Source organism: Mycetocola sp. Y719 (assembly GCF_056713205.1).
In genome coordinates, this window is record NZ_JBWYGY010000001.1 from 1 (window position 1) to 230,686 (window position 230,686).

At 65.2% G+C, this 230,686-nt stretch carries 193 protein-coding genes, 1 tRNA gene and 1 rRNA gene (1 of these 195 cut by a window edge); 116 read left to right on the forward strand and 79 right to left on the reverse strand.

From position 1 onward, the window contains the following. The 19 genes from rrf (at position 1) to AC1M0F_RS00095 (ending at position 18,583) form a co-directional block, all read left to right on the forward strand. Positions 1-117: ribosomal RNA gene (gene rrf / locus AC1M0F_RS00005) — 5S ribosomal RNA — on the forward strand. Between the two features lie 87 nt (positions 118-204). Then, positions 205-1,962 carry a primosomal protein gene (locus tag AC1M0F_RS00010; RefSeq protein WP_480236155.1) on the forward strand — a complete coding sequence of 586 codons (1,758 nt, stop codon included), beginning with the start codon at positions 205-207 and terminating at the stop codon, positions 1,960-1,962. Further along, positions 1,934-2,962: an HAD-IIA family hydrolase gene (locus AC1M0F_RS00015; protein ID WP_480236156.1), complete on the forward strand. Its 1,029-nt coding sequence runs from the start codon at positions 1,934-1,936 to the stop codon at positions 2,960-2,962. The genes AC1M0F_RS00010 and AC1M0F_RS00015 overlap by 29 nt, the downstream gene beginning before the upstream one ends. Before the next feature lie 21 nt (positions 2,963-2,983). Beyond that, the gene (locus tag AC1M0F_RS00020; RefSeq protein WP_480236157.1) at positions 2,984-3,142 is read left to right on the forward strand and encodes a hypothetical protein; all 159 of its coding nucleotides are present in this window, start codon (positions 2,984-2,986) and stop codon (positions 3,140-3,142) included. After that, the gene (locus AC1M0F_RS00025; protein WP_480236158.1) at positions 3,139-3,981 is read left to right on the forward strand and encodes a TlyA family RNA methyltransferase; all 843 of its coding nucleotides are present in this window, start codon (positions 3,139-3,141) and stop codon (positions 3,979-3,981) included. Before AC1M0F_RS00020 ends, AC1M0F_RS00025 begins: the two co-directional genes overlap by 4 nt. A 5-nt stretch (positions 3,982-3,986) precedes the next feature. Beyond that, the gene (locus tag AC1M0F_RS00030; protein ID WP_480236159.1) at positions 3,987-4,904 is read left to right on the forward strand and encodes an NAD kinase; all 918 of its coding nucleotides are present in this window, start codon (positions 3,987-3,989) and stop codon (positions 4,902-4,904) included. Then, complete coding sequence (recN, locus tag AC1M0F_RS00035; RefSeq protein WP_480236160.1) at positions 4,897-6,618, forward strand: DNA repair protein RecN; 1,722 nt, start codon at positions 4,897-4,899, stop codon at positions 6,616-6,618. The genes AC1M0F_RS00030 and recN overlap by 8 nt, the downstream gene beginning before the upstream one ends. Before the next feature lie 6 nt (positions 6,619-6,624). Then, a complete protein-coding gene (locus AC1M0F_RS00040) occupies positions 6,625-8,313 on the forward strand; it encodes a CTP synthase (RefSeq protein WP_480236161.1) in 1,689 nt (562 codons plus the stop codon). Next, positions 8,306-8,944 (forward strand): NUDIX domain-containing protein, encoded by a 639-nt coding sequence (locus tag AC1M0F_RS00045; protein WP_480236162.1) that lies wholly within the window; start codon positions 8,306-8,308, stop codon positions 8,942-8,944. Before AC1M0F_RS00040 ends, AC1M0F_RS00045 begins: the two co-directional genes overlap by 8 nt. 1 nt (position 8,945) lies before the next feature. After that, positions 8,946-9,851 carry a site-specific tyrosine recombinase XerD gene (gene xerD / locus AC1M0F_RS00050; protein ID WP_480236163.1) on the forward strand — a complete coding sequence of 302 codons (906 nt, stop codon included), beginning with the start codon at positions 8,946-8,948 and terminating at the stop codon, positions 9,849-9,851. A 123-nt stretch (positions 9,852-9,974) separates the two neighbouring features. Continuing rightward, the gene (locus AC1M0F_RS00055) at positions 9,975-10,859 is read left to right on the forward strand and encodes a ParA family protein (RefSeq protein ID WP_480236164.1); all 885 of its coding nucleotides are present in this window, start codon (positions 9,975-9,977) and stop codon (positions 10,857-10,859) included. Further along, complete coding sequence (locus AC1M0F_RS00060) at positions 10,843-11,679, forward strand: segregation and condensation protein A (RefSeq protein WP_480236165.1); 837 nt, start codon at positions 10,843-10,845, stop codon at positions 11,677-11,679. The genes AC1M0F_RS00055 and AC1M0F_RS00060 overlap by 17 nt, the downstream gene beginning before the upstream one ends. 52 nt (positions 11,680-11,731) lie before the next feature. Next, the gene (gene scpB, locus AC1M0F_RS00065; RefSeq protein ID WP_480237329.1) at positions 11,732-12,355 is read left to right on the forward strand and encodes an SMC-Scp complex subunit ScpB; all 624 of its coding nucleotides are present in this window, start codon (positions 11,732-11,734) and stop codon (positions 12,353-12,355) included. Beyond that, on the forward strand, positions 12,336-13,184 hold the full coding sequence (locus AC1M0F_RS00070) for a pseudouridine synthase (protein ID WP_480236166.1): 849 nt from the start codon (positions 12,336-12,338) through the stop codon (positions 13,182-13,184). The genes scpB and AC1M0F_RS00070 overlap by 20 nt, the downstream gene beginning before the upstream one ends. 10 nt (positions 13,185-13,194) lie before the next feature. Continuing rightward, complete coding sequence (locus tag AC1M0F_RS00075) at positions 13,195-14,304, forward strand: prephenate dehydrogenase (RefSeq protein WP_480236167.1); 1,110 nt, start codon at positions 13,195-13,197, stop codon at positions 14,302-14,304. After that, positions 14,305-14,976, forward strand: coding sequence for a (d)CMP kinase (cmk, locus tag AC1M0F_RS00080; RefSeq protein WP_480236168.1), 672 nt, complete (start codon positions 14,305-14,307; stop codon positions 14,974-14,976). A gap of 48 nt (positions 14,977-15,024) precedes the next feature. Further along, positions 15,025-16,536, forward strand: a complete 1,512-nt coding sequence (der, locus tag AC1M0F_RS00085) for a ribosome biogenesis GTPase Der (RefSeq protein ID WP_480236169.1) — start codon at positions 15,025-15,027, stop codon at positions 16,534-16,536. Positions 16,537-16,577: 41 nt separating this feature from the next. Then, on the forward strand, positions 16,578-17,480 hold the full coding sequence (locus AC1M0F_RS00090) for an NUDIX domain-containing protein (RefSeq protein WP_480236170.1): 903 nt from the start codon (positions 16,578-16,580) through the stop codon (positions 17,478-17,480). 143 nt (positions 17,481-17,623) lie between these two features. Next, the gene (locus AC1M0F_RS00095) at positions 17,624-18,583 is read left to right on the forward strand and encodes a nucleoside hydrolase (protein WP_480236171.1); all 960 of its coding nucleotides are present in this window, start codon (positions 17,624-17,626) and stop codon (positions 18,581-18,583) included. Here the strand turns inward: AC1M0F_RS00095 and AC1M0F_RS00100 are convergent. From AC1M0F_RS00100 to AC1M0F_RS00115, 4 genes are all read right to left on the reverse strand, one after another. Further along, positions 18,573-19,178 (reverse strand): N-acetyltransferase family protein, encoded by a 606-nt coding sequence (locus tag AC1M0F_RS00100; RefSeq protein ID WP_480236172.1) that lies wholly within the window; start codon positions 19,176-19,178, stop codon positions 18,573-18,575. The genes AC1M0F_RS00095 and AC1M0F_RS00100 overlap by 11 nt on opposite strands. 74 nt (positions 19,179-19,252) lie before the next feature. Continuing rightward, a complete protein-coding gene (locus AC1M0F_RS00105) occupies positions 19,253-20,176 on the reverse strand; it encodes a carbohydrate ABC transporter permease (protein WP_480236173.1) in 924 nt (307 codons plus the stop codon). Beyond that, the gene (locus AC1M0F_RS00110; protein WP_480236174.1) at positions 20,173-21,138 is read right to left on the reverse strand and encodes a carbohydrate ABC transporter permease; all 966 of its coding nucleotides are present in this window, start codon (positions 21,136-21,138) and stop codon (positions 20,173-20,175) included. The genes AC1M0F_RS00105 and AC1M0F_RS00110 overlap by 4 nt, the downstream gene beginning before the upstream one ends. A gap of 25 nt (positions 21,139-21,163) precedes the next feature. Beyond that, positions 21,164-22,393, reverse strand: coding sequence for an ABC transporter substrate-binding protein (locus tag AC1M0F_RS00115; protein ID WP_480237330.1), 1,230 nt, complete (start codon positions 22,391-22,393; stop codon positions 21,164-21,166). A gap of 120 nt (positions 22,394-22,513) precedes the next feature. Here AC1M0F_RS00115 and AC1M0F_RS00120 point away from each other — a divergent pair, with 120 nt between their 5' ends. The 5 genes from AC1M0F_RS00120 (at position 22,514) to AC1M0F_RS00140 (ending at position 26,103) form a co-directional block, all read left to right on the forward strand. Beyond that, on the forward strand, positions 22,514-23,830 hold the full coding sequence (locus AC1M0F_RS00120; protein WP_480236175.1) for an ROK family protein: 1,317 nt from the start codon (positions 22,514-22,516) through the stop codon (positions 23,828-23,830). 27 nt (positions 23,831-23,857) lie between these two features. Next, complete coding sequence (locus AC1M0F_RS00125) at positions 23,858-24,247, forward strand: ester cyclase (protein WP_480236176.1); 390 nt, start codon at positions 23,858-23,860, stop codon at positions 24,245-24,247. A 138-nt stretch (positions 24,248-24,385) separates the two neighbouring features. Further along, positions 24,386-24,459 (forward strand) — tRNA-Pro (locus tag AC1M0F_RS00130). Between the two features lie 180 nt (positions 24,460-24,639). Next, positions 24,640-24,909 carry a helix-turn-helix transcriptional regulator gene (locus AC1M0F_RS00135; protein WP_480236177.1) on the forward strand — a complete coding sequence of 90 codons (270 nt, stop codon included), beginning with the start codon at positions 24,640-24,642 and terminating at the stop codon, positions 24,907-24,909. Between the two features lie 6 nt (positions 24,910-24,915). Further along, positions 24,916-26,103 carry a tyrosine-type recombinase/integrase gene (locus AC1M0F_RS00140; RefSeq protein ID WP_480236178.1) on the forward strand — a complete coding sequence of 396 codons (1,188 nt, stop codon included), beginning with the start codon at positions 24,916-24,918 and terminating at the stop codon, positions 26,101-26,103. A gap of 465 nt (positions 26,104-26,568) precedes the next feature. Here AC1M0F_RS00140 and AC1M0F_RS00145 read toward each other — a convergent pair whose 3' ends face one another. Beyond that, positions 26,569-30,159 carry an SIR2 family protein gene (locus tag AC1M0F_RS00145; RefSeq protein ID WP_480236179.1) on the reverse strand — a complete coding sequence of 1,197 codons (3,591 nt, stop codon included), beginning with the start codon at positions 30,157-30,159 and terminating at the stop codon, positions 26,569-26,571. 446 nt (positions 30,160-30,605) lie between these two features. Here AC1M0F_RS00145 and AC1M0F_RS00150 point away from each other — a divergent pair, with 446 nt between their 5' ends. Beyond that, complete coding sequence (locus AC1M0F_RS00150; RefSeq protein WP_480236180.1) at positions 30,606-30,950, forward strand: hypothetical protein; 345 nt, start codon at positions 30,606-30,608, stop codon at positions 30,948-30,950. Positions 30,951-31,131: 181 nt separating this feature from the next. Next, a complete protein-coding gene (locus AC1M0F_RS00155) occupies positions 31,132-31,431 on the forward strand; it encodes a GIY-YIG nuclease family protein (protein WP_480236181.1) in 300 nt (99 codons plus the stop codon). Positions 31,432-31,572: 141 nt separating this feature from the next. Here the strand turns inward: AC1M0F_RS00155 and AC1M0F_RS00160 are convergent, their stop codons facing one another. Next, positions 31,573-33,270, reverse strand: a complete 1,698-nt coding sequence (locus AC1M0F_RS00160; RefSeq protein WP_480236182.1) for a serine/threonine protein kinase — start codon at positions 33,268-33,270, stop codon at positions 31,573-31,575. Positions 33,271-33,713: 443 nt separating this feature from the next. Between AC1M0F_RS00160 and mobF the strand changes: the two genes are divergently transcribed. The 13 genes from mobF to AC1M0F_RS00225 all read left to right on the forward strand — a co-directional run bounded on the left by mobF (position 33,714) and on the right by AC1M0F_RS00225 (position 67,269). Then, positions 33,714-37,199 carry a MobF family relaxase gene (mobF, locus tag AC1M0F_RS00165; RefSeq protein WP_480237331.1) on the forward strand — a complete coding sequence of 1,162 codons (3,486 nt, stop codon included), beginning with the start codon at positions 33,714-33,716 and terminating at the stop codon, positions 37,197-37,199. Positions 37,200-37,401: 202 nt separating this feature from the next. Further along, the gene (gene pglW / locus AC1M0F_RS00170; protein WP_480236183.1) at positions 37,402-41,568 is read left to right on the forward strand and encodes a BREX system serine/threonine kinase PglW; all 4,167 of its coding nucleotides are present in this window, start codon (positions 37,402-37,404) and stop codon (positions 41,566-41,568) included. Next, positions 41,565-45,167 (forward strand): BREX-2 system adenine-specific DNA-methyltransferase PglX, encoded by a 3,603-nt coding sequence (gene pglX / locus AC1M0F_RS00175; RefSeq protein WP_480236184.1) that lies wholly within the window; start codon positions 41,565-41,567, stop codon positions 45,165-45,167. Before pglW ends, pglX begins: the two co-directional genes overlap by 4 nt. Continuing rightward, positions 45,168-48,890 carry a BREX-2 system ATPase PglY family protein gene (locus tag AC1M0F_RS00180; RefSeq protein ID WP_480236185.1) on the forward strand — a complete coding sequence of 1,241 codons (3,723 nt, stop codon included), beginning with the start codon at positions 45,168-45,170 and terminating at the stop codon, positions 48,888-48,890. Beyond that, on the forward strand, positions 48,887-51,553 hold the full coding sequence (gene pglZ / locus AC1M0F_RS00185) for a BREX-2 system phosphatase PglZ (RefSeq protein WP_480236186.1): 2,667 nt from the start codon (positions 48,887-48,889) through the stop codon (positions 51,551-51,553). The genes AC1M0F_RS00180 and pglZ overlap by 4 nt, the downstream gene beginning before the upstream one ends. 9 nt (positions 51,554-51,562) lie before the next feature. Then, positions 51,563-52,903 (forward strand): BREX system ATP-binding protein BrxD, encoded by a 1,341-nt coding sequence (gene brxD / locus AC1M0F_RS00190; protein WP_480236187.1) that lies wholly within the window; start codon positions 51,563-51,565, stop codon positions 52,901-52,903. After that, positions 52,903-54,966, forward strand: a complete 2,064-nt coding sequence (locus AC1M0F_RS00195) for a DEAD/DEAH box helicase (protein WP_480236188.1) — start codon at positions 52,903-52,905, stop codon at positions 54,964-54,966. Before brxD ends, AC1M0F_RS00195 begins: the two co-directional genes overlap by 1 nt. 142 nt (positions 54,967-55,108) lie before the next feature. Beyond that, positions 55,109-56,389 carry a hypothetical protein gene (locus AC1M0F_RS00200; RefSeq protein WP_480236189.1) on the forward strand — a complete coding sequence of 427 codons (1,281 nt, stop codon included), beginning with the start codon at positions 55,109-55,111 and terminating at the stop codon, positions 56,387-56,389. A gap of 187 nt (positions 56,390-56,576) precedes the next feature. Continuing rightward, a complete protein-coding gene (locus AC1M0F_RS00205) occupies positions 56,577-58,367 on the forward strand; it encodes a YqaJ viral recombinase family protein (protein ID WP_480236190.1) in 1,791 nt (596 codons plus the stop codon). Between the two features lie 421 nt (positions 58,368-58,788). Continuing rightward, positions 58,789-61,605 carry a S1 domain-containing protein gene (locus AC1M0F_RS00210; RefSeq protein ID WP_480236191.1) on the forward strand — a complete coding sequence of 939 codons (2,817 nt, stop codon included), beginning with the start codon at positions 58,789-58,791 and terminating at the stop codon, positions 61,603-61,605. A 607-nt stretch (positions 61,606-62,212) separates the two neighbouring features. After that, complete coding sequence (locus AC1M0F_RS00215; protein ID WP_480236192.1) at positions 62,213-63,844, forward strand: hypothetical protein; 1,632 nt, start codon at positions 62,213-62,215, stop codon at positions 63,842-63,844. Next, a complete protein-coding gene (locus tag AC1M0F_RS00220; RefSeq protein ID WP_480236193.1) occupies positions 63,841-66,561 on the forward strand; it encodes a phospholipase D-like domain-containing protein in 2,721 nt (906 codons plus the stop codon). The genes AC1M0F_RS00215 and AC1M0F_RS00220 overlap by 4 nt, the downstream gene beginning before the upstream one ends. Before the next feature lie 204 nt (positions 66,562-66,765). Continuing rightward, positions 66,766-67,269 carry a hypothetical protein gene (locus AC1M0F_RS00225; RefSeq protein WP_480236194.1) on the forward strand — a complete coding sequence of 168 codons (504 nt, stop codon included), beginning with the start codon at positions 66,766-66,768 and terminating at the stop codon, positions 67,267-67,269. Positions 67,270-67,646: 377 nt separating this feature from the next. Here the strand turns inward: AC1M0F_RS00225 and AC1M0F_RS00230 are convergent, their stop codons facing one another. The 6 genes from AC1M0F_RS00230 to AC1M0F_RS00255 all read right to left on the reverse strand — a co-directional run bounded on the left by AC1M0F_RS00230 (position 67,647) and on the right by AC1M0F_RS00255 (position 74,298). After that, on the reverse strand, positions 67,647-68,069 hold the full coding sequence (locus AC1M0F_RS00230; RefSeq protein WP_480236195.1) for a hypothetical protein: 423 nt from the start codon (positions 68,067-68,069) through the stop codon (positions 67,647-67,649). Positions 68,070-69,672: 1,603 nt separating this feature from the next. Beyond that, positions 69,673-70,518 carry a CPBP family intramembrane glutamic endopeptidase gene (locus AC1M0F_RS00235; RefSeq protein WP_480236196.1) on the reverse strand — a complete coding sequence of 282 codons (846 nt, stop codon included), beginning with the start codon at positions 70,516-70,518 and terminating at the stop codon, positions 69,673-69,675. Positions 70,519-70,934: 416 nt separating this feature from the next. After that, the gene (locus AC1M0F_RS00240; RefSeq protein ID WP_480236197.1) at positions 70,935-71,825 is read right to left on the reverse strand and encodes a hypothetical protein; all 891 of its coding nucleotides are present in this window, start codon (positions 71,823-71,825) and stop codon (positions 70,935-70,937) included. Continuing rightward, a complete protein-coding gene (locus tag AC1M0F_RS00245; protein WP_480236198.1) occupies positions 71,819-72,151 on the reverse strand; it encodes a hypothetical protein in 333 nt (110 codons plus the stop codon). The genes AC1M0F_RS00240 and AC1M0F_RS00245 overlap by 7 nt, the downstream gene beginning before the upstream one ends. A gap of 176 nt (positions 72,152-72,327) precedes the next feature. Continuing rightward, positions 72,328-72,951, reverse strand: coding sequence for a ScbR family autoregulator-binding transcription factor (locus tag AC1M0F_RS00250; protein WP_480236199.1), 624 nt, complete (start codon positions 72,949-72,951; stop codon positions 72,328-72,330). A 204-nt stretch (positions 72,952-73,155) separates the two neighbouring features. After that, positions 73,156-74,298: an ROK family transcriptional regulator gene (locus AC1M0F_RS00255; protein WP_480236200.1), complete on the reverse strand. Its 1,143-nt coding sequence runs from the start codon at positions 74,296-74,298 to the stop codon at positions 73,156-73,158. A gap of 130 nt (positions 74,299-74,428) precedes the next feature. On the opposite strand from AC1M0F_RS00255, the gene AC1M0F_RS00260 reads away from it, so the two are divergent. From AC1M0F_RS00260 to AC1M0F_RS00300, 9 genes are all read left to right on the forward strand, one after another. Further along, the gene (locus tag AC1M0F_RS00260) at positions 74,429-75,823 is read left to right on the forward strand and encodes an ABC transporter substrate-binding protein (protein ID WP_480236201.1); all 1,395 of its coding nucleotides are present in this window, start codon (positions 74,429-74,431) and stop codon (positions 75,821-75,823) included. Then, positions 75,820-76,851 (forward strand): carbohydrate ABC transporter permease, encoded by a 1,032-nt coding sequence (locus AC1M0F_RS00265; protein WP_480236202.1) that lies wholly within the window; start codon positions 75,820-75,822, stop codon positions 76,849-76,851. Before AC1M0F_RS00260 ends, AC1M0F_RS00265 begins: the two co-directional genes overlap by 4 nt. Beyond that, on the forward strand, positions 76,848-77,768 hold the full coding sequence (locus AC1M0F_RS00270) for a carbohydrate ABC transporter permease (RefSeq protein ID WP_480236203.1): 921 nt from the start codon (positions 76,848-76,850) through the stop codon (positions 77,766-77,768). The genes AC1M0F_RS00265 and AC1M0F_RS00270 overlap by 4 nt, the downstream gene beginning before the upstream one ends. A 51-nt stretch (positions 77,769-77,819) precedes the next feature. Then, positions 77,820-78,878 (forward strand): zinc-dependent alcohol dehydrogenase, encoded by a 1,059-nt coding sequence (locus AC1M0F_RS00275; RefSeq protein ID WP_480236204.1) that lies wholly within the window; start codon positions 77,820-77,822, stop codon positions 78,876-78,878. Further along, on the forward strand, positions 78,875-79,969 hold the full coding sequence (locus AC1M0F_RS00280; RefSeq protein WP_480236205.1) for a Gfo/Idh/MocA family protein: 1,095 nt from the start codon (positions 78,875-78,877) through the stop codon (positions 79,967-79,969). Before AC1M0F_RS00275 ends, AC1M0F_RS00280 begins: the two co-directional genes overlap by 4 nt. Next, positions 79,966-81,267 carry a glycoside hydrolase family 36 protein gene (locus AC1M0F_RS00285; RefSeq protein ID WP_480236206.1) on the forward strand — a complete coding sequence of 434 codons (1,302 nt, stop codon included), beginning with the start codon at positions 79,966-79,968 and terminating at the stop codon, positions 81,265-81,267. The genes AC1M0F_RS00280 and AC1M0F_RS00285 overlap by 4 nt, the downstream gene beginning before the upstream one ends. Beyond that, a complete protein-coding gene (locus AC1M0F_RS00290; protein ID WP_480236207.1) occupies positions 81,264-82,961 on the forward strand; it encodes an alpha-amylase family glycosyl hydrolase in 1,698 nt (565 codons plus the stop codon). Before AC1M0F_RS00285 ends, AC1M0F_RS00290 begins: the two co-directional genes overlap by 4 nt. Positions 82,962-83,410: 449 nt before the next feature. Then, positions 83,411-84,622, forward strand: a complete 1,212-nt coding sequence (locus tag AC1M0F_RS00295; RefSeq protein WP_480236208.1) for a glutathione-independent formaldehyde dehydrogenase — start codon at positions 83,411-83,413, stop codon at positions 84,620-84,622. Positions 84,623-84,862: 240 nt separating this feature from the next. Next, positions 84,863-85,492 carry a DUF1345 domain-containing protein gene (locus AC1M0F_RS00300; RefSeq protein ID WP_480236209.1) on the forward strand — a complete coding sequence of 210 codons (630 nt, stop codon included), beginning with the start codon at positions 84,863-84,865 and terminating at the stop codon, positions 85,490-85,492. A gap of 156 nt (positions 85,493-85,648) precedes the next feature. Here AC1M0F_RS00300 and AC1M0F_RS00305 read toward each other — a convergent pair whose 3' ends face one another. Beyond that, the gene (locus AC1M0F_RS00305) at positions 85,649-86,707 is read right to left on the reverse strand and encodes an AraC family transcriptional regulator (protein ID WP_480236210.1); all 1,059 of its coding nucleotides are present in this window, start codon (positions 86,705-86,707) and stop codon (positions 85,649-85,651) included. Positions 86,708-87,257: 550 nt separating this feature from the next. Here AC1M0F_RS00305 and AC1M0F_RS00310 point away from each other — a divergent pair. The 15 genes from AC1M0F_RS00310 to AC1M0F_RS00380 all read left to right on the forward strand — a co-directional run bounded on the left by AC1M0F_RS00310 (position 87,258) and on the right by AC1M0F_RS00380 (position 111,469). Further along, complete coding sequence (locus AC1M0F_RS00310) at positions 87,258-87,806, forward strand: SGNH/GDSL hydrolase family protein (protein ID WP_480236211.1); 549 nt, start codon at positions 87,258-87,260, stop codon at positions 87,804-87,806. Between the two features lie 644 nt (positions 87,807-88,450). Next, complete coding sequence (locus tag AC1M0F_RS00315; RefSeq protein WP_480236212.1) at positions 88,451-89,536, forward strand: nitrilase-related carbon-nitrogen hydrolase; 1,086 nt, start codon at positions 88,451-88,453, stop codon at positions 89,534-89,536. A 121-nt stretch (positions 89,537-89,657) separates the two neighbouring features. Then, entirely contained in the window at positions 89,658-90,737 is a 1,080-nt protein-coding gene (locus tag AC1M0F_RS00320; RefSeq protein ID WP_480236213.1) for a sugar ABC transporter substrate-binding protein, read from the forward strand. A 92-nt stretch (positions 90,738-90,829) separates the two neighbouring features. Continuing rightward, positions 90,830-92,371 carry a sugar ABC transporter ATP-binding protein gene (locus AC1M0F_RS00325; protein ID WP_480236214.1) on the forward strand — a complete coding sequence of 514 codons (1,542 nt, stop codon included), beginning with the start codon at positions 90,830-90,832 and terminating at the stop codon, positions 92,369-92,371. Between the two features lie 49 nt (positions 92,372-92,420). Then, positions 92,421-93,479: an ABC transporter permease gene (locus AC1M0F_RS00330; protein WP_480236215.1), complete on the forward strand. Its 1,059-nt coding sequence runs from the start codon at positions 92,421-92,423 to the stop codon at positions 93,477-93,479. Between the two features lie 33 nt (positions 93,480-93,512). Continuing rightward, positions 93,513-94,577, forward strand: a complete 1,065-nt coding sequence (locus AC1M0F_RS00335; RefSeq protein WP_480236216.1) for a LacI family DNA-binding transcriptional regulator — start codon at positions 93,513-93,515, stop codon at positions 94,575-94,577. Between the two features lie 53 nt (positions 94,578-94,630). Then, on the forward strand, positions 94,631-95,581 hold the full coding sequence (locus tag AC1M0F_RS00340; protein WP_480236217.1) for an aldo/keto reductase: 951 nt from the start codon (positions 94,631-94,633) through the stop codon (positions 95,579-95,581). Between the two features lie 40 nt (positions 95,582-95,621). Then, positions 95,622-97,268: a GMC family oxidoreductase gene (locus AC1M0F_RS00345; protein WP_480236218.1), complete on the forward strand. Its 1,647-nt coding sequence runs from the start codon at positions 95,622-95,624 to the stop codon at positions 97,266-97,268. Positions 97,269-97,301: 33 nt separating this feature from the next. Next, complete coding sequence (locus tag AC1M0F_RS00350) at positions 97,302-98,018, forward strand: gluconate 2-dehydrogenase subunit 3 family protein (protein WP_480236219.1); 717 nt, start codon at positions 97,302-97,304, stop codon at positions 98,016-98,018. A gap of 136 nt (positions 98,019-98,154) precedes the next feature. Next, the gene (locus AC1M0F_RS00355) at positions 98,155-99,177 is read left to right on the forward strand and encodes a LacI family DNA-binding transcriptional regulator (protein WP_480236220.1); all 1,023 of its coding nucleotides are present in this window, start codon (positions 98,155-98,157) and stop codon (positions 99,175-99,177) included. A gap of 919 nt (positions 99,178-100,096) precedes the next feature. Beyond that, on the forward strand, positions 100,097-102,028 hold the full coding sequence (locus tag AC1M0F_RS00360) for a hypothetical protein (protein WP_480236221.1): 1,932 nt from the start codon (positions 100,097-100,099) through the stop codon (positions 102,026-102,028). Between the two features lies 1 nt (position 102,029). Further along, the gene (locus AC1M0F_RS00365; RefSeq protein WP_480236222.1) at positions 102,030-102,962 is read left to right on the forward strand and encodes a hypothetical protein; all 933 of its coding nucleotides are present in this window, start codon (positions 102,030-102,032) and stop codon (positions 102,960-102,962) included. A gap of 567 nt (positions 102,963-103,529) precedes the next feature. Further along, on the forward strand, positions 103,530-108,857 hold the full coding sequence (locus AC1M0F_RS00370) for a DUF6531 domain-containing protein (RefSeq protein ID WP_480236223.1): 5,328 nt from the start codon (positions 103,530-103,532) through the stop codon (positions 108,855-108,857). Between the two features lie 64 nt (positions 108,858-108,921). Then, positions 108,922-109,272, forward strand: coding sequence for a three-helix bundle dimerization domain-containing protein (locus AC1M0F_RS00375; protein WP_480236224.1), 351 nt, complete (start codon positions 108,922-108,924; stop codon positions 109,270-109,272). A 172-nt stretch (positions 109,273-109,444) separates the two neighbouring features. Continuing rightward, complete coding sequence (locus AC1M0F_RS00380) at positions 109,445-111,469, forward strand: PhoX family protein (RefSeq protein ID WP_480236225.1); 2,025 nt, start codon at positions 109,445-109,447, stop codon at positions 111,467-111,469. A 266-nt stretch (positions 111,470-111,735) separates the two neighbouring features. On the opposite strand, the gene AC1M0F_RS00385 is transcribed toward AC1M0F_RS00380, so the two are convergent. The 8 genes from AC1M0F_RS00385 to AC1M0F_RS00420 form a co-directional block, all read right to left on the reverse strand. Continuing rightward, the gene (locus tag AC1M0F_RS00385) at positions 111,736-116,256 is read right to left on the reverse strand and encodes a DUF2272 domain-containing protein (RefSeq protein ID WP_480236226.1); all 4,521 of its coding nucleotides are present in this window, start codon (positions 116,254-116,256) and stop codon (positions 111,736-111,738) included. 36 nt (positions 116,257-116,292) lie between these two features. Further along, positions 116,293-117,435 (reverse strand): hypothetical protein, encoded by a 1,143-nt coding sequence (locus AC1M0F_RS00390; RefSeq protein WP_480236227.1) that lies wholly within the window; start codon positions 117,433-117,435, stop codon positions 116,293-116,295. Positions 117,436-117,455: 20 nt separating this feature from the next. Beyond that, on the reverse strand, positions 117,456-117,968 hold the full coding sequence (locus AC1M0F_RS00395) for a hypothetical protein (protein WP_480236228.1): 513 nt from the start codon (positions 117,966-117,968) through the stop codon (positions 117,456-117,458). A 24-nt stretch (positions 117,969-117,992) separates the two neighbouring features. Continuing rightward, complete coding sequence (locus tag AC1M0F_RS00400; protein ID WP_480236229.1) at positions 117,993-119,255, reverse strand: hypothetical protein; 1,263 nt, start codon at positions 119,253-119,255, stop codon at positions 117,993-117,995. Further along, complete coding sequence (locus AC1M0F_RS00405; protein WP_480236230.1) at positions 119,252-121,672, reverse strand: hypothetical protein; 2,421 nt, start codon at positions 121,670-121,672, stop codon at positions 119,252-119,254. Before AC1M0F_RS00405 ends, AC1M0F_RS00400 begins: the two co-directional genes overlap by 4 nt. A 211-nt stretch (positions 121,673-121,883) precedes the next feature. Further along, complete coding sequence (locus AC1M0F_RS00410) at positions 121,884-122,489, reverse strand: AfsR/SARP family transcriptional regulator (protein WP_480236231.1); 606 nt, start codon at positions 122,487-122,489, stop codon at positions 121,884-121,886. A 228-nt stretch (positions 122,490-122,717) separates the two neighbouring features. Further along, positions 122,718-123,230 carry an RNA polymerase sigma factor gene (locus AC1M0F_RS00415; RefSeq protein WP_480236232.1) on the reverse strand — a complete coding sequence of 171 codons (513 nt, stop codon included), beginning with the start codon at positions 123,228-123,230 and terminating at the stop codon, positions 122,718-122,720. After that, positions 123,227-123,889 (reverse strand): hypothetical protein, encoded by a 663-nt coding sequence (locus AC1M0F_RS00420; RefSeq protein WP_480236233.1) that lies wholly within the window; start codon positions 123,887-123,889, stop codon positions 123,227-123,229. The genes AC1M0F_RS00415 and AC1M0F_RS00420 overlap by 4 nt, the downstream gene beginning before the upstream one ends. A gap of 253 nt (positions 123,890-124,142) precedes the next feature. Here AC1M0F_RS00420 and AC1M0F_RS00425 point away from each other — a divergent pair, with 253 nt between their 5' ends. From AC1M0F_RS00425 to AC1M0F_RS00435, 3 genes are all read left to right on the forward strand, one after another. Continuing rightward, entirely contained in the window at positions 124,143-125,816 is a 1,674-nt protein-coding gene (locus AC1M0F_RS00425; protein WP_480236234.1) for an alkaline phosphatase D family protein, read from the forward strand. A gap of 129 nt (positions 125,817-125,945) precedes the next feature. Then, entirely contained in the window at positions 125,946-127,346 is a 1,401-nt protein-coding gene (locus AC1M0F_RS00430; RefSeq protein WP_480236235.1) for an APC family permease, read from the forward strand. 68 nt (positions 127,347-127,414) lie between these two features. Next, positions 127,415-127,828, forward strand: a complete 414-nt coding sequence (locus AC1M0F_RS00435) for a hypothetical protein (RefSeq protein ID WP_480236236.1) — start codon at positions 127,415-127,417, stop codon at positions 127,826-127,828. 65 nt (positions 127,829-127,893) lie between these two features. Here AC1M0F_RS00435 and AC1M0F_RS00440 read toward each other — a convergent pair whose 3' ends face one another. From AC1M0F_RS00440 to AC1M0F_RS00450, 3 genes are all read right to left on the reverse strand, one after another. Beyond that, a complete protein-coding gene (locus AC1M0F_RS00440; protein WP_480236237.1) occupies positions 127,894-129,225 on the reverse strand; it encodes an MFS transporter in 1,332 nt (443 codons plus the stop codon). A 62-nt stretch (positions 129,226-129,287) separates the two neighbouring features. Continuing rightward, complete coding sequence (locus AC1M0F_RS00445) at positions 129,288-129,758, reverse strand: RpiB/LacA/LacB family sugar-phosphate isomerase (RefSeq protein ID WP_480236238.1); 471 nt, start codon at positions 129,756-129,758, stop codon at positions 129,288-129,290. Beyond that, complete coding sequence (locus tag AC1M0F_RS00450; protein ID WP_480236239.1) at positions 129,755-130,795, reverse strand: ribokinase; 1,041 nt, start codon at positions 130,793-130,795, stop codon at positions 129,755-129,757. Before AC1M0F_RS00450 ends, AC1M0F_RS00445 begins: the two co-directional genes overlap by 4 nt. A 184-nt stretch (positions 130,796-130,979) precedes the next feature. On the opposite strand from AC1M0F_RS00450, the gene AC1M0F_RS00455 reads away from it, so the two are divergent. Then, entirely contained in the window at positions 130,980-131,966 is a 987-nt protein-coding gene (locus AC1M0F_RS00455; RefSeq protein WP_480236240.1) for a LacI family DNA-binding transcriptional regulator, read from the forward strand. A gap of 7 nt (positions 131,967-131,973) precedes the next feature. Here the strand turns inward: AC1M0F_RS00455 and AC1M0F_RS00460 are convergent, their stop codons facing one another. The 5 genes from AC1M0F_RS00460 to AC1M0F_RS00480 all read right to left on the reverse strand — a co-directional run bounded on the left by AC1M0F_RS00460 (position 131,974) and on the right by AC1M0F_RS00480 (position 137,655). Further along, positions 131,974-132,396, reverse strand: coding sequence for a DUF1801 domain-containing protein (locus tag AC1M0F_RS00460; protein ID WP_480236241.1), 423 nt, complete (start codon positions 132,394-132,396; stop codon positions 131,974-131,976). Between the two features lie 27 nt (positions 132,397-132,423). Continuing rightward, positions 132,424-134,514: an alpha-L-rhamnosidase-related protein gene (locus AC1M0F_RS00465; protein ID WP_480236242.1), complete on the reverse strand. Its 2,091-nt coding sequence runs from the start codon at positions 134,512-134,514 to the stop codon at positions 132,424-132,426. After that, complete coding sequence (locus AC1M0F_RS00470) at positions 134,511-135,341, reverse strand: carbohydrate ABC transporter permease (RefSeq protein ID WP_480236243.1); 831 nt, start codon at positions 135,339-135,341, stop codon at positions 134,511-134,513. Before AC1M0F_RS00470 ends, AC1M0F_RS00465 begins: the two co-directional genes overlap by 4 nt. After that, entirely contained in the window at positions 135,338-136,192 is an 855-nt protein-coding gene (locus tag AC1M0F_RS00475; RefSeq protein WP_480236244.1) for a carbohydrate ABC transporter permease, read from the reverse strand. Before AC1M0F_RS00475 ends, AC1M0F_RS00470 begins: the two co-directional genes overlap by 4 nt. Positions 136,193-136,335: 143 nt before the next feature. Further along, positions 136,336-137,655, reverse strand: a complete 1,320-nt coding sequence (locus AC1M0F_RS00480) for an ABC transporter substrate-binding protein (protein WP_480236245.1) — start codon at positions 137,653-137,655, stop codon at positions 136,336-136,338. 211 nt (positions 137,656-137,866) lie between these two features. On the opposite strand from AC1M0F_RS00480, the gene AC1M0F_RS00485 reads away from it, so the two are divergent. Together AC1M0F_RS00485 and AC1M0F_RS00490 are read left to right on the forward strand one after the other, a co-directional pair. Further along, complete coding sequence (locus AC1M0F_RS00485) at positions 137,867-138,901, forward strand: LacI family DNA-binding transcriptional regulator (protein WP_480236246.1); 1,035 nt, start codon at positions 137,867-137,869, stop codon at positions 138,899-138,901. A 43-nt stretch (positions 138,902-138,944) separates the two neighbouring features. Further along, on the forward strand, positions 138,945-141,614 hold the full coding sequence (locus AC1M0F_RS00490) for a family 78 glycoside hydrolase catalytic domain (RefSeq protein ID WP_480236247.1): 2,670 nt from the start codon (positions 138,945-138,947) through the stop codon (positions 141,612-141,614). Positions 141,615-141,617: 3 nt separating this feature from the next. On the opposite strand, the gene AC1M0F_RS00495 is transcribed toward AC1M0F_RS00490, so the two are convergent. Then, on the reverse strand, positions 141,618-142,037 hold the full coding sequence (locus AC1M0F_RS00495) for a cyclophilin-like fold protein (protein WP_480236248.1): 420 nt from the start codon (positions 142,035-142,037) through the stop codon (positions 141,618-141,620). A gap of 164 nt (positions 142,038-142,201) precedes the next feature. Between AC1M0F_RS00495 and AC1M0F_RS00500 the strand changes: the two genes are divergently transcribed. Continuing rightward, positions 142,202-143,062, forward strand: a complete 861-nt coding sequence (locus AC1M0F_RS00500; protein WP_480237332.1) for a helix-turn-helix transcriptional regulator — start codon at positions 142,202-142,204, stop codon at positions 143,060-143,062. Positions 143,063-143,117: 55 nt separating this feature from the next. Here AC1M0F_RS00500 and AC1M0F_RS00505 read toward each other — a convergent pair whose 3' ends face one another. Further along, positions 143,118-143,549: an SRPBCC family protein gene (locus tag AC1M0F_RS00505; RefSeq protein ID WP_480236249.1), complete on the reverse strand. Its 432-nt coding sequence runs from the start codon at positions 143,547-143,549 to the stop codon at positions 143,118-143,120. Between the two features lie 231 nt (positions 143,550-143,780). Between AC1M0F_RS00505 and AC1M0F_RS00510 the strand changes: the two genes are divergently transcribed. After that, positions 143,781-144,515 (forward strand): alpha/beta fold hydrolase, encoded by a 735-nt coding sequence (locus AC1M0F_RS00510; protein ID WP_480236250.1) that lies wholly within the window; start codon positions 143,781-143,783, stop codon positions 144,513-144,515. Next, the gene (locus tag AC1M0F_RS00515; protein ID WP_480236251.1) at positions 144,515-144,871 is read left to right on the forward strand and encodes a hypothetical protein; all 357 of its coding nucleotides are present in this window, start codon (positions 144,515-144,517) and stop codon (positions 144,869-144,871) included. The genes AC1M0F_RS00510 and AC1M0F_RS00515 overlap by 1 nt, the downstream gene beginning before the upstream one ends. Positions 144,872-145,003: 132 nt before the next feature. Here the strand turns inward: AC1M0F_RS00515 and AC1M0F_RS00520 are convergent, their stop codons facing one another. Then, positions 145,004-145,690, reverse strand: coding sequence for a M15 family metallopeptidase (locus tag AC1M0F_RS00520; RefSeq protein ID WP_480236252.1), 687 nt, complete (start codon positions 145,688-145,690; stop codon positions 145,004-145,006). 87 nt (positions 145,691-145,777) lie between these two features. On the opposite strand from AC1M0F_RS00520, the gene AC1M0F_RS00525 reads away from it, so the two are divergent. The 3 genes from AC1M0F_RS00525 to AC1M0F_RS00535 all read left to right on the forward strand — a co-directional run bounded on the left by AC1M0F_RS00525 (position 145,778) and on the right by AC1M0F_RS00535 (position 148,139). Then, a complete protein-coding gene (locus tag AC1M0F_RS00525) occupies positions 145,778-146,473 on the forward strand; it encodes a response regulator transcription factor (protein WP_480236253.1) in 696 nt (231 codons plus the stop codon). Continuing rightward, positions 146,466-147,545 carry a sensor histidine kinase gene (locus AC1M0F_RS00530; protein ID WP_480236254.1) on the forward strand — a complete coding sequence of 360 codons (1,080 nt, stop codon included), beginning with the start codon at positions 146,466-146,468 and terminating at the stop codon, positions 147,543-147,545. Before AC1M0F_RS00525 ends, AC1M0F_RS00530 begins: the two co-directional genes overlap by 8 nt. Positions 147,546-147,653: 108 nt before the next feature. Then, positions 147,654-148,139 (forward strand): pyridoxamine 5'-phosphate oxidase family protein, encoded by a 486-nt coding sequence (locus AC1M0F_RS00535; RefSeq protein WP_480236255.1) that lies wholly within the window; start codon positions 147,654-147,656, stop codon positions 148,137-148,139. 1 nt (position 148,140) lies between these two features. On the opposite strand, the gene AC1M0F_RS00540 is transcribed toward AC1M0F_RS00535, so the two are convergent. After that, positions 148,141-148,605 carry a phage tail protein gene (locus tag AC1M0F_RS00540; RefSeq protein ID WP_480236256.1) on the reverse strand — a complete coding sequence of 155 codons (465 nt, stop codon included), beginning with the start codon at positions 148,603-148,605 and terminating at the stop codon, positions 148,141-148,143. A 75-nt stretch (positions 148,606-148,680) separates the two neighbouring features. Between AC1M0F_RS00540 and AC1M0F_RS00545 the strand changes: the two genes are divergently transcribed. From AC1M0F_RS00545 to AC1M0F_RS00570, 6 genes are all read left to right on the forward strand, one after another. Next, positions 148,681-149,142 (forward strand): SRPBCC domain-containing protein, encoded by a 462-nt coding sequence (locus tag AC1M0F_RS00545; protein ID WP_480236257.1) that lies wholly within the window; start codon positions 148,681-148,683, stop codon positions 149,140-149,142. Between the two features lie 122 nt (positions 149,143-149,264). After that, a complete protein-coding gene (locus AC1M0F_RS00550) occupies positions 149,265-149,615 on the forward strand; it encodes a PadR family transcriptional regulator (RefSeq protein WP_480236258.1) in 351 nt (116 codons plus the stop codon). Between the two features lie 2 nt (positions 149,616-149,617). Continuing rightward, positions 149,618-149,998: a DUF1048 domain-containing protein gene (locus AC1M0F_RS00555; protein WP_480236259.1), complete on the forward strand. Its 381-nt coding sequence runs from the start codon at positions 149,618-149,620 to the stop codon at positions 149,996-149,998. After that, a complete protein-coding gene (locus AC1M0F_RS00560) occupies positions 149,995-150,825 on the forward strand; it encodes an ABC transporter ATP-binding protein (protein WP_480236260.1) in 831 nt (276 codons plus the stop codon). The genes AC1M0F_RS00555 and AC1M0F_RS00560 overlap by 4 nt, the downstream gene beginning before the upstream one ends. Beyond that, entirely contained in the window at positions 150,825-151,589 is a 765-nt protein-coding gene (locus AC1M0F_RS00565) for an ABC transporter permease (protein WP_480236261.1), read from the forward strand. Before AC1M0F_RS00560 ends, AC1M0F_RS00565 begins: the two co-directional genes overlap by 1 nt. Before the next feature lie 120 nt (positions 151,590-151,709). Then, positions 151,710-152,192, forward strand: a complete 483-nt coding sequence (locus AC1M0F_RS00570; protein ID WP_480236262.1) for a GNAT family N-acetyltransferase — start codon at positions 151,710-151,712, stop codon at positions 152,190-152,192. Positions 152,193-152,217: 25 nt separating this feature from the next. Here AC1M0F_RS00570 and AC1M0F_RS00575 read toward each other — a convergent pair whose 3' ends face one another. The 6 genes from AC1M0F_RS00575 to AC1M0F_RS00600 all read right to left on the reverse strand — a co-directional run bounded on the left by AC1M0F_RS00575 (position 152,218) and on the right by AC1M0F_RS00600 (position 157,066). Continuing rightward, a complete protein-coding gene (locus tag AC1M0F_RS00575) occupies positions 152,218-152,670 on the reverse strand; it encodes a GNAT family N-acetyltransferase (protein ID WP_480236263.1) in 453 nt (150 codons plus the stop codon). 221 nt (positions 152,671-152,891) lie between these two features. Beyond that, entirely contained in the window at positions 152,892-153,719 is an 828-nt protein-coding gene (locus AC1M0F_RS00580; RefSeq protein ID WP_480236264.1) for a hypothetical protein, read from the reverse strand. Positions 153,720-153,773: 54 nt separating this feature from the next. Then, on the reverse strand, positions 153,774-154,613 hold the full coding sequence (locus AC1M0F_RS00585; RefSeq protein ID WP_480236265.1) for an ABC transporter permease: 840 nt from the start codon (positions 154,611-154,613) through the stop codon (positions 153,774-153,776). Continuing rightward, positions 154,610-155,554: an ATP-binding cassette domain-containing protein gene (locus AC1M0F_RS00590; protein WP_480236266.1), complete on the reverse strand. Its 945-nt coding sequence runs from the start codon at positions 155,552-155,554 to the stop codon at positions 154,610-154,612. The genes AC1M0F_RS00585 and AC1M0F_RS00590 overlap by 4 nt, the downstream gene beginning before the upstream one ends. Positions 155,555-155,639: 85 nt before the next feature. Beyond that, positions 155,640-156,497 carry a DUF4097 family beta strand repeat-containing protein gene (locus AC1M0F_RS00595; protein ID WP_480236267.1) on the reverse strand — a complete coding sequence of 286 codons (858 nt, stop codon included), beginning with the start codon at positions 156,495-156,497 and terminating at the stop codon, positions 155,640-155,642. 80 nt (positions 156,498-156,577) lie between these two features. Further along, entirely contained in the window at positions 156,578-157,066 is a 489-nt protein-coding gene (locus tag AC1M0F_RS00600; RefSeq protein ID WP_480236268.1) for a histidine kinase, read from the reverse strand. Between the two features lie 96 nt (positions 157,067-157,162). On the opposite strand from AC1M0F_RS00600, the gene arfB reads away from it, so the two are divergent. Beyond that, positions 157,163-157,585, forward strand: coding sequence for an alternative ribosome rescue aminoacyl-tRNA hydrolase ArfB (gene arfB / locus AC1M0F_RS00605; RefSeq protein ID WP_480236269.1), 423 nt, complete (start codon positions 157,163-157,165; stop codon positions 157,583-157,585). 7 nt (positions 157,586-157,592) lie between these two features. Here arfB and AC1M0F_RS00610 read toward each other — a convergent pair whose 3' ends face one another. Beyond that, entirely contained in the window at positions 157,593-158,279 is a 687-nt protein-coding gene (locus AC1M0F_RS00610; protein WP_480236270.1) for a DNA alkylation repair protein, read from the reverse strand. 289 nt (positions 158,280-158,568) lie between these two features. On the opposite strand from AC1M0F_RS00610, the gene AC1M0F_RS00615 reads away from it, so the two are divergent. The 4 genes from AC1M0F_RS00615 (at position 158,569) to AC1M0F_RS00630 (ending at position 167,012) form a co-directional block, all read left to right on the forward strand. Beyond that, positions 158,569-160,710, forward strand: coding sequence for a hypothetical protein (locus AC1M0F_RS00615; RefSeq protein ID WP_480236271.1), 2,142 nt, complete (start codon positions 158,569-158,571; stop codon positions 160,708-160,710). A 299-nt stretch (positions 160,711-161,009) separates the two neighbouring features. Continuing rightward, positions 161,010-161,597 carry a Rho termination factor N-terminal domain-containing protein gene (locus AC1M0F_RS00620; protein ID WP_480236272.1) on the forward strand — a complete coding sequence of 196 codons (588 nt, stop codon included), beginning with the start codon at positions 161,010-161,012 and terminating at the stop codon, positions 161,595-161,597. 109 nt (positions 161,598-161,706) lie between these two features. Then, positions 161,707-165,672 (forward strand): Pls/PosA family non-ribosomal peptide synthetase, encoded by a 3,966-nt coding sequence (locus AC1M0F_RS00625; RefSeq protein WP_480236273.1) that lies wholly within the window; start codon positions 161,707-161,709, stop codon positions 165,670-165,672. After that, entirely contained in the window at positions 165,669-167,012 is a 1,344-nt protein-coding gene (locus AC1M0F_RS00630; RefSeq protein ID WP_480236274.1) for a M1 family metallopeptidase, read from the forward strand. The genes AC1M0F_RS00625 and AC1M0F_RS00630 overlap by 4 nt, the downstream gene beginning before the upstream one ends. Here AC1M0F_RS00630 and AC1M0F_RS00635 read toward each other — a convergent pair. The 6 genes from AC1M0F_RS00635 to AC1M0F_RS00660 form a co-directional block, all read right to left on the reverse strand. Then, a complete protein-coding gene (locus AC1M0F_RS00635; RefSeq protein WP_480236275.1) occupies positions 166,957-167,613 on the reverse strand; it encodes a 4'-phosphopantetheinyl transferase family protein in 657 nt (218 codons plus the stop codon). The genes AC1M0F_RS00630 and AC1M0F_RS00635 overlap by 56 nt on opposite strands. Positions 167,614-167,626: 13 nt before the next feature. After that, a complete protein-coding gene (locus AC1M0F_RS00640) occupies positions 167,627-167,839 on the reverse strand; it encodes a three-helix bundle dimerization domain-containing protein (RefSeq protein ID WP_480236276.1) in 213 nt (70 codons plus the stop codon). Between the two features lie 100 nt (positions 167,840-167,939). Further along, a complete protein-coding gene (locus tag AC1M0F_RS00645; RefSeq protein ID WP_480236277.1) occupies positions 167,940-168,266 on the reverse strand; it encodes a GYD domain-containing protein in 327 nt (108 codons plus the stop codon). 84 nt (positions 168,267-168,350) lie between these two features. Further along, positions 168,351-169,055, reverse strand: a complete 705-nt coding sequence (locus tag AC1M0F_RS00650; RefSeq protein ID WP_480236278.1) for an RraA family protein — start codon at positions 169,053-169,055, stop codon at positions 168,351-168,353. A 59-nt stretch (positions 169,056-169,114) separates the two neighbouring features. Further along, positions 169,115-170,539 carry a serine hydrolase domain-containing protein gene (locus tag AC1M0F_RS00655; RefSeq protein WP_480236279.1) on the reverse strand — a complete coding sequence of 475 codons (1,425 nt, stop codon included), beginning with the start codon at positions 170,537-170,539 and terminating at the stop codon, positions 169,115-169,117. Beyond that, the gene (locus tag AC1M0F_RS00660; protein ID WP_480236280.1) at positions 170,536-173,175 is read right to left on the reverse strand and encodes a DUF4062 domain-containing protein; all 2,640 of its coding nucleotides are present in this window, start codon (positions 173,173-173,175) and stop codon (positions 170,536-170,538) included. The genes AC1M0F_RS00655 and AC1M0F_RS00660 overlap by 4 nt, the downstream gene beginning before the upstream one ends. Positions 173,176-173,311: 136 nt before the next feature. Here AC1M0F_RS00660 and AC1M0F_RS00665 point away from each other — a divergent pair, with 136 nt between their 5' ends. Both AC1M0F_RS00665 and AC1M0F_RS00670 read left to right on the forward strand, forming a co-directional pair. Then, a complete protein-coding gene (locus tag AC1M0F_RS00665; protein ID WP_480236281.1) occupies positions 173,312-174,280 on the forward strand; it encodes a pseudouridine synthase in 969 nt (322 codons plus the stop codon). A 10-nt stretch (positions 174,281-174,290) separates the two neighbouring features. Further along, entirely contained in the window at positions 174,291-175,253 is a 963-nt protein-coding gene (locus AC1M0F_RS00670; protein WP_480236282.1) for a serine hydrolase domain-containing protein, read from the forward strand. A gap of 6 nt (positions 175,254-175,259) precedes the next feature. On the opposite strand, the gene AC1M0F_RS00675 is transcribed toward AC1M0F_RS00670, so the two are convergent. Next, the gene (locus tag AC1M0F_RS00675) at positions 175,260-176,090 is read right to left on the reverse strand and encodes a class II glutamine amidotransferase (RefSeq protein ID WP_480236283.1); all 831 of its coding nucleotides are present in this window, start codon (positions 176,088-176,090) and stop codon (positions 175,260-175,262) included. A 119-nt stretch (positions 176,091-176,209) separates the two neighbouring features. Continuing rightward, a complete protein-coding gene (locus AC1M0F_RS00680) occupies positions 176,210-178,135 on the reverse strand; it encodes a collagen-binding domain-containing protein (protein ID WP_480236284.1) in 1,926 nt (641 codons plus the stop codon). A gap of 239 nt (positions 178,136-178,374) precedes the next feature. Here AC1M0F_RS00680 and AC1M0F_RS00685 point away from each other — a divergent pair, with 239 nt between their 5' ends. Together AC1M0F_RS00685 and AC1M0F_RS00690 are read left to right on the forward strand one after the other, a co-directional pair. Then, complete coding sequence (locus AC1M0F_RS00685) at positions 178,375-179,199, forward strand: bestrophin-like domain (protein WP_480236285.1); 825 nt, start codon at positions 178,375-178,377, stop codon at positions 179,197-179,199. Between the two features lie 52 nt (positions 179,200-179,251). Further along, positions 179,252-179,830, forward strand: a complete 579-nt coding sequence (locus tag AC1M0F_RS00690; protein WP_480236286.1) for a hypothetical protein — start codon at positions 179,252-179,254, stop codon at positions 179,828-179,830. 347 nt (positions 179,831-180,177) lie between these two features. Here the strand turns inward: AC1M0F_RS00690 and AC1M0F_RS00695 are convergent, their stop codons facing one another. After that, a complete protein-coding gene (locus AC1M0F_RS00695; protein ID WP_480236287.1) occupies positions 180,178-182,790 on the reverse strand; it encodes a winged helix-turn-helix domain-containing protein in 2,613 nt (870 codons plus the stop codon). Between the two features lie 333 nt (positions 182,791-183,123). On the opposite strand from AC1M0F_RS00695, the gene AC1M0F_RS00700 reads away from it, so the two are divergent. Beyond that, positions 183,124-183,513: an SHOCT domain-containing protein gene (locus AC1M0F_RS00700; protein WP_480236288.1), complete on the forward strand. Its 390-nt coding sequence runs from the start codon at positions 183,124-183,126 to the stop codon at positions 183,511-183,513. Positions 183,514-183,606: 93 nt separating this feature from the next. Here the strand turns inward: AC1M0F_RS00700 and AC1M0F_RS00705 are convergent, their stop codons facing one another. The 9 genes from AC1M0F_RS00705 to AC1M0F_RS00745 all read right to left on the reverse strand — a co-directional run bounded on the left by AC1M0F_RS00705 (position 183,607) and on the right by AC1M0F_RS00745 (position 190,507). Continuing rightward, the gene (locus AC1M0F_RS00705; RefSeq protein ID WP_480236289.1) at positions 183,607-184,272 is read right to left on the reverse strand and encodes a GAP family protein; all 666 of its coding nucleotides are present in this window, start codon (positions 184,270-184,272) and stop codon (positions 183,607-183,609) included. 87 nt (positions 184,273-184,359) lie between these two features. Next, complete coding sequence (locus AC1M0F_RS00710; protein ID WP_480236290.1) at positions 184,360-184,749, reverse strand: SHOCT domain-containing protein; 390 nt, start codon at positions 184,747-184,749, stop codon at positions 184,360-184,362. 119 nt (positions 184,750-184,868) lie between these two features. Continuing rightward, positions 184,869-185,087 carry a helix-hairpin-helix domain-containing protein gene (locus tag AC1M0F_RS00715; protein ID WP_480236291.1) on the reverse strand — a complete coding sequence of 73 codons (219 nt, stop codon included), beginning with the start codon at positions 185,085-185,087 and terminating at the stop codon, positions 184,869-184,871. Beyond that, the gene (locus AC1M0F_RS00720) at positions 185,077-186,144 is read right to left on the reverse strand and encodes a S66 family peptidase (protein ID WP_480236292.1); all 1,068 of its coding nucleotides are present in this window, start codon (positions 186,142-186,144) and stop codon (positions 185,077-185,079) included. Before AC1M0F_RS00720 ends, AC1M0F_RS00715 begins: the two co-directional genes overlap by 11 nt. Then, entirely contained in the window at positions 186,141-186,707 is a 567-nt protein-coding gene (locus tag AC1M0F_RS00725; protein ID WP_480236293.1) for a hypothetical protein, read from the reverse strand. Before AC1M0F_RS00725 ends, AC1M0F_RS00720 begins: the two co-directional genes overlap by 4 nt. A gap of 88 nt (positions 186,708-186,795) precedes the next feature. Then, the gene (locus tag AC1M0F_RS00730; protein ID WP_480236294.1) at positions 186,796-187,878 is read right to left on the reverse strand and encodes an NYN domain-containing protein; all 1,083 of its coding nucleotides are present in this window, start codon (positions 187,876-187,878) and stop codon (positions 186,796-186,798) included. Positions 187,879-187,975: 97 nt separating this feature from the next. Next, the gene (locus AC1M0F_RS00735; RefSeq protein ID WP_480236295.1) at positions 187,976-188,272 is read right to left on the reverse strand and encodes a DUF503 domain-containing protein; all 297 of its coding nucleotides are present in this window, start codon (positions 188,270-188,272) and stop codon (positions 187,976-187,978) included. Positions 188,273-188,347: 75 nt separating this feature from the next. After that, complete coding sequence (locus AC1M0F_RS00740) at positions 188,348-190,138, reverse strand: DEAD/DEAH box helicase (RefSeq protein WP_480236296.1); 1,791 nt, start codon at positions 190,136-190,138, stop codon at positions 188,348-188,350. A 78-nt stretch (positions 190,139-190,216) separates the two neighbouring features. Beyond that, positions 190,217-190,507: a DUF4287 domain-containing protein gene (locus tag AC1M0F_RS00745; protein WP_480236297.1), complete on the reverse strand. Its 291-nt coding sequence runs from the start codon at positions 190,505-190,507 to the stop codon at positions 190,217-190,219. A 197-nt stretch (positions 190,508-190,704) separates the two neighbouring features. Here AC1M0F_RS00745 and msrA point away from each other — a divergent pair, with 197 nt between their 5' ends. Further along, positions 190,705-191,223: a peptide-methionine (S)-S-oxide reductase MsrA gene (msrA, locus tag AC1M0F_RS00750; RefSeq protein WP_480236298.1), complete on the forward strand. Its 519-nt coding sequence runs from the start codon at positions 190,705-190,707 to the stop codon at positions 191,221-191,223. 243 nt (positions 191,224-191,466) lie between these two features. On the opposite strand, the gene AC1M0F_RS00755 is transcribed toward msrA, so the two are convergent. The 5 genes from AC1M0F_RS00755 to AC1M0F_RS00775 are packed head-to-tail and all read right to left on the reverse strand — an operon-like array spanning position 191,467 to position 193,715. Further along, entirely contained in the window at positions 191,467-191,967 is a 501-nt protein-coding gene (locus tag AC1M0F_RS00755; protein ID WP_480236299.1) for an SRPBCC family protein, read from the reverse strand. Beyond that, a complete protein-coding gene (locus AC1M0F_RS00760) occupies positions 191,964-192,314 on the reverse strand; it encodes an ArsR/SmtB family transcription factor (RefSeq protein ID WP_480236300.1) in 351 nt (116 codons plus the stop codon). The genes AC1M0F_RS00755 and AC1M0F_RS00760 overlap by 4 nt, the downstream gene beginning before the upstream one ends. Before the next feature lie 57 nt (positions 192,315-192,371). Further along, on the reverse strand, positions 192,372-192,587 hold the full coding sequence (locus AC1M0F_RS00765; protein WP_480236301.1) for a helix-turn-helix transcriptional regulator: 216 nt from the start codon (positions 192,585-192,587) through the stop codon (positions 192,372-192,374). Continuing rightward, complete coding sequence (locus AC1M0F_RS00770) at positions 192,581-193,006, reverse strand: hypothetical protein (RefSeq protein ID WP_480236302.1); 426 nt, start codon at positions 193,004-193,006, stop codon at positions 192,581-192,583. Before AC1M0F_RS00770 ends, AC1M0F_RS00765 begins: the two co-directional genes overlap by 7 nt. After that, positions 192,996-193,715: a DUF4386 domain-containing protein gene (locus tag AC1M0F_RS00775; protein WP_480236303.1), complete on the reverse strand. Its 720-nt coding sequence runs from the start codon at positions 193,713-193,715 to the stop codon at positions 192,996-192,998. The genes AC1M0F_RS00770 and AC1M0F_RS00775 overlap by 11 nt, the downstream gene beginning before the upstream one ends. 194 nt (positions 193,716-193,909) lie before the next feature. Between AC1M0F_RS00775 and AC1M0F_RS00780 the strand changes: the two genes are divergently transcribed. Further along, on the forward strand, positions 193,910-194,689 hold the full coding sequence (locus AC1M0F_RS00780; RefSeq protein ID WP_480236304.1) for a class I SAM-dependent methyltransferase: 780 nt from the start codon (positions 193,910-193,912) through the stop codon (positions 194,687-194,689). 231 nt (positions 194,690-194,920) lie between these two features. Further along, a complete protein-coding gene (locus AC1M0F_RS00785) occupies positions 194,921-195,469 on the forward strand; it encodes a nitroreductase family deazaflavin-dependent oxidoreductase (protein WP_480236305.1) in 549 nt (182 codons plus the stop codon). 63 nt (positions 195,470-195,532) lie between these two features. Here the strand turns inward: AC1M0F_RS00785 and AC1M0F_RS00790 are convergent, their stop codons facing one another. Beyond that, positions 195,533-196,042 carry an ASCH domain-containing protein gene (locus tag AC1M0F_RS00790; RefSeq protein ID WP_480236306.1) on the reverse strand — a complete coding sequence of 170 codons (510 nt, stop codon included), beginning with the start codon at positions 196,040-196,042 and terminating at the stop codon, positions 195,533-195,535. A gap of 102 nt (positions 196,043-196,144) precedes the next feature. Between AC1M0F_RS00790 and AC1M0F_RS00795 the strand changes: the two genes are divergently transcribed. Genes AC1M0F_RS00795 through AC1M0F_RS00805 form a run of 3 tightly spaced genes read left to right on the forward strand, consistent with a single transcriptional unit; the run spans position 196,145 to position 197,791 of the window. Then, a complete protein-coding gene (locus AC1M0F_RS00795) occupies positions 196,145-196,690 on the forward strand; it encodes a TetR/AcrR family transcriptional regulator (RefSeq protein ID WP_480236307.1) in 546 nt (181 codons plus the stop codon). 38 nt (positions 196,691-196,728) lie between these two features. Then, complete coding sequence (locus tag AC1M0F_RS00800; protein ID WP_480236308.1) at positions 196,729-197,298, forward strand: GNAT family N-acetyltransferase; 570 nt, start codon at positions 196,729-196,731, stop codon at positions 197,296-197,298. 4 nt (positions 197,299-197,302) lie between these two features. Then, positions 197,303-197,791, forward strand: coding sequence for an N-acetyltransferase family protein (locus AC1M0F_RS00805; protein ID WP_480236309.1), 489 nt, complete (start codon positions 197,303-197,305; stop codon positions 197,789-197,791). Positions 197,792-197,892: 101 nt separating this feature from the next. Here the strand turns inward: AC1M0F_RS00805 and AC1M0F_RS00810 are convergent, their stop codons facing one another. After that, entirely contained in the window at positions 197,893-198,726 is an 834-nt protein-coding gene (locus AC1M0F_RS00810) for a class I SAM-dependent methyltransferase (RefSeq protein ID WP_480236310.1), read from the reverse strand. A gap of 141 nt (positions 198,727-198,867) precedes the next feature. Between AC1M0F_RS00810 and ligD the strand changes: the two genes are divergently transcribed. Further along, positions 198,868-199,917 carry a non-homologous end-joining DNA ligase gene (gene ligD, locus AC1M0F_RS00815; protein WP_480236311.1) on the forward strand — a complete coding sequence of 350 codons (1,050 nt, stop codon included), beginning with the start codon at positions 198,868-198,870 and terminating at the stop codon, positions 199,915-199,917. Here ligD and AC1M0F_RS00820 read toward each other — a convergent pair. Continuing rightward, positions 199,914-200,966, reverse strand: coding sequence for an ATP-dependent DNA ligase (locus tag AC1M0F_RS00820; RefSeq protein WP_480236312.1), 1,053 nt, complete (start codon positions 200,964-200,966; stop codon positions 199,914-199,916). The two genes, ligD and AC1M0F_RS00820, sit on opposite strands and share 4 nt — an antisense overlap. Before the next feature lie 99 nt (positions 200,967-201,065). On the opposite strand from AC1M0F_RS00820, the gene AC1M0F_RS00825 reads away from it, so the two are divergent. After that, complete coding sequence (locus AC1M0F_RS00825; protein WP_480236313.1) at positions 201,066-201,503, forward strand: MSMEG_6728 family protein; 438 nt, start codon at positions 201,066-201,068, stop codon at positions 201,501-201,503. A 4-nt stretch (positions 201,504-201,507) separates the two neighbouring features. Further along, positions 201,508-202,353: a DUF72 domain-containing protein gene (locus tag AC1M0F_RS00830; protein WP_480236314.1), complete on the forward strand. Its 846-nt coding sequence runs from the start codon at positions 201,508-201,510 to the stop codon at positions 202,351-202,353. An 18-nt stretch (positions 202,354-202,371) separates the two neighbouring features. On the opposite strand, the gene AC1M0F_RS00835 is transcribed toward AC1M0F_RS00830, so the two are convergent. Further along, positions 202,372-204,078, reverse strand: coding sequence for an NAD(P)/FAD-dependent oxidoreductase (locus tag AC1M0F_RS00835; protein ID WP_480236315.1), 1,707 nt, complete (start codon positions 204,076-204,078; stop codon positions 202,372-202,374). 159 nt (positions 204,079-204,237) lie between these two features. Here AC1M0F_RS00835 and AC1M0F_RS00840 point away from each other — a divergent pair, with 159 nt between their 5' ends. From AC1M0F_RS00840 to AC1M0F_RS00855, 4 genes are all read left to right on the forward strand, one after another. After that, positions 204,238-206,880 (forward strand): ATP-binding protein, encoded by a 2,643-nt coding sequence (locus AC1M0F_RS00840; RefSeq protein WP_480236316.1) that lies wholly within the window; start codon positions 204,238-204,240, stop codon positions 206,878-206,880. Continuing rightward, entirely contained in the window at positions 206,873-207,751 is an 879-nt protein-coding gene (locus AC1M0F_RS00845; protein ID WP_480236317.1) for a hypothetical protein, read from the forward strand. The genes AC1M0F_RS00840 and AC1M0F_RS00845 overlap by 8 nt, the downstream gene beginning before the upstream one ends. Before the next feature lie 58 nt (positions 207,752-207,809). After that, positions 207,810-208,589 (forward strand): alpha/beta fold hydrolase, encoded by a 780-nt coding sequence (locus AC1M0F_RS00850; protein WP_480236318.1) that lies wholly within the window; start codon positions 207,810-207,812, stop codon positions 208,587-208,589. A gap of 63 nt (positions 208,590-208,652) precedes the next feature. Continuing rightward, positions 208,653-210,014: a maltokinase N-terminal cap-like domain-containing protein gene (locus AC1M0F_RS00855; protein ID WP_480236319.1), complete on the forward strand. Its 1,362-nt coding sequence runs from the start codon at positions 208,653-208,655 to the stop codon at positions 210,012-210,014. 4 nt (positions 210,015-210,018) lie between these two features. On the opposite strand, the gene AC1M0F_RS00860 is transcribed toward AC1M0F_RS00855, so the two are convergent. The 3 genes from AC1M0F_RS00860 to AC1M0F_RS00870 all read right to left on the reverse strand — a co-directional run bounded on the left by AC1M0F_RS00860 (position 210,019) and on the right by AC1M0F_RS00870 (position 212,216). Continuing rightward, positions 210,019-210,528, reverse strand: a complete 510-nt coding sequence (locus tag AC1M0F_RS00860) for a mycothiol transferase (RefSeq protein WP_480236320.1) — start codon at positions 210,526-210,528, stop codon at positions 210,019-210,021. Positions 210,529-210,554: 26 nt separating this feature from the next. Further along, positions 210,555-210,953, reverse strand: a complete 399-nt coding sequence (locus tag AC1M0F_RS00865) for a DoxX family protein (RefSeq protein WP_480236321.1) — start codon at positions 210,951-210,953, stop codon at positions 210,555-210,557. A gap of 66 nt (positions 210,954-211,019) precedes the next feature. Continuing rightward, complete coding sequence (locus AC1M0F_RS00870; RefSeq protein WP_480236322.1) at positions 211,020-212,216, reverse strand: baeRF2 domain-containing protein; 1,197 nt, start codon at positions 212,214-212,216, stop codon at positions 211,020-211,022. A gap of 276 nt (positions 212,217-212,492) precedes the next feature. On the opposite strand from AC1M0F_RS00870, the gene glgX reads away from it, so the two are divergent. Genes glgX through treZ form a run of 3 tightly spaced genes read left to right on the forward strand, consistent with a single transcriptional unit; the run spans position 212,493 to position 218,774 of the window. Then, positions 212,493-214,703 (forward strand): glycogen debranching protein GlgX, encoded by a 2,211-nt coding sequence (gene glgX / locus AC1M0F_RS00875; protein WP_480236323.1) that lies wholly within the window; start codon positions 212,493-212,495, stop codon positions 214,701-214,703. Next, positions 214,700-217,030 carry a malto-oligosyltrehalose synthase gene (treY, locus tag AC1M0F_RS00880; protein ID WP_480236324.1) on the forward strand — a complete coding sequence of 777 codons (2,331 nt, stop codon included), beginning with the start codon at positions 214,700-214,702 and terminating at the stop codon, positions 217,028-217,030. The genes glgX and treY overlap by 4 nt, the downstream gene beginning before the upstream one ends. A gap of 1 nt (position 217,031) precedes the next feature. Then, positions 217,032-218,774 carry a malto-oligosyltrehalose trehalohydrolase gene (gene treZ, locus AC1M0F_RS00885; protein ID WP_480236325.1) on the forward strand — a complete coding sequence of 581 codons (1,743 nt, stop codon included), beginning with the start codon at positions 217,032-217,034 and terminating at the stop codon, positions 218,772-218,774. On the opposite strand, the gene AC1M0F_RS00890 is transcribed toward treZ, so the two are convergent. Next, complete coding sequence (locus AC1M0F_RS00890) at positions 218,775-219,281, reverse strand: O-acetyl-ADP-ribose deacetylase (RefSeq protein WP_480236326.1); 507 nt, start codon at positions 219,279-219,281, stop codon at positions 218,775-218,777. It abuts the gene before it with no gap. Between the two features lie 93 nt (positions 219,282-219,374). On the opposite strand from AC1M0F_RS00890, the gene AC1M0F_RS00895 reads away from it, so the two are divergent. Continuing rightward, the gene (locus AC1M0F_RS00895; RefSeq protein WP_480236327.1) at positions 219,375-219,734 is read left to right on the forward strand and encodes a nuclear transport factor 2 family protein; all 360 of its coding nucleotides are present in this window, start codon (positions 219,375-219,377) and stop codon (positions 219,732-219,734) included. 24 nt (positions 219,735-219,758) lie between these two features. Here AC1M0F_RS00895 and AC1M0F_RS00900 read toward each other — a convergent pair whose 3' ends face one another. Both AC1M0F_RS00900 and AC1M0F_RS00905 read right to left on the reverse strand, forming a co-directional pair. Beyond that, positions 219,759-220,733 (reverse strand): LLM class F420-dependent oxidoreductase, encoded by a 975-nt coding sequence (locus AC1M0F_RS00900; protein ID WP_480236328.1) that lies wholly within the window; start codon positions 220,731-220,733, stop codon positions 219,759-219,761. A gap of 70 nt (positions 220,734-220,803) precedes the next feature. Further along, complete coding sequence (locus tag AC1M0F_RS00905) at positions 220,804-221,175, reverse strand: VOC family protein (RefSeq protein ID WP_480236329.1); 372 nt, start codon at positions 221,173-221,175, stop codon at positions 220,804-220,806. A gap of 160 nt (positions 221,176-221,335) precedes the next feature. Here AC1M0F_RS00905 and AC1M0F_RS00910 point away from each other — a divergent pair, with 160 nt between their 5' ends. Beyond that, the gene (locus tag AC1M0F_RS00910; protein WP_480236330.1) at positions 221,336-221,722 is read left to right on the forward strand and encodes a VOC family protein; all 387 of its coding nucleotides are present in this window, start codon (positions 221,336-221,338) and stop codon (positions 221,720-221,722) included. Here AC1M0F_RS00910 and AC1M0F_RS00915 read toward each other — a convergent pair. Genes AC1M0F_RS00915 through AC1M0F_RS00930 form a run of 4 tightly spaced genes read right to left on the reverse strand, consistent with a single transcriptional unit; the run spans position 221,700 to position 224,489 of the window. Next, positions 221,700-222,851 (reverse strand): acyl-CoA dehydrogenase family protein, encoded by a 1,152-nt coding sequence (locus tag AC1M0F_RS00915; protein WP_480236331.1) that lies wholly within the window; start codon positions 222,849-222,851, stop codon positions 221,700-221,702. The genes AC1M0F_RS00910 and AC1M0F_RS00915 overlap by 23 nt on opposite strands. A gap of 22 nt (positions 222,852-222,873) precedes the next feature. Beyond that, on the reverse strand, positions 222,874-223,272 hold the full coding sequence (locus AC1M0F_RS00920; protein WP_480236332.1) for an RNA-binding S4 domain-containing protein: 399 nt from the start codon (positions 223,270-223,272) through the stop codon (positions 222,874-222,876). 9 nt (positions 223,273-223,281) lie between these two features. Continuing rightward, positions 223,282-224,121, reverse strand: coding sequence for an MBL fold metallo-hydrolase (locus AC1M0F_RS00925; protein WP_480236333.1), 840 nt, complete (start codon positions 224,119-224,121; stop codon positions 223,282-223,284). A gap of 29 nt (positions 224,122-224,150) precedes the next feature. Then, complete coding sequence (locus AC1M0F_RS00930) at positions 224,151-224,489, reverse strand: hypothetical protein (RefSeq protein WP_480236334.1); 339 nt, start codon at positions 224,487-224,489, stop codon at positions 224,151-224,153. 200 nt (positions 224,490-224,689) lie between these two features. Here AC1M0F_RS00930 and AC1M0F_RS00935 point away from each other — a divergent pair, with 200 nt between their 5' ends. Next, positions 224,690-225,016 (forward strand): DUF7882 family protein, encoded by a 327-nt coding sequence (locus AC1M0F_RS00935; protein ID WP_480236335.1) that lies wholly within the window; start codon positions 224,690-224,692, stop codon positions 225,014-225,016. Next, positions 225,013-225,249, forward strand: coding sequence for a hypothetical protein (locus AC1M0F_RS00940; protein WP_480236336.1), 237 nt, complete (start codon positions 225,013-225,015; stop codon positions 225,247-225,249). The genes AC1M0F_RS00935 and AC1M0F_RS00940 overlap by 4 nt, the downstream gene beginning before the upstream one ends. Here AC1M0F_RS00940 and AC1M0F_RS00945 read toward each other — a convergent pair. Then, positions 225,246-225,785, reverse strand: coding sequence for a Dps family protein (locus AC1M0F_RS00945; protein ID WP_480236337.1), 540 nt, complete (start codon positions 225,783-225,785; stop codon positions 225,246-225,248). The genes AC1M0F_RS00940 and AC1M0F_RS00945 overlap by 4 nt on opposite strands. A 174-nt stretch (positions 225,786-225,959) precedes the next feature. On the opposite strand from AC1M0F_RS00945, the gene AC1M0F_RS00950 reads away from it, so the two are divergent. From AC1M0F_RS00950 to AC1M0F_RS00960, 3 genes are read left to right on the forward strand one after another with little or no spacing between them, the layout of a single operon-like run. Beyond that, on the forward strand, positions 225,960-227,093 hold the full coding sequence (locus AC1M0F_RS00950) for a type III polyketide synthase (RefSeq protein ID WP_480236338.1): 1,134 nt from the start codon (positions 225,960-225,962) through the stop codon (positions 227,091-227,093). Further along, entirely contained in the window at positions 227,090-227,815 is a 726-nt protein-coding gene (locus AC1M0F_RS00955; protein WP_480236339.1) for a methyltransferase domain-containing protein, read from the forward strand. Before AC1M0F_RS00950 ends, AC1M0F_RS00955 begins: the two co-directional genes overlap by 4 nt. Further along, a complete protein-coding gene (locus AC1M0F_RS00960; protein WP_480236340.1) occupies positions 227,808-228,932 on the forward strand; it encodes an FAD-dependent oxidoreductase in 1,125 nt (374 codons plus the stop codon). Before AC1M0F_RS00955 ends, AC1M0F_RS00960 begins: the two co-directional genes overlap by 8 nt. Before the next feature lie 4 nt (positions 228,933-228,936). Here AC1M0F_RS00960 and AC1M0F_RS00965 read toward each other — a convergent pair whose 3' ends face one another. Beyond that, a complete protein-coding gene (locus AC1M0F_RS00965) occupies positions 228,937-229,803 on the reverse strand; it encodes an SGNH/GDSL hydrolase family protein (protein WP_480236341.1) in 867 nt (288 codons plus the stop codon). A gap of 128 nt (positions 229,804-229,931) precedes the next feature. Here AC1M0F_RS00965 and pgsA point away from each other — a divergent pair, with 128 nt between their 5' ends. After that, a complete protein-coding gene (pgsA, locus tag AC1M0F_RS00970; RefSeq protein WP_480236342.1) occupies positions 229,932-230,549 on the forward strand; it encodes a CDP-diacylglycerol--glycerol-3-phosphate 3-phosphatidyltransferase in 618 nt (205 codons plus the stop codon). A gap of 51 nt (positions 230,550-230,600) precedes the next feature. Continuing rightward, positions 230,601-230,686: the start of an FHA domain-containing protein gene (locus AC1M0F_RS00975; RefSeq protein WP_480237333.1), read on the forward strand. The gene runs 382 nt beyond the window's last position; only the first 86 of its 468 coding nucleotides appear in the window; its start codon is at positions 230,601-230,603; the stop codon falls past the right edge of the window.

The following is a 230,686-nucleotide window of genomic DNA, read 5'->3' on the forward strand; positions in this document are numbered from 1 at the left end:
TTCGGCGGCCATAGCAAGAGGGAAACGCCCGGTCACATTCCGAACCCGGAAGCTAAGACTCTTTGCGCCGATGGTACTGCAGGGGGGACCCTGTGGGAGAGTAGGACACCGCCGGACTTAACTTAGTAAAATGGCCACCCAGTACTGGGTGGCCATTTTGCGTTTAACACCTGAATGATTTTCAACACAATAGGGAGTACCACGATGTCGGATTCTGCGAACGATAAGGACAAACGTCCGGATCGCAGCTCGAACGACCGCCAGGGGAGCGCACCGAAGCGCTCGGATGGCGGCTCCGGCAAGGGGTACTCCAAAGACCGCTCATCGGGTGCCAGGGATTCTGCGCCGCGGGGCGAAAAGCCGCGCTACGGCGCCGGTCGTGACGACAAGCCGCGCACAGGGGATCGTCCGGCCTACGGTGACAAGCCGCGCTATGGAGCGGGCCGGGATGACAAGCCGCGCACAGGTGGTGCCGGCCGCGACGGCAAGCCCCGTACGGGTGATCGTCCGTCGTACGGTGACAAGCCGCGTACCGGCGATCGTCCTGCCTACGGCGACAAGCCTCGCTATGGCGCCGGTGACAAGCCACGCTCTGGAGACCGTCCGTCGTATGGTGACAAGCCGCGCTCGGGTGACCGCCCCTCCTACGGTGACAAGCCGCGCACCGGTGGCACAGGCCGTGACGGCAAGCCCCGCACGGGAGACCGTCCGTCGTACGGTGACAAGCCCCGCACGGGAGACCGTCCGTCGTACGGTGACAAGCCCCGCTACGGCGACAAGCCGCGCAGCGACCGTCCCGCAGGCGGAGACAAGCCGCGGTTCGGCAGCGACCGTCCCCGTTCCGACCGTCCTCGTTCCGATGCTCCGCGTTCCGACCGTCCTCGTTCGGACGCTTCGCGCTCCGACCGTCCGCGCAGCGACCGTCCCGCCCGCGACGGCGACAAGCTGTGGACCCGCGGCGGTGCACCCGCACGTGGTGACCGTGATGCCTACCGCGAAGAGGAAGAGGTCACCGAGGAGCAGCGCATGCAGCGCGAGCTCCGCATGGTCCGCGCCCAGCATGACGACCCGGACATCCCGGTCTCCGTCACGGCAAACGACCTCGACCGCGTCGCCCGCAACGAGCTCAAGACACTGACGACGGACAACGCCGAGCGGGTCGCGCGTCACCTGGCGATGGCAGCCATGCTCATCGAAGAGGACCCGACCCTCGCTCACCAGCACGCCCTTTCAGCAGCCCGCAGGGCCGGCCGCATCGGCGTGGTGCGCGAGACCCTGGCCATCACCGCCTACGAGATCGGTGACTACGCACTGGCGCTTCGCGAACTGCGTACCCACCGTCGCATCACCGGTTCGAACGACCAGCTGCCGCTGATGGTCGACAGCGAACGAGGCGTCGGTCGCCCTGAACGGGCGCTCGAACTCGGGCGCACCGTCGACCGCGCGACTCTGTCGCCGTCTGTGCGCGTCGCCCTCTCGATCGCGATGTCGGGCGCGCGCCTCGATCTCGGCCAGCCCGAACTCGCCCTCGCGGAACTGCAGGTGCCCGAACTCAACCCTGACCGGGCCTTCGAATGGAGCCCTGAGCTCTTCGCCGCAGAAGCAGAAGTCCTCGAAGAACTCGGCCGAGCCGACGAAGCTGCCGTGTGGCGGAAGCGTTCCGACGTCGCCGCCGCCGCGCTGGCGGAACGGTCAGGTGAGAACGAAGCCGAGACGATGGAGGTCTTCGAGATCCTCGAGATCGACGACGAGGATGACGGCACCGATGTCGACGCCGAAGACGTCGATGGCGAGCATGTCGATCTCGACCACGCGGATGCCGCGTCCGATGTCGACGCCGACGACACCGTCGTGGACGTTTCCGATGACGACACCGACGTGGACGTGACCGACGACGCGACGGATACCTCGCCCGCCGATGAGGAGCCGCTCGATGACGCCGCTTCTGACCAGGAGAAGTAAGGCGTCGACGCCGCTCGACGGCGTCGACGTGCTGCTCGCCGACCTCGACGGCGTCGTATACGCCGGAGCGCATGCGATCCCGCACGCCATCGACAGCCTCAACCTCGCGGCGGAGAGCATCCGCGTCGGATACATCACCAACAATGCGTCGCGCACCGATGCATCCGTTGCCACGCATCTGAGCGAACTCGGGCTCACGGTGGCACCCGAAGAGGTCGTCACCAGCCCCCAGGCTGCTGTGCGCCTGCTCGCGGACTACGTGCCAGCAGGGTCGACGATCCTCGTCGTCGGTGGCGACGGGCTGGTCAACGAGCTCGTGAAAGGCGGATACGCCGTCACCCGCTCGGCCGACGACGACCCCGCCGCCGTACTGCAGGGGTTCGCTCCCGACGTGGGCTGGAAGCAGCTTGCCGAAGCCGCATATGCCCTGCACCCACGTGAAGACGGCGTCGAGATTCCGTGGATCGCGACGAACACCGACTGGACGATTCCGCAGGCCAGGGGCATCGCCCCGGGGAACGGCACCCTCGTGTCTGCGGTGCACACCGCCGTCGGCCGCCTCGCGACCGTCGCAGGCAAGCCCGAGACCCCGATCTTCGACGAGGCCACGGCTCGCTTCGACGCAGCGAAACCGCTGTTCATCGGCGACAGGCTCGACACAGACATCCTCGGTGCGAACCGTGCAGGCATCGACTCGGCACTCGTGCTGACCGGTATCGACAAGGCCAAGCACGTGCTCGCCGCAGACAAGTTCTCACGTCCGACCTACATCATCGAGGACCTCCGCCAGCTGCATGAACCGTATCCGGCGACACGGATGTCACGGAACGGCAGCGAAGCGACGGTCGGCAGTTCGGTGGTGCGGATCGAGGGCAACGACGTCGTCATCGTCCGTGACGGCGATACCGCCATCGACCTGCTTCGCGCGGCGTGTGCGGCGATCTGGGCATCCGGTCGGGCGATTTACGGCTTCAACGTTCCTGAGCGGCTGTATTCCTGACCGCGCGGGTAACCTAGGGACGTGAGCGAAGAGATGCGGGAAAACGACGACGCACTTGTGTCCCAGTTACGACTGGTCGAAGACCAGCCGCTCGATGAGCGCGCCCGCGCCTACGTGCAGCTCCACGAGGAATTGCGCACGAGACTCGAAGGCGGCGACGCGGCTTCGTCGCGATCGTGAGCGTGGAGCCCGAAGCGACCGACGGCACCCAACGCCTCGACGCAGCCCTCGTCTCTCGCGGACTCGCCCGGTCGCGCACCCTGGCGGCGCGGGTCATCGCCGACGGCCTCGTCACCGTCGACGGTCGGGCCGTCGTCAAACCGGCGGCGAAGGTCCGCGCCAACCAGGTCGTCGTGGTCGCCGGTGCCGACCACTACGTCAGCCGCGGTGCGCACAAACTGCTCGCAGCGCTCGACGCCTTCCCCGTCGACCCGGCCGACCGTGTCGCCCTCGACGCAGGCGCATCCACAGGCGGCTTCAGCCAGGTACTGCTCGAACGCGGAGCACGGACGGTCATCGCGCTCGACGTCGGGCACGGTCAGCTCTCGCCCGAGATCTCCCAGGATTCCCGCGTCGCCGTCGTGGAGGGGTTCAACGTGCGCGACGTGACCCCCGAGAGCCTGGCTGGGGCATCCGGGATCCAGGAGGCGCCCGACCTCGTCGTCGGCGACCTCTCGTTCATCTCGCTCACCCACGTTCTCGAGCCGTTGCGCCGATCGGTGCAGCCCGGCAGCGATTTCGTCCTGCTGATCAAACCTCAGTTCGAGGTCGGGCGCGGAGGAATCCGTGAGGGGATCGTCCGCGACGCCGCCCTGCGCGCCGACGCGATAGCCACTGTTCTCTGGCATGCCTGGGATCTCGGTCTCGGCACCGCCGGCCTGATCCCGTCTCCGATCGTCGGGGGCCACGGCAACCATGAATACGTCGGCTGGTTGCGCGACGCTGGCGACGGTCGCGACGGCGACGCCGCCAATCCGACAGAATGGTTGCAGAGAATCACCGAAATGGCTGGAGCGTGACCGGAATGAGCTCAGAAGCTCGCAACATCCTCGTGGTGTCGCACACCGGCCGATCCGATTCCCTCGAAGCCGCGGTGCAGGTCATCGCGCAGTTGCAGGCGGCAGGGGCCGTGCCCGTGCTCCGGCGCGACGAGCGCGACGAGATCCACGCAGCCGGATCACCGCTCGGCCACGTGGCCATCCTGCATGAGACCGTCGAACCGGCCGACCTCGAGCTCGTCATCGTGCTCGGAGGGGACGGCACCATTCTCCGCGCCGCCGAGATCGTCCGTGGTTACTCAGCGCCCATGCTCGGGGTCAACCTGGGCCACGTCGGCTTCCTGGCCGAGAGCGAACGGGACGACCTGGCCGACGCGGTGCACCGTGTGATCGCCCGCGATTACCTCGTCGAAGAGCGCATGACGCTCTCGGTCCGGGTGAAACGCGACAGTGAGGTCGTGTACGAGACCTGGGCGCTCAATGAAGCAACCGTCGAGAAAGCCAGCCGGGAACGGATGCTCGAAGTCGTCATCGAGGTCGACGGCCGCCCGCTCTCCAGCTTCGGATGCGACGGTGTCGTCGTGTCGACCCCGACAGGGTCCACCGCATATTCCTTCTCCGCAGGAGGTCCGGTCATCTGGCCGAGCGTCGAAGCGATCACCATGGTCCCGCTCAGCGCTCACGCCCTCTTCGCCCGCCCGATCGTGGTCGGTCCGGACTCGTCGCTGGCCGTCGAGGTCCTCAAGCGGACCAACGGCACCGGCGTGCTGTGGTGCGACGGTCGACGGGCCCACGATCTCGAACCGGGCGCGCGCGTCGTCGTCCGGCGCTCCTCGGTGCCCGTCCGGCTTGCCCGGCTGCACGAGAGCCCGTTCACCGACCGCCTGGTCAAGAAGTTCCACCTGCCCGTCTCCGGGTGGAGGGGTCCGGCAGCCAGTGATTGAGGAAATCGGCATCCGAGACCTCGGCGTCATCGCCGAAGCCACCCTCCCGCTCGGCTCAGGATTCACAGCCATCACCGGTGAGACCGGTGCAGGTAAGACCATGGTCGTCACCGCACTCGGCCTGCTCCTCGGCGGCCGCGCGGATTCCGGTGTCATCCGCCAGGGGAACGAGCAGACCAGTGTCGACGGCCGCTGGATCGTGCCGGCGAACGGCGCCGTCGCCGACCGTGTCCGTGAGGCCGGGGGAGATGTCGACCCGTTCGGGGACAACGCCGAGCTCACGCTCGGTCGATCCGTTCTCGCATCGGGTCGCAGCCGCGCGCAGGTCGGCGGCCGCAGCGCTCCTGTCGGTGTGCTCGCCGAACTCGGCGAACAGCTCGTCGTCGTGCACGGCCAGTCCGAGCAGGTCCGCCTCCGGTCCCAGGCCGCCCAGCGCGACGCCCTCGACCGTTTCGCCGGCGACGACCTCGCCGTGCTGCTCACCGACTACCGCTCGGTGTTCTCCCGCTATCTCACCAACGCCGCCGAGCGCGACACCCTCATCGAGGAACGTGACCGCCGCGCTGCCGAAGCCGACGACCTGAGGCTGACGATCGCCGAGATCGATACGATCGCGCCCCAGCCGGGCGAGGACGACGAACTGACTGCTCGCGCCGAACGTCTCACCAACCTCGAAGACCTCCGCATCGCCGCAAGCTTCGCCCGCGAGGCGCTGTCGGCCGAGGATTCGGATGCACCGGATGTCGTGACCTTGCTGGATGCTGCCCGCAGGCAACTCGAACGGGTCGCTTCCCACGACGCCGAACTCGGCACGCTCGGCGAGCAGATCGCCAACACGAGCTACGCCGTCTCCGAGATCGCCCTCGAACTCTCGCAGTACCTTGCAGGACTCGACACCGACGGCGCCCGCGAACTCGAGATCCTGCAGGACAGGCGTGCCGAGCTCGGCATCCTCATGCGCAAGTACGGGCCGGGGATCGACGAAGTTCTCGCCACACACGAGGCGGGCAACAGCCGCCTGCTCGAACTCGACGGAGACTCCGACCGCATCGACGACCTCACTCGCATCGTCGACGAGGATGCCGCCCTGGTCGACACCCTCGCCGTCCGCATCTCCGAAACCCGGCGCGCGGCAGCTGCACAGCTCGGGGCAGCGGTCTCGGACGAGCTCACCGCACTCGCCATGGCGGACGCCACAGTCGTGATCGAGGTGACCGACCAGCCGGAGCTCGGCCAGCACGGCCGTGACCAGGTCGTGTTCCTGCTGCAACCTCACGCGGGTGCTGAACCGCGCCCGATCTCCAAGGGAGCGTCCGGCGGCGAACTCTCGCGGGTCATGCTCGCGATCGAGGTCGTGATCGCCGGAACGGACCCTGTGCCCACCTTCGTCTTCGACGAGGTCGACGCGGGCGTCGGCGGATCGGCCGCCATCGAGATCGGCAGGAGACTCGCCCGGCTCGCCGAGACCGCGCAGGTCATCGTCGTCACCCACCTGGCCCAGGTCGCCGCATTCGCCACCAACCATCTCGCTGTCGTGAAGTCCAGTGACGGAACCGTCACGGCATCCAGTGTCCGCCAGTTGACCGGTGACGATCGCGTCGCTGAGATGGCCAGATTGCTGTCAGGACTCGCAGACAGCGACTCAGGACTCGCACACGCCGAAGAGCTGCTTTCGCTCGCACGGTCAGACCGCTCTTCTCAGGTGATAGGATAAAAGCCCGTGGTGAACATTACAGACGCGGACAATTCAAACGACACGACCAAACACATTTTTGTGACCGGTGGTGTCGTTTCTTCTTTGGGCAAGGGACTCACGGCGGCAAGCCTGGGTAACCTCCTCACGGCTCGGGGACTGCGTGTTGTCATGCAGAAACTGGACCCTTACCTCAACGTCGATCCTGGAACGATGAACCCGTTCCAGCACGGCGAAGTCTTCGTCACAGACGATGGCACCGAGACCGACCTCGACATCGGTCACTACGAGCGATTCCTCGACGTCAACCTGAGCCAGGCGGCGAACGTCACCACCGGCCAGATCTACTCGACGGTCATCGCGAAGGAACGACGCGGTGAGTACCTGGGCGACACCGTGCAGGTCATCCCGCACATCACCGACGAGATCAAGCGCCGGATGCGGCTGCAGGCGACCAACGACCCCAAACCTGATGTGATCATCACCGAGGTCGGCGGGACCGTCGGCGACATCGAGTCGCAGCCGTTCATCGAGGCGGCGCGGCAGGTCAGGCACGAGCTCGGGCGCAAGAACGTGTTCTTCGTGCACGTGTCGCTCGTGCCGTTCATGAACGCCTCTGGCGAGCAGAAGACCAAGCCCACGCAGCACTCCGTGGCCGCCCTGCGGTCGATCGGTATCCAGCCGGATGCCCTCGTGCTGCGGAGCGACCGCCCCGTCTCCGAAGGCAACAAGCGCAAGATCGCGCTCATGTGCGACGTCGACGAGGCGGCAGTGGTCAACGCTGTCGACGTGCCGAGCATCTATGACATCCCCACGATGCTCCACGACCAGGGGCTCGACGCGTACATCATCGACCTGCTCGGCCTCGAGGCCGGCGAGGTCGACTGGGCCGCGTGGTCGCCGGTGCTCAAGGCTGTGCACGAACCCAAGCACGAGGTCACGATCGGACTCGTCGGCAAGTACATCGACCTGCCTGACGCCTACCTGTCGGTCACCGAAGCGCTGCGCGCCGGCGGATTCGCGCACGAGACCAAGGTCAAACTGCAGTGGATCCCCTCCGACGAGTGCGAGACCCCTGACGGTGCGTCGAAGGCGCTCAGCGAACTCGACGGCATCTGCGTCCCAGGTGGATTCGGCATCCGCGGGATCGAAGGCAAGCTCGGAGCGCTGAAGTTCGCGCGTGACAACAACATCCCGACGCTCGGCCTCTGCCTCGGCTTGCAGTGCATGGTCATCGAATACGCCAGGAACGAAGCGGGGCTCACCGGCGCCAGCTCGTCGGAGTTCGACCCGGACACCGAATTCCCGGTCATCGCAACCATGGCCGAGCAGGTGGAGATCATCGCCGGGGGAGACCTGGGCGGAACGATGCGCCTCGGCCTGTACCCCGCGAAGCTCGACGAGGGCTCGATCACGGCCGAGCTGTACGGCTCGAACGAAATCTCGGAACGCCACCGCCACCGCTACGAGGTGAACAACAGGTACCGCGAGCAGATCGCCGAAGCCGGTATGGTCTTCTCCGGCACCAGCCCGGACGGTCAGCTCGTCGAGTTCGTGGAACTGGATCGTGCCGAGCACCCGTTCTACGTCGGAACCCAGGCCCACCCCGAGCTCCGGTCCCGCCCGAACAACGCCCACCCGCTGTTCCGTGGGCTCATCGGTGCCGCGCTCGAACGTCGTCAGGCCAGCCTGCTGTTCGACGTGAACAATGATTGACCTTCCCCTCGAGGACTCTGTCGCCGACGTCGAGATCCGCTCCAGCGAGCGGGTCTTCGACGGGGCGGTGTGGGACATCCGCCGCGACGTCTTCGCCTACAACGGCGACGACATCACGCGCGAGTACATGGACCATACCGGCGCCGTCGCGGTCTTCGCGCTCGACGACGAGGAACGGGTGCTGCTGATCAAGCAGTACAGGCACCCTGTCGGCCGTCGCGAGTGGGAGATCCCTGCCGGACTGCTCGACGTCGTCGACGAGGATCCGCTGGCCGCTGCACAGCGTGAGCTCGCTGAGGAGGCCGACATCCTCGCCACCGACTGGGCCGTGCTCGGCGAGTTCTACACCAGTCCAGGCGGCAGCGACGAGGCGATCAGGATCTACCTCGCCCGCGGACTCTCCGCTGCGGACGAATCCTTCGACCGCACCGACGAGGAAGCAGACATGGAACTGCGCTGGGTTCCGCTCGCCGACCTCGTCGACGCCGTCCTCGACCGGCGGTTGCAGAACCCGTCCCTCGTCATCGGAACCCTTGCCGCACACGTGGCACGGGAACGGGGATGGCAGACTCTCGCGGCGGCGGACGCCCCGTGGCCGCGGCATCCGAAACTCGGCACACCGGCGCGCTGACATGCCGCTCGCGCGCGACCTCGACCAGTACCTGCGGCACGTCTCGATCGAACGGGGCCTGGCGTCGAACACGGTGGCCGCGTACCGCCGTGACCTCGACGGCTACGTGGAGTGGCTGGGCGCGCGCGGCGTCGGTGAGATCCGTGACGTGACGCAGCAGCAGGTGTCCGAGTACGTGCGCGAACTGGGCAGCCGCGAGGTCGCCCCGCTGACCGCCTCGTCGCTCGCCAGGGTGCTGTCGTCGGTGAGAGGGCTTCACCGGTTCCTGCTCGAAGAAGGAGCGATCGAGACCGACGTCGCCCGCGAGGTGAAACCGCCGAAGCTGCCGAGCCGGCTGCCCAAGGCGCTGAGCGTCGACCAGGTGACCGCGCTGCTGGATGCCGTCTCCGGCGACGATGTGCAGGCTCTCCGGGACCGCGCCCTGCTCGAACTGCTCTATGCGACGGGCGCCCGCGTGACCGAAGCGGTGTCGCTCAACGTCGACGACGTGTTCGACGAGGACATCGTCCGGCTCCGCGGCAAGGGCGACAAGGAACGGATCGTGCCGCTCGGACGGTTCGCCCGCGACGCACTCGATGCCTACCTGGTGCGTGCCCGGCCGGTGTTCTCGGTGAGGGGAACGGCGACACCTGCGCTGTTCGTCGGCATCCGCGGGCAGAGGGTGTCGAGGCAGAACGCGTGGCTCATCATCCGTTCCGCCGCTGAACGTGCCGGCCTGGCCGCACACGTGTCTCCGCACACGCTGCGTCACTCGTTCGCCACGCACCTGCTGCAGGGCGGGGCGGATGTCCGCGTCGTGCAGGAACTGCTCGGGCATTCGTCCGTGGCCACGACGCAGATCTACACGATGGTCACGGCAGACACGCTCCGCGACATGTACACGACCGCGCACCCGCGGGCCCGGTAGCCTGCGACGCGCCCGCGAGCGGATGCCCCGCCACAGCGTGGCAGCGACCGGCTTCGGGGGAGCGCCCCGTTAGAATCAGGAGCTAACACGATGAGGGACGCGACGGGAGTGAGGACGAACCAGGTGGCCACTAAAAATGAAGAGCTCTTCTCGGCGGAGACGACCATCGAAAAGAAGGGCCCGACCGGTCGCACTCTTCGTGAGTTCGCCGAACCTGCTCCGCTGAAGAGCCACGGCCCCGCCCGCATCATCTCGCTGTGCAACCAGAAGGGTGGCGTCGGCAAGACCACGACCACCATCAGTCTGGGGGCCGCCCTCGCCGACTACGGCCGCCGCGTGCTGTGCATCGACTTCGATCCGCAGGGCGCCCTGTCCGCCGGCCTCGGCGTGAACACCCACGACGCGCTGACGATCTACGACCTGCTGCTCTCGAACAAGCACCAGCCGTCAGACGCGATCCAGCACACCTCCGTCGACGGTCTCGACATCATCCCGGCGAACATCGACCTGTCCGCCGCCGAAGTCCACCTCGTCAACGAGGTCGCACGGGAGCAGATCCTCGCGCGCGTGCTCCGCAAGGTCGGGGGAGACTACGACGTCATCCTCATCGACTGCCAGCCGTCGCTCGGTCTCCTCACCGTCAACGCACTCACCGCCAGCCACGGCGTCCTCATCCCGCTCGAGTGCGAGTTCTTCGCCCTTCGCGGCGTCGCCCTGCTGATCGAGACCATCGAGAAGGTCAAGGACCGGCTCAACCCGGCGATCGAACTCGACGGCATCCTCGCGACGATGTTCGACTCCCGCACCCTGCACTCCCGCGAGGTCCTCGAGCGCGTCGTCGACGCCTTCGGAGACGACGTCCTCGAGACGGTCATCGGCCGCACGGTGAAATTCCCGGATGCCAGCGTCGCCGGCAGCCCGATCACCGAGTTCGCTCCCGAGCACGCGTCGGCCAAGGCCTACCGCCAGCTCGCACGGGAGCTGGTAGCCCGTGGCGCTGTCGCCTGATGCTCCGCACGCCGTAGACGGCACGACCCCGGCAGCACCGGTCGGGTTCCAGGTCGCTCTCGGCAACTTCGAGGGACCGTTCGACCTGCTGCTCTCGCTGATCAGCAAGCACGAGCTCGACATCACCGAGATCTCGCTCTCGAAGGTGACGAACGAGTTCATCGCCTACCTGTCCGGCGTCGACTCCGCCGCAGAGCTCGACCAGGCCAGCGAGTTCCTCGTCGTCGCAGCCACCCTCCTCGACCTCAAGGTCGCCGGTCTCCTTCCGCAGGGCGAACTCGTCGATGCTGAAGACGTCGCCCTCCTCGAAGCCCGTGACCTCCTCTTCGCACGACTGCTGCAGTACCGGGCGTTCAAGGAGGCTTCCACCTGGTTCGCCGGCCACCTCGACGCCGAAGCCAGCAGGCATCCGCGATCGGTGAGACTCGAGGACAAGTTCCGCGCCCGCACCCCCGAACTCGTCTGGACCCTCACGCTCGACGACTTCGCCGCGCTGGCCACGCTCGCGCTGACGCCGCGGGAGATCCCGGTCGTCGGCCTCGACCACCTCCACGCGCCTCTGATCAGCATCCGGGAGCAGGCGGCCCACGTGGTCGTCATGCTGCGGTCGGGCGAACCGGTGACCTTCCGCCAGCTCATCGCCGGCGCCGACCAGAAGGGCGTCGTCGTCGCCCGGTTCCTGGCAGTACTCGAGCTGTACCGTCACGCGGCCATCAGTTTCGAACAACTCGAACCGCTTGGGGAGCTCACGTTACGCTGGAGCGCCGAGAACTGGTCAGAGGACAACCTCGCCAATCTGGGAGCAGACTATGACAATTGACACAGACGCAGGCGACACAGACGCACTGGACACAGACGCACTCGACACAGCCATGACAGACACCAGCCAGGACGCCACGGATGCCACGACGGATGCCGTGACGCCCGCCAGGCAGGCGCCCCCGGTCGACATCGACAGGGCCGTCGAAGCCATCCTGATGATCGCTGACGAGCCGCAGAGCCTCGTCAGCCTCGCCACGGCGCTCCGCCGCCCGGTGAAAGCGGTTCACGAAGCCATCAACCGCCTCGTCGCCGACTACGACGGCCTCGACGGCACGGTGCAGCGCGGCTTCGAACTGCGCGAGGTCGGCGGAGGCTGGCGGTTCTACGTCCGCGCCGAATACGACGAGGCGGTGGCCGACTTCGTCACATCGGAGAACCCCAGCCGACTCTCACAGGCCGCACTCGAGACCCTCGCGGTGATCGCATACAAGCAGCCGATCACCCGCGGTTCCATCGCAGCCATCAGGGCAGTGAACGTCGACTCCGTCGTGCGCACCCTTGCCGGTCGCGGCCTCATCACCGAGTTGTTCAGCGACAGCGAGACCGGCGCGATCAACTACGGCACCACCCCGCTGATGCTGCAACAGCTCGGCATCAACTCGCTCGACGAGCTCCCCCCGATCTCCCCCCTGCTCGCCGACGGCTCCGAAGGATTTGACAGTGACTTCCGATAACACCGGGACCCCGGAACACGACCCGTACGCCCCCGAGGGGGTGCGGCTGCAGAAGGTCCTCGCCGCAGCAGGCGTCGCCTCCCGCCGGGTCTCCGAGCAGTACATCACCGAGGGCCGGGTGCGCGTCAACGGCCAGGTCGTCAAGGAGCTCGGCCGACGGATCGATCCGGAGACCGACCAGGTCGAAGTCAACGGCACGGCGGTGCAGCTCGACACCACGAAACGGTACGTCGTGCTCAACAAACCGGTCGGCGTCGTCAGCACCATGGCTGACGAACGCGGCCGACCCGACCTCACCCAGTTCACGAAGGACTACGAGGAACGACTGTTCAACGTCGGCCGTCTCGACGCCGAAACCAGCGGACTGCTCATCCTCACCAACGACGGCGACCTCGCCCACGTCCTCGCTCACCCGTCGTTCGGGGTCACGAAGACCTACATCGCCAAGGTGAACGGCAAGGTCACGGCGCAGACGATCCAGAAGCTCAGCCGCGGTGTCGAACTCGACGACGGGGTCATCGCTGCAGACAAGGCACGCCTGCTCGACGGCCGCACGTCGGCGAACGGCGACGAGACGAGCATCGTCGAGATCACACTGCATTCGGGCAAGAACCGCATCGTGCGGCGGATGCTCGCCGCCGTCGGCCACCCGGTGCAGGAGCTCGTCCGCCGCCAGTTCGGCCCCGTCAACCTCGGCACCCTCCGGGCCGGCCACACGCGCGACCTGACTAAGGTGGAACTCGGCGAACTGCTGACCATCTCGCGGCAGACGCAGCTGAAGATCAGCACCGACTCCGGCCAGGATGCTGCCGGAGAGACTGCCGAGTAGAAAGATCCCCGTGAACGACACCCCGGAGCGCCGCCCGAACGCCGCCCGACTCACCGGACATGTCCGCGTCGTCGGCGCCGGCCTGCTCGGCGCAAGCGTCGGCCTCGCCCTGAAGGCCCAGGGGATCGACGTGTCGCTGTCTGACGCGTCACCGGCCCAGCTCCGGCTCGCTGTCGACTACGGGGCAGGACGCCCCGAACGTGAGGGCGACGACCCGAGCATCGTCGTCGTCAGTGTGCCCCCGGATGTCACGGCATCCGTCATCGAGGCGGAGCTCGCCCGCTTCCCGCACGCCGTCGTCACGGACGTCGCCAGCGTCAAGCTCGAGCCGTTCCGCACGCTCACCGAGCGTGGCTTGGACCTCACCAGGTACATCGGCTCGCACCCGCTGGCCGGGCGTGAACGCGGGGGAGCGATCTCCGCCCGCGCCGACCTCTTCCTCGGCCGCCCCTGGGTGATCTGCCGCGACGAAGAGACCCCGGCAGACGCGCTCGCCCTGATCGAAGACCTCGCGCTCGACCTCGGCGCCTCGCCGATCGAGATGACCCCCGAAGAGCACGACCGCTCCGTCGGACTCGTCTCCCACGTGCCCCAGCTCGTCGCCAGCCTCCTCGCCAAGCGACTGGTCAGCGCCCCTGACTCCGCCGTCCGGCTCACAGGGCAGGGCCTCCGCGACACCACCAGGATCGCCGCGAGCGCCCCGGAACTGTGGGTGCAGATCCTCGGCTCGAACGCCGGACCGGTCGTCGAAGTGCTCGATCAGTTCGCCGCCGACCTCGCGAAGGTCACCGATGCCCTGCGCGATCCTGAGGCTCCCGGGTCCCGCCGTGCTCTCGCAGACGCCATCGCCGCAGGCAACACGGGCGTCGCCCGCCTGCCGGGGAAGCACGGCCAGGACCGCCGCTACGCCTCCATCGTCGTCATGGTCGACGACAAGCCAGGGCAACTCGGCCTTCTCCTCACCGAACTCGGTGACATCGGGGTCAACATGGAAGACCTCCGGCTCGAGCACTCCCCGGGTGCCCAGATCGGCCTCGCCGAGATCGCCGTGCTTCCCGAAGTCCAGCAGCGCACCATCGAAGACCTCGAAGCGCGCGGCTGGCGGATTGCGAGCATCTGAATGCTGAACAGAACAGTGGTGGCCGTCGACGGACCGGCAGGGAGCGGCAAGTCGAGCGTGTCAAAGGCTGCGGCCAGGCGGCTCGGCTTCGACTACCTGGACACGGGAGCCGCCTACCGCGCCCTGTCCTGGTACGTGCTCGACTCGGGCATCGATTCGGCTGATGCCGCAGCGGTCGTCGACGCGCTCGGCGGCTTCGACTACACGATCGGCACAGACCCTGACGGGTACCACGTTCGCGTGGGGGAGACCGACGTGACCGACAGCATCCGCGAGTCCCGGGTCTCAGCCGTCGTGAGCAACATCGCGAGGGTCCCGGAGGTTCGCGCACACGTCACCGGACTGTTCCGCGACATCATCGCAGCGTCCACCGCGCCGGGGATCGTGGTCGAAGGCCGGGACATCACCACGGTCGTCGCCCCTGACGCCACAGCTCGCATTCTTCTCACAGCCACTGAAGAGGCTAGAATGTCTAGACGCTCTGCAGAACTCGCATCCGAATCGGCTTCGGAGGTTGCGAGTGCGTTGCAGAAACGTGATCGCGCAGATTCGCGCGTCGTCGACTTCATGACCGCCGCACCTGGCGTCACCACGGTCGATTCCACCACGCTGAACTTTGACGAGACCGTCGACGCCGTGCTCGATGTGATCCGTACTTCGCAGAAAACCTAGATCGACCCGGCTGCCCAGCTCGGAACCGATCGCAGAGAGAGACCGATTATGGCTGACGACTTTGAAGACACCGCCGAGCTGGACGACCAGCTCGCCGAGCGGCTCGGAGACCCCGACGAGGACCTCGCGCACCGCCGCGCCGAAGCGCTCCGCGCCGGACTCGCCGACTACGACCTCGGCGACGAAGACCTCGAGATCCTCGAGTCCGTCACAGACGACCCCGACGCGATCCACTACCTCCCGGCGCTCCCGGTGCTCGCCATCGTCGGTCGCCCGAACGTCGGCAAGTCCGCGCTCGTGAACCGGATCCTCGGCCGCCGTGAGGCTGTCGTCGAGGACACCCCAGGCGTAACCCGCGACCGGGTCAAGTACAAGGCCGAGTGGAACGAACGCCAGTTCACCCTCGTCGACACCGGTGGCTGGGAACCAGACGCCAAGGGCATCGACGCCTCCGTCGCCGCCCAGGCCGAAGTCGCCATCGACCTGTCCGACGCAGTCCTCTTCGTCGTCGACGCCAACGTCGGCGCCACGGCGACCGACGAGCAGGTCGTCCGGATGCTCCGCAAGATGGACAAGCCGGTCTTCCTCGTCGCCAACAAGGTCGACGACGTGCGCCAGGAGCCGAACGCCGCATCCCTGTGGTCGCTCGGCCTCGGCGAGCCGTACCCGGTCTCCGCACTCCACGGTCGCAACGTCGCCGACCTGCTCGACCTCATCATGACCAAGCTCCCCAAGGTCTCCGCCGTCGCCAAGGAAGAAGTCGGCGGACCCCGCCGGGTCGCCATCCTCGGCCGGCCGAACGTTGGCAAGTCGAGCCTGCTCAACAAGGCCGCCGGTGAGGAACGCGTCGTCGTCAACGAGCTCGCTGGAACCACCCGTGACCCGGTCGACGAGCAGGTCGAGATCGCGGGCAAGGTGTGGCGATTCGTCGACACCGCCGGCATCCGTCGTCGCGTGCACCTGCAGCAGGGTGCGGACTTCTACGCCACGCTGCGCACCAGCGCAGCGCTGGAGAAGGCCGAAGTCGCCGTCGTCATGCTCGACGTCTCCGAGCCGATCAGCGAGCAGGACGTTCGCATCATCGACCTCGTGCTCGAGTCCGGTCGCGCCCTCGTGCTCGCGTTCAACAAGTGGGACCTCCTCGACGACGAACGTCGCCGCTACCTCGAGCGGGAGATCGAGCAGGACCTGGCGCACGTCGCCTGGGCTCCTCGCGTCAACATCTCCGCCCGCACCGGCCGGCACATGGAGAAGCTCGTCCCCGCCCTCGAGCTCGCACTCGAGTCGTGGGACACCCGCATCCCGACCGGCAAGTTCAACGCGTTCCTCGCCGAACTCACCGCCGAGCACCCGCACCCCGTCCGCGGTGGCAAGCAGCCGCGTGTGCTCTTCGGCACGCAGGCCTCGAGCCGCCCGCCGACATTCGTGCTGTTCACCACCGGCTTCCTCGACCCCGGCTACCGTCGCTACATCACGCGTCGCCTCCGGGAGATCTACGGATTCGAAGGAACCCCGGTGAACGTCAACATGCGCGTGCGCGAGAAGCGCAAGCGCACGTAATCCGGACGTGGTCGCGGCGCGGCTCGTGAGAAGCTGAACAGGTGACTTCCGAGTTCGTGCCGCCACACCCGAGAAACCCGGGCGATGCCTGGGTGTTCGCCGACGACGGTTCCAAGTACTGGGGCCGATTCGGCGCCGCTGGGCTGCTCGCGATCGACCCTGAACGTGGGGTCCTGCTTCAGCACCGTGCCCTGTGGAGCCACTTCGGCGGGACATGGGGCTTGCCAGGCGGGGCCAGACACGCGGGCGAAAACGCCGTCGACGGCGCCATCCGCGAGGCCAGTGAAGAGGCGGCCGTGCCGACGGATGCCATCCGCCCGCGATTCAGCCACACCCTCGACCTCGACGTGTGGTCATACGTCACGCTCGTGGCCGATGTCATCGCCCCCTTCGATCCGCACATCGCCGATCCGGAGAGCCTCGAGGTCCGCTGGGTGCCGCTGGACGAGATCGACGCGTTGCCGCTCCACCCCGGGTTCGGCGCGCGCTGGCCTGACCTCCGACGTGACCTCGACCGCCGCCCTGTCATCGTCGTCGACATGGCGAACGTCGTCGGTTCCCGCCCGAACGGCTGGTGGAAGGACCGCGCAGGTGCTGCTCTCCGACTCGGCGATCAGCTTGACCGCGTCGCCGTGCACGGAGTCCCTGCCGCTGAGCTGGGGCTCGGACAGACCCACTGGTGGCCCGAGATCGTCGCCGTGCTCGAAGGCCAGGCGAACGACGCCGCCCTGGACGACAGCGACCGCGTTCGCGTGGTGAGAGCCGAGCGTGACGGAGACCAGCGGATCGTCGACGAGGTGAGCCATCTTGTCGCAGAGCCGGCAGCATCCGTCACCGTCGTGACCAGCGACCGCGGACTTCGGGAACGGGTCGAAACGCTCGGAGCGCAGACCCGCGGCGCCGGCTGGCTCCTCGACCAGATCGTCGGTGACGCGCCGGCCTGACCCTCGCCGCATCGAGCGCTGCACCTTCTGTCGAGCGCTGTAGTTGCAACTGTGGCGCTCGAAAGAAACTGCAGCGGTCGGCGCTTCCAACCGTGATCCGTCGGCCCCGACGCGAGAGCCGCACGGACTCGTAAGCTGGTCGGATGCGCACCTTTCCTGTGATCCTCGACGTCGACACGGGTGTCGATGACGCCCTCGCCCTGCTTTTCGCGGTCAAACATCCGTCGATCGAGATTCTCGCGATCACCTGCGTGGCAGGCAATGCGCCGCTGCCGCAGGTGATCGACAACACGCTTCGCATCCTTGACGCGGCGGAAGCCCCTGAGATCCCGGTCGCAGGGGGAGCGCTCCGCCCGCTGCTCGCGGCGGCGCGTTCGGCGTCGCACGTTCACGGTGAAGACGGCCTCGGCGGCATCACCCTGCCACCCACCGCTCGGGTACCCGAGCAGGTCAGTGCGGTCGAACTGATGAGGCGGACCCTGATGGAAAGCCGCGAGCGGGTCACGATCGTCGCCCTCGCACCCCAGACCAACCTCGCGTTGCTCCTGCGCACCCACCCCGAGGTCGCCGACCGGATCGAACGCATCGTTTTCATGGGCGGTTCGGCCACCATCGGCAACGCGACCGCGGTCGCCGAGTTCAACGTGTGGCACGACCCGGAGGCGGCAGCGATCGTGCTCGGCTCAGGCGTGCCGATCTTCATGTACGGGCTGGACGTGTTCAACCAGGTGTCCGTTCCGCAGGATGCCGCCGCGACGCTCGCGGACGGCGAAGACCCGCTCGGGCACGTGGTCGGTGCGCTGCTCGGCAACCGGATCGCCCTGAGCGAGGATGCGACGCTGGTCTACACCGGGCTGATCGGTGACGCCGGAGCGGTCTGTTCGCTCGTCGAGCCGGAAGCGCTGCAGGTCGAAAAGCGGCCGGTGCGGGTCGAACTGTCCGGCTACGGCCGCGGTCAGACGATCGTCGACCGCCGCCGCTACTCCGGCGAGGACGTGCTGCACGGTGAAGTCGGGGAGTGGACGGTGATCGATGTGGCGCTCGACGTCGATGCGCCGCGGTACGCGGAACTCTTCCTGGAGACGCTCGGGCTCACTCGCTGACGGGCCGGGTCAGGTCGAGCTGCATGACCGCACGGTCGGGCGAGGGGCGTGCGACCTCACTGAAGCCGTTCGCCGCGAACAGAGAAACTGTGCCGTGGTACAGCTCGGCCGATGAGACTTTGGCCCGTTTCGTCGGGTCGACCGGGTAGCCTTCCACGACACGGGCGCCGGAGCGTCGAGCGTGGTCGATGGCGCTGGCCAGGAGTGCCGTCCCGATGCCCTTCCTGCGGAAGCCGACACGCACGACGAAGCAGGTGACCGCCCACACCGTGGGGTCTCCGGCCTCCTCAGGGCTGCCCTTCACCACGGCCATCCGGTCGAGTCTGCTGTAGTTCACCCGGGGTTCGACAGCGCACCAGCCGACGGGTTCGCCGTCGAGGTAGGCGATGACGCCCGGGGCCGGATCGAGGTCACGGACCTGCTGCTTCAACAACGGCTCGCAGGTCTCCCGGCTCGCCGTCTTCCACTCAGGGTTGTTCATCTTGAAGTACTGGCACCAGCAACTGGATGGATCGCCGCGAGTGCCGAAGACAGTCTGAACGTCGACCCACGGGGCATCCGCGATCGAGACCGTCTCGAGTGTTGAGCTCGTCATGGCAGAAGCCTAGGGCCTGCCGGCGACACGCATCCAGCGGGTGGGACGGCTCGCGCCGGGCCGTCGTCGTGCGCTCAACCCTTGACTGCGCCCTGCGTGACGCCTTCCATCACCCAGCGCTGGGTGAACACGTAGACGATGACCGCTGGCGCCATGGCCATCAGGTACGAGGCAAAGGACACGTTGTAGTTGCTGCTGAACTGGGTCTGGAAAATGTTCTGCACAACCGGGATGGTCTGCTGGCTGGAGTCGGCGATGATCAGCGACGGCAGCATGAAGTCATTCCACGAAGCGAGGAAGGCGAAGATCGCAACCGTCGCACTCATCGGCGCGAGCAGCGGGAAGATCAGCTGCCAGAACGTCTGCCAGGTGGTGGCGCCATCGATGCGGGCGCTCTCCTCCAACTCGAGCGGGATCGAGCGGAGGAACGCGGTGAACAGCAGGATGCTGAACGAGAGCTGGAACATGATGTGCAGGATCGTCACCCCCACAGGGTTTGCCAGCCCGACCAGGCCGGTGAGCTGGATCTGAGGGAGCGCGATGACCGTGAACGGAATGAACATGGTCGCGAGCAGGTAGAAGAACGACCAGCGGAACAGGCGGTGCTCCCAGTTGCGCACGATCGCGTAGGAGGCGAGGGCGGCGAGGAGCACCGTGCCGACCACCGTGGCGAGTGTGATCAGGGTGGTGATGACGAAGGTCACAGGAAAGTTGGTGAGTTCCCACGCCTGGGCGAAGCCGGAGAAGTCGACCGGAGACGGGAGCGAGAGCGCATTGCCGTCGACGGACTGCGCTGACGTCTTCATCGACATCGAGATTGTGACGTACAGCGGTAGCAGAACCGTCAGGGCGCACAGAAAGAGGATGACCATGACCGGCCAGTTCGTGGTCTCCTGCCCGACTTTGCCCCGTCTGCGGCGTGTGCCCGAGCCGTTCCCGTTGCCTGCGGTGGTGGACCGAGTCGCAGGAGCCGTCGTCCTGATCTTTTCCTGCGTCATGAGAGTGCCGCCTTTCCGCGGGTGAGCCGGAGTTGGAGGATGGAGATGAGCACGGTGATGATGAAGAACATCGTCGCGTTCGCCATCTGGTAGGCGTAGTCGCCGCCGGTGAAGCCGGTGAAGATGGTCATGGCAATGCTTCGGGTCGCTGTGCCCGGTCCACCTGCGGTGAGGGCGACGATGACGTCGTACACGTTGAGATAGCCCTTGAAACCGAGGATGACGTTGATGACGACATAGCCCGCGACGAGGGGGAGGGTGACCGAACGGAGTCGAACCCAGGCGCTCGCGCCGTCGATGTCCGCGGCTTCGTAGACCTCTCCGGGGATCGAGAGCAGCCCGGCGATGTAGATCAGCAGGGCGCCGGGGATCGATTGCCATGCCGTGACGATGACGATCGCCAGCCAGGCGAGGTTCTCGTTCGCGAGGATCGACTCCTGCAGCCAGGGGATCCCGGTGACGGCGCCCAATGCGGGCAGGGAGTTCGCGAAGAGATACTTGAACACGAACGCGATGACGATGCCGGAGATGACCATCGGGATGACGAAGATCGCCCTCAGCGGAGCCTTCAGCCGGATCCGGGAGGTCAGGGCCACCGCCAGGAGGAACGCGATGACGTTGACGATGATCACCGTGACCAGCGCGAAGCCAAACGTGAAGAGGTAGCTCGAGAGGATCGCGGGATCGGAGAAGACCGCGATGTAATTGGTGAGACCGACCAGTTCCCAGTCGCCGAAGCCGATGAAATTCGTGAAGCTGTAGAAGATTCCGACGATCGCCGGAACCGCGATGGCGAGGGTGAAGAGAATGAGTGTCGGCAGGAGGAACAGGTAGTAGACCTTGTCGACCTTCGGCTTGCCCTTCCGTGTGTGCGCTCCGGCGATATGGTCGGTCTGCCCGTGCTCCGCGTTGCCGAGGAAGGCGCCGGTGGATGCAGCGGCCGGGGTGATGGGAGTCGTCATGTCGTTGTCCTCCTGGTGCTTCTGGTCATTCGCGCAGGGCCAGGCGTGCCCAGTCGGCATCGAGTCGGCTCAGCGTCCGATCGACGTCGGCACCGGTCGCAATGGCCTGTACGTAGTTGGCGGCGGGGATGCTCAGGTGGATGCGCTGTGACGCGCCGAGGTAGAAGCGACCGTCTTCGTAATACTCCTGCATGCCGAGGATGCGTTCGTCCGTGGCTGGAGCGGCGTCGGTGGTTGTGCCGAAGCCGAGGAACTCCGCGTTGTACTCGTCCATGATGTCCTGCTGCATGAGGAACGACACGAATTCTCGCGAGGCCTCCTGGGCATCGCCGATCTCCGGAACCCAGAGCGCGAGGTCGAGGTTCACCCGAACCTTGAGGTCGTCGGGGTCGTCGGTGGCCGGAAGCGGGAATGTACCGAGTTCGAGGCTGTCGTCGGTCTTGGCGATTTCGCCGAGTGCCCACGGCCCCTGCATCAGCATGGCGGCCTCGCCGTTGGCGAAAGCGACGTTGCCGTCGCCGTAGGCTCGGCTCTCTGCGTCGTCGTTCGAGTAGGCGGCAAGCTCCAGCATTTTCTCGACCGGCTCCTTGAAGTCCTTCTGGAAGGAGACGGGTGAATCGGGCCCGACCTCGGTGCCGAGTTCGTTCATCTGATCGAAGAACTCGGGGAGATCGACCGATCCACCCGCGGAGTAGTCGAACAGTCCCTGTGCGATCGTCCACGGCTCCGAGAACGTACTGTAGATCGGCGTGATCCCGGCGTCCTGCAGCGTGTCGCAGATTGCGATCAGCTCGTCCCACGTCTCAGGGACTTCGAGGCCGTTGTCTTCGAACATCTCGACGTTGTAGATGACGGATGCCGCGGCGACCGAATAGGGGAGCACACTGGTGCGTCCCGGATAGGTCGCGTACTGGTCCGCGAGTTCCTGGACGTCCGGACGGATACGGTCGGCCTCAGGCATGTCGGAGAGATCTGACAGGGCACCGCGCTCCATGAACCGCGACATCTCCATGTTGTAGTTCAGCAGGCCGACGTCGGGGGGATCGCCGCGGAGGAACCCGGCCGACAGATTCGACGCCGTGTCGAGGGTCACATGGACGTCGGATTGTTCCTCGTTGAACTGCGCCGTGAGATCGCGGAAGAACGGAATCGCCTCCGGCTTGCTCATATGGAAGGTGATCTCGGTGGGGCCCCCGCCGGCGGCCGAGCAGCCGGTGAGGGCAAGCGAGGTGCCGACGAGCGCAGCGAGTGTCATGCCGATGCGGGTGCGAAGCGATTTTCTGTGGAGCACGTCATTGTCCCCCTGTTAGGAAAATCCAGGTCCGGGGAGTTCCGCGAAACTAGATTTAGGGTGTAAATCTAATAGGTGTCGTAAATGATGCTCCCGCGCTTCGGAAAGGTCAAGGGGTTGAAACTCAACGAGCCGGCGTCTTCGCCGCAGGTGCTGCGGGCGCTGAACGCGCGCCGAATCCTCGAGCATGCGTGGGCGTCTGCCGCGTTCACAGCATCCGATGCAATGGAAGCGACAGGCCTCACCCGCTCGACGGTGATCGGCGTCTGTGACGAGCTGGTGGGCAAAGGATGGCTCGACGAACTGAGCGATGCGCGGGCCGTCGGGGACTACCGCAAGGGCAGGCCGGCGCGCCGGTATGCCCTTCGAGATCGCGCGGGTGTCGTCGTCGGGGTGGACGCCGGCTACGACCGGATCGCCGCGACGGTCGCAGACCTGAGGGGCCATTCGATCGGCCATGCGGAGGTGGGGATTCCCGCCCAGACGCCGCAGAGCGTTGACCGACTCGCGGATGTCGGAACGCGGCGGTCGCTGACCCGGTCGATGGTCGATGACGCGCTCGCGGCATCCGGAACCGACCCGGGCCTGGTGCTCGCGATCACCGTCGGAGTCCCGGCGCCCGTCGATGCGGACGGCCTCTCGCCCGACCGCGGGTTCTGGCAGCTGATGAACCCTGACCTCGGCGCGTTGTTCACGGATGACGCTCCGATCGTCACCGTCGAGAACGACGCGAATCTCGCGGCGATCGCCGAGCAGAACTCTGCGGTCGGCCAGGGTCGTGACGTCGACTCCTACATCGCGATGATCGTCGGTGAAGGAATCGGCTCCGGCCTGATGATCGACCGGCGGCTGGTGCGCGGCCGGCGCGGTGGGGCGGGGGAGATGCGATTCCTCGACTACGTCGACGACGTCAATTCGGCCAACGGGCTGTCGCTGCTCGCCCGGCAGTGGGCGACGGAAGCGATCCAGTCGGGGGAGCTCGAGCCCGGCAGTGCGCTCGCGCGGCTCGACCCGACGCGCGTGACGGCACGCGATGTCACTCGGATCGCGGAGTCGGGGGATGCCGCGGCCCTGGCCATCGTGGACCGGCTCGCCGAGCGTCTCGTGCGCATCTGCATCGTCATCGGCGACCTGCTCGACGTGGACCGGATCGTGATCGGAGGATCGGCGACCACGTCGTTGCCCACCGTGATCCAGCGTGCCTCCGAGCTCCTCGTCGAGAGCGACGATCCGACGGCGCCCGAACTTGTGGCGTCTGCGCTCGGACGCGAAGCGGTGAGCACCGGTGCCATCGCGCATGCGCTCAGCGTCGTCGTGGAGCGGGCGTTCGAGTTGGTTCCCAGTGCGCGCGAAGTGCCCCCAGCGGCCAGGCGGGTGCCTCAGCGGGTCCGGGGAGGGTAGGCGGCGATCGGCGCGGATAATGAGGGGGTGGAACTGTGGGAGATGCGCGAGTGGTACGCCGAATACCTCGACGCGTGCAATCGGCACGACCTCGACGCGATCCGTTCCTTTGTCGACCCAGCCGTTCGGCGTGCGCACCTGCCGGGCGGAGCCGATGCCTGGGTCGAGGACATGGCCGAACTCTTCCGGGCGTTCCCCGACTGGCGGTGGCGCCGGATCCAGCTCGTCGTGGAGGGCGACCGCGTCGCGGCGCACCTCCGAGCCAGCGGTACGCATCTGGGATCGTTCGGTGGAATCGCACCGACGCGCAGGCACGCCAATGTGGCCGAGTTCGCGATGTACCGCGTGACGAACGGGCGCATTGCGGAGTTCTCCGGCACCAGCGGTCACGAGTTGCTCGCCCAACTAGGGGGATGACCGCCCCACGACCCTGGCAACCTGTCCCACCGAGGTAAAGGTCGGCTAAATCGTCGTGCCAGCCTGGATCTGGCGTGACGGAGCGTGACCGAATTGTCCTGTAGCATTGACGAGGTCGTCCGCGAGGGCGATTGGTCGCGGGCTGTGGCGCAGCTTGGTAGCGCACTTGACTGGGGGTCAAGGGGTCGCAGGTTCAAATCCTGTCAGCCCGACCGAATGTCCCGGAAACTCAAGGGTTTCCGGGACTTTTTTGGTTAGAGATTTGATTAAGTCATCACTACGTCATCACTTTCAGCACTTTTCAGCCGCTGAACCGGCCCCATCGTCCGGGGCGCTGAGGTCGGTTTCGGTCCCTCCCGATCGTCGGGGGACGTCGTGCACACCTACTGGGTATGAGCATTTACGACGAACACCCAACCTCTCCTCCCACCACCGTGACTCCCGCCGACGAGTGGGGCCTGGAGCCTCTGATGGACGTCCACGAGCTGGCGGCCTACCTGGGCATCCCGATCTCCACGGTCTACGACTGGCGGGTGCACGGCAAAGGCCCCGCCGCCTACCGGTTCGGCAAACACCTGAAGTTCGCGATCTCCGACGTGCGGGCCTGGATCGCCGAGCAACGCGAACCCACCAGCGAACCCAGGCGCACCGATCGGCGGTGAGCTGAGATGCCCCGGCAACGATTGACGATCGGCACCTTCGGCGACATCAGCACCAGCATGTCGCCGACCGGCCGATATGTGGCGCGGACCCGCTACCGCGATTGGGACGGTCACGCGCGCTTGGTGCAGGCCAGCGGCGCCACCGCCAGAGCCGCAGAACGTGCGCTGAAGAGCAAGCTCGCCGACCGGGATCTGTTCCAGCCCGCCGACACGACCCTGACGTCGGACAGCCTGTTCAGTGACCTGGTGACCTACTGGCTGGAGGACATCGATACGGAGGGCCGGATCTCCCGGACGACCCGGAACCTCTACGAGCGCAACATGCGCACCCTCGTCTCACCCGCCTTCGACCACCTCGCGCTGCGTGAGATCGGTGTGGCCCGGTGCGACAAGTTCATCAAGCAACTCGGGAAGATCTCCTACAGTCGTGCCAAACAAGCCCGGGTCGTGCTGCGGCTCTCCCTGGAGCTCGCTGTGCGGCATGAGGTTCTCCCACGCAACCCGATGGACCACGTCTCCCGCCTGCACCGCGAGCCGCACATCCCGGATGCGCTCACCGCTCCCGAGGTGAACGTGATTCGTGCAGCGATCGCTCGGTGGGAGGCCGGCGAGGACCACGTGTCCGGCCCCAAGCCCGACGCCCAGCTCGGGGCGATCGTTGAGGTGATGCTCGGCACCTCGGCTCGCATCGGCGAGGTGCTGGCCATCCGGAAACGGGACGTCGACATCACCAGCGCCGTGCCATCCATCCGCCTGGCCGGCACGATCGTCAGTCGAAACGGCGAGCAGACGTTCCGGCAAGACCACCCGAAGACCGCCAAATCTCGTCGCGTCGTCGCGCTGCCCACATTCACCGCAGACGCCGTCCGCCGGCGGCTCGCGAATGCAGGGAGCATGGGCTTGGATTCACTGCTGTTCCAATCGCGGGACGGCACGCCGCTGACGACCGCGAATGTGCGCCGGCAATTGCGTCATGTGCTCGGGGGAGCGGGGATCGACGGTGTGACCCCGCACATGTTCCGCCGAACAGTCGCGACCGCGGTCAACGCCAACGCCAACATCGAACTCGCGGCGGAACTGCTCGGCCACACGGACACCAAGATCACGGTGCAGCACTACATCCAGCGCAGCGAGCTGGTGAACCCGGCTACCGCCGCGCTCCTCGACCGGGCGTTCGCGAAGGATGAACAGTGAACACGGTGCTGCCACGGTGGCAGCACCGCTCATCCCGGGGTTTCGCCGCTTCTCAGCGGATCATGGCCGACTTTTCACGGTGCCGCCACGATGGCGGCACCGCATCTTCTGGGGTTTTGCCGCCGGCAGCTCTGTTTCGGGTCGCGGCGACGCACATGGACCAGGAGTGGGCGAGCATCGACCAAGGATCGCGGTGGTGCCACGGTGGCACCACCGTCTCTTCTGGAGTTGTACCGAAAACCCGAGAATCAGGTCCTTGATGCACTGTGCGGCCTCCTCAAAACTACCTTCCATTGTGCGCCGAGGATCGAGGGTTCGCAATCGCCCCATCCGCGAAAGCCGATACGAGACAGTTCCCTGACGGCGCGTGAGCATTACCCGGATCAGTCCAGCAAGCCAATAATGAGCCGCTGTGGAGGTATGCTCCGTCGGCGCAGATCTCTTGATGCTGTTCGTAACGCGTGTTTAGGCGACAACCTTGCCATCATCACCGATGTACCTTCGTCCATGAGCCTCGCCCACTTGGGCAATCAAGACTTTCAGTGCCTGCAGGTTCTTGACGTCCTCATCGGCAATTTCCGATAGAAGCGGCAGTAATCGTTCCTGCACAATCCGCTCAGTGGCGATTCTCGCGACTACTGAAGGACGCCACGAGTCGACGTACTTGCTAGCCCGATCGAGTAGCCACTCAGCCCCTTCGTCGCTGAAATCGTCAACACTCAGTTCCTTGAAGAACGGCAGTACGAAGGCCGAGAGGAGCGGTCTCCACTTTGGCTGCGAGTCGAAGATCATCAAAAGATTGTCGCGAGTTGATCCACTCGTGTCTTGCGCGAGCATCTTCCCCAGCAGGTGTGCCATGAACGGCTCAGCGGTTGCTAATTCGCCGAGCCAGTCTAGCCACCACTCCGCATCTGAAAGCTCGAGCGAAAGATTGTCTCCTTCGGAGGTGAGCGTCGTCAACGTTTCGAGAGCTGGCTCGGCCAAGCTGACGTCTCGCGTCCGCAGCATTCTGACCAGCAGGTTCGCGTCCACAACTTCCACGGCGGAGAGAGCGTGTGTCGGCTCATCGTCCCAGTCGCATCCTTCGTCGAGGAGTAACTCGAGAGTTTCGGCAAACCCTCCGTGGTCGCCGGTGGCGTAGAGAAGCAGGGCGCGTTTGAGACCCTTCAAATCGGAAAGAGGAACTAGGCCTAATGCATTGGAATCTTGCTCCACGAGCGCAGCTATTGCCTCTAGAGCCCACCGGCCCTGGATAGGGTCCTCAACTGCCTGAACCAGGGCCTGAATCAGTTCGGATGTCACCGGCGCCAATGGGTGATCTTTCGGCTCGCCGAAGGCCACCTGGCTATAGTGATCGTAGACGGCGTAGTATCTACCGTCGACAATCTCGGCACGCAGAAAGTCGACTGCTGGCCCTTCTCTGGAGTAACGCATCGAGTTTGCGATTATGGTTCTCGCCAAAGCAGACTCAGTCTGGGATGCGACCGACACCAACTCCTCAATCGTTAGGCCATTTAGGCAGACCTCGGCTCCGGCCCTGATGGCGAGAAAGTCAAGTTCTCCTTCCTGACCCTCTTCTCCTCGCAGTAGGGAACCGGCCTCAAGCGGGCTAATTGGAATTGACTCGAGTTTCGCCAGCAAGCGTCTAGCATCGTCCGGCCGGACGTGCGGGCCGAGCGCTTGCCCAAGCCCTGCACAGAAGTTGTAGCCGTTTCTGCCGGTGGCAATCGCTTCAAACGCGGAATTCAAGTGATCGGGAACCAGCCCCGCAAGGATGCCTAGCGCAGTTCCTCCCAACCGGTTCGTCTCCTGCGTTAGCTTGAGGAGCGCCCCGGCGTGACTAGTGCTGAGCGGCAATTTCGATATGAGTACCTCGAGTTCGAATTCCCTGATTCCAGTGACTTCGTCGATCGGAAGAAGCCGAAGCGACCGTTCGATCCATTCCTCTTGCTCAGTCTCGAGGTAATGAAGACTACGCAGCCCCAGGGCTGCATCCACGGACATGATCTTTCCGTGAACCACCTCAGCCGACAACGAGTCCAAGAATCCCAGAGAAAGCAGCAGTGCCTGATCCCAGTCGTTTCGTCCGAGGCAATTCACCACGATCGAATCGTCCTTCGAGATGAGCTTGCTCAAATGATATGCCGCAAGGTATTCCGTGATCGAGTGGTGATAGAAGGCGAGCGTTCTAAGCGGCGTCGCAATCAAAACTCCAGTCTGCAGGAGGTAATCGACGACCTCGCCTGGGTCAACGCCTTGAGGCAACGACGACCTCAGCGTATCCGACGCTGGTACCAATTGAAGGGAGATGTCGCCACTCTCAATCATCTCGAAAGCCATCAAGGCCAGAGCGTCGAGCAGAGGGACGTTCAACCCGAATCGAGACGCGAAGTCGGCGTCGGGGTGAGCCATCAACTGGCGATAGATGTCGTGTACCGTTCTACTCTCCCTTACCGAGATTCGGTCGTCGAGCATCGCGGCAAAAAATAACGGGCGTCGCAATAACTCGAGCGTTATTGGGTTTGTCTTTGCTGGCTCTATACCCAGACTTTGTAGAGCTGCGTGTAGTGCGTCTTCTGGAACTGAGCCCATGACTGCAATAGGTAGGTTCAGCCCGCTGAGCTGGCTGGCGTTCCGGGTTGTGATGACAACGGCGCACTTAGCAGCGGACTGAAGAAAACGACCGAGCTGATCATTGAGCAAGTTCTCGCGTTCCGACGTCAGTGCCGCCTCATTGAAGCCGTCGAGCAGGAAGTGCCCGATGCCTTCCTTAAGTACCAGTGCTAAGGGGACATCAACGGGCAGAGCCTTCTCGAGCAGAGCCGTCAGATCGTCTCGATAGTCCCGCATCGTCACGTGCACAGGAATACGAAGGTCGTCCAAAGCTATCGGCGGTGCGGACAAACTGGCTGCTTCGAGCCTTCCGGCGAGTTCCCTCGCAACGTTCCGGATCGTATGACTTTTCCCTGCTCCGGGGGCGCCCTCCACGATGAGGTGGCTTGAAAGATTGGCGAGAGCAGCCACCGCGGAGCCAACGAGAGCGCGACGAAGGTGCCTGTCAAATCTTGCGCCCCGCGGTTGCTCAAGCGTCAAAGGAAAATCTGTGTCGCCAGGTGATTTGATCTCGCTGGAGATTCCACGCCCGAATCGTGCCAGTGTTAGAGCCAAATGCTCGGGGTCACGTATTCCAGTTTCCGCTTCGTGGATCGTTGCAATCTCCGCGGTCGTTCGCTCCAAAAGCTGCAGAAGATTATCGTGCCGCGATTCTGGATCAGCGTCGCGGACCGTGTCGTACGAGACGAGATTGATCCCGTAATGACGCCGCCAATATCCGCGCTCGTCGCCCGATATATCTGGCATGATCGCCAAGTGATCAGCCGGGTTCGTCTCGAAAGTGTTGAAGAGGTAGTCCCGCATTAGAAGGAAATCGGGATCGCGTAAGCCAAACCCCACAAACACAACTGGTCGACTCACGAGGAGAAGTCTCATGGCCTCAAGCACAGCCCTCCCGGGGCCCTGAAGTCGTCGATAGTCTTCACGAGTTAGAACTATCGACGCGCAGGTGCCTATGTCGCCGTGTGGTTTGAAGACGAAATGGTCGGCCCGCGCTTGCAAAATTGCCGGGATCTCAAGCGTGTCGGATGGAGTCACCACGTCGAACTGCGTGCCGGGTCGGTACTTAGTCAGCGCATCTTCTAGGAGCCGGTCGTAGTTCGTGGTGATGTAGCAGCTAGGCCCCAGGCCTACTATCGCCTCGTGAAGTCGGGATGGCGCCGCCCCGGGGATTTGAATTGCAGACCTCAGGAATCGACAGCGCTCGACGTCGGTTAGTTGGTCGAATCCGTAACTGGCGGCAAGCAGCAGGTCATTGTTCGATATCTCTTGCGCAACGGGGTCGGCGTTTCTGCCGAGCCGGACTAGCTCGTCCGTAAGCTGACCAATCATCCGAGGCCAGCTCGGCAAACCTGACCATCTAGAAAGCCCCGAGCCTAGAAACAGAACCGTGTCCTCCCGCGCGAGCACCGCTGCTAGGTGATCGATGCTCTCTTGTGTCATGGCGCCTGCTCTTCCTGGAACGTAGTGATTCGCTCACTCTAGAAGACGGGAGCCACCGAGGCATCTTCGCCCATGTGCTCGCTCTCGCATTGCCTCGGCGACTCGTACCCGATTCAATCGGTGTTTCGAAAAGAAAGACGCTTCTAACGGCGCTGCTGGAGATGTGCCCATATAGGTGCCACACCCGGTCAACGTCGGCTTTGATTTCGATCTCAACGAACATCGCCCTTCCACCCGTCCGACCAGCATGCAGCACGGCCCGGCCCGGAAAGTCCAGACGCTCGGTCCCCACGATTTGTGACCACGGTCGAACCCTAACGGGACGGTCGAGCGATACGTCGCTGGACTGACGTGAATTAGAAGTAGCCGGCGTCGAGCTTGACCCCGGCGTCGAGCTTGACCCGGGGCGGGAACTCTGTGGCGGTTCGCTCTGCGAGAATCGCACTGTGATTCTATATATCGTCGCCGCTCTACTGACCCTCGCCGGCACGTTGTGGCAAACCGGAATTGCGGTGATCGCCGGACTCGAGTCCCTACAGTCATTCCAAGGGGACTTCAACCGACTCGTCAGGGAGGAGACTCGGCGGGCGTACGCCAGCATCCCCAGATGGAACGTGTTCCGTCGTCGTCGGGCGGCAAAGGTCATTATCGACTCGACGGGAACGGCTCTGACCGCGGACGAGATCGCGCTGGTAAAAAGGTACGACAGGCAAGCCTTTGGTTGGAGCTTCCTTGTTATCGGCGCATTCGCCGCCCTCTGGGCGGCCGTCGCCGAGTCGTGGAGCATCTAGGCGAAGCCTCCGCGACACCTTCAGAGTCGGAACGGACCCCGTTAGTGGGCTTCTCGGGAACGGCCAATCGTCGGATGCTGGAGGAGGAGGAGGCATCACCGCCGTTCTCCGGCCAGCGGAAGCGCTTCTCTTACCGCGGGCGCTCGACTGGAAGACCGTCTCTCGAGGATCGGAAGCTCAGATGCCGCTGTCATCTACAGAGTGCAAGACCTACCGTATCTATGCCCTCATTGATCCCAGTACAAGCGTTGCCTACTACGTCGGGCAAACCGCGAACACACTCTTCCTCCGCTGGCGCGACCATCTGCGGAAACCCGGAGACACGAAGAAGGGCGATTGGGTTCGATCGCTCCGCGCTGACGAGCGGGAGCCGCAGATAATTCTGCTGGAAGAATTTAGTGGCTATCGCTCTCACGCTTACGAACGTGAGTCGTACTGGATCAAGCGACTTCGAACCGAGGGGCACCCTCTTCTGAATTAGCCGACAATCACGATCGCCTATCGAGCGACGCCTTGCGGACCCGTTTGCGCCTGCTCTCACCCGCCAGTGCGGCTGAGGAGTGCGGCGAGGCGGGTAAGCGGCCGCGCGGCGCGCTTTGAGTCAATGACGTGGCGTTTCCGGCTACGGTCTCGCCGAGGCGGCTAGGCGCAATGCGTGTGCGTGGCCGTCGTCGGGGTTGCCAGAAATCCGTTGGGACTCGACTACGTTGCCGGAGACGTCGAACACTAGCCAGTGCACTGACTCGAGTTCACGCTCCGGCAGGTAGGCCACCAGGTCAGGATCGCTGCTGGGCACGATGGCCGTGGTGAAGTGGTCACGATAGGTTCGCTTGGTGGATTCGTATTTTAGGTAGTTGCCCAAAATGTAGTCGATGCGACTCAGCTCAGGGTGCGAGGTGTCGTATACGACCACTACTAGTGGACGCCCCCTTTCGGTCGAGTCCTGCATCCCCGACGCCAGGTCTGTGAAGACTGCGCCGCGGAAGTAGCCGCGGTCCGCCACCGCCTCGAGCGGGTTCTCGATGACCTTTCGATATAGGCGCGCGAGGTACGGTTCGACTACACTCGCAAATTCTTCATTATCGAACGCCGGTTCATCGACGGTTGTTCTGTAAATCGAAGTGCCCTGGAAAGCGATCACCAACTCTGGACCCGCGACGTAGACCTCGAATTCTGTATGTCCGAACATCGCTGGGCGGCCTTTGTCGATTGCTCGAAGGGCTACTGTCATCCGCCCTCCTTCTTCGTCCGTGGGCGCAGGGTTGGATCTTGAGAAGCCCGGGAGTCGCTTGGCGAGATGGCCTTGGGCCGTGATCAACGCGGATCTCGCCGCCGCGATGGCTCGTGCTGTTGCGAGGTTCGTGACGGTCGTTGTGCGGCGCGCGTAATCTTCGATGTACGCGACGTCGGAGCTGGCCTCCTCTGACGGTGTGATAGGTGCAATGAGGGACTCAAGGTCTCGGACGAGGCCTGAAGCCCCCTCATACCGTTGCTCGAGGCGAACGGTGAAGGCTCGGTCGAATATGGCAAGCAGTTTCTGCTTCTGCTCGCGCTTGACGACAGACAGTGAGTCATTGAATCGCTCCTGTTGGTGCGGCATTTGCCCATGCCCGTCGATCGCGGCTCCCGGTGGCAGGCCAGAAACCATGAAGAGGAGGAGTGCGCAAGCGAAGGAAAGATCAGATCGGGGATCCTGCTTGGATGATCCGCCAGGTGCCAACTCCGGCAATCGCAGGAAACGGTTGCCAAGCTCCTCTCCCGTTTGGGTCTCGAATCCGTCATCCCGTTCGTTGCTGAAGGCGATACCGAAGTCAATGAGTACTGGAGATTCCAATTCACCGTTCCTCAGGATGACGTTGTCTGGCTTGACGTCGCGGTGCACCCAACCTTGGTCGTGTATGTATTCCAAGACGCGAAGAAGCTCCAACGTCGCACCAACGGCATCGGTGATAGCGAGAGGCCCTTCGCTGGCGACATATTGCGCCACTGTCGGCCCGGGCACGTACTCAGTGGCGATATAAAGCTCGACGCCGAGATCGTCGTGCAGATGAGCGTTGCTCTCTACGAGAGCTGGGATGCCGGAATGGTCACACGTATCGTAGGCCGTCGCTTCCCTGAAGATCCGAGCTCGCCGTCCGGGATCCTTCCTTCCAGAACTCATGGTTTTTATGCAAGCAGGATCCGAATCGCTATCAACCGGCTTCATCAACGAAGTCGTCCCCTGGCCGCCGCTACCTAATCTCGTGACTAGGCTCCATCGATCCTTACAAGACCTTGCATCTACCCACTTCTTGGCCAAACTCTGTTCTCCGGGTCGCATCGCTCAACAAATCGTCTGGATGTTCGCCGTGTCTAGGCGCCCATTCGGCCTTATCCTAACGACACCAATCTGGCCCCGCTCCAGGCGGAACGCCGCCGGCGGATTGCCGAGCCGCAGAGGTTGAACGACACCGTCGACCGCATTCCGAGAACGCCTTGAAGACCGAACTCTCAACGGGAACCTTCAACGGGGACTCCAGAGGGATGGTTGTCGAACCGTGAATACTCCGTTTACCTTGCTAACACGCCACCTCCGATATGTTCACTACGCATCCCGTCAACCGACGGCAGCATCGACGAAGTATGGAATGTTTGAGTAAGTCAGGAAGACTCGTGACTGCCTAGAGTCCTGCCTCCAACCCTTGATTCGAATTGCCACGCCTCTTGCAGGTCGAGGCGGCACACCTCCTAAGCAATGTGGGAGGTGTGCCGGTGACAGTGTCGATGCGGGTGATGAGTGCCGGCAACGGCTACAAGTACTTGCTGCGCACGGTCGCTGCCGGAGACGGGCAGCGGTCTCTGTCCACTCCGTTGACTCGTTACTACAGTGCGAAAGGAACGCCACCGGGTCGATGGATGGGAAGCGGCCTCCGTGGCCTCGGCTCGGGTCTCATCGTCGAGGGGGACGAAGTTACGGAGGCACATCTGCAGAGTCTGATCGGGTTGGGGTGCGACCCCGTTGACGGCTCGCCTCTCGGTCACGCCTACCCCGCGTATCAAAGCCCGGCAGGTCCAGCGCCGACGGGCCGTTCCCAGGAGATGAGTGCGCGGAGACGTGCGGTTGCCGGGTATGACTTCACGTTCTCGATTCCGAAGTCGGCAAGCGTGCTCTGGGGCGTGGCAGACGCGGCGACACAGTCGCGGATTGTGGATGCGCACCACGCGTCGATTGCCGAGGTCGTCGCATTCATGGAGCGCGAGGTCGCGGCGACGCGGACGGGAACCACAGCGCACGACGGAGCCGTTGCGCACGTCGATGTGTCTGGCCTGATCGCTACGGCGTTCGACCATTTCGACAGCCGGTCTGGCGACCCGCACCTGCACACGCACGTGGTGATTAGTAACAAGGTGCAGACCGTGCTGGACGGCAAGTGGCGCTCGCTGGACGGCCGCCCGATGCACGGAGCGGTCGTTGCGCTGTCCGAACTGCACGAGACCCTGTTCGCAGACGCACTCACTCGAGCACTCGGCGTGCAATGGGAGAGAAGGGACCGGGGGAGAGACCGCCACCCTGCATGGGCGATCAGCTTCGTTCCGGAGGCGCTTGTCGCAGAGTTTTCGACGAGGTCGCGACACATCGATGTTGAGACCGACGAGTTGATCGAAGCGTACGTGGGCCGGCACGGTCATCGTCCCGGGCCGGCCACCATCATGAAGCTGCGCGCTCAGGCCACACTTTCCACACGCCCCGCCAAGCACGGGCGGTCGCTCACAGAACTCACCGGAGAATGGCGCGCACGCGCGGAACAGGTGCTGGGACAGGATGCGACGCCGTGGGCCGGTGCCGCACCCGCCAACCCCTCCGTGCTGGTGATGCGCGCGGAGGATGTGCCGCCCGAAACCGTCCATTCGCTGGGGTTGAGCGTGATGACGGCGGTCAGCGAGAAGCGGTCCACCTGGCGGCATTGGAACCTGGCAGCCGAAGCAGCGCGCCAGATGATGCACCTCCGATTCGCGTCGGCATCCGAACGTGAAGCCGTCCTCGACCGTGTTGTCAATGCTGCCGAACGCGCATCACTGCGACTCACGCAGCCGGAGATCGCGTCGAGTCCCGAGGCATTCCAGCGGAGCGACGGGACGTCGGTCTTTCACCCGAAGCACTCCACCGTGTTCACCTCGTCGGAGTTGCTCGACGCGGAGGCCGGACTGCTCGAACGCGCAGCCGATGAGACGGGGCCACGAGTCGCAGTGGCAACCTTGCGTTCGGTTGCCCGCGCGCAGCTACCCGGTGGCGGAGTGCTCGCCGAAGGTCAGCTCGGAGCGCTCGCGATGATCGCTGGCTCTGGACGCGTCATTGACGTGCTCGTGGGCCCGGCCGGTGCTGGCAAGACAACGGCAATGCACGCTCTCCGGCGAGCCTGGGAGGCGGAACATGGTGCAGGCTCGGTTGTTGGGCTCGCCCCCTCGGCGGCCGCCGCGCAGGTTCTCGGGGAGGAACTCGGCATCACCACCGAGAACCTGGCCAAATGGTGGCAGAACCACCTCGTTCATGGAGCGACGTTCCGCCCCGGTCAGCTCGTGATCATCGACGAGGCATCCCTCGCAGGAACACTATCCCTGGGCCGAGTCAGTGCACTCGCTGCGAACGCCGGCGCCAAAATCCTGCTGGTTGGCGATCACGCCCAGTTACAGTCGGTCGATGCTGGCGGAGCGTTCTCGCTGCTGGTCCACAATCGGGCGGACGCGCCCGAGCTCGTCGACGTGCACCGGTTCAGCCAAGAGTGGGAGAAGACGGCATCCCTCGGGTTGCGTCAGGGCGACACCGAATCCGTCGACCTGTATGTCGCGCACGATCGTGTTCGTGAGGGCACAACTGAGGCAATGGCAGATGCCGCATACGAGGCGTGGCGTGTAGACACCCGAGCCGGCAAACGAACGGTTCTGATCAGCGACTCCAATGACGCGGTGGCGTCGCTGAACATGCGCGCTCGCACAGAATTGATCCTGGAGGGCCGAGTGGATGCGCTTCGCGAAGTCACCCTCCATGACGGAACAAATGTGGCTGTCGGTGACACGATCATCACGCGCCGCAACGATCGACGGCTCAGTGCGGCCCGGTCCTGGGTGCGAAACGGTGACCGCTGGACCGTGATCGGAGTGCGGCGGAACGGTTCGGCCGAGGTGCGACGGCACGGCCGGCGGTGGGGGAGCGCAGTGGTGCTTCCCGCCGAGTACATGAAGCGCCACGTCGAACTCGGATACGCCATCACCTCTCACCGTGCGCAAGGCATCACCACCGATACGGCGCACGTCGTCGTCGCCTCGAGTACGACGCGAGAGAACTTCTACGTCGCTATGACGCGCGGTCGCGAGGCGAATATCGCCTACGTAGCCGTCGACCATCCGGATGCCGCGCACGTTGGACCTCGCCCGGGTAATGAGGCCGACTCGACAGCGCGCAGTGTCCTCTACGGGGTGCTCCAGCACGTCGGTGCCGAACAATCTGCGCACGAAACGATCGTGGCCGAGCAGGACGCGTGGGGGTCGATTACACAGCTTGCAGCCGAGTACGAGACTATTGCGGCGGCCGCGCAGCGCGACAGATGGGTCTCATTGCTACGAGAGAGTGGGCTCTCGCAGAGCCAGACTGATGCCGCCGTCGAGTCGAATGCCTTCGGGGCCTTGAACCGCGAGCTGCGCCGGGCCGAGGCCCACCACTTCGACGTCAGAAGTCTGCTTACTCGCGTTGTCGCAGCCCGCGGGTTCGACGACGCGCAGGATGTCGCGGCGGTCGTTCACGAGAGGATCGCATCAGAGGTCGCTCGAGTCGGCGGTGCAGGTCGTACGCGCAGGACGCCACGACTGGTGGTGGGGCTCATCCCGAGCGCGACCGGGCCGATGGACGTTGACATGCGGCGAGCTCTCATCGAGCGCGCCGACCTGATCGAAGCCCGAGCGAGCGCGGTCCTCGATCAGGCGCTGCTGACGAAGGCGCCGTGGACGCGTGCGCTCGGGACAGCACCCGGGGGATCCGCTGCCAGGGCCTGGCGAGAGCGCGGGTGCACCATCGCGGCATACCGGGAACGATACGGGGTCGTCAGCATGAGCCCGCTCGGCCAGGCGCCACAATCCAGAACCCAGGAAATGGATGCCGCCCGCGCTCGCGCGGCACTCCGGGCGATACACCGGCTTACGGATGATCCTTTCCCTTACGATTCGTTGAAACGAGTAGTTGCTCCAGGGCTTCCCCCCGCCCACATCCCGATCTGAATGGCGCACGGCGACGTTTTGGGTGTTTTGCCACGAACGGGGGCCAAGTGGGCGAGCGTGCGCTGCGGAGTTTTCATCGCAATCTGAAACAATGCTGATTACGCCTACTTTTCCCGAACCGTGGTTGGCGACTGGTACCGAGGATCCGAATGAACGTTGATGTTGCGCTGCTGCGCTTTGGTGTGTCTGCGGAGCCCCGACGATGAAGGCAGGCTCACCGAGCTGGATCGTGATGGGCAAGCCCGCCCAGAACCTCGAGGCAATCGCGCTCAACGACTTGCGCGAGCTGTTACCCGAGGACGGCATCACGACGGCTTGGGTGAACCTGACGTTTGTAGCGAACAGCGGCGGCTTCAACGAGGTCGACGTCCTGTTGCTCACGAAGGCAGGGCTCTTCGTGGTCGAGCTCAAGGGGTGGCACGGGCAACTGCTGATCAAGCAGAACCGCTGGCATCAGAACGGCCGCGACATGGGCAACCCACCGGTCGCGGCAGACAGCAAAGCGAAGAAGCTCTCGGGCCTGCTGGCCTCGGTTGCGCAGAAGCACGGCGCCAACAAGAACGTGGTGCCGTGGCTCGGGTCGCTCATGGTGTTGCACGGGCGCGATTCCAAGGTCAACGTCGAGCCGAACGTGCATGGCATCACGACCCTTGACGGGTACAACATCAAGATGGCGGGGCCGGGCAAAGAATTTTCGAAGTTCCTCGCTGCGCCCGCCTCTCACCTGGGCGATGCTGTGGATAAGGCTCGTGCGGCGAAGATCCGCCAGATCATCGAGCAGGCCGACCTCAAGCCCACTCCGAAGACACGCAAGGTGGGCGACTACAACCTCGATGCGGCCGATCCTCTCGGCGAAGACGAAGATTGGGTCGACCTGCTTGCGACGCACCCAAGGACGAAGTCGTATCGTCGCATCCGCGTATTCAAGATTCCGCGCGGCACGTCGAAGGCTGCGTTTGCCGACATCCAGCGGCACGCCGTGCGTGAGTTTCGGCTGACTGACGGCATCTCTCACAAGGGCATCACGCATCCGATCGAGTACGTCGACTCGAGTGTCGGGCCGGTGCTCGTGTTCGAGTACGACGACCGCGAAGTATCGCTCGGCGACTACCTCGTTGAGCACGCGGCAACCTTGTCGATCGAGCAACGCGTGACGCTCGTGCGAAAGATCGCCGAGGTCATGAAGGCAGCACATTCGCGTCGGGTGATGCACCGGGCGCTGTCGCCACTCCGGGTGACGGTACGCTCCTCGAAGAAGGGTGTATCTGTCGCGGTGCGTGACTGGTTCGCCGGCCAAAAGGCGGCTGGGGGTACTACTCTTTCGCGCACCATGCTCGGCACGACCGACATCCCCGAGGCGATCGCAGAGGCGGAGTGGGGATATCTCGCCCCCGAGGTCGTGCAGTATCTCGGCGAGCCATCGCCGATCGCGCTCGACGTATATGGGCTCGGGGCACTTGCGTACCGCATCTTCACCGATCGCGATCCCTCCGAGAACTCCAAGGATCTGCACGCACTGTACCAGTCTGCGGACTCGCTCGACCCCCTCGCGGTGCAGCCCGAGTTGCCCGAGGTGTTCGCGGAGGTCGTGCGGGAGGCAACGTCGTTCGATGAGTCGATGCGAACCATCGATGTCGGCGCACTCCTCGTCGCATTGGAGAGCGCGAACGAGGAATACCTGGGTCGCGGCGAGAAGATCAAGGTCGAGATCGACCCATTGGATGCCTCGCCTGGCGAGATTATCGGCGACCGGTTCGAGATCACGGCCAGGCGCGGTGCGGGTACGACCGGCGTCGCGCTTCTGGTGGACGACTACGAGACGACGAAGACCGGCGTCATCCTGAAGCTCGCTCGCGACGATGAGGCGGCGTCGCGACTAGCATTCGAGGCTGAGGTGCTCGCCGGCTTGGACCACCCTCGTGTGGTGCGGTTGCTCAGTGGCCCGCTCGAGGTCGGCGGCAGAAGCGCGCTGGTACTCAGCGATGCGGGTGCCGAAACGCTTGCCGCGCGACTGCAGACCGAGGGCCGTTCGACGATCGAGCAGCTCGAGAGCTACGGCCGCGACCTGCTTGAAGCTGTGCGGTACCTCGACGGCAAAGGGGTGTTCCACCGCGACATCAAGCCGGCGAACCTCGCGGTCGCGCCTGACCCGGGTACCCGCAAGCCGCGACTCACGCTGTTTGACCTGTCGCTCGCGCGCGAGCCGTTGACGCACATGAAGTCGGGCTCGAGGCCCTATCTTGACCCGTACCTCGATCTCGCTGGCCGCCGTCAGTATGACCGTTCTGCAGAACTGTTCTCAGTCGCAGCGACGCTTTTCGAGATGGCGGCGGGAGTGCCGCCGTTCTGGCCGGGCGGCAACGCACCCGAGCACCCGAGCGAGGCGCCGGTCGTTCAGTCGTCGCAGTTTGAGGAGTCGCACGCGGCCACACTTGCGGAGTTCTTCACGCGGGCGCTTGCGCCCGAGGCAAAGGCCCGCTTTGAAACCCTCGACGAGTTCGAAGTGGCTTGGCTGGGCTTGTTCGCCGAGTCGAAGCCCGAGAACGTAGATGCTTCGACGACGGAGCTGCTTGACGCGCAGGCCGCGGCTGCGACCCTCGATACACCGCTCGCTGAGGCCGGCCTCAGTGTGCGGGCGCGGTCTGGACTAGGCCGGCTTCGTGTGTCGACCGTTGGAGAACTGCTGGGCGTGCCGCCGATGCAGATCAATCAGATTCGTGGACTCGGCGAGCTGCACCGCAAGGAGGTGCAGCGGCGGGTTCGCGAGTGGCGTACGCGGTTGAAACAAGAGGCGGACTCGACGACCGAGGTGGCGGCCGGACGACTGTCGATCGAGCGTCACCGTTCAACACTCATTCCCCGGATGACTGCCGAGAACTCGAAGCAGGTCACGGTACTGCGGCTGCTACTCGGCGAAGATCAGACGCCTGGTGATGCGCCATGGCCCTCGTTCACGTCGATCGCCGACCAGCTCGGCCTGCAGGTGGCAGCGGTGTCTCGGCTCGTCTCGGAGTCCGTGGCGCGGTGGCGCAAGGAGGGCAAGCTCCGCGACGTCGTCGAAGATGTGGCCAACATTGTCAATGACTTCGGGCTCGTCGCCACGCACGATGAGGTCGCCGACCAGTTGCTGCAACGGTATGGCTCAGCTAAGCTCCGCGAGGAACGGCGGCGGCACGCGCGCGGGCTCGTGCGCGCCGTCGTTGAATTGGATGCCACGGCGGAGGTGCCACGAGTTGATAAGCGCCGCCCGCGGGACGAGCGGGCGCCTGTGCTGCTCGCGACGATCGCCGCAAAGAGCGCTGGCGGGGGAGAGCCGGGTGTCGGCTCTGAGCAGTTGCTCGCGATGGGGCGCTCCCTCGGTGACGAGATCGACAAGATGCTGTCGAGCCGCGACGTCGCACCGGCGGCATTCGTGCGCGACCGACTGCGCAGGCTCGTGCCGACGGGTGTCGACCTCTCGGATGCGCGCTTGCTCGATTTTGCGGTGGCCGCGTCGACAACGGGCGCGAAGTCGTCGCTCGATGAGGTGTACCGATGCGACCTGTCGCCGGCGCGCGCGATCGAGGTCGCCCTAGGCGGGGTAGCCGTACGCGAGCTCACGCCCGACGGCATCGAGCGACGTGTGAAGGGGCGCTTCCGTCTGATCACGGCTATTCCGCCGCACCCGGCGCTCGACGCGATCGTTCATACGACGCACCCGCACCTCGAGTGGAACCTCGACCGTTACCTCGTCAAAGACGGCTCGACGTACGGAGCTTCGACTCGCTCGACGACAATGCAGGGTTCGTTGCCCAGCGACACCCTTGCGCCCACGCTCGCCGAGTCGGTGCAACACCGCAGCGCGCTGGTGTTGACGACGACATGGGGGAGCTACGACGATTCCGCGACGGCGCTGGCGGCGCGGTTCGGGGTCGAAATCGTCGATCTCGCGGCCCTCGCAGTCGAACAGCTGCACGCGACAGCTGCGTCGGTCGGCGCCGAATGGCCGGTCGTCGTCGATGCTGACAAGCCGGATGCCAGCACCATCGACCAGCGCAACCTTCAGACGCTTGCGAAGCGGGCCATGAGCAGCGCCTGGGCCGAACTCAACGACCGCGACACCGCGCTGCTCTTCAAGAACGCGGCGGTGCTCGCGCATCTCGGGCTCGTCGACCTCATCGCCCGCACGATCGACCTGTCGACGAAGCGTGCCGCAGCCCGCTGGTTCCTGCTGCCGAAGCACGGCGCCGCAGCGGTTCCCGACCTTGACGGCACGCCAATGCCGATCGGCGCCGGCAAGTGGATCGAGCTCCCCACGACCCTGGCTTCAGTACTGCCCGTCCCCAGCTCCATCGCCGTTCCGGCGCAGAACTCGAAGGTGAAGCTGTGATCGACTCCGCGAAACTCCTCTCCGCCCTCAAAGGGCAGGTCAAGGTGCTCGAGGCAGACCTGCGCGCCCGCGCAGAGGACGAGACGACCGTGTGGGGGGCGAACCTTCGCACCGAGTTCAGCTGGGCAACCGCACGCGAGCGCACCGGTCTGTCATGGATCGACTGGCGTGATGGGCAGGTCGCACAGGCCGCGGTGGCGTGGATCATCGCGTCGGTATTCATCCGCTTCAGCGAAGACAACGGACTGCTCGACGGACTCGTGGTCGACGGCACAAGGGTTGCGCTGCCGTGGTTCGCCGGCCCAGGCGAAGGCACCGAGCGCGCGGTCGAGAACCAGTCGGCGTTCTACACGGCGAACCCGACGGCTGCGGGTCCCGACTGGCTACGGCACGCGTTTCGGGCGCTCGCGGAGCTGCCGGCCGGGCGGGCGCTCGTCGACCCCGATCACTCGATGGTGTGGTCGGCGCCGATCTCAGGTGAGGCGGCAGACGGGCTGCTGCAGTTCTGGCGGGCGAGTGACGCGAGCGGCCAGATCGTTCACGACTTCACGGATGCAAGCCTCGACACCCGCTTCCTGGGCGACCTCTATCAAGACCTCTCGGAGTTCGCGAAGAAGCAGTACGCGCTGCTGCAGACGCCGGTGTTCGTCGAGGAGTTCATCCTCGACCAGACGCTCACCCCAGCGATCGAGGAGTTCGGGCTCGACGGGCTGATGGTCATCGACCCGACGTGCGGCTCGGGCCACTTCCTGCTAGGCGCCTTCGCCCGTCTCAACGCGGCGTGGGCGAGCGAAGCCCCAGCGATGGATGCTCGCGCGCGCGTCAAACTGGCCCTCGCGAGTGTGCACGGGGTTGACCTCAATCCCTTCGCCGTCGCAATCGCCCGTTTCCGCCTGACTGTCGCGGCACTACAGGCCGCGGGCGACCGCACGCTGGTCGGCGCGCCCGACTACAACCTCAAACTCGCGATTGGCGACTCGCTGCTCGGATCGCAGGCCTCGAGCGTGAAGCTCGATTTCTATGACGATGCGGAGAGTTTCAACTATTCGAACGAGGATATCGCAGCCTACTACGGGATCCTGCAGCCAAATCAGTATCACGTTGTAGTCGGCAATCCGCCGTACATTACCGTGAAGGATCCGGCACTCAACCAGAAGTATCGGGAACTCTATCGCAGCGCCTTCCGGCAATATCAACTCTCGGCCCCATTCTTCGAACTGTTCTTCCAACTGGCCGCGCGCGAAAATGGAGTCAAAGGCGCCGGCTACGTCGGGCAGATTACGTCCAATGGGTTCATGACACAGGAGTTTGGCGTCAAGCTTGTCGAAGAAGTGATCGCTGGATTCGATGTCACTAATCCCATTGAGATTACTTCCGTAATTGATTCTTCTGGCGCCTATATTCCGGGTCACGGGACCCCAACTGTGATCGTATTTGGGCGTCATCGCAGATCGAACACGGGATCTGTTAGAGCTGTAGCAAGCCTCCGTGGTGAACCAAGCACCCCTACAGGCACCTACGGCCACGTATGGGAAGAGATCGTTGCGTCTGCCGAACTGGAGATATTCGACGGGCACTTTGTTGCAGTACGAATGATTGAGCGGGCAAGGTTCAACTCGCACCCTTGGCTCATCCAAAATCCGACGGCAGCAGCACTGAAGGCCAACATCGAGCGGTCCGCGAGATCACTTTCCGAGCTCGGCCCGGATCTCGGCTATACCGGTCAGACAAATTCTGACGATGCGTTTCTGGCGACGCGACGCGATTTTAGTCGGCGGGGTGTTGAGATTGACGTTGTGCGCGATTTCGTCACCGGCGTGGACGTACGCGACTATCAGATTCGCCCAGGGATGGCGGCCCTTTTTCCATACTCAAAGGGGGCACTCCGCGATATCACTGAAAGTGTTGGTGCGTACCGATGGCTTTGGCCCGTTCGTGAACAGACTTGGTCGCGAGCCACGTTCTCGAAGCGAACCTACAAGCAGGAGGGTCGTGATTGGTGGGAATGGCACCAAGTTTCCCACAGGCGGGTAGACGCGGAGTTCACAATCCCCTTCGCGTCCGTTGCAACGCACGCGCAGTTCGCACTCGATCGCGAGCGTCGAATCTTCAATCGGCACGCGGCATTCATCCAGTTGCAGGCAGGGGCGAGTGAGGATCAGCATCTGGAGCTGCTCGGCGTACTCAACAGTTCCATCGCGTGCTTCTGGCTCAAGCAAGTCAGCCACAACAAGGGCGGTCCTGGCGGGGGGAGTTCGAAGGACGAGAAGTGGCGAGACTTCTACGAGTTCACTGGTACCAAGTTGCAAGAGTTTCCACTTCCGGCAACGCTCAATGCCGAGCGAGGCAGACGCCTCGACTCGCTAGCGCAGGAACTTGCAGCGCTCGCTCCGGCGAAAGTGATCGCTGCTGCTAGAGACAGCTCCGCGAACCTTGAGCAGCACATTGAGGCTGCAGCACGAGAATCGGAGGAGCTCCGAGGCCGTCTGATTTTCGAACAGGACGAGCTCGACTGGGATGCCTATCGCCGCTATGGGCTGATCGACACCGACCTTACGTTCTCGGGGAAATTCGATCGGCTCCGTGTCGGTGAGCGAACGTTTGAAATCGTGCTGGCGCAGCAGGTCGCGGCCAGTGACCTGGTAACACGTTGGTTCTCCGACTTCGCAGAGACGCAGATCACAAGCATCCCGTGCGATTGGGCGAGCGACTACAAAGCAGTTGTCGAGCGTCGACTCAAAGAGGTCGCGAACAACCCACACATCCGTCTACTCGAGCAGCCCGAATATAAGCGCACGTGGCATGCCGAGCATTACGCGCGTCAGCTTGCCGATGCCCTGCGAGACGCAATGCTCGATCACCTCGAGTCGCCTGCGCTGTGGGTGGATGCGAATGGGCGTCCGGTAACACGCTCGGTGAACGACCTTGCTGAGCTCGTACGCACTGACAATCGGTTCGTGGAGCTCGCGCAGCTTGCGGCAGGGGCGAAGGACATCGATTTCCGAACGGTCGTGGGCTCGCTCCTGAGCGACGAGTCGGTGCCATACCTAGCGGCATGGCGGTATAAGCCGTCGGGGCTCGAGAAATTCCGGGCGTGGGAGCGCACGTGGGAGCTGCAGCGCGCCGAAGACCGCGGCGAGCAGGTAACCGTGCCGGTGCCGCCGAAGTACGGGCAGGCTGACTTCCGCAAGCCCACGTACTGGAAGGCACGAGGCAAACTCGACGTGCCGAAAGAGCGTTTCACCGCCTACCCCGGCACATACCGTCCGAACGACGCGAGCCCGCTGTACGGGTGGGCCGGCTGGAACCACGCCGACCGCTCGCAGGCGCTCGCGCGCTTGCCCATGGAGCTCATCCTGGCCGGAGGTACGGCTGACGACGTCGCGCCGCTAGTCGCGGGGCTACTCGAATTGCAGCCCTGGCTCGACCAGTGGCACAGCGACGTCGATCCAGAGATCGGCGTCAGCCCGGCCATCGCGATTAGTGGCCTCACGGACCAGTTGCTTACTCAGACGCGGCTCTCCCGCGACACTGTGACCACTTGGCAGCCTCCCGCCGCTAGCCGCGGCCGCGCTGCCTCCCCGAAAGGCACCAAGTAGATGACCGCTCTGCCGCTCACGACGCCGCTCCGTGACCTGATCTCGATCCCTGCGCGAGCCAACGCAGCCGACTTCGTGCTGCGTCTCGACGAAGGCGTCGCCCGAGCCGACCGCACCCTCAACGACTACGTCGTCACCGAGTCCATCGCCGAGTCCTTCGATGAGGCGCTGTCGATGGTCGAGCAGGCGGTCACGAACCGCATCTCGGTAGGCTCCTACATCCACGGCTCGTTCGGTGCAGGTAAGTCGCACTTCATGGCCGTGCTGCACCTGCTGCTCACCAAGCACCTGCCGGCCCGCGAGGTCAACGGCATGGCGCCCGTCGTCAGCAAACACCTCGACGTGCTCGAGAAACAGTTCCTAGCCGTCGACTACCACCTCATCGGCGCAAAGAACCTCGAATCGGCGCTTTTCGCGGGCTACCTCGAGACAGTCACCGCGAAGCATCCTGAAGCCCCGCTGCCGTTCCTGCACGCAAGCGACCAGCTTCTCGAAGATGCCCGCACCCACCGCGAGCTGCTCGGCGACGAGAAGTTCTTCGCCACAATCTCGCCGAAAGCCGGCGGCGGGTGGGGCTCGCTCGCGACCGGTTGGGATGCAGACTCGTTCGAGTTGGCCCTCAGGCAGGCGCCCGGCGAAGCCAACCGTGACCGCCTCGTGAGCGACCTCACGGCGACGCTCTTCACCGGGTATTCGGCCGCGGGTGAGTGGGTCGACATCACGTCCGGCCTCCGCACGATGAGCAACCACGCACACGCGCTCGGCTATGACGGCATCGTGCTGTTCCTCGACGAACTCGTGCTCTGGCTTGGGCAGCACCTCTCCGATCAGGCCTTCATCCAAAGCGAAGCATCCAAGGTCGCCAAGCTTGTCGAAACCGGCTCCGGCAGCCTGCCCGTGCCCTTCATCTCGTTCGTCGCCCGCCAACGAGAACTCGCCCAGTTCCTCGGAAACAGCGCACTCGGCGTCGAACGCGTCTCTCAGCAGCAAACGCTGCAGTACTGGGACGACCGCTTCGAGAAGATCCAGTTGCGCGCCGCCGACCTGCCCAAGATCGTCAAACAGCGCCTGCTGCGCCCCGTGAGCGACGATGCGGCCGACACGCTGCAGGCCTCACTCGCCCGCGTCCGCGCCGACGGCGCCGTGTGGAACAGTCTGCTCGCCGACGAGGCGTCCTCGGGCGAAGCGGAGTTCGCTAGCGTCTTCCCGTTCTCGCCGGCACTCGTCGACGCTATGGTCGCCCTGTCGAACATCATGCAGCGCGAACGCACCGCGCTGACACTGATGACCGAACTTCTCATCGACGGCAACGACGAACTCACCGCCGGTGACGTCATCCCCGTCGGCGACCTGTACGACTACGTCGCGCTCGGAACCTCGAAACCACTCGACGACAACGTGCGCGCCGGGTTCGAAATCTCCGCTCGCTTCTACACCGACAAACTGCGGCCCTTCCTCCTGAACAAGCACGGGCTCACCGACGCCACGGCGAAGGGACTCGCGCGCAACCACCCCTTCCGCACCGAAGACCGACTGGCGAAGACACTGCTCATCGCCGCCCTAGCACCCGGGGCCGCGTCGCTCAAGAACCTCACTGCATCGAAGCTGCATGCACTGAACTACGGCTCGATCACCGCCTTCGTGCCCGGCATGGAGACCTCCCAGGCGCTCACGCTCGTGCGCAGATGGGCCGAAGAGTTCGGTGAGATCCACGTCGCCGAAGGCCGTGTGGACCCGCTCGTGTCGGTGCAGCTCTCCGGGGTCGACTACGACTCGATCCTCAGCCGCGTCACGGGCGAAGACACGGCGCCCGCACGCCGCGCGCTCATTCGCTCGCTCGTGCTCGACGGGCTCGGGCTCGGCAATACAACGGCGATGCTCGGCCAGGGCATCCCGTTCCCGCACGTCTGGCGGGGGCAGAAGCGCGTAGCGTCGATCTGGTTCGGCAACCTCCACAGTGGCGCCAGTGACTTCAAGGACTACGACTTCGAAACCGGCGAGGGTGAATGGAAGGTCTTCATCGACTTCCCCTACGCGGCCGACGGGCAGTCAGGACCGCGCGACGATCTGGCGCGCGTTTCGGGGCTGAGAGATGAAAAGGGCATCACCGCCGACACCATTACCTGGCTGCCGAACTTTCTTACTGCGACGCGACTCAACGACCTCGGACGTCTCGTCGTGCTCGAGTACCTGCTCACCGAGAACCGCTTCGATGCGAACGCCGACCACCTGCCGGTGAGTGACCGGCCCGCCGCCCGCCAGGCGCTCGAAAACAACCGAGCCAATCTGCGCGAGTCATTCGGGCGGGCGATTTTGCGTGCGTATGGAGTAGCCGCGCCCGACACGAGTGACGCCGACGACGAACTGTTGCCGAACGAGATCTTCACAACCCTCGTTCCGGGCCTGACCATTCAAGCCCCGGTCACCGGTACGCTTTCGGGTGGGCTCACCGGGGCACTCGAGCAGGCTTGGAAGAACTCCTATCCGGGGCATCCCGATCTCGGCCACTCGGAAGTCAAACGTCGTGAGCTGGACGACTCGCTCGCGCTCGTCACTCGCGCCGTCGAACACTCCGGCCGCGCCGAAGGCCTCACCTCGGTCGACAAGCGACTCGCTGGTTCGGTTGCCGTACCTCTCGGGCTCGGCTCGCTCAACGAGAACGTCTTTATCTCCCAGATCACCCAGTTCAGTTGGCGCGATGAGTTCACCAAGTGGGAAGCCGAGCTCGCGGGCAACCTTACGGCCGGGGCAATGCGCGCCCGGCTTGCGGACCGCGGTATGTCTCGTGATCTTGAAGACACCGTCATCCTTGCGTGGTCGATCGTCGCCGACCGAGAGTGGGTGCGTGGTCTGTCCGCAGTTGCCCGCCCTGGTGTGGGGTTCCTCACCGATGACTTGGTGCTCCGCACGGCGAATCTGCCCGAGGAGGACGCGTGGGCTCGCGCGAATGCCGTCGTCTCGGTCGTACTCGGGTCGCCTGCCGAGACTTACCGCAGCTCGGGAGCCGTCCGCCGGCTCGGAGGTGCGATCCATCGTGCAGCGGGGGAGCGCGTTGCTGACACGGTCAGCCTCGTCGAGCAGCTTGAGGCGCACGCAGCTCCGCTCGGTTTCGACACCGACGCGCTCACCGGACGACTCGCGACCGCGCGGTGCGCCGCCGAGTTGCTCGGAGCTCTCTCGAAGGAGCGAGACCCGCTGGTTGCGATCTCCGTAATCGCCGACACGACGTTCATCGATTCAGCGGTTGCAGTGGGGAAGTCGATTGCGAGCGCAGCCTCGGTTTCGCGTGCGCTCAACGGTGCTGCGTGGGACATTATCTCTAAGGCAGCGACGCTCGGGCTGCCCCAGGTCGACAAGTCGTTGACGACGCTGCGTGCAGCCGCCGCAGCGAACGAGTCCGCAGTGCCATTGGTCGCGCGACTGGCTGAAGCGGCCGAGATCTCGAAGCAGGCGCTCCTTGCGACGACTCCGGCAGCGACGCCTCAGCCCCCACACGTTCCGACGTCGACGCAGAGCGGCACCGGCTCGCAGCATCCGTCGCCTGCGTACACCGACGCCGACAATACGGCTGCCAGGCCGAAGGCGCCGAGCACCGCGAACGGGCACCTCAGCGCGTCGGGTGATCGGCTCGAACCGGTGATTTCGGAGCTGCGTGAGGCCATCGAGGCCGCGCTCGGCGGCGACACGGCCAAGCACGTGGGCATCACGTGGCAGGTGCAGTGAGCGTGGCTAGTGGAGCATCCTGGGCCCCGACACTTGACGCGCCCACCCTGCGAGGGCGCGTCGCACAGTGGCGAGGAGACCCGAAACGACGCGCGGAGGTGCTGTTGTTGCGCGCGGCACCGACGTGGACCGGCGACCAGACCATTGCGGTCGGTAGCGAGGCAGTTCGGGTCGTCGTGGGCAGCTCCCAACTTGCGGTGCTGGATGCGTACTACGAGCATCCGGCCGAGCCGATCGTCGTCCTCACCGCCCTCGACGACCAGCAGCTCGGCAGTGCCGTGCGGTTGCGTGCAGAGCGTCACTCGGTACAGTCTGTGGATGCGTGGGAGCTCGTTCCCGGGCTATTCAAGGTCGGCAACCCCAACGTCGACAAGAGTGTGCGCGACCTCGGGGCTTGGCTGCCGCAAATGCTGCTCGCCCATCAACGAGCGGCAGGCTGGCCCGTCGCGACGAGTGGCACGCTCAGCGGCGACCACGTCATCCGCGCGATTCTCGCCGATCTCCTCGGTCTCGACGGCGTAGACGAGGTCGACCTTGTCGCGCTCCTCGACCACCTTGACGAACCGCAGACGAATGCTCGACTGCGCGACTACCGCTCCGGCGAGCTCGTCGGCATTCTGGCCGGCGCGCGGAAGCACCTCGGCGGAAGCGCCGCGCTCGCGCTCCACGCGAAGGAGCGGGCGACGACGTACTCGACGCTCGCCGTCGCCCTCGTAGCCGATCTGCTTTGGAATGAGCACGCAGCCGCCCCGGAAGCTGCGAGGGTGCGGCTCGAAGAAAGATTCTTCGGGACCAAGGTCGCGGGTGCCGACGCGAAGTTGCTCGGCGAGGCGGCGCGCTCCGTCATCCTGCGACTTGAAGCGGCTGGCGATTCGCGCTTTGAAGATGTGCTGCGACAAGCGGAGGCGATCTTCGCCGACCTCGACTGGGCCAAGGGCGCCATGAACTCCGCTCTACTGCCGGCTGGGCTCGAAGCTCGCTACACGGCCTTCGCGTCCGCCGTGGATGCCGCTGCTGAGCCGGTTGGTTCGGATGATTCGGCCGAAGCTGTCGATCGCGCGCTTGCTGAAGTGCGGGCGCACGACCTCGCCGCGCGCGACGTCGACGAACAGCTCGGCGTCGAGATGGCGGCCAGGCTCGTGCGTTGGCTCGCGTTCTCCGCCGTGGTAACCCCTCGTACGTTCGACAGCGCCGCCGCTGCATATTGGCACGGCTCGGCGTGGGCCGATCGAGCGCGCAGCGTTACGTGGCACGGATCCAGCCGACCTGCACTCGCGCGTGCCTACGCCACACTCGCCGAGCGTGTGACCGCGCGACGCGACGCGGAAGACGCCAACGCGGCGGCCGTGCTCAGCGGGGACACGCCGACCACTGTCATCCCGGTCGAGGCACTGCTCGAGCGTGTCGTAGCACCGCTTGCTAGCGCCGGAGTACTGCTCATCGTGCTCGACGGTATGAGCGCTGCCGTCGCCGCCGAACTCGCTGACGACGCGCGACGGCTGCGGTGGGTCGAAGTGCTCCCCGAGGGACACACGCAGCGACTGACAGCTCTTGCGACTCTGCCGAGCATCACCCGCTACTCACGCTCGTCATTGTTCGCAGGCCGACTCACCGACGGAAGCCAGGGCTCTGAGAAGCCCGCATTCAAGAAACAGACAGGCGGTCCACTCTTCCACAAGGACGACCTCCGCTCGCCGGCTGGGCAACGGCTGCCGGCCGAAGTCGAATCTGCGATCGCCGACCCTGCGCTTAAGGTGGTCGGCGTTGTGCTCAACACCATCGATGACGCCCTCGCCAAAGCCGACCCTGACGCCACCCGGTGGACGCTCGCCCAGATCGCGAACCTGCCCGCGTTGCTCTCGCTCGCGACGACTGCAGGCCGCACCGTCGTGCTCACCTCTGACCACGGGCACGTCATCGAACGAGGTGGCGAGTACCGCGCCGATGCGAGCGGCGGTGCACGCTGGCGCGCGCTCGGCACACCCGCTGCAGCAGACGAGATAATGGTCGCCGGGCCGCGCGTGCTCGCCCCCGGTGGTTCCGCAGTGCTGGCCAGAGCCGAGGGGCTCCGGTACACCGCGAAGGCCGCTGGATACCACGGTGGCGCGAGCCTTGCCGAGCTGACCGTACCAATTCTCGTGCTGCGCCCCACCGGGGCAGCCACCCCGAATGGTTGGCTGGATGCCCCGCCTCAGGCCCCGGAATGGTGGTACGAGGGCGCGCCCGTCGAGGCATCCATGCCCGCCACTACGGCCCAGCCCGAGAAGCGAGCCGCGAAGCCGAAATCAGCACCTGCGAACGATGTCGCAATGTTTGACATCCCCGCTGTTGCGGAAGACACCGTAGCGGTCGACACGTCGCTGAGCGGCGCTCTGCTCGCCTCCGAGCTGTACGCAGAACAGCGCGACCGGCTGAAACGCCGCTCGCTCGACGACGCAATCGTCGCACTCATCCTTGACACCGCCGAGGAACGAGGAGGTAGGGTGCCGGGCGAGATGCTCGCCACCGTCCTCGGAGTTTCCGCCGCGGTGCTCGAGCAGACGCTCGCCGTTTTGCGCCGCCTGCTGAATGTCGACGGATTCGACGTCGTCGCGATGGACACTGACGGCACGACTGTGCTCGTCGACCGCCATTTGTTGTGCGAGCAGTTCAGTCTGCGTTAGGAGTTGGATATGGCTGTCAGCCCACGCCGCCGCCAGGAGATCGTTGACGCGCTCCGGCGCGGCACCGTGCCGCAGCGAGGCCTCGACGTGATGGCTGTCGGCCTCGATCGCTTCGGGGCGACGATCAAAGCCGAACTGCAGGTCGTGGCCAACAGCGGCGCGCAGTTCAAAGCCGTGCGCGGCGAGTACGGATCGGGCAAGACGTTCTTCGCTCGCTGGCTCAGCGAGACGGCGAAGACTCAGGAGTTTGCCACAGCGGAGATCCAGATCTCCGAGACCGAGACACCGCTGCACAGACTCGAGACCGTGTATCGTCGCATCATCGAGAGCATCTCGACCGCGTCGGCCCGGCCCAGCGCGTTCAAGGAGATCATCGACAACTGGTTCTTCAACCTCCAAGGCGATGTCGTCGAGGCGGGTGTCCACGCCAACGACCGAGATGCCATCGCCGCCGCCACAGACGACCTCATTACGAAGCGGCTCGCGAACGTGAGCAAGACGGCGCCGGCCTTCGCCGCGGCTCTGCGCGGCTATCGCGTTGCTGTCGAGCGTGGCGAAGCGGCGGAAGCCGAAGGGTTGCTCGCGTGGCTTGGCGGTCAGCCGCACGTTGCATCGAGCGTGCGACGCTACGCCGGCGTCAAGGGCGAGCTCGACCACTTCGGCGCCCTTGGCTTCCTGCAGGGACTCCTCACAGTGCTGCGTGACTCCGGCTATTCGGGTCTCGTCGTCATCCTTGACGAAGTCGAGACGCTGCAGCGGGTCCGCTCTGATGTACGCGAGAAGTCGCTCAACAGCCTGCGACAACTGCTCGACGAGGTCGACTCCGGCCGTTTCCCGGGGCTGTACATCCTGATGACAGGCACGCCTGCGTTCTTCGACGGGCAGCAAGGTGTACAGCGGCTCGCTCCCCTCGCACAGCGCCTCGAGACGAAGTTCGAGACGAACCCGCGGTTCGACAACCCGCGCGCTCCGCAGCTGCGGCTCACCGGCTTCACGAACAACTCGTTGCACGAACTCGGTGGGCGCATCCGCGACATCTACGCCGACGGCGCTGAGAACGGGTCCCGCGTCGCGGATGCCATCGACGACGCGTTCATCGTCGCCTTCGCTGCGAAGATCGCCGGCCAGCTCGGAAGCAAGGTCGGCATCGCACCGCGCGTGTTCCTCCGCCAACTCATCGACGTGATGGATAAGGTCGACCTCCACGCCGATTACGACCCCCGGCGCGAGGCGCTCGGCGAAACCGGGCCGCTCACCGCGCTCACCGAGGAGGAGCAGGCGGCGATCCGACGCGGCGATGTGCGCGCGGTTGCGCCAATGGGCGTCGACGACATCGACCTCGGCATCTGATGCCCGACGTCGGCCTGCACTCGGCGATCGGGTATCACGTCGTCAACTCGCTCGGCTGGAGCGCGCTGCGGCCCCTGCAGGAGGCATCCATCGCTCCCATTCGCAGCGGCGCCGACTGCCTACTCGTCGCCCCGACCGCCGGTGGCAAGACCGAGGCGGCAGTGTTCCCGCTGCTCTCGAACATGATGGATTTCTCGTGGCAAGGTCTTACCGTCATCTACGTCACACCCCTGAAAGCGCTGCTCAACAATCTGCTGCCGCGTCTGACGACGTACGCCGATTGGGGCGGGCGACGGGTCGCGCTGTGGCACGGTGACATCGGGGTCGGCGATCGTCGCCGCATCCTCGCCGAACCGCCGGATATCCTGCTCACCACGCCAGAATCCCTCGAGGCGATGCTCGTCTCCCGGCGCGTGTCCCACCACCAGTTCTTCCGGCACGTTCGGGCGATCGTGGTCGACGAAGTGCACTCGTTCGCGGCATCCGATCGGGGCTGGCACCTGCTCGCGGTGCTCGAGCGGTTGCAACGGATCGCTGAGCGACCGATTCAGCGGATCGGCCTCTCGGCGACGGTTGGCAACCCCGACGAGGTGTTGCAGTGGCTGCAGGGGTCCAACGCGGCGCGTGGGGTAGCGGCCGAAGTCGTGCGGGATTCGAGCACAATCGCGCAACCGGAGGTGACGCTCGACTATGTGGGGTCGTTGGAGAACGCGGCTGAAATCCTGTCGCGTCTCTTCGTAGGGGAAAAGCGGCTCGTTTTCTGCCAGGCACGCGCGCAGGCCGAGGAGCTCGCCTTCGAGCTGCGGCGGCGCGACGTGACAACCTACGTCTCGCACTCGTCGCTGTCCGTCGACGAACGGCGCATCAGCGAGCAGGCATTCGCAGAGGCGCGCGACTGCGTGATCGTCGCCACCTCGACACTTGAACTCGGGATCGACATCGGCGACCTCGACCGGATGATCCAGATTGACGCGCCGTTCTCCGTTTCGGCGTTTTTACAGCGATTGGGCCGAACCGGGCGGCGGCCAGGGACGTCACGCAACGCTCTCTTCCTGGCGACCGACCTCGACGGATTCGCAAGAGCCGCAGGCCTGCTGGTGTTGTGGTCGCGTGGCTTCGTAGAACCGATCGTGGCACCGCCGCATCCACGGCACATCGCGGCCCAGCAGTTGCTAGCACTCGCGCTGCAAGAGGGACGGATTCCTTCAGCGGGTTGGCAGGACTGGTGGGCTGGGTGCGCGGTTATGGACGGAGCAGACGAGGTGCTCGAATACCTCGTTGCCCAGCACTTCCTCGTCGCTGACGGTGACTTCCTAGTGGTCGGCCCGACCGCTGAGCGGGCCTTCGGCCGCCGCAACTTCATGGATCTTCTGTCTTCGTTCATCGCTGATCTCGAAATCCGCGTGCTCGAGGGCACGAAGGAGATCGGCTCGGTTGCGCCGATCGCACTCCCAAAGGACGTCACAGACGGGATCCGCCCACTGCTGCTCAACGGTCGCGCCTGGCGCGTCGACGACGTCGAATGGGAGAAGCGTCGGGTTCGCGTCACGTCGCACCCCGAGAAGGGCAAGGTTCGCTGGTCGAGCGGCTCGATCGCCGAACCTGTTGAGCTCGTCTGCGCGCGCCGCGACATGCTGCTGGGGGAGAACCCGCCGGTGACGCTCTCGGCGCGCGCAGTGCGGCAGCTCGAGTATCTCCGCGATCTGCGCACTGATGACGTCGATGCCGACGGTCTCGTGCTCCACAAGGGCGCGAAGGGAGCCACACTCTGGGGTTTCGGCGGCCTTCGGGCGCACGGCATGTTGATCGCCGCGCTCGGGGAGGCGGCGGCGGAGGCGATCGCCGACAACGAGATGATCCGCTTCAAGGACGGCATCACGGTCGCAGAAGTGCGGGCGGCGGACGTTGAGGCCGCGCTGCCGGCGGTACCGGCCGAGGCGGTCGCGGGGCTGAAGTTCTCGGCGGCGCTACCAGTCGAGATGGCGACGGCGACACTGGCGGAGAGGTTCGTGGATCGGCGTGGGGCGTCGCGCGTCGCGGACAGCAGGATCGTGATTCAGTGAGCCGGGCTCGCGAGGCAGATGGTGGGGTGCGCCCGCGACAAACTTGGCGCGGCAGTGCCCCAGTTCGGGTGAGCAAGATAGCTAGAGGACTCGTCTGCAGTAGCGTCGAGTGGGCTGCCATCCTGCCAGAACTAGTGAGTGAATGGAGAGATCGATCGACTCCGCGCTACTGATCGCCGTTGTCGCCGTCGCAGTGATTCTGACAGCGGGGCTGATCTGGCGATTCTCGCGAAGTGCTCGCGTCGAGCGAAGAGTCGAGACGTCAGTTCCGAAGGCTGTGATCGAAGTTCGACCCGAGTTTCCCCCGGCTGGGCTCCTGGTCCCCGAGGACGTTCTGCGATCCGCGGGGTCCACCTCGACGGCGGTCTGGGATGCGCTCGAAGCCGCGGCAGTGCCCGTTGCCATCGAGTACTACCCGGTGAGCGAGTCGGAAATCGCCAAGTTCCACACGGTGCCCGTGAACGCGGCGGCGCAGCGGGCGATGGTCGACATTGTCAAGGCACTCAACCCTAAGAATCCGACGTTGTTCCGGGTAGTGCTGCCTAAGGGGGCAGAGCTCGTCAAAGCCGTCGGAACCTCAGGATTCCGAGGCTTCTCTCGCAGCGGCGGCAACACAGCGCACGCGGTGCTGAAACCTGTTGCTGTTGGCGGTGCAGTCGCGGCAGGTTGGCCTGTTTTCGCCGTCGCGGGAACCGTCATGGTCCTGGACATGTTGGCTCAACGTGAACAGCGGGCGCATCAGCGCCGAGTCGAAGTCCTCCTTGGCAGGCAAGAGGAGCGTTACTACATTGAACGAATCAAGGATCAACGGTCCGCTGACAACCAGCTGTCCCGCGTGATCAGCCTGCTGCTTGACGGACACCACCCGGATCTCGAACTTGCATTGAAGAGCGCAGACGACGAGTTCCACCGCTCTCAGCAGTTCTTGGAAACGCACCGCGGCGTGATCGATGAACTGGTGGATGAGGACGGCAAGGCGGACTATCGCCGTCTCGAGGAAGCTCTCGGCGGCAAGGAAAAGGATGTTACCTACTTCGTCCGCGAACTTCACCTGTCGAGAGCCGCGATTGCGATAAGACGAAAGGCGTTAGTCGCCGAGGCAGCAGCCGTCGCGCTCGCTGATCCCACGAACCCGTATGCCGCATTGCGCAAGTTCATCGCGTCGAAGGTTGATCAGCTAGGCGAAGCTGAAAGGGACGCGACGGAACTGACCGATCGCCTCACCCAGGTTGAGCTCAAAGGCCGTTGGCATGACTCCGCCAAAAGGGTGACGGCGCGACAAGAGCGGCTTCGAGATCAAGTGTCTCCGCTGAAAATTGATGGCGAAATCGAGATTCGCTACCTGATGACGTCGTCCGGCCATCTCCTTCAGGTACTGGCGGACGATGAAGACGAGCCTCTGAAGCTCACCCAGAACGAGTAGGCCCGGTGGCAAAACAGGGAATCGTGCCGACGGCGACAAATAGGCACCGAACGCCTCGGAATTTCGGATACTCGACTCAGGCTTGGTCGAGTGAACGTTCGTCATGGGCGATGCCGGCACCTGCGAGGTCACACGGCTCGCGCAGACCACAAGATCAACACATCGTCGAGCGGACTAGGACATTCGGATGCCAGAAGGATTGACAAAATGTGTCATCGTCGCTGACAGCGACGGCGACCCCCAAGAATGGCTGGCCCGCCGTCGGACCGGGGTGACCGCGACCGATATTTCGACGTTGGTACGTGGCGGCTTGGAGGAGCGCACGGCTCTGCTAAAGCACAAGGCTGAAAGGACGACTGCCTTCGTCCCAAACGTGTATACAGAACACGGAAAACTGCGTGAACCCGTGATGGCGGCAATCGGGGAAAGTCAGTTCGGATTAGTCCGCAATACCTCCCTTTTCGCACGCCACGACAATCCACGATTCATGGCTACCCCTGATGGCGTTGGCTTGACGGGCATCGGCGAGTACAAAACTACTTCGAAGGTTTGGAGTGGAGAGAACGATATTCCTCGCCACTATCGGGACCAGGTCCAGTGGCAGTTGTTCGTGACCGGCGCCGATCAATGCGTGTTCATTTGGGAAGAGCACGTGCAGTTCGTTCCCCGCGGGCCTGCACCCAAATTCGTGCGAATGGGGAGGGATGAGTCACGTATCAGCGAACTCGAACTCATCGCGACCGAATTTCTGGCGGACCTTGACCGGTACGCGTCGAGCACCGGAGCGGCTCCCGGAGTTTCGATAGACAACATCAGTGCAAACACGTCAGGGAACACTCCTGAGTATGCGCTGCCGTTCAGAGCCCATCAGCAGATCGTCATCGAGGACGTCGAGGACGTCGAGGACGACGAGGAGGTCGACGCGTGGGACGCCTGGGAGACAGTCGATGGTGAAGGTTTGGATGCGGCGTGGCGGGCGCGGGGTGAAACGGGCGCTGCAATCTCCTTCTTCAATTTCAGTCGGGAGGGCGTTTCGGACGTAGCTGAATGGTCGGAGCGCATACGCAGTTGGGCTCACTTCACCGTGCAACAGACAGATTCGAACGTCACGCTGTCCCCAAGCGAGGTTTGCTTTCTGGATGGTGTCGTCTCGGGGTTTGTTGGGAAGGGCGAGGAGCTGTGGGTTTCCACCAACGATGAGCATTGGCTCGACCCGGACGACTGGTATACCAGCCGGCTTTACCGGATAAGTAACGGCGAGATACCCGTCGTCCTGAGCGTCACAGAGATTCCGTTGGAAAACATCGACGCGCCGATACTGTGCGGTGCAAACGTGTGGGTCAAGGGGGAGGAGGGTGTGGCCATCGTGCGGGTTTCGGATCACGCTGTGGTCGGTGTCGTCCCGGTGCGAGACGCTCAACTGCTGTCCGACGGGATGAATATCTGGCTGTTGAAGGGCGCCACATTACTTCGGCTTGATCCGACCGATGGGCGGTACGTGTCGGCCGTCTCGGTCGACAAGCGAATCACCAAACTATTAGTTCATCGGCGCAACCTTCGGGGGATAGTCGGTGCAGATGATCAGCAGGTCATTGTGACCGTAGATCCCGTTACTGGACTAATAGTTCACGAAACCGCAGAGGTGCGCGCTATGGATCAGCAACTCTTCGGCGCTGGTGGCATCGTCTGGATTAATGCTCAACACGGGTTGATCAGGGGATTCTCGACGTTTGATCCCGGACCGAGAATACGCATCGTTCTGCCTGGCTGGGAGGTCGTTGAGAGCATGTCTGCAGATGGGACAGACGTGTTCGCTGCGACGAACAAGGGGCGCATACACCGGATAAGGAAGGGGCGTCTCGCTGCGACACTCACTACGTTGCACGACGAGCTCCATTACGTCTTGGCGCTCGGGGACTACGTATGGTTCTCGGCGTATCCGGGTATCGGACGAGTCCACCGGGAAGCCCCGTGTTAGGGCGAACCAAGCCCGCGCTGAGGCGAAAGCATGCACGATCGTTAGCATCGGCGAGCCGTAGGGCGATATTGGGCAACCGGCCGGAGATCACGACCGAGGAGGGTGGTGCATGTCATGCCCACGAGCCGTCGACGTCCGCATCGAGTCACTTTCAATGATTTCTGGGCCGCCATATCCAGTAGACGAATGGAATGGGTCTCTGCCTGATCGCACCCGGTCGTCCTCTGTCTGCACGTAGGCGCAGCGCCGACACCTGGACCGCCAGTCACAAAGCCACAATCGAGCACGGCCCTCTCCGGAACTTCGTGGAGCACCTGTCGAGGCCGACGACATCAGGCAGAAACTACATCTTGGATCGTTCCCGGCCGCGCAACCGGTAGTCTTCTCCACATTCAGACGGCAGACTCAGGAAGGGGCAGCCATGGCGCGCCGATCCAGCTCAAGCCGTTGGTCGCGTCCAGCAACGCTCAAGCAAGTTGATGCGCTGAAGGCGGACGGCAAGTATGACGGCAAGTACTACTCGATGGGCAGGGCGAGCCAAGCAATCGGGGGATCTGCACGGAATTCGTCAGCCGGTTCGGGCCGGTCAGGCGGCAGCCCGTCAAGCGGGTCGGCCTACACTCCGTTGGTGGTCTCGGGCTTCGGACCATCTGGGGTTCTATCGGGATTGCTTGGAGGCAACGGAGATCTCGGCTCCTTGCTGCAACCGGCCCTCGGCCCCGGTCCGCAAAGTCAGCTTGCATCGTCCGAAACCGGGCCCACGCGCATCCTGTCTGAACTGCTCGGCGTGCCCGACGACCTCGATTCGTTGGTGCGGGTCGCCCTTGGCGGGGACGATACAGAGGGTTCTAGCGTGGCCCTTGAAGACGGCCCCGTCGAGTCCGTTTCCTATTCAATCCGTTCCGACCATTCCGATCCAGCACAGCCGCGCATCGTCGTAGAGGCTGAAGTGGTTCGCAACTCGGCCTTCGAGGGAAAGCCATCCCTTCAGGTTCGGTTCATGGGCAACGGCGAACCGAGCCCGGACCAAGCCGTGGATAACGCTCTCCGTCCCCGGGCGCGATCAGCGCTGGGGTATCGGCCGACCTGGACTCCAGTGCTCGTCCGAACCCCGGCCGAACTGGCCGAGCAGATGCGGGTCCACTGGGGTGCCGCTACTGAAGAACTCGACGAAGGCGTCGATCCCCGGCTCACTACCTTTCTCGCAGGGGCTGGCGGGATGGAGGCCGCGTTAGCGGTGCTCAACTCGGGTCAATCAATTGCCTCAAAATACGTGCACCTTCAAGGCATCCTCGACCCAGACGGCCCTCTACAGTTTCGGGGACTTGGCCTCGATGCCGCCACATTCGCCGAACAGATTCGCAAGGCGCACGAAGGGGACGAAGATGCACTCGATTGGCTGGCGGCGACCCAGGGTGAGCAGGTCCTGACTTCGTTCGCGGAGATCACCGGAACGAGTCTTGCGGCAGAGGCGGATTTCAGGTTGGCACGTTGGCGCAAACAAGGCCTCGACCTCATCGACGCCGTAACGATGGATGCTGACGATGCCGGGTTTGATTTCTCTACGGTTAGAAAGATCTTGGCGATTCAGGCAAGGACGCAAGCGCTACGTGAGGAGTCACGCGAGAAACTCGCAGCAATGGTAGCAACGCATCCGGAGATTTCGGCCGGAACCGGGACTCTGCTCGACAGCATGGAGGCTGCCCTCCGCGCTCCCGCTTCTTCCTCCGAGTACGGGTTGCTCGAAGACTGGTTTTTCGAGGAGACGCGAATCTACCTCCGAGCCAGGCTCCATCAATCCTTACCTGGACAGTTCGCTGCGGCCCTCACGTCGCCGTTGGCCGACGGACGCAGTCATGGCGCGATCGCCGATGAAGTGCGCACGTTGGCCAATGAGTCCTCAACCGACCTGAATGATTACTCGGCAGAGCCGGTTTCGAGGACGGTGTCAAGTCCCGGATGGTTCGCCGGTTCGTACGGGGCATCGTCTCGGAGCGTACCGAGCGCCGACCGTCGTGAACGGATCGTCCAAGCGGTTCGCTGCGCCGTCGCTGCCTCGGAGGCGGCAGGCGATGACGACCTCGGGACGCTCATCATCGCTCGGGAGGTGCTCGGGTACGCGCAGTGGAAGCGTGCCGAACTTCGCGGGGCGAAGCAAATGGAAGAGCTGGGTCGGCGACGTGATGCCGCTGTTCAACGGTCCAAGGACGCGCAACAGCGCGCTGACGCAGGGAAAACACGAGGCGACGAGGCGCGCAAGCACGCCAGTGTGGTAGCTGACCTGGAGCGGGTTGTTCAAAAGTACACCGACGATTTGGCTCGTACCACGAACTCAATCTCCATCGACGAACCTCTCTTGAGTGCCGTACACAAGGCAACGAGTGCCCGAGTAGAGGAAGCGAAGGCGCGGGAAGTTGCGGCAGGTGAATGGCTAGCTGCCGCTGAGGAGCGCGAACAGTGGGCGGACTCGGAAATTGCGGTCGCCGCGACGCCACGTGTCAAAGAGCAATTGAGTGCGGAGCGCGACGCTGCGGTCTCTGAGCAGGCGGACGCCAGGGCAGAGCGCGAGGCCTCGCGACAGGATCAGCGGGCTGGGCAGGACGATCTCGCAGAGATTTCCGAGGCGCAGGCACGGTATGAGGATCAGATTCGTCCGGTCCGAGTAGAGAGCCAGAGGCGCCTCCGGGCGGAGGCCGAGCACCGGCGCGAGGCAACGGCTAGGCAGGAAGAGGAACGTCGCGAGCACGCCGAGCAGCAGCGTCAGAAGCAGGCCGCCGAGCGGGAACGCAAAGAAGCCGCCAATCGACTCCAGGAACAAACCAACCAGCGGCAACAGGACCGTGCTCGCACCGCTAAGGGCAGGCTTGCTCTTGAACTTGAGCGCTTCCTTGCGCTTCCGGTCACTGCGTCCTTCTGGCGTCGCAAGACTCTCGGAGCGACCCGACAATCGTTGCAGGAAGCCATCCTGAAGCTTCAGGATGAAATTGCCGCTCCTCTTGTTCCGCCACGAACAAGCTCAAAGACGTGGCCCAGTATGCTTTCCCGCATCGAGCGCTACCTGGGGAGAGTTAAGAAGCTTGCCGACTACGGTGTTTTTGTCTCGCTCCCAGCTGGGGCAGATGGTCTCTTGCGCGGATCCGACGCGGGGAACTCGCTATCGCCGGGGCAACTTGTCGTCGTCGAGATAGTCGACATGCCCTACGGGAAGCCCATTCTTCTGAGATGCATTTCTCGATAGGCAGGGTCGGCCCAGACGCTCATCCGTTCTGACGCCACGGCCGCCAACGCAAGTGGAACGCCACAGAGCGCCGGTTCAGCGACAGTCCCGCTGGGGCGGTAGAGGCGCCGTGCTGGCGGAACTCGACAGGGAATGGTCTTGGCAGGAACGAAGCCTCTCGAACAGAGCCCCTCACACGGATTCGGGTAACCAAACCGGGGGGCACGTCAGAGAGTCAACCAAATTGTCAGCAGCCCCCACCCACTTCATAGTTATTCTTGCCGACCTTGCTTGGCGCACTCGAATTTCGCTGGAAGGAGCCGTGGGGCCGATAGCCTGCGGTTTATCTACTGTGAAAGGGCAGGGTGCATCGTGAAGCAAGACATCATCTCAGACGTGGGATCCGTGGGAGCCCACATGGGGAGGATCAGCGGACGTCTTGCAGATGCAGCGTCCCGCGCGAGGGCGGAGTCGGCGTGGGCAATCGGCGGAACCGTCGATCGCGAGGCTGCGAATGGGGGCTAGCGACGTGGGGAGCACGCAATGGGGTTGGGATGAAACCGGCCCGGCGTGGGGGACCCGCGCCTATCCACCGAAATCGGGTCAGGACCACTTGGGGCTGGGATCCGTGAGTTCGGATCGCCTGTTGCCGGCGCTCTCGCCGGGAATCAATGTGTTGACGATCCATCCTCGTTACTGGTCGTTCTATGCATGGGTCCTCGATGACTTCTGGCTAGCGGACCTCCCACGAAACCGCGCCAGCTTCCGGGACTTCTATCGCCCGCGCGAGGCTATGTTCTCGATGGCGTGCCAAGTTTGTGAGGCGCCAGAACACTCCACGCTTGTGGCCAACGTCGTCGGCTCCCGACGAGTGTCGCCTCTCGCTTCCGGGCATAGCTTTGACCCGCAGTTCGATTACATCAAGGAGCCCCTTGGCGGCTACGGGCTGTACTACCGTTCAGCCATGGAAGCCACGGGTGCGTTGATCATCGCGACACCCGCAAACGGCTTCCCCTGGGACGCGCCTACTGCTGCCGGAAAAGCGATCGCCAGTTCCTACCGAGATGCGGTTGAAGCGACTCGTCTCGTCTCGCACACGCTTGCGGGAGACCTCGCCGAACAGGTCGACCGCGACAGCCTCGTGGAGTTCGCGGCAAAGGGATGCCTGTGCCAGCTCCGATGTTCGTCGACGCCCGACCTGCCGCTCCTTCAGGATCTCTTTTCGCACGCCGGGGCAGGCCCCGAACCAACGGCTCGTCGAGCGACCCTTCGGCTGATCCTCGACCTCAGCCAAGTCCAGCAGTCGGAAGCAATCACCCAAGACACATTCCGACAGTTGGTCTACTTTCGTCAGATCCAGGGGGAGACCTTCCAGCCACAGCCTGATTTGCTTGAAGTCGCACTCAGGTGGCGCCTCTACCAGGCACGGGAGTATTTTTCGTTCGCGTTGAACCGGCTCTTTGCCTGGGTGGTTCGGACCGGACAAAACGAATCGGACGACGGCCTCGCGGTTGTCCCACTCGACAGCCTCTGGAAACGTATCGACGAAGCACTCGATGGGCAGAAGTTCTCCGCAGATCGGAACCTTGGGGGAGCCGCCATCAAAGGCCCGACCCGCGCCTCGTCCTTCGCGGACCTGCTCGCGATGGAAGTCGGCGCCGAGGCTGGGGTCGGTTCTTGGTGGCCCCGACACGAAACGCTGGACGAACATTCCTTGTTCGAGTCATGCAACAACACGACAGACGACGGCGAGACCGTCCTCGCGACCCTCGCGATCGTGCTGCTGGTCCACCGCAGGCTCGGAACCCCGACGCGAGTCGCCGATCTGATGTCGGATCAGCAGTTCCTTGCCGAGGGTGGTTCGCTGCGGGTCGGAATGGCGCGATTCTTCGCCCAGCTCGGACGCAAACTCATGGCCGGCGTCTCGGTCTCCGATCTGGCCCGATGGATCATCAGCGACTTTGTCATCGTCCAGCACGAGCGCGTTGCCACAGCCAAATTGCCCGACGACACCTTCCGAGTTCGTCGCGTCGGTGGTCACCTTAAGTTCTTCATGCAGGACGCACCGGCCGCTTTCAATGACAGCCGATTCAACGCTCTCAGCACCACTGCTCACGAACTCGGCCTCGTGTCGACGCTACGGCAACCGCACCGCGTGCTAACGAAGACCGGCGAGCAACTCCTGCGCCTCGGAGATCTCCCAGCAGGCGCACTTGCGGATGCCGCCCGACGTTTCGAACCAGCCGAGGATTCCCAATGAGTTCTCGAACAGCGCCGAGCTCACTCGTAGTGCCTGAGCTAATCCAGGGATCCTGGACGAGCGCCGTCATTCTGACCTTCGGGGTCAACCTATCGTTCTTCGAATCCAGCATCCTGCGCCAACTCGACCACGTGCCGCTCCGAGCGATCCTCGTCGATGGTCGAGAACTCGACCTCACCCTTTCGGAGGCTGTCGCCGTCGGCGCCCACCATCGAATGGTGAATCGTACCTATCTCGCCGCGCCGCTACGCCATGCACGAGCAGCGCACGCAAAGGCGATCGTTCTGTTAGGTCCTCACTCCGGACGACTCATAGTTGGATCGGGCAATCTCGGGCAAGACGGCTACGGATCTCCAGGCGAGCTATGGCACGTGTTCGGCTATCAAGACCAACTGGACACCCGGCATTTGTCCGAGTTCGTTGCCGTTCGGGAATTGATCGATCTGATGGCAGCCAAAGGGGTGGTCGATCCACCGACGATCGACTTCCTCGAGACCGTGTGGTCCAAGGCGCCATGGCTGCCTTCGACGAATGAAGACCGCTCATCTGTCAGACACAACATCGAGGTTTCGCTCATCACGCAGCTCGCCGACACCGTGACCTGGCCGGTTGAGGAACTCACGGTGCACGCCCCCTTTCACGACCCGGACTGTGCTGCCCTAGCCGCCCTGATCGCGCAATTCAAGCCGAAGATTGTTCGCGTCCTGCTGTCCCGCGCCACATCGGTCGATACGGCAAAGCTCGCACAGGTGATGACTTCGGCACCACGAGCGAAGTGGCTGCTTGCCGAGGTCGCGGACGACCCAACGACGTATATTCACGCCAAGTGGGTTCACCTCGCTGGAGTGAATAACGAGGTCCTGCTCACCGGATCCGCGAATCTTTCAAGGTCGGCCCTCATGCAAGCCTCCCACTCCGGCAATATAGAGATCGGAGTTATCAGTCAGGGGGCACCCGGCAAGTTCTCGGACCTCTACAAGCACCTCAGCCTGTCGCCGATCGCAGACATCGCCCGGTTGAACTTGTCGTATCACGCGTCGGCGGTCGACGACACCGAGTCACTTCTCCCCAAAATCCTTTGGAGCCGTCTCGACGGCACCATTCTGACGCTGGCCTTCGACCGCGCGATCGGCGGCATGCAGAAGAGCCTCCGAGTCATCAGCACCAACGGTGAGATCACACCAACATCGATCGAGGTTGACGAGCAAATTGTCACCTTAATCTTGAGCGGGATCGACGCCGCGCTGGCGGCTGAGGGTGGCGCCATCACGGTGCAGTTCGGCGACGCAGACTCGGAGGCATCCGAAACGTGGCCGTACCACCTTTCTGCGCTCCGTGCGCGGCTGGACCGCGCAGGCGAGCGAGAAATGCTCCCTCATATTGGATCGTTGCCTGACAAGGACGCGGATCTCTACGTCCTGCTTCAAGAGCTGGAGGAAACCCTCATCTTCGACCCAGTGTCGACGTGGCGGGTGGCGAAATCGAAGCCCGTCGCCGCCAGCCCAGCAGAGGACGACAGCGAGAGCCTGCGTTGGGAAAATCTCGACTGGGCCCGGGTGCGTCGTGACCCGCGCTACACCGGATACTTCGCACGGATGCGCGCCGACGTCGCCCCCACAGACATTCAGGTGGTCCTCGCCGCAATCGGGGTCCGCCTCGGAGATCTCGGCGTAACAGACCACGACGAGCATGACCAGGACGAGACTGACTTGGCTCGGTCGGGCGACAGTTACATCATGGCTGACGACGACGTCGACGACGATGCCTTCGAGGACGAACTTCAGCGGCGTGCACTCCCCATCAGCACCAGGACCCGGATGGCATTCAACCGGTTCGTCGATCGCTATGCAGCTGCGACGCAGGACGAAGCATTCGTGACCGAACTCGGCCCGATCGTCGGCGTCTCCAACGCAGCGATCTTCAACCACCTGCTGGCGGCACTCGTGGCGCGAAACGCGGTAGACACGGACAAGGCACAGGAGGCACAGATCGCGTTATGGACTCTCCTATGGGGTCGCTCGTCCGAGCCCGGCTTGCTGGGTGATCTCACGGATGAAGAACGCCAGGCGGTCGATCAGGTGCTGCACAACGCGCACGTTCGTCAAACAACCCTGAAGGCGCTCGCCGACTGCCGTGGTCGCGAGCTGACCAGCCAACAACGAGCCGACCTGCGAGCCGTCGCGCAGCACCTCATTCTCGACGAGTCATTCGGTCTCGACTCTGAGCTGGTCGAGTCAGTTGGTCCGGCCGCAGGACCTGGCACCGAGCTCCTGCGAAACCTTGATGCCTTGGCTGGCCCCGATACGGCGGACGACGTCGCCGACATAGTTCTGAGTCCGCTCGGTGTCGCCGCAGGGCGGGCAGAGTGGCGAACCGATGACGTCGCCGTAGCCGGAGCTCGGACCCACGCGAAGGTGCTGGCCGTGCATGCGACCGTCCCTGGCTTGACTCACGAACTCGTGAGGCAGGCACTTGCGCGTCTCGCCGTGGCGGCGCGCTTGGCGGGCTGGCCGACCCAGTACCTGCGCATCAGGTTTGATGGCAATGGCAGCGACGTGGGCTTCTGGGACGAGAATGCTTCCACGGGGATCGCCATGGTCAATCGCGACGATCAGGAAATCGAGTCCCTTGCGCCGCCTTGGCCCGCTTGGCGTCTTCGCCTCGAAGAGCTCGCCCAAGTGGCCGGTCGTCATCAAGTCAGAGCGGGTATTGGATGAGGTCAACGCTACTCGACCGTGGTCGCTGGCAAGCCGGCCGCGGGACCCACGGCAGTAGTCCGATGCTATCGCCGTCGCTGTCGCTTTCGCCGTCGCTGTCGTTGACCGAGACACTCATGTGTCGGGGTCTTTTTGCCAATTGAGTTGCGCAAGACCGTTAGCGTTAGCCCTCAGCACTGTGAATGAGAATCAGAAGGAGTATCAATGGCCCTGGATAACGAGGACGCGCTAGCGAAAGCACTCGGCGAATCGTCACTGAAGGATCTTCCCGAAGCAAAGTATCTTGACGTGGCCGCACTCCTTCCAGAGATGTCCGACGAACTTCGACTTAAGATGTTTGAACTCGTCCCGGGGTTCCTTCAGTTCTCGCTTGATGCCATGAGTGCCGCCGAGGAAACTCTGAAGACTACGCTCGCCTCTAATGAAAAGGACCAAGCGGAACTGAGCGCGTCGTTCCGCGAGCTCCAAGCGATCGCGAAGGGGCGTCTCGAGCGCGACGGCATCAGCGAGGAGCACGAGCGGTTCCTGCTCGAGTACCTGATGCAGCTGCAGAGGATGCGAGTCGATGTCAGTACCGAAAACAAGAGGTTCCTTGCCAACGAGGCGAACGCCACGCGCCTCGTTAAGCTGGCGCAGGCTGCGATGCCTGTCTTGGAGACGGCGATCATGGCCGGCGTGCGGGTCATGATCATGCGAGGGCGGATCTAATAGTGAGATCGAAAGGACTCGCTACATTCGTTCGCGGTCAGTGCGGCGCTGCCCGGCGCTTGCCTTTGCAAGCGTGGAGGAGGATCTCGGACTGTTCGAGCGACTGCTCGCACGAAGGCGTTCGAACAATGCGTCAACCCTGTTGCTCCGCTCTCTATGGTGAGCTAATGACCGTGTTTATTTAGCAGCACCATCGACTCTATTTAGCAGCATCATCGACGACCCCGCGCGGGGCCCGCAATGCCGTTGAGCCCATTCGTATGGCCGAAGTCGGGACTGCTGAACCAATCTTCTGTACATTCAGCCCCTTACTTCTCTCTGCCTGCGAATGAGAGGTTTTCAGCGGGTCGAGTGTCAACCGGTGTACCGGCGAGCGATCACACGAATGCGCCTAGTGTCTTACGCACAACCTCGAGGTCGGCGCTGTGGTCCTTCACAATGAAGCGTCCGCGTACGGTGAAGTCGCTCATCGGAATGATGATTAGTGAGAGCCCGCGAGCGGGGATGAGTTCGCGCCGCCTGTCATCGTAGAGGCGGCGTTGCAGCCCTCGATGGACTCCCGAGACAGTGAGCACGTTCGGCTTGTCGAAGTGCTTAACGGCCTCGCTGTGCTGCTTCTCGTGGAACTCGACCACCAAGCTGAGGTTGGGCCAGTATGCGTCGACGGGGAGTGCCTTGCGGCGTCCCGTTTTCGGTGATGCATCACCCGTCAGCCAGTCGAAAGTGTGCTGCCGTTTGCCCTTCGTTCCCAGAGCCTCGTCGCAGAGGTCAAGGACGTAGGTTTCGTTCTCCAGTGCCATGTGTCGAGAGTAGCGACTATGTAAGACCCGCCACTGGACGACATTGCCTCGGTCGGGGCCCTCAGCCCTCACTTGTGGTTGCTGTGACCGAACCTGAATCCGTCCTCACGATGAGCTTCGTAGTGCTGGAGGCGAGGTGCCCAGACGGAGCGATGCTGAAGCGAAGTCGCGACAATATATTGAGAGCGCCAAGGGGTTTAATGGTCATCATTTAGTCATCAAATTCAGCTTCATCTGACCCGAAATGACCGAGTACAATTGGAGGCAGCGAACCGCCCGGTTCCCTGTAAACACAAGGGAATCCGCCAGTTTCCAGAGATTTTCGGTAAAACCCGAGTTTAGGTTATTTCCTTACAAGGGGTCGCAGGTTCAAATCCTGTCAGCCCGACCGAAGGGTTGTTCGCGAAACCACTCAAAAAGAAATCGCTCCTGAGTATTTTCAGGAGCGATTTCGTGTTTTGCGGGCATTCGTGGGCCGAGGGCTTGGTATTCCCCAGTTGTGGACGTCGGAATAGATTGTTTGACTCGTCGCGGCCGCTTTCGGGCGCGCCAAGTTGTTCGGTGTGCGGTGGGTGTTGCCCTCTCGGGCGGTGTGAGGGACGCTGGGAGCGTCTAGAGCCTTCGCGGTGGTCCGCCGGTCTCGTCGGATCCGACTGCATCGGCCCTGCCGCGTCGTCGTGAGTTCCCCGGCCAGGTGTGGCTTTACCCGGCGAAGCAATTCTCGGAGGGGAGGGTTCTCGACGGGCTGCAGGCTGTCATCGATGTGCTGCGGGAAGGCGGTGCTGATGATTACCGCGTCGCAGACTGGCTCGCGGCGAGGACTTCGTTGACGGACCGGAGTCGCACCGTATGGGACGAACTCAAAGAGGATCCCGACCGAGTGCAGCGTGCAGCGCGTCACGACGCGGACCTGTGAAAGGTTCGCCGCTCCTGGGAGGCCCACCCGCCGCCACCGATACCGGACTAGGAACCCCGGAGACGGGATTCATTTGTTCTTGGTTCGAGTCCAGGTACCCCAGCTTATGGAAAGCCCCCGGTCATCCGGGGGTTTTGGCATTTGCCTCCCCGCGTTGCAATCGCTCCCGGTGCCAGCTGATCCAGCGAGGTTTCCGACTCCGCCTCGCCTTTCCGCCTGGTTTTCCGTGCGTCGTGGGGCGAGCGATGGTTTGACGTGAGGGTCGACGTGAATAGGGACGCGATGTTCTTGGTTCGAGTCCGCTGGTGAACTGACTTTTCACGCTCGCCGATCGGAGAGCGGCGGGTAGTCGACGAGGTCGCCCGAGCGATGGGTGGGGCTCTTCCGTCCTGCTCTGCTTGCACTTCGCTGGCGAGCCGTCGCTTAGAAGGACGACCCGCCGGCACCGAAAGCCCGACCGATGGACATTCGAGGACCGGTGCCGGCAGGACGACGTTCGTTGGCTTGCCCGGAACGCGCTGGCAGGCGTGGAGGGGCCGCTGGGTTCCCCTTTGCGCAAATGGTGGCAGCCGCGCACGGCGTTTGGCGCTCTGGGGAGAACGATGACGTCTGGGCGGTGTCCGCAGAGCGGGTGACGCTGCCCGTAGAGCGGGTGACGCTGCCCGTATCGCAGGAGTGAAGCGCTTCCTATCCTTCGGATATCCGCGCGGGATCGACGAGACCCGAACGGTTGCGGTGACCGGCACGGATTTCGGTGATGATGAACACCACTACCAGCACCACCCCGACCAGGATCAAGACGATGTTGCCGAGCTGAGCGATCGACGAGAGCGAGCCAGACGCGGGGTAGGTGCCCTGCATGAAGATGCTGGGATCCGTGCTCGCATGCAGAAGGATAGGCGCGATGATCGTGCCGGTCACGCGCAGGGCGAGGTACATGCAGAAGCCGAAGAAGAATGTGTAGAGCATCTGCAGCAGCGTCGACACGAACGGCTGGCCGGTGAAGAAGTTGAATCCGTGCAGTAGGGCGAACAGCGCCGCGGAGACGAGGCCGACCGCGATCTCGGACTGGCCGGACGAACGCATGATCCGCACGACGTATCCGCGGGTGAGCAGCTCCTCCGAGAAACCGATGAACAAGCCAGCGAGGAGCCATGCGGCGACCCAGTCGAAGCCTGCAGCGGCGTAGTCGATGCTGGCGAATCGCAGAACGTTGAACAGCAGCACGACCGCGATGGCGATCCACATCCAGCCGCCTCCGCGGATTGACTGCCGGGCGAACTGGCTTCGTACCCAACGGAGGCTCGCGCCGAAGCCGACCAGGATGATGCACCCGATCAGAACAGGGACCGCGATGAGAACCAATACATAGCTGGCTGATCCCGCGTCGCCGATGTATGGAACGAACGGGGCCATAAGGAGAGAGGCCGGCTCATAGACGGCGAGGTAGCCGACCGTGAGGATCAGCGCCTTCCACCACCGCCCGTTTTCCCAGAATCGTGCCCATCCTGAACGGTTGGCTGTGTCTTCCATCGCGAAATCCTCTCAATTGTCTCTCAGCAAAATATCAGGCCGGAGATCTGCACCAGCTCAGCCCGCCTCGTTGGAAGTTCCTGTCGGCGAGCGACCGGCTGACACGCGCGATGCGAATCTTTCATCCGACGTCCGCGGATGCCGTTGGCGATCCAGAGCTGTGGGGGAGTGCGATCGGTGCTGCTCCGGTCGGCCGCAGAAGTGCCGGTCGCTGAAGAAGAAAGTCGGCGGAACTGGAGGAAAATCGGGGAGGGCGTGGAGGAAAAGCCGACTCATTGCATCCGTCGACCCGCATGCTGGCGGGTTTCGCAAACAGCCCACCGGTGGGTTATTCGCGAAACCGTTTGCGAAACCACCCGATACCAAATCGCTCCTGAGGATTCTCAGAAGCCATTTGGTGTTTCTGGCCTGGAAGATCAACAACTGCGGCTTGTCAGCGGCTCCCACGATCCGTACTGGTCTACCAGTTGAAAGTCTATGTCGAGGACGAAGCACGCAGTGACTGTGCTCATCTTGGTGGTGTTCACTTCCTGCGGGGCCGACGCCGCTATACGAACTATGCCCGTGATGTGGCTGCCCTGTTGGGCAACATCCTCAACGGCTACCGTGACGGATGTGCCCGCCGAGGACAAACGCGATTTCTTGATCACGTCAACCACGGCGCCCGCATCGAGCGATTCGCGGCGCGGTTGACTACCGTCGCTGTTGTGAAACAGGAGCCATCTAATGTCTTCCTGGAGGCTGTCAACGAAGAGCTCCAACTCCCAGGTAGCTGCCGCGTCTCGAGTCCATGCATCCACCTCCGTCGTTGGCGACCACGTCGCAAGGGCGTGGGGACAGTCGATTGGTGCGGATGTGGTCGTGTCGCCGGTCCGCTCAATCAACGCACACGCCGTGCCCACCACGAACTCCTCGGTGCTGAATCCTCGCTCGGGATCAGGGCTGAAAGGGCCTGGTCCAGGGCCGGGTACGTCCATCCTCCAGATAGCGATCCGAGCTCGATTGGTGGTCGAGTCGATGACGCGATAAACCTCTCCTGAGGACGCAAAGCGTTCACGCAAGTCGGCGCTCGGTTCGTTGAACTCTCGTAAATCAGCCATCGTTGCGACCTCGTTGAACTCAGCGATCTCCGGGATGGACTCACCCAACTCGGCAGAGACCTCTGCCCGCCCATCGCATCCGCTCAACAGCGATGCCAGGGTGACCACTCCGAGCACAACACCGATGGTACGGAGCGACATCGATAATCCGATCGGGCCGCGTTCCGGTACCCCCGCGCCGGCATTCGGCTTGCCGCGATTCACCATGTCAGCCAATAGACGCCGAGGGAGCCCACTGCGGGGCGAGCAATCAGCAGCAGGATGATGACCGCTATTGCGATGGCCAGCCACAGCCACCATCGTCGGGCGGTATTAGCGATGGCCAACGCGATGAGGGTAGGGACGAGAAGATACATGAGGGCCGTGACCAGCAGCGGTACGGTGAACACCGGGGATGCCAGGCCGCTCACCGAGACAATGCCAGCAACCGCGGGTATCAGGGAGACGGCTGTGGTGATGGTTCCAATGCCTCCGACTGCCCAGGCGAGCACTAGCTGGAGGGTGCGCGCGGGTCGCAGCTTGTTGGTGCTCATCACCGTTCGGTGCCACGCAGGCGTGTGGAGTCGGCAATCATGTCGCTGTCACCATCCGCAACGTCGCCGGTCGAGTACGCCATCGAACTTTGCAATTGGTCAGGTCCTTTGTGAGGGGTCACCCGTCCCAAACTACCTCACAAACCTTCCAGACGGTTTGTTTAGCCGAAGCCGCTTCACGTACCCCGCTTGGCCAGCGGCCTGGTGTCGAGCGTCTGAAGAAACTCCGGGCGAATGATTGACGGAAGAATCATCTTCCAAAAGCTCTCAACCCGTTCAGTCAGGTCTCGACGTTGCGATAGGGCGTCACTCGTCAGTTGAAGCCCAGTGATGGCCGATGTAATGACGAAAGCGCAGTCATCGGTTACAACATGGTCGTAGAGAGTTCCCGCCGCCTGACCCCGGTTGAGGAGCTCGGTCACGGCGACGATCCAAGAGTTGTAGCCGTGAGCGATTGAACTTGGTGGGCCAGCTCGATCAACTGTCATTCGGATGCTGGCTCGCATCAACGGATCAGAAACTAAAGCTTCCGCGAACTCATACGAGAGGTCGACGACTCTCTGCATCGGTGAGTCGTCGGTCTCAATGTGACGGTCCAGCCACTCGGCCTGCGATGCGATGATCGCTTCGGCGACCGCCTCCTTCGAGGGAAAGTGGAAGTACAACGCGCCCTTGGTGATGCGGCTCTCCCGCACCATCTCCGCTATCGTCGCGGCGCCGTAACCGTGCCGATCGATGGTCACGGCAGCCCCAACTAGTGCGATGCGCCGCGTATCCACGGCACGTTGCTGCTGGGGCATCTTGGGTCCTCGTTCGCTGGAAACAGCTGAAATCATGGCCCACAGCTGCTTAAGATTCTTCGATCAGCACCCTACTCGCCGCACGCCCACTTGTGGCTGAGCGTCGGCCTCAAGCGGTTGTCGCCGCAAGTCGCCGCAAACCGTACTTTGTACGCTAGCCGAGTCGTGGCGATTCGAGCCCGACTCCGGCGCCTACACGGCGACTCACCCGTTCAAGGAGCGGTCAACCGCTGCGGCCGAGTACTCGCGGTCCACCACAAGGGCGGCGAGGCCGACGGTGGCTCCGTGTTGTCCGAGCGTTGCAAGGCCGACACTCAAGTGGCGGGTCGCTCGAGGAAGGGAACGGGGATAGAGCGTCTCGCGGACACCGGTCAGGAGAGGCGCGGATGCAAGCATCCCCCCGAGGATGACCTCGGCAGGGTTGAGAAGCGACACGACGGTCGCCACGACCCCGCCGATGACCCGGCCCGCCTCCTGCGTCAACCGTGCCGCATCGGTGTCACCCGCTGCGAGGTATTTCCCGACGTCAGAACCGGATGCGGCCGGCTTTCCCAGCTCTGTGAGGGCACGCGCGACGGCACCTCCGGAAGCGACTGCGGCGAGGCATCCGTTGGCGCCACAATGGCACACCAGGTCTTCGTATCCGGCGATCTTGACGTGCCCGATGTCGCCGGCACCGCCATCGGTGCCCCTGTACACATTGCCGCCGAGGACGATTCCGGTGCCGATTCCCGACGACACCTTGATGAAGCACAGCGACCGGGAGTCGGGGTAAGCGGCACGCTGCTCACCCAGAGCTGCGGCGTCAGCGTCGTTCGCGACCAGAACCGGAACCCCGAGCGCATCGCCGAGGTGCTCGGGTATCGGGTAGGCGTCCCAGCCGGGCATGATGGGTGGCTGGCTCGGACGGCCGGTGTCGGGGTCGACCGGCCCTGGCACGCTGATCCCGATCGCTGCGACCCGTGGGCGGTCGCGTTCGTCGAGAAGGGCCCGGGCACGTTCGGCGATGGCATTGAGGGCGACGGCGGGTCCATCGGCGACTGCGACAGCGACGCGCTCCTCTGCTTGCACTCGACCAGCCAGGTCTGTCAGCGCGACCGTCGTGTGAGTCGTTTCGACCGAGGCCGTCACCACGGTTGCGTGTGTGCTGTTGAACTCAAGCCGCCGGGAGGGGCGACCGCCCGTGACGCGTTCGGTCCCTCGTTCGACGATCAGTCCCGAATCGAGCAGAGCATCGATGCGTGATGAGACCGTCATCCTCGACAGACCCGTGAGGTCGAGGACGTCGCCGCGGGTAAGTTTGCCGTGCTCTCGAATGAGCGCCAGCACATCGCCTGGTCCGGGCATTCTCCGACCTCCTATTTCCTGATGTTTTTCATTATGCTTGACAGTTAGACAAAACACACCTAACTTTTATACGTATCGGTCGTGCGAGTGCGGCTGACATCACCCTGCATCAAGCTCAAGGAGGCGCACGATGAAGATCCGATCCACGGCAGTGACCATGATGGCAGTGTCAGCGGTAGCCCTGCTCACAATCACCGGCTGTACATCGACCGCGGATGGCGATGGGGCTGACGATGAGGGCATCACGTTCTGGGTCCAGGAAGACCTGCCCGACCGCGTCGCCGCCACGGAGGCTATCGTCGCCGACTTCGAAGAGGAGTCAGGCATCGACGTGGAGGTGGTTTCAGTCGCCGAGGACCAGTTCGCCCAGCTCATCACGTCGTCGGCCGCAGCAGGCGACCTCCCCGACGTCATCGGCGGCATCTCCCTCCCGCAGGTGCGCACCCTCTCGGCAAGTGAACTCATCGACACCGAGGCCGTTTCAGCCGTCGTCGAGGACCTCGACCCATCGACGTTCTCCGACAAGGCACTCGAGCTCACCGCAGATGGCGACGCACAGCTCGCCGTTCCCAGCGAATCGTGGCTCCAAATGCTCCTGTACCGCACGGACCTCTTCGAGGCAGCCGGCCTGGGCGCACCGGACTCGTATGACAAGATCCTCGAGGCGGCAGAGGCGCTGAACTCTCCTGAACTTGCCGGTTTCGTCGGCGCGACCGCGCCGGGTGACGCGTTCACCGAGCAGACGTTCGAGCAGATCGCTCTCGGGAACGACTGCCAGCTCGTCGACTCGGATGCCGAGATCACTCTCGACTCCGAGGAGTGCGTCGAGTCCTTCGACTTCTACGGCGACCTCATCTCGAACTACTCCGTTCCTGGCGCCCAGGACGTCGACACCACCCGTGCCACGTACTTCGGAGGCCAGGCGGCGATGTTCATCTGGTCGAGCTTCGTGCTGGACGAGATGGCAGGCCTGCGCAACGACGCCAAGCCCACGTGCCCGGAGTGCGCCGAGAACCCGGCGTTCCTCGCCGAGAACACCGGCGTCGTCACCTCGATTGCAGGACCGAACTCTGACGAACCTGCGCAGTTCGGCGAGATCACGTCGTGGACCATCACTGACGGCGCGAACGCGACGGACGCCCAGGAGTTCATCAAGTTCATGATGAGCGACGGCTACGAAGACTGGATCGCCATCGCGCCGGAGGGCAAGGTGCCTGCCCGCTTCGGAACGCCGGACGAGCCCACGCTTTACTCCGACGTCTGGGCCACGCTTCCTGCCGGAGTCGACACGAAGGCTCCTCTCTCGGACTTCTACTCGGCCGATGTGCTCGACGCTATCGCCGCCGGCCCCGCGAACATCGCGCGGTGGGGCATCCCTCAGGGCCAGGGCGACTTGTTGGGAGCACTTCAGGGTGAGCAGCCCGTCGCCAACGCCGTCAGCGAAGTCACCCAAGGCGCCGAAGCCGAGCAGGCCGCGACCACGGCGGCCGAGACGGCGCGATCCGTCCAGGAGTCGCTCCAGTGACCCAGTTGGCAGGAGGGGCCGACCTTACCGGTCGGCCCCCCGTGATCCCCGATGAGGGGCCTGATCGCAGCGCAGGCGGGGCGCCCCGGCGCGGCCGCTCGCGACGCAACCGCGAGGAACGGCGCGCCGGCCTGCTGCTGATCTCACCGACCCTTGCCATCATCCTGATCGCCGTCGTCGTTCCTATCGTCTGGGCCGTCGCACTTGCGTTCCAAAAGGTCAGGCTGATCAACATCCGTGAGACCGGCCTGTTCGGCTCATACACGGTCGAAAACTTTGTCGAGGTGCTCACCTCGCCGGGCTTCCTGCAAGCGCTGTGGACCACGATCGTCTACTCCGTATTCGGCACCGGTCTCGCCATCGGCATCGGGCTCATCGCCGCGCTCGCGTTGCGCAAACCTTTCCGTGGACGCGGAATCATCCGCGCGTCGCTGCTACTTCCGTATGTCGCTCCCGTCGTCGCGGCCACATTTGTCTGGTCGACGCTCCTCAACCCGCAGTACGGCCTGGTGAACTGGTTCGGTCAGACGGTACTCGGATGGTCCGAGCCGGTCGCCTTCCTCTCCCAGAGGTGGCTACCGGTGTCTGTCTTCGGACTCGAGATCCAGGTGCCCATCGCCCTCGTCACGGTGATCTGCTTCGAGGCGTGGCGGTCGTTCCCGTTCGCCTTCCTCTTTCTCACGGCCCGACTCCAGGCGGTGCCAGAATCCCTGGACGAGGCGGCCCGGATCGATGGGGCGACGCCGAGCCAGCGATTCGCGCACATCCTCTGGCCACAGCTCGTCCCGACCATCGCTGTCCTGACCGTGCTCCGCTTCATCTGGACGTTCAACAATTTCGACGACATCTACCTCCTGACTGGCGGGGGAGCGGGAACCCAGGTGGTTGCCGTACGCGTCTTCGACTACATGACGGCCCGCGGCGATATCGGAGCTGCTGCGGCTCAGGCGCTCGTGCTCGCGGCGATCCTCGCGATCCTCGTCACCGTCTACCTCCGGCTCTTCGGACGACAGGAGGAACAGGCATGACCGCCACAGGTCTCGACAAGAGGGTGCTTTCTCGTCCCCAGCGCCGCGGTCTCAACCGCGACCGCTTCGAGAACCGCCTTTTCAAGGTTTTGAAGCCCATCGTGATCGTCCTGCTGATGATCGTCGCGTTGTTCCCGTTCTACTACATGGCGCTGCTGAGCTTCCGGTCGCTGGACTCGCTGCTCCAGAACCCCGGGGCGCTGTGGATTTCGCTCGAAGAGTTCAACCTCTCCACGTACGTCGACGTGCTGACCCCCGTTGCGGATGGCGGCCAGGGCTTCATCGTCTTCATGCGCAACTCGCTGCTCGTAGCGCTGAGCACGGTATTGCTCACGCTGCTTGTCACGATCCCCGGCGCCTACGCGGTAAGCCGCCTGCAGTTCTTCGGCCGCCGCCAGGTTTCAGGGCTCTTCCTTGCGGTGTATTTCTTCCCCGCCATCCTGCTCGCCGTGCCGCTCTTCGTCTTCTTCACGCAGGTGGGGCTTCGTGGATCACTGGTCGCGCTGATCATCGTGTATGTCTCGCAGGTCGCAGCTGTCTCGATCTACACGCTGCGCAACTACTTCGCGACGGTTCCCGTCTCGCTCGAGGAGGCGGCGGCGATCGACGGCTGCGGGCGCCTGCAGACGATGTGGAAGATCAGCCTTCCGCTTGCCATGCCCGCTGTCGTCTCCAACGGTTTGTTCATTTTCATGATCGCCTGGAACGAGTTCCTCTTCGCCCTGCTCTTTCTCGTGGAGAAGCGCGACTCGTGGACCGTCTCGCTCGGCCTCTCGCAGCTCTCGGGCAGCATCGAGGTACCGACGACCGTACTCATGGCCGGGTCCGTCATCATCACCCTGCCCATCATCGTTCTTTTCTTCGCTTCGGAGCGCCTCCTCGTCGGCGGGCTCACGGCTGGTGCCGAAAAGGGCTGATCCTTTCGGTTCCGCCACCCAACCTTCGCAAAACGGAAGGAGTGCACGTCCGTGCCTCACATTGTCCAGTTCACTGAGCCCGGCAAGGTCGAACTCGTCGAGACCGACGCCGCGCCACTCGTCCCAGGTACGGTACGAGTCGCCACGTGGTACTCAGGAATTTCCGCAGGCACCGAACTCACGGCCTACCGGGGAACGAACCCTTACCTGAACGCCACATGGGACAGCGAGCGGCGCCTGTTCGTACCCGGCCAGCCCAGCTTCGCCTACCCCGTGCAAGGGTGGGGTTACTCGGAAGTCGGGCAGGTCGTGGAGGTCGCTGACGACGTCTCGACGCTGAGCGTCGGCGACATCGTTCACGGCATCTGGGGTCACCGCAGCGACGCCGTACTGCCGGCAAGTGCTCTCGAGTGGCGGCAGATGCCCACGAGTGTCGATCCGGTCCTCGGCACGTTCGCTCGGGTCGCGTCGATCGCGCTCAACGCCGTTCTCGCGGCCGACGTCCGGCTCGGTGAGCATGTGGCCATCTTCGGGCAAGGCGTCATCGGGCTGCTCGCCACCCGGCTTGCGACACTGTCCGGGGGTCGCGTGCTCGCCGTCGACACCGTCAAGGGACGGCTCGAGAAAGCCGCGGCGTTCGGCGCCGTCGACACAGTCGATGCCCTCCGCGAGGGTGGCGCTGGTGCCTACATCCGGGAAGCGACCGGGGGAGGGGCGGACAGCGCCATCGAGCTGTCAGGGGCCGACCGGGCGCTGCACGAGGCAGTGCGGTCTGTCGTCGTCGAGGGTCTGGTCGCGGCATCCGGCTTCTATCAAGGCGGCGCATCCAATCTGCGTCTCGGGGAGGAGTTCCACCACAATCGCGTGCGCCTTGTCGCGAGCCAGATCTCTGGCGTGCCCGTCGGCCTGGGAGGCAAATGGGACCAACCGCGGCTGGTTCGCACGGTCATGGAGCTCATCCTCTCCGGAGCGGTCGACGCGGAGGCGCTGGTCACCGACGTCGTGGATGCCGTTGAGGTCTCCGACATCTTCGCGCGCCTGGACGCGGGTGACCCCGCGATCCTGCAAGCAGTCCTTCGCTTCGACGCCGCGCCGGAGTACACCCGATGATCGACCTGCCCGACTACCGGCCGCAGGTTCCCGCTTCCCGGCTTCGCGTCGGCCTCGTCGGCGCAGGGGCGATCGCTCGAAGCGCACACCTCCCCGCGTACGCCGCATGGGGCATCCCGGTCACGGCCGTCGCTTCGCGGACACGGGGTTCCGCGCAGGACCTGGCGACCCGCTTCGGAATCGAAACCGTGCACGACACCGTTGCAGAGTTGCTGGCGGATCCCGCGATCGACGTCGTCGACCTCGCCACAGGACCTGTCGGGCGACTTGACCTGATCCAGGCGGCAGTCGACAACGGCAAGCATGTTCTGGCGCAGAAACCGTTGAGCATCGAAGAGTCAGAGCTTCCCCGGTTGTTCGACGTTCTCGGTTTCGCTCGCGAGCGAGGCGTGCGGATCGCCGTGAATCAGAACGCTCGATGGGCGCCTGCATGGCGGCTGGCCACGTTGCTCATCCGCGACGGTGCGATCGGCGAGGTCGTCGGTGTGACGCACCTGCACGACAAGCCGCTTCCCCCACTCGCCGGCACCGCGTTCGATGAGATACCCCACATGCTCCTGGCGGACTACCTCGTGCACTGGATCGACATCACCCGATGCTGGCTCGAAGGCTCCCAGGTGACGTCGGTGACGGCACAGGACTCGCGGGTGCCCGGTCAACCCGATGCGGCGCGCAACCCCTGGCACGCAAGCCTGCAGCTGTCACTCTCAACCGGTGCGAGCGCCTCCCTCCGCATCGTCGGGAACGCCCAGACCAGGTCGGGTGGTTGCCCCTTCTGGATCCACGGCACCGAGGGAACCATCCGGGGCAGCGTGCTCCTCGGCAGCGACTTTCTCGAACTGGAGCGCGGCGACTCCCGCACCCGATTCGCTCTTGAGGGCCAGTGGTTCACCGACGGCTTCGCCGGCGCGATGGGCGAACTCCTCAGTGCGATCGAGGACGACCGAGAACCGGAGAACTCCGCCGCTCACGTGGCCGCATCCGTACGGATCGGTCTCGCCGCAACAGCTTCCGCCGAGGCAGCCGGTTCACCCGTGCAGCCCGTCGATCTGGTTCTCACTCCCGCAAGCGCCCGAAGGAACGCCGCATGAACATCATCGACGAGATACCGGTCACTGCTGCAGCCAAGGTCTACACCGAGGGGTGGCAGAGCTGGAGCCCCACAACCTGGTACCGGCAGGGCGACGCGCTCCAGCGTCCCGACGAGCGATGGCAGCACCTCATGCGGTTCCGCCCCGGAACGCCACTGCCCGAGGAAGGGGTGCAGGGAGAAGGCCTTCTCGTCGTCGACCCGGGAGATGGTGCTGCGGCACGGGTCTACGGCACGCTGGACGCCTCGGTCGACGTGCCGTCGATCCGTGCCGTCTGGCGGGGTGATCGGGTCATCGTGGAGGCCGACAAACCCGTCGAGCAGTGGACGGTACAAGATGCCTCCCCGGCAACGTCCGCAGAACCGCACCCGGCACTCACAAGCTTCGGAGACCGCTTCGGCCGGGCGAACGGTGCCCGTATCGAAACATCTGCGCCTCGGGTGTGGTGCACGTGGTACCGCTACTTCGAAGAGGTCACGGCGGCCGATGTCCTGGAGAATCTGAAAGCGATCGATGAGCGGAAACTGTCGGTCGATGTCGTCCAGATCGACGACGGGTGGAGCCTCGGCACGGGGGAGTGGACGAAGCCAGATCCCCGGTTCGGGTCGCTCGCCGACTCCGTCGCGGCGATCCGCGACAGCGGGCGACGAGCGGGCGTCTGGTTGGCGCCGTTCTCGGTCGGCTCCCGCTCGGATCTTGCGCAACGGCATCCGGATTGGCTGACCGGGCCCGCAGGATACAACTGGGGCGACGACCTCGTCGGTCTGGACCTCACGCACCCGGACGTGCGAACGTACCTCTCGGAGGTGTTCTCCGGCCTGCGTGACATCGGGGTCGACTACCTCAAACTCGATTTCCTGTACTCGGGCGCTGTACCTGCGCGCCGGCACGCGAGCGATGTCACGGCAGTCGCTGCATACCGTTCCGGGCTCGCACTCGTGCGCGAAATCATGGGTGAGGACGCCTACATCCTGGGTTGCGGTGCTCCGATGCTTCCCAGCGTCGGTCTGGTCGACGCGATGCGTGTCTCACCGGACACCTTTCACGAGGGCGGTGAAGACGGCTCCCAGGGGCTTCGAGGCCGGATGTCGCTCGAGGCCCGGGCATGGCAACACGGACGTCTGTGGACGACCGATCCCGATTGCCTCGTCGCACGTCCGTCCTTCGCGCTCCGGGACGAATGGGCCGACATCGTCTTCGCTGCGCCGGGTTTGCGCGGTTTCTCGGACCGGATCTCCGAGCTGGACGATCACGGGCTCGATCTGGTCCGCCAACTTCTGAAGGAGCCAACACGATGACTCATGTCGACCTCGACCACTTGAGGAGCCGACTCAGGCCGCTCGTCGCCGAGCTTTACGCGGAGCGCGCCGATGAGGTACTCGACGCTCTCCTCGATCTCGCACAGCGCTGGGCTCCGGAGCTGGGGCCCACCGACAAGGACCGCCCCGACGAGGGCTCCGCCTACCTGATCACCTACGGCGATGCTTTTCGGCGAGAGGGTGAGACACCACTGCACACGCTCGCATCGGTCCTCAGGGATCACGTCCGGGATGCCGTCACCGACGTCCATCTGCTCCCGATCTACCCGTGGACCTCAGACGACGGGTTCGGTGTCGTGGACCATCGGGAGGTCAACCCGGAGCTCGGCTCGTGGGACGACATTGCGGATCTCCGCGCGGACCACGCGCTGGCGCTCGATTTCGTCGCAAACCACCTATCCAGCTCCAGCCCATGGTTCCAGGGATGGCTCGCGGGCGATCCGCGGTACGCCGGCTACTTCCTCGAGCCCGGTGAAGACTTCGACGTCTCACGCGTCGTGCGTCCCCGGATGACACCGCTCGTCCACGAGTACCAGCGCCCGGACGGGACGGTCGCCCGGGCGTGGACGACCTTCGGACCTGACCAGGTGGACGTCGACCCGAGGACTCCGGCAGTGCTCCTGGACCTCACCGACGTCCTGCTCGGATACCTGTCGCACGGCGCAACCACGGTGCGCCTCGACGCCATCGGCTTCCTGTGGAAGGAGTCCGGCACCACCGGCATCCACCTGCGACAAACCCACGCCATCATTCGACTGTGGCGGATCCTCGTCGATGAACTCGCGCCGGGAACGCTGCTCTTGACTGAGACCAATGTTCCGCACGCGGATAACATCACGTACTTCGGCAATGGGTCCGACGAGGCACACATGGTGTACCAGTTCGCGCTGCCTCCGCTCGTGCTACACGCATTCGTGACCGGCAGCGCCACGGCGCTCTCACAGTGGGCAAGCACCATTGGCCCGGTGAGCGAGACTGCGACGTGGTTCAACTTCCTCGCGAGTCACGACGGGATCGGTATCCGTCCAACCCGAGGCCTGCTGACCGACGACGACCGCGCTCTCCTCGTCGAGCGCGCGCTTGCCCGCGGCGGGCGCGTGTCCATGGCCAGGCACCCGGATGGTACGGAGGATGTGTACGAGCTCAACACCAATTTCCTGGACGCATTGGTGGACCCGAATGACCAGGATCCGGATGCATCGGCTGTCGTGCGGGGACTGGCGGCGCACGCCATTTTGCTGTCGCTCATCGGCGTTCCCGCGATCTACTACCACTCGCTTCTTGGCTCGGGCCAGGATCGCGCCGGTATGGAGGCGAGCGACATCCCACGGCGGATCAACCGCGAAGTGCTCGACGCCGATCAGCTCGCGAAAGAACTCGAGACGTCGCCGCGTCGATCGGGGATGCTCGAAGGTCTGAGGACGCTGCTCGAGCTGCGTCGAGAGTTGCCCGCGTTCTCACCCTTCGCCGATCAGCGAATCGAATTGCTTGACCCCCGCGTCTTCGTCGTTCGTCGTGCAACGGGGACGCCGAACGAGGTGATCGCCGCGATCAATGTCAGCGACGAGACCGTCACCTTGCCATCGTTGGCGGGAACCGACGTGATCTCGGGCCGCTCGTCGGAGGGAATCGAGCTGGAACCATTCGGATACGTCTGGCTGAAACCGCAGTAGCGCGTCGTGGCGTGCTGCACCAATGGCGGAACGGACAATTCTACGGAAGTCTCGCCGGTGGTTTAGACCAGGCCCTCGGACCCAACACCGGCGTCCTCTTCTCCGAGCCGCAGATCGAGAAGATTGACATCCTCGCCGACAAGGTCCCGTCGTAGCGGCCGTGACTATACACCGTGCGCGGGCGTTTAGACATCCCCTTGACCGTTTTGTGCGCGCGTTTGAGCATTGAAGCTCAATCGATTTCGCATTTCTCAATCGATTTCGCATTTGTTGCAGTCGGCCGGAAAGAATACCCGGGCCTGCCGCCTGGAGACATCTGGCCTTCTTCCCTTCAGGTGGACTTGAAGGCCACACTCCTAATTTCCCATCTCCGAGCCGCATCTATGCGCATTCGGGGGATCTCCGCGCCGCCATGTTGCGGCACGCACCCGCGACTCACTTAATCTGCCATGCCCGGAAGCCACAACTACCCCGCCGCGATCGGCCGGGTACAAAGAGAAGAGCATGAAATGAAGGCAGTAGTTTACAAAGGGCCGAACGACGTTTCCGTCGAGGAGGTGCCGGACGCCAAGATCGAGCATCCCTCCGACGTGCTGGTGCGGATTACGTCATCGAATATTTGCGGCTCGGACCTGCACATGTATGAGGGCCGCACGAGTTTCGAACCAGGACGCACTTTCGGGCATGAGAACCTCGGCGAGGTGGTCGAGGTCGGCCCGGCGGTGAGCAAAGTGAAGGTGGGCGAGCGTGTCGTGCTGCCCTTCAACATCGCTTGCGGATTCTGTAAGAACTGCGAGCGGGGCTTCACTAATTACTGTCTGACCATGCAGCCCGAACCCAAGCTCGCCGGCGCAGCGTACGGGTTTGCGGATATGGGTCCGTATCAGGGCGGGCAGGCGGAGTACCTGCGCGTTCCCTTTGGGGACTTCAATTGCCTGCGTCTGGGGGAGGACGCCGTCGAGAAGGAACTCGACTACGTCATGGTCGCCGACATTTTCCCCACCGGCTGGCATGCCACCGAGATGGCCGGGGTCTACCCGGGAGACTCCGTGGTCATTTATGGTGCGGGCCCAGTCGGACTCATGGCCGCATACTCGGCCATAATCAAGGGCGCTGGCAAAGTCATGGTCGTAGATCGCCACAGCGACCGCCTGAAACTGGCGGAACAGATCGGGGCCATCGCGGTTGATGATTCCGCCGTCGATCCCGTCGAATTCGTCAAGGATCAGACGATGGGATTCGGGGCGGACCGCGGCTGTGAATGCGTCGGCTACCAGGCGCACGACCCGGACGGAAACGAACATGCCAATCTGACCCTGAACCGGCTTGTGGACTCCGTCCGGTTCGTCGGCGGCCTCGGCGTCGTTGGGGTGTTCTTGCCAAAGGACCCGGGAGCTCCCGACAAACTCGCCCAGCAGGGTCAGGTGGCATTCGACTACGGAAACTACTGGTTCAAGGGACAGACGATGGGCTCCGGGCAGTGCCCGGTCAAGAAATACAACCGGGCCTTGCGCGATCTGATCGCGGGCGGAAAGGCGACCCCCTCCTTCATCGTGAGCCACGAGTTGCCGTTGGATCAGGCCCCCGAGGGATACAAGAACTTCGACAGCCGTGGTAACGGCTGGACCAAGGTCGTGCTCCACCCGGACAAGGCCGCCTGAGAGCCGGCGGGGTTCTGAGCGCACGGCGCAGGGGAGCTCGCGCGGTAATCGTGGCATCCGGCGTCGTCGAGGACCGCCCTGATCCACCAAGCCAGGTGCACACCGATCACGGCCCCCGTTGAAATCAATCATGAAAGCCCCCGGGTGTGTCCGCGCACGCTCGGGGGCAACGAACCGCCCGGTCCTTTGTCGATGCAATGGAACCCGGAGGTCCTGAGACGCTGGAGGGCAACTTTTTCGATGTCGCACCTGGATCGCAAGGCCCTCGTCTCGGCCGTCATCGGCGTCGCTGTCGCACTCGTCCCGGTGTGGCTCGGCGCTCCGGAACTCGCGCCCCTGGTCGGATGGGCTGTCGCCGGCTGCGTCTTCCTGACGTGGGCGTGGGCTAAGGCCTGGCCCGCTGGTCCGGAGGCCACAGGTGAACTCGCCCTCCACGAAGGCCATTCTCGACACCTGGTTGATTCCCTCATCATCGGCGCGACGTTCGTCAGTCTCGTGGCGGTCGTCTTTGCACTGATCCGGAGTCAAGAGAGGGACCCCATCGGCGTGGCCTCGGCCATTCTGGCGGCTCTCGGCGTGGTAGTCGCGTGGGCTCTCGTCAACACCGTCTACGCGTTCAAATACGCTCGGATGTACTACCACGACGACCGCCATCGCTTCCGGTTCAACCAGGACGAGGACCCGTCGTACAGCGATTTCGCCTATGCAGCGTTCTCCATCGGCATGGCATACAACGCGAGCAATGTGAACGAGTCATCCACTCCCTCCCGCAGGATCGCTCTGGGGCACGCTCTACTCTCCTATTTCTTCGGCACCTTCGTGGTCGCAGTGGCGATCAACCTCGTCGTCAGCCTGGGCCAGTCCAGTTGACGCGACACAGGACACTGGGCGTCAGCAGGTCAGTCCGTTCGCGAGCGCGGCGCGTCGGTCCTCAGCCGTCGTCTCGACCCAGGCGATCGGTCTGACGCCTGTCGCAAGGCCCAGGGTGGCTGGAGCGCCGACCCGGATCGCGAAACGGGCAAGCGGCTAGTTGGGAAACGGTGACTGCCGACTCTGAGCGCTGCGCGTCATGGACTTCGAGTTCGACCGTGCAGGCGCGCCTGCGGACCGCAACGTGTCACGCGGATGCTCCGAAAACTCGCTTCGGTATGCCGCTGCAAACCTTCCGAGATGGACGAAACCCCATCGTGCCGCCGCCTCGGTCACGCTGACCGTGCCCGGCGCTGCCAGTGTCAGTTCCTCGTGCACCTTCTCGAGCCGGAGATGTCGCAGGTATGCCATCGGCGTGGTGTCCAGGGATCGACGGAAGCCCTCTTGCAGGCTGCGCACGCTGAGCGAAACCTCCGCCGCCAGTTCCGCCACGGTCCACGGATGTGCAGGGTTCTCGCGCATGAGTTCGACGGCGTGAGAGACGGGCCGGACGCCAGCGGCGGGCGAGGGTCCTGCCAGCGCGGCTGAGTGATTGTGCGGCTGAGCGAACAACAGACTCTGCATCAGAACCTGCTCCAACCGCTGCACCGCCAGTGGGTGCGCGAGCGGGCCGCCCTCCTGGTCCGACGCCTCGTCGATCATCCGGAGGGTCTGCATCATCATTCGAGCGCTCGGCGTCGTGAGATCAAGCTCTTCGCTGAACTCGAGCGGGCGGGCGAGCTCGTCGCCGAGCAAGTTCTCCACCTCGAGCTGCAACAGGTCGCGAGGGATCATCAGCGAGAGTTGCGCGAATCGCTCCCCGCAGTCGATGTCCACCGGCCGCCCCGGCATGAAGATTCCGGCGGTGTGCTGCGTTCCGTACACCGGAGAGCCGAGGCCGGCTCTCATCGTGGCTCTGCCACCCGTCGGAATGTCGATGTGGTAGTTCTCGGCCTCCGCCGTCTCGATGCTCACAGCATCGTGAAAACTCATGTACCCGCAGGTGAGCCGGCCGACTTTCAGGGCGTTGAGATGCATGTCAACGAGCGTGGAGGTCCGTGCCGAAGGGAAATCGACCGGCAGGAAGACGTCGCCGAGGGCCCGCCGGGCGTGGTCGACATCCCGGCACGACGCGACACGGCGACTCACGAACATTTCGCCAGTGTCCGATCGCATGTAGTGAGTCTATGCGTCACGACTGAGCGCACCGGCGCGCTCGGCGCGCAGACCGGACCCTCCGCTGCGCTGAACGGATATCGGGCACAACGTGCCCGCGCATACGGTTGGCTCCGTCGGGCTCCCCCCGCCCGGCGATGCACTGTGGCCCCTTCGAGCGGGGGGTCACAGTGTGCCCCGCACGTGGCGAATACCAGAAAGGTGGCAGCAATGGGTTCCCACCGAGACCACCAGCATGTTGACGTTCTCGTCCCGGGACGCTGGCTGTGGCAGCGAATCTTCGCGATCCGCTCAGTCGTTGAGTAACGCCAGACGTCGGCGAGCCGCCAACTGGTGGAGAACACGAGACTCGAGGGATCCGTCAGCTTCGTACGGGTTGCGGCGGTATCCGCACGCAATTTTGGGACCACTCTTCTGGGGATGGTTCAGAACGCGAACGCAGGAGGAACGCGAATGGCGTTACCCGAGCGGACCCGCCGAGGTCAGCGTTGCGGGAGTCGACCCCGCAAGGGTTCTCGTCATCGGCGACGGGCCTGCGGCTGGGTGCGGCGTGAGGACCCACCAACTGGGAATCGCCGGACACCTGGCCCGACAGATCGCCGGACGCATCGAGCGCGGGGTCGTGGTGACGGTTGCAGCACAGCCGGACGCGTCGGCTCGCTCCACCCTCAGGGACCTCGACGAGATGCACTTCGATGGCTACGACTCCATCGTCCTCATGCTCGTCACAACCGACGCCTTTTGCCTGACCACTCGCCGCCGCTGGCAGCACGACATGACCGCTTTGGTGCAGACCTTGAGATCTACGGACGCCGTATCCGTGTTCGTGACGAGCACCGCCAGCATGCACGTGGCACGGGCGCTCTCCCCGTTCGCGCGCGGCCTCACCGGCAGCCACGCCCAAATGCTCGATGTCGAGACCAGTCGAATCTGTACTCGGACCGGCACCCCAATGATTTCCCTGGATGCCGCCAGTGGCCTCACGTCTCGCACGTATGCGAAGTGGGGCGCCCGCATCGGTGCGCACGTCGCGGACTCCCTGCATCGTGGGGACGCTGCAACCGAGAATTCGAGATCTTCATTCGCACTGCGGATGTAAGTCGTCACAATGCGGCGGAGAAGAAGGGTGGGGTCGCAGGGGCATACGACCCCACCCTGGGGAGCGGCAGCCAGAACCAGCTCCCGGTTGAACGCGCGAACGCGCCCAAGCCACTGCGAGAACCGCGAGCCAAGAGCCTTCGCATGACGCCGATGGTCTTCGGCGTTCGAACACCGTGTGTTCCCCTCGCCTGGCAGGTGGCTTCTTCAAAATAGGCGTGGTGAGCTCCGTGCGGAATCCGAAAAGCGCGGTGCATGTATCCGATTAGCGCGATACGGATGGGGAGCGACCTCCGGACGCCACCACTGCATCACGACACGTGGCATCAGACGTTTGCGCGCGCTGACGTACTAGAAAATAATAGTGCGCTAACTCACGAGCTTCTCTCAGGAAATTTCTTGGCCACACTGCCTAGGTGATGTGCCCGCATCGCCAGCCCGCGTTCCGACGCCACACTCTCATCCATAAAATATGTTTGATCTGGCATTTATGAGCAGATTTGTTTGGAATCAGGCGGAAGCTGGAGCGATCCGCATCGAATCGCGTCAGCCTCGATCGGGGCAGCGATGGGTTCGAGGTGCGCTTGCATAATCCTGATAGTGCGCTAACATCGCCAATACCAAATCAACAACAAAGGAGTTGAAATGACTGAGCCGTATTCCGTCGTGGCCTTGTCCCCCCTGCAGATCCCCATCGTGGAACCAGAAGATGCGCTGAAGAACACGAAGCGCATCATCGGCTTCATGAAGACCGCCGTGGGAGTCGCTGCGACCGAAGGCGCCCCCGTCAAGCTCGTCGTGATCCCCGAGATGGCGATTCAGGGCATGCACATGGCATTCAAGGCCGGAAACCGCGAGGCGGAGAAGAAGTTCGCCCGCACCATCCCGGGACCGGAAACCGATGAACTGGGCAAGGCAGCTCGTGAGCTGAACACCTACATCGCCGGCGAACTGTATCTCGTCGCCGACGACGACTTCCCGGACCGCTACTTCAACGTCGCCTTCCTGATCGACCCGCAGGGCGAGGTCATCTATCGTCGGGCCAAGGCCACAAGCGACGGGTTCGAGGGCGGAACGCTCGGGACCACCAACCCTCACGACCTGTGGGATGAGTGGGTGGAGAAGAAGGGCAATGGCAACGCACTGGATGCGATCTACCCCGTGGCCAAGACCCCGGATATCGGGAACATCGGCTACGTCATCTGCCACGAGGGCTCCTACCCCGAGATCGCGCGCGGCCTGGCCATGAACGGAGCCGAGATCATCATCCGCGCCACGCTGTTCCAGCCGCAGACGATGAACGGTATGTGGGAAGTGCAGAACCGGGCCCACGCGCTCTTCAACAATGCGATCGTCGTCGCGCCGAACCTCGGACCGGAACTCGGCCCGGACGGAGTGATCAACGACCTCTTCGGCGGCGAATCGATGATCGTGAACCACAAGGGTCAGGTCGTCATCAAACAGGCCGGGATCGTACCAGGCGACTCGTTCATCAGCACCGTCATCGACATCGACCACCTGCGCCGTGAGCGCCAGTCGAACGGTGTCTTCAACGGCTTCAAAGACCTCCGCACCGAGCAGTACGCGGCGATCTACGAGAAGCCGATCTACCCGAAGAACCAGTACCTCGAGGAAGCCCCCGGCGAAGGGTGGCTGGCCCGCGAGCGGGCAACCCGTGCCGCGAACATCGAGCTCCTCAAGGAACGCGGAGTCTTCACGGAAATCAAGTAGCCAGGTCGGATGCCGGGACCAGCACGGTCCCGGCATCCAGCCTCCACCGGTTGCCGACCAGACATCCGGACCTCCGCACACGCGGACATAGCGGTACAGATCTCACACAAAGGAGTGGAACATGATCATCAACCGACGCAACACGCGGGCCAGCCGCATCGTTGCAGGCGCCGCGACGCTCGCGGCAGCCGCACTACTGCTCACCGGTTGCCGGGCTGACAGCGGGGCATCCGATCAGGACAAGTCCAGCGGAGAAGGCCTTGTCATCGGCTGGAGTCAGCGCGGAATCAGCGGCAGCGACTGGTGGAAGACCCTCGTCGACGGCGGCCAGGCCGCAGCAGACGAGATCGGCGCGACCATCGAAGTCCTTGATGCGAACGGGGACACCGTCCGTCAGAACGCCGACATCCAGACACTCATCACCAAGGGCGTCGACGTCGTCGTCATCAATGCCAACGATCCCATCGGCGTCGGCGGTTCCATCGCAGCCCTCAAAGAGGCCGGCATTCCCGTCGTCACCGTGAACTCGAACCTCGACCCCTCCCTCGTGCCGGACACGTTCTGCTACGTGGCCGAGGATCAGGAGGCCACAGGCGCCCTTGCCGGCGACGTCGCGGCCAAGGACGCGATCGAGAAGTACGGCGAGACCGGCGAGATCAAAATCGTCGGAATCGGTGGCTTCCCGGGCGATGTGCTGAGCGACCTGCGCTTCAACGGGTTCATGGAGGGCTTCAACAAAGTCGTCGCCGACTACCCGGGAATCACGGTCAACAAACTCGACACGAAGTACGGCGAGTGGAAGCCCGACAAGGCGCTCGGCCCGATCCGTGACGTTGCCACGGCGAACCCCGACCTGAAGGTCGTCTACAGCATGAGCGACGTCATGAACGGCGGTGTGAAGGAAGGCCTTCAGCAGGCCGGTCTCTGGGGCGATGGGATCATCCTCGCCAGCTACGACGGCGGCATGGTCTCGGTGAAAGAGATGATGGACGACCCCACCGGGCCGCTCCAGGCGACCGCGTCGAACCAGCCGTGGGACCAGGGTGCGACCGCCGTCGAGATGGCCGTCGCCGCATACAACGGCGACCAGTCGGCATGCCCGGACAAGACGCTCTACATCGACACCACCGTCGTGACACCGGAGAACGCCAAGGACTACTACGAAGAGGCCGACACGTACGTGCGCGCGCAAGGCGAGTAGTCGAATTCGGACGTCCCTGGCATCCGCCGCGAATCCCGCGGGTGCCAGGGCACCACCCCCATCTTCACCAGCACCTCAACGAGAGAGAACCAATGAGTCTCGAACACAACGTCACGGCAGCGGAAGACGAGCTGCGCCTCGAAGGAATCATGAAGGGCTACCTGGGTGTCCAGGCGCTCAAGGGCGTCAGCCTTTCGGTCAAGCGAGGATCCATCCACGCCCTCGCCGGGCAAAATGGCGCAGGCAAGTCGACACTGGTCAAGATTCTCTCAGGTGCTGAAACTCCCGACGCCGGTGAAATCTACCTCGGCGGGGAGCTGCAGAAGTTCCGGGAGCCCAGTGACGCGCAGCGCGCAGGCATCCACACGATCTACCAGGAGCTCAGCCTCGTGCCATCCCTGTCCGTCGCGGAGAACATCTTCCTCGGCGAACTGCCGAAGGCGGGCCGCACGATTGTCGACTGGCACGAGATGCAGGTCGAGGCGCGCAAGGCGCTCGCCCGAGTGGGATTCGACCTCGACGTGCGCCGGGCCGTCTCGACCTTCTCGGTCGCCGAACAGCAGGCCGTGGAATTGGCCAAAGCGATCCGCAAGGATGCCCGCGTGTTGTTGCTCGATGAGCCCACCTCGACGCTTCCCCTTCCCGATGTCGAACGCCTGTTCGGCGTGCTTCGGACGCTCGCCGACCAGGGCGTGACCCTGATCTACATCTCCCACCGGATGGACGAGCTGTATTCGCTCTGCGACTCCGTGACAATCCTGCGCGACGGTCGTAATGCCGCCAGCTTCACTACTGCAGACTCGAAACCGGCCGATGTCGTCACCGCAATGGTTGGCAAGAGCCTCGAAGGCTCCATCGCCGATGCAGCGCTTCGCGGCGAACGCAGTCCTCGGCTCGGCGCCGGTCGAAGCGACAAGATCCTGCTTTCTGCCACCGACCTCTGTGAAGACGACCGGGTCTCGGGCGTCAACCTCGAGCTGTATGAGGGCGAGGTGCTCGGCATCTCCGGCCTCATCGGTTCTGGCCAGTCAGAACTGGCCGGCTTGCTGGCCGGTGCCCGTCGGAAGACGGCCGGTTCGATCAGCGTCGACGCGAAGAACGTCACATTCAACAGTCCCAGGGATGCGATTCGTCGAGGCATCGGCCTCCTCCCGCAGGACCGAAAAGCCCAGGGCTTCATCCCCGAGATGAGCGTCGCGGGCAACATCACCCTGGCCAGCCTGCCGATGTTCAGCAGACTCAGCATCATCGACGGGCGCAAGGAAAAGAAGGTGGCCGCCGAAATGGTGAAGAGCATGGGGATGAAGGTCTCCAGCGTCAATCAGTCGGTGAAAACCCTCAGCGGCGGGACTCAGCAGAAGGCGATCCTCGCTCGCTGGCTGGCACGCTCGTCACGACTGCTCATCTGCGATGAGCCCACCCGTGGGGTCGATGTCGGTGCCAAGGAAGACATGTACGAACTGATTCGTGACTTCGCACGCTCCGGCGGCACGGTCATCATCTCCAGCTCGGAGATTACCGAAGCGATGATGTGCGACCGCGTGCTGGTCATGGCGCGCGGCGAGGTGGTCGCCGAATTCGACCACGACGAGATCGACCCGCATGGCCACGCCCTTGTCTCGAAATTCGCCTGACCGGCACCCGCAGTCCCCGTTGAATCCCTCAACCAGTGATGGAAAGAAAATGACAAACAACGCTCTCACCGAAAAGACCCGGTCGACGACGACCGACGCACCCCCACCCAACCGCGCCCTGGTCACCGCCAGGCGGCTGCTCCCCAAGAGCTATCTGATTCTGGTCCTCGTGGCGATCATCATCATCGGTTACTACGTCTCCGGAGACTTCCTGACCATCCGGAACGCCGAGAACGTCATCGCCGCCGCCTCGATCGTCGCAGTCCTTGCCGTCGGTCAGTTCTTCGTGATCCTCACCGGTGGCATCGACCTCTCCGTCGGTTCCACGATGGCCATGTCGACCGTCATCGTCGCCCTCACCCTGCAGACGGGGATGAGTGCGGGTCTTTCGGTCGCTCTGACCCTCGGCGCCTGCGCCATCGCCGGATTCATCAACGGTCTGCTCGTCGTCTGGTTGCGGATTCCACCATTCATCGCGACGCTCGCGATGATGAGCGCCATCAAGGGCTTCAGCTACATCATCCAATCGACCAGCCTCATCCAGATCCTGGACCAGGAGTTCATCCAGGCGTTCGCCCGCGGAACCACACTCGGAGTCCGCAACCCGGTTCTGATCTTCATCATCGTCACGATCATTGCCGCGATCGTCGCGAAGTACACGACCTTCGGCCGTTCTCTCTACGCCATCGGCGGCAACCCGGAGGCCGCTCGGCTCTCCGGTCTTCCTGTGGCCCGCAACCTGCTCATCACCTACACGGTCTCCGGGCTTCTTGCCGGCCTCGCCGGCCTCATCGCCGCTGCGCAGCTGCAACAGGGGAGCTCGCTGATCGGTGTCGGCTACGAGCTCGACGCGATCGCCGCGGTCGTCGTCGGCGGTGCATCACTCATGGGAGGCAAAGGGGATCCGATCAGCGCTGTCATCGGCGTATTCGTGCTCGCCACGATCATCAACATCATGAACCTCGTCGGCATCTCCTCCGAACCGCAACTCGTCATCAAGGGGGCCGTCATCGTGATCGCCGTCTTCCTGTCCAGCGCCGGGGGTGTGCAGCGAATCTCCACGTTCTTCGGGTCACACTTCGGTCGCCGCCCTGTGGCAACTCGCTGATCCGCCGCCAACCGTCAGCCAGAGGGGGACCTGATGCAGGAAGAAAGCCGCACCGAGCGTGGTGCACGCATGATCGATGTCGCGAGACTCGCGGGCGTCTCGCAGCAGACGGTATCCCGCGTCGTGAACAACCACGGCAACGTCAGCACGGATGTCCGGGAACGGGTCGAATCGGCGATCAAGCGGCTGCGCTACCGTCGGAATCCTTCGGCCCGTGCCCTGGCGACCAGCAGGAGCCACAATCTCGGGATCGTGAGCTTCGGCCTGGCGCAGTACGGACCATCCGTCGCCCTCACCGGGATCATCGAAGAGGCCAGACGATCGGGGTACGCGACCAACCTCGTGACCCTGGGTGACGTCGACCGCTCACACATGCGGGCGGCGCTCGACCACCTGCTGGCCGACGCGGTGGATGGGATCATCATCCTCGCTCCCATCGAGGCGGCATTGCACGCCATCGAAGGCATCGACACCCACGTTCCTCTCGTCGCATTCGAGCCCGGTGCGGATGAGGGGACAACGAATGTCGGCACCGATGAAGTCCTCGGCGCAGCGCTGGCCACCCGCCATCTGCTCGGGCTCGGCCATGAGACGGTGCATCAGGTCAGTGGACCTGACGGCTGGCTCGGAACCCGCGCCCGGCTGAAGGGGTGGGCGCGTGAACTGGCCAGCGCCGGGCTGTCATCGCCAGAGCCGATTGCGGGGGACTGGTCGACGTGTTCCGGCTATGCGGCCGGCCTCGCAGTCGCCGCTGACCCGACGATCACTGCCGTGTTCGTCGCCAACGACCAGATGGCGCTGGGCGTCATCAGCGCCATTCAGGCCTGCCAGCTCGGGGTGCCGGAGGACATCAGCGTCATCGGCTTCGATGACGTGCCCGAGTCACCGTTCTACATCCCGGCGCTGACCACACTTCGTGTCGACTTCGGCGAGGTCGGGCGCCTCGCCGTCGACCGGATCCTCAGCCTCATGAACGGCGACGCCGCCGAACCGATACCGCGGGTCACACCCGAACTCGTGGTGCGTTCCAGCACCGCCCCGCCGCCCAAATTCCGCCGCGCGGGAATCATCCCACAACCGGTCTCACCATTCGACTGACTCGGTCGAGATCGATCGTCTGAAACCGCATCACCGAAAGAAAAGAGAAACCCATGTCTTACCGTCAACTTGGCACGACGCCGCTGTCTGTGTCACCCATCTGCGTCGGGACCAGCGCCCTCGGCAGCTTCCCCGCACAATACGGATACGAGGTCGACACCGAGACCGCCGTCGCGACCATCAAGACCGTCTTCGATGGCCCGTTCAATTTCATCGACACGTCGAACGAGTACGGCGGAGGCGACAGCGAGAAGCGCATCGGGCAGGCGATCCGGGAGCACGGTTTCGTGCCGCAGGGCGTCGTCATCGCGACGAAGGTCGATCCGCTGCCAGGAAGCAGCGACTTCTCAGGGGACCGGGTCCGCCGCTCCGTCGAGGAGAGCCTCGAGCGTCTCGGCCTCGACGTGCTGCCGCTCGTCTACCTGCACGACCCCGAGAAGATCACCTACGAGGCCGGTATCGCCCGCGGCGGGCCGCTTGAAGCATTGATCGAATTGCGCGACCAGGGTGTCATCAAACACCTCGGTGTTGCCGGCGGGCCGATCGACCTCGAACTGCAGTATCTCGCCACCGAGGCCTTCGACGCCGTCATCAGCCACAATCGGTACACCCTCGTCGAGCAGACCGCCGAGCCCCTGCTCGACGACGCCCAGGCTCGCGGCGTGGCTTTCATCAATGCGGCGCCGTTCGGCGGCGGGATGTTGGTGAAGGGCCCGAAGGCCGTGCCCACCTACTGCTACGCGCCGGTCAGCCAGGCCACCCTTGAGCGCGTCGGTGCGATGGAGCGCCTGTGCGCCGACTTCGGGGTCCCGCTCGCGGCTGCTGCCCTGCAGTTCTCCACCCGCGACGAGCGAGTCACGTCGACGATCGTCGGAATGTCCGAGCCGCGACGTGTCGCTCAGACCGTCGAGCTTCTCGAGTTCGCCATCCCCGACGAGCTGTGGGATGCCCTGCTTCCGCTGGCCCGTGTGGGCCGCAATGGAATCGAAGAGGACGCGGCCTGACCGCCCGCCTCATTTCCAACGAACAGAAAGTCAGAACATCATGAAGACCAAGAAGAACCCTGACCCCGTAGACGTGGTCATTGTCGGCGCCGGCGCCGGTGGTGCGACCGCAGCGAAGGTCCTCACGGAGGCCGGCATGACCGTCGTCGGGCTGGAGCGTGGCCCCTGGCTGAAGCCGGAGCACGCTTCTGGCGACGAGCTCAAGTACCTCAACCGCAATTTCATCTGGCAGGACCCGAAGCTGAAGCCTCGTACCTACCGGGCCAACGACACCGAAGAAGCGGTCATCACGAACTTCTCCGCCACACCGCAGGTCGTCGGCGGTGGGACCACCCACTGGGGCGGAATGGTTCCTCGGATGACAGCAAGCGACTTCAAGCTCCGCTCGCTCCATGGTGATGTGCCCGGGGCAAGCCTCGTGGACTGGCCCATCACCTACGACGAGCTCGAGCCCTACTACACGCGAGTCGAGTGGGAATTCGGGACGTCCGGTCTCGCCGGTGCGAACCGTTGGGAGGGGCGTCGCAGCCGTGGCTACCCGACGAAGCCCTCCCCGTTGAGCCAGATCGGCCGCACGTTCGCGACCGGAATGGACAAGCTCGGCCACAGCAGTTTCCCGATGCCGCAGGGCATGGTCACAGAGCCCTACCGCGGCCGCCAGCCGTTCAGCGAGAACGGGTTCTGGCAGCAGTACCCCGACCCAGGTACCGGCAAGTCTTCCACCCTCATCAGCTTCATCCCGGATGCCGTGAACACCGGCCTCTATGACCTGCGTTCCGACTGCTACGTCAGCGAGATCCTCGTCGGCAGGGATGGGCGCGCAACCGGTGTCCGCTACCAGGACGAAAACGGCGACGAATGGGTGCAGTACGCGAAGGCGGTCATTGTTGCCGGCGGCGGTATCGAGACGCCGCGGCTGCTTCTGATGTCGAAGTCGGCACTGTTCCCCGACGGCCTCGCGAACAGCAGCGGACAGGTGGGGAAGAACGCGACGTTCCACCAGTACTCGTTCTCGGTCGGACTCTTCGACCGCAATCTCCGCGACCCGTTGTACGGCTGGTCGGGGCACTACATGAGCGGATGCTCGTTCGACTTCTATGAGACCGACGAGAGTCGCGGACACATCCTCGGGTCACTGATCTTCCCATCGATGCTCGGGCACCCGGTCAACTGGAGTTTCCCAGGGCGGCCGACGTGGGGCTCCGCCGCGAAGGACGCAGACCGCGAGCTGTTCAACCACTCGATGAAGATTGGCATCCTGCTCCACGACCTTCCAGTGGAGAGCAATAGGGTCGACCTCGATCCGACGGTCCGGGACGCGTGGGGACTCCCTGTCGCACGCATCACGCACACGCCGCACTCCAACGACTACGCGCAGGAGAAATGGCAGGTGAAGAAGAACGGCGAGATCCTCGAGGCGGCCGGCGCAAGCAAAGTCGTTCCGGTCAACATGGAACGCATCACCGGAAACACCTCGCACGAACTGGGAACGACCCGGATGGGCAACGACCCCGCGACCTCCGTCGTCGACCGCTGGTGCCGCACGCATGACGTGCCGAACCTCTACGTCTTCGACGCCAGCTTCTTCCCGACGGCGACCGGGATCAACCCGGCGCTGACCATCATGGCCAACACCTGGCGTTGCGTCGACCGGATCCTCCAGGTCGACCGCCACACCTGGTCCTGACATCCACCGACAAGAGAAACAGGAGACAACGACATGGGACAGGCAGAATGGGTGACGGTGCCCATCTCGACACGTGATGTCGAGGGGCCTATATATTTCAGCCAGGAGGAGTGGGACACGATTGAAGCGGCCACGGCTCGCATCATTCCGACAGATCACCACCCTGGTGCACGAGAAGCCAAGGTCGTCCGCTTCATCGACCGGATGCTCGCGGGCACGCAGTTCGTGTTCCCGGCCGCAGACGGGATCGGCTGGCTGCGCATGGAGGGACGTGAAGAAGAGGCCTGGCAGGAACGGATCGCGTTGCGACAGGCACTGTATTCGAACGGCGTGAAGGAACTCGATGAGGTGGCCCACGACAGATTCGGTGGACGCTTCGTCGACCTCGCAGACGAGCAGCAGGATGCGGTCCTCGAACAGATTTCGGGAAAGCCGAAGCCGACGCCGTTCTCGTTCGACGCTCCCGAGGACGACGGACTCGGCGGCGCGCCCGCTGGAAACCAGCCTGTGAACGAAGACTTCCTCGACTTCTTCCCGCTGCTGGTGCTGAACACACGGCAAGGCTTCTATGGCGACCCGGTGTACGGCGGTAACGAGAACCGGGTCGGGTGGGCTGTCATCGGGTTCGACGGTCCTCCGACACTGAAATCGACGATGGACGGCAGCTATACGACGAAGAAGTACATGATCCCGGACGCGGAGTGGCCGTACGAACGGCACCCGGAGGTACTGCGCTACCGGCGACCGTAGACCGCACCGAACGGCGGGGCGCAGCACCTCATTGCGCCCCGCCACACCTCTCGGCCGCAGCCGACCTCACCGTGTCCCGCCCGTGCTCCGGGCATACTGGGCTAGGGTCGAAATCCCGGACAGGGAGGGGTCTCAGGTGAGTCGTACCGCATCCAAATCGCGCGGCGCCCGCATGGTGGATGTCGCGAAGCTGGCGGGTGTGTCACAGCAGACGGTGTCCCGTGTGGTCAACCGCGCTGACAACGTCGCGCCGGAAATCCGCGCGCGTGTGGAGCAGGCGATCGAGCAACTCCAGTACCGACGCAACACCGCAGCCGCGGCACTGGCCAGCAACCGCACCATGAACCTCGGGGTGCTGAGCTACGCGCTGTCAGTGCACGGTCCTTCCCTCGCCCTCGTGGGAATCTCGGAGCAGGCGCGACGAAACGGCTACTCCACACGCCTCGTCACCCTCGCGGCGTTGGACCACGCGACGGTCCGTGCAGCACTCAACGAACTTTCTTCGGACGAGGTCGACGGCATCATCGTCCTCGCGCCGCTGACCGCTGCGATGGAAGTGTTGCGTGGTGTCGACAGCGATGTCCCTATCGTCACCTTCGAACAGGGATCGGCTCCGTCCGCGACGAGCGTTTCGATCGATGAGGTTCAGGGAGCGCGCGCGGCGGTCCGCCATCTGCTCGACCTCGGCCACGAGACGGTCTGGCACATTTCCGGACCGGCCGGATGGATGGCCTCGGACGCTCGGCAATCAGGCTGGGCCACGGAACTCTCCGAGAGCGGACGACGCACCCCGCCGCCCGTAACGACCGCCGACTGGAGCGCAAGGGCTGGATATGAAGCCGCGCTCCGGCTGGCGGACGACCCCAGCGTCACCGCTGTCTTTGCGGCCAACGATCCGTTCGCTCTTGGTGCAATCAAGGCGTTTGACGAGCGAGGGATAGATGTGCCCGGACGAGTGAGCGTCGTGGGGTTCGACAACGTGCCAGAGGCGCGTTATTACAAACCATCTCTGACAACCGTCGTCCTCGACTTCGAAGAGATCGGCTACCGTGCCGTGGACCAGATCCTGACCATGATGCGCGGGGACGAGACCCAACTCATTCCGTTGATCGAGCCGCATCTGATCGTGCGAGACAGCACCGGGTCTGCTCCCGGTTGATCGCCAGGTCTGCGCCATCACAGGTCTGCGCCATCAAGGGAGCCGCCGGCACCAAAGAAGATGACGGACGGGGTCCTGCCCCTCGTCGCAATCGCGGCAACCGATACTTCGGCGAATCGAGCGGTCCAGTGGCGCATCGACTCCTCGTCCGGAGGGAGCCCTGCTTCGGGCTGGGCGCAGCCGTTCGAGTGTGACGTTGATCGAGTACCGGAGTGGTCTCATCTCGTTGCTCTCCTTCGATGCGTGCCTCGCGTTCGTCGGACCGTCCTCAAACGATTGCCGGTGCCGTATCTCATGGACGCCCCAAATCGCTCCCATTTGTAGCTCCGTCGCGAGCAAACCCGCCCGCAGATCGAACGCCAGCACAGCCATGCTCGAATACTTGCGGCGGGCATGGGGAGAATCTTTTGGAGGGCTCGGGGTGCGCGCTAAAAGGGGTTCAAATGGTCATCATTTAGTCATCACATTCAACTTCATCTGATCCGAATTGACCGAGTACAATCGGAGGCAGTGAACCGCCCGGTTCCCTGTAAACACAAGGGAATCCGCCAGTTTCGGAGATTTTCGGCAAAACCCGAGTTTAGGTTATCTCCTTACAAGGGGTCGCAGGTTCAGATCCCGCTTTCGATGCTTGATTGGAAGCTCCCCTTTCCCCTCGCTCGGCGCACCGCCACGGCGTCGTTCTCCCGAAGGTCGGGCTATTTCTGGTCGTCCAGACCGTCCGGACGAGCTCGACGACATCGGGCCTCTCCCGAGGCGAATCGACGAGACCCGGAGGCACCTCACCAGTTGAACTTCCCGGCTCGCGGTGGCCGTTCCGAGAATGTTGTCGCGGGACCGCCCAATGGTGCGCACGGGCTTGCGCGCGCCAGGTTACAGGAGCAACGTATCTGGGACGGACCGAAGGTGGCGAAGCGCTATGTCGAATTTCATGCTCAATCTGCCCATCGATATTCCCTGGCACCGCCGCTGTGTGAGCGAGGATATGCTCGACGTCTCGATGAGTGACGGAGTATCGCCGCGTCGATGGCGCTCATCGATCGCGATCTTCGACTATGAGCCAGGCGAGGATGATCAGAACCACGACGGCATGATCATCAGCTACCTCAAGATCGCCTGCACCCTGACCGGATATCAGGTGGACGGAGCGGAGATCGGTGTCGCCCGCAGCGGGTCGCGCAGCTACTGGAAAGATAAGCCAGGCATCGAGGACTACACCAGCAAGCTCGCCTCATACTTCGCGTGTTTTGGAGCGGTGTTGGAAGTGACGTTGCGTCCGAAAGACTCCGATACTCCACGAAGCGAGATTCCCTATTTTCTTGACTTCGAGCCCAAGAAGCGGGAGATGTATCAGCTGGCGTCCGACACGAATGAACGCCAGTCACGGTCGATCGAAGACGTCAACGCCACGAAGTCGGCGGGCAATACTCAGTCGCTGGAAACGTACGACATCGACATGGGCGGTGGTGGGTTCGGGGCCAACGCATCTTTCGCAGGCACCGGCGGCGGGTTCACCTATAGCGCGCCGAATGGTCAGTGGGGCACCAAGAAGATCAACTCCGACCAGACGATGACCTCCCGTTCCGACACTATCGGAGATGAGAGGCGCGAAACCTATTCCTTCTCCACTCAGATTTCGCAGCTGTACCACCAGCTCGACAGCTACCACCTGGGCACCAACCGCGCGCTCTTTTTCGTTCTGCCCCGGCCGCACACGCTGGAGACGGAGCGAACGTTCGTCAATGGCATCCGCAACATTGAGGGAATCCAGGAATTTTTCTTGGTTGTGGCGCGACCGAAGGATCAGGAGGGGTTTTGCGTCGAGGCATACCTGGAAACGGGGCACATCGGCAAGGTGGCCCGTAGCGAGACGGAAGAGATCCCCGGCAGCGAGCTGACAACGACGTGGACCGACGCATATCACGCGCAGCCGAAGGGCGATGATGACGAAACCACCGTGTACGACGACCGGGATCGCCAGTGGGTGGCCGACACGTTGTACCCGGGGCAGGGATACAAGATCAAGTCGGCAGTTCTTACCTCCACTGGACCGGAAGAGCATTCGAACAAGAACGACCATCCGCACCTGGTGGACACCGCCCCCTTCATTTCGAAACAGACTCCCGACTACCTTGTCGTGTCAGGCAAAGTGCACTCTGGTTTCGCAAACTATGGCCCAGGCTACGAAGATCGCTTCGAGCACGTCACCTATCCGTTCGTTGTGTCGATCACGCTGGTGAAGATGCGTGCCGTCGAGCGAAGCACCGACACGCTTTTTATGACGGCGCGCAACCTCAACTGCTGTCCGCCGACGGATTTCAGGGTCATTGATGGCAACCGCATCCACTTCGAATACGACCTGAAATCGACGCCGGCGATTCGGGGCCGCCAAAGCTCGCAGCTCGACTACTCCCACGCCCAGCACGTCGCTTTGCAGGAGGGCCTGCGGGCGAGTGCGAGCAGCCCTCTCGGGCGTTACGAAGAAGGACTCACACTGGCCCAGACCAACTTTGCCGCTCGGTTGCTGGCCAGTGAGGTGCCGGGCGTGCAGCAGGTTCCCCTGCGCCGGCTGGCCGATCTCTCAGGCGAGCTGCGCGAGAAGCTTTCACGTCTGCGAGATTCTGCGACTGTCGGGGATCTGCTGAGGATGCCTGTGCAGATGCAGCAGGATGTGCTTGGGCTCTCGTTCGGGGAGGCGCTCGAATTGCGGGATGTGCTGACGGGCGCCAGCCACGTCAACCGTGACCCAGCCGACGCCTGGCTGAGCACCGATCAAAAGTCGCGGCTGTTCCGCGACCCTGGCGAGGATGAACAGCCCTCCAGGGAAGTCCCGGACCAGAACCTTCACTGACATGCGGCTCGGGGCAGTGAGTTACTTCTTCGGGCCGGACCGGGAACCGTTCGCTCCCACCCAGGATGGTTTCGAAGGTGAACGCGCGGGCGCGCGGCCCTGCCACGGCATCCCCAGTGCAGCGGTCGTGCGAGGCATCCGCGACGCGGTGATTTCCTCGGATTCCTGGAACAGGCACGGTCATCTTCTTGGGTCGGACCCGCACGATCCGGAAGGGCGCGAGTATCGCCGGTGGGCGGGTGACAATGCGGTTCTCTCATTCGACGCCTCGGCGCTGTGCGTCCGCGAGTACTTGACCCTCCGGGAGAAAGGCGCGCGTGGCGACGATGCATCCGGGGCCAGCGGAACTGACGACGACGCCAGCCAACCGTGGGAGGTTTGGGGCATCAAAGAAGGCCACACATCGAGCATCTGGCAGGTCAGCCGCCGGTCGAGTGCCGCAGACCCGGGCGAACGGTTCGCCGTCTCGGTGGCGCGCGACAGCCAAGCGGCAACCGACCTGCGTTGCACAACCGAGCTGATCAGGACGCTGAATTCGGACGATCCCGAACTGCGCGTGGTGCGCATCCTCGACCAGCAGGAGGTGCTCACACTCAGCCAGGGGGAGTCAGTGCGGGTTCCGGTGGTGGCGGCCGAGTGGGTCGACGCACTGGAACTGCACCCTGTCTCCGGCGGCGAAGATGCCGAGCTTGTCGCGGTGGAGCGCTTCATCCACACCCACCCGGGGCGCATCGCCTCCGTTCGTGGAGTTCGACTCGACGCCGCACAGCGCACCGCGGTGGAGGAGGAGTTGGCGGACGTGCTCAGCCGGGCCTCCGCCCACCGACGACGACGCGGCGAACCCGCCCTGACGGTGAACCTCGCCCACGGCGACGTGGTGTGGGGCGGGCAGCACATCACAGTGGTGGATTTCGACGATGCGGCAGCGAAATGACAAGGCAGCGCGATGAGTGAGGTGATCTGGGATAGCGACGGGTATTACGCGCAGACCGGGCCGTTCGGAGAGGGCGGCGAGGCATACATGTCCTCGAATCCTTGCGGAGTGCTGAGTGCGCTGGAAGGATCGCCCGGAGTCGTGGAAAACCAGCGAGGACTCATCGACCAGGTCGCGTCGGACTGTGCCGTCTACCGGCAGATGGATACGTCCATCCAGCAACCGGCCGCCGTGGTGCCGGCCCCGGTCACTGGGGCCGGTACGGCGGTGCAGGCAGGTCCTACCCGGGAGGATTCCGCCGAGCGTCAAGGCGCGCCGGCTGTCTCGCCGTCGGCCACCGTGACCGCCCGGCCGTCGCGGGGGAGTGTCAACAGCACCGATCCCGCACGCTCCGTCTTTGACCAGTGGGCACCGATCGCTCCCGACGTACTTGCGACGTGGGTCGCTCCTCTGGGTGCCACAGACGCACAGGTAGCGGAGACACGTGACAACCTTGCTCACAACCGGCCCGCGGTGGGCGAGATCCAGATGGACTTTTCGTCTCCTGTCGCCCAACGACCCTCCGTCGTGGCAGACCCCATCGACCTGTTTTCGGGTCGGCTGTCGCTGCACTACGTCGACCTGGAAGTGCCGACCCGCGGCATTCCACTGCGATTCCAGCGTTCGTACCAGAGCGGAAAGCCCTATTTCGGGCCATTCGGATACGGCTGGGATCACAATTACAACGTGTACCTTCGCCCGCTGAACAACGGCGCTCTGGCGTACTGGACGGGTCGGCTGCACGAATCGATCTTCAGCGCCGACGCTGGGGGCTGGAGACCTGAAGTCGGGCTGGCGGCCCGCCTCGAGCGATCAGGTGGGCCCGGTGACGTTTTTGAGATCGTGTTTCCGGGTGGGCTTCGGTACAGGTTCGAACGGCCCTCCGGGTGGTCGTCGACGGAGCGGATTCCCCTGGTCCGCATCACGGACCGGCATGGCAACCGGGTTCGCCTCGTTTACGACACCATGGACCGGGTTCAGAGTGTGTTCGATGACTCCGGACGTGGGCTGGTGATGGAATACGGGATGTGCGGGTTGCTTGAACACGTTCGCGACCATACGGGTTCCCGGCATGTGCGCTACGACCATCACGACGAGCGTGAGCTACTGATCCGTGTCATCCAACCCGCAACCGCGCAGTTCCCTCACGGCGTTTCGACGGTCTACGACTACGACGTGCGAGCGGCGCACCCGGCGATGCGCAGCAACATTCTGCGAGTGCTCGATTCAAACAGGCGAACCTACCTGCTGAACGAGTATGCAGGCCCCGAGGTGGGCTGGGCATTCAACTCGGTCACCCGGCAGCTATACGGAGGGCACGAGTACCAGTTCGAGTACGCCCAGCTGCAATACGTCCCCGCTGATGCCGCTTTTGTTGATCTGCCGGCATCCCGCACAAGTGTGCGATCTCCTGATGGCGCGCTGCGCCTCCATACCTTCAACTATCGTGGCGACCTCCTTGACCTTCGATACCGGCTCAATCGCGATCGAAGTTACCGGGTGGTGCAGAGCCGGTTCCGTTACGACGGCCACGGCAATCTGGTCGAAGCGGTGGCACCTGACGGTCGCCGCGAGGTGACCCTGTACGACGACACGAATCCCAACCCATGTGCGCGCGGCAACCTCCTCAGGGTCGAACGCGTCGCAGCCCTGCCTGCTCTCGCACCAAGCCGCATCATCCAGCGCAACCGGTACGATCCGACCTTCCAGTTGCTGGTCGAGAGCGTCGCCGAAACCGGCGCGACGACCCGATATGTCTACGACTTCGATACAGGGGATGCCCAGGCATCCGGTCGACTCGTACGCATCGAGAACCCCGACGTCACACTGCCTGACGGTTCGTCGCAGGGCGGTGTGGCCACCATGAAGTCCAACAGTTCCGGTGACCTCACCGAGTTCACCTCGCCGGAAGGTCGGCGAACCACGTTCGATTATGTGGTCGGGGGTATCCACAACGGGTTCCTGGCGCGCCTCACCCAGGACGCAGACGGCGCCGCTGTGCAAACTGCTTTCGACTACACCGCGGCGGGCTTTCCCGCTCGAGTCACTGCCCCGGGTGGCCGAGTGACCACCGCCGTGTACAACGCCCTCGGCCAGGTCGAGTCGCTGGCGCCCCCTCCCGTCAACGGTTCCGCTGAGCCGGTGCGACAGTGGTTCGGCGACGATGGCTCACCGGTGCGCGTCGAGCGACCACGGGGAGCAGCGGTAGATGCGGGGCTGGACGCCACCGGCGCCTCGGCCATCGTCGACCTGGTCGAACGTGACGTCCGCGGCACCATCATCGGCGTGAGCGTTGCCTCGAATTCCTCGACGCCGCGATCCTGGCACAGCCGTGTGGACTACCTGGGCAATCCGATCCGTACCACCGACTCTTCCGGGGCACTGGTGGAGCGGCGGTACGACGAGCGCGGACTGGTGATTCGGGAACGGCGCGGGCGTGGGACACCCGACGCGACGACAGAAGTGTTCCGTTATGACGTGGCCGGGCGGCCGGAGCGGTCCACCGACATCCTCGGTCGAGTGACCACCGTCGACTATGACGGGTGGGGGCGCGTGCGCAAAATAGTCTCCCCGGGTGGCGCCCGCCAGATGCACCGGTGGGGTCCCGGTGACCGCCTTGAGGAGGTCACCGAGGAGGGCAGCCCTGGCGAGGGGGAACCGGAACGGGTCCTCACCCGATCGACCTATGGATATGACGAACGCAACCGGCTGACTTCAGTCACATCATGGGCGTTCACCATCGATGTCAGCACGGCGACTCCTCTGACAACGACCTATTCCTATGACCGCGACGACCGCCTGCGTCTGGTTGAGCTACCTCACGGCGCCACACTGCACTTCGACTACAACGGCGTCGGGCGGCTTGTTTCGGCGCGGGATGCCTCGGGCGGAATACGCGAATATCACTATGGCCCAACCGGCGACCTGGTGCAGATGACCGAGGCCGGGCTGGGGCCGTCCCTCTTGGTGACCGACTATTCGTACGACGCCCGCGGCCGGGTCATCGAGATCACCGCGCCCACGGGCGGCGTGCGGTTCGACCGGGACGAGCGCGGGGCGGTGGTGGCCCGCCACGAATCCGGTGGCGTCTCCACGCACCTGAAACACAACGTCTTCGGCGAGGTGGTCGAGTCGGTCCGTGATCCAGGCGTCATTCCCGGCGCCGTGGCTTCTCGCTCCCGCTGGGAGTACAACGAAGCGGGGCAGATCGTCGGCTACTCCGACCCAACCGGCGCACACAGCACGTGGCGGTATGACGCACTTGGTCGTCGCATGACCACCACGCTGGCCGATGGTTCGAGCTGGCACAGCTCTGCCGATGTCGCCAGTCGAACAACAACCGAATCAAGCCCCGGCGGGAGTCGCATCGTCCAGACCGCCGGGAATTCCGGTCAGGTCATACGTTTGGACGTTGCCCCCGGACCTGGGATGGAGGCCGTGTCGACGCACTCCAACACGTACGACTGCCTCGGGCGCCTGGTCTCCGCAACGAGTGGTGCCGGCACGGTCCGGCGCCGTTGGGACAGCCTGCACCGGCTGGTCGACGAGACAACGGCGGCAGGGACGGTGCGGATGCTGTTCGACGATGTCTCCGGAGCGACCACCCTCGTCTATCCCAACGGCCGCAGGGAACGCACCGAGTTCGACCAGGTGGGGCGGCCGGTGACCGTCACGGTACTCGACCCGGGTCCATCGGGCACGTCCGACGAGTCCGCCGGCGACGTTCTCGCTGCCGTCGGATACAAGGGGTCGCCAGCCACAGTCACCCAAGGCAACGGCGTCGAGACCTCGATGGCCCGCGACGCGTTCGGTCGCCTGATCGCCGTCGATCACCGGCGTGGCGGCGTTGTCCGCGATTCCTGGCGGGCGCGGTACGACGAACGCGGGAGACGTGCGCTCGTCCAGGTCGGATGGCCCTCCCCGCACAGCATCCTGCACCGCTTCGACGATGGCGATCGCCTGGTCGAGGCGAGGTGGAATTTTGCGTCGGAGCCGCTATCGGACACGTTGCCAGGAATCGCCGCTCAGGCAGCGGCGATCGCCTCAGCCAACGTCGCAGCAGCCTCAGCACTCGAGAGTGATACCTTCGCGCTGGAACTTTCTGGCGCTCGTCTTCGGCGCACCTGCGTGCGCGCCGGCTCGGCCACGATCGTCGAGGATTCGATCCTAGGTCCCGACCATCGCCCCGTTTCGATCACCTCCAGCGGCGGTACTGCGGCCGGCACTGAGGTTTTCACCTACCACCAGGAGGGAAACCGCACGGGTGATGCGTCGTTCACCTACGACATCGACGCCCTGGGCCGCGTCGTTCGGGTGAAGGATGCCGCCAGCGGCACCGTGGTGCAGGAGTTCGGGTATGACGCATTGTCGCGAATGGCCACCGAGACTCGGGCAGGTAAAACCTATTACCGCGCATTCAGCGGCGAAACCTGGATCCAGGAGAACGCGGTCGGCGTCGGCGGGATGGGCCCTCGCCAGCGCACACCGCACCCGATCTGGGATGTCCCACTGTGCGTCCGCGACGCCACCGGCACCTTCTGGCCGCAGTACGACGGTGGGCTGACTACCTCCTCTGTGGCTGATTCGACCGGGGCAATCGTGGAACGCCACTCGTGGGATCCGTTCGGTGTTCTCGCTCGGTTCGCCGCCGACGGCATCACGCCGCTGCCCAGTTCGGTGGTCGACCCGGTGTGGCGCGGCATGCCGCTCGCAACCGGAATCGGCCGCCTGCTGACTCCCGCACGGATGTATGACTCGCGCACGGGTGTTTTCCTTGCCCGGGATCCGGCACTGTATCTCGATGGTCCGGCCCCCTACGTGGTGGCCGGCGCCAACCCTGTCGACTTCGCGGACCCCACGGGGCTGGCGAAGCAGCCATCCGGGATGCCGCAAACACCGCGACCGGCCACAACGCCATCGGCGGGCCTGGCCATCACAGGGTCGGCGCCGACCCCGCTGCCACCGGACTGGACGACCACCGTCGATCCCACCTGGACGTACCCGACGACCAAAGACACGGTTTTCCCCGCTGTCACGGGGTACGACACGGGCAATCGCGCCGCGAACGTCGTCGTCAACAAGGTTCTGCTGCCCTGGCGCAACCTTCTCGCGTTCTGGGAGAACGCTGCCTTTGCCACCCTCACTGGCGTCGACCGAGCGCTGAACTCGAGCCCCGTCGGGATGGAGTACCGCGCCGCCCAGGACATGATGCCCCTGTTCCGCACGTGGGGGCTCGCGGTCGAACTGACGCCTGCAGCACTGGACGCCCTCAAGGTGTACGCTCGCGCCTCCGTCGACGTTGCGAAGTGGGCGGTCAAGGCCCCGGTTCCTCTGGTGCTCTCCAGTGGAGGCGGCGGGGGTGGCGTCTTACCGCTCCGGTCGGCGGCGGCTCGAGCCGCTTTCGGCTGGGGCAATGGCATGATCGATATCGGTGAGGGGTCTCTGGGCTTCTCCAGCTACGGCACTGCCCCTTCCGTCGTGAAGGCGCTCGGGATGTCGGGCATGGAGATGGAGAACATGCACATGCTGCCCCAGGCGGTGGGTAAGGCGTTGCCCTCTGCCTTCGGGTACAACGCCAATCGCGCTCTGACAACGCCGGCGCCGCGTCTTCTTCACGGCGCATGGGACCGCACGTGGACTCCGGTTTGGAACGCTGCGGTCAAGAATGGCGCGCGGATGACGGGCGACGATGTCTACCAGATGCTGGTGCAGGCACTCGAGAACCCTCGTCCTGACGCGGCAGGGAACGTGTACCGGTTCTCTGCCGAGGTGCGCGGAACGATCATCTTTGCGATCGAGTCGGAGTTCAAGGCATTGGGAATCGAGGGGAGCACTGTCATCCTGCCCGGGCCATGAGGAATCCTGTCTGCGAGGTGACATTGCTGTTGCCGGGGGAGCGCCGGCACTGAAGAATGTCCCCATGAGTGAGCTGGACGAAACACAAGCCATCGACCAAGTGATCGACCGTCTGGCGGGGCGGTTCCCGAGCCTCGAACGCGACCATATCGCGGGCGTCGTCGAAGATGAGCATGAGCAGCTTGCCGCTGGTCGGGTGCGCGACTTCGTCCCGGTTCTCGTCGAGAAGGCGGCGAAGAAACGGCTCAAGAAAGAAGCAAAGGCGACTAACACCGCGACCGAGGAGCGTGAAGCTATGGCTCCGCTCCCGGACAGCGATTGGGCCCCTGACCCGATGGAAGTCGAGCGTGCAAGCCGCGAGGGCCATCACGGACCCATGTTTGGTGATGCACTCGGTGGATCCCATCGAGGTTGATCGCTGACGATGTTCAGCGTCGCGCCGGCGCGGTCGCAGGAAGTCCCGGTCTCTTCCCGTTCACCGGCGGGCTACCGGGCGGCAACCGACATCCTGTTGCGTTGACCTTGTCAGAGTCGCCTCGGAGGGAAACAGAATCATGTCGCAGCAGGAAACACGGAAAAGTCTGCCGATGGCCGGCCACACCAAAGGCAAGCGCAGCCCGGTGACCTGCCAGCTCAAGTGCGGCAACGCCTGCGCGATGGGCGTCTGCAACCAGAGCGACAATGACTACTTCAAGGACATCGTCGGCGTGGCTCTGTCCCGTCGTTCGGTCTTGCTCGGCGCGGGTGCCGGCGCCCTGGCCCTCACTTTTGCCGGATTCGACACCCCATTCGGCGGCACGCCTGCCGCTCAGGCTACTGGCCGCGGGCTGTCGTTCACACGCATCGCTCCCGTGGACTCCATGGTGGACGACTTCACGGTACCCGCCGGCTACCAGTGGGCGCCGATCATCCGCTGGGGCGACCCGATCCTGGCCGGTGCGCCCGAGTTCGACATCGACAACCAGACGGCCGAGGCGCAGGCGCTCCAGTACGGCTACAACAACGACTACCTCGACATCATCGAGCTTCAGGGCAGTGGTGGCCGCAGCGGCCTCCTGGTCACCAACCACGAATACACCAACCCAGGCATCATGTTTCCGACCGCCGCGAACGAGGAGGAGCGGCTGCAGCAGCTCCGCATCACCATGGCTGCGCACGGCATGGCCGTCGTCGAGCTGAAGCGGAAGAAGAAGGGCCGGCCGTGGACTTATCTGCGGTCCTCCTCCTACAACCGCCGCGTCACGGCATCCACCCCGTTCCGCCTCACCGGACCGGCCGCTGGCCACGACCTGCTCAAGACGCAGGGCGACCCCACAGGCATGACCGCCGTCGGCACCTTCGGCAACTGCGCCGGCGGCACGACGCCGTGGGGCACCGTGCTCTCCGGCGAAGAGAACTTCAACAACTACTTCCGGTCGCCGGCCACGACCGCCGGTCAGAAACGGTACGGACTGTCCACGTCGGCGTCCACCTACGGGTGGGAAGCCATCGAGCCGCGATTCGACGCGGTAGCGAACCCTGGCTACGTGAATGAACCGAACCGGTTCGGCTACATCGTCGAGATCGACCCGCTCGACCCCACATCCACCCCGGTCAAGCACACCGCCATGGGGCGCATGAAGCATGAAGGCGCCAACGTCACCGTCGCGCCGGACGGCCGGATCGTGGCGTACATGGGCGACGACGAACGCTTCGACTACCTGTACAAGTTCGTGTCGCACAAGACTCTGCGCAAGGGAAACAGTGCCAAGGCCCGCGCACACAACAAGACGATCCTCGAGACCGGTGATCTCTACGTCGCCCGCTTCAGTGGCAATTCACCGGCCGCCGAGATCACCGGCACCGGTGCCCTGCCGAGCGACGGTGCCTTCGACGGCAGCGGAAAATGGATGCCGCTCACACTGGATGGTGAGAGCGCCGTACCCGGCTTCACCGTCGAGGAAGTGCTCGTGCACACCCGTCTGGCTGCGGATGCTGTCGGCGCCACGAAGATGGACCGCCCGGAGGACGTGCAGCCCCACCCCACCAGCGGCAAGGTGTACGTCGCCTGCACCAACAACACCCAGCGGGGCACGCTCGGCAAAGCGGGTGTCGATGAAGTCAATCCGAAGACGATCAACCGCGATGGCCACGTGATCGAGATCACCGAGAAGAGGAACGACGCCACCGCCACGAGCTTCGCGTGGACCATCCTGCTGGTCTGCGGTGACCCGGCGGTGTCCGGCTCGACGTACTTCGCCGGCTTCCCGGTCGACCAGGTCTCACCGATCTCGTGCCCGGACAACCTGGCCTTCGACAAAGCTGGCAACCTGTGGATCTCCACCGACGGTCAGCCTGGCACGATCGGCTACAACGACGGTCTCTTCCGGGTGGGCCTGAAAGGCGCCGATCGGGGCCGCGTCGACCAGTTCCTGGCCGTGCCGCGAGAAGCGGAGACCTGCGGCCCCATCATCCGGGACGATGAACGGATGGTCTACGTCGCCGTTCAGCACCCGGGTGAAGACGGCAGCTTTGCTGACCAGCACTCGTACTTCCCGGACTACACCGCAGTCAACCGCACGGGCCTGGTAGCGGCGCCCCGTCCGTCGGTCGTGCAGGTGTGGCAGAGCTAGGGGTTCCTGTTCGTTGCGCCGCGTGCATGAGTCGATATCCGACGTTCCTGTCACAGGAAGGCGGTCCATCCGGACTTAGCTTGCAGAGCCGGTGACCGACCATCATCGGGGACCCCGCGCGGCTGACGCCGCTCCTGGACCCGGCAATCGCTGTAGTCGTCGACTCCGGCGACGAGGATCACCTGTGTCACTGGAACCGAATCTGAGCGGCTTCCGCAAGAAGCTCGCGCGGGCGGCCTACCACGCGGACGCCACGGGCAGAGTGCCTACGCCACAACCTTCCTGCACTCCTGGACAGGACGAAGAAGGGCAACGATCCGCGCCGTGCTCTCAGAGGGAAGCGCAGCCGGAGCCGCTGCAACAGCCGCTGGCATCGCAGGGAATGATCCATTGGTGTTCTGCGCGACGAACCGCTGCAATTGAGACACCACGAGTGCTCCCGTTGCGGTTCGCGGATAGCGCCTCCGCCGAACCGAGCCGCCGACGTTCCCGCCGATCGTCTCGGCGAAGCCCGGCTGAACATCGACCACGATGTCTGCGTGCATGTCCAGTCCCGTGAGTCCCGGGATCTGATCGAACGTGAGCAGAGCGTTGGCGGTGTTCGCGTTCCGGTCCTGCACGATGATGTCGCCGGCCTGCGGGTTGAACTCGGTGATACGGAAGGCCTGGTACGTCCCGGTGCGCCTGCACGCGGTGTCGAACGTCGTCGGGCCGGTCCTGCATCCGAATCTCCGCCGGTGCGCTTCGAGCAGATACTCCCAGTGCCGGCCCAGCGGAGACAGTTTGAGGAGCGACTCCTCGCCTCCGCCGGCGAGCGCCTGCAGGTTCAGGCTCATTCCCGCCCGGCGGACACAACTGTTGATGAACGCGGCGCTCCACGCGATCTCGTTGAGTTTGCTCCTCCTGGCCGCCTGGATGGCGTTGATGACCAGGGTTTCGAGATTGGCGGGAGTTCCGGGTTCGGGGAGTGACCTGATCAGAAGCCGGGCGATCCTCCTGGCCTCGTTGTGCACCGTCCCAGCAGCGATCGAAGCTGCACCGAGGAGTGTCGCTCCGTAGGTCGTGTTCGGCGTCCTGGCGTTGATGACGACCAGGTTGGCAGCGGGAATCCGGGCGCTCTCGGCGAGCCAGTACCGCACCAGGTCACCGAACACCGCGTTCGCCGATTCATCCCGGAGGGCGTTGGCGGAACTCTGCCACCGGGTCTGCTCGTCGCGACCGACCGCGACGACCCGCGCTCGAACTGCCGCCGTCGTGATAGTGGGCACCGTCGGGGTGAAATAGCCGCAGACGTCCCTCACCTCTGCTGTCTCGGACTCGAATGCCGGACTGAATTCGCCTTCCCAGAGGCTCTCATCACCTTCGGTGTCTAGCCCGAGGGGCTCATAACGGTCCGTCTCGGACGATTCGGTGTCGTAGCGGTCGGTCTCGTAGCCTTCGGCTTCGTCCTCCTCTGTTTCGTATCCTTCGCTCTCGTACCCTTCGGATTCGTACCCTTCCGTCTCGCCCTCTTCGTTTTCGTAGCCTTCGGCCTCGTAGCCGTCCATTTCGGCGTACGGGCTTTCCCAGCCCTCGGCTTCACTGGCTTCCATTCCTCCCGCGAACAATCGACTGGGCGTTTTGGCGCCCTCCCACGAGAGCTCGGCGTGCACGTGGTCGGTGTGCGGACTCTGGCCCTTGTACGGCCGCCAGCCCTGGTTGCGCCGTTGCCAGCTCCAGGACCTGCGGTTCCAGATGATGTACTGCACCTGAAGCTCGACGGCGTTGGCCATGAGCCACGCGATATACCTGTCTGCGATGGCCTTCTGCGCAGGGTCGTTCGCGTTCGCGTACAGGTCGAGAGCCCGGCCTTCGGAGTGCACCGAGATGGTGCCCGCCTGCCCGCGGATGCTCCGTTTGTTGTAGATGCCGACCCGCTGCAGCCCGGTGTTTCTGCGCCAGTGGTCGCGCATGGCCAGTGCACCCGGCTGAGGACCCTTCGAGTCGGTCCTCGCACTCTGGTAGGGGACTGTTCCGCGTTGCCGGTTGGATCCGGCGGGCGGCGTGGTGGGAGGCTTCGGCGCAGGAGGTACCGGTGCAGGGGGCGTGGTACCGGCCTTGCGAGCCGCGCGGTGCGCCGCGATGGCCGCTTCGAGCTTCTTCCCTTCGGCGCCACCGACGTAATTCCAGACCGCCCAGCTTCCTCGCACATCCACGTGGGCGAAGGTTCTGGCGAGTCCGACCGCGATGTTCGGTCCGCCGACATCGATCGCGATCTTCGCGATGTCGAGTCCGCTGAGACCCTTGATCGTGATGTCAGCGGCCTGGCCCGAGCAGTGCCTGCTGAGGGTGGGCTCCTTGCCGCGCGACGCGTAGAGCGCCTTGTTGCTGGCCCATGAACGGTAGCCGGATGCGATCCGCACGGGCCCTCCGGCACGGTCCCGGATGGCCTGGAGGAGGCGCACAAGCGCGGGAGAAATGCGCGCGACATCCGCGTGCCGTCCTCCACTGGAGACCAGCTCGCCCACCGTGAAGTTGGCAGACAGCTTCAGGGACCGTTTACTCGCCCCGGTGGCGAGGAGCGGCAGTCCGACGTTCTGCGGGTCCCAGTGTTCCTGGCCCTTACCGGTCGCTCCGGATGCCTGGTCCAGCGTCGCGCCGGACGGGAACCCTTCGCCTTCGAGCACCACACCGACGGGAGACTCCTCCCAGGCGAGGGACTCCGGCTGTGGAATCTGCGTCCGGTGCGATTCCGCCAGGAAGGCTTCTGCTTCGCCCTCTGCGGACTCATCCTCGGTGACGGCATAGCCCGCGTCCTCGAATTCCTCGGTCTCGATTCCCTCGTCTTCATAGGCGCCGGCCTCGTTCTCCTCTGCCTCAAAGCTCTCGGTCTCGTATCCTTCGGTCTCGTAGCCCTCGGTTTCGTAGCCCTCGGTCTCGTACCCTTCCGTGTCGTAACCCTCGTTCTCGTACTCCTCGGACTGGAGGTCTTCGGGCTCGAAGTCCTCCTTCTCGGCGTCTTCGGGCTCGAATCGGTCGTACGCCTCCGCCTCTTTCGCCCCGCTCGAGCAGTCGTACCTGGTCGCGGCCGGCACGTCGACACCGGCATCGGCCAGGAGGGCCCGGCCGAAACGCCTCGGCATGTCCCAGTGCTCGGCAGAGGTCAGCTCCACCCGGAACCTCGGACGGAGGCGGGCGGCGCCCGGTGCGGCCAGGGGCTGGCAGAGCGCCTTCCCCAGCGCCTCGCTGTTCGGTTGCGTTCCCGGGTACTTCCTGGAGCCCCGCCGGTAGAACACGCGCAGCGCTGGGGGCACTGCGGATGGATTCGCCAGTTCGGCAGCGATCCGCCGTCGCGCCCAGGCGAGCACTGCGCCGCTCGAGCCGTACAGACCGTCGAAAACGATCACCTCGTCGGGATCGATGCCCGGGTCGCCGTGACTGAGTACGGCCGACAGGGGAGCGCCGCCGCCGGAATGTCCGGTGAGGATCAGCCGGCCCATCGGTGCGCCGATACCGGTTGTGGCCGTGAAGCGGGCCAGCGAGTCGTCGATGAGCTTCCGAAGCGCGCCGCGAACAGTCAGCTTCGGAAACGAGTAGCCCCTGCCTGTGTCACCGCCGTAGTAATTGCCGCGCGGGAGGATCGCGAGGGTGGGCCGCGTGCGGGACGGCCCGGCACCGCCGGGGCCGGCGAGGTCGAGTCCTGAGATCGGCAGGATCTCGCCACGGAGGTTCATCGCTGCCTTGCTGGCCGAGAAGCCGTGGAAGTGCACGACGATGTCGATCGCCGCCGGGTTCGACATCGCGTTCCAGCGGAGAACCAGATCCGGCGGTGTACCGGCATGGCCGCGGAGCACCGGATGCCGATCCACGACGAGGTCACCGCCCGTCGTCGTGCCGGGGGTCAGGGGAACCGACGGGGGCCTTGGACCGGGAGTCTTCGACGGTGCCGGTCCTCCCTTGCCGCCCTGGGCGCGATGGCGGACGATCGCAGCGATGGCCTGCTTGCCCGCGTCGCCCGTGAGGTAGGTCCAGACAGCCCAGGTCCCGCGCACGTCGACGTGCGCGTACGTGCCCCCGATGCCGACACCGATGTCCGGCCCTCCCACATCGATGGCCAGCCTGGCGATGTCGAGCCCCGACATCCCTGAGATTCGGATGTCCGCTGCCTGGCCGGAGCAGTGCCTGCTCAGCGTCGCAGTCTTCCCGTACCCGGCGTAGACCTCCTTATTGCGAGCCCACGACCGGTAGCCGGACGTGATGCTCACGCTCCTGCCGGCTCGGTCGCGGATCGCCTGAAGGAGCCGCACGAGCGCTGGTGAGATGCGCGCAGCATCCGCGTACCTGCCACCGCTTCTCACCAGCTCGCCGACGGTGAAGTTGGGGGAGAGCTTCTTGCTTCGCAGCGCCGGCCCGGTGGCGAGAAGCGGGAGGCCCGTTTTATGCGGGTCCCAGTGCTCCTGCTTCTCGCCGGTCGCGCCTGTCGCGGGGGAGAGCGTCAGCCCGGACGGGAATCCTTCGCCTTCGAAGACCGGTGCCGATTCAGCGAACGGCTGCTCGTAAGCGAATGCTTCCGACTCGAATGCTTCCGAGTCGAGCGCTTCCGACTCGAGCGCTTCCGACTCGAACGCCTCAGACTCGAACGCCTCTGACTGCTCCACCTCACCGGCTTCCGCACCGTAGCCCGCAAGCTCGCCGCCGAACGACTCCTGGCCGAATCCCTCCTGGAGGTCTTCGGCGGTCACGAAGGGGGATTCGAATCCCCAGAAACCCTCGGCCGCGAATCCCTGATCGGACCATCTCTCGTACATCGTCTCTGCCTTCCCGCCGAAGCGCCTGCCGGCCGTCTACCGTGACGCCAGCTGGGGTCGCCCGCGGACCTCGACCGGAACCTTCCTGGACTTGATGTCGCGGCCCGTCGCAGCGGACCACTCCGTAATGACCCTGCGAGCGTTGGGGCCGAGAGGCGCCGGCCCGGCAGGGGGCAGCGGAGATCCCGGCGGTGGCACGCTCGCGTAGAGGACCCAGGAGAATTGCGGCCCGGCGATCACGTTCGCCTCGATCGTCCGCAGGATGAGTGAGAGGTCGGGGGCCATGGACATCAGGGCTGCTGACTTGCTGTGAGCCGGGAGACCCACCCGCTCGCCCACGATCTTCAACCGGTCCGCGGGGCTGGTCGCCTGGGCCCTGAGGTCGACGATGACCGGCGTGTTGCTGTCGAGGGTGAGCTGAATCCAGCCGACGACGAGGTTGGCGGCGAGTTCTTCCCTGGCGAGCATGGCACGCTGGCGCCTCGACCGAAGCATGAACTGCAGCTGCTCGGCGAGCCGATAGATCCGGTCGTCGTCGGCCGCGTTCACGCCTGAGAGGTTCCGGATGTTCGTGATGGCCTGCCACAGTTCGAACAACAACTCTTCGAACAGGCCGACGAAGGTCGTGTTCGCCGCGGCCGCCTTCTCGTAGACGAACGGCTTGTTGTCTTCGGTGCCGAAAGCGAGGTCCATACCGAACAGGCGCCAGTAGGCGTTCCGCCTCACGGCTTCGGCGTCCGGCCGTACCAGACTTGTCGAGAGCCACGCCGCGACGGGATTGTGGGCGGCGTAGAGCAAGGTCTCCGTGACATCCAGCCAGCGCTGGGTCGCAACGGATGCCACTCCGAGTCCCTCTCCCAGGCGGAATTCCCGCACCACACGCCGCATGATCTGGATCATCCGGGTGTTCTCGAGCATGTAGGAGTAGCCGAAGTGGTCCCACGCCGGGTTCGTCACCGGTTGATAGAGGCTGAATGCCCCCATGGTGAAGAGTGTTCGCCGAGCCGGGCCGGCGGGCACCCCGTTGGGCGCCCACACGTTCGCCGCGTCCCACACCTGCTCCAGGTGGAGCACGAGGTCGAACGGGTCTGCGGCGAGCACCGCGGCGACGGCCTCGGGTTCGGTGAGAGGCGGCAGCGCGGGGTTCAGGGGCGCTCCTGGCGCCGGTGGGTTGACCATTCTGCGCACCAACTGCGGAATCATGATGCTGCTCCAGTTCTTCTGCCGGTTCCTGCGTCGCCATGGAACCCGTCGTCTGAGTACTGCTCGGGATACTGCGGCCCGGGATACGGGTTCTCCGGGTACTCGATGTCGGAAGCCACAGGGGAGTCGTGGAGGAAGCCGACGTCGAGTTCGGTGAAGGGGATCGTGTAGGAGTCGGACCGAACCCGGTCGAGCGACCGTTCCAGGTTGAGGAGCCGGCTAGCAACCCTCGGATCCAACGGTTCTGCGGTCTGCGGCGGTGACAGGTCTTTCAACGGCGCCAGTTCGTCGACGACATTGCCGATGCCGTTCTGCAGCACGTTGATGAGCGTTCCGAAGCCACCGAGGATCTGCATCTCCTGGAACATGCGCTCATTGCTCGCCTTCAGCTTGTCGATCTCGGCGTGCGCGCTCGCGAGCGACTCCGCCGTCTGCCTGGCGGTGGGCGTGGAAGCCCGTTGCGATGCAGCAGACCCCTTCGCGTCGCTCGGCCTCGTCTTGTCAGCCATTTCTCCTCCGATCTCGAGAGTTCTCTATGCCGCCCGCTGTTCGCCGGTCATCCAGCTGCGGGCCTGCTCGATCCATTGCGGGGCTTCCAGGGGCCGCTCGGCCTCCCTGAGTCCGGCCAGCGCGATCAGGCGGATGCCCTCGACCCGGCGCCAGTGCGGCGATGTCCAAAGCGCGGGTCCAGCCTGATGCTCGAGGTCGGCCAGAGCGCTGGGGGAGACGCGTGCCGGATCCAGGATGCTGGTCATCGGTCTTCCTTGCAGCGCTGGGACCGGTGCGTCGAGGCAGGCGCCGGCGAGGGCTGCGAGCCGGGGGATCGCCCGCTCGAGCAGCCGACGCACCGTCGGGTCTGCCAGGCGCAGCGGATGCGACACCATCACCGTTTCGGCGAGTGCATCCCAAGGGCCAGGGCCGTACGCGCGCCGGCACAGCGCGCAGCCGAGCAGTGTGCGCGCCCAACCCACGGGGTGAGGGTCGCCCGCCGGCCAGCGGAGGATCGTCCGTGCATCGCCCACGACATCGTAGAGCGCGGTGACTGACGCAAAACCGGTGTGGAGGAAGGCGAAGACGTCTGCAGCGATCTCGGACGCCCACGGCGTCCACATCCGTTGCAACTCGGGGTCGTCGGCGAGTGTCGTGGCGAGCGACCCGCGGACGGAGTCCGTCCAGCCGGTGAGATGGCTGGCCTGGTGCCCCGTCTCATGGAACAGCGACGTCGGCCGGTACAGGTTGTGGCGCACGATCTTGATTGCCGCGACCGGGTTGATGCTCCCCGGCGTCCACAGTCGGATGCCGGCCCGAAGTATCGATGCGCCCATGCCCTTGTCGACGTAGACCAGGGCGGGGACGGGACTGAGCCCCGATCCGGCCAGCACCGGCGCCATACTGGCAGCCGCGAGCTGGTCGAGGGTCTGGAGTGCTGAGCGCAGATGCGGGCTGGTGCGGGAATTGACGGCGTCGCCGAAGAAGTCCAGGGTGACCTCGACCTGGGTGTAGCGGCGCCGGAATGCCTGGACCGCTCGCGCCGCCGACGGAAGTCTCGCGGCGTCCCGCCGCGCGGATTGCGTGACAAGGGAAGCGGCGCGTCCCATGGCCACGAGGTCGGCCACCAGTCCGGCGAGTTGTCGACGCAGCGGTATTCCGGTCTGCGACTCCACCGAGCGCCAGGCGAGTTCGGAGGCGAACTCCTCCGCATCCAGGAACGTCGTCGCCGCGGCGAGCCAGTGGGCGACCTGGCGTTCCAGGTCGTCGGCAACCAGCCGTGTCGAGGCAGGGCGTGGCGGGGTCATGGCTTCTGCTTCCCGGGCTTCACGATGACGGTACCGCTCGGAGTGCCCCGGAAGGCAGCACCAGACGCCACCGACTGCAGCGTGCCGGCCCCAAGGCTTCCCCGAATGGCATCCCGGACCACGGTCATGCCCGGCACGCCGGTGAGAGTGACGGTGATCGTCACACCGTTGGCCGGTGCTGCCGCCGCCTGAACGAACTCGGCGGACCTCGACCTCGTCCACTCAGAGAGCAGGGGGAGCAGCCACGAGCGCATGGCCCTGCGCATGGCGCCCGCAAGCATGGGCGTCATCCGGTCGGTCACGGGCCCCAGGAGTTCCTCACCCTCTTCGAGTTCCTTGACGATCCGCACACGACCCGATGGAGCCCCGAACGACTTCGCCGCGGAGTCGTAAGCCGCGGTGAGGGCAGGCAGGAGCACGGTGGCGGGCCGGCCGGCCGTTGTGGACGACGCAATCCGTTGCGCATCGGTCTCGGAGAAGTACAGCGCGACCACGATGCGGGACTGCGTTGTGTCGACGACGATCCAGCCCTGGCTGGCGACGCCGGACCCTGGGGCGGTCTGCCCCGTCTGCGGGGCTGGGACGCCTGCTGCCGTCATCGGCTCGAGGAAGTAGAAGCGCTGGCCCGCTGCCACGCGTTGCCGGCTGCGGAGGTAGGCCGGACCCACTGTGACGCCGAGACCAGGCTCCCGAAGAAGCAGGCCGGCGACGGCGGGGGTGAGCGGATGCATCCGGGCTGAGGAGATCCGGCCCCCGCCTCGCCGCCCACGCTCGATCGCCGCGATGCGGCGGAGGGAGGTTCCGACGGTGGCCTCGAAGATGTGCACCCTCACCTTGAGCGGAAGGGCGGCGCCGGCCGCACGAAGCGCCGCAGCCAAAGTGACGCCGCCGAAGGTGGTGATCCGTGCCGCCACGGGAGCAGTCAGCTCAATCTCGGGCGTCCGGTTGAAGCGGCGGTAGGGGCGGGCGCTCCGGGGTCGCCGTGCCACGAAGCGGCCCCCGATGGACGGCGCGCGCCTGGCCCCTGGGCGAACGTAGTTCGGCGGGAAATTCGTGGCCACCGCACGCTCGAACGCGTCAGCGGTCGCGAGATGCATGAGGTCCTCGTCCTCGAGCACGTAGTCCTCAGTCTCGGCGAGACGGCGCACGGTGTCTTCGATGGTCGAGGCGAGCATCGCCGGGACGGCTTCGTCCTCGCGCTCGTACTCCGGCTGCTCCAGGGACACGAGCCTCAGCCCGGTGTCGGCTATCGCCCTGGAGAGCGGCCCGGACACCTGGGGTCCGACCCAGCGGGCGATCAGCTTTCCGAGGTACCCGGCCAGAAAATTGACCACTTTCGGCCGGCCCACGAGGTTGATACCGACCCGGAGAGCGCCGAGCAGGGCTGGTACGAACTGTTCCACCGCCGGCGCGAGATCCTCCCCGTCACGCGCCTGCTTCAGCGTGTCGATGAGGGTGCCTCGCGCTTCGGCCAGGGTCTCGAGTTCCCGGCTCTCTTCCGGACCCTCCTGCTCCTGTCCGTACTGGTCGCCGGCGAGGGATTCGAGTTCCGGCTGACTGCCGCCGACGGAGGTGATCGCCTCGGCGAGGGCTGCGTCGAACGATTCGGCGAGGGCTTCCGGATCGGTCGCCTGTGCCGGCGACGACGCGAAGTCCTCGCCATCCGCCTCACCTTCGAGGGTCTCGGAGGTGATCTTGCTCGCCAGAAGCCTGGCTGGAGCGCGGAGCGGTTCCGGCAGCCGGTCGATCGCGAAGGAGAGCACGCGCTTGAGGATCGGGTTGATGAAGCTCCTGAGCCTGCCGAGCGCCGCAGCGACAAGCGGGCCGGCAACCGAGGTCGCCACTGCCTTCGCCTTCTTGAGGACCGCCCCGACGACGCTCCGTGCCTTCCGGGTTATCGCCTTGATGAAGTCCTCGCCTGCGGGGGAGACCTGTGGCGTCACAGGGTCGTATCGGCCGATGACCTCGGCCAGCCTGGCATCGTCGAGGGACTCCAGGTCGACCCCGGCAAGGCCTTCAGCCAGCCGGTCGAGATACTGTTCGGCCTCGTAGCGGATGGGATCCAGGTGGCTGTAGGCCAGACGCTCCTTCTCGGGACCGGCGGATGCCGGCGCCTCCTCCGAGAACCGCTGCGTGACGACGTCCTCCGTCTCGGCGATGAGCTCGCCCAGGGCCTCGTCGAACGATTCGTCCCTCAGCTCTGCAAACGTCTCGGCGAGCGCCAGGTCGGATTCGCTGGCCGGGATGCCGAGGGTCGTCTCCGCAAACGGGCTCAGGTTCTCGGTCCATGGGATGAATCCGAGCGACTGCGGCGTGCCGGCGTCGCGGGGCTCGCTCGCCCGCTCGGCGAACGGGCTCTCGGAGTAGGTGGGCCCTTCCCACTCGCTGGCCGTGACCGGCTCCTGGATCGTTGACATGTCGATGCTCCGTCCGGCGATGAATCGCATGTTGCCGGGCCGCGATGACGGCCTCGACCCAGTCCACCACCGGGGGCGTCTGGATGCGTGTCCTCCCGCGACCGGGGATCGTCCCCAATGCGTGTGCCCCGCATCCGTTCACTGTCCGAGCGGCGTCTCCGAATCGTCCGGAGTTGGCCGCGTGGATCGGCCGGGCGCCTGCCCACCCGGGCTACGGCCGGTCGTCACCGTTCAGGGCTGCCGTGAGCGACGGATGGGGCGTCACGCCGAGTTCCCGGTGGAGCAGCCCCGCGAAGTCGTGGAACCGCCGCGCGGCCGCATAACGGTTGCCTTCGATGACGTGCGCCCGGATCAACGCGGCGGCGGCCGACTCGCGGAGCGGCTCGGCCGCGAGGGCCGCGATGCCGGCCTGGGTCGCGAGGGCGTGGTGTCCGGCGTTCGCCATGGTGATGCACGCCGCCTCGAGGGCCTGCACACGGAGAAGGTGAAACGCGTCCTGTGCCACGAGCACCCACTCCTCGTGCCAGCCGGGGAGCAGGTCCTCCGAGAGCATGGTGATCTCTTCGAGGGTCAGTTCACCACTGTCCAGGGCGCGCGCGGCGACACGGCGCGCGTCGGGGAGGTCGACGTGCGCTTCGAGGCACAGGTCGTCTGCGAACGACGAGACCCAGCCGGGCGGCGACTGCCACAGCGCGCGCCGCAGGTTCGCCCTGGCCTGGATGTCCGGCTGGTCGGGCCAGAGCCGACCGGCGGCCACTCCACGGGACACCGGGTCGGAATGGAGGGCCAGGAACGTCAGGATCCGGCGAGCGGGCAAGGTCAAACGTGTGGGAGGAAAGACTCCCAGCCTTCCCACAATGGATATCCGCCGCGTCGATTCCGCCATCCCCAACACCTGAAGGTCCTCGCGAGACGGGCGAGTGAAATATGCGTGCCGCGGGGAGAATCGGGTGTGTCTCGTCCGGGAGGCTTCATCGCCTCATTCTTTGACACTCCAACAGTGGCCAGACACGCGGGATACGTCAACCCCGATTTTCTGCCTCCGTCATCGAGAGACGACCCGGACTTCAGGGACCAGCGCTGTGCGGAGGTCTGCCTTCGCTTTCTGGTAGCGACTCCGCGCCGTGGACGCTGGGATGTCCAGGATTTTTGCGGCTTGCGTCAGTGTGAATCCTTCCCAGTGGACCAGTCGGACGAGCTCCGCCAGAGCTGGGTCGAGGCGGGCAATCGCGTCCCGGACCTCGGCGCCGTCGTCGGCAGAGGTTGCCGCCGAGTCATGGTGGCTGTGGCTGCGGATGCGGTCGGCAAGTGCCCATCGGCGGTGCTCGCCACGCGCATGGTTGAGGAGCGTTTTCCGAGCGATCCCGAAAAGCCACATGCGTGCCCGCTCCGATTCCGCGGGGAGGTGGCGAATCCGCCGCCAGGCCGTGACCATCGTCTCACTGAGGAGATCGGGAGCGTCGTCGGGGCCGGCGCGTCGGGCGAGGTACGCCAGCAGGTCGGTCGCGTTCGCCTCGAAAGCCATGATCAGTGCCGCCTCTTCCAGGTGGCGTGTCATTTGTCGCCATTCCAGTTTTCGCCGCTGCAGTGCAGTTGGCTGTGCCACGTCACCGCGGCAAACTCCTTAAAGTCCGAGTCATACTCCGGGAGTTTCGGGGCGGGCAGATCGGTGAGGTCAAACCCTGCCGCTTTCAACGCGTTGGCGGCGGCTTCTTGCAGGGCCTGGTCGTGGGCCGTCCACTCATTGATCTCCGCGGCCTGAGGATCGATGTCGGCCTGGTTCGTCGCTGCCTGCGCAGCTTCAAGCGCTGCGAGATGCTTCGCCACGAACGGATCTGCCGCCGCCTCGATATCTGTGTTCGCGAACCAGTCATCGACCGCGCGGTCCACGCCGCTCTGGATCGTCGGATCATACGTGTCGACAGCGCTGTAGCGGATCTCGCACTCTCCCCACGTCGCAGACGTGTAGCTGTAGGAGCGGTCGGGGTTCTCCAGCCCATTGCCCCACAGCCAGCCCGAAGCCGCCGTCGCGACGCCGGCCCCACCTGCGAGCAGAAGCGCGAGGGTGCCACTGAAAATCGCTGTGCGCCGATACTTCCTCGAGGGACGCGCCACACGTCGCGCATCCGCGAGCATCACATGCAGGTCTTTCTTGTCGATCACCTGTCGCGCCGGCGCCGAAGCGTCCAGCAGGTCATCCAACGGTTCTCGATCCATGAGTTCTTTCCTCGTCTCAGAATAGGTTCACTCAATACCTGTCCGGCGCGGCGCGATTCGTCCACGAAGCAGCAAGATCGCCCATACCCGCTCACGATCACGGCCTGGCCCGCAGGGCTCAGCAATGACCGGTGCGTCGAGCATGGCATCAGCGGAGGAGTCTCCTCCGAGTCCGGGATAGAGCGGCATTGTGGAGAAGCCGCGCGACTGGAACCTCTGGCCCCCGCCGGCCTGCACGCGGTAGAACAGTTTCATGGCCACGTCTTCGCTCGTGTTGGGACCCATGCTGCGGTACGTCGATGAAACGTCAGCGAGCATCTGGGTGGAGACACGAGCCGGATGCCTGGTCACGGTGCGCGCCGAGGGGCGAGCGTGGCAGGCCCGCAGCTTTGCCGTGCACGGGCACAACTACGCGCTCGTGGAAGTCGATCGGCTCGAGCCGGGCACCGTCAGGCCGTACGAGGTGGAGATCGACGGGGTTGTCGTCTGGCCGATTCCGGATTCCGAGTACCCGGCATCCGTGATCGCCACGCGTATGCCGGGCAGACACCCGCGCATCGCGTACGGGTCATGCCGCACGAGTGTGCCCCACGACCGTGCCGGCAACCGTACCCACGGGGTCGACTCACTGCGAGCGTTCGCGCTCGCGGTGGCGGACGGCCGCGAGCCACGACCGGATCTTCTGCTGTTCCTCGGTGACCAGGTGTATGCCGACTCGACCACGGGGGAGATGCAGGAATTCATCCGCAGTCGGCGCGACATCCACCAGGAGCCCGGCGCGGAATTGAAAGACTTCGAAGAGTACGCCCACCTCTATCAACTCGCCTGGTCGGACGAGGCCAATCGGTGGCTGCTCTCGAGCGTGCCCACCGCCATGATTTTCGACGACCACGACATCCGCGACGATTGGAACGCATCGCTCGAGTGGAAGAAGAAGATGGAGGCCACCTCCTGGTGGCACGAACGGATCGTCGCCGGACTGGCGTCGTACTGGGTGTACCAGCACCTCGGCAATCTCTCTCCCCGCGAACGGGCAACAGACGAGTTGTGGCGTCAGATCTCTGGGCACGATGACACATCGTCACTCGAGCTCAGCGCCGCGCTCGACGAGTTCGCGGACCGCTGCGACAGAGACCCGAGCAGTTACCGCTGGAGCTACTGCCGCGACTTCGATGACGTGCGGCTGATCGTCGTGGACTCCCGCGTCGCGAGGGATCTCACGCCCTCGGCTCGCGGGGTGCTGAACGTGCAGGAACTGGCGTGGTTCGATGAGCGGATGGTGGGCGGGTTTCGCCACGTGCTTGTGGGCACGTCGCTGCCGTTTCTCCTTCCTCCTGGACTGCACCACGTCGAGGCCTGGGATGAGGCCATCGCACAGGGCGCCTGGGGTCGGCTGGCCGCGCGGGTCGGCGAGCGATTGCGGCAGGGTTTCGACCTGGAACACTGGGCAGCATTCCAGAACAGCTTCCAGGCCGTCGCCCGGATCGCGACGGAGCTGGCTGACGGTGAGCGCGGCCCATCACCGCTGACCGTGACCTTCCTGTCCGGCGACGTGCACTTTTCCTATCTGGCGGAGGTGGAACGCCAGAACGGCAGTCGCATCGTGCAAGCCGTCTGCTCGCCCGTGCGGAACCCGTTGCCGAGGTTACTGCGCTGGTTCTCGGCGGCGATGTCGTACGGCGCAGCGACGCCTCTGGGGGCGGCGGCCGCGCGCTCGGTTCGGGTTCCCGACCCGCCATTCCGCTGGAAGACCGTGAAGGGCCCGTGGTTCGACAACAACCTCGCGCTGCTGCAGGACGGACCAGACGGTCTCGTCATGACGTGGCACACCGGCGTCGTCGAGCACGGGGACGAACTGCACCCACGCCTCCAGGAGGTCGCATCCATCACCGTGGCGGCGGAGAGGGACAGCACGTTGTCGCCGTGACCACCGGCGGATGGGCGGCGAATCCGGTGGAACGGTCGCAGGTTGATACGGATTGCTCGCACCAGAGCGGTGAGTGGGTTTATGGTGACGAGGGAAAGGTGATCCGCTGGGCTCGGAAAGGGGCACAAGATGAGTGAACCGTCCTGGACGCAAGTCGTCAAAACCGTCGAACCGGAGCAGCCGCAGCTGAAACGGGTGCTCGGGCCAGGGCTCCTGCTCCTGTTCATCGTCGGAGACATCCTCGGCACGGGAATCTACGCCCTCACGGGCCAGGTCGCCGCAGAGGTCGGGGGAGCCGCCTGGCTGCCCTTCCTCCTGGCGTTCGCCGTCGCGACGGTGACCGCCTTCTCCTATCTGGAGCTGGTCACGAAGTATCCGCAAGCTGCGGGCGCCGCGCTGTACACGCACAAGGCATTCGGCATCCACTTCTTCACGTTCATCGTGTGCTTCATCGTCATGACATCCGGCATCACGTCAGCGTCGACCGCCTCACGGGCGTTCGCGGCGAACCTCACCATCGCCTTCGGCCTTCCGGGCGACACGCTGCCGACCATGCTCATCGCACTCGCGTTCATCGTGCTCATCATGCTGGTCAATCTTCGCGGCGTGTCCGAGAGCGTGTGGCTCAACGTCGTCCTGACCCTCGTGGAACTGTCGGGTCTTCTCCTCGTCATCATCATCGGCATGTGGGCGATCGCCGGCGGCAACGCGGACTGGTCGCGGGTCGTCGCTTTCGACACGCCTGAGGACAAGAACGTTTTACTCGCGGTGAGCACGGCCACCTCGCTCGCCTTCTTCGCGATGGTCGGCTTCGAAGATTCGGTGAACATGGCCGAGGAGACGAAGGACCCGAGCCGCATCTTCCCGAAGATGATGCTCAGCGGGCTCGGCATCGCTGCCGTGATCTACGTGCTGGTGTCGATCACCGTTGTCGCGCTGGTCCCCATCGGAGACCTGGTCGGCAGCGAGACCCCGCTCGTGACGGCGGTCGAGGCGGCGGCACCCGGCTTCCCGATCAACGACCTTCTGCCGTTCATCTCCATGTTCGCGGTCGCCAACACGGCACTGATCAACATGATGATGGCGAGCCGCCTGCTCTACGGCATGAGCCGGCAGAACGTGCTGCCGCCATTCCTCTCGAAGATCGCTCCGAAGCGCCAGACCCCCTGGGCGGCAATCCTCTTCACGAGCGCACTGGCGCTGGGCCTCATCGTCTACGTCTCCCTCGACGCCGAAGGCTCGATCGTGGCTCTGCTGGGCGGCACGACGTCGCTCCTCCTGCTCACGGTGTTCGCGGTCGTCAACGTGGCCGTGCTGGTGCTGCGGCGTCAGCCGGTCGACCACAAGCACTTCCACACACCCGTCTTCCTGCCGGTCATCGGGGCGATCACCTGCCTGTACCTGGTCTTCCCATGGACCTCAGGCCGGCCTGCCGGGCAGTACGGGATCGCGCTCGTGCTCCTGGCGATCGGCATCGTGTTGTGGATTGCCGAGCGCATCTACACCGCGTCGCGCCGCCGTCGCGGGTGATGTCTTGTCGACGTCGAGTCCCGGTCGTCATCGGGGCGGCGGCGCTTGCCGCGATCCTGACCGGGTGCGTGGCACCGCCGGACAGCCGGCTCGACGCATACGAGGCGCGGGCAGAGGAGATCCATGCAGAACTGCTCGCGCAGCTGCCTGACGCCGCCGACCAGGCCGTCAGTTCCCGGGCCTGGTTCGACGAATCCGAGTGGCTCGTACCGGCGGAACGACAGGTGGCGCACTGGACCACGGAATCGACCATCACAGTCGACGACGCATTGCCTGCCGCGGCGGCCGCCCTCGGCGAGCACCTCATTGCCGAGCGCTGGACGGCGGAGTCGGTCGTCGAGCCCGATGGTTTCCATTCCGACGTCTACCGTCTGAGCGAAGCCGACGGGGAATGGATCGTCGAAGTGTCATGGAACGACGGGCGACGCCTGCTCGTGATGGTCCAGAGTCCCGTCACCGTCCGCGGCCCGGCACAGGGCTGACAGACGAAAAACTCGTGGGAGGCCGGTGTGAACCGACCTCCCACGAGTCTGTGATCAGCTCGTCGTTACCGAGCGTCCTCGGCCGCGAGCAGTTCGGCGACGCGTCGACGCTCCGCCTTGCCCCAGGTCTCACGGGTCGTGAGGATACCGATGAGGCCGATCGTCGCAGCGAGGAGAACGACCAGCGATGCTCCGGGCCAGCCGATCGCTCCGACCGCGAGGGCCGCGATGAGCGGAGCGAACCCGCCGACCGATGCGGCGATCTGGTAGCCCATCGACGCGCCGGAGGTGCGGGTAGCCGTGCCGAACTGTTCGGTCAGCAGGGAACCCTGCACACCGGTGAGGGTGGCGTGGATGACACCGATGCCGATGATGAACGTGAGCACGACCAGCGCGGGGACGGCGTCGTTGGTGAGCAGGTACATCGGGAACGCGAACGCCATTGCGGCGATGCATCCTGCGATGTACAGGGGCTTTCGACCGACCTTGTCGCTCAGGCTTCCGGCGGCAAACGTGATGAAGATCGCCACGAGGCTCGCGGCGGTGATCGCCCCGAGCGCGAGTGGCCTGATGTCGGGGAAGCGCTCGGCCATGTAGTTCAGCAGGTACGTCGCCGTCGAGTAGTAGGTGAAGGACTCGACGATGCGGAGGGAGACGACCCGGAGGATGCTCTTCCAGTCGTTGCGCCACGCGCTGAGGAACGGGTTCTTCACCGTCTGGCCCGACGCCTTGGCATCTTCGAATTCAGGTGATTCGCTGAGGCGCGAGCGGACGAACAGTGCAGCGATGACAAGCACCGCGCTGAGGAGGAACGGCGTCCGCCACTGCCAGTCGCCTTCGAGCCCGGCGCTGAAGACGAACATCGCGCTGGCCATCGCGATGCCGAGAGGGTTACCCGCCTGAGGGATCGCCGCGTACATGCCGCGTCGGTTCGCCGGCGCGTGCTCGTAGGCCATGGTGATCGCCCCACCCCACTCCGCCCCGAAGGCGAGACCCTGAATCATCCGGATGAGGACGAGCAGGATCGGTGCGAGGATGCCGACCGTCGCGTAGGTCGGAAGGATGCCGATGCAGAAGGTCGCGCCTCCCATCACGATCATCGCTGCGACCAGAACGGGTTTGCGTCCGAACCGGTCAGCCATGTAACCGCCGATGGCGCCACCGAGCGGGCGCATGAGGAACCCGACGGCCAGGGTGGCGAAGCTCAGCAGTGTGCCGATGAACCGGTCTTCCTCGGGGAAGAACACCGCGCCGAAGTACAGAGCGGAGGCGGTGCCGTAGGCGATGAAGTCGTAGTTCTCGACGCTCGTCCCGATACCGGCGGCGATCGATGTCTTGAGCCGGTCGGGTGACCCGCGGAGTGATGTCCGTGGTTTGTCGATGGTGGTGTCCGTCATAGTGGATCTCCTTTGATCGTGCCACAGATGATTGCGTGGCAGCCGTGCGAGGTGGTTGTGGGTCAGGTCAGTTCAGGGACAAGGGAAGAGGTGCGGTCGTCGAGTGCGTTGAGCTTCGCGACCCGGCGACGAGTGTCTTCGTCGTCATCGAAGGTCGCGTTGAGAAAGTTCGCGACGATCTCGCCGATAAAGGCTCGGGGCGCAAGCCACGCTCCGAGCGCGATGGCGTTGGCGTCATCGTGTTCGACGGCCTGGTGCGCGGAGAACGGCTCGTTCGCGAGTCCGCACCGGATGCCACGGATCTTGTTGGCAGCCATGATCGCTCCGGCGCCTGAGCCGCAGACGAGGATCGCACGATCTGCGCGGCCATCGAGAACCGGGATGCACGTCGCCGCGGTGATGTCGGGAAAGTCGACCGGGTCGGTGTTGTGGGTCCCGCAATCGATGACCTCGTGCCCGAGGGCGGTGATCGCGTCGTGCACGAGCTGTTTGTAAGGGAAGCCGGCGTGGTCGGCTCCCAGTGAGACCTTCATGATGTGCTCCAAATCGGCTGGTTGGCTGGGGCGGCGACGGACAGGTCCAGGGACCGGTCGACGTCGAGGAGGTAGGGGATCGACTCGGACGCACCGGGTCGGGTGACGGTGAGACCAGCCGCAGCCCCGGCGACGCGCAGGTGCGCAGCTGAGACGCCGTCGAACGGAAGGGCGCTGGCGAGGTATCCGATGAACGTGTCGCCTGCCGCGGTGGTGTCGACCACGTCGACGGATGCCGCAGGCACGCTTTCGCTGCGGACACCGTCGACGACGATGGAACCGTCCGCACCCAGCGTGCAGACGACGACGGCATCCAGCCGCCGGCCGACAGCGCCGATGAGTCCGTCCCTGTCCTGGTCCTCGAGACCGAGGAGTTCGGCGACGCAGAAAAGCTCATGTTCGTTGACGATCAGCACATCGATCACGTCGGGAATGTTGTCGAGGGCGGTCGGAGCGGGAGCCGCGTTCCAGACCACGGTCGCCCCCGCGGACCGTGCCACCCGGGCCGCGGCCGAGCCTGCTGACGCGGGCAGTTCGTTCTGCAGGACGACGATGTCGGTCGTGCGGAGACCGGTGAGCAGGCGAGTAACGTCATCGCCGTCGAGGGATCCGTTCGCACCTGGGACGACGACGATGGAGTTCTCGCCCGAGTCATCCACCGTCACGACCGCGTATCCGGTGTGCACGTCGCTGCGGACGACCATCCTGTCGATGTCGACCCCGTCTGACCGGAGCCGGTCGCGAGCGGCATCCCCGGCATCGTCGTCGCCGACAGCGCCGACCATGATGACCGTTGCACCGGCGCGCGCAGCTGCGACCGCCTGGTTGAGGCCTTTCCCGCCGAGGCCGGTGTCGAGCCGACTGCCGGTCACGGTTTCTCCGGGCGAGGGATGCCGCGGAGTCCTGACGAGGATGTCCCGGTTCACGCTTCCGACGACGAAAATGCGACGTCCAGCGGTCACGTCTTCGCTCGGAACACGCGAGGCGGCTCCGGGAAAGACGGTCGCGTCGCGAGCGTCATCGTTGATGGTCGGCATTGATCCTCCGCGGTGGAAACGTTTCCAATTGGGAACGTTTCCACTATTGCTTAACGTCGACAGGAGCGCAACCTCGGATCTGGAGCGCCTCGCCATCCGGCATTCGGACGACGCGCGGCGAGGGATTTGCGTGGCGTGGTCTGGTGTTGGAAACTGATGAAACGTTTCCAGTGGAAGTTGACCTATGCCGACGATCAAAGATGTCGCGGAGCGAGCGGGAGTCTCCCTCGGCACAGCGTCGCGCGTGCTCAGCGGCGGTGGCAACACGTCGCCCCGGTCGCGTTCCCGGGTCCAGGCTGCCGCGGCCGAGCTGAACTACATCGCCAACGGCCCGGCGCGATCGCTCCGCAGCGCGCGCACGAACGTTCTCGGGCTGCTGGTCTCCGACATCCGTAACCCGTTCTTCTCCGAGCTCGCGCATGCGGCTGAGCGGGAGGCGATGCGGCTGGGCTACACGGTGATCCTCGCCAACGCGAACGAAGACGAAACCCAGGCTGACCAGTACCTCCGCATCTTCGCCTCGCAGCGAATCGACGGTCTGCTGCTTGCTCCTCAGGGCCCTCTCACTCCGCAGCTGACCTCGCTCCTCGCATCAGGTCTTCCGGTGGTGCTGCTCAACCGGCTCGTCGAAGGCCTCGACGCGCCGTTCTTCGCCACAGACAACAGTCAGGGCGTCGGCCTCGTCCTCGATTGGCTGCAGGCCAGGGGGCACACGGACGTTGCCTTCGTCGGAGGCCCGACCACGATCTCGACCGGCGCGGAGCGTGAAGCGGCTTACCTCGCAGGCAGGGCGTCACACGGGATCAGCACCGACGAGGCGCTCATCGATGCCGGCGACTTCCTCGCCGACGGCGCCGAGCTCGCCATGGTGCGCATTCTCGACAGGGGAGCGCAGCCGACGGCGGTGTTCGGAGCGAACGGACCCACCACTCTTGGTGCGGTGCGTGCCCTGCGTCACCGTCTCGGCCCTTCGTGGGCTTCCCAGATCGAGGTGGTCTCGTTCGACGATCTCGAGTGGTTCGAGTTCGTGTCGCCGGCGATCAGCGCGGTGAGGCACGACGCTGCCGCCATCGGCAGGCGCGGCGTCGCCGGGCTGCTCGAGCTCATCGCAGGCGGAACCGTCGAGTCTCAGCGGATCGCGACCACGTTCATCGATCGTTCGGAGTCCTAGGGCGCGTTCAGTTCGCCTGCGACAGCGCTTCGGCGAGGGAGCGTTCCAGCAGTGATCGCAGCGCGCCGCGGTCGACATCCGTCAGCCGCGTGAAGTAAAGACAGACCTTGCTCGCACGGTAGTTGCCGAGCCCCGCCAGGAGATCGGGCCAGCGCACCGAGAAGTCGTCGGCGAGGTAAATCGTGTGCTTCGTCGGCCCTGGCGCGAATGCGAGCAGGGGAGAACGGCCTCCATGTCCGCTCTCGTAGCGATACTCGAACTCACCGAACCCGATGATGCGGCCCGCCCAGACGACGGGGTCCTCACCGCTGATCTCGCCGAAGAGAGCGAGCAGCTCGTCAGCCTCTGCACGCCTGGGGCCGGTGGCGCGGTCCAGTACTCCATCGACCGGAAGGTCGGACGGCGACATTGCGGGCTGTTTCGCTGCCATGCGTCTCCTCGAGCTCGTGCTGGACCCTCAGAGTACTGCTGCAGACTCCTCCGCCGGTGACGGCCACTCGACGGTGTCCGGACCGGGAATGGCGCGGTCGTCTCGAATCAGCGTCGTTCCGGCGGGAATCTCCACCGCGGTCCGCCCTCGTGTGGCGACGACGACGATGTCGCCGGAAGGAGCCGGGATGACGGCGCTCGCCCAGTCGAGGTCACCGAGTTCCGGGCGCACCTCGAACCGGGCCCATCCGTCGTCGATGGGTCGCACCCCGAGAATTGCCTCCGGCAGGATAGCGGCAGGACCCGATGCCCAGGCGTGGCTGAGACTGCGGCCGAACGGCCTGCCGTACATCGCGAGGATGTCGTCGCCGAGGGTCGCTTCCTCCCAGAACGTGCCAGGGCCGCGATCGAGCATCGCGCCCCAGGTCTCCCGCACCTGTTCGAGCGCCGCAGGCGTGTCTCCCGCCGCGAGCATGGCCCGGAGGCGGAAGGCCGTCATGAAGGGTGTCCCGGCGGCGCCCACGCGAATGGCTTCCGCCACCCCAGCGGGGATCTCGCTTCCCTTGTGGATCCCGGAGAGCACCGCGAGGAAGTTGGCGTATCGGGCCGGCTGTTCGGACTCCCGGGCGTCGAGGTAGTCGGCCCAGCGCCCATGGGTCGGCAGCCATCCGCGTTGCCGAAGGGTTGTGGCGAGGTCGGTGGCCAGTTCGCCCCATCGTCGGGCGTTCGGATGCTGCGCCGCCGCAAGTACCCGATGTGCGCTGCGAAGTGCCCAGTACCAGAGCATCTGCAGGGCGATCGGATCGCGACCGATTTCCAGTGTGAGGCCCCAGTCGAGGAACACCGAGCCGTGTCCGGCGTCGACGAAACCGCCTGGCTGGTTCGTGGGCCGGAACACCCCGTCTTCTCCCGCGTGTCGGGCCAGGTCGGTGACGAACGCGTCGAGTCGGTCCGCTTCCGTGGCGGCGAAGGAGAGATCGCCGAAATACCGCAGGCGAAGGCCGGCGTTCACCACCCACCAGAGTGAATAGTCCGCGATCCCGTTCACGTATCCGTGATCGGGTCGGCCCAGCGCGACAAGTCCGTCGGCGACGACACCACCGACCCCGAGCGCGTAGGCGTTGGCGAGTGTGCTCAACGCCTGGTCGCCGGCCCACGGCATCCGATCACGTTTGATCCCGTCGATCATCAGTCCCTGCATACAGAGACGCAGGGTGTACTGCGATGCAGCCCAGATGCGGGTGAGCCGGTCATCGGAGCAGGCGAATGCTCCCGGGCGGTCGACAACGGGCACGGATGCCTGCACGACGACGGATGCGAGGGGAACGCTCGATTCGACGAAAAGGTACCGGAAACCCAGCAGGTGCTTCGTCGTCCAGCCTCCAGCAGGAAGGGCGAGGAGTTCGTGCCGCGTTTCGTGGGTGTCCGGGTCGGCGCGGGCTTCGTCGATGCTTTCGCCGCTGGACACACGCGGGGGAGGGCCGGGCGGGAAGATCGGGCGGCCGAGCAGGGGGGCGCCCAGGTCGAAGAGCGAATCGCCGAGCCCGCGGGCAACGACCTCGACCGAGCCGGCCGGCTCGAGGTGCGGCGCAGCATCGCCGCCGAACCGGGGGAGTACGGCCTCCCACGCGCCGTCACCGGTCCGCGCCTGCCAGTCCCGGAGCGGCGCGTCCCGATCGACCGAAACAGCAGGAACCTCACCCTCGGCCCCTGTGACGTCGACGCGGACCTCGGCGCCTGCTGGAGCGGTGACCGAGAGAACTTTTGCGGACCGATCGAGGATGTCGCGGGCGCTGGGCGCGCCGTTCACGGTAGCCGCGGTCAGCGTGCCGGCGATGCGCACGGTGACGGTCGCGGCATGCGTGGTCGTCACGACGAACGACGCCGCGCAGGAGACCCGTCCGTAGTTGCGCGGGTAATGCACGTTGCGGTTGGCGGCGAAGCCGTCGTCTACGAGCCGGGCCAGCAGGGCGAGTTCATACTGTCCAGGTCCGTATACCCACGCCGTGCCATCCGGAGATCGCTTGACAGCGGCATCCTCGAAGGGCTGGGGAGAACGTTCACGAACCCAGGCGCGGACCTCTGCTGCCGTGCCAGGCGGCCGCTGGTCTCCGGTCACCCCTTCACGGCACCGGAGGTCATGCCGGCGACGATCTCTCGCTGGAAGAAGATGTACATGATCAGCGGCGGGATCGTGATGAGGAGTACATCCGCGAAAAGGAGATTGAACGAACTCACCGATTGGGAGATGAAGTTGAACGTCGTCAACTGCACGGTGGCGTTCTCATCTCCCGGCAGGAAATACAGCGCATAGGTGAAGTCGCTGAAGACGAAGACGGACTGCACGACGATGACCGTGACGATCACTGAACGCAGCAGCGGGAAGATCACGCGGAAGAAGAGCTTGAGCGGGCCGGCCCCGTCGATGATCGCCGCCTCGTCGAGCTCGCGCGGGATCGTGGAGACGAACGCACGGAACAACAGGATGCAGAACGACAGACCGAATGCGACGTGCACCGCGATGAGGCCGGGCAGCGTCTTGAACATCTCGAGACCCTGCAGGACCCAGATGGTGGGCACGACAGCGGGCGGAATGATGAGGCCGGCAAGGACGAGACCGTTCACCAGCGGATTCCAGCGCGACCTCCGGCGCTGCAGGACATACCCCACCATCGCAGCCAGCACCACCATGACGGAGACCGCCACGACGGTCAGGATGGTGCTGTTGAGAAATGCCCGGACCAGCAGGAAGTCGCGGTTCTGGATGACGGTGATGATGTTGTCGAACAGCACCCACTCGGTGGGCCACGTGAATTCGAGGGCAGCTGCCTCCGCCTGCGTTTTCCCAGCCGTGAAGACGATGAACGCGAACGGGACGATGAAGACGATGAGGGCGAGAACGATGGCGACGATGCCGGCGCCCCACTTCCAGGCGACATTTCTCATTGTGCGTCCCCCTTTCGGTTGAGCCACCACGACAGTGGGAAGATGATCGCGCCGACGACGACGAACAGAACGACGTTTCCGGCCGTGGAGAGGCCGAAGAACCCGGCCTGGTACTGCTTGTAGATCACGGATGCCAGCACGTCACTGGTAAAGCCAGGACCTCCGCCGGTCATCGCCCAGATCAGGTCGAACGATCGCAAGCCTCCGATGAGGGAGAGCAGGACAACGGTCACCGTCGCTGGGCGGAGTAGTGGGAGTGTGATGTGCCGGAAGTTGTTCCACGCCCCGGCGCCGTCGACTTTCGCGGCTTCGAAATACTCCTGGGGAATCGCGACCATGCCGGCGATGTAGATGAGCGTTGCAAGACCGACACCTTTCCAGATGTCGACGAGGGCGACCGAGAGCAAAGCTATCGACGGGTCGGTCAGCCATGCAGGGCCCTGGATCCCGATCGCCGCAAGGGTCTCGTTGATAGGGCCGCCGAACGGGTCCATCAGCACCTTGAACAGGATGCCCACGCCGATGGTGCTGACAAGCACGGGGAAGAAGATGGTCGCTCGCAGGAAACCGCGTCCGATGATCTGCGAACTGAGGAAGACGCCGAGCAGGAGGCCCAGTACGACCTTGGAGGCCGACGTGATGAAGGCGTAGATGAATGTGTTGATGAAACCCTGCACCAGTTGCGGTTCCTGGAAGAACCGCACGAAGTTGTCGAAGCCGATGAATTCGACCTCGAAGAGGGTCCAGCGCGTCAGCGCGAAGTAGAACGACGCGAGGGTGGGAACGAGGAACAGGACGACATAGAAGACACCCGCCGGAATGAAGAACCAGGTCGGATAGGAACTCTTCATGGGCCGACGCTTGGCCGGCGGGGAAGGGGCGATGCCCCCTCGCGATGTCGAAGTCGGTGTTGTCGCAGTGGTCATAGTTGGATCTCCCGGATGTGCCTGCAGGGCCGGGCGGTCAGCCCGGCCCTGCAGATCGGTGGTGCGGCCTACCAGCCCTCGATGCCGAGCTGCTGTGCCTGCTTTTTCACATCCTCGTCATACTGCGCTGCACCGTCGGCAGCTGGCGTGATGCCTGAACCGACCGCGACCGTGATCTGCTCGAGTGCAGGGCCCTTGATGGGGGAGAGGAACTCGAGAGCGAGGTTGGTCTTCTCCTCGTCGAAGTACGGCTGGAGGTCGGAGACGATCGCCGGCACGTCGTCGGGCAGTTCGCAACCCTCGACGACGAACGGACCCTGGGCGGCAGTGGTCTCAGCCTGGATGTCGCAGCTCTCCGGTGTGACGAGGAACTCGACGAACTTCTTCGCTGCCTCGAGCTTCTCGCCCTCGGTCGACTTGGGGATGTAGACCGCGCCCGGCATCCACACGGTGAGCCCGTTCGTGTCTGCGTCAGGGCCGGGAAGCGGGAATGCTCCGACGGTGTCGCTGGCCTCCGGGTTCGTGGTCATCAGCTGGCTCGCCGCGAAGGTCAGCATCGGATACTGCGCTCCTGCGCCTGTGGCAACCATGGTGACGCCATCTGCGTACTTGGCTGACGCGAAGTCTTCGTTGAAGAGACCGTCTTCGAACGCCTGCTGAAGGTGCTCGAAACCGGCGAATGCGGGCTGGTCGACGTACTTGGCCTCGTTGTTCGTGTACTTCTCAGCCCAGTCGGGGTCTTCGGCGAGGACGTTGTTGAAGTCGCCGAGGATGAACAGCTGCGACGTCCATGTGTCGCCGTACGTCTGCACGATCGGGGCAGCCGTCCCGGCAGCCTTGATCGCCTCGCTGTTGGCGATGAACTCATCCCAGGTGGTGGGAATCTCGAGGCCGAGCTCTGCGTAGATGTCCTTGTTGTACAGCACGGCGCCGGCCATCGCCTGGCCCATCGGCACACCGTAGACGCCGTCGTCGCCGCCCACCGAGTCGATGAAGTTCTTGTCGAGCTTGTCGACCCAGGACTCGCCGGAGAGATCGACGAGAGTTGACCCAGGGGTCAGTGCCTGAAGAAGCGAGCCGGAGTTGTAAGCGAACACGTCGCTCATCTCTCCGGTGGCGAGGCGTGTCTTGATGAGGTTGTCGCCATCCGCTCCCTGCGGTCGAGTCTGGACGTCGATCTTGATGTCGGGGTTCTCGGCGGTGAACGCCTTGGCGAGTGCTTCAGCGGTCGCAACCGTCGCCTCCTGGTTGTCCACGAGGTAGGTGAGTGTGCCGGCGGAGCCGGAATCGGTATCTCCGGCGGAGCAGCCGGCGAGTGCGAGCGACAGGGCGAGACCGCCTGCGCCTATGGCGACGACCGAGCGTCGCGACGTACGGGGGACCATCATCTTTACCTCCATGTAAAGCAACTGCACTGTTGGATGCTCCGAACGATCTCGGTGCTGTGGTGGCCCACGTTACAAGCGCCGCCGAATTTATGTCAACCGATCTACAACAATTTATTGAAACGATTTTACAACAGGCTGAAATCCAGTTGTAGATCGGTCTATCTTTTCGCCGCCGAGCGTGTATCGTGGCAGCCAGTCGAAAGGGGGAGGCATGCCAGGATCGCGGGGAGCGACCATCGAGGATGTCGCGCGAGTGGCTGGAGTCTCGCGCGCAGCGGTGTCCAAAGTCATCCGGAACGCGTATGGCGTGAGCCCCGCGATGCGCGAGCGAGTGAACGCGGCGATCCAGTCGCTCGACTATCGCCCGAGCGTCGCGGCCCGGGCGATGCGCGGCGTGAGCTTCACGCTCGGGATCGAGCTGCCGAACATCGGGAACCCGTTCTTCTCAAAGATCATCGCCGGGGCGACTGCCGCGTTGCAGCACACCCAGTACCAGCTCATCATCGCTCCGGCCACAGGGGATGACGGTGACGAAGGAGTGCGCGCGCTGAGTGCCCTGTCCGACCGGCAGGTCGACGGCATCGTCGCGATTTCGCCTCTCGTGACGTCCGAATGGCTCGAACGGCTCGCGACGAAGGTTCCCGTGGTCATGCTCGGCCGCCACGACCACGCGGTCTCGTACGACACGGTCATCGGTGACGATGTCGAGGGAACCCGCCTCGTCATGGAACATCTCTTCCAGCTAGGCCATCACCGGATCGTCCACCTCACCCGAAGCGAAGAGGTCACCCGACCGGGCTCAGGCAATCCACACGCGGTTCGGCTGGAGCAATACGTCGCCAGGATGCACGCTGCAGGCTTCGGCGAGCACACACGTGTCGTGCGCACGGGCCTCACCGAAGAGTCCGCGCGGCTCGACACTCTTGCGCTGCTCGACCAGGAGATTCCCACGGCGATCTTCGCCGGAAACGACGAGCTCGCCCTCGGATCTCTGCGGGCGATCGATGAGTTCGGCCCCACCGCAGCAGAGGTGTCCGTCGTGGGCTACGACGACATCGACATCGCCGGCCACCCCGCCGTCTCGCTCACGAGCATCAACCAGTCCGGCGAAGCCATGGGTGAGCAAGCCATCCGCCTGCTTCTCGAGCGCATCGGCGGACGCTCTGAGCCCACCAACTTCATGGTCGAGCCCGCGCTCAAGATCCGAAAATCATCGCGACCAGTACCGACCAGAGACACACCCTGACCCGAACCACTCACACCGGGCACTCACCCAAGGAAGGTTGACAATGTCCCAGCTTCTGCCTGCCCCAACGGCCGTCGATCCCAGCGCTCGCATCGTTGCGCTGCGAACGCAGTATCCCGAGGATCTGATCGGCGTCCCGCTGCCTGATCTGCGCCTCACCTGGCGAGCGAACGCGGCATCCCCCCAGATCGGCTATCAGGTGCGCTGGCACGGCGCGACGAGCGGCACGGCGGAACCGACCGTCGCGGACACCTCGATCGGCGTCGTCGCGCCAGGGCCTTCGTTGCAGGCGGGGCAGGTGCGGATCTATGAGGTTCGCATCGCCACGGCTGCCGGATGGTCGGCGTGGAGCGATCCGCTTACGGTGGAGGCTGCCGTCGACCCTGGCGCACTGACGGCGCGACCGATCGGTGGCACTGAGCCGGTCGACGGCCCGGTGATGCTGCTGCGCACGACGTTCACCGTTCCTGCGACGCCGGCACGGGCTCGCCTGCACGCCACGTTCTGGGGTGTCGGTGAGCTGCGGATCAATGGCGAACGCGCAACGGATGAACACCTCACCCCCGGCTGGACGGCGTACAAGGATCGTGTCGTTCTCGGAACCTGGGACGTCACCGAGCTGCTCCACGTCGGTGAGAACGCACTCGGTGCGTTGCTCGGAGACGGCTGGTACCGGGGCCGTCTCGGCTGGGAGGACGGAACCGAGCAATACGGGACACAGACGGCCGCTTTCGTCCAGCTCGACGTCGAGTGTGCCGATGGCACGACGGTGAGCGTGGCCTCGTCCCCCGAGTGGACGACCTCCACAGGGGGCATCCGATCCGCGGGCCTCTACGACGGAGTTGAGATCGATCTCGGGGCTGAGCCCGAGGGGTGGGATGCCGCGGACTTCGACGACTCCGCGTGGGTTCCGGCCCTCCCGATCGATGTCGACACCGCAACCGTGGAGCCCAGGATCACCGGCGGTGTGCGAACGATCCGGGAGTGGGACGTGGCCGTCGAGCAGCGTGAAGGCCACAGTTTCCTTGACAGCGGCCAGAACATCGCCGGATGGCTGCGGCTCGTGGTTCGCGGCTCCGCCGGCGACCGGGTGGAAGTCCGTCACGCCGAGGTGCTGGAGCCCGACGGCTCCATCCACACCAAGTCACTGCGCACAGCGCGGGCGACCGACGGCTACGTGCTCGCCCACGACGGTGAGACGACGCTCGAGCCGACCTTCACTTTCCACGGTTTCCAGTACGCCGAAATCACGGGTGCCGAAGTCGTATCGGCCACGGCCGTCGCCATCTCCAGCGCGGACCGGCCCCGTTCCGAGTTCGCGTGTTCCGACCCGATGCTCGAGCAATTGCACTCGAACGTCGCCTGGTCTCAGCGCGACAACTTCGTCTCGCTGCCCACGGACTGCCCGCAGCGAGACGAACGACTCGGCTGGACCGGCGATGCCCAGGCATTTGCGCCCACCGCCAGCACACTGTTCGATGTCGAGCAGTTCTGGGTGTCGTGGTTGCGAGACCTCGAACTCGATCAGGACGCTGACGGCTCCGTCGCGGCCGTCGTACCCAACATTCTCGTCGATCCAGAGGAGCCGAAGGATGGCGAATGGACGACGATGGGACGCGCCGGGTGGGGGGATGCCGCCACCATCGTGCCGTGGGCGATCTACGAGTCCTATGGCAGCGATGAGGTCCTCGTTCGGCAGCTGAGCAGCATGCGCCGCTGGGTGGCGAGCCTGGAACGCCGGGCCGACGGCGGTCTGCTTCCCACCGAATTCCAGTTCGGTGACTGGCTCGACCCTGATGCACCGGGCGATCAGCCGTGGAAGGCGAAGGTCTCGTCTGATTACGTGGCGAACGCATTCTTCGCGCACAGCGCCCGGCTGCTGGCGAACGCCGAGCGGCTCGTCGGCGACGCCGACCGCGCCAAGGCCGCCGATCATCTCGCCGACCGCGTGACGCAGGACACCTGGGAGCGCTGGGGCGCTGAAGCGGTTCGCACCCAAACCGGTGCGGCGATCGCGCTGGAGTTCGGGATCTCGCCCGACGAGGAACGCGCGCGCATCGGTGAGGAGCTCGCGCGGAATGTCCGCGATGAGCGCGGACGCATCGCCACCGGATTCCTCGGCACCCCGCTCGTGCTCTTCGCCCTGGTGAACAGCGGCCACACCGACGAGGCGTTCCTCATGCTCCTCCGCCTGGAAGCACCGTCGTGGCTGTACCAGGTGGAGATGGGCGCGACGACCGTGTGGGAACGATGGGACGCGCTGGCGCCCGACGGAAGCATCCACACAGGGGAGATGGCCACGGACGACAGCTCTGGAATGCTCTCGTTCAACCACTACGCCTACGGAGCTGTCATCGATTGGATCTACCGCTACGTCGCCGGTATTGCCCCGACTCTCGAGCGGCCGGGTTACCGGCAGATCGTCGTGGCACCGCGACCCTCGACGGCCATCACCTGGGCACGCGCAACCGTTGAGACCCGACTGGGCGACGCATCCGTCGACTGGCGACTCTCGGGGAACAACCTGCACATGGACCTGGTGGTGCCGTACGGCGCCGAAGCGGTACTTGACCTGCCGGCCACGGAAGAGTCGTCGATCGAGGTTGACGGTGGCGCCTATACCGGTGAACCCGTCGGCCCTGGAGACCATCGCATCGTCGTCTCTGCGGTGCGCGTCGCTGACCCGCAGGCCCTTCTGGCGGCGACCTCCTGACGCTCATCTCTCAGACGGTTCGTTTTCCGCCAACGGCACCAGGGAAACATCGAGCAGTGCGGGACAGGCCCGATTGCAGCCGGCCAGATGATCCAGGTCGTCCGAGATGTGCCCGATGAGAAAAAAGCCGTCATGAGGAACGGCCGCGCCATCGGTGAGGAACACGATGATGCTCTCTTCGGCCGTCCAATAGGCGACGTCGCCGGCGCGGTAGTGAGTGATGGGGTCGCCGTCGGAGGGCCCCAGCGGCTCGGCAAGACGGGCAACCTGGGCTGTGCCCATGACGTCGTTGAACACGAGTGAATGTGGAAGTCGCTGTGCGAACTGCGCGGCCTGGGTTGAATCGTTCAGTTTGATCTGCGGATGTACAGCCGTCTTTGTGGGACCTGCTGTCGCCGCGGCGATCGCCAGGAAGAGCACCACGAGTGGCGTGAGTATGAATCGGAGGCGCATGACATCAGCAAACTGCGCGACGGCGCTATGCGGGAGTCCCGGCTCTGACGCGCCCTGGCAGGGCATCCCACTCCCGATCGAGACCGACCTAAACTTCAGGCATGGAACACCACGCGGAGGTTCGCGACTTTCTGATGACGCGGCGAGCCAGGATTGAACCAGAGCAGGTCGGTCTTCTGAGAGGCAGCGACCGACGAGTGCCCGGGCTTCGTCGGGGCGAGGCGGCCGCGTTGGCCGGTGTCAGCGTCGAGTATTACGCGCGACTTGAGCGTGGTGCGATTGGGGGAGCGTCCGACGCAGTCCTGGACGGTCTCGCAAGCGCGTTGCTCATGGATGCCGCCGAGCGCGAGCACCTGTACCGGCTGGCACGCCAGTCGGGCGGTTTGGCGTTGCCCAGCCGAGGCAAGGCGAAAGCGCCGAAGGCATGGCGTCCGTCGCCGAGCATCCAGTGGTTTCTCGATTCCATGGAATCGACTGCCGCGCTGATCGGAAACGGCAGGACCGACCTCCTGGCGTGGAACCCGCTCGGCGGCGCGCTCATGGAGGAGATGATCTCCTCGTCGACGACGTCTCCGCCGAACTTTGCGCGGTTCATCTTCCTCGAACCGGTCGCACGACGATTCTTTCCGGATTGGGACATTGCAGCGGGCACGAACGTGGCGCAACTTCGCACCGAAGCAGGCCGCGATCCGCACAGCAAGGAATTGCATGACCTGGTCGGCGAACTCTCCACCCGCAGCGACCACTTTCGTCACCTGTGGAGTCGTCACGATGTGTGGCACCACGAGACCGGAACGAAACGCTTCCATCATCCGTTCGTCGGCGACCTCACCCTGCATTACGACGGCCTGGATCTGGTCGGAGACCCACCGGCGCAACTCACCGTGCTGACTGCCGAGCCTGGATCGCGAGACTATGAAGGGCTCAAGCTACTCGGCACCTCCGTGGCGCCTCAGAGCGCGCCTGCGGAACCACGGTCTCGCACCTCGCAGTGACAATCGACTCGCGACCGGGTAGTCGAACCCGTGGGGGTTGGGGCGTCTCCGGCCGTCACCGTTCGAGCACCTTCTTCAGTCGCTGCAGGTGATCCCCGTCTTCTTTCTTCAGCTCGGCAACGACCAGTGGAAGAAGTAGCTTCTTTGCACCGCTCGCCGTGACCTCACAGACCAGGTCAGCGCGCGTGCCGGTCGCTTCTGGGCGAAACGCATAACGGTAAACGGTCTCGATTCCCTCGGTCAGATTCTTCACGGCGTACGTCTGATTCGGTTCGTACACGACGACCTCGAGTTCGGCCTGCTCTTCCTTGCCCCTCATCAGGCGGGTCTCGCGATAGCGCGAACCCACCCGGGTGGGTCCCTCGGTGATCGCGACCATGCTCTTCACGGATGGAACGACCTTCGGCGCGTTGTCGGGTGTCGTGATGAAGTCGAAGACATCCTGCGGTGGACGAGAAATCCATTCACTCGTGGTGAACCCGGCCATTGTGTCCTCCTTGTCGGATCGGTCGAGCTCACGGTAACCCCGGGCAGGTCACCGCACAAGCGGCCGCGAACGACTGCGACTGCCCTGGTTTGCGTTGGAGTACGGCGTCGCCGTCTGACCCCTACCGGCCCGCGCCGCGGCACTCTATATTGTCGTCAGCGTCTGGCACAGCACAGGACGCGGCCCCACCACATCGAGTCGCCAACGGCGACGCTATTGAATGGAAGTCGAATGCCAGAAAGCAACAAGCCGACCATCGTCCTCGTCCACGGCGCGTGGGCGGACGCATCCAGCTGGAACGCCGTCGTCGTTCCCCTTCAAGCGCAGGGTTACACGGTTCTCGCACCACCGAACGAGCTTCGCGGGCTGACGAGCGATGCCGCGTACATCTCGTCTTTCCTTGCACAGCGGACGACAGGTCCCGTCGTGCTTGTCGGGCACTCGTATGGCGGTGCGGTCATCACCAATGCAGGCGCGAACGGAGGCGACGTCAAGGCGCTCGTCTACGTCGACGCGTTCATCCCTGACGAGGGTGAAACCGTCGTCAGTATTCTCGAAGGTTCTGGTTCGGCACTTGCCGTGGCCGATCCGACGACCGTGCTCGATGTGGCGGGCTATCCTGGCGCCCCAGAGGGCGCGGCCGAGGCCTTCCTGAAGTCGGAGACAGTGCACACCGCCTTCGCCCAGGACCTGCCTGAAGCGGATCGGTGGGTCATCGTGGCGACCCAGCGACCGGCATCCTTCGTCGCCAACGTCACACCGTCAGCCGCCCCGGCGTGGAAGTCGATTCCGAGCTGGGCGGTGCTGGGCACCCAAGATCTCGTCATCCCGATCGCCACGCAACGCCGAATGGCCGAGCGCGCAAACGCCACCATCACCGAAGTCGACGCATCCCATGTGTCGATGGTGTCGCGGCCGGAGGTAACGCTTGCCGCGATCCTGGCAGCTGTGGAAGGGTTCAGCTGATGTCGACCATCGTCGAGAAGATGACGGCGTCGCTGCCGTCCTGGGGCGCAAGGATGGCGTTCGGCGAGAGCGTCACGGTGGGCGGACAGGAGGTCATCCCGGCCGCCCTGGTCGTGTTCGGTTTCGGCGGTGGCGAAGGCTCAGGCACGTGGCCCGAGCGTGGTGGGGCCCCCGAAGGCCAGGGCGAAGGGAGCGGCGGTGGAGGTGGGGGTTACGTCTTGCCGATCGGCGCATACGTGGGCGGCCCGAACGGGTTGACGTTCTGGCCGAACCCGGTCGCCATGATCATCGTGAGTGTCCCTCTTGTGTCCGCTATCGGTTGGGGGGTCGCACGGATCATCAGCGCCGCGAAATAGGCCTCCTCTTCGTGCCGATCGCGTCTGCTCTGGTGCCGCGCGTCACGCCCGCCACGGCGTGATTCGCGGCCACCACCCAGGAACCGGGTTGCGCACGAAGCTGCTGAAGCTGCCTGGGCCATGCGCGTCAGGCTATTCCGATTCGTGCGGCCGCGCGAGGGGGCGGTTTTCAGGGTGCAGCTGCATCCTTGGATCCTCGGTCGGATCGGCGTACAGGCGAGGGCAACCACCGCTGATCGCCTCGGGTCGGAGCTCGTAGTGCCATGGTTCATTGCCGTAGATCTGACACAGACCGTAAGCGGCGCCGTGCTCGGACAGCCACAGCGTGGCATCGAACTCTCCGATGTCGATCGCGGTCCCTGACACGTGGGCGGATGTTTCCGCTGTCGCGACCCAGCGGGCAGCTTCTTCTTCCGAGCCGTACTCGGAGACGGCGTCGCGAAGAAGCTGGTCTTGATATTCGCCGGAACGCCACCCGCTGTTGATGTAGAACTCGATGCCGGCATCTCGTCCGGAAACCGCGGCCGCCTTTCGCACGGCATGGAGCAGGTCGGAGTCGAGGTTGGCGACAGCGGGGAACCGGTCATCGAACACGGTCACGCCGCCCGGGAGAGTGCCGTCCGCCTCGTCGATCACACCGTCGGGCTCGACAACTGTCGCCCGCTCGTCGCCGCCGGGAATGCCGCCAGGCGCGGCGGCCGACGGTGACGTCGACTGGTAGATCAGTGTTCCGGTCATCGTCGCGGCGATGACGGCCAGGACGATGGCGAGAATGCGGAGAATGCTGCGGGTCGTCGTTCGAGCTGCCGTGTATGTCATGCCGCCAGTCAACGCAGTGCCGTGTTGCCAGCGCGTACGCAGTTTTCGATATGCCGACGATATGTGCCGGCTCGTAGGATCGAGACCATGCGTGTCTTGGTGGTCGAGGATGAGCCCTACATGGCTGAGGCCATCCGCGATGGCTTGCGCCTGGAAGCAATCGCTGCCGACATCGCAGGGGACGGCGACTCCGCTCTGGAATTGTTGAGCATCAACTCGTACGACATCGCCGTTCTCGACCGCGACATTCCCGGTCCCTCCGGTGACGAGATCGCCCGGAGCATCATTGATTCCGGCAGCGGGATGCCCATTCTGATGCTGACCGCAGCCGACCGGCTGGACGACAAGGCCTCCGGGTTCGAGCTCGGAGCCGACGACTACCTCACCAAACCGTTTGAGCTTCGTGAGCTCGTTCTCAGGCTGCGGGCGCTCGATCGCCGGCGTACACACAACCGGCCCCCCGTGCGGGAAATCGCCGGTCTGCGTCTGGACCCGTTCCGACGTGAGGTCTACCGGGATGGCCGGTACGTCGCGCTGACCAGAAAGCAGTTCGCCGTGCTCGACGTTCTCGTCGCCGCCGAGGGTGGCGTGATCAGCGCCGAAGAACTTCTGGAGCGGGCGTGGGATGAGAACGCCGACCCGTTCACGAACGCCGTGCGCATCACCGTCTCGGCACTGCGCAAGCGGCTGGGCGAGCCGTGGGTCATCGCCACGGTTCCCGGCGTCGGCTACCGCATCGACACCGGTCCGGACGTCGGACATCGGGGAGGCGACCGTGGTTAGGCCGTCAGGGCCCAGCGTCCGACTCAAACTCACCCTCAGTTACGCCGGGTTCCTCATGCTGGCAGCCGTATTGCTGCTCGCGGTCGTGTGGCTGTTTCTCCTGCGTTACGTGCCCAGTGATGCGGTCAGCGGTCCCGGCGGGTTCGTGCCCGGCCGCGACGATCTCGTGCGCGCCTTCGCCCCGCCGATCGCGTGGGCGCTGGTGTTCCTACTCGCTTTCGGCCTGCTGGGAGGGTGGATCCTCGCCGGACGGATGCTCGCTCCGCTGACCCGCATCACGAACGCCACGCGGGTGGCAGCGACTGGTTCGCTCTCGCACCGCATTGCGATGGAAGGCCGTGACGACGAGTTCCGCGAACTCGCCGACAGCTTCGACGCGATGCTCGAACGGCTCGAAGCACATGTCGCCGAACAGCAGAGATTCGCCGCGAACGCATCCCACGAGCTTCGAACACCCCTCGCGATCACGCAGACCCTCCTCGATGTCGCCCGCAACGATCCCGACCGGGACTGCGACGAACTCGTCGAACGCCTCCACGCGGTCAACTCCCGCGCGATCGACCTCACCGAGGCCTTGCTCCTGCTCAGCCGCGCCGACCAGCGATCCTTTGTCCGGGAGCAGGTCGACCTGTCCCTCCTGGCCGAACAGGCCGCCGAGACGCTCCTTCCTCTCGCCGAGAGGCACGGTGTCGCCATCGAGGCCGCGGGGGATATCACCCCCACCATCGGCTCCCACGCGCTCCTGCTGCAGATGACGACCAACCTCCTGCACAACGCCATCGTGCACAACCTGCCCGACCGCGGCACGGTGCGGGTCGACACCGCCACCGTCGCGGGGTTCGTCGTGCTCACGGTCGAGAACACCGGCGTCGCGCTCAGCCCACAGCTGGTGTCGACGCTCACCGAGCCGTTCCAGCGCGGCAGCGAACGCATCCGCGGTCATCATGCGGGTGTCGGCCTCGGTCTCGCGATCGTCAAGAGCATCGTTCAGGCTCACGACGGAACCCTCACTCTCACCCCTCGCCCGGACGGCGGGCTTCGAGTCACGGTACAACTCCCCGCGGCTCCGTGAGCGTTGCACTCGTGGCCAGAGGCACGATGACGGGGGTGGGGGAGCGGGAGGGATGTCGGCAGGACGCGATCTGCAGTATTTTGATGCGATCGCGAGCGGGGAGGAATCATGGCGGAACTGACGACCGACGATGTCTGGCGGGTGATCGAGAAGCAGAACTTCATGGTGGTCGGGATGGTGTCGGCACGTGGGCAGGCCCGCACCGCCGGCGTCATGCCGTACACAGCGGATCGCACACTTTGGTTCACGACGAACGACGACGAGTGGAAGGCCAGACACATCGCGCTCAACCCAGAAGTGTCAGTGACGGTCGCGATTCCGAAACGGGTACCGCTCATGCCGTGGATCAAGGTGCCCGCCGCCACGATCACGTTCTGCGGTGTCGCCGAGGTCCTTCCGGCGGCTCGGATGCCGGCCACGGTGCGGGATGCCCTCACGAAGGGGCTGGAGCTGAGTGAAGACGGGTCTCGTGGCACGCTGCTCGGCATCGGTGTCCGGCCGACCGGCGACTTCGTCACGTATGGCGTCGGGGTATCGGTCGTGAAGATGCGCGACACCGAGGCCGCGCGGGGGAGAGCGCCGAGCGGAGGCTAGCTCAGTACTCGCGCTTGATCACAAAGAAGGAGCCACGGATGACGCCTGCGAGCTTCGACTTCTGGCGGGCGAACTTGAAACGCGTCGCCAACTCCTCCGGTAACTCCATGCCGTCGGCCAGTTTGAATCCGACCGCTCGCTTTCCGCCCTCTTCGACGCTGTACATGACGTTGATCGACAACCCTGACTCGTAGAAGACGTAGGACATCCGCAGCCCATCGACCTCGAACTCGGTTGCTTCGAGGGGTCGGGAACCGATGACAATGTCGCGCTCGTCCCTGAGGATGCGGCTCACCCGCTCAATCACCTCCTGAGCCTCGGAGGCAGGGTGCACTGTGAACTCGTGGTCGTACTTGTTCCGGTAGTAGCGAGCCTCGTTGGCGCGCAGTCCGGCGAGCGCATCGGCGACCGGAGACGATTCCAGGCCGACGGTGGAAACGTTCTCGAAGTCAACGGCGTACGACATGCGGCCTCCCAGTCAGATGAGTCGGGATCAACGATAACGCGCGACGTGTTCGTGACCGATAGCTACCATCGGAGCATGGGGAGAACGGATCGAGCAAGCCTGCTGATTCACGCCGGCACCGACACGGTGTTCGCTGCGCTGACCAGCCCCGAGGCTCTCGTGCACTGGTTGCCCCCGAAAGGCATGCACGGCCGATTCGAGCGGTTCGACATGCGTGACGGTGGTTCCTACCGACTCGTGCTCACCTACGACGATGCGTCTGGCGCGCCAGGCAAGACGTCGGCAGATTCGGATGTGTCCGAGGTGCGCGTCACGCGGATCGTTCCGGGAGAGCGTGTGGTGCAGGAGGTCGACTTCGATTCGGACGATCCCTCGTTCCAGGGCACAATGCGGATGGAGTGGAGCCTCCACCGCGGGAGCGAAGGCACAACGGTCGAGTTCGAGGCGCAGGATGTCCCGGCAGGAGTTCGCGCGCGCGATCATGCAGAGGGCATGACGTCCTCGCTCGCGAATCTCGCAGCGTACCTCGACGCCTGACCGCTGCCCGGAACCGGACAGAAACGTCCCTCGAAAAACTTCGATCTCCCTCTTGCACGGTCGCTATTCAGTGTTACTATCTAGTGGTAGATAGCAACACCGAGTAGTGATTGGACGGGTTCATGGGCAAGCAGATGACCGAGATGCTCAAGGGCACTCTGGAGGGCATCGTCCTCGCGATTCTCGCCGTGCAGCCGGCATATGGCTACGACATCACGGCCCGTCTTCGCGACCAGGGTTTCTCCGAAATCGTGGAAGGCACCGTCTATGCGTTGCTGGTCAGAATCGAGCAGCGCGGCCTCGTCGACGTGGCGAAAGTCCCGTCCGAGAAGGGGCCGCCGCGCAAGGTCTACTCGTTGAACGCACAGGGCAGAGAGTCCCTCGAAGAGTTCTGGAGCACGTGGAGCTTTCTCGCAGAACGCATCGAACAGCTCCACCACAACATTGAAAACCCGCAGGAAGAAGGAGAGTAATCATGGCCGCAAAGTGGATCGAAGCCGTCACAGGCTCGCTCGAGCAGAAGAAGCAGTACAGGCAGTACAAGGCGCGCATCGCGGCTCTTCCCGAGCCGTACGGCACGGCTGCGAAGGCGTTCGAGCGGTACTTCATGTACTACGGCGGAATCACGGACGGTGACACCCTCGTCAGGATGCTCAGCGACTTCGCCGACCTCTGGGAGCGCGCAGCCATCGACGGAACACCGGTCCGCGCCATCGTCGGCGACGACCCTGTCGAGTTCGCCGAGGCGTTCACCCAGGCCTACGGCGGAACGCAATGGATCGACAAGGAGCGCGCTCGCCTGGAGAAGGCCATCGACACCGCGGCCGGAGACACCGGAAAGGAGACGAAAGAATGACCACCACCCATGCCCCTGCACCCGCGATCCGAGTGCAGGGCATCCAGAAGTCCTTCAAGGACGTACACGTGTTGCGGGGCGTCGACTTCGACGTGAAGCCGGGCAGCATCTTCGCTCTGCTCGGCTCCAACGGTGCAGGCAAGACCACCCTGGTGCGGATCCTGTCCACCCTGCTGAAAGCCGACGCGGGAACCGCCTCGGTCCACGGCTTCGACGTCGCGGGGAGTGCCGGCGACGTGCGCGAATCGATCAGCCTGACCGGCCAGTTCGCGGCGGTCGATGAGATTCTCAGCGGTCGGGAGAACCTCGTGTTGATCGCGAAGCTGCGTCACTTGAAGAACCCGGGAGCGATCGCCGACGACCTCCTCGCCCGTTTCTCGCTCACCGAAGCCGGCAGCCGGAAGGCATCGACGTATTCGGGCGGGATGCGCCGCCGGCTCGACATCGCGATGAGCCTGATCGGCAACCCGCCGATCATCTTCCTCGACGAACCGACCACGGGACTTGACCCCGAGGCGCGCATCGAAGTCTGGGAGACCGTCAAGCGCCTCGCCGCGCAGGGGACCACCGTGCTGCTCACAACGCAGTACCTCGATGAGGCCGAGCAACTCGCCGACCGCATCGCGATCCTGCACAAGGGCACGATCATCCAGAACGGGACGCTCAGCGAACTCAAGCAACTCCTCCCGCCTGCCACGGTCGAGTACGTCGAGAAACAGCCATCGCTCGAGGACGTGTTCCTCGCCCTCGTCGGGGACACCGACGAGACCGATACCGCCAGCGGCGACTCGGCCGACACCACGGCCACTGCACGAAAGGAATTCTGATGACCACCAACGTCCTCGGCGATACCAGCGTCCTGACCGGCCGCTCGCTGCGCCACATCCTCCGCAGCCCCGACACCATCATCACCACCGCGGTCACCCCGATCGCTCTGATGCTGCTGTTCGTGTATGTGTTCAGCGGGGCGATCAGTACAGGATCCGACGAGTCGTACGTCAACTACATGCTCCCGGGCATCCTGCTCATCACGATCGCGTCTGGAGTGGCGTACACCGCATACCGGCTGTTCCTCGACCTTCAGGGCGGCATCTTCGAACGCTTCCAGTCCATGCCGATCGCGAGGTCGAGCGTGCTCTGGGCGCACGTGCTCACCTCCCTGGTGGCGAACCTCGTCTCGATCGCTCTCGTCGTCGGCGTCGCGCTGCTCATGGGGTTCCGCACCGGAGCATCCGTCGTCGACTGGCTCGCGGTCATCGGCATCCTGGTCCTCTTCACCCTCGCACTGACCTGGATCGCTGTGATCGCCGGGCTCTCGGCGAAGACTGTGGACGGCGCGAGTGCGTTCAGCTATCCGCTGATCTTCCTGCCGTTCATCAGTTCCGCCTTCGTGCCCACCGAGTCGATGCCGGCCCCGGTAGCCTGGTTCGCCGAGAATCAGCCCGTGACCGCCATCGTGGATACCACCAGGGCCCTGTTCGCACAGGAACCCGTCGGTAGCGACATCTGGATCGCCCTCGCCTGGCTCGTCGGGATCCTTGTCGTCGCGTACGCCTTCGCGATCGGGATCTACCGTCGCAAGGTCAGCTGAGCCCGAGTGCCTACGCTCTCCATTCCGAACGGCGTCGCCCGCTCCCCGTACGGGAGGCGGGCGATGTCGTTGTTGGGAGGCGCCGCCAGGATCAAGCAGGATCGAAGCGATCATGGGTGCATGAGCGAGGTGACCGTGCGTCCGATGACGCAGAGTGAGTTCGATCACTGGCAGGGCGCGCTCGCCGAGGACTTCGCGGCCGAACAGGTCGCGGTCGGCCGCTGGGCGAAGGACGGGTCGGTTCAGCGCGCCCGCCATTCGAACGCGGAACTGCTCCCCCTGGGATTGAACACGCCGAGAATGCTCATTCTTTGGGGGATCGACTCGGACGGAGAGTCCGTCGGGCGTGCGTGGGTGGGCCTGGATCACCCGCGCGGAGCTCCGGATACGGGCTTCCTCTACGACATCGAAGTCGTCGAGGAGCGGCGGGGTGAAGGGCTCGGCCGCGGTTTGCTGGAGGCGGTGGAGCACGCGGCGCTCGAGGCCGGAGTGCATGCCCTGGAGTTGAACGTTTTCAGCACCAATGGTGTGGCCGTCGCGCTGTATGAATCGTCGGGGTACTCCGTCTCGACCCAGCAGATGCGAAAGACGCTCCGCTCCTAGGCGGCACACGGGCAGTCGCATCAGGTCAGACGCCGGGATGCTCCGGATCGATCAGATCCGAGTACTGCGGATTCCCGGTCATGTACGCGGCGACCACCCGGCAATGCACGGTGACGCGCAAGCCACGTTCCCGGATGTCATCGAGAGCGTCGGCAATGAGGTCGGCAGCGATGCCTCTCCCGCGGAACTCCGGAATGACCGTCGTCGTTTGAACGATGACCCGTCCATCGGCCTCGTCGTACCGAAGGCTCGCCAGCTCGCGACCGCCCATTGTGGCGGAGTACACGCGCTCGTCGGCGAGCCGGTGCACCTCGATCTCGGCTTCGGCATCCGCAGACGGCCGGTCGACCTCGCGAATGGCGTTCGACGTCACGTCGTCGATGAGCGCTGAGGTGCCCTCGTCGAGAAAGCCGGCGCCATCCGGGTAACCGGCAGCATCGGGATACTCGAATGCTCTCGGTTCATTCCCTGTATTCACGTCGTTCCTCCTTCTCGTCGGGACGGGTCGGCGGCGGGAGGGACCAGCCGCAGTCTGCTTGGCGCAACCTTGGGGAAGGCCGCCTGAAACCCAGTGCTCCCGCTCTTACCTCGCGACTCGGCCGAGTCCCGTCACCAGCAATGACCGAACGCGCGTCCGGGTTGTGACATCACTGGCCGCAGGGGGCGCGTTCCGACGTCGTCACTGCGAGCCACACCTGTTCAACTCAGGTAGGCGTCGACCATGACGGGGCCGCGGATGTCACGGAACGTGTCGAGCAGGCGCTTGAGGCCCCGCGGATTCATCGACGTCAGTTGCAGATCGTATGGCCCGAGCTTCTCGAGTTTGCCGGTGCGGATCCGCACGACCTCCCAGTGAGCCGAACGCAGAATCCGGTCCTTCCGCCGGTCTCCGTCCTCCCGTTTGCCTACGTGTTCGAGACCGTGACGGCCGGTGCTGTCGTATTCGACTGCGATCCGCAGTTCGGGTAGGAGGATGTCTGGCCACACCTCGAGATGGTCGAAGAATGGCCGGGCCACGCGGACGGCGTTCAGGCCGGGTGAGACGCTGAGGCGTGCGAAAAGATCCATCCTCAGCTGTGCCTCGACGGCGGATGCCGGTCGGGGCGCGCATGCGCTGGCGAACGGTTCACCTGTTGGCAGCATCGGTGTTTTCGGACACAGGATTCGTGGCGACTTTGCAATGCGGGGCGAGGAGCTGGACCCAGCGGGACGTGCGGGCCGCGGTTGTGCCAGCGCCGCGCATTCCGGGCACCAGGCCGAACGGCGACGTTCGCGGCCGGGGCGGGAGCGTTGTTCGGCCGGCGTGGCGACGAACGTGTGCCCGGCATTGCATGTCCAGAGGAGGAAGACGTCGGCGGCAGGCGGAATCTGGGTCAGCATGATGCCGGAATTCCGATCCGGATAGTACTGCCTGATCAGCGTCGGGTACGGCGCCCACGCCTCACGGTACGTGCCGATCGGGTAGGGCACATCGTTCCCGCGTGAGAACTGGCGGCGTGCCCACCAGTCCTCGATCCTCTCCGCCATTCAGGCACGGTAACAGGGGCGTCAGACACCCGCCGGCCGCGGCGTGGTGTCTTTTCAGCGCACCGACTTCCGCTCGTAGATCGTCATCGACCAGGCATAGCCGGCGACGGTGATCACGACGCACCAGCCGATCGCGAGGATCGGGCTCCAACCGAGCGGGGTGCCGAGCAGCAGGCCGCGAATCGCTTCGATGAACGGCGTGAACGGCTGATACTGCGCGAACCACTGCATCCATTCCGGCATCGATTCGGTCGGCACGAACCCACTGCTGAGGAAGGGCAGGAACGTCAGCAGGAGTGGCCAGTTGCTGGCCGTCTCGACCGACTTCGCCTGCATCCCCATCGCGACGCCGATCCAGCTGATCGCGAACGAAATGAGCACGAGCAGCCCGGCGGCGGCAAGCCACTCGAGCGGCCCTGCTGTCGTGCGGAAGCCGATCAGCAGGCCGACCCCGAGCACGAGAGCGACGGCGATGAAGGCCTGGATCGTATTGCCGAGTACGTGGCCGGCGAGTACGGCAGCCCGTGAGATCGCCATCGTCCGGAACCGAGCGGTGATCCCCTCGGTCATGTCCATCGCCACTGTTGTCGCCGTACCGCCGGCGCTGCCGGCGATGGTCAGCAACAGGATGCCCGGCATGATGTATTCGACGTAGGCTTCCCGCCCACCCGCCGGATCCGCGCCGGGCAATCCGGCGCCCAGAGTGCCACCGAACACGAACACGAAGAAGAGCAGGAGCACGACCGGACCCAGGATGGTGAACGCCGACAGGCCCGGGTAGCGAATCATGTGCAGCAGGTTGCGGCGCAGCATCGTGATCGCGTCGGCGACGATGTACGATCGTCGGCTGGTGCTCGACCCCGCGGTCGGGCGCTCGGCAGTGATGGTGGTCATGACTCGGTTCCCTTCGTGTCGACTCGGCCGGTAAGGGCGAAGAACACGTCGTCCAGGTCCGGAGTGTGGATGCTGAGGTCGTCGACCTCGACGTCGGCCGCATCGAGGCGGTCGAGGACGGTGCGTAGCGCTCGGACGCCGCCGTCGCTCGGAACACTGAGGGCGAGTCCGGCCTCGTCGCGGGTGGGGTCGTCCAGGAGCTGGGACGCGGAGTCGAGCGCCGCGGCATCCGCGAACCGGAGCCTGATGTGTCCACCTGGGACGAGGCGTTTGAGCTCATCCGGAGTGCCCTCGGCGACGATCCGCCCGCCGTCGAGCACAGCAATGCGGGTGGCGAGCTCGTCCGCCTCCTCGAGGTGCTGTGTGGTGAGCAGCACGGTCGTGCCATCCGCGACCAGGCTGCGCACGATGTCCCACATCGTGTGACGGCTGCGCGGGTCCAGGCCGGTTGTGGGCTCGTCGAGGAAGATCACGCTCGGGGTGGAGACCAGCGTCATTGCCAGGTCAAGCCGCCGCCGCATCCCGCCCGAGTAGGTTGCGAGTGGTTTTCGCGCCGCTTCCGTGAGGTCGAACTGCTCGAGAAGCTCGGCCACGCGCGTCTTCGAGCGTTTGGCTCCGAGGTGCCGCAACCGCGCCATGAGCTGGAGGTTCTCCTCGCCGCTGAGCAGACCGTCGACCGCTGAGAACTGGCCGGTGAGACCGATCGACGCGCGCGCACCATCCGGATCTCGCACCACGTCGCATCCGTTGACGAAAGCCGCTCCACCGTCGGGCCGAACGAGTGTGCTGAGGATGTGGACGGTCGTTGTCTTCCCCGCGCCGTTCGGGCCGAGGAGCGCGGTGACGGTGCCTGTGGCCACCGCGAGGTCGATGCCGTCGAGCACGAGCTTGTCGCCGTATGACTTGCGAAGCCCGCGAACATCGATTGCTGGAGTGTTCATGTGATTCGTTCCCTACTTTTCTGTCGGTTAGACCTCGGACGCAGGCTCCCTCGGCGCTGGGGTCGCGGGATCGCTGGCGCGATCCTCATTGCTCCACCGCGCGGGCGCGCTGAATGGTGATGTCGCCGTACTGGGTGCGTGCCCGCACAGCGACGGTCTCTTCGGACGCTCCGGGAGCGCGGTCGCCATCGAGCTGATTGCGCACATGTCCTTCCTTGGACGACAGGTCGAGCCAGGCTGGGACACCTGGCCGCACGCCGATCGTGACCTGACCGAATCCGCTTTCGACCTGGATGGATCCGCTTGAGACGTCTCGCAGCTGGATGCTGCCGTATGCGGTCTTCGCCTCGACGGAGGACAGTGACTTTGCGATCTCGAGGTCGCCGTATGAAAGCTTTGCTTCGAGGTCGCCGCCGGACTCGCCGATCAGGATCGAACCGTGAGAGGCTTTGAGGACCGCGTCGCCGGTGATGGTGCCGATCCGGATCTGGCCGTGGTCTGCCGTGATTTCGACGCCGCCGTCGGCCCGGCCGACCGTTGCGTTGCCGTGGGAGGCACGGAGCCACAGATCGCCGGTGGTGTCGACATCCACCGGGCCCATGGAACTCTTGATCCGGGTCGCGCCGAGGCGGCCGACGGTGCGGACACCACCGACCGAGATCTCCGCCGTGAGCCGCGAACCGGCGGGCAGCTCCACCGTCACGTCGACCGAGTCCGTCGGCCCGATCCAGCTGAGCCGCGCCTTCGGACCCGTGATGGTGAGCCGGTGACCGTCGAAGTCGACCCTCGTCTCCTCTGCGCCCCGGCGATCGACTGCCCTGCCAGGGTTGGTGGGGGAGACGGTGACGACCGTGTCAGGGCGGTCCCCGGCTCTGACATCGATCGCACCGACCGGCAGGTTGATGGCGAGGTCGATCGGCGTGGGGGTGGTGAATGTGGGCATGCTGGCGCTTCCCTTTCTCTGGGCGTGTTCGTCCGACCTCGCAGGTCCGCGTGGCTGATGGATGTTGTGGGTTGGGCGGTCTAGCGCGCCCAGCCTGCGAAATTGTCTCCGGTTCGCAACGTGCGCTGGGCCGCTCGTCGTTGCCTGGGCTGAAGCGCGGCAGCAACCGCACGGACCAGCCACGTGTTGACGGACAGCCCGTCAGCCGCAGCTGCATCGTCCACCCGCGTCTTGAGGGCGTCCGGCAGGCGAAGCGTCGTACGCGACGTGCTCGCGTCGTCGAGGTCGACGGATGCTACGGTCCGCTCGTCTGGGTCGGCTTCCGTGTTGGGCTGGCTGACGACGAATTCGACCTCTCGTCCACGCAGCCGCATGTCGACGGAGCCTGGAGCGAGGTCGCGGGTGATTTCGCCGACAGCGGCGGACAGAGCATCGAGCAACACGAGCCGGGTCGCGGCATCAAGGCCGGCGGCGAGTCGTTCTGCGACCGCGCGGGTCTCTTCGACACCGTTGTCTGCGGCATCCACCAACTGACGCTGCAGGTCGCTGACGTACTGTCCAAGTTCCATGGCACCATCGTGACACCACTATGGTGTCATGTCAAGCGGTCATGGTGTCACCGAGGGCTGCCGCCGGATTCGTCCCGTTCGTGGGACGCTTGAGCCATGGATCTGGAGGTGTCGCCCGCGCTCACGATTCCGGCGTCCGAGCTCGGCTGGAGGTTCTCCCGCTCGTCAGGGCCGGGTGGGCAGCATGTCAACACCTCGGACAGCCGGGTCGAACTGTTCTGGGATGTCGGTCGTTCCACCGCGCTGTCCGATGAACAGCGCCAGAGGATGCTCGCGCGTCTCGGACGCCGACTCGTCGGGGGAGTCGTCACCGTCGCCGCCTCCGAGGAACGGTCGCAGCTTCGCAATCGCGAGATCGCACGGCGCAAGCTCGCGGAGATCGCGAGCGCAGCGCTCGCACCTGACGGACCTCGTCGGCGTCCGACAAAACCCACGAGAGGATCGACGAGGCGGCACCTCGCCGCAAAACAACAGCGATCAGCGACCAAACAGCAGCGAAAGCGTCCGTCCGCCGAGTAACGAAGACCTAGCTGTCGCCCTTCCGCCTCACCATCTCGGTGATCCAGGCCGGCGCGAACGGCGAGGTACAGTTCGGCGGCGTTGGGTAGTCCTTGAGCACCTCGAGGCGTTCGCCGATGTCGAGGGCGCGGGCCCGATACTCCGGGTGCTCGATCCCGATCTGGGCGAGGCAGTGGTTCATCGCCCACTGCAGGCGATCCGGGGCATCCTTCATCTCCGCTTCGATCGTGTCGAGCAGACCGGGGAGGTCGAGGCCATCGGGGTCTTTTGCTACGCGTTCGGTGGTCAGGGCCCACCCGGCACTTGCCACAACAGGGTCGGGATCGGCGAACCAGATCACGCGCAGTTCCTCGGCGTGAGGATTCTTCTTCACCACGTAGTTGACGAGCCAGTCGTGCACCTTGGGCATGCGTGCCTCGCGCAGCATCGTGTCCAACCGGTCACGGTCGAACGCCTTCGGACGACAGATCAGAAGTGCCAGGAGCCTGGCAGCGGTGTCGCCGGTCGCCCACAGATCGAGCGCGAGGTCCTGCTGGGTCTTCAGCCGCTTGGCGACGGCGCGAAGCTTGCCGAGGTTGACCCCGTGGTCGTCCCCGTGCCGGGTATTCACCTCGCGGGCCTTCGGGTCGTCGAGTGCGGCCAGCTCGGCCATCACCTCGGGCACCGTGACCTCGGTCACCATCGTCTGCGCCATCTCAGCTCCTGTCGTGCATGTGGAAATCAGCCTACGACGAGAGCAGAGGGTGACGTCGCCTCTCCCGACGGGAACACGCCCGCCACAAGATCCTGCGCTGCGAGGTCGCCAGCGACACGTTCGTCGCATCTTCTGCGACGGGGACGGCTTTTTCGTAATCTCCATTCCCACCGTCACCGTTTGGTGGTGTACTGGCATCCAATCGGCAGGCGACCGCCTGCCCCTCATTGGTCCCGCTGTGGAGACTACGAATTGCCGATGGCTGGACCCCTCACTTGGAGGTACAGCTGTGCACAAGCCCCGCGCTCGCGCACTCGGTGTTTCACTGGGATGCGCGTTAGCTTTCACTCTTGTCGCCACTGCGGCAGTTCCTGCCGTCGCCGACGATCACCTGAACCTGCCCGGCGAGCCCGGTCTCACGCTGCCGATCAACGACAGTGAAGCCGGCGGCACCTACGATCAGGACTTCGACCGGGCGTACGCCGGAGCGACTCCTGACGGGACTCCCGTCTACATCTACGTTCCCGAAGGCACGCCATTGGATGGTTCGGCGCCAGCCGGCGTAGCCAGCCTCGATCCGGCATTCGACCACAATCCTGGCGACGAGTTCGTCCCCTGCGCTGACAACGCCGTAACGGACTTCGCGCTCACGCAGGCTCAGATCGATTACATGGGTGACCAGCTGTCCAGCCAGATCGTCGCTGTCGACGAGGAACACTTCGGCCCCATGGACGCGGCCGATCCTGCCGAGCCCGCCAGCGACTCACTCGTGATGGTGGTCTATAACGTGCAGGACACGAACTACTACGACTGTGCCGAGGACACGTACACAGCCGGGTACTTCGCTCCGGACTTCATCGATTCGGCCGGCATGAACGTCATCGTCATCGATGCCTTCGACTGGGCGAACCGGGTTGGGCCGAACGATGCTGAATGGCGTGACGACGACCCGGAGAACGACCAGCCCACGCTGTACGAGGGCGTGATCGCCCACGAGTTGGAGCATCTGCTGCACAACTACAGCGACCCGGGCGAGTTGTCCTGGGTGGACGAGGGTCTCGCCGACTTCGCGGTGTTCCTCAACGGCTACGACGTCGGAGGGTCGCACCTCAGCAATCATCAGGTGTTCTACGCGGAGACATCTCTCACCCGCTGGGGTGGAGGACTGGAGAATTACGGCGCCTCTTACACCTTCTTCCAGTACGTCTGGGAACAGGCCGGTGGCAACGGCGACGGCACGTACACCCCGGACCTTCAGAACGACACAGCCGGCGGTGACCTGCTGATCCAGCGGATCTTCGAGAACCAGGCGGATGGGATGGACGGAGTCCAGGCCGCGATCGACGAGTTCAATGCGGAGACCGGAGCGGACCTGCGCTCCGCGAAGACCCTGTTCCAGGACTGGGCAGTCGCCGTGTACCTCGACGACGAGGACTCAGCGCTGTTCGACATCAAGGCGGTCGACTTCGGCGATCCTGCATTCACTGACTGGACGATCGACATCGCGGACGACCAGTTCTGGGGCGACCGGGGAAACAACCAGGGCGCTCAGCCGTCACCCAAGTGGGACAACCGCGCAAACGGTCAGTCGCCGACTGCCCTGCCGTACGGTCTCCAGGTCGAGCGATTCCGTAACCCCGGTCCGACGGTGACGGTGGGTCTGGACGGCGAAGACAGCACCCAGGTCCCGCCGCACACCGGAGAGACTCACTGGTATGCCGGTTACGAGAGCCAGTCGGACAACATCCTCGACGTGGATGTGACGGGCACGGCCACGTCACTCGATTTCTGGACATGGCACTTCATCGAAGAGGGATGGGACTACGGATTCGTCGAGGCGCTCGTCGGCGGCGAATGGGTGACGGTCCCGCTCGTCGATGACGCCGGCACGGTCGTCACGAGCAACGAGGATCCGCACGGCGGGAACACGGAAGGCAACGGGCTCACCGGCACATCGGGCGGCGAGTACTTCGTCGACGAGCCTGCCTATGTGCACTACTCCGCTCAGCTGCCCGCCGACGCAACGGACGTGCGTTTCCGCTACTCAACGGACGCGGCCTATCTCGACACAGGATGGTTCGTCGACGATGTGCTCGTCAACGGCGCGGCAGCGACGGTGAGTTCTGCGGAGGGCGAATGGACCGAGACGACCGGACTCCAGAACAACAACTGGACGCTCCAGCTCGTCGCGTCCTGCGATCTCACACCGGGTGTTGCCTCGCCGTTCGAGATCAACGATGGCGCAGGCAACTACGTTTACCGGCTCGAAGGCGACGCGATCACGCAGCCCGGCTTCAACACGAAGTGTGCCAATGGTCCGAATCGCGATTTCGCGACCCTGGTGTCAAACCTGCCCACCGGTGACCTCCAGTTCCTCGACGCGGATTACGCGCTCACCGTGAAGAACACCGGGAACGGCAAGAAGAAATAGCTGACCGGCGCGGCTGGGATCTCCGCTTGCGGCGGTCCCAGCCGTGACGTCAGGCGCGGGCGGGCGCAGGACGCTGTCGCGCGTAGCCGCTCAGGCGGGGCAAGACCCGGATCACCCGGTTGACGAGCATGCCGGTCTTCCTCGAGATGACCGTCCGCAACTGGCGCACGACCACCCGGCTTCTCGCCCTGCTCGACGGTGAGATAAGTCAACCAGCTAAAAAAGGGTGCGCTTGCGGGATGCTGCTGCCATGATCTGAGGAAAGCATCCGTCACGTCGACGAACAGGGGAGACCGACAATGGCACGTCTGACAAAGCAGGAGAAGGCCGCGAAGGCGGCTCTTCACAAGGCGCAGAAGGCAATCGGCAAGGCGATCAAGGCGGCCAAGAAGGCTGACAAGAAGGCGAGAAAGAAGGCCGCCGAACTGGCACAGACGCTGGACAAGGGCCTGAAGAAGACGACTGTGCGCAAGCCGGGCAAGAGCAACAAGACAATCAGCGAGAGCAAGAAGGCGGTCACAGCGAAACCGGCCAAGAAGAAGGCTGCATCAGGAAAGGAAACGGCCACCCCCGCGTCACTCACAGTCGCGACATCTTCCGCGTCACCCACGATCGATGTGCCCACGGCATCTCCTGCCGCGTCGAAGCCCGCCGCGACTTCCGTGGCCACGAAGTCCGCACCAGTGACCACCGCGAAGCCAGCGGCGTCGAAGCCAGCGGCGTCGAAGCCAGCGGCGTCGAAGCCGGCGGCGCCCCGCGGACGACGAACTCGGTCGGCATCCGGACCGACCCTGGCGCAGCTGCGCCAGCAGGCGAAAACCGCGGGTCTTTCGGGCTACTCGAAACTGAACAAGTCAGACCTGGCCGCCCTCCTGGCCAGGAAGTAGGCGGTCTCCCTCCCGTTCACCTGCCGGTTACCCAGCTTGGCTAGCGTGGCCCGATGTGCCCGGTGACCTGTCTCTTGCGAAACCGTTCCCAACGACAGGGCGGAGCACTGTGACGGAGGTCGAATCCGGACAAGCAATCCTGCTGCGGGGCGAGCAGGCTGCGCCGGCGCGCACTCTGCTGGACATTCTGCGGGAGAGTACGGAACGGCATCCGGAAGCCTCTGCCATCGAGGACGCCACGGGCTCGCTGAGCTACCGCGAGCTGATGGCGCGCGTCGTGCAGGTGTCCGCTCGTCTGCTCGCAGAGGGAGTCCGCCGCGGTGACCGCGTCGGTATTAGGATGCCGTCGGGCTCGTCTGAGCTGTACATCTCCATCCTCGCCGTCCTCGCGGCCGGTGCCGCCTACGTCCCCGTCGACGCGGATGATCCTCAGGAGCGAGCCGACCTGGTGTTCGGTGACGCGGACGTCTGCGGGGTGATCACAGCAGACGGCATTTTTCAATCGACAAGGCGGACGTCCAGTGAGATCACCCGAGATCCGCTCTTCGATTCCCCGCCCGCTCACGCCAGTACACACAGCCATCCCGTGGTCGCTCCACCACGCCCCGAGGACGAGGCGTGGATCATCTTCACGTCCGGTTCGACCGGTCGGCCCAAGGGTGTCGCCGTCAGCCATCGATCCGCCGCAGCTTTTGTCGATGCCGAGTCACGGCTCTTTCTCCGTGCCGAGCCGCTCGGTCCAGGCGACAGGGTGATGGCAGGGCTGTCCGTCGCATTCGACGCCTCGTGCGAAGAGATGTGGCTGGCCTGGGCGCACGGCGCGTGCCTCGTGCCCGCACCGCGGGCGCTGGTGCGCACGGGCATGGATCTCGGACCATGGCTCACCGCGAGAGGCATCACCGTGGTATCGACGGTGCCGACCCTGGCAGCCTTGTGGCCGCAGGAGTCGCTCGAGAACGTTCGGTTGCTGATCTTCGGCGGGGAGGCGTGCCCCCCTGAACTCGCCGCACGGCTCGCCGTGGATGGACGCGAGGTGTGGAACACCTATGGGCCCACCGAGGCGACCGTCGTCGCGTGTGCTGCAGAACTCAACGGCAGCGGCCCTGTCCGGATCGGACTCCCGCTGGACGGCTGGGACCTCGCTGTCGTCGGAGCGGATGGGACGCCGGTGATCGAGGGCGACGTCGGGGAGCTCATCATCGGCGGCGTCGGGCTCGGTCGCTACCTCGACGCCGCGAAGGACGCCGAAAAGTACGCCCCGCACGAAGAACTGGGCTGGGACCGGGCCTATCGGAGCGGAGACCTCGTCAGATTCGAGCGGGAGGGACTCATCTTCCAGGGTCGTGTCGACGATCAGGTGAAGGTGGGCGGCCGGCGCATCGAATTGGGGGAGATCGAGGCAGCGCTGCAGGCGCTCGACGGCGTCGGGAGTGCGGCGGTCGCGGTGCGTGAGACACAGACCGGCAACCAGGTTCTCGTGGGCTATGTCGCCATGGCGAACGGTGCCCGCCTGGATCGCGGCCTCGCCCTCGCGCGCCTGCGCGAGGAGCTTCCTGCGGCACTCGTACCGTTGCTTGCCGAGGTTGAGCAACTGCCGACCCGTACCTCCGGCAAAGTGGACAAGAGTGCCCTGCCGTGGCCGTTGCCCGGTGTCGATCCCGATGGAGAGAAGTCGGGCCTCACTCCGATGCAGCTTCGACTGTCTGAGCAATGGCAGGCGGTCCTCGGTATTCCCGTTTCGGACGTCGACGCGAATTTCTTCGATCTCGGCGGCGGGTCCCTGGCGGCCGCGCAGCTGGTGAGTGCGATCCGACAGGATGACCCGAGTTTCACGGTAGCCGACATCTACTCGCATCCGCGTCTCGGGGCGATGGCCGACGAGCTGGAAGACCGGGTGCTTGAGACCCCGGAGGCCCTTCGCCCCTACCACCACGTGGCGCCGACTCCCCGTCGGATGCAGGCGCTCCAGACGGTACTGTCCATCCCTTTGCAGGTTCTGGCCGGGGTGCGCTGGCTGCTGTATGTGCTCGTGGCAGGGACCGTTCTGAGCTGGGTCGGCGGCTTCGACGTCCTGCCCACCGCACCTCTGTGGGCATTGGTCCCTGCGCTGATCATCTTCGCGACCCCGTTCGGTCGGATGGCCATCGCCGTCGTCGCAGCGCGGCTGTTGCTGGCCGGCGTGCGTCCCGGCGACTACCCGCGGGGAAGTGGCGTGCACCTCCGATTGTGGCTGGCTGAACAGGTCGCCGAGCAGGTCGGAGCAGTGAGTCTGTCAGGGGCGCCGTGGATCAGTTACTACGCGAGGGCACTGGGCGCGACGATCGGGCCGGATGTCGACCTGCACACCTTGCCGCCCGTCACGGGAATGTTGCGGATCGGCGGGGGAGCGGCGATCGAACCGGAGGTGGATCTCGCCGGGTACTGGATCGACGGCGACGTCGTGCGGATCGGTGAGATCCGGATCGGGTCGGACAGCACCATCGGGGCACGCAGCACGCTTCTTCCTGGCACGAAGATCGGCCGTGGCGCCGAGATCGCTCCCGGATCTGCCGTGTTCGGCAGGGTGCCCTCAGGACAACTGTGGTCCGGGTCGCCGGCGCAGCGCGTCGGCAAAGCCCGTGCCTGGTGGCCAGGAGAGCGGCCACCGCGCAAGACCCGGTGGCTGTCTGCGTATGCACTGTCCGCAATCGTCGTTGCGGCGCTTCCGGTCCTCTCGCTGCTGCCGGGGTTCGCGCTCATCGCAGTGGGTATCCGCTATTCCGCCTCGCTGGCCGAGGCAGCAGCGCGAGGCTTCGCCCTGCTGGTGCCGGCAACTTTGATCGCCGGCGTGGTCATGGCCGGAGTAGTGGTCGTTCTCGTGAGGGCGTTGGGCCTCGGTGTCCGCGAAGGCACGTATGCGGTGCGCAGCCGCACCGGGTGGCAGGTCTGGACCATCGAACGCTTGCTCGACATGAGCAGGACGCTGCTGTTCCCGCTGTATTCCAGCCTGTTCACTCCGGTCTGGCTGCGGATGCTCGGCGCGAAGGTGGGACGCGACGTCGAGGCATCCACCGTGCTTCTCGTCCCGTCGATGACGACAGTACGAGATGGGACGTTCCTTGCCGACGACACGATGATCGCCTCGTATGAGCTCGGTGGCGGATGGTTGCGGATCGCGGCGATCGACATCGGAAAGCGCGCATTCATCGGAAACTCCGGCATTGTGCCTGCCGGGCACAAAGTGCCGAAGGACGGCCTCATCGCCGTGCTGTCATCTGCTCCACCGAAGTCGAAGCCGGGTTCCTCATGGCTGGGATCTCCGGCGGTGCGGTTGCGTCGTACCGTGGCTGCCGCGGATGACAGCCTCACCTTCAACCCACCGGCCCGGCTGCGGCTCGCCCGCGGCCTGTGGGAGCTCGCCCGCATCGTCCCGGTCCTCGTCACGGCTGCCATCGGTCTGGCGGTGCTCTTCGCCATCGCCGCCCTCGTGGCGCTGACGAACATCTGGCTTGGGGTCGTACTGAGCGGCGTCGTGATGATTCTCGCGGGTGCTGCAGCGGCCGGGTTCACCACGGCGGCGAAATGGGCGCTGGTCGGTCGTATGAAGGCCGTCGAGCACCCGCTGTGGTCCTCGTTCGTCTGGCGTACTGAGGTCTCCGACGTTTTCGTCGAGATGGTCGCCGCACCGTGGTTTGCAAATGCGGCATCGGGTACGCCCGCCCTCGTCTGGTGGCTGCGGAGCATGGGAACGACGATCGGACGGGGAGTGTGGTGCGAGACGTACTGGCTGCCCGAACCGGATCTGGCGACTCTGGCCGACGGCGCCACAGTGAATCGGGGCTGCGTTGTGCAGACCCACCTCTTTCATGATCGAATCATGAGCATGGACACCGTCACACTCGACGCAGGCGCAACCCTCGGCCCGCACAGCGTCATCCTCCCGGCCGCGCGGATCGGGGCGCACGCCACCGTTGGCCCTGCGTCGCTTGTCATGCGGGGAGAGGTCGTCCCAGTCGGCAGTCGCTGGAGTGGCAACCCGATCGGCCCGTGGCGGGACGTGACCACACGGAACTACCATGCGGATGGAACGCGATGACAATGACATCCGTCGGCGCACGAACTGCTGGTGATCGATATGCGCCGACGAGTGGCAATGGCGGCTATCACGTCGAGCACTATGCCCTCGATCTGCAGTACAGGATGGCAACGAATCGGCTCTCGGCTGTTGCGACGATCACTGCCGTCAGCGAGCAGGAGCTCAGCCGGTTCTCGCTCGATCTGAGTCGCCTCCAGGCGTCCCGCGTGTCGGTGGACGGTCGGCGGGCGATCAGGACCCAGTCCAATGGGAAGCTGAGTGTGGTGCCGGCGACGCCGATCGCTGCCGGCGCCACGTTCACCGTGATCGTCGAATACTCCGGGTCGCCTGCGCCGCGTCGGAGCAAATGGGGGCTGGTGGGGTGGGAAGAGCTCGACGACGGCGTGATCGTGGCGTCCCAGCCCAACGGCGCGCCCACGTGGTTCCCGTGTAATGATCATCCGGCCGACCGGGCGACGTACAGCATCCGGGTCTCGACCGAGCAGGCGTACACGGTGCTCTGCAACGGTGTCCTCACCAGCCACACCGTGGCATCCGGTCGCGGAACCTGGCTGTATGAGCAGGTCGAACCCACCTCCACATACCTGGCCACCGTGCAGATCGGCCGGTATACGGTCGAAGAGATCGATCTCGATCCGGTTGCCGGGCTCCTCGCGTACCCAAAGAGACTGCAAGGGCGTGTTCGTGCCGATTTCGCCCTGCTGCCCGGAATGATGCGCTACTTCGAGGGCGTCTTCGGCACCTACCCCTTCGGCGGCTACACCGCGGTCGTCACCCCGGACGAACTCGAGATTCCTCTGGAAGCGCAGTCGATGGCGATTTTCGGGGCCAACCATGTCGACGGGCACGGCGGCGAAGAGCGTCTGCTCGCACACGAGCTCGCTCACCAGTGGTTCGGCAACGGCGTGGGGCTCGCCGCGTGGCAGCACATTTGGCTGAATGAGGGCTTCGCCTGCTACGCCGAATGGCTCTGGTCCGAGCATTCAGGCAAGGAAACAACGGATGCCCTCGCCCGCTGCTACTACGGGCAGCTCCGCATCAGGCCGCAGGACATTCTTCTCGGAGATCCGGGACCGGCAGACATGTTCGACGATCGAATCTACAAGCGGGGAGCGCTCACTCTCCATGCACTCCGCCGGACGATTGGTGACGAACATTTCTTCGCGTTGCTCCGGGACTGGACGTCACGGGACCGCAGCGCCACGGTGACGACTGACGACTTCCGCTCCCACGCTGATCGCTTCAGCGCTGTTCCGCTCGACTCCCTGTTCGACGCCTGGCTGTTCACTCCCGCCCTGCCACCCTTCCCGGTCGCGGCGCAGGCGCCAGGGCGGCGCTGACGACGAACCGAGGGTCGATGTCAGGCTCGATGAGGCGGTACTGAACCCCATCCAGCTCGGCCAGGTCGCCATCGACCTCGACCAGTTGCGGATCCATCCGGAGGCCACGTCCATCTGCTTTGAGCACCGCCTCGACCCGAGTCCAATGTCGAAGCGGATCCTCGGTCTCGCCGGCGATCCGCTGGATCGCGAGTAGCCGGTCCGTGCTGCTGTTTGCGGGCTCGATGTCGATGCCGATCCGGCGCCCGTGGCTCGTCGCGACAACCACCATCCCTGCGCAACCCGAGACACTCACGGAGAGTGCGCGGGAAGCATCGTTCGGGCCGGTCGTGATCGGTCGACCGTGCGCGCCACCGCAGTCGGAGCACAGCGCCGTGATCGTCACCTCTGCAGCGCTCACACCCGAACGTTCGGCCACCAGTTCGCGGAGTAGCAGCCGTCCCCACAGCAAGCGACTCCGGGCCTGTTCCGATACCGTCGTGGCGAATCTGGTCCGTTCGTCGACCGAGAGAAGCGCGATCGCCTCCGCTTCACGGTCAGCGAGGGAGTCTGGCGGCGCCCAGCGCAACACTGTGTCGTCGTCGAACTCGAGTGTGCCCATCGAGCGGTCCCGGCTATCCGCCGGCTGTGGCAGAACTCTTGAGGCGCTTCTTCGCTGCTCGTTCGGTGAGGATGAGGACGTAGTCGCGGACCGGACGACTTGCGAGGTTGTCGAACTCTTCGCGAACCACCGTTTCGATCTCATCCGGTGGCCGATCCGCGAACTTCTGCTCGAGCTCACCGATGACCTGACGGATGATCTCTTCGTTGTCGAGTTCTGTCGTCATCTGCTCAGTCTCGGCTCACAAGGGGCGCGGGTCAAGAGAACATCTGATGAACGCCGCCGTCGTCCCACTCGATCGATTCTGGCGCTTGCGCGAGCACCGGTCACGCGCCAGGCGGGCGATACCCGATCTCGTTCGCTTTGCGCAGTGCGTCGAGTGTTTCGTCGACGGTCAGGAGCACCGTCGTCTCCATGGAACTCATCGCTCCGCCGCCGTTGATCGCCAGGGCGACCGCAGCCATCGACGCGTTGTCCGGGGCTTCCCAGAGCGTGTAGCCGTCGTGATCGCCGAACGCGTACCAGAATCCGTGGAGCTTCCCGCCGACCGATTCGACGTACGTCTCGGCAGCCTTCCGGCGGTCCTCCGGATTGCCGGTCAACCTCGCCCACGTCTGGGGGGTGTAACTGAACTTCGTCAGATAGAGAGGCATCGTCTCGTCCTTTCGGTCACGTCCGTCACTGCTGATGCCCATCAGGATGGCCTTGTGAGGTCCGACATACAACCGGGTGGGGGCTCACTCTTCGATCGCTCCGCCGAAAGTGCGCAGATATTCACGGAACGTGGTCCCGTGTGCGTCCCGAGCCGCGAGGTACTCGGTAAATCGCGCCTGAGTCCTGAACGAGGTCCCGGCAGTCATCAGGGCTGCCTGGCGTCGTTCGGTGTCGCGGATGCCGCGGGCCACGTCGGCGATGTCCGCTGCACGGTCTACGGGCAGGAACAGGACGCCATCGTCGTCGCCGAGCACGAAGTCCTCCCCGGTCACGATTTGGTCGCCGACCCGGGCGGACACGAGAGCATCCGCATCCTGTGCGTCGAGGCGTTGCGGACCGGCGGGAAGCGCACCCTGGCTGAACACCGGCAACCGGATGGTGAGAAGTTCGGGGGTATCGCGGTGCAGGCCCCAGATCACGATGCCGGCGAGGCCCGCTCTGCTTACCTCACGTGTGATCAGGTCGCCGACGCAGGCTTCGTCAGTGCGAGCGGCGTTGTCGACGACAAGCACGTCGCCGGGGTGCGCGTGCTCGACGGCTTCGAGGAAGACATCGACGCTTCCGAAATGACGGGCAGGGCGCGCGCGGCCGACAAGGTGCACGCCGCTCCACAACGGTCGAACGTCCACCGGCGCGCAACGGATCGGGATGCCCAGTCTCAGGCAGGCGTCGGCCACGTGCGGCGTTGTCAGGTCGAGGTACGTTGTCTGCAGGTCGGCGGCATCCATTGCGGGGTCCTTTCAATCGAACCGGGAGAGAGTCGGCCAGGTGTCTGCGACAGGTGTCATCAGATCGTCGACGACACCGGGGAGACGGGTTTCCGCATCGACACGAGCGGAATGTCGTGCAGGGGGTCGGTCTCCCAGTTCGCAGTGAACGTGGAACTCGACCGGTCGAGAACGAGGTGCAATCGGTGGGGCGTCTCGATGAAGATGACGTCGACCGCCAGGCGTCCTGCTGGATCCCATGCGGCACTGGCGACCGTCGCGTCGCTTGCCGTCCATTCGCCGAGGCCGGCCGTGACCTCGAGGGTGCTGTCACCCTGCCTGAGTGACAGATCCCAACCGGATCCGCCTGTGTGTGCATTGACATCGAGGCGTGTGAGGTCCGGCAGGACCCTGCCGGGTGTCCTGATGAACGAACCATCGACCATCCAGTCACCGGTCGCGTTGCCGCTGAGCGGGGCAATGCTGAGGGATGCCAGCTGCGCGGCGAGCGCGGCGTCCGCCTCGGCGCTCCCGGTGCCGTCTCCCTGCCTGCCGACCGCGGGGAGCAGGTGTTCCCACGCCAGGTTGAGGACGCCCTGCATGTCATCGCTTTGACCGGTCATCGCCAGGACGATCCCGTGTTCAGGCAGGATCACGCAGAACTGACCGTAGGCACCGTCACCGCGGTACCCGTGCCTGGCCATCCAGAACTGGAAGCCGTAACCCTGCTCCCAGTCGGATGCGGGATCGGAGCCGTTGGAGACATGCGACCGGGTCGCCTCATCGACCCACGCGGACGGAAGGAGCTGGCGGCCATCCCACTCTCCGCGCTGCAGGTAGAGCTGCCCGAGCAACGCGATCGCCTCGGTCTGCGCGTGCAGCCCGCTGAACCCCAGCTCGTTTCCGGACGGGTGACGGATCCACCCGACGTCACCGATGCCCAGCGGATCGAACAACCGTGGTCTCAGGAATTCGGTCAAAGATTGACCGGACGCACGCTGCACGATTGCGGCGGCCGCGTAGGTGCAGGGCTGGTTGTAGGCGAAGACGGTTCCGGGTTCCTCGTCGGGAGGAAGCAGCAGGAAGCCGCGAACGAGGTCGACCGGGTCGATGGCGTCTGCCCGGTCGACGGTCTCCTCGCGGTGCCCGCTCGCCATGGCGAGTACGTGCCGCACCAGCATCCGACGGCTTCGCGGGTCTGTGATCTCGTCGTCGAGCTCCGGGAAGTGGCTGAGAACGGTGTCGTCGAGAGACAGCAGTCCCTCATCGACTGCGAGACCGACGGCGGTGGAGGTGAAACTCTTGCTCAGCGAGTAGAGCAGATGCACGCGGTCGGCGGAATACGGTGCCCACCAGCCCTCCGCGAGAACCTCGCCGTCGCGCAGAAGCATCAGGCTGTGCGGCTCGATCAGGGGAGTGGCCTCGAGCGCTGTGATGAAGGAGGTGATTCCTGCGGCATCGACGGCGTGGGCGGATGGCGTGCTTCTCGGCAGTGAGCGGCTCATCGTCCCATGCTAGGCCGAGGGGATGCCTCAGCGGTGTCTGGTCCGAGCGCCAGGTCCAGCGCGTCGCGCCGGGACATCGCGCGACCACGAGTGCGCCCTGCCTCAAACGCCGCTGCTCCTTCTGAGGCGATCACCTGTTCCACGAACGGTTGGAACGTGATGTACGACCGCTGCTCGATCATTCCCGTGCGTTTTCGAGCGGTTTCCGCCGCGCCGAGCAGCACCCCGGCGCGTTCGACGTCACCCCTCACCGCCGCACAGACAGCCAATCCCTCCAGCCCGTAGCCGACGCCGTCCTCGTTGCCCATCTGCAGAGCGAGACCCAGATGCCGGACGAACAATTCAGGCCGCGCTTCGCCGAGCGCTAGTCGCGCCCAGCCCGCGTTCGTGAGCGTGATGCTCTCGACGAAGAGGTCACCGTTGCGCGCGGCGTCCGCAATGACCGCATCGAAGATCGCCAGCGCCTCGGAAGCGCGCCCGCGGAAGAGCTCCACGCTGCCGAGGGCGCCGCGGAACAGGTCCCGGAACGTCTGGTGATCGCGGGCAAGATCGATCGCCCGGCGGACGGATTGCTCGGCGCGGTCGAGATCCGGCGGAGACAACGCGGTGCAGGCGATGGACAGCACGGTGAGCGCGCATGCCTCCCCGAAGTCGTCTCCCGCGTCATGGAACAGCCTGACGCTCGTCTCGACGGGAGCCGGGTCGACTGACGTGCCCGGCTGGGAGAGTGCCACCCAGGAGGAGAAAGCCAGGGCGATCGCGCGGGTCCGATCGGTCAGCGGCACCCCGGCTTCGAGAACGTCCACCATCCACGCCCGAGCCTCTGGCAGTAGTGTGCGGATCCACCAGTACAGGAGCAGGCGCCACACGGCATCGGCGATGACGTCCACTTCTCCGAGCGCAATGAGGTGTCGGTACCCGGCCCGCAGGTTCTCCCGTTCCGCCTCGAGCCTGCTCAGCGCGGTCAGCTGCGTGGAGCCGCCCAGCAAAGGCTCGATCTCATCGGCGAGGCGGACGTAGTGATCGGCGTGAGCTCGCCGGGCACCCGCGGCATCCACGCTGTCACCGAAGCGCGCTGCCGCGATCTCCCTCACAGGGGCGAGCATCGAGAAATAGGGGAGTCCGTGAACGTCGTGCTGGCGCACGAGGCTGCCGTCGACGAGCTCCAGGACTGTCCCTAGCACGTCCGTCGCCCATGGAGCGTCGGCGGCGACGGCTTCGACGGCGTCGAAGCTGAAATCGCCGACGAACACACCGAGCCGCGTGAACATGGCCTGGGCATCCGCGCTGAGCAGGTCGATGCTCCACTCCACTGTCGCCCGGATGGTGCGCTGTCGCTCCGGAACGTCTCGCGCTCCCGTCACCAGCAGTGGAAGCACCTGGTCGAGCTTCAAGAGCATCGCCGCAGGCGTGAGGGCGCGGATGCGTGCTGCCGCGAGTTCGATGGCCAGCGGCACGCCTTCGAGTGCGAGGCAGATGCGAGCGATGTCCTCGGCATTCGACTCAGTCAGGTCGAATCGCGGGTCGGCGGCCCGTGCACGTTCGCGGAACAGCTGGACGGCTGATGACTCGAGGATCTCCGTCACGGATGCCGTCGCGGCGTCAGCGGGCAGGCTCAATGGTTCGACATCGAAGACGTGCTCTCCGCGCACCCTGAGCCTCGAGCGGCTGGTCACGAGGAACGTCGCGCCCGGCAGATCAGTGATGAGTCCTGAGATGCCAGGAGCAGCCGCGATGACCTGCTCGAAGTTGTCGAGCACGATGAGATCGTGGCGGCCTGTGCGGGCAATCGCGAGCAGCTCCGCAATCGCACGGTCGCCTTCGCGCACGCCCAGCTCCCGCGCGATCGCGGGAAGAACGCCGTCGGCGTCGAGCACGTGCTCCAGGGGGACGAACGTCACGCGGTCGAAGTGTTCCTGGGCGAGCCTCGCGACCTCGATGGCGAGGCGGCTCTTGCCGATCCCGCCAGGACCGGCGAGCGTGACCAGCCGTCGACCATCTTCGCTGAGCCAGTCGAGGAGCGTCGCGACTTCCTGTTCCCGGCCCACGACATCCGTGAACGGAGCGGGCACGTGGCCCGAAAGCGTCTCTTCGGCCGGGGGCGTCGGCATGGTGAGCGGCCGCGAGCGGTCGAATCGCTCGGCGAGCAGCGTCGCCAGGTCGGCCTCGATGAGCTCGGCGAGTTCGTCTGCGGTCGAGAACGATTTGTAGGACGCCGTGTCGTCGTCACGGATTCGTGCCATCAAGGTATCCAGGCGCTTGTCGCGCTCTGCCGGCTGCTTGACATAGATGAGCTTCGGCATCTCCCGGGGCGCGAGGCGATACTCGTCCTCCAGTCCGGAGATCTCCTCGGTGGGAGCGATCCAGCCGTACTGCTGCCAGTAGATGCCGACGAACACGTCGCTCTGCTCCAGGTATGCACGGTACAGATCGCGCGGCGGGTGCGGTCGTGCGCCGAGTTCGAACATGACGGGGGCCAGCCGCAGCTGCTCGATCGCGGCCCTCGCCGATCGCCTTTCGGGTTCGAGTTCCCGGAGGGTCGAACTGACGAAGATCCGCAGGCGCTGGTCGGGAGTGCGGATGGCGGGCGCGTCGGCGGCGCTGTTCACGACGACCCGTCCGTCTCTCGGGTACATCCGCAGCGGCGCCACATGCTTGCCATTCTCCGGCCCGGCGCAGGCACTCGTCCAGCCCGGAATTGCCGGCGGCCGGCGGGGGTATATCGGACTGTGAAACCGGGCATTTTCCACCGCCGGCCGTTACGATCGCAAGATGCCCCCGCGTTCTCCTCTTCCACAACGACTCGGGCTCGACCCCGCGTGGATGCGGACCCCGGATCGCGATCCGTCCCGACCCGAGCCGTGGCCGACGATGGGCGCCTGGCTCGAGGACCGGTTGTCCGAGTTCATCGACGTGCCCGCGTTTTTGGCCGAGGAACGATTCGTCTACGAGGCCGGAACGCCTGCCGCTGCGAGCGACCCCTACCGGCCGCACACCTTTGTGTGGTTCCATCGCGACCTGCGCGAGGAAGCATCCGTGCCAGGACAGATCCACATCGTCCACCGCGACGAGCGGATCGTCGTGATAGACAAGCCGCCCTCCCTCTCGACCATTCCGCGAGGCCGACACGTCCAGCAGAGCGTCGTTGTGCGCCTGCGCGACGAACTGGGCCTGCCGGAGCTCTCGCCGCTCCACCGGCTCGACCGCGTGACATCCGGTCTCCTGATGCTGGCGACCGAGAAACGCTGGCGAGCGCCATATCAATCGATGTTCCAGCGCGGTGAGGTCGTCAAGACCTACCGCGCACTCGCGCCAGACCGTGCGGATCTCGAGTTCCCGATCACAGTGCGCAACCACCTGATCAAACAGCGCGGTCAGATGCAGGCCGACGTCGACCCTGATGCACCGGCCAACGCCGAGTCCGTGATCGACCGTGAGTCGGTACTCGGCGCGGATGCCATCTATCGCCTGACGCCCACGACCGGACGCACTCATCAGTTGCGGATGCACATGTGTGGACTCGGGATCCCGATCAGCGGCGACCCGCTGTATCCGGTCGTTCGTGGCATCGCTGTCGATGACTTCGCCCACCCGCTTCAGCTGCTTGCGAGCGACGTCGACTTCGTGGATCCCATTGACGGGTCCCAGCGCCAGTTCGAGAGTGTGCGCCGGCTCCCGCTGCAGAGTGAAGTAGACGGTTTCGCCACTGAACGACAGATCGCCGCGAGGAGTCGCGGGTGAGAGGATCGGAATGACTACGACAGACAGCGACCTCGCTGCCGAGCTCACCCGCCGACTCGGCCGGAAGCATCCAGTGGCCGCCGTGGCGACGATTTCCCCCTCCGGCACACGGACCGCCGTGGTCGGCGCTGCGACGGATGCCGGATTCGAGATCGGCTCCATCTCCAAAGGCATCACCGGCCTGCTGTACGTGGACGCGTGTTCGCGTGGCGAGCTGACACCGGAGACCACGCTGGGGGAGCTTCTGCCCCTCGGGGACAGCGCGGCCGGTTCTGTGACGCTCGGCTCGGTGAGCACCCACACCTCGGGTCTGCCCAGACTTCCACCGGACGCGCACGCCCTTCGGCGCACGCTGGAACTCTGGCGGCATGGCACCAACCCGTATGGCGAGTCCGTCGACGCCCTGATCGAGCAGACGAGGCGGGTGACCCTCTCGGCGCCGAAACCGCGATACTCGAACCTCGGGTTCGAGCTGCTCGGGCACGCGGTCGCCCAGGCAGCCGGCACGACATATCCTGAGCTGCTCGCCGACCGTCTGACCACCCCGCTGGGCCTGGAGTCGATGTACGCTCCTTCACGGCCAAGCGAGCTCGAGCCGACCGCGGTTGCGGGTGCGAGTAGGGGCGGTCGCGTGGTGGAACCGTGGACCGGCGCCGGAATCGCGCCTGCGGGCGGCATCCGATCGTCCATCGGAGATATGGCGCGCCTCGCCGGGTCTCTGCTCGACGGCAGTGCCCCGGGGGTCGGAGCTCTCGATCCTGTGTGTGACTTCTCCGGCGGCATGCGGATCGGCGCTGCCTGGCTGACGCTCGACCTCAGGGGCCGGCTGATCACCTGGCACAACGGAGGGACAGGGGGCTTCCGCAGCTACCTCGCGCTCGACCGGCGTGCGGGCACAGCTGTCGTCCTTCTCTCCGCCACGTCCCGCTCGGTTGACGGGCACGGTTTCCGGATGCTGCAGGCCCTCGGATAGCCGCGGTCAGGCAGGCAGTGGCGCGAATTCGTTCGCCTCGATTCGGCCGCCGACCGAGACGAGCGATGTCGACTCCGGGACCTCTCGCCACGCTCCGCGCAGGTCGCCGAGCGGTTCCGACACGATGAGGCGCGCATCGTCAGACAGCTGGTGCAGCACCGGATTGTCCGGGTACTGCAGCCTGAGCGTGGCCACGTCGTTGTTGTGGAACAGCGAACGCGATCTGCCCTCGCTGGAATACCGAAACGCCCAGGTGGATTCTCCGTCGGTCGTCGCAACGGTCATCTGGATGGGGAACTCGATCCCGTGCTTCCTCCCGGTCTCCTCGATGAAGCCGACAGCGCGGGCCACGGCCTTCTGAGGATCTTCCTTCAACCCGAAGGTGAGGGCGAGGAAGAAGAACGTCTCCGAATCCGTCGAACCCTCGATGTGCGGATAGAGCTCCGGGTCGACCGCCATGGTGAGGTCGCGTTTCACCTTCGGGAAATCGGTGATCGAACCATTGTGCATGAAGAGCCAGTTTCCGTTGCGGAACGGATGACAGTTGGTCTGCTGAACAGCAGACCCCGTGGATGCGCGGATGTGGGCGAAGACCCGGCCGGCTGATGCATGTCCGGACAGTTCCTGCAGGTTCCGGTCATTCCAGGCCGGTTCGATGCTGTGATAAATACCCGGGGTCTCCTGCGCGCCGTACCAGCCGACGCCGAAGCCGTCGCCGTTGACGGTTTCAGCGCCGAGCCGCGAGTGCCGGCTCTGAACCACGAGTGAGTTCGCGGGTTTATAGAGGAGATCTTCGAGAAGAACGGAGGAACCCGAATACGCAAGCCAACGACACATGACAACCTCGCTTTCGGGCCCAGTCCATACCCGGGGAATCGTGGGCGAATCATCCGCTCCGGGTGAGATCGGGTGCGGATGCCTCGTCGTTCGACTGAATGCCCATGGCGAGCCGGTGGTCACGACCTCCCACGTGTGGGGGTGACTTCCCTCCGCTCGACCGCTCGGGACAGCGCCATCGTCACGAGGCCGCCCAACAGCAGAGCCAGGCCGGTGGTCCCTGCGGGAAAGAGGTCGGCGCCGGTGTCAGGGAGGGTCTCGCCCTCGTCGGCAACACCGCCCGAGTCATCAGGGTTTGGTTCCGGTTCCGGGGGAGGGATGACGGCGCTCTCGGTGTTCGTGATGGTGCAGACGACGGACGCCCCTTCGTCGACGGTGACGACGTCACCGGTGACTGTGCCACCGTCACATTCCCACGCGCTGGCTTCATAGCCGGGCGGTCCGTCTGATTCGCTGAGGATGTAGTCGCCTGTGGGCACGGACTGCTCGGTGACGGCCTCGCTGTTGCCTGCACCGCTGATCGTGGCGGGCCCCGTTGCGGTAAGGGTCCAGTCGCCTGGGACCGCTGTTCCGTCGTCGTTGACGACGACCTTTTCCAACGTCAGGATCCCAGCCGACGGGGGGCCGCCGAACTCGGTGTTCGTGATGGTGCAGACGACGGACGCCCCTTCATCGACGGTGACGACGTCACCGGTGACTGTGCCACCGTCACATTCCCACGCGCTGGCTTCATAGCCGGGCGGTCCGTCTGATTCGCTGAGGATGTAGTCGCCCGTGGGCACGGACTGCTCGGTGACGGCCTCGCTGTTGCCTGCGCCGGTGATGGTGGTGGGCCCGGTGGCCGTGAGCGTCCAGTCCTGAGGTTCAGCCGTGCCGTCGTCGTTGACGACGACCTTTTCCAGAGTCAGCGTTCCTGTCGGTGTGTCAGGTGCCGAACTGCAGCTCACTTCGGTCGCGAAGGGGAGGGAGTGGATCTCCCGCGGCTGGGCGAGGACCGGCGGCGGCCCGTGGGTGAAGCTCGCGGCGATGACGTTTCCCTCGATGTTCTGGGTGACCGCCCAGGTGAGTGCGGCATTCGGAGCATAGAGCGTCCCTTCGATGGAGTCCCCTCCCGTCACCGTGATGCTGGTGGCGTCTGGGAAGTTCCAGAGGATGAACGGAGCCGCCCCCGAGGAGATACCGGCGAGGTTGGGTGTCGTCCCGTTGAACGACGATCCCGTCACGTTCACGACGAGGGGCGTTGCGGCGTTGGGAACGTTGAGGAAGGTGATCTCCGCGAGTGCGTCCAGGTCGCTGGCCGATATCTCGAGAACATTCGTGATTCCGGGAGTGAGGAGCAGCCGCCCACGGCTGCCGGGTGCGTATGGCGCCACGAGTGGCGCGCCCTGATCGTCGGTCAACGTCGCGTTCGTGACGCATCCGCCGAGGTCTGACGAGATCGTCCGGTAGAGCGAGAAGGCCCCGGGGATGTCTATGAGTGACGACGGCACGGGCGTGCCGATGGATGCGGGCGACTGGTTGGGAGTCGTGCCTTCGATGGACGGACTCGACTCGTAGGTCTGCCCAGGGCGGACGAGTCGATAGTTGACCGCCGCATTGTTCGAATCTCTGTTGAAGGCCGTGTATGTCGATGTGTCTGCGACCTTGGTGAAGCCGCCGTTGAGCACCCTCAGAATCGGCCCGGAGGTACCGGCAGGGAAGGAGACGCCGCCGCCCACGTACAGGAAGGTGGGAGCGGAATCACCCGGAGCAGTGAAGGTGGGTGCTGGGGTCGATCCGGCGCCGACGTTGTAGGTCGTGCCGAAGCCGAGGTCGCCTCCGAGAGCGAGGGTACCTTCCGCCTCGTCCGCGTTGATGAAGACGTCCCCTTCGACGAAGACGAGGAACCCGCTGTTGGCCGGGTGTCCGTTGAGCGGAACCCGAACCGGGTTCACAGGGAGAACGTCGGCGCTCGCCGGTATCGGTCCGCTGAACGACAGTGCCCCGACGACCACCGCGACGCCCAGCGTCGCAAAGGCGAATCGATGTCCCCTCCCGAATCCCATGCAGCGAGGTTGCCTGAATAAGCCCCAGATCGCAAGGGTTGCAGCGAATATCGGTGCGCTGCTCACGGGTGGGGAACGTCGCTCACGGCATCCGGGAGGGACGATTGGATGCGGTCCCGGGACTTCTCACCCGGTCCGGGGGACACCTCCGTCCGCTACGACAAGCACCATGGAGGAATTCGCGACCTCTGCCCGCCACCAGCCCTCGGCGTGACCGGCACCGTCGAACGGAGGAAGGTGTGAACGTCGTCATCGGCTTCGTCGTGGTGATCGTGGCCGTCGCGATCACGATCACGGCAATGCTTCTCGTGCGCAGGCGTGCCCCTGAGGGAAGTTACTTCAGCGACGGCGACCGTGCTTCGGGCGTATTCGGCGTCCTCGCCACCGGCTTTTCGGTGCTCCTTGGTTTCATCATCGTGATCGCTTTCCAGTCCTACGACGAGTCGCGATCGGGTGCCGAACAGGAGGCGACGATCATCCTGCAGCAGATGGAGACGGCTCAGTTCCTGCCCGCGGACACGGCAAAAGATCTCACGGGTGAGCTCATCTGCTACGCGCGCTCTGTCGTCGGGCCGCAGTGGGTGGCGCTCGAGAAAGGAGAACTCGGCGATTCCATCAATCCATGGGGTGCGCAGATGTTCCTGACGATTCAGGCAGCGGACCCTCAGACCCACGCCGAAGAGTCGGGGTACGACCGATGGATGGCGCAGACGGAGGAACGAGAATTGGCCCGTCTCGACCGGATCTACGCTGCGGACGGTCTCGTGCCGCTTCCCCTGTGGATCGTCCTCTTCACGATCTTCGTTGTCATCCTCGTCTACATGCTGTTCTTCGCCGATCCGGCCGAAGGCGCTGTGACACAGGGAATGTTGATGGGGAGTGTCACCCTGATCATGACGACGCTGCTCGTTCTCCTCGTCTTCTTCAACAACCCGCACGGGCCAGGGGTGGGCCAGCTACGCCCGACAGCAATGGAACGGACACTCCGGATCATCGACATCGAGCTCGACTTCCTCGGGCTCGACCTGAAACCACCATGTGACGACGATGGCAACGCGCGCTGACGAGGGCCCTCAGAAGGCCAGCCGTGCCGAGTTCCTTGTCACGATTCTGCTCGTGGTCGCCGCCGTCGCGACATCCTGGAGCAGCTACCAGGCGACGAGATGGAACGGAGAACAGGCCAAGGCGGCCGGCCGCACCAACGCGATCCGGATCGACGCAGCCCGGGCGGCGAGCCTGGGCGAGGCGCAAACAGAGATCGATGTCGCCACATTCATCGCGTGGGCCGACGCCGACAGGGGCGGTGATCCGGAGCTCGCCGCCTTCTACCTGGACCGCTTCCGGCCTGAATTCGCGGTGGCTTTCGACGCCTGGACGGCGGCGGAGCCGTTCACCGATTCGAGCGCCCCGAAGACGCCGTTCGAGATGCCTGAGTATCAGGTCGCGGCGCGGAACGAGGCGAGCCGGCTCGACGAGGCCGCAGAAAAATCGGCGACAGAGGTGCAGCGAAATATCCAAAGGGCCAGCAACTATGTGTTGACGGTCGTTCTCTACGCCGTTGTGCTGTTCTTTGCCGGCATCTCGACGAAGATGTCCAGTCGCCGCTTGCGGGTCGTCATGGTCGTGGGAGGGTTCATCGTGCTCGCAGGCGCGCTCGGCTGGGTCGCGACGTTCCCCATCAGTATCGGGCTCTGATGCGCGAGATCCCCGCTCGTCATAGCAGACGGCAATTCGGGTTCGGGAGGCGAGTCAGGGCTGTGTCCTGATCTCCGTGATCTCTATTCCCATGTCACCGAGCCGGGCCACGAGGCCCTGAAGGTCCGATTGATCCCGCACGAGACCAGACAGGACGGTGCTGGAAGGGGAGAGCTGGACGGCGTCGAATTCAGGGAACGCGGCCCGAATCGTGTCTGAGACAGCACAGGCGATGCGGATCTCGTATCGAGTAGGTCGCATACTTTCTCCCGCCGTCGGTGCGTCCAGCCGATGTCAAGCATGGCGCGGCCGCGGTGACCGGGTATCCCCCGTTCCGGGCGAATCGACTAGAGGAGGCCCTCCGCCAGCGCTGTCTCGACCGCAGCGGTCCTGCCCGAGACCCCGAGCTTCTGGTAGATCGCCCTGAGGTGGGTCTTCACCGTGTTGGGGCTCAACCGCTGTTTGACGGCGATGTCGGAGATGCTCTGATGGCGCGGCAACTCCCTGAGGATCTCTCGCTCCTTCTGCGTGAAGGCGACGCGTGCGACGAACTGTGCCTGGGGCTTGCGATCGCGCGCACGCTCGACGATCGACTCGGCGAAGTCGTCATACGAGCCGAGCCGCCCGAGGCGGGACTCGACGAGCTGCGCACCCCAGGCGCCGTCGGCGAGGAACGGTCGGCGTGCCTGCATCGGCTCGGCCGTTGCCAGCGCGCGGACGAGCCTCGCGTCGGCGATGGCCACCCGATCGGTCGCGTCCGCCCATTTCGCCAGGAGAAGCCAGCCGAGCACGGTCGACCCGTGATCCCAGGCGCGAGGCGTCCCGATCAGCAGTTGTTCGAGAGTCGGCTCGTGGGCGCTCAGGCGGCCACCCGAGCCGCTGTAAAGCGCAGCGGCGAGAGCGGCCTCGACGCTGTTCTCATCGAGGACGCCTGAAATGAAGTCGCGCGCCTCCCGTGCACGATAGCGGTCGTGCAGGCGCAAGGTCAGTGCCATGTATGTGAACGAGCACGATGCAAGGGTCAACGGGTTTCGCTGCCCGTACACCCGAAGAAGACGGTGGAGCTCATCCAGGTGGGCTCGTTCGTTCTCGCCGCCGTCCAGAAGGACGAGTAGCCGAAGTGCCGACGCTGGCACGGTCAGTCCGAGATCCCGATGTTCGTTGCCGGTGTGCAGGATGTCGTCGAGAAGCGTGACTTGCGGGTCGCTTCCTCCATCGAACTCCGCGGTCTCGATGGAGAGCTGGAGGCGGGCAGAGACGAGATCTGATGATCTCGCGTGGTTCTGGGCATCACCGACGATGAGGTCGCGGTAGGCAAGCGCTTCGGGCCAGCCGTTGATTTGCGTTGCGACCGCAGCTGTCACGTCCAGCAGGTTGAGATAGAGCCAGCGATAGCGGGACTCACGCGCGCTGGCCGCGGCCGACCTCAGGATCGAGACGGAGCGCTCCAGCTCCCCGAGCGCGCGGAGTGCCACGCCGCGCGCCAACGCGCAGAAGATGAGAGCGTCGAGTGCAGCATCCGAGACGAGGCGGCCGGGCACGGTCACACTTTCCTCGACGGCGTCGAGGTTCGCGAGTGCCACACGCGCGGTCTGCGGGTTCGCCCGGAGAACGAGGAGGGCCGCATGGACGAGACGGAGGTCGTCCCTGCTCGTCGACATGGCATCCCGAAGCGCAGCGAGTCGATAGTCGGCACGGACGCTGTCTGGCAGGTATGGCGCAGTGAGGACCAACTCGAGCAAGCGCGTCGCCACCGAGTGCAGGCCGTGCTCCGCGAGCACCTCCAGCGATCGCTTCACCTGCGCGGAGTAGCCCGAGAAGACGAGACCCATGCCCTCTCTGTCGAGGAAGTCGAGGAGATCGCGGGTCGCGTCGGAGCGAAGCAGGATCTCACATGCGGTGTCGACGCGATCATGTTGCCGGTACCACTCGGCCGCGACTCGCTGTGCGCGAGAGTACGCGTCGAGGTCGCGACGTCTACTCTCCGCACGCAGGTAGCTGAGAAGGACGGAGTGGTACGTGTAGACGTGCTCCACTTCGGTCGAGTGGCTGACGAGCGCTGTTCTCGACTCGAGCCGCTCCAGCATTGCACCCGCATCTGCGCGTCCGGTCAGCTCAACGGCGAGCGGAACGGTCAGGGTGTCTGTCGCTGATGTTGTCAACAGGAACTCGCGGGACTCGACCGAGACCTGACTGAGGACTTCGTTCACCAGATAGTCAGCGACCGCACGGTGGTCTCCGCCGAAATCGCCGGGCAATGACGCGACATCCTTGTCCCTCTTCAGCCAGCCCGCGAGAAGCACAAGCGCGGCAGACCACCCCTCGGTGCGCTCCTGGACGGTCTGGATCTCTGACTCGCCCAAGTGGATGCCGGTGGCTTCCAGGAACTCTGCCGTTTCCTCGTTGGTGAAGGCCAGGTCGGTTGTGCGAAGTTCCCGGGTCTCCGGGCACAGGGGGAGTCGGGCCAGGAGAGGTGGCGGATACCGGCCGGCGAGGACAATTTGCAGGCCATCGGGTCGCTCTCGGCACAACTCGACCAGCCATTCTGCGTCGGCCTGGCTGTGCAAACGGTGCAGGTCGTCGATCATGAGCGTGAGGGGAGCCATCGCTTCCCGAGGGCCGAAGTCCGCGGCGGTGAGCTGGTCGGTCGATCCGACTCCGGAACGATCGGCCATCCACCCTCCCCTGATGCAGGCGGACTTCACCAGCCAGGGCAGGGACGGGCGGGAGACACTCGGGGTGGCCAGTCCAACCCAGGCGACAGCACGATCGGTTGAGCGCAGTTCCTGTGCCCACAGCGCGAGAAGCGTGGTCTTTCCGGCGCCTGCCGTTGCCCACACCTCGGTGATCGGGGACGTTTCGGCAAGTGAGAGGCGCGGACGCGGTCGAACACTCGAGGCGACGCGCGGCGTGACCAGGAGCCGTCGTATCTCAGAACTTATCGATTCGGGATCTGACATGGTCCGCTCCTGACTGTGCTCCGCGACGGTCAGGCAAAAAAATTCTGTAAGCCGCCCCTGCAGGTCAGTTTAGGACTTTCGGTCAGATGCGCCACCTCACCCTTTTCGGGTGAGGTGACGCCCGTTTCCCTGAAATTCACCTCCAGATCCACGACGGTGGGCCGCCCGATTCGGGTGAAGAAGGTCCGCCGGGTCACCTCACCCGAGTCGGATGAGGCGACGTGCACCCGCCGTCGCCACTCTTGTTGGGCAGGGACAAGCAGCTCGCACAGAGTGTGTGCCGCATCGCTGGTGCCTCGTCGTCAACGGTCACATTCAATGAAAGGACAGATGATGGACATCTGGAACACACTCTGGGAATTCTTCTGGCTCTTCTTCTGGAGCTTCGCGTTCATCGCCTACCTCATGGCGATTTTCTCGGTCATCGGCGATCTTTTCCGCGACAGCTCAGTCAACGGCTGGGGTAAGGCGCTGTGGATCATCTTCCTGATCTTCCTGCCTTTCCTGACGGTTCTCGTCTACCTCATTGCGAGGGGGCAGGGCATGGCAGAGCGCAGTCAGCGGGATGCCGCGAATTCGCAGCGGGCGACGAACGAGTACATCCGCGAGGTCGCTGGTTCAAGTTCCGCGGATGAGATCGCGAAGGCGAAGGCGTTGCTCGACGCCGGCACCATCACGAACGATGAGTACTCCGCACTCAAAGCACGCGCGCTCAAGAGCTAGAGGTTCAGCCAAGCGCACAGAGCGGGCCCTGCGTCGTCGATCATCGGTGGCTCAGGGCCCGCTTCGTTTTCAGTATGGTTTCGTGCGCGTTCTCTAGAACCGGCTGAGACCATCGCCGAGGATGATGGCGCCGATGAGGAGCAGTACGACAGCGGTGACCGTGCGGGCGTGTCGCACGATCCACCGCTCGGCCTCCTGGAGACGGGGCCGCGTCGCTTCGGGGCGAGCGAGCGCGACGATCACAGGAGCAGCTACAGTACTCCCCCCAACGATCGAGAAAATGGCGAGGAGCACGACGATCTCAGGGTCGTTGAGCCTCGCAGTGCCGATGATCAACCCGGCCGCCGTCGACAGGAGCAGCGCCTTCGGACGAATGTTGAGAGCAAGGCCCAGGGCAAGGGCGGTAATCGGTCTGATCGTGCCGACGGCCCGCAGCCATCGGGGCATCCCGACACGGGAATCGGCTCCATCCCGCACGAGCAGCACGATGCCAGACGCGATGAACGCGAGGCCGATCACCGTGGACACGGTGGCGACCGTCGGCCCGCTGCCTAACACCGAGAAGGTCGGGAGCGCTTGCGCGCCGTATGCCAGCAGACCTGTCACCAGGAAGGATCCTGAGAGCAGGCCGATCAGAAAGAGGATCGCCGAGGCCGTCGATCGCGGCGCGAGCAGGATGGTGATCGACACCAGAATGGGCACCGTGCTGAGTGCGGCCGCGACCATCAAGGGGAGGAGCTGACCGATGACGCCGATCATGTTCCCTCCCGACTCGTCGCCGGTGGTGGTGGTGGTGGTGGTGCGCCGGCAGAAGGCGTCGCTCTTCTGGCACCTGTGACCAGTGGATCAGTACCTGTTGCCGAGCGCCTTCGCCTTCAATGCATCGAACTCTCCTGCTGAGATCACGCCCTTGTCCAGGAGCGCCTTGGCCTGGGCGATGTCCGCGGCGGGAGCGTCGGAGGCGCGCGGCGTGTAGTCGGGTTCGCTGACGATACCTCTGTCACGACCCTGGCGGTCGGCCATTCCCGAACCACGGGCGATCAGGTAGATCAGCACGGTGAGGAACGGCACGAAGACCAGGAAGATGATCCAGACGGCCTTCAGCCAGCCGTTCAGGGAACCGTCCCTGAAGATGTCGATGAGCACGGAGACCAGGGCGATGAGGTACGTGACGAAGGCCACGCCCCAGAACGTGAGCCAGAACAGGGACCAGATGTTGTTCCAGATGGAATCCATGGGCGGGCCTCTCAGTCGAAAACGCTTGAGCCGAAGATATGCCCGCTGGCGTCGGTGTTGACCACCCGCAACGGGTGATACTCACCAACCGGCTGGCGCGCTGTGCTGTGGTTGAGCCCTCAGCCGGGCTCCGCGAATGCCAACCCGCGCGCGTTGAGATGCTCGGTGAGGATGCGCACGGCTTTCGGACCGACGCCGTGGAGCTGGAGAATCTGCGATGACGTGACGGCGGTGAGCTGGTCGAACCGGGTGTACCCGTGCACGGCCAGTTCTCGCCTGGCGGTCCTGCCGATCTCGCGTGGGAACTCCGTCGGAACCGCAGCGTCCTCAGTGGGCATGGTTCACGGCTCCTCCCTGTGACCAGGACCAGAGGGTCTGGTCGAGATGACTGTCACCTGCCCCATGGACGAGACGCGCGGAACACCCGTTGACGATGGACATCTGCGGCGGGACGTGCCCGCACTCGACGTCGGCGATGATCGGCAGATTCAGCGACGCCAGCGCGTCCAGGACCGCCTCGTCCTGGGTCAGCGTCGGTGCGTTCGGGGCCGAGGTGCGGCCGATCAGGATCGCGGACGCTCCATCGAAAAACCCTGCCAGACGCATTCCGTGCAAGGCTCGACAGATCAGGAACGCGTTCTCCTCAGACGCTTCGACATACACGAGAGTCGCCTCGTCCCCGTCCGCACCTCTAAGCCGCGCTGTGTCGCCGTATCGGGTGCCGGTGAGAGGCGCGACCGTCTCGATGCAACCGCCGATGAGTCGTCCGGTCACGTCGACCGGTCCTGTGCCGCAGTCCAGGCGCCGCCACGTTCCTGACCCGTTCCACGTGTGTTCGGTGAGTCCGGGGTTCGCGGTCCAGTCCTCCCACTCGCCTGCGTGATGCACGCCGGCGGGCGACTGCCGGATGACGGACCCACCCGGCGACGAAGCGACGTCGATCCACGACGCCAGGGACTCCGGCAGATCGAACGGGGTGTCCATCAGGTTCGGGCCGTGAATCGTGGCCCACCCCGACAGCAGTGTGAGCGGGACGAGAAGGGTGGAGATGTCTGAGTAACCGACGACCCACGTCGGCTCCGCCCGCCCGAGCGCCTCGAAGTCGAGGTGCGGCAGCAGGTCGATCGCCGTCTCGCCACCCCACGGGGGAATGACGAGCTCGATGCCAGGATCCAGGAGCATCCGCATCAATTCGGCTGCGCGTTCCTGAACGGTGGCGCTGATGTGTCCGTTACCGTCCATGCATGAACCGACCTCGACCCGGTAGCCGCGCGCTTCGAGCCACCGGACGGCGAAATCGAGCCGGCCGCGGTGCTCGGGGCCCACGCCGCTGGACGGCGAGGTGACCCCGATTCGCGCTTCGGGTGAAAGAGGGCGAGGGAAGCGGACAGTCATTGATCGGTGGCGGCCGACGGGGCTTCGGCAGGCTGGGGCGCCGGCGCCGGGGCCGTGCGGTCTTCCAGCATCCCGAGCAGCCAGCCGCCGGGGAGGAGGACGACGCCGATCGGAATGAGCAACGCCGAGAGGAACCACAGGATCGACAGGAGGTCGTTCTCGACCGGGGTGAATTCGCCGGTCGTCTGAGGCGGTTGCCACATCGACGCGTCAAGGGTCACGCCTGCGATGAGGGACACGATGCCCAGAACAATCGCAACACGAGAACTCAGATGTGGAGGCAGGCGCGGTTCATCGGCGGATGCCGCCGCCTCCGACGCGACGGGTGCCCTGACACGGTGGATCTGTCCCGCGACGATCGACGCCACCAGGAAGGCGGCGCCCAGAGGAAGAGCGATACCGCCGAGGGTGATCACGACCCAGACGAGCAGGCTCGCCGCCAGTTCCTGCCCGCCGAGAGCGAAGGCCGCGGTGACGACGAGGTTGCCGGTGAGCAGCCCGATGAGAGCGAGAACCGCTCCGAGCCACCAGCCGCGCCGGGGTGTCAGCCACACGGTGGTCATCCTTCGATCAGGTTGCTGATCAGGTCTGACTGGAGATTGGGCATGGCTCGAAGCTAGCGCAGTTCCTGCCGGGGCGAAATGGTGGAGATCAGCGGTCGGAGAGCGCCGGTGACAACCGGACCAGTCTGGCGGTGCTCGTCTCGTCGAGGTCGGCGACGGCGTCGCGGGACTTCACGAAGTCGGAGAACGAACGGAAGCCGAGCGCTTTCTCGCTGAACGACGGGTCCATCCGCTTCATCTGGGTCTTCACGTTGGAGCTGTGCAGCCAGTCGGCGTCGTCCTTTTCGTGGCCCAGGCGGAGGGCGCGTTCGAGCAGGCCGGTCGCGACCTCCTGCGGGTCTGGCTCAGGCTCGACGTCGTCATCGATGACCGGGTCGGGCGACTTGGCCCGACGCGACGCTCGTCTCCGTGCCGGCGCGACGGCAGAGTCAGGGTCGGAGAACACCGGGGCCACGGCCGCCGGGGCGTCCTTCGCCGGAGCATCCGTGGTCGCATCATCGGTGACCGGCTTCTTCGCGCGTGACGGCCGCGTGCTCGGGGCCTGTGCCCCGTCGGTCTTCGCCTGCGCCTTTTCAGTGACGGCTGGAGGAGCGATCGGCTTCACGCCAGGAAGGGCGTCGTATGTCGCGAATTCGTCGCACGCGGCGGCGAGCGAACGGCTCGTTGAGCCGGCGACCCCGATGCCGACGACGTACCGGCCGAGTCGCTTACAGCGCTGGGCGAGGGCGATGTAGTCAGAGTCGCCCGCGACGATGACCACGTGGGTGAGGTCGGGGAGCCGGAACATGTCCTCGACCGTGTCGACGGCCAGGCGGATGTCCGCACCGTTCTTCGCATACGCGGCAGCGGGGAAGAGCTGTACGAGGTCGACGGCACGGCTGACGAGCTGCCCGCGGTAGTCGGCGTTCACCTGGGCGGACCAGTCTGCGTACGCCCGGGTCAGGACGAGGGTCCCGAACGAAGAGGCGAAGTCGATGACCGCGCCGATGTCGACGGTGGCGCGTCCGAGTTTCTCGGCGATCTCGGGGTCGGCGTCGCGGTCCGAGGCGCTGAAGCCCCTCGCGCGATCGCGCATGAACTGGCCGCGTCCGTGCACCTGGTCATAGCGCGAGATCACGATGTTGTCGAAGTCGATGTAGACCGCGACGCGTGTGTCGACGGGTTCAGGCATGGGGGCTCTTCTCGCTGAGTGGTGTGCTCCCAGTCTGGCCTGTGCCCGGCGGACGCGCCAACAGCGGGCGGATGTCATCGGGCATCCTCCGCGTCTCTCATTCGTCTGACGAGGTCGCGAATCCACGATGGGCGGACAACAACTCGAGTTCCGGGCGGTTCGCCACTGAGCACTCGACTTCGTCGAGGACGTCCACCGCATGGTGATGATCGGGGGACACGACGGTTGCGCCGATCGCGGCGCGCCGGTGCAGGTCGAGGTGTCCGACTTCGGCAGAGCTCACGTCGAACCGTCGCCGAAGGTCCGCGATCAGGGGGCGGACGATCGAGCGTTTCTCCTTGAGCGAGTGCACGTCGCCCAGCAGGAGGTCGAATTCGATCCAGCCGATCCACATGTCCTCAGGATGCCACGCCGTCGACGAGAACGGCGCCCGAACGAAACCGTTCGGGCGCCATTCAGAGAATCGTGCTCAGTAGCGGGGTTTCCGCGCTGGCCTGTCGTCGCGCTTCGCGGGGCCGCCACGGTCCGGACGCATCTCGATGAGCTTGCCGCCGATGCGGGTTGCCGCGAGGCTGTTGAGGACATCATCCGACAGATTCGCTGGGAGTTCGACGAGCGAGAAGTCGGGGCGGATGTCGATGTGGCCGAAATCGTTCCGGCTCAGCCCGCCCTCGTTGGCGATCGCGCCGACGATCTGGCGCGGTTCCACCTTCTGGCGCTTGCCGACCGCGATCCGGTAGGTGGCGAAGGGTGAATCGCCGCTGCGAGGGCGGCGTTCGGGGCGGTCGCTCTTGGCGTCGCGTCCACCACGGTCGCTCCGGCCGCCGCGATCGTCGCGGGACTTCTCGCGTGATGCCGTCCTATCACGCTCGAATTCCTGCTCGCGGCGCTGGGCACGCTCGTCCTCAGCGGAGAGCAGCAGCGGGGAGTCGCCCTGCGCGACGACGGCGAGGGCGGCCGCGACGTCGACCTCAGGCACGTCGTGGTGCTCCATGTAGTGGCCGATGATGTCGCGGAAGCGACTGATCCGGTCTTCCTGGCCGAGGGCATCCGTGATCGCGTCGTCGAAGCGGGTCAGGCGGGTGGCGTTGACATCGTCGACGCTCGGGAGCTGCATCTGCGTCAGCGGCTGGCGGGTGGCCTTCTCGATCGCGGTGAGCAGGCGGCGTTCGCGCGGAGTGACGAAGCTGATCGCCGTTCCGCTGCGTCCGGCACGACCGGTGCGGCCGATGCGGTGCACGTAGGACTCGGTGTCGATCGGGATGTCGTAGTTGACGACGTGGCTGATCCGTTCGACGTCGAGACCACGGGCGGCGACATCGGTGGCCACGAGGATGTCGAGTTTGCCGGACTTCAGCTGGTTGACGGTGCGCTCACGCTGGGCCTGGACGACGTCACCGTTGATCGCGGCGGCCGAGTAGCCGCGGGCACGCAGCTTCTCGGCGAGGGTCTCGGTCTCGTTCTTCGTGCGGGTGAAGACGATCATGCCTTCGAAGTTCTCCACCTCGAGGATGCGGGTGAGGGCATCCACCTTCTGCGGGTAGGAGACGACGAGGTAACGCTGGGTCGTGTTCACCGAGGTCGTGGTCTTGTTCTTGACCGTGATCTCTTCGGGGTCGTGCAGGTACTTGGCCGAGATGCGACGGATCTGGGCGGGCATCGTCGCCGAGAACAGGGCGACCTGCTTGTCGTCCGGGGTGTCGGCGAGGATCGTCTCGACGTCTTCGGCGAAGCCCATCTTGAGCATTTCATCGGCCTCGTCGAGGACGAGGTACTTCAGCTCGGACAGATCGAGCGTGCCTTTGTCGAGGTGGTCCATGATGCGGCCGGGCGTGCCGACGACGACGTGGACCCCGCGGCGGAGGGCTGACAGCTGGACGCCGTAGCCCTGTCCACCGTAGACGGGCAGCACGTGGACGCCTTTCAGGTGTGAGGCGTACTTCTCGAACGCCTCGCAGACCTGGAGCGCGAGTTCGCGGGTCGGGGCGAGCACGAGTGCCTGCGGGGTCTTCTGGGAGAGGTCGAGGCGCGACAGAATCGGCAGCGCGAACGCCGCCGTTTTGCCCGTACCGGTCTGGGCGAGGCCGACGACATCGCGACCGGCGAGAAGCGGGGGGATGGTCGCTGCCTGGATCGCGGACGGTGTCTCGTATCCAACGTCCCGCAGTGCTTTGAGCACCGCGTCATCGAGCCCGAGCTCGGAAAAGGTCTGGCCGGCGGTTTTTTCGTCGCTGGGCGTGGTGGTTTCAGGGGAAGTCATAGGTCTAACGGTAGTCCTATGCGGATGTGCATCCGTTGTGGGGATGCCGCTGGCGGTGCTTCACGCCCCGGATCGATCTCAGTTCGGCTTCGACGCCTTGCCGTCGAGCCACAGCTCGTTCGAGCCGTCGCTATGCACACCGCTCGTTCCGACGTGCTTATCCGAGATGGTCGGACCGTTCTTCAGCACGTGGACGAAGGCCATCGCGTGTCCGCGCCCGAGGCCGTAGTCGTCCTTGAACCACTCGACGACAGCCGCGGCCTTGACCGGTGGCACATCGAGGCCGCGCTCACCCGCAATGGCGAGCAGCTGGCGCGGGGTCAGCCCCGTCTTCTCTTCGATGGTGTCCAGGTACGCCTGAAATGACATCCGTGCAACCTCGTTTCGTCTGCGTGTTCTCCTGCCTGATCAATCATGGCGAACGGAGAGGGTCCTCGGCCAGTCGTCTGACCCCCGGACTCTCGGCGCGTACTCAGGAATCCGGGAACAGCAGGGGCCGGACCCCTGTTCTCTTCAGCGTGCCCATGCCCGACAATGGACAGGGTTCAACACTGAGGAGGCCACACATGACCGGTACCACTGAAACCGCGATTCTCGCCGGCGGATGTTTCTGGGGAGCGCAGGAGCTTCTCCGCAAGCGCCCAGGAGTGATCTCGACCCGGGTCGGCTACTCCGGCGGGGAAACCCCCAACGCGACGTACCGCAACCACGGTAACCACGCCGAGGCCGTCGAGATCGTCTTCGACCCAGAGCAGATCTCCTACCGCGATGTGCTCGAGTTCTTCTTCCAGATCCACGACCCATCGACGATGAATCGCCAGGGCAACGACATCGGCGCCAGCTACCGCTCGGCGATCTTCTTCCTCAGCGACGAGCAGAAGCGCGTCGCGGAAGACACCATCGCGGATGTCGACGCGTCAGGACTCTGGCCGGGCAAGGTCGTCACCGAGGTCACTGCGGCCGGTCCGTTCTGGGAGGCCGAGGAGGAGCACCAGGACTACCTGGTGAAGTACCCGAACGGCTACACCTGCCACTTCGTGCGCCCGGGCTGGAAGCTGCCGCGTCGTGAGAACGTCGCCAGCTAGCGAAAAGCACAAACGAAACGCCTCCGAGATCATCGGGGGCGTTTCTTTCGTCACTGACCGCACGGGCGGTGCCGGCGTAGTCAGGAGATGAGCACGTACACGAACCCGCCGATGCCGACGATACCGATGACGACGCTCAGCCAGAGGAGGAACCCAGGGATGCCCGCACGCGCCGGCCAGGTCGGGATGTGATTGCTCATGATCCCAGCCTACGGCGAACGCGCGCGGTGCCGCCAGATCGTGTCAGCGTGAGACCGAACTCTCCGCGAGGATTCCGTCGATCTGTCCCATCGCCTGGGTCATTCCCTCGATCATGCCCATCTCGGACATCTGCTGGAGCTGCTCGGCGCTTGTGAACCTGGTGACCGAAATCATCCGGGTCACGCCGGCATCCTGCTCGAAGGTGACGACGCACCGGGTGGTGTCCTCCGGATCGAGGGGCTCACCGTCGTCGCCGGCGAAACCGTCTTCGAACTCGAGCCGGTTCGGTGCGTCGATGGCGATGACTTTCCACCAGCCGTGAGCCTTCTGGCCCTCGGGTCCGGTCATGTAGTAGCGGGCGTCGCCGCCGGGAGTGAACTCGAGGCGATCGAACGTCGCCGGCCAGGTGGGCGGTCCCCACCAGCGCTCGAGCTGCCTCGGGTCTTCCCAGACCTGCCAGACACGGTCGACGTTCGCGTCGAACTCAGCGGTGAAGGTGAGCGTGAGGTTTTCGACGTCCTTGTGAGAACTGACTACAGTCACTGTTCTTCTCCTTTCGGTGGGCCGGCGAGAATTTCGCCGATCCGGATGGCACGGTCGTGCCAGATCTGTTCGTAGGCACTGAGCAGATGGGCTGCCCGGCGGAGAGACTCGACGTTTCCATGCACGATCTGCTCCCGTCCTCGTCGCTCCTTGGTGACGAGCGTCGCCCGTTCGAGCACGGCGATGTGCTTCTGTACGGCGGCGAAGCTCATGGCGTAATGCTGAGCAAGCATCGACACCGACTGTTCTCTCTGAAGGGTCCTGGTGACGATGTCGCGACGGGTCGCATCCGCCAGTGCCTGGAAGATGCGGTCCACTTCGCTGTCGCTCAATTGATATACAACCATTTGGTTGTACGTTAGCACAGCGTCCACGGCAATACCAGTGGTCCATAACCCGGTAGTTCACGCGTCGTACTGGAACACCTCGTCGAGCGGCACGCCGAACGTCATGGCGATCTGAAAGGCGGTCTCCAGCGAGGGGGAGTAGCGGCCCTGTTCGATCGCGATCACCGTCTGGCGGGTGACGCCGATCTGTTCGGCGAGCTCGGCCTGGGTCATCTCACCGCGCGCGAAGCGGAGGGCTCGAATCGAGTTCGTCACCCGGCTTTTCTTCACCACTGGGCGAACCCGCGGCGGTATGCGGTGATCTTCACGATGGTGGCCGCCACAGCGGCGAGGACGAAGGCGAGGTAGATCACGTTGGCGATCCAGAACGTGTCAGCCTCGAGCATCGCCAGAAGTAGGGCGACGATCGCGCCGGCCAGCACGAACGCGTGGCCGATGTACTCGCCCCTGCGATAGATCTGGCGATCCCGCTGGTCCTTCTTCTCCCTGTCGGGTCCGGAAAAGATGCCGATGACGATGCCCGCGATGATGCCGGCCAGGATCGCGCCGCCGATCGCGGACAGCATCGGCAGCACGTACGGCGTCGCGGTGAGCGGCGTCTCCGACTGGGACAACAGGACGACCAGGTAGGTCACGTATCCTGTGACGGCGATGATCCCGAATGCCCAGGTGTTCTTCTCCTCATACGACATCGGATGCCCCCGTGTTCGATCGGTCGCCGAGCTTGCGTCCCGAGATGAGGAGCCAGAAGATCAGTGCCACTTCACCGACGAAGGTGAAGAGCGCGAAGGTCGGCGAGAAGTCCGGAACGAGCACGGCGCCGAATCCGTCGGCAAGGTAGCCCAGCCCGGCTATGACGAGCAGGACGCCGAAGATTCGCGGCATGAAGCCTGACCGGAAGCCGAGCCAGCCGATGACGAGCAGGTGGACGGCGAAGAGGATCAGGCTCACCTGCCAGGTGGCGTCGTAGACCTCGATCGCGCGCATCGCCTGGGCGGGTTCGTCGAGAAGTGCAGGAACCGTCACGAGCTGGCTCACCGCGACGACCAGGCCGGCGGCGTATGCCGCGCGGAGTGCGGCGGCTGTCACCGCGAGGCCCCGGTTCACGGGCTCGAGAACGACGAGCAGGGCGACGGCCACGACGATGTCGAGGAGAGCCACGATGATCATCGCAGCGATGCCGGCGCGAAAGAGCGGTTCGGCTGCGGCGATGTTCGCGGTGGTCCTGGCGGCGTCGCCTGCCGCGATGAGCGGGGTCAGGGCGCCGAAGTTGGCCCAGCCGCCGAGGACGGCCATGAGCGCGAGCGAGATGCCGGCGACCATGCTCGCCTGACCGGGAGCGGCGGCGTGTTGGGTGTGTCCGTGCGAGCGTGCCCGTGGTGGGCGGTGAAGTGTGGCCATGACCGGCTCCCTGGTTGATGGGCGGATTACCGCAAATGTAAAACAGACCAGACTCAATGTCAAGAATTCTTTACACGATGTCAGGTTGACCAGACATCGAGCGGGTCAGAGCCACCCTGAACGTCGGTCGTCCGGGTGTTAGTGTGACCGCCGGGGCGGGTCCCGCCAGGATTCATCGCGATGAAGGAGAGCACGTGGACGGCGCCACCGAGGATGCCTGGTCGGCGGTTGCAGGGGAGTGGGCTGAGCTCTGGGGCGACGTCGCAGACCCCGTCCGCCGACGGATCGTGGAGCTCACCGGCATCCGTCCCGGCTCACACGTGCTCGACGTCGGCTGTGGCAGCGGAGAGTTCCTCGCCATGCTCGAGCGGGCCGGCGCGGTGACGGCGGGCATCGATCCAGCCCCCGCGATGATCGAACGGGCGCGGTCGCGTGTGCCGGCCGCAGACCTCCGGCTGGGTTCCGCCGAGTCTCTCCCGTGGCCGGCGGACACCTTCGACGTCACTGCTTCCGTCAACGCGCTTCAATTCGCCGACGACATCCACACCGCGCTCCGCGAGCTGGCGCGGGTCACCGTTCCCGGCGGGTTCATCGCTGTCGCGAACTGGGCGGAGGGGGAGCGCAACGACCTCAATGTCATCGAGGCCGCCGTCGCGGCATCCTTCGACGAGGAACTTCTGCCGGACGCTGACCTTCGGATGCCTGGCGGCCTGGAACGACTGGTCGACGGCTCCGGTCTGCTCGCCCTGGCCTCGGGACTGGTGGAGGTGCCGTGGGAGGTGCCAGACGATGTCCGGCTCGTCCGCGGCATCCTGATGGGTGAAGACGCAGACGGACTCGCCGCCGGCGCCGCAACGGTGATCGAGGCGGCGCAACCCTTCCTGACGGGTGGCGGGGGATACCGGCTGGTGAACGCGTTCCGGTATGTGATCGCTCGGACCCCACCGGCCGACGGTGCTCGGGCGGAGCATTGAAGCCGAAGTCAGGTCGTGCGGCGGGCGTCCGGCGTCGTCGCCCGATCTGAGCACACAACAACCGCAGGATGAGCCGCTACGGTCTGCAGTTCGAACGGAAATGGACGGTACGTCCCAGGCACCGCGTCGGTGCACAGCGGATCCGTGCACGGTCCATCGTTGGGCTCCTCCGCATACCGACTGTTCCGGTGGGGAATGCTATCGGCACGCTGTGCGGTCCAGAATGAAGGCATGCCCACCGTGCTGCATGTCGTCCGTTCCATCGTCGCGCCGGTCACGCCGACGCGTCTGTTCCGTTGGATCGGTCCACGCGTGCTTCCGCCACTTGAACGTCTCGTTCGTGTTCTCAGCGGGGGTCGCATCCAGGTGAGCGGCCTCCTCGTTCCGTCGCTCGTGTTGCATTCGGTCGGGGCGAGAAGCGGTGTCGTTCGCGACACCGTTCTGATGTACACACCGGATGGCAGCGGGCGCGCCATCGTCGCCGGCACGAGCTTCGCCCGCGACAGGCACCCTTCGTGGACCTACAACCTGGCGGCACACCCGCAAGCGTCGATCACGGTGCGCGGGAGATCGTTCGCGGTTCACGCGAGCCGGATCGCCGACACCGAGCGCGACGCGGCATGGCAGCGCATCGAAAGGCAGTGGCCCGGCTATCGCGGATATGAGCGGGATTCAGGCAGGACTGTGCGCCTCTTCCTTCTCCAGCCGGTTCGCAGCATCCCAGCCGAAGAAGAGGACCCGCATGATGGTACTCGCGATCCACTCGACCGACCCCTCTGACGGGAACGGATCCCCAGGCCCTTCTCAACGGAAGGGGAGAACGACAGTCGTCCGTCGGCGTGATCAGTCGGCGAGGTCGGGCGGCCAGACCACCCGGAATCGCTCGAGCACGATCTCGTCCGATTCGCTCCAGGTCGTTCCCCGTGCGGCGCAGGTGCGGGTCCAGTAGTTCGCATGCCCACGCCTCCAACTCGCCAGCGTGCGGTCGTCCTCGCCCTCGTCCCACGCGAATGTCTCGTCGACGCTGTCGAAGGTGCCGAGCCGGAATTCGACGCTGCGCATGATGATCCGTGGTGTGCCTGTGCTGTCGCAGGCGATCCAGTGCGAGCCGATCCTCGGCAGGGGGTCACCGTCGGCAGCGAATGCGGCGGCCAGCTCGGCTGTCGCCCGCTTCGCCCCGTGCATGACCTCGTGCAGCAGTTCGTCGGCCAGGCGCGCTGAATCGCCGAAGTGTTCGACGGTGTATTCGGGGCAGGTGCGTACGGCGTCTGGGTGAGCGGCGGAGTACTCGGCCCAGAACGCCGCACCCGCCGCGGTGTCCGGCGCTGCAGCCGGGAGTTCATGATCAGGCATCCGTCCAGTGTTCCAGATGACTGAGTCGCACGGGGTGAGTTGTCGACCCCGGCTGCTCCCCACTGACGGGCGGCGAGACGTCACGACGTTTATCGTGTTCAGATGACGACCACACGAACACGTGCCCTGGACGCGGCCATCGAGCTTGTCGGGACCGAGGGCCTCAGGGCTCTCACCCACGTGAGGGTCGACGACCAGGCCACATTGCCACGGGGATCGACGTCGAACTACTTCCGCACCCGGGCGGCGCTTCTCGCCGGCGTGGTCGAGCGCATCATCGATCGCGAGCTACCCCAGGTGGAGGCGGCGGAGGAACTCCCTGCCACCGCCGATGAACTCATCGACGCCCTCTGCACGCTGCTCGACGCCACCACGGGCCAGGGGCGGACGCTCACGACCGCGCGGCTCGTCGTGTTCCTCGAGGCCAGCAACGACCCGGACCTGCGGGACGCCCTGGCCAGGGGGCGTGTCGCCATGGAGGCCGCAACCGTCGGGATGCTTGCGCGGATGGGTGCCACGAACCCGGAGTCCGGAGCAGCTGCGATCATGGCCTGCTCTGAAGGTGTCATCCTCCATCGGATCGCCCGCCACGACGAGACCGACCCCCGCGCGGTGATCGAACTCGTGGTCCGTGCCGCCCTGCAGTGAACTCGAAGGTGTCGGACGGGCGTCGTATGCTCGGCAGCATGAGCTCGCGAGAGAACCTCCGCGTGTGGATCGAACCGTGGGGCGCCGATGACCAGCCGGTGCTCGAAAGAAGCAACACTCCGGAGATGACGCAGTTTCTGGGCGGGCCGGAAACCCCCGGGCAAATCGTCGCGCGTCAGGCGAAATTCCTTCGACTGTGGGAGTCAGGAGAGGCCCGCATGTTCACGATCCACGCCGAGGGCATCGCCGAAGCCGTCGGGTCGGTCGGATACTGGACGACGTCCTGGCACGATGTTCACGTTTACGAGTCGGGCTGGAGCGTCGCAACCGCCTATCAGGGCCACGGTTTCGCGTCGCAGGGACTCTCAGCGTGTCTCGATCACGCTGCTGACCACGGCGACAGGGATGTCGTCGTGGCATTTCCCCGGGTCGACAACACGGCGTCCAATGCCCTCTGCCTGGCCCTCGGCTTCGACCTCAGCGGGGTGGAAGATTTCGAGTACCCGCCGGGCACACCGATCCGCGTGAACGCGTGGAGATACGACCTCGTCGCCCTTCGGAGTCGGCCCCGGCCGGGGGGAGATGCCAGATCCACCCTGCAAGAATGACGTCGTGACTCTCACGGCATTCCACTTCGGCGACCAGACCATCACGCTGCGCCGGGCCGGTCTCTCCGACGTTCCCGGCATCGTCTCCCTTCTCGCAGCCGACCAGTTGCGCGCAAACGTCGACTCGACGGCCGACGCGCATCGAGCCGGCTATGAGCGGGCGTTCCGAGCGATCGACGGCGACCCGGCGCACCTTCTCGTCGTGGGGACCGATGCTCACGGCGGCGTCATCGCCACCATGCAACTGACGTTCATTCCCGGCCTGGCTCGAGGCGGAGCAACTCGACTCCAGATCGAGGCGGTCCGTGTCGACGCCGACCTGCGAGGGATTGGCGTCGGTGGCGCGATGATCGAATGGGCCATTGATGAGGGACGGCGACGCGGTGCGACCCTGGTGCAGTTGACCTCCGACCGGTCCCGCGCCGCCGCTCACCGGTTCTACGAGCGACTGGGCTTCGAACAGTCACACGCCGGCTTCAAGCGCGCCCTCTGACGCCCCTGAACAATCCCGAACAGTCACCGCTGACACAGACGGACCCCGCTTCAGTGCGAGTCGGGGCGGGGTCCTCCCTGTCCCGGCGGGGCGTCCGCGGGTCAGCCCTTCTTCCGAGCGGTCACGAGCAGGTACTCCCAGTCGATGGCACCTGACCCGCGATCGAACCGGCGGCCGAGCTCAGCCAGTTCGCGGTCGAGAGATGCGACGCGTTCGGCGTCGTCACCGATGTTCTTGTAGGTCGCGATCGTCGGACCGTAGCGCTCCTTGAAGTAGTCGCGAAGCGCTTCACCCGAATCGAACATCGTCACCGCGAGGTTCCTCCGAGTCGCGGTGACGTCCGTGACTGCGTCGCCGAGGAGCGATCGGACATGGGTTTCGTCACCCCAGCGCGGCGGTGGAGTCGCCCCGGGTGGCGGCGGCGGCGCGTACGGTTTCATCGTCGCGAACATCTGGCCGATGAAGCCCTCAGGCGTCCAGTTGATCAGGCCGATCGTGCCTCCTGGCATGCACACCCGGAGAAGCTCAGCAGCGCTGAGCTCATGGTGCGGCGCGAACATGATGCCGACCGTGGAGATCACCGTGTCGAATTCCCCGTCTGCGAACGGAAGCGCCTCGGCATCCGCCTGCTTCCAGTCCAGGCTGACGCCGAGCTCCTCCGCCCGCCGGCGACCCACGTCGAGGAGTTCGGGGGTGAGGTCGCTGGCGACGACGCTGGCACCGGCCTGCGCGGCCGGGATGGCCGCATTGCCTGACCCGGCTGCGATGTCGAGAACGCGTTGCCCGGGTCCGATCCCACAGGCGTCGACGATGGTCGTGCCGAGTTCGGAGATGATGTCAGACGCGAGCGTCGGATAATCCCCGAGTGCCCACATGGAGCGGTGCTTGGCCTTCAACGCGCGATCGGCATCCGTATCTGTGATGACATCCGTCATCGTTCTTCCTTTCGTTCGGGCGGCGCTGAACCATGCCGCCGGCTTTTTCTCCCTCAGGATGCGCCGCTTCGATCCCTCCGACAAGGGGGCCCTGTGCGATGCCCATGGCCCGTCGGCCTGCCACGCGGGTAGGTTGTCAACATGGCAAACGACGCAGTTGTGCTTCCGGTCCCTGGTCCGAACGGCGAACGCGAGGTGCGCATCTCCAGCCCCACCCGCGTCCTCTGGCCGGAGCCCGGCATCACCAAGCTCGACCTCGCCCGCTATCTCATCGATGTCGGTGACGCTTTCATCCGGGCCAACGGAGACCGACCCGTCTCGCTGCAGCGCTTTCCGGGAGGGATCGACGGCGAACAGTTCTTCTCGAAGAACCCGCCGAAGGGAGCCCCGGACTACGTCCGTGCCGTCCCCGTCGTGTACCCGAGCGGCCGGTCCCATCCGCAGCTCGTCCTCGACGAACCGGCGGCGGCGGTCTGGGCCGCTCAGATGAACACCGTGGTGTTCCATCCGTGGCCGTCCCGCGCCGGCGACTCCGACAATCCGGACCAGCTGCGCATCGACCTCGACCCGCAGCCGGGCACCGACTTCGCGGATGCCATTCCCGCCGCGTTCGAGCTGCGCTCGGTCCTCGAGGAGGCAGGGCTGACCGCTTACGTCAAGACCAGCGGCAACCGCGGCATCCACGTCTTCGCGCCGATCGAACCTGTTCGTGAGTTCCTCGACGTGCGGCACGCCGTCATCGCGACGGCCAGGGAACTCGAACGTCGGATGCCGGACGCGGTCACGACGAACTGGTGGAAGGAAGAGCGCGGAGAACGGATCTTCGTCGATTTCAACCAGGCCAACCGCGATCGGACGATGGCCGGGGCGTACAGCCCGCGTGCTCTCGCCCACGCTGCGGTGTCATGCCCGCTCGACTGGGCTGAACTCGAGGGTGCAGACCCGACGGCGTTCACGATCCTCACCGTCCCTGAACGCCTCACGAGGGTCGGCGACCCGTGGGAGAACATGCACGACGAGCCCGGCACCATCGACGTCCTGCTCGAGTGGTGGGAGCGAGACGTCTCGAGTGGGCTCGGCGAGCTTCCATTCCCGCCAGACTTCCCGAAGATGCCGGGGGAGCCACCCCGTGTGCAGCCGAGCAGGAAGAACGCGAAGAATTGGGACGAGGACGAGAAGAAGATCGACTAGTCGAGCACGTCGCTGAGGTCGTACGCGATCGGTCGGTCGAGCTGGTCGAAGGTGCACGATGTCGCTTCACGGTCGGGGCGCCAGCGGAAGAACTGCACGGTGTGCCTGAATCGCATGCCCTCCATCTGGTCATACCTGACCTCGAGCACGCGACTGGGCTCGAGCTGGACGAAGGTCCTGTCCTTCCCGGACGAGAATCGGCTCCGATCCTTCTCGCCGGTAACGGCGGCTCCGTCATCACCGCGGACGACGAGAGGCGCCAGTTCGTCGACGAGCTCCAGGCGTTTCGCGTTGCTGAACGCCGACGCCCCGCCAACGCCCTGCAGGTTCCCGTCCGCATCGTAGAGCCCGAGCAGGAGCGACCCGACTCCCTGTCCGCTGGTGTGTACGCGGTAGCCGAGCAGCACGACGTCGGCCGTCCGATGGTGCTTCACCTTGAGCATCCGCCGTTTTCCGGGGGAGTATGGCTCCGCAAGGGGCTTCGCGACCACACCGTCGAGCCCTGCCCCCTCGAACTCGACGAGCCAGTCGCGGGCCAGCGCCACATCCGTCGTGGTCCTGGTGAGGTGGAGCGGATGATCCAGAGGGCCGACGAAGAACTCGAGCGCGGCTCGCCGCTCTGCGAACGGGGTGTCGAGGTAGCTGTCGTCGCCGAGCGCCAGGAGGTCGAACGCGACGAACATCGCCGGCGTCTCAACAGAGAGCATGGCGATCCGGCTGGCGGCCGGGTGGACCCGCTGGGACAGTGCCTCCCAGTCGAGTCGCTGGCTGCCCGGCTCCCCGCTCGGTACGACGATTTCACCGTCGAGGATGCAGGGGGAGGGGAGGAGTCGGGCGAGGGCATCCGTGAGTTCGGGAAAATACCGGGTCAGCGGCTTGGCGCCACGACTGCCGATCTCCACGGTCGTGCCGTCGAACGAGACGATCGCCCTGAAGCCGTCCCACTTCGGTTCGTAGCTGAGTCCGCCCGCGACGCTGTCGGGCTCAGGAACGGAATCCACCGCCTTGGCGAGCATGGGGGCGGGAAGGGCGGCAGGCGAGAAGTCCATGGGTCGATCCTGCCCGAGTCACGGCTCCGGCGACAGGGCCGGATGGCGAACGTCAACCCTCATGACGGGCGGCATCGCCGGTGTTAGCGTTCTGGCACTGTGCAGACCTTCCTCCCGTATCCGTCATTCGTCGACAGCGCCCGTGTCCTCGACCGCGCCAGACTCGGCAAGCAGCGGGTCGAGGCGCTGCAACTCCTGCGAGCCGTCACGATCCCCACATACGGCTGGCGCCACCACCCGGCGGCGAAGATGTGGCGGGGCTACGTCCCCGCACTGACGAGGTACGGTCTCGACATGACGGATGCCTGGATCGAGCGCGGTCACGCCGACTCGGTCCGGCCGCAGATCCTCGAATTCGCTCCGGAGGTGGAGACGCTCGGCCAGGACGAGCTGGACCTGCCGCCCTGGCTCGGGAACCACGCCCTCCACCTCAGTCACAGGTCGAATCTTCTCCGGAAGGACCCCGATCACTACGGCGGGCTGTTCCCCGGAGTTCCCCACGACCTTCCATACGTCTGGCCGACGGAGACCCGGTAGAACCGTGGCCACCGCTTTCATCGGCATCTCCGGTTGGAGGTACAAACCGTGGAGGGGTGTGTTCTACCCGAAGGGCCTCGTCCAGAAGGATGAGCTCGCGTTCGTCGCAGAACGTCTCAACTCCGTCGAGATCAACGGCTCCTTCTACGCGCTGCAGACTCCGGCGAGCTTCCAGCGCTGGGCCGCAGAGGTGCCTGATGGCTTCGTCTTCGCGGTCAAAGGCGGACGGTATCTCACTCACATCCTCCGGCTGAAGAACATCGAGACGGCTCTGCCGAACTTCCTCGCCTCAGGGGTCCTCGCACTCGGCCCCATGCTCGGTCCGCTTCTCTGGCAGCTTCCACCGACCCTCGCATTCGACGCGGGTCTCATGCGGTCATTTCTCCACGCACTCCCGCGCACCACCGCCGCCGCGGTCGAGGTCGCGCGCGGCCACGACGAACGCCTCGATGGGCGATCGTGGCTGCGGACAGATGCGGACAGGCCACTCCGGCATGCAGTCGAGGTCCGGCATCCGAGCTTCGAATGCCAGGAGTTCGTCGACCTGATGCGCGAGAACGATGTCGCGATCGTGGTTGCGGACAGCGCCGGGCACTTTCCGCAGATCTTCACGGTGACTTCGGACATCGTCTACGTCAGGCTCCACGGGGCACAGGAACTTTACGTCAGCGGCTATCCGGACGCCTTGCTGCGCACGTGGGCCGATCGGATCGGGGGCTGGCTCACCGGCGCGGGCATACCGGACGGCAGACCGAGGGATGTGTACGTGTACTGCGACAACGACGTGAAGGTGCGCGCGCCGTACGACGCCATGCGGCTGCGAGAGCTCGTTGCGGAGCGACACCCCTGAGGTTCGACACGACCGACGTCAGCGACGGGCCGCCGAACGCTCGGCGAGGAATGCGTGCACAGAAGAGATCACCACAGAGCCCTCGCCGACGGCAGAGGCCACGCGCTTCACCGAGCCGCGCCGGACGTCGCCGATGGCGAAGAAGCCGGGGACGGACGACTCAAGAGCCCCAGGTGGCCTCTCGTGGGACCAGATCCGCCTGCCGCCCTCGAGCACAACGTCGCTTCCGGTCCAGACGAATCCCCAGTTGTCGCGAAGCACGGCCGCTGGAACCCAGTCGGTGTGCGGGGCAGCACCGATGGTGATGAACAGGGCATTGCTCGGTACCGTCGTCTCCTCGCCGCTGACCCGATGGCGAAGCACGAGATGGTCGAGCCGGTCTCCATCCCCACCCCCTCCGACGACCTTGGCCTGGGTGATCACGGTCACGCCCGCTGCGGTGAGTTCGTCGATGAGGTACTGCGACATGCTGGCGGCGAGGTTCTCGCTGCGAACGATGAGCGAGACGGATGCCGCGTAGCGGGCCAGGTGCAGGGCGGCCTGCCCGGCGGAGTTCCCGCCGCCGACGACATGGACGATCCTGCCGGACTGTGCCTTGGCTTCGACGGCGGACGCCCCGTAGAACACGGCCGAACCCACCCACGGGTCGAGCCCGGCGATGGCCAGTCGACGGTACGACACCCCGCTGGCGAGGACGACCGAACGGGCTCTCACGGTGTCCGTCCCGACGTCGAGCAGGAACCCGTCCTCGTCGATCTGCATTCCGGTGACCGCCCTCGTATGGGCGAACCGGGCACCGAACACCCAGGCCTGCTGGTACGCGCGCTCCGAGAGTTCCGCCCCTGAGACGCCGCGGGAGAATCCCAGATAGTTGCGGATGAGAGAGCTGGAACCTGCCTGCCCGCCGATCGACTCCCGTTCGAGGACGAGCGTGTCCAGCCCCTCGGAGGCGGCGTAGACGGCAGCGGCGAGTCCGCCTGGGCCCGCGCCGACGATGGCGAGGTCGACAGTGCCTGTCGGGAGCACCGTGTTGAGCCCGACCGCCTCGGCCAGCTCGGCATTGTCCGGGTCGACGAGGAGCCGGCCATCGGTGAGCCGGACGGCGGGGGCATCCGGCTCGGCCGTCCCCGTCTCCTCCGCCGTGGTCCGCGCGAGCGGTGACCCCGGTTCGGCGTAACGGAACCGGATGCCGGCGCGCGAGAGAAAACGGCGGATTTCGTGTACGCGGGGGAGAGCGTCACGCCCGAGGACCACGGCGTCAGGTGGGTGATCAGCGGCCGCCCGCTCCCACTCGAGGAGGAACTCGGTCACCGTGCGGTGGAAGTATTCGTCAGGACTCCGCCTCGGCAGGATGACGTAGTAGTCGATCTGGCTTCTCGTCATGGCCGTGAGGATCGACTCGGCGATGGACGAGTCGACCCAGGATCCCCACCGGATGACGAGACCGCGGCGCACATCGGGGAACAGCCGCCTGGCGACGTCGAAGACGGTGTTGCCGTCCTCGTCCTCGGTGAGGTCGTCTGAGAGCAGGAGCGCGACCGGATCGCCTGCTGTAGACGCCGAGCGAAGCGCCCCGGCGGATTCGGCTGCGCTCGCCGATGCCGTGATGCGGTAGTCCGTGGCGTAGCGACGGCGGAGCTCGGCGACGAGCCGGTCACGGATGGCCGCGTCCGCCGCGCAGGTAAGGATGATCGGCACCCGTGCCCCGCCGTTGTCGACCGTCATCACGTCCTCCGCCCCGTCCCGGCCAGCTCCGCGCGTGCCTCGCGGTGGTGCCGCGTCGATTTCTGCGGGCGAGTGTACTCCGGGCTGCTGGCCGGCACCACCGGTCGGAGTGACTGAAGGGGCTGGACTCGACGCGCGGATCGGCCCAGAATTCGAATCATGACACCTCCGTCGCGGGCGATCCGGACGCCCGATCAGCGTCTGCGCGTGTTCGTCAGTTCGACCCTCAAGGAGCTGGCGCCTGAGCGCAAGGCTGCTCGCGCCGCCATCGAACGGCTGCACCTGGCGCCGGTGATGTTCGAGCTCGGCGCCAGACCGCACCCGCCGCGCGACCTCTATCGCTCGTACCTCGAGCAGAGCGATGTCTTCGTCGGCCTCTACGGAGACCGCTACGGGTGGGTTGCGCCAGGGGAAGACGTGTCCGGCCTCGCCGACGAGTACCTGCTCTCACCGCGGGCGATGCCGAAGCTCATCTACATCCGCGAGACAGCCGATGGCCGCGAGCCGCGCCTCATCGAACTGCTCGACCGCATCCGGTCCGACGACACAGCATCCTTCAAGTACTTCACCGAGCCCAGGGAGCTGAGGGCGTTCCTCGAGGCGGACCTCGCGACGCTGTTGGCGGAGCGGTTCGACCAGAGCCGCGCGGAGCCCGCCGTCGTGCTGCCCGATGAGCCCCCCGCTGTGCTCGGTCCTGACGACGCTGTGGTCCTTCCTGCGCCGTTGACCGAACTGATCGGTCGAGACAGCGAGCTCGATTCTCTCGAACGGATGCTGCGCAGCAGGTCGACCCGGTTGCTCACCCTCACCGGTCCCGGCGGTATCGGCAAGAGCCGGCTGGCCATCGCCGCCGCCGACAGGGTGAGCGACGCATTTCCAGGCGGCGTGCAATTCGTCGACTTCTTGCCTGTGCACGACCCGACACTGGTGGCGAACACGATCGCGCAGGCTCTCGGCGTGCGCGACATCGGTGACACCCCCGTCATCGAGAAGCTGTCCATGGCACTGAAAGACCGGCGGATGCTCCTCGTACTCGACAACTTCGAGCAGATCGTCGGTGGAGCACCCACGCTGACCGAACTGCTGTCCACCTCTCCTGACCTGACCCTTCTCGTAACCAGCCGCACTCTCCTCAGGGTGTCCGTTGAACACAGCTTTCCCGTCGGACCCCTGCCGGTGCCCGACGCCGGGGTCCAGACAACACCAGACGCAGTGGCACGAGTGCCAGCCGCCGCCCTGTTCATCGAGCGTGCGCACGCGGTGAAGCCTGACTTCGAGGTGACACCGGCCAACGTGGCCGCGATCGTCGGGATCTGCACCGCCCTCGATGGCGTGCCCCTCGCGCTGGAGCTCGCGGCAGCGAAGATCCGAGTGCTGTCGCCAGCGGTCATGCTCGAGCGACTCGACCGTCTGCTGCCGTTCCTGGGTGACGGTCCGCGTGACCTGCCCGCACGGCAGCAGACGCTTCGCAAGACCATTGAGTGGAGCACGCAGATGCTCGGGGAGTCGGAGAAAACCCTGCTTGCCACGATCGGCGTGTTCGAAGGCGGCTTCTCACTCGAAGCCTGCGAGGCGGTCTACGACCCCACCGGCACGGCGGATACGCTCACGGCACTGGGGGCACTCATCGACAGCAGCCTCGTCAGCCAGCAGGACCGCGGCGACCGCTCGTACTTCACCGTCCTCGCCACGGTGCGCGCCTACGCGCTCGAGCAGCTGGACGCCGACGGCTCCCTGGCGGAGATGCGGGAACGCCACGCCAGCTTCTTCCTGGCACTTGGGCAGGAAGCCGAGAGCAGGCTGGAGGGCCCCCTCCAGCATGAGTGGGTACGCCGGCTCGCTGACGACACCGACAATCTCCGGGCGGCCGAGCGGTATTTCCTCGAACGGGAGGATTGGGACCGCGCCGCAGAATTCGCGTGGACGCTGTACATCTTCTGGTGGATCGATGGCCACCACGGGGAGGTGCGCCGCTGGATGGAATCCGTTCTCTCATCCGGGGCACCGCTTGCCGACTTCAGCCGCGCGGTGGCGCTGTATTACTCGCGTGCGATCACGTTCTGGCAGGACCCGGACGGGCAGGTGGTGCCCGGCCTGATCGAGAGTGTCGAACTGTTCCGCCGGACGGGGGACCTGCCCAGTGAGGCGCTGACCCGCATCTCCCTGGCGCTCGCCTTGCTCACATCACCGGTTCCGGACCCGGTCGGGGCAGGAGACCAGCTCGAGTCCAGCCTCGCGCTGTTCCGGGACGCCGGTGACACCTGGGGAGAGGCGATGGCGCTCGTCACCCTCGGCCGGGTCGCGCTGCTGCAACAGGACGTGCAGAGAGCGCTCGAGCGGTTCCAGGGCAGCCTCGACCTCGCCCGGGCGCAGCCGGACGAACTCAGCGAGGCCATCGCCCTGCATCACCTCGGCTGGGCGCAGATTCTCGTCGGTGCGTTTCCAGCCGCGCAGGCATCGTTCGATGAAAGCCTGAGCCTGTCGCTCAGCCTCGCCCACGACGAAGGAATCGCATACGGTCTGGAAGGCATGGTGGCGACAGCGGCCTCCCTGGGCGACGTCGAGCGTGCCGGGCGCCTGCTCGGAGCTTCCGAACGGCTGAGGGAACAGACCGGCCTCTACAACGCACCATCCTTCTCGTTCCACCAGCAGTGGGTCGGACCGATCCTCGAGAGCGAGCGGGCAGCGCTGTTCGAGCAGGCCCGTGCTGCCGGACGCACACTCTCTGCGAAGGCGGCGGCCGAAGAAGCCCTTCGACTTCCCGTCGATGAGCCCCTGAAGGGAGACCTCACAGATGCCTGACCCCGATCCCTCCGTACCGGGTCGCACCCGGCCCGCACGCGGTGATGACGGCATCCGACCGCTCACCAGAGCGGTCGCCGTGCTCGTGCTGCCCTTCCTTGCGGCTGCGTTCGTCCTGCTCTATCTCTTCCCGGCCGACACCGAGCGACTCTTCGCGTGGACCATCCAGCCTCCTCTCACTGCCATGGTTCTGGCAGCGGCATACAGCGGTGGCATCTGGTTCTTCATCCAGGTCCTCAGGCAGCGACGCTGGCACCGCGTGAAATACGGATTTCCCGGAGCGCTGCTCTTCGCCACGCTCCTCGCGCTCGCCACGGTGCTGCACTGGGATCGTTTTCACTTCGGCCACATCTCGTTCATCACCTGGGCGACGCTCTATCTCGTCACTCCGGTCCTCCTGCTCAGCGTCCTGATCATCAACTGGCGCGCGGACCCCGGGAGGCCGGATGACGTCGACACGACGATTCCCCGGCCGGTGCGAATTCTCCTCGCCGTTTTCGGAGCGGCGTCGCTGGTGACCGGCCTTGTGCTGGTTCTCGCACCGACGGTGGCCGTCGGAGCGTGGGCATGGGAGGTCACGCCGTTGACAGCGCGCGTGGTCGGAACGGTTCTCACCCTGCCAGGGACGGTGCACGTCTGGCTGCTGGTCGATTCACGGTGGACCGCCTTCAGATGGATCTTCCAGGCACAGTTGGTCAGCCTGGTCTTTCTCAACCTCGCTGTTCTCCTCTGCCGGGACCAGCTTCTCTGGCAGAACCCCGTCACAGTCCCCGTGGTGGGAACGCTGGTCCTGGCGCTGGTCGCGTACGCCTGGCTGTACCTGTTTTGCGAGCGCCGCGCTCGCCGAACGCGTGGGTCGGCAGAATCGTGAACGCGAGTGGTCCGTGCCATCGCGCACGTCGACACAGACACCGACACCGGGGGTGCAGATGACCGAGTTCGTGGAATCCGCAGACGGAACCCGTATCGCTTACGACATCGAGGGGTCCGGCCCCGCCGTCATCCTCGTCGGGAGCGCCAATCAGTTCCGGGCGTTCGACACCGGGTCCGCCGAGGTTGCGCACCGCCTTGCGGCATCCGGTTTCACCGCCGTCACCTACGACCGTCGCGGCCGTGGAGAGAGCACAGACAGCCTGCCGTACGACGTCGACCGGGAGGTGGAGGACATCGGCGCCCTCCTCGCCGTCGTCGGAGGTTCTGCGGCCCTGTACGGCAGTTCGTCCGGAGCGGTCCTCTGCCTCTGGGCCGCCGCAGCCCTGCCGGGGGTGACGAAGCTCGTGCTCTGGGAGCCGCCGCTCGACCTGGAGAGTGACGGCTCCGAGAATCTGGCCGGACTCCGGGAACGCCTCGCCGCCGGCGATCGCGAGGGGACCGTCGCGTTCTTCATGAGGGACATGCCGCCGCAGTGGTTCGAAGGTGCGAGGAAAAGCGCCGCCTGGCCCACTCTGCTGTCGATCGCTCACACCCTCGCGTACGACGCCGCCGTGCTGGAGAAGGCCGAACGGGGCACGTTCTCCGACCAGTGGGCCGGAGTCACCGTTCCCGTGATCGTGCTGGTCGGAGAAGAGACCCAGCCGATCTTCCCGCCCGCAGCAGACGCGATCGTCGCGGCCCTGCCGAATGCCACCCAGCGCAGGATCGACGCCAGGAACCACGGGTGGGAGCCCGCCGTCATGGCGAAGGAGATCTCCGACTTCCTCATCAGGTGAAAGGCTGTCAACCCCGCGGGGCGGCGGACCGGTCTGAAGGGTGGGCGTAATAGTCTTCGTACTATGTCATTGCTGACGAGTCACCTCGACCTCATCGCCCCCTGGCTGGGCTCCCAACGCTGGTTTGCCAGCAAAGGGCGCCTTCCGGAACTCGAGCTCATCGGCAGTTGGCAGATCCCAGCGGACGACGCTCGTGTGCACACCCACCTGATCATGGACCACAGCGGCGCTGAACCTGTTCTCTATCAGGTACCGGTCACCGAGCGCACGACTCCGCTCCCCGACGCCGACGGCGCCCTGATCGGGCGGTTCCCTGAAGGGGACGAGACCGTCTACCTGTACGACGGGCCGCACGATCCGGCATATGCCGAAGCCCTCCTGCGCATGATCACGGCAAACGCCACCGCGGAGTCGGAGGGGGCCGACGCCACAGGGCGCGCCTTCGGCGCCCTCGAGATCTCGGCTATCCTCGCTGCGCGCGTCCTCACCGGCGAGCAGTCGAACACCTCGATCATCTACCGGGTGACGACACCGGAAGGACCCCTCAGGGTGATCTGCAAAGTGTTCCGTGCCCTCCACGACGGTGACAACCCCGATGTGGTGCTCCAGTCGGCCATCGCCGCTGCCGGGTCCGCGAGCGTGCCGCACTCCATCGGCTGCGTCGTCGGGGAGTGGGACGACATCGGGCAGGCGGCAGGCCGCGCCCGCGGCCACCTCGCCTTCGCCCAGGAATTCCTCGCAGGGGCGGAGGACGCCTGGCGATTCGCGTTGCGCGCCGGAGAAACCGGGGTCGATTTCACCGAGCGCGCGTTCGACCTCGGTGTCGTCACGGCCGAGGTGCACCGCACCCTCGCCACGTCGTTCGGCACCAGTGGGCCGACCCCATCCGACATCGCCGAAACGCTCGGAAGCTGGAAGTCACGGCTTCAGCTCGCCATCAACGAAGTCCCGGCCATCGCCGAACTCCGCGACGTGATCGAGAATCTTTACGCCACGGTCGGGTCCCTCGAGTGGCCCGCCCTGCAGCGCATCCACGGTGACTACCACCTCGGGCAGGTCCTCCTCGCCGACGGCCACTGGATCCTTCTCGACTTCGAAGGCGAGCCGCTCCGCCCCATGCTCGAACGGTCCCGGCCAGACTTCGCGCTCAGGGACGTGGCTGGCATGCTCCGCAGCTTCGATTACGTGGCCGGATCGCTCGGAAGCACGGAGCAGGCATCTGCATGGACCAGTGCGTCGAGGCGCGCCTTCCTCAGCGGTTACATCGAGGAGTCCGGCACCGATCTTCGGGCGCACCGGGAGCTTCTCGACGCGTTCGAGATGGACAAGGCCGTGTACGAGGCCGTGTACGAAGCCCGCAACCGGCCGGACTGGCTGCCGATTCCGCTCTCCGCCCTCCGCAGGCTGGCCGCCCGCGCGCGTTGACCGCTCAGCGGCGCAGCAGCACTCCGCGGGCGAACGCGGCCTGCCCGACGTGCTCGAGGTCATCGGCGAGAACGCTCACCAGGCGGACGCCGAGGGTGACAGCCGGCGTCCAGTTCTCGTCGACGATGCGGTCGAAGTCGCGGTCAGACAGTCCGGAGAGGAAGTGTGCCGTCCTGTCGTGCACTTCGTCGAAATAGCCGAGCAGCAGGTCAGGGGACTCGACGACGACGGCGGCGACGTCATCGCTCGAGTGGCCGTAGCCCGTGTCGGCCGCGGGCAGCGGAAGCCGGAACCGGTCCACCCAGCCGGCGGACAGCCAGATCTGGTCGGTGCCGACCAGATCTGCGATGTGATCGTCCTGGACCCGGGTGAGGTGCCAGATCAACCACGCGATCGTGTTCGCGTCCGGGTCGATGCGCGCCATCAGTGTGCGCGCGTCCAAGCCGTCGACGGCACGGTGGACTCCCTCTCTGACGCGCGCGAAGGCATCCGTCAGCAATTCAGGACCTGTCATGTGTGCTCCTCGGATGTCGATGGATGTCAGGTGGTTGGCGGGCCGCTTCGTCCGACACGCAAGGCGAGCGCGATGAGCGGGAGCTGCAACGGCAGGCGGAGCACGGCGATCACCCGTGCCGCCATCGGCTGGGAGCGCACCACGCGCACCGTGCGGATGTTGGCCGGGAACACCGCGACGAGGAAGACCGCGGAGAGCAGACCGCCAATGTTCCTCGTGCGACGGGCGACCACCAGTCCGGCGAGGGCCCATTCCGCCAGGCCCGATGCATACGTCCAGGACCGGCTGGAGCCGGGCAGGAGACGGGGCACGATCGGATCGAATACGCCGGGGCGCAGGAAGTGAATCGCTCCGGTCACCGCGAACATACAGGCGAGCAGCGTGCTCGCCGTGTTGGAACGCGGGGGAGCCGTCTTCGTACTCATCCAGCCACAGTAGGCGATGCGTGGCCGCCGCGGCGCGGTGGTGTCCGGGCGTGCCGTGCGATCGGGCTACCGGGTCTGTGTCCACCTCGGCGTGCCGGGGATCGCAGGGCCCGTCGGCCAGCGAAGGACGGCCGCGACCCCCGCGCGTTCCGGCAGCCGTCCTGGCCCGACGAACATCAGCCGGGAGTCCGACACCAGGGCGGCGCGTGCGAGCGCGACGGCAGCGGGCACCGACTCGAGCACGGTGGCTCCGAGTGCTTCTTCCGGTGCGGACGCGACCCAGGGCTCCGATGCGAGCGCGAAGAGCTTCCGACTGCCCACCGCTTCGGGATCGAGGAGCATCGTCTCCACCTGACCCTGCTGAAGGGCGTGGATGACCGCGCCGACCCCGACGGCGCCGTTCTCGAAGTCGCCAGCAGACAGCCGGTCGACGGCGGCCGCCTCGTCCGAAGCCTGCAGCTCGTCGAGCTTCTTCGCGACGTGCTCGTTCAGGGCACCCCGTGACGAACCGGCTGCTCTGACGTGCGACGACACGGTCGTCGAGATCTCCCTCGCCGCAGGGGAAAGCTCCTCGGCGAGCAGCTGCACGGCGCGCAGGTCCCCGGCAAGGACGACGAGCCGCGGGCGGAGCTCCCGCACGAGGGAGTCGACGGCGTCGGCGAGCTGGTTCTGGTTCTGCTTCCAGATCTCCTCCGAGTGGTGCTGGTAGCGGCTGTGCGACCACCCGCCCGCCTGCACCTTGTTGAGGCTGTCCGTGCGGCCCTGAACGTCCGTGCGGTGCAACATGGCCGACTGGCTGGCGCGGAACACATGGATCTCGCCGCCCTCACGTCCGGCTTCCGCGATGAGGTAGGTTGCATCGTTCCCGCGACCGATGAGCAAGGGGAGGAGATTCGGCACAGCCGTGTACGCCACGATCTCGGCCGATGCCATCGGCCCAGCGAGGACCTCGTCGATGATGGGCTCCCCGTCGGTCACGACGAGGAACCGGGAGGACGGCCGACCGACACCGGTCGGTTCGGACAGGATCCGGTCGACCACACGGCGGTCGGCGGCGGGGGCGCCGCCAGCGGCGAGCGTGTCCTGGACGGACTGCCTGCGGGCTTCGGCGTCCTGCCCTGAGCCGTCGAAGAGTGCGGCGGCGTCTGCGTGCACGACGGTGGAGCGACTGTCCCGGCGCCACAGTGCTGCCCAGGTTCTCGCCTCTTCAGTCTGGATGCTCCTGGGTGTGGTCTCGTTGTCCTGCGCTGGTCGATCGGCCATGATGTTCCCCTCCAGGCTGCGTCAGCTCCACCCGGGGTCGCGCCATGACGACGACCGCTCGACGGTGTCGCGATCACTTCCATGAAACTCGCGCAGCCCGACCGGCACAAGTCCCACTCGCCTTCCCGTCGGGATCCGGGCAGGCGAACGCGCCTATCAGCCGTCGGGCGGAAAGGGAAGGGAATTCGGACGAATCTGCCGACCGCGGGGTGACGAACTAGATTTGTACCCACACCGCGCGAGTATTCGCGGGTGGAGCCTCTGACAAGGAGATCGATGGAATCCTGGCCCGGAACCGCATACCCCCTCGGTGCGACGTACGACGGCAGTGGCACGAACTTCGCCGTGTACAGCGAAGCAGCACACAAGATCGAGCTGTGCCTCATCGACGAAGAGAACGGAACGGAGACCCGGATCGAACTCCGCGAATCCGAGGCCTTCATCTGGCACTGCTACCTCCCCGAAGTCCAGCCCGGACAGCGCTACGGCTACCGCGTCCATGGCGAATACGACCCGAGCCGGGGCAAGCGCGCGAACCCGAACAAGCTTCTCCTCGACCCGTACGCGAAAGCGACCTGCGGAAAGAACGACTGGAGCCAGGCGCTGTTCTCCTACAACTTCGGAGACCCTGACTCACGCAATGACGAGGACTCGGCCCCTCACACGATGCTGAGCGTCGTCGTGAACCCGTTCTTCGACTGGGCGGGCGACCGGCATCCCCGTGTTCCCTACAGCCAGAGCGTGATCTACGAAGCCCACGTGAAGGGGCTCACCGAGCTCAACGAGGCCATCCCGGAAGCCCAGCGCGGCACGTACTCCGGAATCGCCCACCCCGCGACCATCGAGCACCTGCAGAAGCTCGGCGTGACTGCGATCGAACTGATGCCGGTGCACCAGTTCGTCCAGGACTCCACGCTGCTCGACCAGGGCCTGAGCAACTACTGGGGTTACAACACCATCGGCTTCTTCGCCCCTCACAGCGACTACGCCTCCACGGGCGAGGCCGGCCAGCAGGTCCAGGAGTTCAAGGGAATGGTTCGTTCCCTTCACGCCGCAGGCATCGAGGTCATCCTCGACGTCGTCTACAACCACACGGCAGAGGGAAACCACCTCGGACCCACCCTGTCCTTCCGCGGGCTCGACAACGAGGCGTACTACCGCCTCGAAGAAGACGACATGCGGTACTACACGGACTACACGGGCACGGGGAACACGCTCAACGTCCGGCACCCGCACTCCCTGCAGCTCATCATGGACTCGCTGCGCTACTGGGTCACCGAGATGCACGTCGACGGATTCCGCTTCGACCTGGCCAGCGCCCTTGCGCGCGACCTGTACGAGGTCGATCGTCTGTCGACCTTCTTCGAGCTCGTGCAGCAGGACCCGATCGTCTCGCAGGTGAAGCTCATCGCCGAGCCGTGGGACGTCGGCCCCGGCGGCTACCAGGTCGGGAACTTCCCGCCGCAGTGGACGGAGTGGAACGGCAAGTACCGCGACACGGTTCGCGATTTCTGGCGAGGGGAGCCCTCGACCCTTGCGGAGTTCGCGTCCAGGCTCACCGGCTCGGCAGATCTCTACGAGCACTCAGGGCGTCGCCCCGTCGCCTCGATCAACTTCGTCACCGCGCACGACGGCTTCACGCTGCGCGACCTCGTGTCGTACAACGAGAAGCACAACGACGCCAACGGCGAAGGCAACAACGACGGTGAATCGCACAACCGCTCGTGGAACTCAGGTGAAGAGGGCGAGTCGGACGACCCCGTCGTGCTCGGCCTCCGCGCCAGGCAGCAGCGTAACTTCATTGCGACGATGCTCCTGTCGCAGGGAGTCCCGATGCTGCTACACGGTGACGAGCTGGGCAGGACCCAGCAGGGCAACAACAACGGGTACGCGCAGGACAACGAACTGACCTGGGTCCACTGGGACCAGGCGGACGCCCCACTCATCGAGTTCACCGCAGCCGTCGCGCGGCTCAGGAAAGAACACCCGGTGTTCCGTCGCAGTCGCTTCTTCGACGGGCGCCCCGTCCGGCGCGGCGAGGGCGAACCGCTGTCGGACATCGTGTGGCTCAACCGCGAAGGCGAAGAGATGCAGCCGGAGGACTGGGACGAGGAACTCGCCAAGACCGTCGGAGTGTTCTTCAACGGCCAGGGCATCCGCGAGCGCGATGCCCGGGGTCAGAACGTCGTCGACGTCAACTTCCTGCTCTACTTCAACGCCGACGCCGAGGACGCCGAGTTCACGCTTCCGCCGGAGGAATACTCCGAAGCGTGGGAGATCGTCGTGGACACAGCGGGGGAGGGCGCCGATTCGGTCGCTCGCCCGGCAGGTGCCCTGCAGTCCGTCGCGGCCCGGTCGATGCTCGTCATGCGCGCATACAAGAAGCCTGAAGCCGAACCCGACCACTCGGTCGCGGCTTCGCTGGCGGTGCTGAGCGGATCCCAGCTCACGACGCCGGCCGAAGTCCGCCCCGGCGCCGTCGTATGAGACTCCCGCTCTCGACCTATCGTCTCCAGATCCGTGAAGGGTTCGACCTCGCCGCGGCCGCCGACCTCACCGACTACGTCACGTCGCTCGGGGCCGATTGGCTGTACCTGTCTCCACTTCTCGTGGCCGAACCCGGGTCCGATCACGGCTACGACGTGATCGACCACTCGAGGATCGACCCCGTGAGGGGTGGCGCAGAGGGGCTCGCCGGTCTTTCGGCCATCGCTCGGGCTGCGGGCATGGGCGTCCTCGTCGACGTCGTCCCCAATCACATGGGCGTCGCGACGCCGTCAGCCAATGCGTGGTGGTGGGACCTCCTCGCCCATGGCGAGGAGTCCAGGTATGCAGAGGCCTTCGACGTCGACTGGGCGGCGGCGGGCGGCCGCATCCGCATCCCAGTGCTCGGCGACGGGGACGGCGAACTCGACGCTCTCACGATCGTCGACGGACAGCTGCGTTACTACGACAACGCGTTCCCGCTCGCACCGGGATCGGCGGACGACGGCGCGGATGCCAGGACGGTCCACGACCGGCAGAACTACGAACTGGTGGACTGGCGCCGTGCGGACGCCGACCTCAACTACCGCCGCTTCTTCGCGGTGAACTCGCTCGCGGGCATCCGCGTCGAGGTGCCGTGGGTATTCGCCGAATCACACGCGGAGATCGTCCGCTGGGTCCGTGAGGGACTCGTCGACGGACTTCGGGTCGACCACCCAGACGGCCTCGCCGACCCGGGCGGCTACCTCGACGCCCTGCAGGCGGCGACCGGAGGAACGTACGTCCTCGTCGAGAAGATCCTCGAGGGCGACGAGCAGCTCCCACCGAGCTGGGCCACAGGAGGCACCACCGGCTACGACGCCCTCGGCGACATCGATCGCGTCCTCGTCGACCCAGCCGGTAAGGCCGTCCTCGACGCGCTCGAAGGCAGACTCGAGGGAACGACGACGACGGACATCGACGCCCTCTGGCCCGAGCTCGTCCATGAGAACAAGCGACGGATCGCCGACGGCATCCTGCGCTCGGAGGTCCTGCGGCTCGCGCGGCTCGTTCCCGACATCGTCGGTGCCGACGACGCGATCGCCGAACTGCTGGCAGCCTTTCCCGTGTACCGCTCGTACCTGCCGTTCGGGATCGAACACCTCGAACATGCCGCGCTCACGGCTCGCGAGAGGCGCCCTGAACTGGCGTCTGTCCTCGACGCCCTGGTCCCTGTGCTCGCCGACCCCGAGCATCCAGCGGCGATCCGGTTCCAGCAGACCTCCGGAATGGTGATGGCGAAGGGCGTCGAGGACACCGCGTTCTACCGGTACAGCCGTCTCACCTCGCTCAACGAGGTCGGCGCGGACCCCGGAGAATTCAGCATCGACGTCGCGGAGTTCCACGCCAGGCAGCAGCACCGCCAGGCCACCCTGCCCGCGTCGATGACGACCCTGTCGACCCACGACACGAAACGCGGGGAGGACGTCCGCGCCCGGATCTCCGTGCTGGCAGAGATCCCCGCCGACTGGGAAGCCACACTCGACGAGCTGCGCGCGCTGGCGCCACTCGACGACGGACCGTTCGAGAAACTGCTCTGGGAAGCGGTTCTCGGCGCCTGGCCCGTTTCGCAGGAACGACTCGACGCGTACGCCGAGAAGGCGTCCCGCGAGGCAGGCACATCGACCACGTGGACAGAGCCGGATAAGGCCTTCGAAGCCAGGATGCACGGCCTCGTGGCCGCTGTCTTCGAGGATTCCCGTGTGTCAGGGATCGTCTCCGGACTCGTCGAACGGATCTCGCAGGCGGGCTGGTCCAATTCGCTCGCCGCGAAGCTGATCCAGCTCACGGCACCTGGCGTCCCGGACGTCTACCAGGGCAGCGAGCTGTGGGAGACCTCCCTCGTCGACCCGGACAACCGCCGGCCCGTCGATTTCGACGTGCGTCGCGAGTACCTGTCCCAGATCGACAGGGGCTGGCTGCCGGCCGTCGACGAGACCGGAGCAGCGAAGCTGCTCGTGACGTCGCGGGCACTCCGGCTGCGTCGGGACCATCCCGACTGGTTCTCCCGCTACCTGCCTGTGCCCGCGTACGGAGCGGCAGCCGACCACGTGGTCGCCTTCGACCGCGGAGACGCCGTCACGGTGGCGACCCGCCTGCCGCTCGGCCTCGAGGCTGCGGGCGGATGGGCGGACACGACATTGGAGATCGCCGGCAGGTCCTGGATCGACACACTCACGGGCGAGAGACACAGGGGCGGCTCGGTGCGACTGGCCGACCTGCTCCGGCAGTACCCGGTCGCGCTGCTCGTCGCAGACGAATTCGACGACAACCGAGCGATGGGGGACTGACATGAGCGACGGCATCCGCGTCTGGGCACCCGCTGCCTCGCGCGTCGACCTGAGGATCGGCGACGAGACGCTCGACCTGACCCGGGCGGACGGCGGCTGGTGGGCACGGCCTGGGCTCGACCCGGCGCCCGGCACCGACTACGGCTTTCTCGTGGACGGTGAAGGCCCGTTCCCCGACCCGAGGTCGCGGCACCAGCCCGAGGGCGTGCACGGCCTCTCCCGGGTGGTGGACAGGGACGCACACGACTGGGCGGATGACGCATGGACCGGGCGCCAGCTCGCAGGAGCGGTGATCTACGAACTTCACATCGGCACCTTCACCCCTGAGGGCACGTTCGACGCCGCTGCCCTCAAGCTCGACCACCTGGCGTCGATCGGCGTGGACTTCGTCGAACTCCTTCCGGTGAACGCCTTCAACGGCACACACAACTGGGGTTACGACGGAGTGCTCTGGTACGCCGTCCACGACGGGTACGGCGGCCCCGCAGGCTATAAGCGGTTCGTCGACGCCTGCCACGCAGCGGGGATGGGCGTCATCCAGGACGTCGTCTACAACCACCTCGGCCCCAGCGGCAACTACCTTCCGAAGTTCGGACCATACCTCACCGACGGCCCCGGGAACACGTGGGGGTCTTCCGTCAACCTCGACGGGCCGGACTCAGACACCGTGCGGCGCTACATCATCGACAACGCCCTGATGTGGCTCGACGACTACCACGTCGACGGGCTGAGGCTCGATGCCGTCCACGCGCTCACCGACCACAGTGCAGTGCACGTCCTCGAACAGCTCGCGGATGAGGTCGCCGCCCTCAGCGCATTCACGGGGCGCCCGCTCAGCCTCATCGCCGAGTCCGACCTCAACGACCCGAAGCTCATCACACCGGTCGAAGCGTCCGGTTACGGCCTCGACGCGCAGTGGAGCGACGACTTCCACCACGCCGTGCACGTGGCGGTCACCGGTGAGACGACCGGCTACTACGCCGATTTCGAACCGCTCTCCGCGCTCGGCAAGGTCCTGACCCGTGGCTTCTTCCACGACGGGACCTACTCGAGCTTCCGCGAACGTGTCCACGGCCGACCCGTCGACACCGAACGCATGCCGTCGTGGCGGCTCGTCGTCGCAAACCAGAACCACGATCAGATCGGCAACCGCGCGATCGGGGACAGGCTCACCGCCCAGCTCGATCCTGGACAACTCGCGATAGCCGCTGCGCTCACCCTGCTCGGCCCGTTCACCCCGATGCTGTTCATGGGGGAGGAGTGGGCGGCATCGACGCCCTGGCAGTTCTTCACCTCCCACCCCGAACCCGAACTCGGCCGGGCGACTGCTGAAGGAAGGATCGCGGAGTTCGCGCGCATGGGCTGGGATCCCGACGTCGTCCCCGACCCCCAGGATCCTGAGACGTTCGAACGGTCGAAGCTCGACTGGAGCGAGCCCGCCGGCGGTGACCACGCCAGGGTGCTGGAGTTCTACCGGGCCGCCGCAGACGTGCGAAGGAGACGGCCCGAGTTCACCGACCCCCAGTTCGCGCACACGACCGTCGAGCTCGATGAGGACGAACGCTGGCTGGTGCTGAGCAGGGGAGACGCCGCGATCGTCGTGAACGTCGGAACCGATGTACGCACGGTCCCGGTCCTGCCGTCGGAGATCCTGCTGTCCTTCACGGCAGACGGGTCGGAGATCGGTGTGCCACGCGACGGTCGCATCGAGGTTCCGCCGCACTCGGTCGTGGTCCTCGGCTGATCAGGCGTCGATGGCTGCTGCGAATGCTTCGGCGGCCGGCCGGTTGAAGGCGACGAAAGTGACAGGGATGTCCGTTCCCGCGGCTCGCACCGTCCGAACGGCGATCGACGCGGCATCCGCCATCGGCCAGCTGTAGATCCCGGCGGAGATCGCGGGGAAGGCGATCGAGCTCGCCCCGACCTCAGCGGCCACGCGGAGGCTGTTGCTGTAGGCGGATGCGAGCAGCGCGGAGCGGTCGTCGTCCCGATCCCACACCGGTCCGACCGTGTGGATCACGAATCGTGCAGACAAGCGGCCCGCCGTCGTCGCCACCGCTTCGCCCGTCGGCAGCCCATCGGGAAGGCTGGTCGCCCTCAGTCGACGGCACGCCGCGAGGATCTCGGGTCCGCCAGCGCGGTGGATGGCACCGTCGACGCCGCCCCCGCCGAGCAGCGAACTGTTCGCCGCGTTGACGATCGCGTCGACATCGAGTGCAGTGATGTCGCCTTCGACGAGTTCGATGCGCACCCGGATCCTTCCCTGTCAGGCGCAAGCGTACCGCTCGTCCTTCGTCCGCCCCAGTGGTTGCCCGCGCAGCAGTTCTCGCGGTACACCGGGATCATGACAGATCCCCTCGCACACTGGATGGCCGCCTATCAGACCGCATGGGAGTCGAACGACCCCGACCACATCCGCGCGCTCGTCACCGACGACGTCGTCTACAGGAACGAACCGTGGACGGAACCCTGGCGCGGGGCTGAGGCCGTCGTGACGGGCTGGTTGGCTCGCAGGGACGAGCCGGGCAACCACACCTTCGAGTGGTCTCCGGTCGTCGTCACCGACGACGTCTGGATCGTCGAGGGAACGACGGCGTACACCGACGGCAGGACATACAGCAATCTCTGGGTGATCCGGCCGGGGGCCGGGGGCAGGGCGCACGAGTTCACCGAGTGGTGGATGGACCAGGCCTCACCGTCCTGACCTCAGCGGGCTGCCCGTGGCCCGTCACAGCGAGCGGAGTCGCTCGAGGAGCGGACCGGCCGCCTCTCGGAGGAAATCGTCCTGGCGGCGATCCCCGACCTGCACGATCGCGATGTCGGTGTATCCGGCTTCGATGAACGGCCTGGCTGCCTCCGCGATCTCGTCGAGGTCCGGTCCGCACGCGATCGCGTCCGCGACGTCCTCCGGTCGGACGAACTGTGAAGCGCCGGCGAATCCGGCAGGGGTCGGGAGGTCGGCGTTGACCGCCCAGCCCCCGGCGAACCAGCGGAACTGTTCGTGGGCCTCGGCGATCGCGGCATCCTTGTCAGGGCCCCAGCAGACAGGGATCTGACCGATCACGCGCGCAGCGGATGCACTCCCGCCGTGAGCTGAACGCCAGGATGAGACGAGGTCGGCATCCGGCTCGGTGGAGATGAAGTGGTCGGACAGCGGAGCGAACCTGGCGATGGACTTCTCGCCGGAGACCGCGATGCCGATGGGCACCCCGTCGTCGGGGGCGTCCCAGATCCGGGCGGAATCCACGCGGAAATGGTCGCCGTCCCAGGTGACGAGCTCGCCGGTGAGGAGCTCGCGGATGATGTGCACGGCCTCCTCGAGCATGTCGTGACGGAGGTCCACGGACGGCCAGCCGGTGCCGACGACGTGCTCGTTGAGGTTCTCGCCTGCGCCGAGTCCCAACAGGAAACGTCCCTCGGCGAGGAGCTGGAGGGTCGCCGCCTTCTGGGCGACGACGGCGGGGTGATAGCGGAGTGTCGGACACGTCACGAAGGTTGCGAGGTCGACCCGCTCGGTGGCCTGGGCGACGGCGCCGAGCAGTGTCCAGGCGTACGGCGCATGGCCCTGTTCGGTCAGCCAGGGGGAGTAATGGTCGCTGCAGACCTCGAAGTCGAAGCCGAGCCGCTCTGCCTCGACCGCATACCGCACGAGGTCGCGCGGGCCGCTCTGTTCCGTCATCAGGGTGTAGCCGTATCGTGTCATGGCCCGAACCTGTCATTGCGGGCAATCGGGGTCAAGGGGCTGTGCCTCGACCCCGGTCATGCGGTAGCGGTCAGCCCTGTGGCACGATTTGCTGGAGTGCCCAGCGGTTGCCGTCCGGGTCCGAGAAGAAAACGAAGCGGCCCCAGGGCTGGTCGTCGACCTCAGTGGCATCCACCCCGTTCTTCAGCAGGTGTTCCCTGGCTGCGTCTGCGTCCGGCACGACCACCTGGATACCCGTCTGCGACCCGGGTGCCATCTCCGTGATCCCCTCGCCGATGACGATCGAGCACGCCGAGCCAGGGGGTGTCAGTTGCACGAAGCGCAGGCCCTCCGACACGGGGAAATCGTGGTCGGCGTGAAATCCGACCTGGTCGACGTAGAACGCTTTCGCCCGGTCGACGTCGGTGACCGGGACGGCGATGAGTTCGATTTTCCAATCCATGGAATCCTCCTCAGGATGTCTTGTCGTTTCGAGCCTAGGAAGCCATCAGGACCCATCGTGTCCTCATTCCGCGTTGTTTTCCAGGCCCCCTCGCGATCCCGGATCCGGTGTGCCATCGTGAACGGAGTCATCGAAGACAACGAAGAAGAAGGAGCGAACCATGTTCACACCCGTCCACGGATTCAGCGGATTCAGCGTGTCTGACATCGACGCCGCCCGGTCGTTCTACTCCGGACAGCTCGGTCTCGCGGTCGCCGACGACGAGATGGGTATGCTGCGGATAACGCTGCCGGGAGGGGCCGATGTCATGGCGTATCCGAAACCCGACCATGTACCTGCATCCTTCACGATCCTCAACTTCCTCGTCGCAGACGTCGACGCAGCTGTCGACGCTCTCAACGGCAAGGGGGTCGCCACGAAGATCTACGACGACGCCGACCTTCCGACCGATGACAGGGGGATCATGCGCGACAACGGCCCGACGATCGCCTGGTTCCGCGACCCGTCTGACAACGTGATCGCCGTCATCGAGGACCCGACCCTGTAGCGGCTCGGCCCTGGTCGGTCACCGGGCCGAGCAAGGAGTTCGCTACGGTCGAGTGCGCGGACTCCGGGTCGCTGGGGTGAAACAGCCCGGCAAGGGAGTCCCGGTACAGGCGGGACAGCTCACCGTCGGCGTCGTATGACCCTCCGCCTGCCACGCGGATGGCCGTCTCGACGACCCCGCGGCTGACATCCACCGCCCGGGTCTTTGCACCGACGAGCAGACGGAACCAGGCAGCGCCGTGGTCGGCGAGTGTGTCGACATCGGCAGCGAGCGAGTCCAGTTGCGGCGCGATCGAGTCGAGCCCGATGGCGGCGTCTGCGAGCTGCCAGCGAATGTCGGGGTCATCGGCGTAGCTGCGGCCGTCATGCTTCATCGACGTGCGCCGGCGCGCAGCCTCGACCCCGAGTTCCAGCGCACGGTCTCCGATTCCCGCGTAGACGGCGCCGATCAGCAGCAGGAAGTTGCTGAAGATGCCGAAGATGTACGGGTGGGCGCTCGGCCCGACGGGGAGCACCCTGGCGATGCGCTCAGCCGGAACCCGTGCGCCCGTGAGTTCGGTGGTGAAGGACTGGGTGGCCCGCATCCCCAGCGGGTTCCAAGCGCCGACCGCGCGGTGTCCTTCCGTCTCCCTGGTGAGATAGCCGTGCACCAGCGTCGGATTGGCCGGGTCGGAGTCGTCGCGGCCGAAGACACCGAGGCGGGTCCAGGCCGGAGAGAGCGACGTGAAGATCTTCCGTCCTGTGAAAGAGAAAGAGCCGTCTGGCCCGGGCTTGGCAGCCGTCCGTGAGTCGAACATGACCTCGTCGTTCCCCGCTTCGCTGTTCCCGAACGCGAACAGTTCGCCGCGGCTGGCGTCGTCGAGGATCCAGTCCAGGCCGGAATCGCCCCGAGCGTGCAGGACCCTGGCCACCCCGACCACGACGTGGTGCATGTTGACCCCGAGTGCGGTTGCCGGCGCGTAGCGGGCGAGCAGCCTCTGGTTCCTGACCGCGTCGCCGAGGGACTGAGGAGCGAGGTACCCGGCCGCGCGGAGCTCGTCGAGATCCTCGGTGAAGAACCGGTTGTCCCGGTCGTATTCCGGTGCCCGCGAGCGGATGCGCTCGAGCAGGTCGATCGGCAGGTCGGTCACCGTCCCAGACTAGCGAACCACGTCAGTCCAGGAGGTTCCCTTCCGAGTCCCTGCCTCGAAGTTTCTCCATGTCTCGACGCTCCCGTTTGGTGGGCCTGCCGGCCCCGCGGTCGCGCATCGGACGCAGCGCCACTTCCTCGCGCGGTGGGGGAGGAGGGGTCTTGTCGACGAGGCATTCGGCGGCCACGCTCGCGCCGACGCGTTTGACCACGATCCTCGCCACGACCACGATCCGGTCGAAACCGCCCTCACGAACCCGGATCTCGTCGCCGATCCGCACCGGGTGCGATGCCTTCACGCGTTCGCCGGCGACGCGGACGTGCCCGGCCCGGCAGGCCGTCGTCGCCATCGACCTGGTCTTGTAGACACGGACCGCCCACAACCAGCTGTCGACGCGCGCGCTCGGAACCGGGGTGTTCATCGTTCGAGCCTACGGGCGCTGTCGGCCATCGGCCGACAGCAGGGTGTAGCCCCTGAGCACGGCCGACTCGATGATCTCGACCGGAAGTCGCGACGCAGACGCGACACGTTCGCTCGCGGATTCGATGGGCTCTGACCTGTCGAAGGCCTGGCGGATTCCGTCGGCGACGACCCGCAGGGTGCGGGCCTGGTCGATGAGGAACGCCCGATCCACCGCAGTTCCGTGCCCGGGGATCACGACGTCGCCCTCCCCGACCAGATGGGAGAGGTCGTGGAGCACGTCGGGCCAGTCGAGCGGAAAGCTCCCCGACCCGTACATCGGCGGTCCCGACTGTTCGACGACGTCTCCGACAAGCCATGCGCCGGCGTCAGGCACTTCGACGATGAGGTCTGTGTCGGTGTGGCCGGGGGCAAGCGGATGCAGACGCACGATCCGCCCGCCGAGGTCGATGTCACGTGTGGCGGAGACAGCGACGGTTGGCGGGGTGAGCACGACATCGCGCCAGTCGTACTGCGGGGATGCCGCAGGGTCGGCCCTCCACGCCGTGAGGCGCAGCCGCTCGTACTCGTCGAAGTGCCGGGGGATGAGGTGGTGACCGAAGATCTCCGCGTCGGTGAAGACCTGGTTCCCGAAAGTGTGGTCGTAGTGGGCATGGGTGTTCACCACCCACCGGACCGGGAGACGGGTGAAGGCAGCGACATCGTCGCGGATCTCACGGCCCTCCCGGGGATTGCAGCGCGTGTCCACCAGGAGGACTCCGTCGTCGCCGACCACGAGGCACACCGAGATGTCGAGCGGATCGTAGCGCCGCTGGTAGACCCGGTCTGCGACTTCGTTCCACGATGACATGGGACGATCCTACGGCGGTCGGACCGGTGTCAGACGATCTCGAAGTAGTCCAGGTCGAGGACGTCCTTGGGAGTCGGTTGAGCGGAGGGTTTGCTGGGCTGGAGCGCGCGCGTCTTCGCTTCGAGATCCTCGACGATCGCCGCGTCGGTCGGATCCTCGCCGTCACTCGCGGCGGGCATCGAGAACAACTGGCTCGACGGCCCGACGAGGAGGTGCGCGTGACCGGAGATCGTTCCGTCCGTGACGATCGGGATGGCGATGATGTCGGCCTTCCCCGAGTCCGCGAGGGCCTGCGCGTACCTGAGAACGGCTTTGCACATCACATCGCCGGTCAGTAGTGATCCGCTGGAATAGAAGAGTCGTCTCATGCGGTCGACTGTCCTCTGGTCGGGCAATCTGCTCAAGGGCCTTGTGGAGTGGAGCCCGGATCGATACGGCCCGCGAGGAACGCGAGAGCCCGGTGGTGCACGCCCCGTGTCAACCCCCAGGGTGGAATTGGTGAGCAAGCTAGGGTACAAGGTGGATTGGTGTCTTCCCTCTCCGTCTGTGCAACTTCGAAAGGTCCCGGATGGGAAAGCTCTTCTATGACTCGACGCTGACCGTCGACTTCGATGACCGGGTGCTCGCGCACCTCCAGATCGTGATCGGCGCGAAACTTCGACGAGGCGAATCCTTCTATTTCAGCTGGAAGGACGACCCGGGCGTCGGCGACGGGAGAAGCACGATCTGGCTCGCTCCGAACATCCCGCTCCATTACAAGTACTTCGGCTCGCGCCTTCCCGCCCTCAACCGGGAGTGGATCATCGTTCTGAGTGCATCCTCGAACTCGGCAGGCGGCCTCCAGATCGTGCCTGAGCCGAAGCCGTCGAACGGTCCGAGCGAGGACCCCCAGTGAAGCGCATCGAGGTCATCTACGGTGGCGTGAAGTACACGATTCCGAACCGGGATCTCGCCGATGTCCAGAAGGAGATCACCGACGCGATTGCCGAAGGGTCAGTGCACTGGCTCGAGGCGAACAGCGGCGAAGGCATCCTCGAGCCGGCGCATCTTCTCATCGGCAGCGGTGTTCCCATCGTTGTCGTCGACGTGATGGCGACCGTGCACTCCGAGAGCGACAGCCCGCTCTAGCTCTTCCCGATCGTGCGGTTCTCGGCGCTGATCATCCATGCGTACTGTTCCAGTTTCGCGATGATGGCGTGGAGGATGTCTGCTGACGTCGGATCTTCCTCGTCGACCTGGTCGTGTACGTCGCGCATCGTGCCGACGGCTGCCTCGATCCTGACGGTGATGAGGTCGATCGTCTTCGCGGTGTCCACTTCGCCACCGGGGAATGCCGGAAGAGTGGTCGTGGCCGCGACTGAGTCGCTGCGGCCGTCCGGGGTGGCGTGCAGCGCCCGCATCCGTTCGGCGACCTCGTCCGAGAATTCGCGGGCGGCTTCGACGACCTCGTCGAGCTGGAGGTGAAGGTCGCGGAAGTTCTTCCCCACGACGTTCCAGTGTGCCTGCTTGCCCTGCACGTGGAGTTCGATGAGGTCGACGAGCACCTTCTGCATGCTGTCAGCGAGTTCCTTCGATGCCGTGAACCCCCGCTCAGGCTTCTGCCGCCTCGTGGTCTTCGCTCCAGTGGCTGACGAGCCCGGTCGTTCCCGTGTTGCAGTTGACATGGAGAAGTCCTTTCGAGGTATGTGCGGCATCGGACACGTTAGAGGTTCCCCGTGAAGCGGCTCAAGGCCTTGCATTCCCTCACGAAGCTGCTACCGGTAGCCCGAGTCGCTAGGGGTTTCCTGCGGAATTCGCAAGTGCGAGGTGAGGAGGGGTTCCTCTGCCTAAGGTGAACTATGCCCGTGCACGTACGAACGATCCAGACCGCGCTGCCGCCGACCGTCCTGGTGCAGTCAGAAGCCCGCGAGGTCTTCGGTTCGCAGCCAGGCCTGACCCGCCTGGGTGAGCGACTCGTGCGCACCTCGTTCGACGTGTCAGGTATCGAGTCCAGACGCAGCGTCATCCGTGATTTCGACCCGGAGTCAGACAGCGACCCGGTCTTCTTCGACCCGTCTACCGGCTCGCTGCTGTCCCCGTCGACTCGGGTGCGCAACGATTTCTACATCCAAGCGGCTGGTCCGCTCTTCGCCGAAGCGGCCAGGGCCGCCATCGACGCCTGCCCGGATGTCACGGCCGACGACATCACACATGTCGTCACCGTCTCGTGCACCGGGTTCTACGCGCCGGGGCCCGACTACGAACTGGTCAGGGAACTCGGGTTGCGGACGACCACCCAGCGCTACAACATCGGCTTCATGGGTTGTTACGCCGCTTTCCCTGCGCTGAGGGCGGCTGCGGCGTTCTGCGCGGCCGATCCCGAGGCCGTCGTGCTCGTGGTGTGCTGCGAACTGTGCACGATCCACGTGCGGTCGTCGAACGAGCCCGACCAGATCGTGGCGTCGTCCGTCTTCGCTGACGGAGCCGCAGCGGCGATCGTCACGTCACGGCCTCCGGCGACGGATGCCCCCACCCTGACGATCGACCGGCTCGCGAGCGAACTCACCCCGGTGGGTGAGAAGGACATGGCGTGGACCATCGGCGACGACGGATTCGAGATGGTGCTCAGCGCCGCAGTGCCGAAGATCATCGACAGCTACATCGAGGGTGCCCTCGAGCCGCTGCTCTCGCCTGACCCGCACCTCGCTGCCGACCCGGCCGTCGGCATCCGGCATTGGGCGATCCACCCGGGCGGCCGAAGCATCCTCGACAAGGTCGAATCGAAACTCGGGCTCACCGAGAGCCAGCTGGAGCCGTCGCGCAAGATCCTGCGCGAGTACGGCAATATGTCGAGCGCCACAGTGCTGTTCGTGCTGAAGGAGATCCTCGACGCCGACGGCGGTACGGACGACGAGCGCGTGTGCGCGATGGCGTTCGGTCCTGGCCTCACGGTGGAGACCGGGCTGTTCACCCGGGTCACCGCGGCTCGATGACCGTCGTTGTGCCTGGGGTGCTTCCCGACCTCGCCCGCCGCAACGAAGATCTCGTCGAGCTGATGGATGAGCCGCTCTGCGACCTCGACACCCTGTTCAGGACCTATGCGGCATTCCCGGCCGTCAACCGCGTCGTCGCCGGGTGGCGGTGGACATACGCGACCCTGCTTCGGCCACGATTCACCGGGCCGGTGCACACCGTGGTCGACGTCGGGGCCGGCGGGGGAGACGTGGCGAGGGCGCTGATCCGGTGGGCGCGGAGCGACGGCGTCCGCCTGGAAGTCACCGCGATCGACCCCGATCCCCGAGCCGCCGCCTACGTCGAGACGCTGCCGACGGTCGACGGATTCGTCTATCGCCGCTGCTCGAGCACCGAACTCGCCGACGAGGAATCCCGGTTCGATTTCGTCGTGTCGAACCACGTGCTGCATCACCTCACCGCTGCGGAACTCGGCACCGTGCTCGCGGATTCCGAGCGCCTCGCCCGGATCGCCGTCGTTCACAGCGACATCCGCAGGTCTGCGGCCGCGTACCTGCTGTTCTCCGCCTTCACCGCCGTCGGATTCAGCGGGTCGTTCATCCGTGAAGACGGACTGCTCTCGATCCGCCGCAGCTACCGTCCCGCAGAGCTCGGTGCCGTCGTGCCTCCTGGGTGGACGGTGAGCGGGCAGGTGCCGTTCCGGGTGCTGCTCACGAAGGACAGGATGCGCCCTGGTGCGTGACGTCGTCGTCGTCGGCGCTGGACCCGTCGGCAGCTTCGTCACCGCCCTGCTCCTGGACGCCGGACTCGACGCCATCGCCGTCGATGCCCGTGCGGAGGAGGCGCGCCACTCGCGGGCAATCGGCATCCACCCGCCGTCGCTGGTCCTGCTCGACGCCATCGGGGTCGCCGCGCCCGTTCTCGCCGCCGGCGTCCAGATCCGCCGCGGCGTCGCGCGCACCCGCGGGGCAGACCTCGGCACCCTCCGCTTCGCAGAGGAGGACGCCCCGCCGATCGTCGCCCTTCCCCAGCACGTCACCCAGGCACTGCTCGATGGTGCCGTTGAGATCCGCCGTTCCGACGGCATCCGCCGTGGCGTTCGCGTCACCGGGCTCTCGCGAACCGGCGGGGCGCTCATCGCGCGCGGAAGCGACGCGAACGGGCCGTGGGAGGAGCACACACGGTTGGTGGTGGGCGCAGACGGCGCTGACAGCGTCGTGCGACGGCTGGCCCATGCCAGGGGATCGACGCGCCACTATCGTGACCGGTATGCGATGGGTGACTTCGCCGACACCAGCGGCGACGACGCCGTCGCCGTGCTCCACCTCGAGCGCGGCGGAATCGTGGAGTCGTTCCCGCTGCCGGGCGGCATCCGTCGTTGGGTGGCGCATGTGGGGACGGATGTCGCCGGGCCAGCGGCCCTCGCGAGCCTCATCGCCGAGCGGACCGGAACAGGGCCAGACGCTGCGACCGCGACGATGTTCAGCGCCTTCACTCCGAGAAAGACGTCGGTCGCGAACCTCGCCGGCCCCGGTATCGTGCTCATCGGTGACGCCGCCCACGAGGTGAGCCCGATCGGCGGGCAGGGCATGAATCTCGGGTGGGCGGATGCCGCCGGGCTCGCCGCGATCCTTCCCTCCGCGCTCCTGCCGGGAGACGATGGCGCGTCCATCCGCGCGTTCAGCCGTGACCGGCTCGCGGTCGCGCGTCGTGCTGCGCGTCAGGCCGAGCTCAACATGATCCTCGGTCGCCCGGCTCCTGGGCCGCTTCAGGCCGCTCGTTCAGCGTTCGCCCGGGTGGCGTCGCGTTCACCGGTGGGCGACCACCTCTCGCGGGTGTTCACCATGGCGGCTCTCTGACCGGCTAGCGGCGGATGGCGTCGAGCACGGTGGCAGCGGTGACGCCTGAGCCCGCCGGGCTGGGGTGCAGCAGATCGGGAAGCAGAAGGGTGTCGGCGTCGGGGGAGTCGAGGTACGCCGTGTGCACGTCGATCGGCCGGATCGCCTGGTTCTCGGCGAGCCACGAGGTGACATTGTCGATCACCTCGGTGTGTGCGGCGGCCCACTGGTCGAACCTCGGGTTCTCGAGGATGGCGGCGTAACCGACCGACTCGGGCCAGTACCGTTCGACCTCGGCGACGAGGGCGGTCAGCTGCGGCCCCACCGTCTCCGGTTTCGGAACGTTGTTGAGGCCGTGGTTGAAGACCACGAGGTCGGGCTGCGCTGGCATGAGGGCGGCGAAGTGGTCGAGAGAGTACGCGCCGGTCTTGCCGCTCGCTGACCCGTTCCAGACGATGATCGGCGCGGATGCTCCGTCTTCGTTCGACCGGATCTCCGGCAGGTAGGTGTTGGTGAGGATGTCCCACGGGTGCTGGATCAGCGGGCGGTCGAGTTCCTCGGACAGCTCACGGAAGGCGAGGTCGACCCACTCGCCCGGCTCGTTTCCGGTCGAGTCGCCGATCACGGAGACGACGAACGGGCGGCCAGAATCTGTGAGGCGATCCCGGGCGTCGGCGAAGGAGACGAGGCGCGACCGGGGTTCCGCGGCGACCACGGGTCCGTCGTCGGCACCGGCCGATGTGCCCGCTGCCGGGCGCGGGAGTGTGGCGAAGGCGACGCTGACCAGCACCGCTCCGACGACGAGGACGGGGACACCGACCCTGAGGAGCACTGTCGACACGAAGCCGGGACGCCGGGATCCCCGGCGAAGAAGGCGTCGCGTCGTGCTCATGGGTCTAGGGTACGTGCCCGCGAGGGGTGCGAATGACATGTCACCACCTTTGGGGTGGCACGGGTCGATCCCCGGCGCATGCCGCGCGCCGGACAGGGTCGCAACCGGCCATTCAATAGACTGGCAGGGTGGCACACCGGGATAACCCAGAACCGAGCGACCGCATCCTGACGGTCCCGAATCTGCTGAGCTTTCTGCGCCTCGCGCTCGTTCCGGTCTTCCTCATCCTCCTGGTCGAGGGGGAGGACGTCGTCGCCCTGATCGTGCTCGCACTGTCCGGCTTCACCGACTTCCTCGACGGCTGGATCGCGCGCCGGTTCAACCAGGTGTCGAAGCTCGGCCAGCTGCTCGATCCGGCCGCCGATCGCCTGTATATCCTCGCCGCGCTGCTCGGACTGGGGTGGAGGGACCTCATCCCGTTGTGGCTCGTTGTGGTGATCATCGCCAGGGACATCATGCTGGTCGTGCTCGCCGCCGTTCTCGCGAAGATCGGGCACGGTGCCTTCCCGGTGAACTGGGTGGGCAAGTGGGCGACCGCGTGCCTGTTCGTCGGGCTGCCCCTGCTGATGCTCGCCGCTGCGTTCCCCGACACGGCGAACTACACGCAACCGTTCGGGATGATCTTCGCCGTGGTCGGAGCAATCCTCTACTGGTGGGCGGGTGTGCTCTATCTTGTCCAGACGGTGAAGGCATCCGGAAAACGCGAGGGACAGACCGGGTCGCGATCAGATACGCTGGAACCCTAGGAGGTACAGGTGTCATATCCCAACGAGCAGAATCCCCCCACAGGGGCGTTTCTGCGCGAGCCGGCTGCACACGATGATGCAGCGGGCGCCGCAAACGGTACAACCGCAAGTTTCAGTCGTGACCTGGCCGCCAGTCT

Bases quoted from the DNA above. Each gene is read 5' to 3' on its own strand.
- AC1M0F_RS00905 (WP_480236329.1), bottom strand. From the start codon at position 221,175: ATGGATTGGAAAATCGAACTCATCGCCGTCCCGGTCACCGACGTCGAC.
- AC1M0F_RS00405 (WP_480236230.1), bottom strand. From the start codon at position 121,672: ATGTCAACGATCCAGGAGCCGGTCACGGCCAGCGAGTGGGAAGGGCCC.
- AC1M0F_RS00505 (WP_480236249.1), bottom strand. From the start codon at position 143,549: ATGGCCGGGTTCACCACGAGTGAATGGATTTCTCGTCCACCGCAGGAT.
- AC1M0F_RS00400 (WP_480236229.1), bottom strand. From the start codon at position 119,255: ATGACCCCGCCACGCCCTGCCTCGACACGGCTGGTTGCCGACGACCTG.
- AC1M0F_RS00645 (WP_480236277.1), bottom strand. From the start codon at position 168,266: ATGCCTCTCTATCTGACGAAGTTCAGTTACACCCCCCAGACGTGGGCG.
- AC1M0F_RS00280 (WP_480236205.1), top strand. From the start codon at position 78,875: ATGATCGACCTGCCCGACTACCGGCCGCAGGTTCCCGCTTCCCGGCTT.
- AC1M0F_RS00790 (WP_480236306.1), bottom strand. From the start codon at position 196,042: ATGCCTGATCATGAACTCCCGGCTGCAGCGCCGGACACCGCGGCGGGT.
- AC1M0F_RS00510 (WP_480236250.1), top strand. From the start codon at position 143,781: ATGCCAGAAAGCAACAAGCCGACCATCGTCCTCGTCCACGGCGCGTGG.
- AC1M0F_RS00045 (WP_480236162.1), top strand. From the start codon at position 8,306: ATGATTGACCTTCCCCTCGAGGACTCTGTCGCCGACGTCGAGATCCGC.
- AC1M0F_RS00735 (WP_480236295.1), bottom strand. From the start codon at position 188,272: ATGTGGATCGGCTGGATCGAATTCGACCTCCTGCTGGGCGACGTGCAC.
- AC1M0F_RS00475 (WP_480236244.1), bottom strand. From the start codon at position 136,192: ATGAAGAGTTCCTATCCGACCTGGTTCTTCATTCCGGCGGGTGTCTTC.
- AC1M0F_RS00855 (WP_480236319.1), top strand. From the start codon at position 208,653: ATGTCATTGCTGACGAGTCACCTCGACCTCATCGCCCCCTGGCTGGGC.
- AC1M0F_RS00515 (WP_480236251.1), top strand. From the start codon at position 144,515: ATGTCGACCATCGTCGAGAAGATGACGGCGTCGCTGCCGTCCTGGGGC.
- AC1M0F_RS00620 (WP_480236272.1), top strand. From the start codon at position 161,010: ATGGCACGTCTGACAAAGCAGGAGAAGGCCGCGAAGGCGGCTCTTCAC.
- AC1M0F_RS00160 (WP_480236182.1), bottom strand. From the start codon at position 33,270: ATGCGACCCGGAGAACAGAGTTTGGCCAAGAAGTGGGTAGATGCAAGG.
- AC1M0F_RS00110 (WP_480236174.1), bottom strand. From the start codon at position 21,138: ATGACGACTCCCATCACCCCGGCCGCTGCATCCACCGGCGCCTTCCTC.
- AC1M0F_RS00580 (WP_480236264.1), bottom strand. From the start codon at position 153,719: ATGGCGGAGAGGATCGAGGACTGGTGGGCACGCCGCCAGTTCTCACGC.
- AC1M0F_RS00570 (WP_480236262.1), top strand. From the start codon at position 151,710: ATGAGCGAGGTGACCGTGCGTCCGATGACGCAGAGTGAGTTCGATCAC.
- AC1M0F_RS00255 (WP_480236200.1), bottom strand. From the start codon at position 74,298: ATGCCCGGACCAGGCGATGTGCTGGCGCTCATTCGAGAGCACGGCAAA.
- AC1M0F_RS00650 (WP_480236278.1), bottom strand. From the start codon at position 169,055: ATGGATGCCGCCGACCTGCAGACAACGTACCTCGACCTGACAACGCCG.
- AC1M0F_RS00440 (WP_480236237.1), bottom strand. From the start codon at position 129,225: ATGACGGACACCACCATCGACAAACCACGGACATCACTCCGCGGGTCA.
- AC1M0F_RS00910 (WP_480236330.1), top strand. From the start codon at position 221,336: ATGTTCACACCCGTCCACGGATTCAGCGGATTCAGCGTGTCTGACATC.
- AC1M0F_RS00520 (WP_480236252.1), bottom strand. From the start codon at position 145,690: ATGACATACACGGCAGCTCGAACGACGACCCGCAGCATTCTCCGCATT.
- AC1M0F_RS00740 (WP_480236296.1), bottom strand. From the start codon at position 190,138: ATGACTTCCCCTGAAACCACCACGCCCAGCGACGAAAAAACCGCCGGC.
- AC1M0F_RS00470 (WP_480236243.1), bottom strand. From the start codon at position 135,341: ATGAGAAATGTCGCCTGGAAGTGGGGCGCCGGCATCGTCGCCATCGTT.
- AC1M0F_RS00870 (WP_480236322.1), bottom strand. From the start codon at position 212,216: ATGGCCGATCGACCAGCGCAGGACAACGAGACCACACCCAGGAGCATC.
- AC1M0F_RS00360 (WP_480236221.1), top strand. From the start codon at position 100,097: ATGTCGAATTTCATGCTCAATCTGCCCATCGATATTCCCTGGCACCGC.
- AC1M0F_RS00395 (WP_480236228.1), bottom strand. From the start codon at position 117,968: ATGGCTGACAAGACGAGGCCGAGCGACGCGAAGGGGTCTGCTGCATCG.
- AC1M0F_RS00270 (WP_480236203.1), top strand. From the start codon at position 76,848: ATGACCGCCACAGGTCTCGACAAGAGGGTGCTTTCTCGTCCCCAGCGC.
- AC1M0F_RS00015 (WP_480236156.1), top strand. From the start codon at position 1,934: ATGACGCCGCTTCTGACCAGGAGAAGTAAGGCGTCGACGCCGCTCGAC.
- AC1M0F_RS00325 (WP_480236214.1), top strand. From the start codon at position 90,830: ATGAGTCTCGAACACAACGTCACGGCAGCGGAAGACGAGCTGCGCCTC.
- mobF (WP_480237331.1), top strand. From the start codon at position 33,714: ATGCGGGTGATGAGTGCCGGCAACGGCTACAAGTACTTGCTGCGCACG.
- AC1M0F_RS00600 (WP_480236268.1), bottom strand. From the start codon at position 157,066: ATGGAACTTGGACAGTACGTCAGCGACCTGCAGCGTCAGTTGGTGGAT.
- AC1M0F_RS00725 (WP_480236293.1), bottom strand. From the start codon at position 186,707: ATGACCACCGTGTGGCTGACACCCCGGCGCGGCTGGTGGCTCGGAGCG.
- ligD (WP_480236311.1), top strand. From the start codon at position 198,868: ATGGCAAACGACGCAGTTGTGCTTCCGGTCCCTGGTCCGAACGGCGAA.
- AC1M0F_RS00590 (WP_480236266.1), bottom strand. From the start codon at position 155,554: ATGAACACTCCAGCAATCGATGTTCGCGGGCTTCGCAAGTCATACGGC.
- AC1M0F_RS00145 (WP_480236179.1), bottom strand. From the start codon at position 30,159: ATGACACAAGAGAGCATCGATCACCTAGCAGCGGTGCTCGCGCGGGAG.
- AC1M0F_RS00140 (WP_480236178.1), top strand. From the start codon at position 24,916: ATGCCCCGGCAACGATTGACGATCGGCACCTTCGGCGACATCAGCACC.
- AC1M0F_RS00230 (WP_480236195.1), bottom strand. From the start codon at position 68,069: ATGGCACTGGAGAACGAAACCTACGTCCTTGACCTCTGCGACGAGGCT.
- treZ (WP_480236325.1), top strand. From the start codon at position 217,032: ATGAGCGACGGCATCCGCGTCTGGGCACCCGCTGCCTCGCGCGTCGAC.
- AC1M0F_RS00210 (WP_480236191.1), top strand. From the start codon at position 58,789: ATGGCGCGCCGATCCAGCTCAAGCCGTTGGTCGCGTCCAGCAACGCTC.
- AC1M0F_RS00225 (WP_480236194.1), top strand. From the start codon at position 66,766: ATGGCCCTGGATAACGAGGACGCGCTAGCGAAAGCACTCGGCGAATCG.
- AC1M0F_RS00850 (WP_480236318.1), top strand. From the start codon at position 207,810: ATGACCGAGTTCGTGGAATCCGCAGACGGAACCCGTATCGCTTACGAC.
- AC1M0F_RS00845 (WP_480236317.1), top strand. From the start codon at position 206,873: ATGCCTGACCCCGATCCCTCCGTACCGGGTCGCACCCGGCCCGCACGC.
- AC1M0F_RS00920 (WP_480236332.1), bottom strand. From the start codon at position 223,272: ATGAACACCCCGGTTCCGAGCGCGCGCGTCGACAGCTGGTTGTGGGCG.
- AC1M0F_RS00540 (WP_480236256.1), bottom strand. From the start codon at position 148,605: ATGTCGTACGCCGTTGACTTCGAGAACGTTTCCACCGTCGGCCTGGAA.
- AC1M0F_RS00695 (WP_480236287.1), bottom strand. From the start codon at position 182,790: ATGTCAGATCCCGAATCGATAAGTTCTGAGATACGACGGCTCCTGGTC.
- AC1M0F_RS00195 (WP_480236188.1), top strand. From the start codon at position 52,903: ATGCCCGACGTCGGCCTGCACTCGGCGATCGGGTATCACGTCGTCAAC.
- AC1M0F_RS00565 (WP_480236261.1), top strand. From the start codon at position 150,825: ATGACCACCAACGTCCTCGGCGATACCAGCGTCCTGACCGGCCGCTCG.
- AC1M0F_RS00500 (WP_480237332.1), top strand. From the start codon at position 142,202: ATGACGCGGCGAGCCAGGATTGAACCAGAGCAGGTCGGTCTTCTGAGA.
- AC1M0F_RS00955 (WP_480236339.1), top strand. From the start codon at position 227,090: ATGACCGTCGTTGTGCCTGGGGTGCTTCCCGACCTCGCCCGCCGCAAC.
- AC1M0F_RS00115 (WP_480237330.1), bottom strand. From the start codon at position 22,393: ATGACACTCGCTGCGCTCGTCGGCACCTCGCTTGCCCTCACCGGCTGC.
- AC1M0F_RS00180 (WP_480236185.1), top strand. From the start codon at position 45,168: ATGACCGCTCTGCCGCTCACGACGCCGCTCCGTGACCTGATCTCGATC.
- AC1M0F_RS00775 (WP_480236303.1), bottom strand. From the start codon at position 193,715: ATGGCCACACTTCACCGCCCACCACGGGCACGCTCGCACGGACACACC.
- AC1M0F_RS00290 (WP_480236207.1), top strand. From the start codon at position 81,264: ATGACTCATGTCGACCTCGACCACTTGAGGAGCCGACTCAGGCCGCTC.
- AC1M0F_RS00840 (WP_480236316.1), top strand. From the start codon at position 204,238: ATGACACCTCCGTCGCGGGCGATCCGGACGCCCGATCAGCGTCTGCGC.
- AC1M0F_RS00485 (WP_480236246.1), top strand. From the start codon at position 137,867: ATGCCAGGATCGCGGGGAGCGACCATCGAGGATGTCGCGCGAGTGGCT.
- AC1M0F_RS00120 (WP_480236175.1), top strand. From the start codon at position 22,514: ATGATGCTCCCGCGCTTCGGAAAGGTCAAGGGGTTGAAACTCAACGAG.
- AC1M0F_RS00430 (WP_480236235.1), top strand. From the start codon at position 125,946: ATGAGTGAACCGTCCTGGACGCAAGTCGTCAAAACCGTCGAACCGGAG.
- AC1M0F_RS00715 (WP_480236291.1), bottom strand. From the start codon at position 185,087: ATGCCCACTGAGGACGCTGCGGTTCCGACGGAGTTCCCACGCGAGATC.
- AC1M0F_RS00425 (WP_480236234.1), top strand. From the start codon at position 124,143: ATGGCCACGTCTTCGCTCGTGTTGGGACCCATGCTGCGGTACGTCGAT.
- AC1M0F_RS00610 (WP_480236270.1), bottom strand. From the start codon at position 158,279: ATGGCGCAGACGATGGTGACCGAGGTCACGGTGCCCGAGGTGATGGCC.
- AC1M0F_RS00535 (WP_480236255.1), top strand. From the start codon at position 147,654: ATGGCGGAACTGACGACCGACGATGTCTGGCGGGTGATCGAGAAGCAG.
- AC1M0F_RS00345 (WP_480236218.1), top strand. From the start codon at position 95,622: ATGAAGACCAAGAAGAACCCTGACCCCGTAGACGTGGTCATTGTCGGC.
- AC1M0F_RS00785 (WP_480236305.1), top strand. From the start codon at position 194,921: ATGCCCACCGTGCTGCATGTCGTCCGTTCCATCGTCGCGCCGGTCACG.
- AC1M0F_RS00560 (WP_480236260.1), top strand. From the start codon at position 149,995: ATGACCACCACCCATGCCCCTGCACCCGCGATCCGAGTGCAGGGCATC.
- AC1M0F_RS00350 (WP_480236219.1), top strand. From the start codon at position 97,302: ATGGGACAGGCAGAATGGGTGACGGTGCCCATCTCGACACGTGATGTC.
- AC1M0F_RS00305 (WP_480236210.1), bottom strand. From the start codon at position 86,707: ATGCGATCGGACACTGGCGAAATGTTCGTGAGTCGCCGTGTCGCGTCG.
- AC1M0F_RS00810 (WP_480236310.1), bottom strand. From the start codon at position 198,726: ATGACGGATGTCATCACAGATACGGATGCCGATCGCGCGTTGAAGGCC.
- AC1M0F_RS00675 (WP_480236283.1), bottom strand. From the start codon at position 176,090: ATGTGTCGTTGGCTTGCGTATTCGGGTTCCTCCGTTCTTCTCGAAGAT.
- AC1M0F_RS00260 (WP_480236201.1), top strand. From the start codon at position 74,429: ATGAAGATCCGATCCACGGCAGTGACCATGATGGCAGTGTCAGCGGTA.
- AC1M0F_RS00730 (WP_480236294.1), bottom strand. From the start codon at position 187,878: ATGCCTGAACCCGTCGACACACGCGTCGCGGTCTACATCGACTTCGAC.
- AC1M0F_RS00315 (WP_480236212.1), top strand. From the start codon at position 88,451: ATGACTGAGCCGTATTCCGTCGTGGCCTTGTCCCCCCTGCAGATCCCC.
- msrA (WP_480236298.1), top strand. From the start codon at position 190,705: ATGACCGGTACCACTGAAACCGCGATTCTCGCCGGCGGATGTTTCTGG.
- AC1M0F_RS00250 (WP_480236199.1), bottom strand. From the start codon at position 72,951: ATGCCCCAGCAGCAACGTGCCGTGGATACGCGGCGCATCGCACTAGTT.
- AC1M0F_RS00800 (WP_480236308.1), top strand. From the start codon at position 196,729: ATGAGCTCGCGAGAGAACCTCCGCGTGTGGATCGAACCGTGGGGCGCC.
- AC1M0F_RS00700 (WP_480236288.1), top strand. From the start codon at position 183,124: ATGGACATCTGGAACACACTCTGGGAATTCTTCTGGCTCTTCTTCTGG.
- AC1M0F_RS00295 (WP_480236208.1), top strand. From the start codon at position 83,411: ATGCCCGGAAGCCACAACTACCCCGCCGCGATCGGCCGGGTACAAAGA.
- AC1M0F_RS00335 (WP_480236216.1), top strand. From the start codon at position 93,513: ATGCAGGAAGAAAGCCGCACCGAGCGTGGTGCACGCATGATCGATGTC.
- AC1M0F_RS00205 (WP_480236190.1), top strand. From the start codon at position 56,577: ATGCCAGAAGGATTGACAAAATGTGTCATCGTCGCTGACAGCGACGGC.
- AC1M0F_RS00200 (WP_480236189.1), top strand. From the start codon at position 55,109: ATGGAGAGATCGATCGACTCCGCGCTACTGATCGCCGTTGTCGCCGTC.
- AC1M0F_RS00380 (WP_480236225.1), top strand. From the start codon at position 109,445: ATGGCCGGCCACACCAAAGGCAAGCGCAGCCCGGTGACCTGCCAGCTC.
- AC1M0F_RS00745 (WP_480236297.1), bottom strand. From the start codon at position 190,507: ATGTCATTTCAGGCGTACCTGGACACCATCGAAGAGAAGACGGGGCTG.
- cmk (WP_480236168.1), top strand. From the start codon at position 14,305: ATGCTGAACAGAACAGTGGTGGCCGTCGACGGACCGGCAGGGAGCGGC.
- AC1M0F_RS00415 (WP_480236232.1), bottom strand. From the start codon at position 123,230: ATGACACGCCACCTGGAAGAGGCGGCACTGATCATGGCTTTCGAGGCG.
- AC1M0F_RS00155 (WP_480236181.1), top strand. From the start codon at position 31,132: ATGCCGCTGTCATCTACAGAGTGCAAGACCTACCGTATCTATGCCCTC.
- AC1M0F_RS00635 (WP_480236275.1), bottom strand. From the start codon at position 167,613: ATGGGCACACTCGAGTTCGACGACGACACAGTGTTGCGCTGGGCGCCG.
- AC1M0F_RS00935 (WP_480236335.1), top strand. From the start codon at position 224,690: ATGGGAAAGCTCTTCTATGACTCGACGCTGACCGTCGACTTCGATGAC.
- AC1M0F_RS00525 (WP_480236253.1), top strand. From the start codon at position 145,778: ATGCGTGTCTTGGTGGTCGAGGATGAGCCCTACATGGCTGAGGCCATC.
- AC1M0F_RS00010 (WP_480236155.1), top strand. From the start codon at position 205: ATGTCGGATTCTGCGAACGATAAGGACAAACGTCCGGATCGCAGCTCG.
- AC1M0F_RS00445 (WP_480236238.1), bottom strand. From the start codon at position 129,758: ATGAAGGTCTCACTGGGAGCCGACCACGCCGGCTTCCCTTACAAACAG.
- AC1M0F_RS00545 (WP_480236257.1), top strand. From the start codon at position 148,681: ATGGGGAGAACGGATCGAGCAAGCCTGCTGATTCACGCCGGCACCGAC.
- der (WP_480236169.1), top strand. From the start codon at position 15,025: ATGGCTGACGACTTTGAAGACACCGCCGAGCTGGACGACCAGCTCGCC.
- AC1M0F_RS00585 (WP_480236265.1), bottom strand. From the start codon at position 154,613: ATGACCACCATCACTGCCGAGCGCCCGACCGCGGGGTCGAGCACCAGC.
- AC1M0F_RS00835 (WP_480236315.1), bottom strand. From the start codon at position 204,078: ATGACGGTCGACAACGGCGGGGCACGGGTGCCGATCATCCTTACCTGC.
- AC1M0F_RS00390 (WP_480236227.1), bottom strand. From the start codon at position 117,435: ATGGTCAACCCACCGGCGCCAGGAGCGCCCCTGAACCCCGCGCTGCCG.
- AC1M0F_RS00455 (WP_480236240.1), top strand. From the start codon at position 130,980: ATGCCGACGATCAAAGATGTCGCGGAGCGAGCGGGAGTCTCCCTCGGC.
- AC1M0F_RS00950 (WP_480236338.1), top strand. From the start codon at position 225,960: ATGCCCGTGCACGTACGAACGATCCAGACCGCGCTGCCGCCGACCGTC.
- AC1M0F_RS00945 (WP_480236337.1), bottom strand. From the start codon at position 225,785: ATGTCAACTGCAACACGGGAACGACCGGGCTCGTCAGCCACTGGAGCG.
- AC1M0F_RS00865 (WP_480236321.1), bottom strand. From the start codon at position 210,953: ATGAGTACGAAGACGGCTCCCCCGCGTTCCAACACGGCGAGCACGCTG.
- AC1M0F_RS00795 (WP_480236307.1), top strand. From the start codon at position 196,145: ATGACGACCACACGAACACGTGCCCTGGACGCGGCCATCGAGCTTGTC.
- AC1M0F_RS00555 (WP_480236259.1), top strand. From the start codon at position 149,618: ATGGCCGCAAAGTGGATCGAAGCCGTCACAGGCTCGCTCGAGCAGAAG.
- AC1M0F_RS00320 (WP_480236213.1), top strand. From the start codon at position 89,658: ATGATCATCAACCGACGCAACACGCGGGCCAGCCGCATCGTTGCAGGC.
- AC1M0F_RS00105 (WP_480236173.1), bottom strand. From the start codon at position 20,176: ATGACGCAGGAAAAGATCAGGACGACGGCTCCTGCGACTCGGTCCACC.
- AC1M0F_RS00460 (WP_480236241.1), bottom strand. From the start codon at position 132,396: ATGGCAGCGAAACAGCCCGCAATGTCGCCGTCCGACCTTCCGGTCGAT.
- AC1M0F_RS00245 (WP_480236198.1), bottom strand. From the start codon at position 72,151: ATGAGCACCAACAAGCTGCGACCCGCGCGCACCCTCCAGCTAGTGCTC.
- AC1M0F_RS00340 (WP_480236217.1), top strand. From the start codon at position 94,631: ATGTCTTACCGTCAACTTGGCACGACGCCGCTGTCTGTGTCACCCATC.
- AC1M0F_RS00760 (WP_480236300.1), bottom strand. From the start codon at position 192,314: ATGGTTGTATATCAATTGAGCGACAGCGAAGTGGACCGCATCTTCCAG.
- AC1M0F_RS00480 (WP_480236245.1), bottom strand. From the start codon at position 137,655: ATGATGGTCCCCCGTACGTCGCGACGCTCGGTCGTCGCCATAGGCGCA.
- AC1M0F_RS00385 (WP_480236226.1), bottom strand. From the start codon at position 116,256: ATGTACGAGAGATGGTCCGATCAGGGATTCGCGGCCGAGGGTTTCTGG.
- AC1M0F_RS00630 (WP_480236274.1), top strand. From the start codon at position 165,669: ATGACAATGACATCCGTCGGCGCACGAACTGCTGGTGATCGATATGCG.
- AC1M0F_RS00450 (WP_480236239.1), bottom strand. From the start codon at position 130,795: ATGCCGACCATCAACGATGACGCTCGCGACGCGACCGTCTTTCCCGGA.
- AC1M0F_RS00285 (WP_480236206.1), top strand. From the start codon at position 79,966: ATGAACATCATCGACGAGATACCGGTCACTGCTGCAGCCAAGGTCTAC.
- AC1M0F_RS00670 (WP_480236282.1), top strand. From the start codon at position 174,291: ATGACTACGACAGACAGCGACCTCGCTGCCGAGCTCACCCGCCGACTC.
- arfB (WP_480236269.1), top strand. From the start codon at position 157,163: ATGGATCTGGAGGTGTCGCCCGCGCTCACGATTCCGGCGTCCGAGCTC.
- AC1M0F_RS00420 (WP_480236233.1), bottom strand. From the start codon at position 123,889: ATGGATCGAGAACCGTTGGATGACCTGCTGGACGCTTCGGCGCCGGCG.
- AC1M0F_RS00900 (WP_480236328.1), bottom strand. From the start codon at position 220,733: ATGACACGATACGGCTACACCCTGATGACGGAACAGAGCGGCCCGCGC.
- AC1M0F_RS00365 (WP_480236222.1), top strand. From the start codon at position 102,030: ATGCGGCTCGGGGCAGTGAGTTACTTCTTCGGGCCGGACCGGGAACCG.
- xerD (WP_480236163.1), top strand. From the start codon at position 8,946: ATGCCGCTCGCGCGCGACCTCGACCAGTACCTGCGGCACGTCTCGATC.
- AC1M0F_RS00595 (WP_480236267.1), bottom strand. From the start codon at position 156,497: ATGCCCACATTCACCACCCCCACGCCGATCGACCTCGCCATCAACCTG.
- AC1M0F_RS00490 (WP_480236247.1), top strand. From the start codon at position 138,945: ATGTCCCAGCTTCTGCCTGCCCCAACGGCCGTCGATCCCAGCGCTCGC.
- AC1M0F_RS00235 (WP_480236196.1), bottom strand. From the start codon at position 70,518: ATGGAAGACACAGCCAACCGTTCAGGATGGGCACGATTCTGGGAAAAC.
- AC1M0F_RS00330 (WP_480236215.1), top strand. From the start codon at position 92,421: ATGACAAACAACGCTCTCACCGAAAAGACCCGGTCGACGACGACCGAC.
- AC1M0F_RS00710 (WP_480236290.1), bottom strand. From the start codon at position 184,749: ATGGATTCCATCTGGAACAACATCTGGTCCCTGTTCTGGCTCACGTTC.
- pglW (WP_480236183.1), top strand. From the start codon at position 37,402: ATGAAGGCAGGCTCACCGAGCTGGATCGTGATGGGCAAGCCCGCCCAG.
- AC1M0F_RS00665 (WP_480236281.1), top strand. From the start codon at position 173,312: ATGCCCCCGCGTTCTCCTCTTCCACAACGACTCGGGCTCGACCCCGCG.
- AC1M0F_RS00860 (WP_480236320.1), bottom strand. From the start codon at position 210,528: ATGACAGGTCCTGAATTGCTGACGGATGCCTTCGCGCGCGTCAGAGAG.
- AC1M0F_RS00770 (WP_480236302.1), bottom strand. From the start codon at position 193,006: ATGTCGTATGAGGAGAAGAACACCTGGGCATTCGGGATCATCGCCGTC.
- treY (WP_480236324.1), top strand. From the start codon at position 214,700: ATGAGACTCCCGCTCTCGACCTATCGTCTCCAGATCCGTGAAGGGTTC.
- AC1M0F_RS00300 (WP_480236209.1), top strand. From the start codon at position 84,863: ATGTCGCACCTGGATCGCAAGGCCCTCGTCTCGGCCGTCATCGGCGTC.
- AC1M0F_RS00820 (WP_480236312.1), bottom strand. From the start codon at position 200,966: ATGGACTTCTCGCCTGCCGCCCTTCCCGCCCCCATGCTCGCCAAGGCG.
- AC1M0F_RS00660 (WP_480236280.1), bottom strand. From the start codon at position 173,175: ATGTACCCGAGAGACGGACGGGTCGTCGTGAACAGCGCCGCCGACGCG.
- AC1M0F_RS00240 (WP_480236197.1), bottom strand. From the start codon at position 71,825: ATGGTGAATCGCGGCAAGCCGAATGCCGGCGCGGGGGTACCGGAACGC.
- AC1M0F_RS00135 (WP_480236177.1), top strand. From the start codon at position 24,640: ATGAGCATTTACGACGAACACCCAACCTCTCCTCCCACCACCGTGACT.
- AC1M0F_RS00640 (WP_480236276.1), bottom strand. From the start codon at position 167,839: ATGACGACAGAACTCGACAACGAAGAGATCATCCGTCAGGTCATCGGT.
- AC1M0F_RS00895 (WP_480236327.1), top strand. From the start codon at position 219,375: ATGACAGATCCCCTCGCACACTGGATGGCCGCCTATCAGACCGCATGG.
- brxD (WP_480236187.1), top strand. From the start codon at position 51,563: ATGGCTGTCAGCCCACGCCGCCGCCAGGAGATCGTTGACGCGCTCCGG.
- AC1M0F_RS00705 (WP_480236289.1), bottom strand. From the start codon at position 184,272: ATGATCGGCGTCATCGGTCAGCTCCTCCCCTTGATGGTCGCGGCCGCA.
- AC1M0F_RS00550 (WP_480236258.1), top strand. From the start codon at position 149,265: ATGGGCAAGCAGATGACCGAGATGCTCAAGGGCACTCTGGAGGGCATC.
- scpB (WP_480237329.1), top strand. From the start codon at position 11,732: ATGACAGACACCAGCCAGGACGCCACGGATGCCACGACGGATGCCGTG.
- AC1M0F_RS00680 (WP_480236284.1), bottom strand. From the start codon at position 178,135: ATGGGATTCGGGAGGGGACATCGATTCGCCTTTGCGACGCTGGGCGTC.
- AC1M0F_RS00930 (WP_480236334.1), bottom strand. From the start codon at position 224,489: ATGAGACGACTCTTCTATTCCAGCGGATCACTACTGACCGGCGATGTG.
- AC1M0F_RS00220 (WP_480236193.1), top strand. From the start codon at position 63,841: ATGAGTTCTCGAACAGCGCCGAGCTCACTCGTAGTGCCTGAGCTAATC.
- AC1M0F_RS00100 (WP_480236172.1), bottom strand. From the start codon at position 19,178: ATGACGAGCTCAACACTCGAGACGGTCTCGATCGCGGATGCCCCGTGG.
- AC1M0F_RS00030 (WP_480236159.1), top strand. From the start codon at position 3,987: ATGAGCTCAGAAGCTCGCAACATCCTCGTGGTGTCGCACACCGGCCGA.
- AC1M0F_RS00095 (WP_480236171.1), top strand. From the start codon at position 17,624: ATGCGCACCTTTCCTGTGATCCTCGACGTCGACACGGGTGTCGATGAC.
- AC1M0F_RS00655 (WP_480236279.1), bottom strand. From the start codon at position 170,539: ATGAGCCGCTCACTGCCGAGAAGCACGCCATCCGCCCACGCCGTCGAT.
- AC1M0F_RS00925 (WP_480236333.1), bottom strand. From the start codon at position 224,121: ATGTCATCGTGGAACGAAGTCGCAGACCGGGTCTACCAGCGGCGCTAC.
- AC1M0F_RS00965 (WP_480236341.1), bottom strand. From the start codon at position 229,803: ATGAGCACGACGCGACGCCTTCTTCGCCGGGGATCCCGGCGTCCCGGC.
- AC1M0F_RS00375 (WP_480236224.1), top strand. From the start codon at position 108,922: ATGAGTGAGCTGGACGAAACACAAGCCATCGACCAAGTGATCGACCGT.
- glgX (WP_480236323.1), top strand. From the start codon at position 212,493: ATGGAATCCTGGCCCGGAACCGCATACCCCCTCGGTGCGACGTACGAC.
- AC1M0F_RS00720 (WP_480236292.1), bottom strand. From the start codon at position 186,144: ATGACTGTCCGCTTCCCTCGCCCTCTTTCACCCGAAGCGCGAATCGGG.